Here is a 224,058-nt window from a genome sequence, read left to right on the forward strand (position 1 = left end):
GACGGTCAGGAAGGGATCGACCAGAGCCGGGCGCGCGGTGCCACGGCGCCAGGCCAGACCGACATCGAGTGTCTGATTGAGGTCGGCAATGGGTCGCGCCTCGATGATGTCGCCCTCCAGTGACCATGGGCGATAGGTCATGTCCGGCTGAATCGAAACGCCCAAGCCCGCCGCAACAAGGCTTCGCACGGCTTCGGTGGAGGCGGTTCTCAGGGTGATTTTTGGTTGCAGCCCGGCGCCGCGCCAAAGTCGCTGAGCGTTGCGATCCATCTCATCGACGTTAAGTTGAATCAACGGTTCGTGGGCAACGTCGGCGAGGTTGATGCTGTCGTGTTCCAGCAACGGATGCTGCGCCGGCAGCCATAAACGGTGTGGGGAGTGAGTCAGCACCTCGGTTTGCAAGGCGTGGCGATCTTCGAGATTGGAGAGGATCAGCACGCCGACATCGATCTCGCCGCTGACCAGCAAATGCTCGATGTAGGGCCGTTCATCCTCCATCACCCTTATTTCAACGTTGGGATAGGCCCGTTGAAATCGAGTCAATAGATCCGCGAGGTAATAACCGGCGACCAGACTGGTCACCCCGACGATCAACTGCCCGGCAACCTGATCAGTGCTCTGTTGCAGGCTGCGCTTGGCGTTGTCCACGGTCGCCAGAATCAGGTGCGCCTGGCGTAGGAATTGATGACCTTGGTGTGTCAGCGTCATGCCTTTAGCGTGACGGCTGAACAGGCTGACACCTATTTCTTCCTCCAGTTGCTGGATCGCTAGGGTCAGAGTCGATTGGGAGATAAACGCGGTTTGCGCGGCGGCGGAGATCGAGCCGGTTTCGGCCACGGCGATGAAGTGACGAATCTGACGCAAGGTCATCATGAGAAGGGGTACCCAGTGGGCGGTTTTTATAGATTGGCCTGAGTGTATATCTATTTTCGCGAACGCCTTGCGCCTACTGAGCAACATCTGGAAGCACACTCGCAAACAGGGCAGGGGCACTTTCGAACTAGGCTGAGGGCCTTATAGATCCGGATAACCCCTGTTTTGGAGGCGGAACATGAACACCCGTGGATTGCTCGATCAACTACTCAAATCCGGCCAGGATCTGTTGCAAAACAAGGCCGGCGGATCACAGAACAAATCGTCCGGCGGCCTGGGCAGCCTGCTTGGCGGATCATCCAGCAAGGGCGCCCTCGGCGGTCTGCTCTCAGGCGCGGGTGGCGGCGCATTGGCGGCCGGCGCAATGGGCCTGCTGCTCGGCAACAAGAAAGTGCGCAAGGTCGGCGGTAAAGTCGCAATCTACGGCGGCCTCGCCGCCCTGGGTGTGCTGGCCTACAAAGCCTACGGCAACTACAACGCCCAAAAAGGCACCGCCCCGCAAACCGAACCGCAAACCCTCGACCGCTTGCCACCCGCGCAAGCCGAACAACACAGCCAGGCAATCCTCAAAGCCCTGGTCGCTGCCGCCAAAGCCGACGGCCACATCGACGACCGCGAGCGCCAACTGATCGAAGGCGAGTTCAGCAAACTCGACAACGACCAGGAGCTACAACACTGGCTCCACGCCGAACTCAACAAACCTCTCGACCCGACCGACGTCGCCCGCGCCGCGAGTACGCCGGAGATGGCTGCGGAGATGTACATCGCCAGCGTGATGCTCGTCGATGAGGAGAACTTCATGGAGAAGAGCTACCTGGATGAGCTGGCGAAACAGTTGAAACTGGAGCCGGGGTTGAAGGTGGAGTTGGAGAAGCAGGTGCGCCAGTTGAACTGAAGAGCTAGCTCATCAAGGCCGATGAACATCATCAAAGTCATCGGCCTTCGGAGTAGAAACTATGCCCTTCGCTTCTTGAGCGCGGTAGTACGCCTCAATCGTCAACGACGGATCGATACGCGCTTTCACGATGCAGGGTTCTTTTTGCCATGGATACTCCTGCAACTGCTTCGCCAGAGACTTCCGGCCGCCTGTGATCCATCCTTCCTCCGACTGATCCCTCCATCGTCGTGGGTTGCGGCCAGCTTTTGCGTCGTGGGCCACTGTCACGGGATCAAGATGGCGACTTTGCTCAAGCACAGGCAAGTCAGGCAGCGGCTGCGTTATATCCATGTAACGCTGTAGACAATCCCAAAATGCGAGTGTGTTGGCCTGATCCAACCCCAGCGAGTGAACCTTGGTCGCCAGGCAAATTTTGTTGTCGGTATAGCGATGATGCAGCCACAGCGCGTAGTCGTGGGAGCCATAACCGCTTGGAAGCAGTTGCAGCACTGGATCGAATTCTTCAAAGGGCGCGACGAAGAGTCGACGGAAGCGACGCTTGAAACGGAGCATACCGTCAAGGCGGTTGAACTCGCTTCCGTCGTGGGTGCTTATTTTACTGTGGAGCCAAATCAGCGAGTCTGAACCTATAGTGGCCATGAAATATAAGAAAGCACCGGCCCATAGAGCGATTTGCATACTATCGTCGCCAAGGATCGAGTCTTTTAGCCAATATACAATACTGCTGTTTACTATAAGGCCTAAGATTTGCAGGAGGTGGACCGTTCTCTTTCCTGTCATGTATAAAGTTAAAGATGTGAGCATTAAAGTTACGGCTAAAAGTGCGATTAGAAGGCCAAGTCCAACTTCGGGAGGGCCATAGCCGAGCTCCGGTTTGATTGATCCGAATATCCATATAGTCCATGGTGTCCATATGAATGTGAAGCACAGGATTTTAAGTACAAATAGTAAGTGTGGGATTTTGCTAGAGTTTTGAAAGCGCCATCGAGTGGCTCCACAATATAATTCTTCTTTGGTATTGTCTTGCAGTCTCTGGTTTGTTATCTGCTTTTTACTTTCCAGTTGAGCCGTGATCTCCATCTCAGGGTCTAGATTGGCGTAATGACCGAAGGCAAGATGAGTATCAAAGCCCCCTGACCGATTGGCATCTTTTGCCCATTTCGGCGGTGGCAGAGGGTCAGTGTTATCGCTGCGATAAGCACCGATATCGTATGGTTTTTCCATTCTTATGGTCATGCTAAAGTCTCAGTAGTTTCAATCTGCCAATACGGTGGCGCGGCGTCCGGTTTTAAATCGTCCGGTGGCAAACGACGATTGGCGGCGGTGAAGGCCGACCAAGATTTTGGGCTAGGTTGAGGTAATACTAAACTTTGGTCTGCTTGATCGGAACTAAGTTCAAATTGAGCACTTACTTTTAGACCCTGAGTGATACGTATACTGTGGCGATCCAAAGGACTTAGTTGTACAACTGGAAAATTGGCAGGAAGTACATAGAGAACACTGGTGGTGTCGATTGAGAGTGCAGCGAACTTAGGGGGCGCAGCAGGTACACGTTGATAACGCTTGATGTCGAAAACACCGTTAACACGCATACTGCTCTGGAATTCCTGCGCGATTAATTGGAACTGCTGATTGTTTTCGAACATAGACAGTAGCGGAGAACTGAGGACGATGACCCAGTCTTGGTCTACCAATGTCTGTTTTCCAGGAGCGACGCATTGTAATTCCGTGCTTGGAAGTGGTGCACGATCAGAATCTGCCTGTTGTAGTATTTTGAGGTGTGATGCTGGAGCTTTTTTCCGCCACTCGCTCAATCGATGCACGAAAATTTGTGGTTTTCCGATAATTCCGAGCAATTGCTGAAAGGCAACCTGTTGGTCTTTCAAGTGAGAGAAGCGTTGAGCATTGCCTAAGGCTTTGTCTAGTATTCCTGCTTCGGCAAACTGATTGCCGAATGGACCTTTTTTTACAACGATTTCGATATCGCTATCCGTTAACAAGTTGGCCGCAATAGTGCCACCGATGGATAAAACCATACCGATCACAAGAGCGTAAGGATTAAGGACTAGCCCGAAACCGTAGGCTGCCCATAGACCACCTCCTGCTGCGGCTACACCATAAGCTGCGGCTGCATTCGTATCGCCCTGATCCAGCGCGCGGTAGCTATCCCACCCGCTCAATAATGCACCACCAACCGTAGCCGATCCTCCTACCGCTCGGAGGATCGGTAACTTTGGACTACCTGTTTGCAGTTTTAAATTTTCTGCCCAGCGAGCTGAAATTCTTTCTACATTAAATCGAGGTTTGGTCAGTTGTTGCTCAAAGGCGGGGCCGATCAATAGTTTGCTATGACTTCCGAGGGCCGCAATTAAGTCCATCGAAGCACTTGCAAGCCCGGCGATCCCTCGTCCCCATTCACCGCTTGCATTAAGGTCATCATATGCTTTTATTTGGACCCATAGATTATAAGCAGCGAACGCCACCATCAACGTAGGCACGGCTTTGTTCTTTTCCATCGTCTGGGTCAAAGCGCCAAAACGAACTCGGAATGCACTGTAGTTGGCCAGGTCTGCATTCCCTTTTGGGACCGCAATGACCGTGACATTGCGCAATGCAGGCTGACCTGCTGTTGAGCCGCGTGGACTGGTACTTCCCACACTTGTGCCGGACTGATCGTGAAGCGTCGCGTAACGGTAACTTTTGCGAGTGAGTGCCTGGCGTTCGACATCAGTAAGTCCGCCACGCAGTCCTGCACCTTGCACACCGATGACAACATACTCTTGAGCCAGTGCCTGACCGTAAGGCATCAACTTGATCTCTGTCATTTTTGGCGAAAGTGCAGCCAAGGTTACAAATGTAGGGGAAAACAAGCGATCAAGCTGGATCTTAGACGCATTCTGAGACAAACGACCGATCTGGGCCACGACGCTGGCACCGAAGTTATCGAGTAAGTCTGCGAGGAAATATGCAAAACCTTTTCCGGCGCTGGGTTGGTCAATTTCGCCAGTTAACGATGCCGTCAGCATCAATGTACTCAACCCCATGGCTTCCGGTACTGGTGCTTTCCCACTGTTGCGCATGGATTTTAGACGTTTGACAAGTTCTGGAAGTTGCTCAGCGGTTTTTGCTAGCAGCAGACTACCCAGTGGGTGCTGTCCTTGCAGCAGGTTTTGTACGAGTCGATTAATGGAACCGGTCAGTTCCGTATAACCTTTGCCGGTATACATGACATCGCTACGCTCGGGTACCTGATTTAGAGCGTCAAGGGCCAGGGTCAGTAGGCTATAGGGCTCGACTAAGCCTTCATCAGTCCGATAGCACCAGTCGAGGAGTGTTGGTTGGAGTTGTCTGTCCAACACATCGACAAGTATCGACAGTCTTTTTGCCAGCTTCTCACGGGACTTTTCACGTTCTTCTTCGAATACCACCGCTTGCAATTTGGGTAGGTCGACTTTGTCTTTTAGATCTGCAAGAGGGCCCGCCAGTGTGCTGTATAAAACTTGTGCATATCGCCCGTGGGATTGGTGAGGGACCAAGGCATTAAGGGTTTGCAGATAATCGACGCATTCCTTTACCTGTGAAGTCGCATGACGAAGGGCGAACAACGGGTCATCGAGAATCATGCCAATCAGATGCGGGTAATCACGCAGCCCCTTTTGAGCCAACAAATCCTCTCCCGCCTCCAACGCTGGCAGGGCTGGTGGTGGCGTATGTTTGATTTTTTGAGCCAGTTCTTCTTTGCGCTTTTGCAGCTTCAGGATTAACGCATCGGGTTTGAAGGCTGCGAAGTCCGGATTGAACTCCGCAGGGTCTTCCATCGCAGCTTCAATGCTGAAATCCCGAGAGCGCAGCCCTTTGGTCAGTTTTTTGATTGGCGTCGCGGGATGAATTGAGGTGGCCTTCCAGATCGTGGTTTCACCCGCTGTTGCTGCCCAGGCGGAGGCCATATTTTGGCTGCGTGCCTTGATGCGGCTTGGGTCTTCTTCCAGCCAAGTGATGTATTCCCATGTCCAGGAAACTTCGCTAAAGGCCATGCTGAATTGTCGACCCACAAATCGGCCCTGAAGAAACATCGGCACTAGAATCAGTTGCTGTTTAACGCCCACCGGCTCGCGTTTATCGGCGTTGCCTTTTTTATCCGCGACTTTCCGCCAGTGAACTAGGTCGACTTCGGACAGTTGTCCTTTGCCGTCGGTAACGAGTTCACGCCAAACCTTGTTGTTCTGGAATACATAAACGCGGCCCACACGCGGCACACCGCCTTGCAGGGTCTCATTGAGCTTGTCGTGGCCCGGCAGGCGGGCCAAAGGGGTTATCGCGAGCAAAGTGTTTTGCTGGTACTTGTCCAGCTCTTCGGTGGTTTTCGCATCCACCATGATGGGGATCTGCAGCTTGCCGCCATCGATTCGATCAACACTTAATGCTAATCGTGATTTCTGATCATTATCGTAGTCGGTCTTCTTGCGCGTCCCTTCGGTAATGGACTTGTCCTTGAACTCACTCATGCCTTGTCCTCTGGCCCCAACAATTGCAATTGACTGCCCAAATCCGGGTCTCCCCACACGTCTACGATGAGCGCCTCTTTGCCTTTCTCGCTGGTTTTTCTAGGTGCGGCCGTGTTGACCGGTGCGTTGCCCAGCGTTTGCCCGACCGGTGCGGTATCGGCCGGCTTGGGCGGTACAGGAAGTACCGCAGCAGCGCCAGTACCGCTTCCGGGGCTGCCGCCGGAGTTGATGTTGATCACCGGGCCGCTCATGGTAACGCCAGCGGCGTCGATCTTGATAAAGCTGCCCCCTCCGATCAGCGTCAGCTCAGCTCCCGCTTCCAGCACGACTTTGATGCCGCTATCAAGATGGATTTCCTGCCCCGCATCAATGAACTGCCCAGTCCCAATCTTGACGTGCTGATTCACCCCAACCGTCAGGTGATCATTGGCCTGCGCCTCAACCTTGCGGTCCTCATAAACCGTGTGATGTTCCTCAGCCTTGAATTCCGTGTAGCTGTTCTTCTCGACCGTGTCGTGACGCTCATTGCCGACCCGAATCTTCTGGTCGTGCTCGATGTTTTCGTCCCAATCACGCTGGGCATGCAGGTAGATCTGCTCCTGACCTTTCTTGTCTTCGATGCGCAGTTCGTTGTAGCCGCTGCCGCCCATGGAGCTCAGGGTTTTGAAGGTGCTGCGCGTCTTGTTCGCCGGCAGTTCGTAGGGAACGGTGTTTTCCTTGTGGTACAGGCAGCCGCTGATCAGTGGTTGATCTGGGTCGCCTTCTAGGAACGTCACCAGCACTTCCATGCCGATGCGCGGGATGGCGATGCCGCCGTACTGGGCGCCGGCCCAGGCGCTGGAGACGCGCAGCCAGCAGCTGGTCTTGTCGTCGGCCTGGCCTTCGCGGTCCCAGTGGAACTGGACCTTGACGCGGCCGTACTCGTCGCAGTGGATTTCTTCACCTTTGGGGCCAGTGACCACGGCGCTCTGGCTGCCGAGGATGCGCGGTTTCGGGTGGCGCAGGGGCGGGCGGTTGGGCACGTCCCACGGGGTGGCCTGGAAGCGGTTGCGGTAGCCCTGGTGGAAATCGTCTTTCAGCGCGGTGGTGTCGCTGGTCACCGACTCTTCGAGGACTTGCGGCTGTTTGCCTTCGTGGAGGATTTCGGTGAGCAGCCAGAGGTCGTTCCACTTGGCTTTCGGGTGCGCGGTCAGCGCGAGGAAATGGCCGCTGACCAGCAACGGTTGATCGCTTTTGCCTTCAGCCAATTGGAAGTCGCTGCGGTGGCGTTCGAGGGCGCGTTTGGCCAGATGTTTGCCGCGCTCGCGGTCGACGAAGCGGCCCGGATAGTCGTAGTCCTCGAGGTCGGGCAGGGCGTCGCCACGGTTTTCGCTTTCGAGGGTGATTCGCGGTTTTTCGAAGTCGTAATCGCGACGCGTGGTGCGGCTGGTGCGGGTTTCCAGGCGCAGGTCGAAGCGCTTGATCACCGGGTCACTGGCGACCATGCCGGAGTCTTGCTGATAGGCCACGGGTTTGAGTTTCGGGAACACCGTCTGGTCATCGCCGAAGATCAGTTTGTGTGCGGTGGCGCTGTGCTGGAAGTGGTAGTGAATGCCTTCTTCCTCGCACAGGCGCTGGATGAAGTGCAGGTCCGACTCGTCGTACTGCACGCAATAAATGCGCTCGGGGTAGATCGAGTGGGTCTGGAATTCGTAGGCGTTGCTCTGGATGCCGTGCTCTTCGAGGACCATGCCTATGATTTTCGGCACGCTGAGGTTCTGGAAGATGCGCTGGTTGATCCGGTGCGCGAGGTACGCCAGTTGCGGGCGCAGGGTCACGGAATAACGGGTCAGGCGCTTGCCCGAGTCACCTTGCGCGGCGCGGTAGATCTGGCCGTGGATGCCGCTGCCGTCGGGCGACAGTTGCAGGAAGGCCGGTTTGTGCAGGAGGGTTTCAAGGTCCAGCGACGGCTGCTCACTGACCAGTTCCACTTCGAAGACAAAAGGCTGGCTGATGGCTTCCCGGCCTTGCAGGGTAAACACCTGAAAGTCGGCGGAAAGACCTTCGATGGTCAGGGCAAAGTGAGTTTCGTTGGCCGGCGCGAACATCCGTTGTTCCTCGTGCTGTAAAGCGGCGCTCGTCGACGCCCGCAAAAGCGGGTCAACGTACGCGAAATTCTGGAGGGGCGTAAACAACATCGACCAGCAGAGCTGGCCGATGTGTGAAGCGATCAGCCGTAATTAAACGACTGGAGCACGCCAGTCATCGGAACCCGAAGTACCGGATACTTCGTGGGTCCAGGTGATTTTACGGTAGGTGAACTGCACTTCTTCCAGGTGGGTGAAGTGCGAGTTGCCTGGGTCCTGGCAGTTGTGCATTTTGTTGTTGATGGCGACGATGATCGCGTCTTCCAGTTTGGTGGTGTAGTAGTGCTCTTGAGTACCTTGAGCCGAAGTGCGGTACCACTGGATAACGATTTCGCTCATGCGCTCGCCCGAGGTCAGAGCGGCTTGCAGCAGAGGCGAAGCCTTGTCGTAGACCTTGGTGATCACAACAGGTTTGTGCACGCGCTGACCGGTTGGCTGACCGGATTGCGGGTCACGCGGGATGATCACGTCGTGGCTGAAAGCCTGAACCATGACCTGGTCTTCGTGGCCTTCCTGGTAGGTGTTGCCAACGGAGTCGGCGGTGAAAGCGCCTGCAGTGATCAGGCCTTGTTTTTCGCCGGTAACCGACATGTACGCTGGTGTTGCCATGGGATGCTCTCCTTGCGGATAAATTTAAGGTGCCCGGGAGGCGAAATCGCCCGGTGGGTGCCTGACTGTTATCAAGGAGCGTGCCAGCTTTTGTGAGGTCCCCGGGAGCCGGGGGTGAAACCGCTCTGGCCTGCGCTTTGTAGGATTTTTCAGCGGGGATTCAGGGTAAAAGTGCGCAAGAAGTTGCGCAGTACTGCGCAACTTCTTGCGCACTTGGCTACAGGCCTTGTGGCGTATGGGCTGTAGCCAAGTTGGTAGCTGAAAATTGAAAACAAGTGCGCAACTTCTTGCGCATCATGGCTCTTCGCCGCCATTGGCCGGTCACGAATGACCGATCCATCGCCTCCTTTTGTCATTCCGTCACTGGTACGCCAGCCCCGGATTGGCGGACAGTCCCACCCCAGAGCCGCCCGGCAAACCACGCCGGGCCGGCCCGGGGGTTAAAAAGCGTCTTATTAATGAAACACTGCCCTCGGCTATACTCCCCGCATTTCGACCTAGGCACGAGGAATCACTGTGAAGAACTGGACGTTGCGCCAACGCATTTTGGCGAGCTTTGCGGTGATTATCGCGATCATGTTGCTGATGGTGGTCGTGTCGTATTCGCGGCTGCTGAAGATTGAAAGCAGTGAAAGCAGCGTGCGCGACGACGCGATCCCCGGGGTTTATTACAGCTCGATGATCCGCGGCGCCTGGGTCGACAGTTACCTGCAGACTCAGGAGTTGCTCGGGCTCAAGGAAGGGCAGGGCATCAGTAGCGAAGATGCCGCCGACTACAAGGCGTTCGAAAACCGCCTGCAAGAGCAGATGGCCAACTACCGCAATACCGTCACCACGGACGAGGATCGGGTCGAGTTCGCCGCGTTCGAGAAATATCACGACGCTTATATGCAGATTCAGGATCAGGTGCTGGATCTTCACAAGCGCAATCTGGAAGCCGACGCGGTCAAGCTGTTCAGCGAAAAGCTGACACCGACCTGGTACACCGGGCGCATGAAACTCAACGACATCATCAGCGAAAACAAGAAAGTCGCCGACCAGGCCATGGCCAATATCGACGATGCCGTCGCGGCAGCGAAGATCAGCATGTTCATCTCGCTGCTGGTGGCCGTGCTGGCCGCCGGTGCCTGTGGCTTGCTGCTGATGCGCGCGATCATGGCGCCGATGAACCGCATCGTACAAATCCTCGAAATCATGCGCACCGGCGACTTGAGCAGCCGTTTGAACCTTGAGCGCAAAGACGAATTTGGCGCTGTGGAAACCGGCTTCAACGACATGATGACCGAGCTGACGTCGCTGGTGTCTCAGGCGCAGCGCTCGTCGGTGCAGGTGACCACCTCGGTGACCGAGATCGCCGCCACCTCCAAGCAACAGCAAGCTACCGCCACCGAAACCGCCGCGACTACCACGGAGATTGGCGCGACGTCCCGTGAGATCGCCGCCACCTCGCGGGATCTGGTGCGCACCATGACCGAAGTCTCCACCGCCGCCGATCAGGCCTCGGTGCTCGCCGGTTCCGGCCAGCAGGGCCTGGCGCGCATGGAAGACACCATGCATTCGGTGATGGGCGCGGCCGATCTGGTCAACGCCAAACTGGCGATCCTCAACGAGAAGGCCGGCAACATCAATCAGGTGGTGGTGACCATCGTCAAGGTCGCCGACCAGACCAACCTGCTCTCGCTCAACGCGGCGATCGAGGCGGAGAAAGCTGGCGAATACGGCCGCGGTTTCGCCGTGGTTGCCACCGAAGTACGGCGTCTGGCGGATCAGACTGCCGTCGCCACATATGACATCGAACAAATGGTGCGCGAGATCCAGTCGGCGGTATCCGCAGGCGTGATGGGCATGGACAAATTCTCGGAAGAAGTGCGTCGCGGCATGTCCGAAGTGCAGCAGGTCGGCGAGCAGCTGTCGCAGATCATCCACCAAGTGCAGGCGCTGGCGCCGCGGGTGTTGATGGTCAACGAAGGCATGCAGGCGCAGGCCACTGGCGCTGAGCAAATCAACCATGCGCTGGTGCAATTGGGCGACGCCAGCAGCCAGACCGTCGAGTCGTTGCGTCAGGCCAGTTTCGCCATCGACGAACTGAGCCAGGTGGCCGTCGGGCTGCGCAGCGGCGTTTCGCGATTCAAAGTCTGATGAGCGAAATCATCGCCAAACGCAGCGCCGCGCAAGTGGTGAAGCCGGCGTTGTTCCTGCTGTTTCGTATTGGCAGCGAGCGCTACGCATTGCGCGCCACCGAAGTCGCGGAGGTGCTGCCGCGCCTGCCATTGAAGCCGATTGCCCGCGCGCCGCAATGGGTCGCCGGGGTGTTTGCCTATCGTGGCGCGGTGGTGCCGGTCATCGACCTGAGTGCGCTGACGTTCGGTCAGCCCGCCGAGGCGCGGACCAGTACGCGATTGGTGTTGGTGCATTACCGACCAGACGAAACGCAGCCGGCGCAATGGCTCGGACTGATCCTTGAACAGGCCACCGACACCCTGCGTTGTCATCCGCAGGAGTTTCAGCCTTACGGCCTCGACAACCGCGAGGCGCCGTACCTCGGCCCGGTGCGCGAGGATGCGCAGGGGCTGGTGCAGTGGGTGCGGGTCAATGATTTGCTGGATGAATCGGTGCGCACCTTGCTGTTCCCCAATCCGCCGCGTGATCCGGCGCAGCTTGAGGCACAGCCATGAGCAGCGATCAGCGTTTTTTCGACTTCCTGAAGGAGCGTATCGGCCTCGACGTCGCTTCGGTCGGGCCGGCGATCATCGAGCGGGCCGTGCGCCAGCGCACGACGCTCTCGCAAGCGGCGCATGCCGATGAGTATTGGCAGTTACTGCAAGGCTCGCGGGACGAACAACAAGCGCTGATCGAAGCGGTGATCGTTCCCGAAACCTGGTTTTTCCGTTATCCGGAATCCTTCGCAACGCTGGGCAAACTGGCACGCAAGCGCCTCGCCGAATTGAACAACATGCGCGCGCTGCGCATCCTCAGCCTGCCGTGTTCGACCGGCGAAGAACCCTATTCGATTGCCATGGCCTTGCTCGATGCCGGGCTCAAACCGCATCAGTTCAAGGTCGACGGCATGGACGTCAGCCCGCTGTCGGTGGACAAGGCGCGGCGGGCGCTGTACGGCAAGAATTCGTTTCGCGGCCAGGATCTGGACTACCGCGAGCGGCACTTCACACCTGAACAGGACGGCCATCGGGTCAACGAAATCGTCCGCGAGCAGGTGCGTTTGCAGGTCGGCAATGTGCTCGATCCAGCGCTGTTGGCCAGTGAGCCAGCCTTCGATTTCGTGTTCTGCCGCAACCTGCTGATCTATTTCGATCAGCCGACCCAGAAGCAAGTATTCGAAGTGCTCAAGCGCCTGACGCATGTCGACGGTGTGCTGTTCATCGGTCCGGCCGAGGGCAGTCTGCTCGGGCGGTTGGGCATGCGTTCGATCGGCATCCCGCAGTCGTTTGCTTTCAGTCGCCACAGCGAGCCGCAACCCGAGCCGGTGCCCATTCCCGCGCCCGTCCCATTGCCGGTACGCCAACCCGTGCGCAGCACACCGCCGCCCGTGCGTAATCGACCCTTTGCCTCCGTGACGTCGATGCCGGTGACCAGCAAAAGTGCGAATCCCGACGCGGCCACGCTATTGGCCAACATCGCCGCACTGGCCAACGAAGGCAAAAGCGCCGAGGCCCGCGCTGCGTGCGAGCAGTATTTGCGCAGCCAGGAACCGGTGGCGCAGGTGTTTTACTGGCTCGGCCTGCTCAGCGATGTTGCAGGTCTGGCCCTCGAAGCCCAGGGTTACTACCGCAAGGCTTTGTACCTCGAACCGCAACACCCCGAAGCGCTGATGCACCTGGCCGCCTTGTTGCAGGCCCAGGGTGACAGCGCCGGTGCCAGACGATTGCAGGAACGCGCCGCCCGCAGCGGCCGTGCCGCCGACAGTGAGCGTAAATGATGATCGCGTCCGACACCTTGAACGTCACCCACGAAGACGCCCGGGCCATCGATGACTGCTGGAACCGCATCGGCATCCACGGCGACAAGTCGTGTCCGTTGCTGGAAGAACATATTCATTGCCGTAACTGCTCGGTGTATTCCGCCGCCGCTACGCGCCTGCTCGATCGCTATGCCTTGCAGCAGGACGAGCGCGATCCGGTGGCGATGGCGCTTGAAACCGATCTGAAGACCCGTTCGCTGCTGATGTTCCGTCTCGGCGAAGAATGGCTCGGATTGGCCACTCGCAGCCTGGTAGAAGTGGCGCCGTTGCAGGCGATTCACTCGTTGCCGCACCAGCGCTCGCGGGCCTTGCTCGGTGTGGCGAATGTGCGCGGAGCGTTGGTGGCGTGCCTGTCGCTGGTCGAGCTGCTGGATCTGGACGGTAACTCGGCCCCGGCCAACGGCGCGCGGATCATGCCGCGCATGCTGATCATCGCTGCCGATGGCGGGCCGGTCGTAGTACCGGTGGATGAGGTCGACGGCATACACGCCATCGATGAACGAATACTCGACGCCGCCTCACGTTCCGGCGCGCAGGCTAACGCCAGATACACCCGTGGCGTCCTGCAATATCGAGGTCGCAGTCTGCGTTGGCTGGATGAAGAACAGCTGCTGTTCGCCGTGACCCGGAGCCTCACATGACCCCCGAACAAATGCGCGACGCCTCCCTGCTGGAGCTGTTCAGCCTCGAAGCCGAAGCCCAGACCCAGGTACTCAGTGCCGGGCTGCTGGCGCTGGAGCGCAATCCGACCCAGGCCGATCAACTGGAGTCGTGCATGCGCGCGGCGCACTCGCTCAAGGGCGCGGCGCGGATCGTCGGCATCGACAGCGGCGTCAGCGTCGCGCATGTGATGGAGGACTGTCTGGTCAGCGCCCAGGAAGGGCGTTTGTTGCTGCGCCCGGAACACATCGACGCGTTGTTGCAGGGCACCGACCTGCTGATGCGCATCGCGACACCGGCCAACGCACCGCAACCGGCAGACATCGAGGCGTATGTCGCCTTGATGGGGCAATTGCTCGACCCTTCGACCCCGGTCACCCCGGTGGCTGCCCCGGTCATGGCCGAGTTGCAGCTTGAGCCGCCGCCACGAGTCGAACCGCTGCCGGCGCCTTCGGTGGAAATCCCTGTCGAGGTATCCGAGCCGACGCCACGCAAGAACAAACGCACCACCGAAGGTGGCGAGCGCGTATTGCGCGTCACCGCCGAACGCTTGAACAGCCTGCTCGACCTGTCGAGCAAGTCGCTGGTCGAAACCCAGCGCCTCAAGCCACATCTGGCGACCATGCAACGCCTCAAGCGCATGCAGAACAACGGCCTGCGCGCCCTGGAAAATCTCAACGTGCATCTCAAGGAGCATGCACTGAGCCTTGAGGCGCTGGAGTCGTTGGAAGATGCGCGGCGCTTGCTCGCCGAATCCCAGCAACTGCTGGCAGAAAAGAACGCCGAACTCGACGAGTTTGCCTGGCAGGCCAGCCAGCGCGCACAAGTGCTCTACGACACCGCTTTGGCTTGTCGCATGCGGCCGTTTGCCGATGTGCTCAGCGGTCAGACGCGCATGGTGCGTGACCTGGGGCGCAGCCTCGGCAAGCAGGTGCGGTTGGAGATCGAAGGCGAGAAAACCCAGGTCGACCGCGATGTGCTGGAAAAGCTTGAGGCGCCGCTCACCCATTTGTTGCGCAACGCGGTCGATCACGGCATCGAAACCCCGGAGCAGCGTTTGCTCAAGGGCAAGTCCGAGGAAGGCCTGATCCGCCTGCGGGCCTCGCATCAGGCCGGTTTGCTGGTCCTGGAATTGAGCGATGACGGCAACGGCGTCGATCTGGAAAAGGTCCGTCGTAGCATCATCGAACGACAATTATCACCGGCGGAGACTGCCGCGCAGTTGAGCGAAGAAGAGCTGCTGACGTTCCTGTTTCTGCCGGGATTCAGCCTGCGCGACACCGTCACCGAAGTGTCCGGGCGAGGCGTCGGGCTTGATGCTGTTCAGCACATGGTTCGTCAATTGCGCGGCGCCGTGGTGCTGGAGCAGACGGCGGGCGAGGGCAGTCGTTTTCATCTCGAAGTACCGTTGACCCTGTCGGTGGTGCGCAGTCTGGTGGTGGAAGTCGGCGAAGAGGCCTATGCCTTCCCGCTGGCGCACATCGAGCGCATGTGTGATCTGGCGCCGGACGACATCGTGCAGGTCGAAGGTCGTCAGCATTTCTGGCATGAAGGCCAGCACGTCGGCCTGGTCGCCGCCAGCCAGTTGCTCAACCGCCCGGCCAGCCAGAACAGCGGTGAAACCCTCAAAGTCGTGGTCATCCGCGAGCGCGATGCGGTCTACGGGGTGGCGGTCGAACGCTTCATTGGCGAGCGCACGCTGGTGGTATTGCCTCTGGACGAGCGTCTGGGCAAAGTGCAGGACATCTCCGCCGGCGCCTTGCTCGATGACGGTTCGGTGGTGCTGATCGTTGATGTCGAGGACATGCTGCGTTCGGTGGATAAGCTGCTCAATACCGGACGCCTGGAACGCATCGCCCGCCACGGCAATCAGGTCGCAGAAGCGGCACGCAAGCGCGTACTGGTGGTCGACGACTCGCTGACTGTGCGCGAACTGCAACGCAAGCTGCTGCTCAACCGTGGCTACGACGTGGCCGTCGCGGTGGATGGCATGGACGGCTGGAACGCACTGCGTTCGGAGGACTTCGATTTGCTCATCACCGATATCGACATGCCGCGCATGGACGGCATCGAACTGGTCACACTGTTGCGTCGCGACAACCGTCTGCAATCGCTGCCGGTGATGGTGGTCTCGTACAAGGACCGTGAAGAAGACCGGCGCCGTGGACTGGACGCCGGCGCCGACTATTATTTAGCCAAAGCCAGTTTTCATGACGACGCCCTGCTCGACGCAGTGGTTGAGCTTATCGGAGGAGCGCGGGCATGAAGATCGCAATCGTCAACGACATGCCCATGGCGGTGGAGGCGCTGCGCCGGGCGCTGGCCTTCGAGCCGGCGCATCAGGTGGTCTGGGTCGCTTACAACGGCGCCGAAGCGGTGCAACTGTGCGCGCAAAACACCCCGGATCTGATCCTGATGGATCTGATCATGCCGGTGATGGACGGCGTCGAAGCCACCCGGCGCATCATGGCCGAAACCCCGTGCGCGATCGTCATTGTCACGGTCGACCGCCAGCAGAACGTGCACCGGGTCTTCGAGGCCATGGGCCACGGCGCGCTGGACGTGGTCGACACCCCGGCCCTCGGTGCCGGCAACGCTCAAGAGGCGGCGGCGCCATTGCTGCGCAAGATCCTCAATATTGGCTGGCTGATCGGCGAGAAAACCCCGCGTTCGCGTCCGGTGCCGACACCGCAACGCAGCTCGGGCTCGTGCCAGCGGCTGGTGGCGATAGGTTCATCCGCAGGCGGGCCGGCGGCACTGGAAGTGTTGCTCAAGGGCTTGCCGCGCAACTTTTCCGCGGCCATCGTGCTGGTGCAGCATGTGGATCAGGTGTTTGCCGCCGGCATGGCCGAATGGCTGGCCAGCGCCAGTGGCCTGGACGTGCGCCTCGCCCGCGAAGGCGAGCCGCCGCAAGCTGGCGCGGTGCTGTTGGCCGGCACCAACCACCATATTCGCTTGTTGAAAAACGGCACGCTGGCCTACACCGCCGAACCGGTCAACGAGATCTACCGACCCTCCATCGACGTGTTTTTCGAAAGCGTCGCCAGTTACTGGAACGGTGATGCGGTCGGGGTTTTATTGACCGGGATGGGACGCGACGGGGCGCAAGGGCTTAAGCTCATGCGCCAGCAGGGTTATCTGACCATCGCGCAGGACCAGCACAGCAGTGCGGTGTACGGCATGCCCAAGGCCGCCGCGGCCATTGATGCCGCCGTCGAAATTCGCCCACTGGAAAAGATAGCGCCACGATTGCTGGAGATTTTCCCCAAATGAACCGATTTATCCGCAATCCTGGCCCCCGCAGTACTCAGGTGACCGCCCATGAATGACTTACAGATCGACGACATTAAAACCGACGAAAACGCCGCCATGGTGTTGTTGGTGGACGATCAGGCGATGATCGGCGAAGCCGTGCGCCGTGGGCTGTCGAACGAAGAGAACATCGACTTCCATTTCTGCTCCGACCCGCATCAGGCCATCGCGCAAGCCGTGCGGATCAAGCCGACGGTGATCCTGCAGGATCTGGTGATGCCCGGCCTCGACGGCCTGAGTCTGGTACGCGAATACCGCAATCACCCGGCCACCAAGGACATCCCGATCATCGTCCTGTCGACCAAGGAAGACCCGTTGATCAAGAGCGCGGCGTTTTCCGCCGGGGCCAACGATTATCTGGTGAAACTGCCGGACACCATCGAGTTGGTGGCGCGCATCCGCTATCACTCGCGCTCCTACATGACCTTGTTGCAGCGGGATGCGGCATATCGTGCGTTGCGGGTGAGCCAGCAGCAGTTGCTCGATACCAACCTGGTGCTGCAACGCCTGATGAACTCCGACGGCCTGACCGGACTGTCCAACCGCCGCCACTTCGACGAGTACCTGGAACTGGAATGGCGCCGTTCGCTACGTGATCAGAGCCAGTTGTCGTTGCTGATGATCGACGTCGATTATTTCAAGTCGTACAACGACAGTTTTGGCCATGTCGAGGGCGACGAGGCGCTGCGCAAGGTCGCCACGGCGATCCGCGATGCCAGCGCGCGACCGTCGGATTTGCCGGCACGTTATGGCGGTGAGGAGTTTGCCTTGGTGCTGCCGAACACCTCGCCGGGCGGTGCACGGCTGGTGGCGGAGAAGTTGCGCCAGACTGTGGCGGCGCTGAAGATTCCTCACAACACCCCGGGCGACGGTGCGAGCCTGACCATCAGTATCGGTCTGGCGACCATGGTGCCCGAGGCGGGTAGCGATTGCCGGCTGCTGATCTCGGCGGCGGATCGCGGGTTGTATCTGGCCAAGAACAACGGGAGAAATCAGGTGGGTATCGAATAGCGGGTCAGGACAGCTCTGAGGGATAAATGCATTCCCTGCGCTGTTTCATTGTTCTTTACCGGTCGAGGCTGCCAGCAGCAATTCACCGTAAAGCTTTTCGGCGCCCTGTTGACGAAAAACCCGATGTTCGATCGTCGCCAGTTGTTCTGTCCGCGCATCGATTGCCCGTTGTTTTGCCTGTTCTTCACCGAACGTGCTGACGTTGAATGACCGGGTCAGCCTTTTACCGTCACGGGCCGTTGTCTGCGCGATCCAGTAAGTGTTCTTGCCGTTTTTCTGTCTTGAAACACCCGCCAGGCCACTGGTATTACTTGAGCGGAGCTTTTGACGAATCGCACAGCTCAGAGGGGGTGGGAAACGGAGCATCTGCTCATTGCGAAACTTCACGGCAGCGGCATGCGCCGGGTGTTCACCTCCATGGCTGATAAATGGGAACTCCTTGTGAACCTTCACAGTGCCTTCCCGATAAAGAAAAACACGCCATGCCATCGCTCCAGACTTCTTGTGGCGGATTCGGATGATGGCGTAGGAGTTGCTGCACGTAGCTTTAGCAGGGCGGTCGTTGCTCATGTTGGGCTCTTGTTCAGTTGCTGAGGTCGGTCGGAATGATCAATCGACATACGTCACATACCCCGCCATCAGGTTTGGCCGCTGAAACGTGTCGATGTTGTTCACGCGTTGATGCATCTCCCTGACCACCTGCTTGAACGTTGCATCGTCCATGTCGATCCAGAAACGCGGATTTCGGCCGGTGAGGCGGTCGTATTCGGCGGTGGTGGGGTCGAGGTGGCGGTATTCCTCGTATTGCGGCAGGTCGGGCAGGGGGCGGCTGACGTCCATGTAGTTCTGGATGAAATCCCACAGGGCGCACGCGGGTTGAGTCTCGGGGCCGGGACAGAGCAGCGCGCCGAAGTTGATCATGATGTTGCGGTAGCGATGGGCGAGGTAGAGCACATTCACCGGCATGCCCTGACTGTCCGGGGACGTGGCGATGTAGGCGTCGAACTCGTAGAAGGGTGCGGTGAGTTCACCGATGGTGCCGTTCTTTTTATATTCACCGTTGTTTTTGTAGTCGAAGACAGTGACTAGTCCGGTGCGGCGATTGAGTTCCCAGATCGGGCCTCGGGAGGGTTTTAGCCAGAGGCTGGGGAAGTGTTTTATGACGATTGAGCCGATTGCCCAGGATAGGAGTGGTAGGCCGAGAATCCAGGAGAAGAAAACTTTAAACATGATTTGTGTAGATTCCCAAATAGACTCATCTCCTGTTGATATTCCTAAAAAATAAGTAGGGATGCTGACTAAAAGGAACAAAAAAAACAAAAAACGGCCCCCTCCAGACATATACATCCAGAAGTGGGAGCTTGCGGGAAGAAGGGCAAATCTGAACCTTTCGTGGTTATCCCTAATATGGAAGTCAATAAATTCATCCTGACTGGCGGTATAGGGGGTTGTGGCGATTTTTTCTTCACGTTCTTTCTTGAATCCTTCATGAAGACGAAGTTTTTCTGGTGTGAATTTTTCGAGAATATTTACAGGTATTAGTTTATCTGCGTTACCCCAAGGCAGTCTGACCTTGGCGAAACGTATAATCCACGGACGGCCAGTCGAGGGTTCTTGTTGCGGAACCTCATTCGTCCCGTAAGCAGTCTGGGCGTACCACGATTCATCATTCATTAATTACTATTCCGCGATTTATTTGTAATCTCATCTGCCCATTAAAGTTTGCCTTCACCGCCGAACTCCCGTTTTTTGTGGAACTCGCCAAACGACCTGCCATCCTTGGGCGGTGGCGCAGGAAAGTGCCAGCACTCCCATCAATCGACATACGTCACATACCTCGCCATCAGGTTTGGCCGCTGAAACGTGTCGATGTTGTTCACGCGTTGGTGCATATCCCTGACCACCTGCTTGAACGTCGCATCGTCCATGTCGATCCAGAAGCGCGGGTTGCGGCCGGTGAGGCGGTCGTATTCGGCGGTGGTGGGGTCGAGGTGGCGATATTCCTCGTATTGCGGCAGGTCGGGCAGGGGGCGGCTGACGTCCATGTAGTTCTGGATGAAATCCCACAGGGCGCACGCGGGTTGAGTCTCGGGGCCGGGACAGAGCAGCGCGCCGAAGTTGATCATGATGTTGCGGTAGCGATGGGCGAGGTAGAGCACATTCATCGGCATGCCCTGACTGTCCGGGGACGTGGCGATGTAGGCGTCGAACTCGTAGAAGGGTGCGGTGAGTTCACCGATGGTGCCGTTCTTTTTATATTCACCGTTGTTTTTGTAGTCGAAGACGGTGACCAGCCCGGTGCGGCGGTTGAGTTCCCAGATCGGGCCTCGGGAGGGTTTTAGCCAGAGGCTGGGGAAGTGTTTTATGACGATTGAGCCGATTGCCCAGCATAGAAGTGGTACGCCGAGAATCCAGGAGAAGAAAACTTTAAACATGATTTGTGTAGATTCCCAAATAGACTCATCTCCTGTTGATATTCCTAAAAAATAAGTAGGGATGCTGACTAAAAAAAATAGAAAAAACAAAACGCGCCCTACTCCAGACATGTATATCCAGAAATGAGAGCTTGCTGGAAGAAGTGCATACCTAAAACGCTCGTGGTCATCGGTCATATGAAAATTAATAGATTTGTATGGGGTTGAAGAGTAGGTGCCTGCGGCTAATTATTTATCGCGGTCTTGCTGGAGTTTTTCCTGGTATCGAAGATCGTTTGGCGAGTAATCCTCCACAAAACCTATCGGGCATACATTGTCTGTGTTACCCCAAGGCAATCTACCCTTGGCAAAACGCATAATCCACGACCGTTCAGTTGATCGCTCTTGCTGAGGCATCTCGTTAGCCCCGTAGGCCGTCTGGGCGTACCACGATTTATCGATCATTGATTACTATTCCGTGATTTATGTGTTACTTCGTCTGCCCAGTAAAGCGCATTCTCACTACCGAAATTAGGTCTGTTATGAGCTTCATAAAATGGCGTGCCATCTTTCGGTGGCGGAGCGGGAAAGTGCCAAAGTTGGTCTTTGTGTTGTAGTGCACACTGCGCTCTTACTTGCCACTGTCGTGAGGTGCCAGATGATCCTGTTACCAAATCGAAGGCGTAATTAGGTGGGGTTTCGAAGAATAGTTCCACTCCCTGCGGTAGCAGTCTTTGTGCTTTGGGTTGGATAAGTTGGCTGTCGAGCAGTTTCGTGAACGGCACAGTTTCACTTTTGATGCGGCCGCCTTTGACTTCAAATGTGTTGAGTCGGCAGTAAGCGTTGATGTTGAGCGTGCCTAAGTTTGAAATCAAACCCGGCAAGTTACTTTCAATGCGAATGCAGGTGTTGGATGAGGTGACTTGAAACGGCGTTTTAGCGTGAATGTCCAGTTTGGCATTGGGGACGAATTCGAAGTTGGAGCCCACGTTGATGCGGATGTCGGCGAACAAACTGATCAGGTAGTAAAAACCCCTTTGTGGAGCTAATAGATGCGCATTACTTGAATGAACGTGAGTGCCGAATGGGCCATTAACCAGCCATTCTTCGATGGGCCTGTCGGCCAGCCACCAAGCAATTCCGGCGCCTATTACGATTAATATCAGCGCCGCCCAACCAGTCGGGCCAAGACCAAGAAAAGTGGTTGTGGAGACAATCAGGCCACTCAGTGCGCTGAGAGAACCTCCTACCGCCATCGTCAGATAGCCCCACATCGCGTCGTCTCCCCACTGCCGGGCGTACCAAGTGTCGTAAAAATTAATAAAAGCGAACACAGTTCCGCTTGTAACTTGCGCTATCAGGCGCACGGTTAGTTTTCTGACGAAAAGCTTTTCGAATCGGCGGAAGATTAATTTCGCGAGGTCATCTGAAATAGTAAAAATAATATTGCGACCAGCAGCCAAAACCGATTGGGTACCGGCAAGTTTTACCGTCAGCATTTCCAGCGCAATAACTAGATCTACACCCGCTCCGAATCCAGATAAAAGTATTCGGAATACTCCCTTCTCCCGTCTCACCTGCTCCGCCGCCGCCCACTCCGTCCTGACATTCCAAACCTCCAGCATCAAAACCCCAGCCGCAAAAGGCAACGAGCCCAACACGCGATGTACCCTGCTGTTCCGCAACGCCCCATGCTCATCCACCCCCCGCTGCAACGCGCCTTTCACTCTCGCGTCATCCGCCCCCCGCGCCTCCACATCCTCTTTTTGCACGGCATTAATCCGCTGATTCAGTTCACTCAGACTCCGCACCGTCGAATGCCCCACCGGCATCACCAATAATTTGTAATGAGCCATGCGAGAAGCGCTCGGCGTCTCGAACACGTCCGCAGCGTTCCCCGCCTTCAACGGTCGTCCCTGAGCATCCAGGTATTCCCCCATCACCCGCCGTGGTCGCTGATCTCCGGCCGGCACGTCGGACAAGCCGAAGAGGTAATACCGCTGCGGATCAGCGTCGCGGCGATTGATGAAATGCATTTCGCCAAAGGTCTTGGGCATCAAACTGCGCAGCAACCCCACGCCAAGTCCGTGCAGGTAGGCGCTGGTGGGGGCGTGTACGATCTGGGTTTTCATCGCGCCGCTGGCGGTTTCAACGGCGCCCGCGAGATTTTCATAAATGCTGACCAGCGTGCTGGCCGCCGCTTTCGATTGGCCAGTCAGTGTGCTGTTCAGGCTGCCGCTGGCCAGTAATCCTTCCAGCAAGTGCCCGTCGAGGTGTTCGAGCTGCGGGTAGTAAGGCCCCGGGTCGGTCTCGAATTCGGCGAGGTGTTCGGCGCGTAAACGGCCATCGCCCTCGTTAAGCGTTTTCTCTGTGGGTGGCACATAAGGCGCCGCCAGCGCGGCTTCATCAACGGCCGGCCAAAGCATCCCGTGCAGTGGGTGCGCCGGGTCGTGTGCGATGTCGTTGAGCAATGTCTGGCCGATACTGGCCTGCGGGCTGTAGAGGCTCAGTCCGGTCAGCGCGTTGGTGACATCGCCATTTTTAGCCAGCGGATCGAGTTGTGCCGGCACGGTCGCCAGGCTGGCGAACACCTGGCTGACGGCAAACAACGCGGCGAGGTAGTCAAAGCCCTCCAGGCTCAAATGATCGGCCAGGGTTTGCTGGGTGACCGGTTGTTGCAGGCACTCGGCGAGCAGCGCCTGCGCCCTGTTCAGTTGCTGCCAGAGCAGCGCGCGTTCTGCGGTGGCGGTGAAGCGGTTGATGTCGCGGCGGCCGGCCTCTTTCACCTTGTCGAAGCAGGCGTGCAACGGATTTTTCTGGCCACCGATGCTCGCTGGCACGATCAGTTGCTGAACCATGACCGCGCTGGCGTGGTGCGGGTGCAGACTGGCGCGCTCGGCATACCGCGCCAGCAGTTGCTGTTGTTGCTGGATCTGCGAAACCAGATGCCGCACGCGGTAGCGCGGGTCTTCCAGCAGCACGCCGCACACGCGTCGTTGCCGAGCCGTTTGCAGCACGTCGACGACAGAAGGCTGGGGCTGCCAGAGATCCGTTTCATCGGCGCTCGGCGGGTTACCGCGCAATTGATCCAGCAACGTGGTGAGGCAATCGGCCCACGCGCTGCTTTCGAACGTTTCAGGCAGCGTAGGTGTGGCGCCTTGCTCCCACTGATCAAGACAGGCCTGGGCCTCGGTTTTACGCTGCGCCGTGAATTGCCCCGAGAGGTCGCAAACGTAGCGGCCCGGATGCTCAAAAACGTATTCGAAACCGCTTTGGCGTGCCCGTTGCGGGGCGATCAGCGCGACGGGAAAGGCCCGCTCGGCCAGGTTGCGCCAAGTAATGCTGGCTTTCGTCGCCGCATCGGACGCTTGTGCATTCCACGCGTCGAAGCGACTGAAAGTCTCTAGCATCGCCGCACCATCGGGTTTCTGCTCGAATAGCCGTTCAAACGTCTGGCTCTCGCACTGCAGCGTTGGGCTCTGACACCGCAGAGCGCGCAACGCAGGATCTTCCTCAAGCCGCTTGATGCGCGCCGCGCTGAGCTGGATTTCGCTGAAACACATTTGCACGGCTTCGGCGGGTTGATTGTTCCAGGTCGTGGGCAGCCAGATCTCGCTGAGATCGACACCACTGGCTTGTCGGTAATCGCTGCTGAATTCCTGGCTCTGGCGATAGGCCTGTAGGTCGATATCGCGGTAAGTCGTGAGTTCGCCGTCTTGCTGCACTTCCAGTTCGCGCCAGAGACGATCACGGTAAAACACATAGACGTAACCACTGCGACACAGCACCGGCGTGCCGAGGTCGTAGTGGCTACGAGTGCCGGGCAGGGCGGAGAACGGCAGGATCGGCACGATCTGATTGCACTGCACTTCCAGTTGGCGCGGAGTGACACGCAAGTCTTCCAGCAACGGCAGGCGAATGGGCGGGCCTTGGCGAGTAGCAATTTCCAGCCACAACTGATGCTTGAGCTGTGCCGACCAGTCCCACACAAACAATTCGCTGTGAACGCTGGTCAAGCGGTCTGTTTCGCGTACGGCTTCATCGGTCAGGGCCAGAAGAGGTTCGACGCCGGATTGATCGACGATCAGCAGGCGCTGGTTATTGCCATGTGCCGTGCCAATTACTTGAACAATCAGCTTGTCGCGTTCGCAGCCGGGGCCTCCGGTCAACTTCCCCAGGCGCGTCATGACTGGGCCTGCGTGCAATGGGCGCTCAGGAAGGCGCTGATCGCGTCGCTGTCGTCGATGCCCTGAGTCAGGGCTTGCGCCATCAACTGCGCCGCCTGTACATAGGAGTGCTGTGGATGTTGCCGCCACCAGCGATAGAGAAACTGTTCATTGCGCTGGCGCGTCAGGGCCTCTTCCTGGGCGGCGCTCAGCACCATGGCCCGGTGTGTGCGTTCGATGTGCCAGTCGTTGGCGTGGAGGTTGTTCAGTTGCTGCCAGCCAGACTCGCCTGTCGCTTGAGTGGCCCATGTCGCACCGAACCAACGCAGTTCGTTGATCGGACCGAGCCACAGGCTGAGGTCTTGCGCGGTACACGCGGCAAAAAAATAACTGGCGACGGTCGGGTTGCTGTAGCGCAGCACGCCTTTGCGTTGCTGGTCGAAGTTGACGAACAGGATCTGCCGCAAATGCGCGAGAACCGAGGACATGTCACACGCACTTTCAATCAGCAGCCCGGGCCATTGCGCCGGGGTCTGCTCGATGGCCTGAGTGAGTATTGACTGGTTGTCGAGACGGACCAGCAGTGGGCTGTGTTCGGCGAAACCGTTGAGTGAAGTGCCGGCGAACAGCTTCTGGGTGTCGGGATGTGTCGTCAGGCGATAGAGCGTTTCGAGTTGCGCAGCAGGGCGCTCGAGCAAAATCCAGGTATTCATGAGCGAGCTCCATTGCCCAAGGCTTTGCGGCATTGACAGTCGCTCAGCGGGCAGTCCATCGGCGTACCGCCGTTGGGCATCTGGCACAGTTCAATCAACGCTTCGTCGCCGAGCAGTTGCTTGAGGAGTGCGGTTGAAACCGTATCGGGGAGAGGTGGTTCGCTCGCGTCGAGCGCCACCGGTGCGGCCGCCATCAGCGGCATTGGTGCCCCTCCTTGCTCAATCGGCACGCTGCTGAAAATGCCTGTCGCATTGATCGTGATCCAGCCGCCACCGGCCTGAATCGTGACGCTGGTGCCGCCGTCGATAACGATGCGCTGGTCGGCGCTGACGTGGACTTGCTGTTGAGCGCTCAACCGATGGTTGGTGGTGCGAATATGCCGGTCGCCATGCACCGTCAGGTGGTCGTCTTGTCTGATTTCCGTCTGTCGGTTGCCGTGGGTGATGTGTTGTTCTTCTGCGTGCAGTTCATGCCGGGCATTGCCGCCGACTACGACGCTGCACTGGTTGTCGACTTGCACCCGCTGGTCGTTCAGCACGTGTTGGACGAAATCGCGTTGGGCGCGGATGGAAATTTCCTCGGCCCCCTTGCGATCTTCCACGCGCAGTTCGTTGAAGCCTCCGCCACCAGGGCTGCTTTGGGTCTTGAAGGTGCTGCGAGTGTGTTCGGCGGGAAGGTCGAGCGCAGGGCGATTGGTGCCATTGGGCAGGCAGCCGACGATCAACGGGTTATCCGGGTCGCCCTGATAAAAACTGACGAGCACTTCCATACCGACGCGGGGGATCAGCACGCTGCCATAACGGTCGTGAGCCCAGCCGCTGGCAACGCGCACCCAGCAACTGGAATGATCGTTGTGGTCGCCATCGCGGTCCCACGGGAACTGAACACGGACACGGCCATATTCGTCGCAGTGGATTTCTTCGCCGGGCGGGCCGCAGACCACGGCGCTTTGGTAGCCAGTGATGGTTTTTTTGCGGTGCACGAGCGAGGGTCGGAAAGGGGTATCCCATGGGGTCGCGAGAAAGGTGTTGCGGTAGCCTTGGGAAAAGCCGTCGCTCGGGATGCTGGTAACCGACTCTTCAAGCACTTGCGGTTGTTTCGCGGTGTGGATGACTTCGGTCAGCAACCACAGGTCGTTCCATTCCTGGCGTGGGTGGCCGGTCAAGGACAGGAAGTGGCCACTGAGCAACATGGGCTGGTCGCTGCGTCCGGTGGCTTGCCGATAATCGCTGCGGTGCCGTTCAAGTGCTCGTCGGGCGCGCTGCTTGCCGTGTTCGCGGTCGGTGAATTGACCGGGAAAGCCGTAGTCTTCGAGTCGCAACGGCGAAGGATCTTTCGCAGTGCTCTCCAGTTGCAGCAAAGGCTTTTCAAAGTCGTAGTCGCGACGGGTCACGGCAGTGGGGCGGGTGTTGAACGAGAGGGTGAACGCGTTGATCACTTGCTCATCAGCGACCATCCCGCTGTCCTGAAGGTAGCTGGTGGGGCGGTGCAGCCTGGGGAAGACGGTCTGATCATCGCCGAACACCAGCACATGCCCCGCGCGGCTGTGCTCGAAGTGGTAGTGCAGGCCCTCTTCTTCGCACAGTCGCTGCAGGAAATGCAGGCAACTCTCGTCGTACTGGACGCAATAGTCTCGTGGGCGGTAGTCCGTACCGAGGGCAAATCGATAGCCATTGCGCAGGATGCCGTGGCTTTCCAGAACCTGGGCGATGATCTGCGGCACGCTGAGTTTCTGGAATATTTTCTGCTCGAAACGGTGGCCCAGCCAGGCAAGGCCGGGCATCAGGCTGATCTGGTATTGAGTCAGGCGTTTGCCGGAGTCGCCCTGGCCGACGCTGTAGATCTGGCCATGAATGCCGCTGCCGTGACGGTCAAAACCGAGAAAGGCCAGACGATGCAGAAGGCTTTCCAGGTCGAGGTCGGGGCGTTCACTGACCAGTGTCAGATCAAAGCGAAAGGGCTGGCTGATAGCTTCCTTGCCAGTGAACTCAAGGACCTGCAGGTCGTGTTCGAACCCCTCGATGTCCAAGAAGAAAGAGGCTGGGTTGGCAGGGCTGAACATCACACGTCCCTTGTGCTGATTTAGAAGGGCGGGACTGTGAATGAGTGAAAGTGCGTTGAATGCCGGGCAATTCTGTTTCTGTTGTAGGACTAGTCCTTTGCCGTGTGGGATTTTTCTGGAGAAAGTGCCTTGTGTTTGCGCCTGTAAACGCGCAATCAAGGCGTATTCAGTCCGCCAGACGGGCTGCCGTCCCAGCCTGATTACGTTATACTCGCCGGCTTTCAAAAGTTCGCCAACGAGTGCTGCCCGTCATGGAAATCAATCCGATCCTGAACACCATCAAGGACCTGTCCGAGCGCTCCGAAACTATTCGGGGGTATCTTTGACTACGATCAAAAGCATGAGCGTCTGACTGAAGTCAATCGCGAGCTTGAAGATCCGAGTGTCTGGAACAAACCTGAATACGCCCAGGAACTGGGCCGTGAGCGCTCGGCGCTGGCGCAAATCGTCGATACCCTCGACGAACTGAACGCCGGTCTGGCCGATTGCCGCGACTTGCTGGACATGGCCGTCGAAGAAAACGACGAAGGCGCAGTGGGCGATGTCGTCGCCGAACTGGCCCGTCTCGAGGAAAACCTCGCCAAGCTCGAATTCCGCCGCATGTTCAGCCATGAAATGGACCCGAACAACGCCTACCTGGACATCCAGGCCGGTTCCGGTGGCACCGAGGCCCAGGACTGGGCCAACATCCTGCTGCGCATGTACCTGCGCTGGGCTGACAAACGCGGTTTCGACGCGACCATCATGGAACTGTCGGCCGGTGAAGTCGCCGGTATCAAAGGCGCGACCGTGCACATCAAGGGCGAATACGCCTTTGGCTGGTTGCGCACCGAGATCGGCGTGCACCGTCTGGTGCGCAAGAGTCCGTTCGACTCCGGCAACCGTCGCCACACCTCGTTCTCCGCGGTTTTCGTCTCGCCAGAGATCGACGACAAAGTGGAAATCGAAATCAACCCGGCAGACCTGCGGATCGACACCTATCGTTCCTCCGGTGCCGGTGGTCAGCACGTAAACACCACCGACTCGGCCGTACGTATCACCCACGTACCGACCAACACCGTGGTCAGCTGCCAGAACGAACGTTCCCAGCACGCCAACAAAGACACCGCCATGAAAATGCTGCGGGCCAAGTTGTACGAGCAGGAGATGCAGAAACGCAACGCGGCGTCCCAGGCGCTGGAAGACACCAAGTCCGACATCGGCTGGGGTCACCAGATCCGCTCGTACGTGCTTGATGCCTCGCGCATCAAGGACCTGCGCACCAACATCGAACGCAGCGACTGCGACAAGGTGCTTGATGGCGACATCGATGAGTACCTGGAAGCCAGCCTGAAATCGGGGCTGTAAGAAATAAGCTGCAGGATCGCTGATTCAACACGATCCCTGTAGGAGTGGGCCTGCCCGCGATCCCCAGCCGCAGGCTGGGGGCAACGAACCTGTGATGGAAAATTTAAAGACATGAGCGACCAACAACTCGATCCGCAAGCCCTGCAACAGGAAGAAAACTCCCTGATCGCCCTGCGCAAGGAAAAGCTTGCTGCCGAGCGCGCCAAAGGCAATGCCTTCCCGAACGACTTCCGCCGCGAAAACTACTGCGAAGAACTGCAGAAGAAGTACGCGGACAAGACCAAGGAAGAGCTGGCAGAGGCTGCAATCCCGGTCAAGGTTGCCGGTCGCATCATGCTCAACCGTGGCTCGTTCATGGTGATTCAGGACATGACCGGCCGCATTCAGGTCTACGTCAACCGTAAAACCCTGTCCGAAGAAACCCTGGCCGCGGTGAAAACCTGGGACATGGGCGACATCATTGCTGCTGTCGGCACCCTGGCCCGTTCCGGCAAAGGCGACCTGTACGTTGAAATGACCGAAGTGCGCCTGCTGACCAAGTCGCTGCGCCCACTGCCGGACAAGCACCACGGCCTGACCGACACCGAACAGCGCTATCGTCAGCGTTACGTTGACCTGATCGTCAACGAAGACGTGCGTCAGACATTCCGCGTGCGTTCGCAAGTGATCGCGCACATCCGCAGCTTCCTGATGAAGCGCGACTTCCTCGAAGTCGAAACGCCGATGCTGCAGACCATTCCTGGCGGCGCCGCAGCCAAACCGTTCGAAACCCACCACAACGCGCTGGACATGGAAATGTTCCTGCGTATCGCGCCTGAACTTTACCTCAAGCGTCTGGTGGTTGGCGGCTTTGAAAAGGTTTTCGAGATCAACCGCAACTTCCGTAACGAAGGCGTTTCGACTCGTCACAACCCTGAATTCACCATGTTGGAGTTCTACCAGGCTTACGCCGACTACGAAGACAACATGGACCTGACCGAAGAACTGTTCCGCGAGCTGGCGCAGCTGGTTCTGGGCAGCACCGACGTGCCGTACGGCGACAAGGTGTTCCACTTCGGCGAGCCGTTCGTGCGCCTGTCGGTGTTCGACTCGATCCTCAAGTACAACCCTGAGCTGACCGCAGACGACCTGAACGACATCGACAAGGCGCGCGCCATCGCCAAGAAGGCCGGCGCCAAGGTGCTGGGCTTCGAAGGTCTGGGCAAGCTGCAAGTGATGATTTTCGAAGAACTGGTCGAGCATAAACTCGAGCAGCCGCACTTCATCACTCAGTACCCGTTCGAAGTGTCGCCACTGGCCCGTCGCAACGATGACAACCCGAACGTCACCGACCGTTTCGAGCTGTTCATCGGCGGCCGTGAGATCGCCAACGCCTATTCCGAGTTGAACGACGCGGAAGACCAGGCCGAGCGCTTCATGGCGCAGGTGGCGGACAAGGACGCCGGCGACGACGAAGCCATGCACTACGACGCCGACTTCGTGCGCGCGCTGGAGTACGGCATGCCGCCAACTGCCGGTGAAGGTATCGGCATCGACCGTCTGGTGATGTTGCTGACCAACTCGCCGTCGATCCGCGATGTGATCCTGTTCCCGCACATGCGACCGCAAGCGTAAACGTTTCAGTTAAAAAGCCGCCTAAAACAGGCGGCTTTTTATTGCCTGTCTGGTACAAATGTATCAATTGGTTACTTTTGAAATAGCAGAGGAAGTCCTGTCGTGATGGTTGCAATCGCTCAAGAAGGTGCAGCGGGTATCGCCACTGCGGTCGCTGAAAGTGTTCAGTACCAGGGCCGCAAGGCCAGCCGACAGGGCAGCGAACAGCGTCGCCAGGATATTCTCGATGCGGCGATGCGCATCGTCGTGCGTGATGGTGTGCGCGCCGTGCGTCACCGCGCCGTGGCCGCCGAGGCCGGTGTGCCGCTGTCGGCGACCACGTACTACTTCAAGGACATCGATGACCTGCTCACCGATACCTTCGCTCAATACGTCGAACGCAGTGCGGCTTACATGGCCAAGCTGTGGATCAACAACGAAGGTCTGTTGCGTGAAATGGTGGTCAGCGGTGACGGCAGCCCCGAGTCGCGCTCGCAACTGGCGGACGATATTGCGCGGCTGATGGCCGATTACGTGCATCGGCAACTGGTCAATCGTCGCGAGCATCTGATGGCTGAACAGGCCTTCCGTCAGGAAGCGCTGCTCAACCCGCGTCTGGCGATTCTGGTGCGTTCCCATCAGCAGATTCTGTTGCAGGGCACCTGCCAGTTGTTTCAGGTATTGGGCTCGCGTGAACCGCAGCAGGATGCCAAGGTGTTGACGGCGATTATCGGGCGGATGGAATATCAGGGCCTGCTCAACGATGCCGAGCCTTTGGACGAACAAGACATGCTCGGCATTCTGACGCGGTATATGCACCTCGTACTCGCGTCAGTCTGATTGGCTGCTGCATCACCCTGTGGGAGCGAGCCTGCTCGCGAAAGCGGTGTGTCAGGCAACACAGATGTTGAATGTCAGACCGTATTCGCGAGCAGGCTCGCTCCCACAGGGGACTGTAGTGATGTTCAGGGTGGTACGTTCATAGGGAGTTTTGAATGAAAGCCTGGCGTGGCGTGCTGATCGCCTTGTCGTTCCTGCTGCTCAGTGGCTGTCTGGTGACTTTCAGGGAGCCTCTGCCCGCCAGTGATCCGGCGCCCAAGGGCCTGCTCGGCAAGTGGTCGAGCATCAATGCCTGGGGCGAGCCGATGAACCTTGAACTGACCCGCGTCGGTAACGATCGCTATCAGGCCGTCACGTACTTCAAGGCCAAACCCCGCGAACGCGAAGCCTATCCGTTCACCGTGTCGCGCCATGGCAGCCGTTGGTATCTGTCAGCGAAAGTGCCGGCCCGCTACGGTGGCCATTACACCATCGCCGGGTTCGAACTCACCGACAAGCACGAACTGGTGGTGTACAACCTCGATCTCGAACAGATCAATCAAGCGATTCAGCAAAAAGCCCTCGACGGTCGGTCCTTCCAGACCGACGATGGCGACGGCGTGGAGGTCGACAGCAGCCTCGACAAGGTCTTCGCTTACCTCGATGATCCGGCTAATTCCGATGTTTTTGTTGAAGCGGCGCGCTATCAGCGCCAGGCTCGCGCCAAATAATTCACAGGTCAGGTTTTCTACAGGAGTTTCGGGTGGACGATTACCAGCAGTCGATACGCATATTGTCTGATCGCATCGTGCTGGCGCAGACGCCGATCCGCGTCCTCGATGCCGTCAAGTGGGACGAGAACATCCGCAAGGGCTTTCTCAAGGGCAAGGGCAAGGAAATGCCGGCGGTGGATCGCGACTACTACCTCAATCGGCCGCTGTCGTTCGATTCAAGCAAGGTCAAACTGGAATTCCAGAACATCGAGCGCGACATCACCCGCCAACTCGGCCAGTTCAACCCGGTCGGCCAGATCATGCGGCGCATGTGCAAGGAATACCGCATGGTGGTGCGCATGCTCGAAGCGCGCGGCACCGAGGATTTCGGCCTGATCTCGCAAGAGCTGTACGGCGCCGCGTCCGATGCGTTTCACGCCGGTGATCCGACCCTGGCCGACCTCGGCCTGATGATGTCCGACTATCTGAACAACATCGATGGCCGTGGCGATCTGAAGGACGAGCCGAAAATCCTCACCGCCAAAGATGCCGTGCATCTGTTGCAAACCCGCCTGAACAAGGTGTTCGGCGAGGCCGAGGAAACCATCCGCGTGTTCGAGTCCGACGGCATTGTTGCCGACGCGGCGGCGGGCGCCGACTACATCAAGATCCGCACCGATGCGCTGTTCAACGACCGCGATGTGCGCGCGCTGGAGGTCCACGAAGGCCTGGTCCACGTCGGCACCACGCTCAATGGTCTGAACCAGCCGATCTGCACCTTCCTGTCCAAGGGCCCGCCCTCGTCGACGGTGACTCAGGAAGGCTTGGCGATTCTGATGGAAATCATCACCTTCGCCTCCTACCCGAGCCGCTTGCGCAAACTGACCAACCGTACCCGCGCCATCCACATGGTCGAGGAGGGCGCGGACTTCTTGCAGGTGTTCGAGTTCTTCCGCGAACAGGGCTTCGAAATGGCGGAAAGCTACGGCAACGCCAGTCGGGTTTTCCGTGGATCGACGCCGACCGGTCTGCCATTCACCAAAGACTTGTCCTACCTCAAGGGCTTCATCATGGTTTACAACTACATTCAGTTGGCCGTGCGTAAGGGCAAGCTTGAGCAGATCCCGCTGTTGTTCTGCGGCAAGACCACGCTGGAAGACATGCGTACCCTGCGTCAGTTGGTCGATGAGGGGCTTGTTGTGCCGCCGAAGTATCTGCCGGACCAGTTCCGCGACTTGAACGCGTTGTCGGCGTGGATGTGTTTCTCCAACTTCCTCAACCATTTGAGCCTGGACCGGATCGAAGCGGATTACTCCAACATCCTCTAGACCACACACAAACCCCCTGTAGGAGTGAGCCTGCTCGCGATAGCAATTGAGCATTCAACATTGATGTTGTCTGATTCACCGCTATCGCGAGCAGGCTCACTCCTACAGTTTTTGACTGTATTCCAACCCGAATCTTTTGCGAGGTTTCACCGGATGAGAATCCTCGGCATCTTTTGCCTGCTCCTGACCCTCGGCGGTTGCAGTTCGCTGTTGTTCTACCCCGAGCCCGGGCAGATCTTCACCCCGGAAAAAGCCAAACTCGAATACCGCACCGTTACCCTGACAACGGCGGACGGTTTGAAACTCAACGCCTGGTGGCTACCGGCCAAACCGGGTGTGGAAGTCAAAGGCACGGTCCTTCACCTGCACGGCAACGGCGGCAATTTGCCGATGCACTTGGGTGGCAGTTGGTGGTTGCCGAAAAACGGCTATCAAGTGTTGCTGGTGGACTATCGCGGTTATGGCTTGTCCGAGGGCGAGCCGAGCCTGCCGGCGATTTATCAGGACATCGACGCCGCGTTCGCCTGGCTCGACAAGGCCCCGGAGGTCAAAGGCAAGCCGTTGATCCTGCTCGGCCAAAGCCTTGGCGGCGCGATGGCCGTGCATTGGCTGGTGCAGCATCCTGAGCGGCAGAAACAACTCAAAGCCTTGGTCCTCGACGGCGTGCCCGCCAGTTACCGCAGCGTCGGCCAATATGCCCTCAGTACCTCGTGGCTGACCTGGCCGTTTCAGGTTCCGCTGTCGTGGCTGGTGCCGGATGGCGACAGTGCGATCAACTCGATGCCGCAGCTCAATGGCGTGCCCAAACTGATCTTCCACAGCATCGATGATCCACTGGTGCCGCTTTCCAATGGCATCCGCTTGTATCAAGCTGCGCCGCCGCCGCGTGTCCTGCAGTTGACCCGTGGTGGTCATGTGCAGACCTTCGGCGATCCGGTGTGGCGCCAGGTGATGGTGCGTTACCTCGACGATCCCGAACATTTCAACGGCCTGCGCCGCCTCGGCGAAATTCCGAATTACCCGCAACCCCCGAATTCTGAAGATGAGAGTCCGCAATGAGTGAAGAACGTAACGCCATCCCGCTGATCATCACCGGTATTTGCAGCATCCTCGGCACCGTTGGCGCCTTGTGGTACTACGGCTACCTGCACTTCGCCAAACCCGAGGATGCGCTGCTGCTCAACGAGTTCACCATGCTCAAGACCGTTCCTGGCGAAGACTACAAAGTCTCGCTGGTCCCGGCGCCGCAAGTGGCGCAGTGCATCGATGGCGTGCTGGTGTTGTTCGATACCGAGCAGAAAGGTCTGACCGGTGTACTGATCAATGCGCAGAAAAAAGCCGTGCGCTGCATGGGCGAAGAGACCCCGCAAAAACTCGAGCAGTAACCCGATCAAACTGTGGGAGCGAGCCTGCTCGCGAATACGGGTTCACCGTCAGCATGGATGTTGACTGACATACCGATTTCGCGAGCAGGCTCGCTCCCATAAGGGAATTGGGATCGTGCATGAAAAAGCCCCGCCTGACTGAGTCAGGCGGGGCTTTTGCGTAACTGCCTACAGCTTAGTTCGAGCTGACAGCCGAACGTGGCATCACAGGCTGGTTGTCGTTGGAAATGGTCACTTCCACACGACGATTCATCGCACGACCCGAAGCGCTGCCATTCTCGGCAACCGGATATTCCTTGCCGTAGCCTTGAGTGACGATACGCGCTGGATCAACACCCATTTTCACCAGCGCAGTGCGCACGGAGTTGGCGCGACGCTCGGACAGCGACTGGTTGTGGCTGGCGGTACCGGTGCTGTCGGTGTAACCCTCGACGATCACTTTGCGATCAGGGTTTTCCTGGAGGAATTGCGCCAGTTTGTTGATGTTCACCAGACCGCTGGATTTCAGGTCGGCACGGTCGGTGGCGAACAGTACGTCACCGAAAGTCACCAGCGTACCGCGATCGGTCTGCTTGGCGTTGAGGCTGTCCTGCAGCTGTTTGATCTGCTGATCACGAGCGTCCAGACGGGCCTGGGCACGTTGGGCAGCGGCGTTCTTCAGGTTGTTTTCAGCGGTGCGCAGAGCGATGGTCTGCTTGGCCACTTCCACACGCTGGTTCGTCAGGTAGGCCAGTTGGTCAACCTTGGCGGCGTCTTGCTTGTCCAGATAAGCCTTGTCGGCCTTGTCCAGATAATCGCTGGCGTCTTTGGTTTCCAGAGCGGCTACTTTGCTCGCTTGCGGGTTGGCTTGCAGGCCGGCGTAGTTGGTGCGTGCCTGTTCCAGATTCGGGTTAGGCGGGGTGGAGCAGGCAGCCAGGGCAACGCTTGCAGCCAGGAGAGCGGGGATCATCAGTTGCTTACGCATAATTTGTCGTCCTTTCTATCAATAAAAGTTTCAGCTTTGCGGTCGGGATGCGCGCTTACTGCACTGGGCGCTGACTTTCCTGACGCAGTTCCTGAACACCTTTCTGGGAATCCTTCACAGCCAGTTCGGCCTTGGCGGCTTGAGCCTTGCGTTCGGCTACACGAGCGTCCCACTCGGCCTGTTCGGACAGGCGACGGGCCTCGTCATACTTCTTGTCGTGCATGGCGATTTCGGCTTGTTTCAATTTGTCCTGCGCTTGCTTCATCTCGACTGCGGCGAACTCGGTACCACCGGCGCTGACCGCGCTGTTGACCGCCGATTGGGTCACAGCGTACTGCTCGGTTGGTGGGTTACCGGCGCAACCGGCCAGTACGAAGCTGGTGCCGATTGCCAGGGCCGCCAGTTTCAGACCGCGCAGGTGGGTAAACGAGGTTTGGTTTTTCATGGTCTTCAACTCCATTAGGCATCTCCTGAAAACATCTAAATCCATCCTGGTCGAGGAGCCGAAAGCGTCGTGTGAAAGCGCGTTTTTGAAACGCTCGTTCCAGGAGTGGTTACAGCTTCCGACCGGAGGCGATTTTCAAAAGTTCAGAAAAGATGGCCTATCGCCAAAAAAAACTTTGACCGAATGGACAAGGCTCTAAAGCGGGAACTTTGACGGTTTGGAGTGGTACGCGCGGGGGAATACGACGTAGTGCTAAAAGAAAAATTAAGCCCCTGTGGGAGCTGGCTTGCCAGCGATGGGGCCACCGTATTCAACGCATCTTTGACTGAAGTGGCGCTATCGCGGGCAAGCCCGCTCCCACAGGTTTAACGCAATTTCGGATCAGTGTTTCTGTTTGCCGTCTGCGGCCGAGAGGTCATGTAAATGTCGGCGCGACAACGCCAGAAACCGCGGCGTCGGCCCGACGTCTTCATACAGCGGATCACCTTCCTCATCCGTCGCCACCACGGTCGACCCCTTCACATACGGCAGGCTCGCTTCGAACTCTTCAAGCGCGGCGCCAATCAGTTCGCCGAGCAGCTCTTCGGGGTGGCGTTTGGGGTACATCTCGGCAATCGCCGCCAGGCGCGCAGCCGCTTCGACATCCAGATGAATCGTGTAGCCAGTGTCGGTCAGGCGACCCTTGGCGTTTTCTTCCCAATGCTGGGCGAGTTCACGAATTTTCATAAAAACCTCATGTCGCGCCTGCGGGTGGCAGGCCTTGGTGAGTGTCCGGCCGGGGCCGGCGGCAAGCCGTTGTGCGGCTTACTGTTGAGACTAGCTTTCGGTGACAAGGTTTAAAGACCCTTCGTCGGCCGGCTTGTAAGAAGCGGCGCAGAGCGGCACTCTCTAGGCCATGCACTCGTTTCTAGGCCGCCCGGATTACCGCTGGAGAACTGCTGATGACCGATATTGATGCACGCTTGCGCGAAGATGTTCACCTGCTCGGAGAGCTGCTGGGCAACACCATTCGAGACCAGTACGGCGAGGACTTTCTCGACAAGATCGAGCAGATTCGCAAGGGCGCCAAGGCCGATCGCCGGGGCTCGATGGACGCCGAACTGAGCGCCAGCCTCAATCAATTGAGCGAAGACGAATTGCTCCCGGTGGCGCGGGCGTTTAACCAGTTTTTGAATCTGGCGAACATCGCCGAGCAGTATCAATTGATCCATCGTCGCGAAGAGTCGCAGCCGGCGCCGTTCGAATCCCGTGTCCTGCCGGAATTGCTTGCGCGCTTGCGCAACGAAGGCCACACCGCCGAGTCGTTGGCCCGGCAACTGGCGCGACTGGAAATCGAGCTGGTGCTGACCGCGCACCCGACCGAAGTGGCGCGCCGCACGCTGATCCAGAAGTACGACGCGATCGCCGCGCAACTTGCCGCACAGGATCATCGCGACCTGACCACGGCCGAACGCGAGCAGATCCAGAACACCTTGCAACGGCTGATCGCCGAAGCCTGGCACACCGAAGAAATTCGCCGCACGCGACCGACTCCGGTAGATGAAGCCAAGTGGGGTTTTGCGGTGATCGAGCATTCGCTGTGGCAGGCGATTCCCAACCACATGCGCAAGGCCGACCAAGCGCTGCATGCCGCGACCGGCCTGCGTTTGCCATTGGAGGCCGCACCGATTCGCTTTGCCTCGTGGATGGGCGGCGACCGTGACGGCAACCCCAATGTCACTGCTGCCGTGACTCGCGAAGTGCTGCTGCTGGCGCGCTGGATGGCCGCCGATTTGTACCTTCGCGATGTCGATCACCTCGCCGCCGAACTGTCGATGCAACAGGCCAGCGATGCGCTGAAAGCCAAGGCTGGCGACAGTGCCGAGCCGTATCGCGCAGTCCTCAAGCAATTGCGTGAACGCCTGCGTGCCACGCGTAACTGGGCGCATGCTTCATTGACGGCGACAACGCCGGCGCCTGCCGATGTATTGCACAACAATCGCGATCTGCTCGATCCGCTGGAACTGTGCTTCAACTCGCTGCACGAGTGCGGCATGGGCGTGATCGCCGACGGGCCGCTGCTCGATTGTCTGCGCCGGGCGGTGACGTTCGGCTTGTTCCTGGTGCGTCTCGATGTGCGCCAGGACTCATCGCGGCACAGCGCGGCGATGACGGAAATCACCGATTATCTGGGCCTCGGTCGTTACGAAGACTGGGACGAAGACGCCCGCATTGCCTTCCTGAGTCGAGAGTTGGCCAATCGTCGCCCATTGCTGCCAGCGCATTTCAAACCCTCCGCCGACACGGCGGAAGTGCTCAACACCTGCAAGGAAATCGCCGCCGCACCGGGTGCCTCGCTGGGTTCCTACGTGATCTCCATGGCCGGCGCGGCTTCCGATGTGCTGGCCGTGCAGCTGCTGCTCAAAGAGGCCGGTGTACTGCGGCCGATGCGCGTGGTGCCGCTGTTCGAAACTCTCGCCGACCTCGATAACGCCGGCCCGGTGATCGAGCGGCTGTTGCTGTTGCCGGGTTACCGCGCGCGGCTGCAAGGCCCGCAGGAAGTGATGATCGGTTATTCCGACTCGGCCAAGGACGCCGGCACGACCGCAGCGGCATGGGCGCAATACCGCGCGCAGGAACGGCTGGTGGAAATCTGCCGCGAGCAGCAAGTCGAGCTGCTGTTGTTCCACGGTCGCGGTGGCACTGTGGGGCGTGGCGGTGGTCCGGCCCACGCGGCGATCCTGTCGCAGCCACCGGGTTCGGTGGCAGGACGGTTCCGCACCACCGAGCAAGGGGAAATGATTCGATTCAAATTCGGCCTGCCGGACATCGCCGAGCAAAACCTCAATCTTTACCTCGCGGCGGTGCTTGAAGCGACGTTGCTGCCACCACCGCCGCCTACGCCCGAGTGGCGTCATCTGATGGACGAATTGGCCGCCGACGGCGTCAGCGCTTATCGTCAGGTGGTGCGGGAAAATCCGCAGTTCGTCGAGTATTTCCGCCAGTCCACACCGGAGCAGGAGCTGGGTCGTTTACCGCTCGGCAGTCGTCCCGCCAAGCGGCGTGCCGGCGGCATCGAGAGCCTGCGGGCGATTCCGTGGATTTTCGGCTGGACGCAAACGCGCCTGATGCTGCCCGCCTGGCTCGGCTGGGAAACCGCGTTGAGCAAGGCACTGGCGCGCGGGGAGGGCGAACTGCTCGGGCAGATGCGCGAACAGTGGCCGTTTTTCCGCACGCGCATCGACATGCTGGAAATGGTGCTGGCCAAGGCTGACGCCGATATTGCGCTGTCTTATGACCAACGTCTGGTCGAGCCGGCGTTGCTGCCGTTGGGCGCGCACTTACGCGACCTATTGTCGCAGGCGTGCACGGTGGTGCTTGGCCTGACCGGTCAGTCGCAACTGCTGGCACATAGCCCCGATACCTTGGAATTCATCCGTCTGCGCAACACCTACCTCGACCCGCTTCATCTATTGCAGGCCGAGTTGCTGGCTCGTTCGCGGCAGCAGAATGTCGAGCAGGGCAGCCCCGTGGAACAGGCGCTGCTGGTGTCTGTGGCGGGGATTGCCGCCGGTTTGCGAAATACCGGCTAAGGTTTTTGCTGTGGCGTGCGGCACCCGCAGTCAACCTCGGGTGCCGCTTCGCGTTGAGGGGGAATGTGCCGCAAGGCGACAGTTAATGATGGGGTTGCGACTTGGGTCACCTTGTCGCGGGGGCTCGGCAGGCGTCGGTTTCTCCGACTTTTGGCGTCTTGTGTGGGCGCAGCCTGCTGTGTATCTTGATCAGCCTTTGGCCGTTTGTGCGGCCACGACCCGTATTTTTCAGGATTCGTCCCAAGCGGCGAGTCCTTTGTTTTGTAAAAGCTTTTTATAAAAAAATTGAGGAGCACATCTAATGCGCGTCATTCTGCTGGGAGCTCCCGGGGCCGGTAAAGGTACTCAGGCTAAGTTCATCACCGAAAAATTCGGCATTCCGCAAATCTCCACCGGTGACATGCTGCGTGCAGCGGTCAAGGCCGGTACTCCGCTGGGCGTTCAAGCCAAGAGCATCATGGATGCCGGCGGCCTGGTGTCGGATGACCTGATCATCGCACTGGTCCAGGATCGTATCGCCCAGCCAGACTGCGCCAACGGTTTCCTGTTCGACGGCTTCCCGCGCACCATTCCGCAGGCTGAAGCACTGGTCACTGCCGGTGTCGAGCTGGACGCTGTGGTCGAAATCGCCGTTGAAGACGAAGAAATCGTTCAGCGTATCGCCGGTCGTCGGGTGCACGAGGCCAGCGGCCGCGTTTACCACATCGTCTACAACCCGCCGAAAATCGCTGGCAAAGACGACATCACCGGCGATGAGCTGGTACAGCGCAAGGACGACACGGAAGAAACCGTGCGTCATCGCCTGTCGGTCTACCACTCGCAGACCAAGCCGCTGGTGGATTTCTACCAGAAGCTGTCGGCTGCCAACGGCAAGCCGAAGTACAGCCACATTCCTGGCGTCGGTTCGGTAGAAGCGATCACCGCCAAGGTGCTTGAAGCGCTGAGCTGAAAAAGCTGATCGGCTGCATCATCCACGGCCCGCTTGCGGGCCGTAGTTGTTTATACTGACGCACTTTTTTCCCCACCCTGTTCTGGATACATCGATGAGTACCTTGCTGGCCCTGGACACCGCGACTGAAGCTTGCTCCGTTGCTTTGCTGCATGACGGCAAGGTCACGAGCCATTACGAGGTGATCCCGCGCCTGCATGCGCAGAAGTTGTTGCCGATGATCCAGCAACTGCTGGCCGACGCCGGCACCACGCTGCAAGCGGTGGATGCGATTGCTTTCGGTCGCGGCCCGGGCGCGTTCACGGGCGTGCGGATCGCCATTGGTGTGGTGCAGGGTCTGGCGTTCGCGCTGGATCGTCCGGTGTTGCCGGTGTCCAATCTGGCGGTGCTCGCGCAGCGGGCATTTCGTGAGCATGGCGTGAGTCAGGTCGCGGCCGCGATCGATGCGCGCATGGATGAAGTGTATTGGGGTTGCTACCGCGAGACAGCTGGCGAAATGCGTCTGGTCGGCGCCGAAGCGGTGTTGCCGCCGGAAGTTGCCGCGCTGCCGACCGATGCCAGCGGCGACTGGTTCGGTGCGGGCACTGGATGGGGCTACGGTGAACGCATCGCCGTCAACCTGACCGGCTCCGATGCCGGCATGCTGCCCCACGCTGAAGACTTGCTGACCCTGGCGCGTTTTGCCTGGGAGCGCGGCGAGTCGATTCCCGCGGATGATGCGCAGCCGGTTTACCTGCGCGACAAAGTCGCCACCCCCAAAGCCCGCTGATTCACCCGGATCCTTGCTGTTCACTTGTGGCGAGGGGATTTATCCCCGATGGAGTGCGCAGCGCTCCCTCTGCATTCCTCCAGTGAAACTGCATTATCAGCATGCTGCGCAGCCGGTCGGGGATAAATCCCCTCACCACAAAAAGCCTCCACAAGCTTTTCCCTGAATGAATGCCTTTTCCAAATCCTGCCAATCGTCAGTTTCAAACCCCGCGCTTTAAACCTTTTGCGCTTTATGTGTTCTAGTTATCACTCGGCGGTTTGCTAAGTCGGTCAAGTGCCGCTAAATTGCCATCATCGATACCGAGCATGAATTTATGCGTATAGACGGCCTCTCCTCTCAGTCCTACCCGATCAAGCGCAAGCCTCGCAAAGGCAATCCGGCGCTGGATGAATCCGTCGACGATATCGATGGCGAGGTGGAATTCCCGACTGAAGAGCAACTGGCCGCCCGCGCTGCCAAAGCCTCTGCCCAACGCCTGTCCAATCTGCCTGCCCGTCAGCAAGACATGATTTATCACCGCGCGATGAAAAAGAGCGTAGCCATGGCCCTCGCCAGCTACCTGAGCACCGCCGGTTTTGTCGATTGGGATGCGGACGTGCTGGGCCTCGATCTGTACATCTGATGGATCTGCCTTACTACCTCGGTTGTCCGTCCTGGAGCGAAAACGCCTGGCGCGAGTATCTGTACCCGCAAGACGCCAAAACCTCCGACTTTTTGGGCCTCTACTGCCAGGTGTTCAACGCCGTTGAAGGCAATACGACTTTCTACGCAAGTCCTTCGCCGGCCACCGTGCAGCGTTGGGCCGAAATCATGCCTGCGCATTTTCGCTTTACCGCCAAGTTTCCCGGTGACATCAGCCACAGTGGCGACTTGCGCGATCAACTGACCGCCGCCGACACCTTTGTGCAATTGCTCAAACCGCTTGGCGAGCGTGTAGCGCCGCTGTGGCTGCAACTGTCGAAAAGCTTCACGCCGCAGCGGCTGCCGGAACTGACGGCGTTCATCGATGCGCTGGATTACCCGTTGGCGGTCGAAGTGCGGCATGAACAGTTCTTCGCCAAGGGCGAGAGCGAGCGGCTGCTCAATCGCCTGCTGCTGGACCGTGGCGTCGAGCGTATCTGCCTCGATCCGCGTGCGCTGTTCAGTTGCCTGTCGACCGAGTCTTCGGTGATCCACGCACAATCGAAAAAGCCGCGGGTGCCGACGCGTCCGGCGGCGTTCACGCAGTTCCCGCAAGTGCGCTTCATCGGTCATCCCGAGCTTGAAGCCAACGATCCGTTCCTGGTGCCGTGGGTGGCGAAAATCGCCGAGTGGATCGAAGAGGGCCGCACGCCCTACATCTTCCTGCACACCGCCGACAACCTGTTGGCGGCGAAGCTGGCGCAACGATTTCACGCACAACTGATGCAACGTTTGCCTGGCCTGCCATCTCTGCCTGAGCTATACAGAGAACCCGCCGCGGAGCAACTTGGCCTGCTCTGAGGCGAACTCGTTTTTCTGCCCGGGAGCCTGCCGATGGATGCCTCTGCCCTTCAAGAACAAGTCCGTAAAGCCCAAGCCTTCAAAGCCCTGCATGAGCGCCCGGGGATTTTCGTCATCCCCAATCCGTGGGATGCCGGCTCGGCGAAGATGCTCGCCAGTCTGGGGTATCAGGCATTGGCGACCACCAGCGCCGGTTATGCGTTTTCCCAGGGCAAGGCCGATGGAGCCTTGAGTCTCGATGACACCTTGGCCAACGTCCGCGCGATTGTCGCGGCGACCGATTTGCCGGTGGCGGTGGATCTGGAAAACGGTTTCGCCGATGACCCGGCCGAGTGCGCGAAGAGTTTGCTGCGAGCGGCCGAGGCGGGGGCGGTGGGTGGTTCGATCGAGGACGCCACGGGGCGTGCAGACGCGCCGATCTATTGCTTCGAACACGCCGTGGCGCGCATCGAAGCGGCCGTTGCCGCTGTGCGTACGCTGCCATTTCCATTCCTGCTGACCGCCCGCGCGGAGAACTATCTGCACGGCAATCCTGACATCAACGACACCATCCGCCGCTTGCAGGCTTTTGCCGAGGCCGGCGCCGATGTGCTGTATGCGCCAGGTTTGCGCAGTGCTGAAGAAGTCCTGGCAGTGGTGCGCGCAGTCGCGCCGAAACCGGTCAACGTGTTGATGTCCGGCGGGCTGAAACTGACCGTGCAGCAACTTGAAGAAATCGGTGTGCGGCGGATCAGCACCGGTTCGGCGCTGGCGCTCGCGGCGTTCGGTGAGTTCTTCCGCGCCGCCGAAGAAATTCAGCAGTCCGGCACTTTCGGCTTCACTTCGCAGTCGATGCCGTACGCCAAGGCCAACCAGTTTTTCAAAGGCTGAGCATGGCGCGGTGGATTGCACTGTTTGTGTTGCTGATTGTTGGCGCAGCCGTGGTCAGTGTCTGGCGCGGCTGGCTGGAAGTGCCGCCGCAGTGGAATCCGTGGGCGCCGCTGGATGTGAAAGCCACGCCCAACTGGCTGACCGGTTACAAGCTGATGCGTTTACGCAGCGACCCCGAACTCTGCGCCCAGGCACTGCGCAGCTCGGCGTTGCGCGTGACGCCGCAGTCCGACAGCCCGGATGCCAAGTGTCCGCTGATCGGCGCCTTGCGCGTGCAGGGCGGCGAAGTGGCGCTCAGCAGCAGCTTCCTCGCCAGTTGCCCGTTGGCGGTCGCCTACGCCCTATTCGAACGCCATACCCTGCAACCCGCCGCACAGTCCGTTTACGGCGAGAAAGTCGTGCGCCTCGATCACCTCGGCAGCTTCGCCTGCCGCAATATCTACAACCGCGAAAGCGGCGCACTGAGTCGTCATGCCAGTGCCGATGCGTTGGATATCGCTGGCTTTCGGCTGGCGGATGGCCGAACCATCAGCGTGCTCAAGGACTGGCCCAAGCAGAATCAGGACGCGCAGTTTCTCCGCAAGGTGCGCGACGGCGCCTGCGAAGCGTTCAGTGTGGTGTTGAGTCCGGAATACAACGCTGCCCATCGCAATCACTTTCATGTCGATGTCGGGCGCTGGAGCGTGTGTCGCTGAAGGTCAGGCGGCGATGCGCAGGTTTTGCAAAACGATCGGGCGCGCCCAGCCGTTATCGAAGTCCAGGGCTTTCTGCTGCTCGACGATTTCTTCCGGCGGGAATGGTGGGTACGGCTTCTGCAGCAGATCGAGGTCGAATTCGGCAATCGGCAGGTACAGCGGACGCTTTTGCGGCGCAGCACCCGGTTCCGGAATCGGTTGGCCGTTGTTCATCACGATCGGGCGAACCCAGCTGCTGTCGAAATCCTGCTGCGACTGTTGAGCCTTGAGCTCTTCTGGCGGGAACGGTGGGAACGGCTTGTCCAGCAGCTCCGTTTCGAACTCGGCGATCGGCAGGAACAACGGCTCTGGCGGACGCACTTCGGTTTCGACGACATTGCATTCGCGCTGTTCGATGATGTGCGCGTGCAACTCGCTGCCCACGGTCGGCTCTTCAGTGCTGTTAAGGTCAACCGGTGGAAACTTGCCGCAGGCAGGCACCACTTCACTCGTCTGTTCGGCCAGCGCCTGGGCAAAGAAATCCTGCCACAGGTGACTGACGCCGCTCAGTGCTTGAGTGTTTTGACGGCTGAAATCGCCATGGGGCGAAATGTAGCCAATCGATGTGGGAAGAATGCCTGACATTTTTTTCGGTTGACGCTCAGCTCTGGCAAAATGCGCGTTGATTGGGTTATCGGCGGTTTTTGCCGATCCTTAACTTTTTTGAGCGTGTTTTCCATGATTGAGCAACCCGCGGCCTGCCGCATCCATGTCGAAGCCCTCGGCCCGACGTTTGAAGCGCAAGCCGAGCAGTGGGCCGAACGCCTGGGTCTGCCGTTGCAAGTGACCGACGGCGAATTCGCCTTGCAGGTCGGTGAGCAGGGTTTGCAGCTCCAGCAACTCGGCCCGGATGCACCGGGGCCGGTGCGCGTGGACTTTGTCGAGGGCGGCGCGGCGCATCGGCGGTTGTATGGCGGCGGTAGCGGGCAGATGATCGCCAAGGCTGTCGGCATCGCCCAAGGCGTGCGCCCGCGGGTGCTGGATGCCACGGCGGGATTGGGCAAGGATGCGTTCGTGCTGGCCAGCCTCGGTTGCGAGATGAGCCTGATCGAGCGCCAACCGCTGATCGGTGCGTTACTGGAGGATGGTCTGGCGCGTGGCGCGGAAGATTTCGATGTGGCGCCGATTGTGGCGCGGATGAAATTGCTCAAGGGCAACTCCATCGAGGTCATGCGCAATTGGGAAGGCGAGCCGCCGCAGGTGATCTACCTCGACCCGATGTTCCCCCATCGTGAGAAAACCGCACTGGTGAAGAAGGAAATGCGCCTGTTCCGGCCGCTGGTCGGGGATGATCCGGATGCCCCGGCGCTGCTGGCAGCGGCACTGGCATTGGCGACCCATCGTGTGGTGGTCAAGCGCCCGCGCAAGGCGCCGTGCATTGAAGGGCCTAAGCCGAGTCATGCGCTGGATGGTAAATCCAGCCGGTATGACATCTACCCGAAGAAAGCGCTCAAGCCCTGAGACCGAGTCGCGCCTATCGCTGGCAAGCCAGCTCCCACAGGTTTTGGTGGTGTGCACACAATTTGTGATCGCACTCTGATCCCTGTGGGAGCTGGCTTGCCAGCGATGGCGTCAGTACAGACACCGCAGAAACTAGGGTCTGTAAGCCCGCATAAACAACTCCACCACTTCCCGCACATGGCTCTCTGAAGCCTCTTCGCTCAGCGGCTCGCCGCAGCCATACAACAAGCGAAAATTCCCTGCGCCTTTGATCAGGCAGAAGAAATGCTCGGCCGCATTACGCGGCAGGTCGATGCTCAGTGCGCCCGTCTCGTGGATGCGCGTCAACAACCGCTCCATGCCCTGCACCATGCGCTGCGGGCCCGCTTCAAAGAAGATCAGCGACAGATTCGGATCCTGACTGCCGAGCGCCATGATCAGACGATGCAAATTCACTGATTCATCGCTGTTGATCAGTTGATGAAAGCCCCGCGCAATGTTCAGTAACACATTTTCCACGGCAATGCCTTCGGGCAATTCGAAGAACAGCGGTGGCAGTTGCTCTTCGCATTTGGCCATCACGGCGGCGGAAAACAATGTCTCCTTGTCGTTGAAATGGCTGTAGACCGTCAGCTTCGACACGCCGGCCTCGGCAGCGACCGCGTCCATGCTGGTGTTGGCATAGCCGTGACTCAGAAAAAGAATTTTCGCCGCATCGAGGATCGCCTGGCGCTTTGCCAGATCCTTGGGGCGGCCCGGGCCGTTTGGAGCTGAAAGATTGTTCGACATTTTTCGCTTTTAATACTGGACTGGTGAGTTTGCTATTAATAACATACCGGCCAGTATAATTATTCCAAGCACCATTAGCGAAAGGTCCGTCACCATGTTCCGCCATGCGTTGTCCTTTGCGTTGCCAGCCGGTCTGGCATTTTTATTATCGGCATGCGGTCAGGAAGAGGCGACGCAAGTGGCCGTGCGACCGGCCATGGTGGTGCAGCCAGAGCCTTCGGCGCAGGCGATGGAAAGTTATCCGGGCGAAGTCCGCGCCCGTTACGAGCCGAGTCTGGCGTTCCGCATCGGTGGCAAAGTCAGCCGACGACTGGTCGACGAAGGCCAGCGCGTGAAGGCCGATCAGCCACTCGCCGAACTCGATCCGCAGGATGTGCGACTGCAACTGGAAGCCACCCGCGCCCAAGTCGCTGCTGCCGAAGCCAATCTGAATCTGGTGCGCGCCGAGCGTGATCGCTACAAGACCCTGATGGATCGGCAGATGGTCAGCCGCTCCGCGTACGACAACGCCGAGAATCTCTACCGCTCCGGCGAAGCCCGCCTCAAGCAAATCAAAGCCGAATTCAACGTGTCGACCAATCAGGCCAGTTACGCGGTTTTGCGTGCGCCACAGGATGGCGTGGTGGCCCAGCGTTCGGTGGAAGTCGGCCAGGTCGTCGCGGCCGGGCAAACCGTATTCACCCTCGCCACAGACGGCGAGCGTGAAGTGTTGATCAGCCTGCCGGAACAGAGTTTTGGCCGCTTCAAGGTCGGGCAACCGGTGACGGTCGAGTTGTGGACGCAGCAGAACCAGCGTTTTGCCGGGCAGATCCGCGAGCTGTCTCCCGCCGCCGATCCGCGCTCCCGAACCTTCGCCGCACGCATCTCTTTCACCAGCGGCAAAGTCCCGGCCGAGCTCGGTCAGAGCGCCCGGGTGTTCGTGCAGTCAGCCGATGTCGTGCCGCTGTCCGTGCCACTGTCGGCGCTGACCGCTGAAAACGGCGCGACCTACGTCTGGGTGGTCAACGCCAACAACACGCTGAAGAAAACGCCCGTGCGCGTCGGCCCGTTCGGCGAGAAAACCGTGCCGGTGCTCGAAGGTTTGAACGCCAGCGATTGGGTGGTCGCCGCAGGTGTGCATGTGCTGCTCGAAGGGCAGCAGGTGCGTCCCGTGGATCGCTCCAACCGTGTGGTCAATCTGGCGGACAAGGAGTAAGTTCCGATGCGCTTCAACCTTTCCGAATGGGCGTTGCGTAATCGCCAGATCGTACTGTTCGTGATGCTTTTGCTGGCGATCGTCGGTGCGTTGTCCTACACCAAACTGGGTCAGAGTGAAGACCCGCCATTCACCTTCAAGGCCATGGTCATCCAGACCCGTTGGCCTGGTGCGACCGCGCAGGAAGTTTCGCGCCAGGTCACCGAGCGTATCGAAAAGAAGCTGATGGAAACCGGTGAGTACGAACGTATTGTTTCGTTCTCGCGTCCCGGTGAGTCGCAGGTCACCTTTATTGCCCGCGATTCGATGCATTCCAAGGAAATCCCCGACCTCTGGTATCAGGTGCGCAAGAAAGTCGGCGACATCCGCCAGACCTTGCCGCCGGGCATTCAGGGACCATTCTTCAACGATGAATTCGGCACCACGTTCGGCAATATCTACGCGTTGACCGGCGACGGTTTCGACTACGCTGTGCTCAAGGATTACGCCGATCGCATCCAGATTCAGCTGCAACGGGTCAAGGATGTCGGCAAGGTCGATCTGCTCGGTTTGCAGGACGAAAAGATCTGGGTCGAACTGTCCAACGTCAAACTCGCCACCCTCGGCTTGCCGCTGGCGGCGGTGCAGCAGGCGCTGGAAGAGCAGAACGCGGTATCCACTGCCGGCTTCTTCGAAACCAGCAGCGAGCGATTGCAGCTACGGGTTTCGGGGAATTTTCAGACAGTCGATGAGATAAAAAACTTTCCGATCCGGGTCGGCGATCGTACGTTCCGCATCTCCGATGTTGCCGACGTGCGTCGCGGTTTCAATGATCCACCGGCGCCGCGCATGCGTTTCATGGGCGAAGACGCAATCGGTCTGGCCGTGGCGATGAAGGACGGCGGCGACATTCTGGTGCTGGGTAAAGCGCTGGAAGGCGAGTTCTCGCGCATCCAGAAAAACCTCCCGGCCGGCATGCAGTTGCGCAAGGTTTCCGATCAGCCTGCGGCGGTGAAAACCGGGGTTGGCGAGTTCGTCCAGGTGCTGGTCGAAGCGTTGGCGATTGTGTTGCTGGTGAGTTTTTTCTCCCTCGGCGTGCGCACCGGCATGGTCGTCGCGCTGACGATTCCGCTGGTGCTGGCGATGACCTTCGCCTGCATGTATTACCTCGGCATCGGCCTGCACAAGATTTCCCTTGGCGCGTTGGTGCTGGCGCTGGGGCTGCTGGTGGACGACGCGATCATTGCCGTGGAAATGATGGCGATCAAAATGGAGCAGGGCTTCGACCGGATCCGCGCGGCGAGCTATGCCTGGACCAGCACGGCGTTTCCTATGCTCACCGGAACGCTGATCACCGCCGCAGGTTTCCTGCCGATTGCCACGGCGCAGTCGGGCACCGGCGAATACACCCGGTCGATCTTTCAGGTAGTGACCATTGCGCTGCTCGCGTCATGGGTGGCGGCGGTGATGTTCGTGCCGTATCTGGGGGAAAAGCTCCTGCCGGATCTGGCGAAAATTCATGCGGCCAAACACGGCACGGCTGATGGTCAGCCGGATCCTTACGGCACGCCGTTCTATCAGCGGGTTCGTCGTTTGGTCGAGTGGTGCGTGGCTCATCGCAAGACCGTCATCGTGCTGACAGTCGGGCTGTTTATCGCCTCGGTGATGTTGTTCCGCTTCGTGCCGCAGCAATTCTTCCCGGCTTCAAATCGGCTGGAACTGATGGTTGATCTGAAACTGGCTGAAGGCGCTTCGCTGGCGAACACCACGGCTGAGGTCAAGCGCCTTGAAGCGATGCTCAAGGAGCACGCCGGTATCGACAATTATGTGGCGTATGTCGGTACGGGCTCGCCGCGTTTTTATCTGCCGCTCGATCAGCAGTTGCCCGCAGCGAGCTTTGCGCAATTTGTGGTGCTGGCGAAAAACATCGAGGAGCGTGAAGCGTTGCGCACCTGGCTGATCGACACACTTAACGAACAGTTCCCGGCACTGCGCTCGCGGGTCACGCGCTTGGAAAACGGTCCGCCGGTTGGCTATCCGGTGCAGTTCCGTGTCACTGGCGAGCACATCGAGGAAGTCCGTGCTTTGGCGCGCAAGGTTGCGGCCAAGGTTCGCGAGAATCCGCATGTGGTTAACGTGCATCTGGATTGGGAGGAGCCGAGTAAGGTTGTGTACCTGAACATTGATCAGGATCGCGCCCGGGCGCTTGGCGTTAGCACGGCCAATCTGGCGAAGTTTCTGCAGAGTTCGTTGACCGGGTCCAGCGTCAGTCAGTATCGCGAAGACAATGAGTTGATCGAGATTCTGCTGCGCGGCACGGTGCATGAGCGCACCGAGCTGTCGTTGTTGCCGAGTCTGGCGGTGCCGACGGATAACGGTCGCAGTGTGGCGTTGTCGCAGATCGCCACGCTGGAATACGGCTTTGAGGAAGGCATTATCTGGCACCGTAATCGTCTGCCGAACGTGACTGTGCGGGCGGACATTTATGGCAAGGAGCAGCCGGCGACGCTGGTCAAGCAGATCATGCCGACGCTGGATTCGATTCGCGCTGAGTTGCCGGATGGTTATCTGCTGGATGTCGGCGGCACGGTGGAGGATTCGGAGCGCGGGCAGAAGTCGGTGAATGCCGGGGTGCCGATGTTCATTGTCGTGGTGCTGACGCTTTTGATGGTGCAGTTGCGCAGTTTTTCGCGTACGGCGATGGTGTTTTTGACGGCGCCGTTGGGGTTGATCGGGGTGACGTTGTTTTTGATGGTGTTCCGGCAGCCGTTCGGGTTTGTGGCGATGTTGGGGACGATCGCGTTGTCCGGGATGATCATGCGTAATTCGGTGATTCTGGTGGATCAGATCGAGCAGGATATTGCTTCTGGGCTTAAGCCTTGGCAGGCGATTATCGAGGCTACGGTGCGGCGGTTTCGGCCGATTGTGTTGACGGCTCTGGCGGCGGTTTTGGCGATGATTCCTTTGTCGCGGAGTGTGTTTTTTGGGCCTATGGCGGTGGCGATCATGGGGGGGTTGATTGTTGCGACTGCGCTGACGCTGTTGTTTTTGCCTGCTTTGTATGCGGCTTGGTTCAGGGTTCGGCGGGAGGGTTGATCTTTGGTTTGACGTGGCGGCCTTCGGGCCGACCAGGTTCTTGGGTTTTGGGTGAATATCCGTTTCTGCGGGTGTTGCCGCTGGCGGTTTCGCTCTTACAGCGAGTCACCTTTTCCAAACGCCGAAAAGGTAACCCAAAAGGCTTTGCCCTGACGTTCGGCCCTCGCTGTGGCTCGGGTCCCTTCGTTACGGGATTGATCCGGGGGCATCGCCTCCGGTTTGCTTCGCTGCACCTCCTCTCGATGTGTTCGACTTCGTCGAACGGTCGCTGCGCTCCCCCCCCCCGGATCAATCCCTCCACTCAGCCTGCCGACGGGCTCTAAGATCAAAAGCCGCAGCCGAGCTAACGCTCATCCTGTTGAGTGGTGAGAGCAGAAGCGATCTGCTCTTGCTCTTCTGTAGCCTGCTCGCGAAGGCGGCCTGACAGCCGACCTGTTGCTCGCAGATGTGCGCAATCCAACTGTAGGAGCGAGCCTGCTCGCGATGACGGCCTGACAGCCGCCCCATTTCTATCTGAACGCACCCAATCCAAATTGTGGGAGCTGGCTTGCCAGCGATGACGGCCCGCCAGCCGCCCCATTTCTATCTGAACGAACCCAATCCAAATTGTGGGAGCTGGCTTGCCAGCGATGGCGGCCTGCCAGCCGCTCCATTTCTATCTGAATACCCTTGGCCCGTTCTGCCTCCGTCACTTCCTACATCTTTTTCAGAAAGCTCCGATATTGAGCCTCGGCGCCTCGGATGCTGTACTCCAGCCTCTGCTTTCCAGCGTTCCTGAGTTTGTCTTGATGAAAAAGCCGCCAGCATTGAAGGGCAGAACTGACCGGGTGTTCGACTTATTGGTGCGTCCGCCTCACAAGCAACGTTTGGCGGATTATCTCGCGTTGCTCAAGCCGCTCGATGATCAAGGGCGTTATCTGCCCTTTGAAGCGTTGCGCTTTCGCTGGGCGGCGGGGCTGGATGTCAATTTGTGTTGGGCTCTTGTCAAGAAGGCGCGGGTTGCGCAGTACGTCGATTTGCTGCCGTTGGGAGAGCCGTTGCAGTGGGGCAAGTATTTGCTGACGCCGTTGGCGCAGAGAACCCTGTCGATTGTGGATCGGCAAACGACCAGTGCCGCGCTGGACTACATGACCAGTCAGATCGGCGAGCGGGCGCATTTCAGTTATTTGCTGAATGATCTGATCGAGGACGAAGCGATCGCCAGCAGTCAGCTGGAAGGTGCTGCGACGACCACGCGTGTGGCCAAGGACATGCTCAGGCGTCAGCGCCAGCCGCGTACGCCGGACGAGCGTATGGTCATGGGTAACTACCGGATGATGAATTTCGCCTGGGAAAAACGCTACGAACCTTTGAGTGTCGAGTTGATCAGCGCGATGCATCGGGTTGGCGTCGAGGGGATTGATGACGAGCAGTATTCTCCCGGTATGTTCAGGGCGAATGATGAAGTGGTTGTTCAGGACGGTGCAGGCAACACTGTGCATCGGCCGCCACCCGCCACCGGGCTGGTCTTGCGGCTGGAGCGGCTTTCGCAGTGGATCAATCTTGCCCATGAATTACCTCACCACAAGAACTATCTGCATCCGCTCATCAAGGCGATCACGCTGCACTTTGCCTTGGGCTATGAGCATCCGTTTCGTGACGGTAATGGCCGGGTCGCGAGGGCGTTGTTTTATTGGTTCATGTTCAAGAACGAGTTCGCGGCGTTTCGCTACATTGCGATCAGTCTGTTGTTGCGTAATGCGCCGGTGAAGTATGGACGCTCATATCTGCATACCGAGGCGGATGAGCTGGATCTGACCTACTTCATCGAGTTCCAGTGCTCGGTGATTGTGCGGGCGGTGAGCCGTTTTGATGAGGCCTGGCGCAAGAGCGTGGCGTTCAGCGAGGACTTCGAGCAATGGCTGACGGGGGCGGGATTCTTTGAGCGGCTGACGGAGCCGCAGCGGTCGCTGTATCAGGCTGCCAAGAACGGCGTGGCGAAGGAGTTTACGGCAGGCAATGTGATGGAGCATCTTGGCTGCTCTTGCAATTCAGCGATGTCGACGCTCAACGGGCTGGTCGAGTTGCAGATTTTCGAGAAGAGAAAAATGGGCTCCGAGTGGGTGTTCTTCTTGCACATTGCCAATGAATTGAAAAACGGGAGCGAGCGATCTCGCTCCCGTTCGGAGTCGGCTTAAAGGGTGCCAAACACCTTCTTCGCCAGACTCGTCGCCGCAGCGGCCGGGTTTTTGCGAAGGGTTTCTTCCTGTTTGCCGATCATTTCAAACAAGCCGTTGAGCGCTTGTTCGGTGACGTAGTTTTCGACGTTGGCGCTCTTCGCGTCCACCACACCAAAGGTCGCGGCCTGGCCGGCGAAGGCGTTGTATTTCTGCGCTACGCCGACCTTGTCGGTCGCCTGTTTGACGATCGGCAGGAACTTGGCGCGGATCTGTTCGCGGCTGGATTTGTCGAGGTATTGGGTGGCCGAGTCGCTGCCGCCGCTGAGGATGCCTTTGGCGTCGGCCACGCTCATTTTCTTCACGGCGTCGACGAGGATTGGCTGGGCCTGGGTTACGGCGGTTTCCGCAGCCTTGTTCATCGCGGTTTCCAGTTCTTCGACCTGGGCGCCCATGCCGAAGGCTTTCATTTTGCTGGCGGCTTTACCGAGTTTGCCCGGCAGTTCGATCTTCACCTCAGGGTTATTGCTGAAACCGCCCGGGGTGCCCAGTTGTTTGACGGCCAGTTGCGCGCCTTGGGTCAGGGCGTCCTTGAGGCCGCCGGTGGCGTCTTGTTGCGACAGATCGTTGAGCGACAGGGCCATGGCGCTGGCGGAGATCATCAGGCCCGCGCAGAGGCCGGCGAAGCGAAGGGTAGGGCGGAGCATGGCGGCTTCCTTGTTGCAGAAAATGAATTAACGAACGGCGTCGACGCGGATTTTCAGCGGCTGCGGATCGTTGCCGTCGAGTTGCACGGCGTGGTTTTCGGTGGTGATGAACATCAACTCACCGTTGACCTCAATGCGCGCGCTGACCGAGTAGCGGTGGCCGGGTTTGACCTGCGCCGGATCGTAGCTCAAGTGGAACGGCAGTGGCACCTGGCCTTTGACCGGGCCTTTCTGTTCGTCGAGTACGACGGCTGGTGCGTCGGCCAGCGAAACGTCTTGCAGGCTTACGCTCAGGGTCGCGCTCGGTGGCAGGGCGATGCGTTGCAGATAGAACACTTCGCCGTCGAGGCTGGTTTTGCCGGCGGGGGTGGTCGATTGGCAGGCGCTGAGCAGGGTAGCGGCAGCGAGAACGGTCAGTTTTTTCATGGCAAATCTCCTTTCAATGCAGGAGTGAGCCTGCTCGCGATGGCGGTTCAACATCTCTGTTGTCTGCCCCAGCGTTTTCGCGAGCAGGCTCACTCCTACAGGTTTTCATCAGGCTTCGGGCTGTATGGCCGGTTGATCGGCCGCATCTTCACTGCGATGCAGCGCGACCTGACGGATCGACAAACGAATCTCCGCCGGCAACACACGTTTGGCCGCGCCTTCGGCCAGTTCGCCGAGCAGTTCGTGGTAGCTCAGTTTGCCGGCTTCGTCGCGACGCAGCACGTCGAGGTCGAGCAGGGTCTGGATGAAGTGGCGGAACAGGCTCTTGTCGAAGAACTCCGGAGCGTTGAGGCCGTGGAGGATCGACAGGCGCTGGGCCATGACCGTGCAGAGGTCTTCCAGTTCTTCGGCACTGACGCTGTTCTGGCCGGCGTTGAGCAGCAGCGAGACGGTCATGTAGAAACGTTGCAGGGTCTGCGCAATGCTCTTCGACAGCAGGGTCAGCAGCACGAAATGCCGCGAGCTCGGTGCCGGACGCAGGTACACGTCTTTCTCGAAGCGCAGCAGGCCTTGTTCGACGAATGCTTCCAGCCATTGATCGACCACCGCATCGAGTTCGTCCAGGCTCCAGCGGATGAACAGCTCCGACTGCAAGTACGGATACAGCGCGCGGGTGTAACGCAGGATCTGTTCGCGGCTCATGCGCGAGGTGCTCTGGAAGAAGCTCGCCAGCAGCGATGGCAGGGCGAAAATGTGCAGCACGTTGTTGCGGTAGTAGGTCATCAGGACGGCATTTTGCTCGTCCAGATAGAGAATCTTGCCCAGCGCATCGTTTTGTTCGGACAGCAGATCCATGTCCTTCACATGCTCGATCAGCGCGCGACCATCGCCTTCCGGCAATGTGGTGTGCGGCGAGTACGGGACCTTGCGCAGCAGGGCCAGATACAGATCCAGTACCCGCGCCATCGCCCGATCATCCAGCGCCAGACGGCTGGTCGACAGCAGCGCCAGGGCCACCAGGTTGACCGGGTTGATCGCCGCCGCTTCGTTCAGATGCTGCGCGACTTTTTCGCCGAGGCGGTTGGTGGTTTCGTTGAGCCACGCCGGTTTGTACTGCGGGCCAAGTTCCTGCTGGCGCCAGTCCGGTTGTTCGGCGTCGAGGAACTCCGCCAGTTTGATCGGCTCGCCGAAGTTCACCGCGACCTGACCGAAGCGCTGTTTGAGCGCGCCGATGACTTTGAAGATGTCGAAGATCGACTCTTTCTTCTTGCTCGCGCCACGCAGTTCGCCGAGGTAGGTGCGACCTTCAAGTACGCGCTCATAGCCGATGTACACCGGCACAAACACGATCGGCATGCGCGACGAACGCAGGAAGCTGCGCATGGTAATGGCGAGCATCCCGGTTTTCGGTTGCAGCATGCGTCCGGTGCGCGAGCGACCGCCTTCGACGAAGTACTCGACCGGAAAACCTTTGGTGAACAGGGTGTGCAGGTATTCGTTGAACACCGAGGTGTACAGCGGATTGCCCTTGAACGTGCGGCGCATGAAGAACGCGCCGCCACGGCGCAGCAGGCTGCCGATCACCGGCATGTTCAGGTTGATCCCGGCGGCGATGTGCGGCGGGGTCAGGCCGTTGCGGAACAGCAAATACGAGAGCAGCAGGTAGTCGATGTGGCTGCGGTGGCACGGCACGTAGATCACTTCGTGACCCTGGGCGACCTTTTGCACGCCTTCGATGTGGTTGACCTTGATGCCGTCGTAGATTTTGTTCCAGAACCAGCTCAGCACCACTTCAAGGAAGCGGATCGCAGTGTAGGTGTAGTCCGAGGCGATCTCGTTGCCGTAGCGCAGGGCCTGGGCTTTGGCTTTTTCCGGCGAGATGTTTTCGCGCTCGGCTTCGTCGAGGATCGCTTGCTTGACCAGCGGCTGGTTGAGCAGGCCTTTGACCAGGTTGCGGCGGTGGGAAATGTCCGGACCGATCACTGCCGCTTTCAGATTGCGGAAGTGTACGCGCAGGATCCGCTGGGCCATGCGCACGGTGCGTTCGTGGCCCTTGTTGTGTTCGATCAGCTCGCGCAGGTGGATCGGCGCGGAGAATTGCACGCGGGTTTTACGCCCGAGGACGATGATGCTCAGCAGGCGACGCAGACGGCCGGTGACGGCCCAGCTGTCGGCGAACAACAATTTCCAGGGACTGTTTTCACTGTCCGGCGATTGGCCCCAGAACACGCTGACCGGAATGATCTGTGCGTCTTCGGCAGCGTTCTGCGTGAGCGCGCTGACCAGCCGTGTCAGGGTCGGCGGCGCACCGCGTTTGTCCTGACGGCCGAGCCAGTCCGGGTCCGGGGTCAGATAGAAGAATGCGGCGGGCTCGATCAGCGAACCCACTGACACCGGCAGCACCGGACGCGGCAGGCCGGCCTTGGTGCACTCGGTATCGACCACCGCCAGATCGGTCAGCGATGGATTTTGCAGGACGTAGAACACCGGACGACTGCGGTCGAGGTTGAGGGTGAACGACGACTGGTTGATCGTCTCGGAGCGAACCCAGAGATACAACAGTCGGCGCAAGGTGCCAAACACAAGACGGCGGAACGGGGAACGGGTCATACGGCTTCTGCGTGAGTGGATAAAACCGAGCAGGTGCTCGGGCGGTGGCTAGTGTGCCGGATTCATCGAAAATCGGCAAAAAAGCGGCGAAGTAATCTCCTGTTGAGAGTTTTGCCGCCTGTCATATACTCGGCGATCTGCCGCCGGGGCCCTTTTATGGACGTCGGACGCAGGCTGACGTTCCTCAAAGGCTTTCCTGCGAAAAGCCTGTTCAATAATAAAAAAGGAGTATGAACAGATGGCAACACGTGAAACCGGCAACGTGAAGTGGTTCAACGACGCCAAGGGCTATGGCTTCATTCAGCGCGAGGACGGGGTGGACGTGTTCGTGCACTACCGCGCGATTCGTGGCGAAGGGCATCGGTCACTGACGGAAGGTCAGCAGGTCGAGTACGCGGTGATCACCGGCGACAAGGGTTTGCAGGCTGAGGATGTTGTAGGTCTGTGATGATCGTTCCCACGCTCTGCGTGGGAATGCCTCAATGGACGCTCCGCGTCCGCATTGGGACGCAGAGCGTCCCGGGCTGCATTCCCACGCGGAGCGTGGGAACGATCAGTATCAGGCGGTTTTCCAAGTGATCTCTTCTTCACCGTCTTCGCTGATGCGAATCCAGCGATCTGCTGTCTCTTCGCCTTCTTCCTCGACCCACGTCCCCGGCGCACAACGCACTTCGACGTTCAGCGCAGCAAAGGCTGCGCGAGCGCAGGCGATGTCGTCGTTCCAAGGCGTCTGGTCGCTTTCCAGGTACAGGCTGTTCCATTTGCCGACGGCTTTCGGCAGCCAGGTCACCGGCACGTTGCCAGCCTTGCACTTGTAGGTCTGGCCTTTCTGCACCCAGTCGCTGCATGGGCCCAACGCTTCGCCCAGCCAGGCCGAAATGGCCTTGTGGTCGACGTCGGCGTCTTTCAGGTAAATCTCGATATCCGGTTGGCGCATGGATGTCCTCACTGCGGGTCTGAAAAATCCATTCGCGGATTTAGCCGGCCCCGGGCATTGGCCCGAGACCAAAAGTTATTGAAGAACGAAATAATCGTAGCGCATCGACACGGTGGTCTCGAACGGCTCGGCCTGCTCGATCACCGCCGCGCGACGCTCGGCACTGGCACGCCAGCCGTGAGGTGTCATCGCCAACAGGTTGGCGCGGTCCTCGGGCTTGTCCAGCGTCAGTTTGAATTCCAGGGTTTCACTGTGCGCCAACGCCATGCCTTCGGGCACCAGGGCCAGATGCTTGTCGTCGGTGTATTCGCGTACTTCGTCGTACAGGCGTTCGCGCAGTTCCATCAGGTGGCCGCTGGTCGGGCCGACTTTCATCAGACCGCCGCCAACGCTGAGCAGACGCTTGGCTTCTTCCCAGTCCAAAGGACTGAAAACGCTGGCGAGAAACTGGCAACTGCCCGACGCCAATGGCACGCGAGCCATGCTGGCGATCAACCAGGTCAGCGCCGGGTTGCGCTTGCAGGCGCGTTTGACCGCTTCACGCGAGATGTCCAGCGCGTAGCCATCGGCATCCGGCAGGGCCTCGGCGATTTGCGCGGTGTAATAACCCTCGCCACAACCGATGTCGACCCAGCGATCCGGCGCATAGCTCGCCGCCAGTTCGGCCAGACGCTTGGCCACCGGCGCGTAATGGCCGGCGTTCAAAAAGTCACGGCGCGCCTCGACCATGGCTTGGTTGTCGCCAGGGTCGCGGCTGTTCTTGTGCTGCACCGGCAGCAGGTTCAGATAACCCTGCCGCGCACGGTCGAAGCGATGGCCGGCGGGGCAGACCACGCCGTTGTCCACTGTGTTCAGCGGTTCACTGCAAATGGGGCAAGCAAGCATCAGGCGAGCAACTTGATCAGGGTCTGGTAGTAGATCTCGGTCAGCACGTCGAGATCGGCCGCCAATACGCGTTCGTTGACCTGGTGGATAGTCGCGTTGACCGGGCCCAGTTCAACCACTTGCGTGCCCATGGTCGCGATGAAACGGCCATCGGAAGTGCCGCCGCTGGTGGATGCCTTGGTCTCGCGGCCGGTGATGTCCTTGATGCTCGCCGACACGGCGTCGAGCAGCGCGCCCGGCTCGGTGAGGAACGGCAGGCCGGACAGCGCCCAGTCGATGTGCCAGTCCAGATCGTGCTTGTCGAGGATGTCGGCGACACGCTTCTGCAGGCCTTCGACGGTCGATTCGGTGGAGAAGCGGAAGTTGAACACCGCCACCAGATCACCCGGAATCACGTTGGTCGCGCCGGTGCCGGAATTGACGTTGGAAATCTGGAAACTGGTCGGCGGGAAGAAATCGTTGCCGTGATCCCAATGCTCGGCGGCCAGTTCGGCCAGCGCCGGAGCAGCAAGGTGGATCGGGTTTTTCGCCAGGTGCGGGTAGGCGACGTGGCCCTGAATGCCTTTGACGGTGAGCTTGGCGCCGAGCGAGCCACGGCGGCCGTTTTTCACAACGTCGCCAACCAAAGTGGTGCTCGACGGTTCGCCGACGATGCACCAGTCCAGACGCTCGTTGCGCGCAGCCAGGCGCTCCACCACAGCTTTGGTGCCGTGATGCGCCGGGCCTTCTTCGTCGCTGGTGATCAGGAATGCGACCTTGCCCTTGTGATCCGGGTAGTCGGCGACGAAGCGCTCGGCCGCCACGGTCATCGACGCCAGGCTGCCTTTCATGTCCGCCGCGCCACGACCGCAGAGCATGCCGTGTTCATCAATCACCGCGTTGAACGGGTCGATCTGCCACGCCGTTACCGGACCGGTCGGCACCACGTCGGTGTGGCCGGCGAAGCACAGCACCGGGCCGTCGGTGTTGCCGTGGGTGGCCCAGAAGTTATCCACATCCTCGATGCGCATCGGCTCGAGGCTGAAACCGGCATCGCCCAGGCGCTGCATCATCTGCTTCTGGCAATCGGCGTCGACCGGCGTTACGGACGGACGGCGGATCAAGTCGATGGCGAGTTGGAGGGTCGGCGAAAGGTCGGCGTGGGCCGTCATGGAAAACTCCGGAGTCATGAATGTGGGCGCGGACTAACTGTAGGAGCGAGCCTGCTCGCGATGGCGGTGTGTCAGTCAGCGTAACTATTGATTGTTACACCGCCATCGCGAGCAGGCTCACTCCTACAGGGGATAGAGTTCGGTCAGTCAGACCGCGTATCACGCCAAGCCCCGCAAAATGGCGGTTATCTTAAAGCAAAACGGCGACCATTGGCCGCCGTTTAGTGCATCGATGAGGATTTAGACGACCGGCGCCGGTTCAGGCGCGGGCGCAGGTTTCGGTAGCGACGACAGGAACGCCATGATCAACGCCGCCAGGTACGGCAGCGACTGCACCAGCAGCATCACCACCCAGAAACGCATGTCATTGCTCGGCATGCCGTTGACCAGGAAGATCCCCAGCGCCGCGCCCCACAACAGCAACATGATGAACAGCTCCTCCCGCGCTTCGGAAATCGCCACCCAGAAGCCATGGTTGTCGGCATTTTTCGGCGTACGGAAGAACGGAATGCTGCTGGTGAAGAAGCCGTACAACACCGCTTTGGCGATGGTGTGCGACAACGCCAGCCCGGCCAGTGCCGCGCAGAAAGCATCTTTCAGGTTCACACCAACGGCGCGACGGTAGAGGAAGATGATCTTGCCGACCTTGAACACGAACAGCGCCAACGGCGGGATCGCGAAAATCAGCAGCGGCGGATCGACCCGTTGCGGCACGATGATCATTGCCGCCGACCACAACAGCGCGCCGACGGTGAAGAAAATGTTCATGCCGTCCGCGACCCACGGCAACCAGCCCGCGAGGAAGTGGTAGCGCTGGCCACGAGTCAGTTCGGTGTCCTTGCCGCGCAGCAGGCTGCGGGTGTGGCGCTTGATGATCTGGATCGCACCGTAAGCCCAACGGAAACGCTGCTTCTTGAAGTCGATGAAGGTGTCCGGCATCAGACCCTTGCCGTAGCTGTCGTGGTAATACGCCGCCGACAGGCCTTTCTCGAACACGCGCAGACCGAGTTCGGCGTCTTCACAGATGCACCAGTCAGCCCAACCCAATTCTTCCAGAACCGAACGGCGGGTCATGGTCATGGTGCCGTGCTGGATGATCGCGTCACGGTCATTGCGGGTGACCATGCCGATGTGGAAGAAGCCTTTGTATTCCGCGTAGCAGAGCTTCTTGAAGGTGCTTTCGTTCTGGTCGCGATAGTCCTGCGGCGACTGCACCACGGCGATTTTCGGGTCGGCGAAGTGCGGCACCATGTGCTTGAGCCAGTTCGGGTGCACGCAATAATCGGAGTCGATCACCGCGATCACTTCGGCGTCCTTGGCGGTGTGCGGGATCAGGTAGTTCAGCGCACCGCCCTTGAAACCGGCCAATGGCGCAACGTGGAAGAACTTGAAGCGTGGGCCGAGGGTTGCGCAGTAGTCGCGCACCGGTTCCCAGACCGCCGGGTCCTTGGTGTTGTTGTCGATGATCAGGACTTCATAGTCCGGATAATCGAGCGCGGCCAGAGCGTCCAGGGTCTGTTTGACCATGTCCGGCGGCTCGTTGTAGCAAGGCACGTGGATCGACACCTTCGGGCGATAGCTGGAGTCGCCCTCGACCGGCAGGAATTCCCGTCGACGCTTGTGAATCCACACCGCTTCGGCCAATTCATGCGCCTCCGTCAGCAAGACGATAAACACGCCGAGCGCACCCAGTGCCAGGAGGAAACCGACCGTCAGGCTGAACCACGTGCTGTATTGCAGACTGTAGTCGTAACCGATCCACACCAGCACCGAACCACACAGGAATGCAATAAAGGTCAGGAAGATCCGGCCGCGCTGGCGCAGCGCCGAGCCGTCGATCATCAGCAACGTCAGCGACAACAACGCCAGCACCACCGAACCGACCGCCAGCACGCGCCATTGCGGAATCGCTACCACCGGGCCTTCGAAGTTGAATTTCTGCTGACGCGCGGCGTTGAACACGCCCCAGTAGGCGCCGACAGAACCTTCGTCACTGGCCTTCCACGGCTGGTCAAACGCTTCGATCACGAAGTAGTTGAAGCCCTGGCGATTGAGCTTGTTCACCAGGTTGCGCAGGTAGATCGCCTGATCTGCCGGCGACGCATCAGCACCACCGCGCATACGGCCGTTGCTCGGCCAGCCCACTTCGGACAGCAGCAGCGGTTTTTTCGGGAACAGCTTTTTCAGGTCGCGGGCACGGTCGAAAACGAACTGGCCAGCTTTGTCGACCGGGATGAATTCCCAGTACGGCAGAACGTGGGCGGCGATCAGGTCAACGTGCTTGGCCAGTTCCGGGTGTTCTTCCCAGACGTGCCACTGCTCGGAGGTAGTCACCGGCACTTTCACCGCGGCGCGAACCCGGTCAAGCAGCACGCTCAGTTGTTCGGCGGTGATTTCCTTGCGGAAGATCGCCTCGTTGCCGACTACCACGCGAACCACGCTGCGCGAGGTGTTGGCCAGTTCGATGGCGCGGGTGATTTCCCGTTCGTTGCGCTCCTGGTCGGGGCTGATCCAGATCCCGAGGGTCACGCGCAGGCCGAACTCTTCCGCCAGTTTCGGGATGTCTTGCAAAGAGCCGTCGACCGAGTAGATACGAATGTTGTCCGTCAGCTTGCTCATGATCTCCAGATCGCGGCGCATTTCCTCGTCAGATGGGAACTGATCCTTCTGCGGGAATTGTCCCTGTTGGAACGGCGAATAGGAGAAACCGGAGATCTGCTCCGGCCAGTTCGGCGCGGTGACCGGGCGATTGATCAGCGCCCAGAAGCCGGTGAACAGGGCGGCGATTGCCAGAACCACCACCAGGTTGAGTCCAAATTTACGCGATGACATAGCTGTTTCAGGTTCCAAAGGCTGTGGAACGGAGGATCGGTAGGCTATACGCCAAAGGGGCGCGCATCCTACACCGGTAGTTCACAAGTCGTACAACAGACAGGGAAATGCCCGATATTGGGCAATCCTCTTTGACTTAAGTTCTTACACTTGTAGATCGAAGGTTAAAACTTGTCGCTGCGTAGCCCTATAATGCGCGCCGGTTTTTGGGGTATTGGTCATGAGTACAGAAGATCCGCGGTTTGCAGGCATCGCCCGTTTGTATGGCATCGAAGGCCTGGAGCGCTTGCGCGCCGCCCACGTGGCGATCGTCGGCGTCGGTGGCGTCGGTTCCTGGGCGGCGGAAGCCATGGCCCGTTGTGGTGTCGGCGAAATTTCGCTGTTCGACCTCGACGACGTCTGTGTAAGCAACGCCAATCGGCAGTTGCATGCGCTGGACGGCACGGTCGGCAAACCCAAGGTCGAAGTGATGGCCGAGCGTTTGCGCGGGATCAACCCGGATTGCACCGTGCACGCTGTGGCGGATTTCGTGACCCGCGAGACCATGGCCGAGTACATCACGCCGAACATCGATTGCGTGATCGACTGCATCGACGCCGTCAACGCCAAGGCTGCGCTGATCGCCTGGTGCAAGCGCCGCAAGATCCAGATCATCACCACCGGCGGCGCGGGCGGGCAGATTGATCCGACGCTGATTCAGGTCTGCGATCTGAACCGTACGTTCAACGATCCGCTGGCCTCGAAAGTACGATCGACCTTGCGCCGCGACTACGGCTTCTCACGCACCGTAACCCGTCATTACAGCGTGCCGTGTGTGTTCTCCACCGAACAACTGCGCTATCCGAAACCGGACGGCAGCATCTGTTTGCAGAAGAGTTTTGTCGGCGATGGCGTGAAACTGGACTGCGCGGGAGGGTTTGGCGCGGTGATGATGGTCACGGCGACGTTCGGCATGGTCGCGGCGACCAAGGCTGTGGACAAGATTGTGGCGGGTGTCCGGCGCCCGGCTGACCGAGTGAAACCTCAGGTTTGATCGGTGGAGTTGATGACCTCATCGCTGGCAAGCCAGCTCCCACAGGTATTTGGCAGGTTCACTACATTTGTGAACACCATGGACCCTGTGGGAGCTGGCTTGCCAGCGATAGCGATCAACCTGCCAACTCATTCATCCGCTGGAGCACGGCATTCAGGCCATTGCTGCGCGACGGCGACAACTGGCGCGAAAGGCCGAGTTGATTGAACCAGTCCGGCAAATCAACTTCCTGCAATTCATCAGCGCTCAGTCCATTGACCCGCAACAACAGCAACGCCACCAACCCGCGAATCATCCGCGCATCGCTGCTCGCCGCGAACTGCCAGTGACCATCACGCAATTCCCCAACCAGCCACACCTGACTTTCACAGCCATGCACCCGGTTGGCTTCGCACTTGTCCGACTCATTCAACGGCGCCAGACGATCACCAAACTGCATCAGCAACCGCGCCCGCTGTTCCCAGCCTGCGGCATTCTGAAAGGTGTGCAGCGCATCGGCGGCTTCAGCCGGCAATTTCATCGCAACAACTCCAGTGCCTGATCCAGCGCTTCAAAAAACCGCTCCAGATCTTCGGAATCGTTGTACAGCGCCAGCGACACCCGAATCGCCCCGGCCAGTTCGAAGCTTTTCAGCAACGGCATGGCGCAGTGATGCCCGGCGCGCACGGCGATGCCTTGCTCGGTCAGCAGATGCGCCAGGTCGGCGTTGTGCACACCCTCGACAACAAAACTCGCCAGCGCCAGTTGCGGCTTGCCCAGCAGGCGAACGCCATTGCGGGCGGCGAGGCCGCGCAGCAGGTAATCATGTAGCGCGGCTTCGTGAGCAGACACCGCGTCCTGATCAAGCCCGGCGAGATAATCAAGGGTCGCGCCGAGGCCGATCACACTGGCAATCGGCGGCGTGCCTGCCTCGAAACCCAGCGGGGCAGGGCGAAAGCGTGAATCGTGGTAGTTGGCTTCCAGCACCATCTCACCGCCAAACTGCCACGGCTTCAGCTGTTCAAGCGCGGCATTGCGGCCGAACAACACGCCGAGGCCATCGGGGCCGTACAGTTTGTGGCTGGAAAACACATAAAAATCGCAGCCCAGCGCCTGTACGTCATGCCGACCGTGCACCACACCTTGGGCGCCATCGACCACGGTCAGCGCGTTCTGCGCCTTGGCCATGCCAAGCAGTGCAGGCAGTGGTTGCCAGGCGCCGAGCACGTTGGACAACTGGCTGACCGCCAGCAAACGCGTGCGCGGGCCGATCAGATGGACAGCGGCGGCGAGGTCGATCACACCGTCGTCATCCAGCGGCAGGATCACCAGTTTCAGCTGGCGACGTTGCGCCAGTTGCTGCCACGGCAGCAGGTTGGCGTGATGCTCCAAGGCGCTGATGACAATTTCATCGCCCGGATGGAAAAGATGTTCCAGGCCATAAGCCAGGAGATTCAGCGCACTGGTGGCGCCGTGGGTGAAGATGATTTGCCCGCTGTCACCGGCATTGAGCCACTGCGCGACTTTGAGTCGACTGTCTTCGAACGCTTGCGTGGCGTGGGCGCCGGGCAAATGTTGCGCACGATGCACATTGGCCGCGCCGTTGGCGTAGTAATGCGCCAGCGCGTCGAGCAGGGCCTGAGGTTTTTGCGTGGTGGCGGCGTTGTCCAGATAGGTCTGGTCTTGCCGTTGCAGGGCGGCGATGGCCGGGAAATCGGCACGCCAGGGGGAGGGAATCATCACGGTTTATAGCCCTGGTGAAATGGGCGGGATGTACGCCAAATCCTGTAGGAGTGAGCCTGCTCGCGATGGCGTCCGTGAGGGCGCTAAAAGCATCGCGAGCAGGCTCACTCCTACAATGGATTATCCAAGCACTCAGTTGTGAGCGTGCAGCGCTTCGTTCAGTTCGATCGCCGATTTGTGGGTTTTGCATTCCACGGCACCGGTTTCCGAATTGCGACGGAACAGCAGGTCAGTCTGACCGGCCAGCTCACGCGCTTTCACAACTTTGACCAGATTGTTGTTCTCGTCCAGCAGCGCCACTTTGGTGCCGGCGGTCACGTACAGGCCAGACTCGACGGTGTTGCGGTCGCCCAGCGGGATGCCGATACCGGCGTTGGCGCCGATCAGGCAGCCTTCGCCGACCTTGATCACGATGTTGCCGCCGCCCGACAGGGTGCCCATGGTCGAGCAACCGCCGCCCAGGTCCGAACCCTTGCCGACGAAAACGCCAGCCGATACGCGGCCTTCGATCATGCCCGGGCCTTCGGTGCCGGCGTTGAAGTTGATGAAGCCTTCGTGCATCACGGTGGTGCCTTCGCCCACGTACGCGCCCAGACGCAGACGCGCGGCATCAGCGATACGCACACCAGCAGGGACAACGTAGTCAGTCATTTTCGGGAACTTGTCCACCGAGAACACTTCCAGCAGCTCGCCACGCAGACGGGCTTCGAGTTGCAGCTCGGCCAGTTCGCTCAGGTCGATCGCACCCTGGCTGGTCCACGCTACGTTCGGCAGCAGCGGGAAGATCCCGGCCAGGCTCACGCCGTGCGGCTTGACCAGGCGATGGGACAGCAGGTGCAGCTTCAGGTACGCCTCAGGCGTGGAAGTCAGTTGTGCGTCTTCGGCCAGCAGGGTGGCGACCAGCGGCTTGTGGCTCTCGGCCAGGCGGGTCAGCAATTTGCCTTGAACGGCGTCGATGCCTTTCACGGCTTCAGCCAGTTGCGCAGCCTGTGCGGTGGTGAAGGTGATGGCCTGGTTGCCTTCGGTGTAACCGAGGATCGGCGCAACAGCCGCGACCAGTTCGGCCGAAGGGTTGAGCAGTGGCTGTGCGTAGAACACTTCGAGCCAGGCGCCTTGACGGTTTTGCGTGCCGACACCGAAGGCGATGCTGAACAGGGAGTTGGACATGTGAATACCTCTACAAAGAGTGACGGGCTGCTTACTTCAGAGCGGCCGCGTAGATGTCTGGCTTGAAGCCAATCAGGGTTCGGTCACCGAGATCGAGCACCGGGCGCTTGATCATCGAGGGTTGAGCGAGCATCAGTTCGATGGCTTTCGACTGGTCGAGATCGGCTTTACGTTCGTCGTCGAGTTTGCGAAAGGTCGTGCCTGCACGGTTCAACACCGTTTGCCAGCCGTGCTCGTCACACCATTGGGTCAGGTGCTCACGGTCGATACCGGCGGTTTTGTAATCGTGAAAGTCGTAGCTGACAGCGTGTTCATCGAGCCAGGTGCGCGCCTTTTTCATGGTGTCGCAGGCTTTGATGCCGAAAAGGTGCAACGTTTTACTTGAAACCGTCAAGGAATCGCCCCCTTTACAGGTGCTGGAGAAAAATGGTGTCGGATTATGCCATGACCAAACGGTTTCGCGGCGCCTGAGGTCGATTTCCCACCGCAAAACCCTGTAGGAGTGAGCCTGCTCGCGATGGCGATTTACCTGCCACTGGCATTGTTGAATGTTAAACCGATATCGCGAGCAGGCTCACTCCTAGAAGGGATTTGTGGCAGGGCTGCGACATATGTGCAACGGTCAGGCACAGCCTAAGCGGCTAATATGGCAGTTCAACGCTGTCGATTGTCTGAGATTTCCGCTTTATGCAAACTGCCTACACCGTCCTGATCCTGCTGATGCTGGTCAGCGTCTCCCGTCTGGTCGGACGGATCATCCCGCTGCCGCTGCCTTTGGTCCAGATCGCCGCCGGTGCCTTGCTGGCCTGGCCGACGCTGGGTCTGCATGTCGCCCTTGATCCCGAACTTTTCCTGTTTCTGTTCTTGCCGCCGCTGCTGTTTTCCGACGGTTGGCGCATGCCCAAACGTGAACTCTGGCATTTGCGCGGACCGATTCTGACGCTCGCGGTCGGGCTGGTGCTGTTTACGGTGGTGGGCGCCGGGTACTTCATCCATTGGCTGCTGCCGACAATTCCACTGCCGGTGGCTTTCGCGTTGGCCGCTGTGCTGTCGCCAACGGACGCTGTGGCGGTGTCGGCCATCTCGCAAAACCGTTTGCCCACGCCGTTGATGCATATGTTGCAAGGCGAGGCGTTGATGAACGACGCGTCCGGTCTGGTGACGTTCAAGTTTGCCTTGGCTGCCGCCGTGACGGGCGTTTTCTCGCTGACCAACGCCAGCCTGACCTTTGTGGTCGTGGCACTTGGAGGCTTGGCGGTCGGCGTCGCGTTGAGCTGGCTGGTCGGGCGATTGCGGGCATGGATGATCGCCCGAGGCTGGGATGACCCGGCGACTCACGTGGTGTTCATGCTGTTGTTGCCGTTTGCCGCCTATGTACTGGCCGAGCGTCTCGGTGTATCGGGCATCCTGTCGGCGGTCGCGGCGGGAATGATGCAGAGCTGGCTCGATCTGTTGCCGCGCCAGACCAGCACGCGCCTGCTTAACCGGAGCGTCTGGTCGCTGCTGGAGTTTGCTTTCAACGGTTTGATTTTTCTGCTGCTGGGTCTGCAACTGCCGGACATCATCAAAGCCGTGGTCAGCCATGAGCCGACGCTGTGGCCAACGCTGCTGTATCGCTGCCTCGATGTGCTGGCGATTTTCCTCGCGTTAGTGCTGCTGCGATTTATCTGGGTGCAAAGCATCTGGCGTTTGTCAGTGCTGTTGCGACGATTGCGTGGCAAGGGAGATCTGACGCAAGTCCCGACCGCCCGCTCCTGCTGGCTGCTGACAGTCGGCGGTGTACGCGGCGCGGTAACGCTGGCGGGTGTGATGTCGGTGCCGATGTTGATGGGGAGTGAGGCATTTCCCGAGCGTGACCTGCTGATTTTCATTGCCGCCGGGGTGATTTTGCTGTCACTGGTCTCGGCATGTATCGCCTTGCCATTGTTGTTGCGCGGCATCGAAAAAAGCCCTGACGATAAACGCCGTCAGGAAGTCCGGGACGCCTGGCGCAAGACCGCCGAAGCGGCGATCCATGCGCTGGAAACCGAAGAGGTCGGCCCGCAGGATGCCGCGCAAGCGGCGCTGTCGGCAGAATTGAAGGCGCGGATCATGTCCGAGTACCGCCATCAACTCGACGTCTTCAACGATTCCGCCGAAGCCCAGGCGCTGGCGTTCCAGATGGATCTGCTGGAACGCCGTTTACGTTTGAAGGCGCTGCGCGCGCAACGCCTGGAGCTGTACAGCCTCAGCCGTCAACATGAGATTGGTGATGACGTGCTCAGGGAAGTATTGGCTGACCTTGACCTGAGTGAAGCGAATCTGGGGCAGGTCAAGTAGGCAGTTGCCAGTAGTCAAGGGCGGGATAAGCTTGTCTGGCGAAGAGTTTGTCCCCTTCGCTGAGGGTCATGTTGTCGCCGATATCCCATTTCTTGTAGGTGAGAAATTCGGGAGTCGGGTAATGCATGATCGAGTGTCTGTCGTAGCTGCCGAGGAATGCCGACTGCCTGGAGTCAAGGTTAAAGAAGTTGTGATCAACCTGGGATTTGCTCCAGCCATGGTTCTTTTTGAAAAAGTCATAGGCGGCGGGTTTGTCCCACGGGATGTTAGCGTCGGGATGCAGATGCGCATGATGAAATCCCAGCGCATGGCCGAATTCATGCAGGATCGTTTGCTCAAAAAAACGATCATCAGGGCTTTTGCCTATCACCAGGGTGGGCTCGTCCGGATCCTCTTGCAGGGCCCATGTGCCAATGGCCGAGTAACTGTCGTTGCCTTCCACTGCAATGCGTATCTGGCCGTCGCCGTCATCGACCAGTTCGAGCGCCAGGCTGATAAAGGGCTCCCATCGCCTGAGGCAGAATTCTATCCTTACCCTTAGATTGGCCGGTACGTCCTCTTTGAACGAGAAGGTCACCGTACTGGCGTTTTCCCAGAAGCTGTTTGAGTAAGCGACTGAACGCCTGTGGCGCGTTCGCGGAGGGAGGTTCTGTCGGGCTTGTTCCTGGCGAGTGCCGGGCTCCAGCATTCTCACAAAATGACAGGTGTGCATGGTCAATATCCTTATTGATTGTGAACGTCGTGCCTTGATCCCTAAGGCGTCGCGTTTGGAAAAGGGAAGGTAATAGGCTTTGTACTTTTTTGGCTGGTCGAAGTTGTAACTTGATACGGATAACAAATCCCCGTCTGCGTGAAACAGCGAGCAGGGTATTCCCGCACGGCATTGCACCGTGCGGGATATAAGTTTTACGAGCGATGACGGGTAATGAAGTTTCGAATGCGTTCGGCGGCTTCAACGCATTCCGCCAGTGGCGCAACCAACGCCATCCGCACTCGACCTGCCCCCGGATTGACGCCATCCACGTCACGAGACAAATAGGAGCCGGGCACGACAGTCACATGTTCTTCGGCAAACAGATCCCGGCAAAACGCCGCATCGTCGCCTTGCACATTCGGCCACAAGTAGAAGCTGCCATCCGGACGTTGTACGTCCATCACCGGGCTGAGAATCTCCAGCACCGCGTCGAACTTCTCGCGATACAACGCACGGTTGGCGCGTACATGCACTTCATCATTCCACGCAGCGACGCTGGCCAGTTGCGTTTGTACCGGCATCGCACAACCGTGGTAGGTGCGATACAGCAGGAAACCCTTGAGGATGTCGGCGTCGCCGGCGACGAAACCGGAGCGCAGGCCCGGCAGGTTGGAACGCTTGGACAAGCTGTGGAACACCACACAGCGTTTGAAGTCCTTGCGGCCCAGTTCGACGCAGGCTGTGAGCAAACCCGGCGGCGGGGTCTGTTCGTCGAAGTACAGTTCGCTGTAGCACTCGTCGGCGGCGATGACGAAGTCGTATTCGTCGGCCAGGGCGATGAGCTTTTTCAGGGTCTCGACCGGGATCAGTGCGCCGGTCGGGTTGCCCGGCGAGCACAGAAACAGGATCTGGCAGCGCTTCCAGACATCCGGCGACACCGCGTCAAAGTCAGGATTGAAGCCGTTTTCATCAAGGCATGGCAGGTAATGCGGCTTGGCTCCGGCGAGAAACGCGGCGCCTTCGTAGATCTGATAGAACGGGTTGGGGCTGACCACCAGTGCGTCGTCGCCACGGTTGACCACGGTCTGGGTGAACGCGAACAACGCTTCGCGGGTACCGTTGACCGGCAGCACGTTACGCGCCGGATCGATCCAGCCGGTTGGCACGCCAAAGCGGCGTTCGCACCAGCCAGCGATGGCTTCGCGCAGGGCGGGAATACCGAGGGTGGTCGGGTACACGGCCATCTGATCCAGATTGTTCGCCAGCGCCTCGGCGACGAAGCTTGGCGAACGGTGTTTCGGCTCACCGATCGACAGCGCGATCGGACGCTTGTCCGGGTTTGGCGTCACGCTGCCGAGCAGGGCGCGGAGCTTCTCGAACGGGTAGGGCTGGAGCTGGTTCAGAGCGTTGTTCATGGGGGCCTCGTTCAATGTGGGAGCGAGCAAGCCTGCTCCCACAGGGGGGAAGTTGTTGGATCAGATACTGATGCGCGAAAGCTTGATATCGGGTTCCTGATTGACGCTCAACTGTTCAACGATCGCATCCTGCAAGCGACTGCACAGCAGGGGGTCGGATAACGGCTGGTTGTGGGCGTCGGTGATGAAAAACACGTCCTCTACTCGTTCGCCCAATGTCGCAATCTTGGCGTTCTGCAGCGACAGGTCGAACTCGAGGAAGATCCCGCCGATCCGCGCCAGCAACCCCGGGCGATCCGGCGCAGTGAGTTCCAGCACCGTCACCGGTCGCTGAGCGTCGTTGTGGATCGTTACCTGCGGTGCGAAGGCAAAGTGCTTCAGCTGGCGCGGTACCCGGCGCTGAATGATCGTCGGGTAGTCGTCCGGGTTGCGCAGGGCTTCGGTCAGGCCCTCGCGGATCTGCTTGATCCGTGCCGGGTTGTCGCCGATGGATTCGCCGTCGTTGTCGAGCACGATGTAGGTGTCGAGGGTGAATTGGCTGCTTGAGGTAATGACCCGGGCATCGTGAATGTTCAGGTTGAGCTGATCCATTGCGGCCACGGTTACGGCGAAGAAGTCGTGTTGATCCGGTGCGTAAATGAAGATCTGCGTGCCGCCCTCGAACTCGCGCTGGGTGGTTTCCTTGATCAGCACCAGCGGCCCGCCATCGGCCGGCTGCTGGAGAATCGCGTCGCTGTGCCAGGCCACATCGCCAGCGGTGTGGCGCAGGAAATAGTCATCGCCCAGTTGCGCCCACAATTGTTCGACATCGTCCGGGTCGGTGCCGCCGCGCACCAGAATGTCCAGCGCCGCGCTCTGGGTCTGGCGAATCTGCTCTTCGCGATCCACCGGGTTCTCCAGGCCACGGCGCAGGGCACGCTTGGTCTCGGTGTAGAGCTGGCGCAACAGGCTGGCACGCCACGAGTTCCACAGCGTCGGGTTGGTTGCGTTGATGTCGGCCACCGTCAGCACGTACAGGTAGTCGAGGCGGGTTTCGTCGCCGACGGCTTGTGCGAAGTCATGAATCACCTGCGGGTCGGACAAGTCCTTGCGCTGCGCGGTGGTCGACATCACCAGATGGTTTTGCACCAGCCAGACGATCAAGCGACTGTCCCACACCGGTAATTGATGGCGCTGGCAGAACGCTTCGGCATCGACGGCGCCGATCTCCGAGTGATCGCCATGCCGGCCTTTGCCGATGTCGTGATACAGGCCGGCCATGTAGATCAGCTCGGGCTTGGGCAGTTTGGCCATGAGCTTGGCGGCCAGCGGGAATTTTTCCGAGACCTGGGTGTACTGAAGCTTACGCAGGTGCTTGATCAGGTTCAGCGTGTGCGCATCGACCGTATAGATGTGGAACAGGTCGTGCTGCATCTGCCCGACAATGAAACCGAACTCCGGCAAATAACGCCCGAGAATGCCGTAACGATTCATCCGGCGCAGGTTGCGGTGGATGCCGATCTTGCACTTGAACAGCTCGATGAACAGGCTGGTGTTGCGGATGTCATTGCGGAAATTGTCGTCGATCAAATGACGGTTTTCGCGCAGCAGGCGAATGGTGTCGGCGCGCACCCCTTTGATTTCCGGCTGCTGCGCCATCAGCACGAAGATCTCGAGCATGGCGAACGGCGTGCGGCGGAACACGTTGTCGTTGCGCGCCTCGATATAGCCATCGTGCAACTGGAAGCGCGAGTTGATTGGCTGCGGCGGCGCTTCGTCCTCAGGGGCGAGGATGACTTCTTCGAAGTGCTGGATGATCAGGTCGCTGAGCTGGGCGATGCTCATCACCACGCGGAAATACCGTTGCATGAAGTTTTCGACAGCCTGTTTGGCGTCGTCACCTTCGAAGCCGAGCAGGCCGGCGATGGTGCGTTGATGATCGAACAGCAGGCGGTCTTCCGAGCGACCGGCAAGCATGTGCAGGGCGTAGCGGACTTTCCAGAGGAATTCCTGAGAGGAGGCGAGAAGGGCGTTTTCGCTCTCGACCAGGAAGCCTTCGCCAGCGAGGGCGCGCAGGTTCAGGGTGCCGTACTGGCGACGGGCAACCCATAGAATCGTCTGGATATCCCGCAGGCCGCCGGGCGAGCCTTTGACGTTGGGTTCCAGGTTGTATTCGGTGTCATTGTACTTGTGGTGGCGAGCCTTCTGTTCGGCACGTTTGGCCAGGAAGAACTCCTTGGCCGGCCACATGTGTGCGGTGCTGGTGACGTCGAGCATGCGTTGGCGCAGGCGCTCGGGACCGCAGATGGTGCGGCTTTCCATGAGGTTGGTGACGACTGTCAGGTCGGCGCGGGCCTCTTCGGCGCATTCGTCGACCGAGCGCACGCTCTGGCCGACTTCCAGGCCGATATCCCACAGCAGCGTCAGAAAACGCTCGATGGAATCGCGGAAAACTTCGTGATCGGCGCTGTCCAGCAGGATCAGCAAGTCGATGTCGGAATAGGGGTGTAACTCGCCACGGCCATAGCCGCCGACCGCAACCAGCGCGATGTCGGCGTCTTCACTCCAGTTGAACTGCTCCCAGGCCTTTTGCAGGATGTTATCGACGAACCAGGCACGGTCTTCGATCAGCCGGCGGATATCACGGCCGTTGCGAAAACGTGCATCGAGCACTTCGCGGGCCTGGCGGATCGCCTTCTTGAATGCGGCGATAGGGCTCGCTTTCAGGGCCAGTTCAGCCTGGAACTGGCCGCGGTCGAAGAGTTCGGGATCCACCTGCGGCATCGATTGGCTTTCCTTCTATAAGGCTGGGAGCGTTCTGGGGGTCAGGCCGACATGCGCGGGATGGTGTCGTCGGCGCGCAGGGTGAAGATCTCGTAGCCGGTGTCAGTGACCAGCAGGGTGTGTTCCCACTGCGCCGATAGCTTGCGGTCCTTGGTGATCGCAGTCCAGCCGTCGCCCAATACCTTGGTGTCGGCCTTGCCCTGGTTGATCATCGGTTCGATGGTGAAGGTCATGCCGGCCTTGAGTTCCATGCCGGTGCCGGCGCGGCCGTAGTGCAGGATCTGCGGCTCTTCGTGGAACACCTTGCCGATGCCGTGGCCGCAGAACTCGCGTACTACCGAGAAGCCGTTCTTTTCGGCGTGCTTCTGGATCACTTCACCGATGTCGCCCAGGCGGCAGCCGGGTTTGACGATCTCGATCGCCTTGTACATGCATTCCTGAGTGATCTGCGACAGACGCTCGGCCCAGACTGGCACGGTGCCGACGTGGAACATGCGGCTGGTATCGCCGTGGTAACCGTCCTTGATCACGGTGACGTCAATGTTCAGCGTGTCGCCGTTTTTCAGCGGCTTGTCATTCGGGATGCCGTGGCAGACCACATGGTTGATCGAGGTGCAGATCGACTTTGGGTAGCCTTTGTAGTTGAGCGGGGCAGGGATGGCTTGCTGCACGTTGACGATGTAGTCGTGGCAGATCTGGTTCAGCTCATCGGTGGTAACGCCCGGTTTGACATGTTCGGCAATCATTTCCAGCACATCGGCGGCCAGTTTGCCGGCGACACGCATGCCAGCGATGTCCTCGGGGGTTTTGAGGTTGACGGTCATACAGGCTCTCTCTGCGCTCGGCGGCGCTTGCTGATACGGATAGGGTGGCAGCTGTGCGTTTTGCGACCCTGAAAAACGCGATTCTACCAGACGGAAGGAGCAAATCCGCGCCTGCGTGTATCGCTTGTCTCTATACAATGGTGCGCCCAGGGCCGATTCCAAGGGGGCCGAGCCCATGTCCTTGGTGCGATTGCAGATTTCGGGTTCCGTTTCTGCCTTCCCTGTGATATAAAATGCGCCGCTTTCCGGGGATACCCCGAAAGGCTTAAATCCACACACGTGTCGACACGATGACCTGGGTGCTTTTGGCTTTATGCCACTGGTTGGTCATTGGGATACGTGGAGGCCAAACCCGACTTATTAAGGAACTATCATGTCCCAAGTCAACATGCGCGATATGCTGAAGGCCGGTGTGCACTTCGGTCACCAAACCCGTTACTGGAATCCGAAAATGGGTAAGTACATTTTCGGCGCGCGTAACAAGATTCACATCATCAACCTTGAAAAAACCCTGCCAATGTTCAACGAAGCTCTGACTTTCGTAGAGCGTCTGGCCCAGGGCAAAAACAAGATTCTGTTCGTCGGCACCAAGCGTTCCGCTGGCAAGATCGTTGCTGAAGAAGCAGCACGTTGCGGTTCGCCGTACGTCGATCACCGCTGGTTGGGCGGCATGCTGACCAACTTCAAAACCATTCGTGCTTCCATCAAGCGTCTGCGTGACCTTGAAGTTCAGGCCGAAGACGGTACTTTCGCCAAGCTGACCAAGAAAGAAGCGCTGATGCGCTCCCGTGATCTTGAGAAGCTGGATCGCTCCCTGGGCGGCATCAAGGACATGGGCGGTCTGCCAGACGCACTGTTCGTGATCGACGTTGACCACGAGCGCATCGCGATCACCGAAGCCAACAAGCTGGGCATCCCGGTAATCGGCGTTGTCGATACCAACAGCAGCCCGGAAGGCGTTGACTACATCATCCCAGGCAACGATGACGCAATCCGCGCTATCCAGCTGTACATGGGTTCGATGGCTGACGCAGTTATCCGTGGTCGCAACAATGTTGGCGGCGGCACTGTAGAATTCGCAGCTGAAGAAACTCAGGCTGCAGCTGAGTAATTAACGCCCTGGCGTTGACTCAGTAAGCAAAAAGGGGGCCTGGCCCCCTTTTTGCCACCTCGAAAACCGTTGTCGGCGCCCACGTGTGGCAGCGCTCACCCTGCACCTGTAACGTGCAGCGGCTACAACGGTGGTTCGGGAAGAATTGAACGCCCGTTCGATCGGGTGGAATGGTTGAAAACCTATCCAAGAGGAATTTGAAAATGGCAGCAATTACTGCAGCGTTGGTTAAAGAACTGCGCGAGCGTACCGGCGAAGGCATGATGGACTGCAAGAAAGCCCTGGAAAAGGCTGACGGCGACATCGAAAAAGCCATTGATGATATGCGTGCTTCGGGCGCGATCAAAGCTGCGAAAAAGGCTGGCAACGTTGCCGCTGAAGGCGCAATCGCAATCAAGGACGACGGTAAAGCTGCCGTTATCCTGGAAGTGAACTCGCAGACCGACTTCCTGGCTCTGCAAGACGACTTCAAAAACTTTGTTGCTGCCAGCGTTGAAAAAGCCTTCGCTGACAAGCTGACCGACGCTGCTCCGCTGATCGCTGCTCAAGAAGCCGCTCGCGAAGCACTGGTTGCCAAAGTAGGCGAGAACGTGAACATCCGTCGTCTGACCCGTATTGAAGGTGACGTTGTAGGTTCGTACCTGCACGGCAACAAGATCGGTGTGGTTGTGGCTCTGAAAGGCGGTGACGTCGAGCTGGCCAAAGACATCGCGATGCACGTAGCTGCAAGCAACCCTGAGTTCCTGCTGCCTTCGCAAGTTTCCGATGAAGCGATCGAGCGTGAAAAAGCTGTGTTCCTGCAGCTGAACGAAGAAAAAATCAAAGGCAAGCCAGAAAACATTGTTGAGAACATGGTCAAAGGCCGTATCAGCAAGTTCCTGGCAGAAGCGAGCCTGGTTGAGCAGGCGTTCGTCAAGAACCCTGAAATCAAGGTTGGCGAGCTGGCCAAGAAAGGCGGCGCAGAAATCGTTTCCTTCACTTACTACAAAGTAGGTGATGGCATCGAGAAGCCGGTCGACAACTTCGCTGAAGAAGTTGCTGCCCAGCTGGCTGCCGCCAAGCAATAAGACGGTTTTCAACTGTCGCCCGAAAGAGGCTGCCCGCTCACGCGCGCAGCCTCTTTTCAGATGGGGTTATCAATTTTTAATTGGTTTCCACTTGGAACTGACTTACAAAGCCATGTTCCGATGGCGCTGAAGCAGCGCCAAGCTAGAGTGAACGCCAGCTGTAAACAGCTCGCAAAGAATTTTTAAATACGCCGCAGGAGAGATTCGCAATGGCTCAGCAGGGCAGTGGTTATCAGGCTCGCTATAAACGCATTCTACTCAAGCTTAGCGGCGAGGCCCTGATGGGCTCGGAAGAGTTCGGGATCGATCCAAAAGTGCTGGATCGGATGGCGCTGGAAGTCGGCCAGCTGGTCGGCATCGGCGTACAGGTCGGTCTGGTGATCGGCGGTGGCAACCTGTTCCGCGGTGAAGCGCTGAGCAAAGCCGGTATGGATCGGGTTACAGGCGACCACATGGGCATGCTGGCCACTGTGATGAACGCCCTGGCCATGCGCGATGCGTTGGAGCGTGCCAATATCTCGGCCATCGTGATGTCGGCCATTTCCATGGTTGGCGTGACCGATCATTATGATCGCCGCAAAGCCATGCGCCACCTGAACTCCAAGGACGTCGTGATCTTCGCGGCCGGTACCGGCAATCCGTTCTTTACCACGGATTCGGCAGCCTGCCTGCGTGCAATCGAAATCGATGCCGACGTCGTTCTGAAGGCGACCAAGGTCGATGGCGTCTACACCGCAGACCCGTTCAAAGACCCGCATGCCGAGAAGTTCGATCATCTGACTTATGATGAAGTCCTGGATCGCAAGCTGGGTGTAATGGACCTGACGGCTATTTGCCTGTGCCGCGACCACAAAATGCCGCTGCGCGTATTCAACATGAACAAGCCCGGCGCCCTGCTGAACATCGTGCATGGCGGCGCTGAAGGCACTCTGATCGAGGAAGTCCAACAATGATCAACGAAATCAAGAAAGACGCTAAAGAGCGCATGACGAAGTCGGTTGAGTCCCTGGCTCACAACTTCGGCCGCATCCGTACCGGTCAAGCGCACCCAAGCATTCTGGAAGGCGTGATGGTGCCGTACTACGGCTCTGACACCCCGATCAAGCAAGTCGCCAACATCACCGTCAAAGACGCGCGTACCCTGCAAGTTGTCGCGTTCGAGCGCAACATGCTCGGTGCTGTGGACAAGGCGATCGGCAGTGCAGGCCTGAACCTGAACCCGACCAACCTGGGTGAACTGCTGCTGATCAGCATGCCGGCCCTGACCGAAGAAACCCGTCGCGGTTTCACCAAGCAGGCGCGTGATGTGGCTGAAGACGCCCGTGTTGCCGTGCGCAACATTCGTCGTGATGCCAACAGCTCGCTGAAGGACCTGGTCAAGGAAAAAGAGATCAGCGAAGACGAAGAGCGTCGCGCCACTGGCGAGATCGACGATCTGACCAAGAAATTCGTGGCTGAAATCGACGCGAAGCTGGCAGAGAAAGAAAAAGACCTGATGGCCGTATAAGGGTCGAGCTTTAAATGGACAAGACCAAGCAGACTGCGCCGTCCGCGGTGCCGCGCCATGTCGCGATCATCATGGATGGCAACAATCGCTGGGCGAAAAAACGCTTTATGCCGGGTGTCGCCGGGCATAAAGCGGGCGTGGATGCTGTGCGGGCCGTTATTGAGGTGTGCGCTGAAGCCAAGGTCGAAGTGTTGACCCTGTTCGCTTTTTCCAGTGAAAACTGGCAGCGCCCGGCCGATGAAGTCAGTGCCTTGATGGATCTGTTCTTCAAGGCCTTGCGTCGTGAAGCCAAGCGTCTCAATGACAACAACATCAGCCTGCGCATCATTGGCGATCGTTCGCGCTTTCATCCGGAGCTTCAAATCGCGATGCGCGAAGCCGAGGCCATGACTGCGGGTGCCAACCGCTTCATCCTGCAGATTGCCGCCAACTACGGTGGTCAGTGGGATATCGCGCAAGCTGCGCAGCGTCTGGCCCGTGAAGTCCAGGCCGGGCATCTGCGTCCGGAAGACATCACCCCTGATCTGCTGCAAACCTGTCTGGCGACCGGCGATCTGCCGTTGCCGGACCTGTGCATTCGCACGGGTGGCGAGCACCGCATCAGCAACTTCCTGCTGTGGCAACTGGCTTACGCCGAGTTGTACTTCTCCGACCTGTTCTGGCCGGACTTCAAACACGATGCCATGCGCAATGCGCTGGCCGATTTCGCTTCGCGCCAGCGTCGCTTCGGTAAAACGAGCGAACAGGTCGAAGCTGGAGCCCGGGTTTAATGCTTAAACAACGAATCATCACTGCGCTGATCCTGCTGCCGATTGCCTTGTGCGGGTTTTTCCTGCTCGAAGGTTCCGCTTTTGCGCTGTTCATTGGTCTGGTCGTGAGTCTCGGCGCCTGGGAATGGGCGCGTCTGGCGGGCTTCACCGCACAATCGTTCCGCGTCGGCTTTGCCGCTGTCGTCGCATTGATGCTGTTCGTCATGTATGTGCTACCCGGTCTTGCGCCTTGGGTGCTCGGTGCTTCGGTGTTGTGGTGGGCCGTGGCAACGTTTCTCGTGTTGACATACCCGCGCTCCAGCGAGCATTGGTCCAGTGCGGCCACCAAACTGGTGATCGGCCTGTTGATTCTGCTGCCGGCCTGGCAAGGCCTGGTGCAGATCAAGCAGTACCCGTTGGGCAACTGGCTGATCATGGCGGTGATGGTGCTGGTCTGGGGTGCGGATATCGGCGCCTACTTCTCGGGTCGTGCATTCGGCAAGCGCAAGTTGGCGCCTCAGGTCAGCCCGGGCAAAAGCTGGGAAGGCGTTTATGGTGGCCTGGCGCTGAGCCTGGTGATTACCGCCATTGTCGGGCTGGTGCGCGACTGGACAGTGGCAGAGTTGCTTAAAGGCCTGATTGGCGCGGCACTGATCGTATTTATCTCGGTCGTCGGTGATCTCACCGAAAGCATGTTCAAGCGTCAGTCCGGCATCAAGGACAGCAGCAATTTGCTGCCCGGTCATGGCGGCGTGCTTGATCGCATCGACAGTCTGACGGCGGCTATTCCAGTCTTCGCTGTATTGCTGTGGATGGCTGCACCGTGAGCCGCCCGCAGCAGATTACCGTTCTGGGGGCTACCGGCTCGATCGGTCTGAGTACTCTGGATGTGATTGCTCGCCACCCTGAGCGTTACCAGGTTTTCGCCTTGAGTGGGTTCACTCGTCTGGCTGAGCTGCTGGCCTTGTGCGTACGTCATGTGCCGCAGTATGCCGTGGTGCCGGAAGTCGCCGCCGCTCGCGGTTTGCAGGACGATTTGCGCGCAGCCGGTTTGCCAACCCGTGTGCTGGTGGGGGAGGAGGGCCTGTGTCAGGTCGCCTCTGCGCCGGAAGTCGATGCGGTCATGGCTGCGATCGTCGGTGCGGCAGGCTTGCGCCCGACACTGGCAGCCGTCGAGGCGGGCAAGAAGATCCTGTTGGCCAATAAAGAGGCGTTGGTGATGTCCGGCGCCTTGTTCATGCAGGCGGTACGCAAGAGCGGTTCGGTGCTGCTGCCGATCGACAGTGAGCACAACGCGATTTTCCAGTGCATGCCACAGGATTTCGCCCGTGGATTAAGCAGCGTCGGCGTGCGTCGGATTTTACTCACAGCCTCTGGCGGCCCGTTCCGACAGACGCCCATGAGTGAGTTGGCGCATGTTTCACCTGACCAGGCTTGTGCGCACCCGAACTGGTCCATGGGGCGCAAGATTTCCGTGGATTCGGCAAGCATGATGAATAAAGGTCTCGAGCTGATCGAGGCCTGCTGGTTGTTTGATGCCAAGCCGTCCCAAGTCGAGGTGGTGATCCATCCGCAGAGCGTGATTCACTCGCTGGTCGATTATGTCGATGGTTCGGTGTTGGCGCAGTTGGGCAATCCCGACATGCGTACGCCAATTGCCAATGCACTGGCCTGGCCGGAGCGAATTGATTCCGGCGTGGCGCCGCTGGACCTCTTTGCGATCGCGCGTCTGGACTTCGAAGCGCCGGACGAAGAGCGCTTCCCCTGCCTGCGTCTGGCGCGGCAGGCTGCCGAGGCGGGCGACAGCGCGCCGGCGATGCTCAATGCCGCCAATGAAGTGGCGGTCGCAGCGTTTCTCGACGGACGGGTTCGTTATCTGGAAATCGCGAGTATCATCGAGGAGGTCTTGAGTCTTGAGCCGGTTGTGGCACTCGGCGATCTCGATGCGGTCTTCACGGCAGACGCCAGGGCGCGAGTCCTGGCGGAACAATGGTTGAAGCGTCACGACCGATAGATTTAGAAACACAATGGCTTCACGCGGCACTGAACGGGATTGCGGAGAAAGTAGATGAGCGCGCTCTATATGATTGCCGGCACCCTGATCGCTTTGGGTGTGCTGGTCACCTTTCACGAATTCGGCCATTTCTGGGTCGCGCGTCGCTGCGGCGTCAAGGTTCTGCGCTTTTCCGTAGGCTTCGGTATGCCGTTGCTGCGTTGGCACGACAAGCAAGGCACCGAGTTCGTCGTCGCTGCCATCCCGTTGGGTGGTTACGTGAAGATGCTTGATGAGCGCGAAGGTGAAGTGCCGGTCGATCAACTCGACCAGTCGTTCAACCGCAAGTCGGTTCGCCAGCGTATCGCCATTGTCGCCGCCGGCCCAATTGCCAACTTCCTTTTGGCCTTGGTGTTCTTCTGGGTGCTGGCCATGCTCGGAAGCGAGCAGGTGCGTCCGGTGATCGGGGCGGTCGAGTCCGGTAGCATTGCGGCCAAGGCTGGTTTGAGCGCAGGTCAGGAAATTGTTGCGATTGATGGCGAGCCGACCTCTGGCTGGGCTGCTGTCAATCTGCAACTGGTTCGTCGACTCGGTGAGAGCGGCTCGTTGCAGTTGCTGGTCCGTGAGCAGGGTTCTACTGCAGATTCGCCGCGCGAACTGGCGCTGGATCACTGGCTCAAGGGTGCTGATGAGCCGGATCCGATCCGTTCTCTGGGTATTCGTCCATGGCGTCCGGCCTTGCCGCCGGTGCTTGCCGAGCTTGATCCGAAGGGCCCGGCTCAGGCGGCTGGCCTGAAAACCGGTGATCGTCTGCTGACGCTTGATGGCCAGGCACTCAATGACTGGCAGCAAGTGGTGGATACCGTTCGTACGCGTCCTGATACCAAAATCATGCTGCGCGTCGAGCGTGATGGTGCTCAAATCGACGTCCCGGTGACCTTGGCCGCTCGCGGTGAAAGCAAGTCGCCAAGCGGTTACCTGGGTGCCGGCGTGAAAGCCATCGACTGGCCGCCGGAGATGATTCGCGAGGTCAGTTACGGGCCGTTGGCCGCAATTGGCGAGGGTGCCCGTCGCACTTGGACCATGAGCATTCTGACGCTCGATTCGTTAAAGAAAATGCTCTTCGGCGAGCTCTCGGTAAAAAACTTGAGTGGACCGATAACCATTGCTAAAGTGGCGGGCGCTTCTGCCCAGTCGGGCGTCGCTGATTTCCTGAATTTCCTTGCTTATCTGAGTATTAGCCTGGGGGTTCTGAATTTGCTGCCCATTCCTGTACTGGATGGGGGGCATCTGTTGTTTTATCTGATCGAGTGGGCGCGTGGTCGTCCCTTGTCGGATCGGGTGCAAGGTTGGGGGATACAGATCGGTATCAGTTTGGTGGTCGGGGTGATGTTGCTTGCTCTGGTCAACGATCTGGGTCGACTGTAACGCTTCGCTGAATTGCGAATCTGCCGCATTTTGCGGCAGTTTGTTTATTGCCAGTTGGAATAAGAAAGGACTTCATGAAACGTCTGCTGCTAACTGCGGTTCTCACCGTATTGATGATCGCCGAAGTTCACGCCGAGTCCTTCACTATCTCTGATATTCGCGTCAATGGCCTCCAGCGGGTCTCCGCGGGTAGCGTCTTTGGTGCCTTGCCGTTGAACGTCGGCGAGCAGGCGGATGATCGTCGCCTGGTGGAATCCACTCGTGCGTTGTTCAAAACCGGTTTCTTTCAAGATATCCAGCTGGGCCGCGAAGGCAACGTTCTGGTAATCACGGTTGTCGAGCGTCCATCCGTCGCCAGTATCGAGATCGAGGGTAACAAGGCGATCTCCACTGAAGACTTGATGAAAGGCCTCAAGCAATCCGGTCTGGCCGAAGGCGAGATCTTCCAGCGCGCTACCCTTGAAGGTGTGCGTAACGAGCTGCAACGTCAGTACGTTGCACAGGGCCGCTACTCGGCGACCGTTGATACCGAAGTGGTATCGCAGCCGCGTAACCGCGTCGGTCTGAAAGTGAAGATCAACGAAGGCACCGTTGCTGCCATTCAGCACATCAACGTGGTGGGTAACACGGTTTTCCCCGAGGAAGACCTGACCGATCTGTTCGAGCTGAAAACCACCAACTGGCTGTCGTTCTTCAAGAACGATGACAAATATGCCCGTGAAAAACTCTCCGGTGACCTGGAACGTCTGCGTTCCTACTACCTGGACCGCGGCTATATCAACATGGATATCGCTTCGACCCAGGTGTCCATCACCCCGGACAAGAAGCACGTCTACATCACCGTCAACGTGACCGAGGGCGAGAAGTACACCGTCCGCGACGTCAAGCTCAGCGGTGATCTGAAAGTCCCTGAAGATCAGGTCAAGTCCTTGTTGCTGGTGCAGAAAGGCCAGGTGTTCTCGCGCAAGCTGATGACCACCACCTCCGAACTGATCACCCGCCGTCTGGGTAACGAGGGTTACACCTTCGCCAACGTCAACGGCGTGCCTCAGCCGCACGATGATGACCACACCGTGGACATCCTGTTTGCTGTCGATCCGGGCAAGCGTGCCTACGTCAACCGCATCAACTTCCGTGGCAACACCAAGTCCGAAGACGAAGTGCTGCGTCGTGAAATGCGTCAGATGGAAGGTGGCTGGGCTTCGACCTACCTGATCGACCAGTCCAAGACCCGTCTTGAGCGTCTGGGCTTCTTTAAAGAAGTCAACGTCGAGACCCCGGCAGTTCCGGGTGTCGATGACCAGGTTGATGTGAACTACAGCGTTGAAGAGCAGGCTTCCGGTTCGATCACTGCCAGCGTCGGTTTCGCCCAGAGCGCCGGTCTGATCCTCGGTGGTTCGATTACCCAGAACAACTTCCTCGGTACCGGTAACCGCGTCAGCGTCGGTCTGACCCGAAGCGAATACCAGAGCCGCTACAACTTTGGCTATGTTGACCCGTACTGGACCGCCGATGGCGTGAGCCTGGGTTACAACGCGTTCTATCGCACCACCGACTACAAAGACCTCGACGTCGACGTAGCCAGCTATGCGGTAGACAGCCTGGGTGCCGGCGTGAACGTGGGCTACCCGATCAGCGAGACTTCGCGTCTGACCTTCGGTCTGTCCGCGCAGCAAGACAAGATCAAGACCGGTAAATACACCGTTGACGAGATTTTTGACTTCGTTAACAAGGAAGGCGACAACTACCTGAACTTCAAGGCGTCGGCCGGCTGGTCCGAGTCGACCCTGAACAAAGGCGTACTGCCAACCCGTGGTCGTTCCCAGAGCCTGACCCTGGAAACCACCATTCCGGGCAGCGACCTGTCGTTCTACAAGCTTGATTACCGTGGTCAGCTGTTCCAGCCGATCAGCGAAAACTACACCCTGCGTCTGCACACTGAGCTGGGTTATGGCGACGGTTATGGTTCGACTGACGGCTTGCCGTTCTATGAAAACTACTATGCTGGTGGTTTCAACTCGGTACGTGGCTTCAAGGACAGTACGCTGGGTCCACGCAGTACCCCGAGCCGTGGCACCAACCCGGGTACTTCGATAGACCCGGACCAGGACCCGCTGCCGTTCGGTGGCAACGTCCTGATTCAGGGCGGCGTGGAAGTTCTGTTCCCGCTTCCGTTCGTCAAGGATCAACGCTCCCTGCGTACGTCGGTATTCTGGGATGTGGGTAACGTATTCGATTCGCAGTGCAAGGACACCACCAACGCCAATGGCTCGTCGTCGAACACCAAGTGCAACGACATCAGCCTGAGCAACATGGCCAGTTCCGTCGGTGTTGGCGTGACATGGGTCACCGCACTGGGCCCTCTGAGCTTCGCGTTGGCCATGCCGATCAAGAAACCGGATGAAGCTGAAACTCAAGTGTTCCAATTCTCCCTCGGCCAGACGTTCTAAGCGTCTGACCCAAGATAACGACAATGGATTTTGTAGGAGTGCATCGTGCGTAAGTTGACTCAATTGGTTCTCCTGGCCTCCTTGATGGTGGCAGGCCCGGCATTTGCCGACATGAAAATTGCCGTTCTGAACTATCAGATGGCCCTGCTCGAATCCGATGCGGCGAAGAAGTACGCCGTGGATGCCGAGAAAAAGTTCGGTCCTCAACTGACCAAACTGAAGACTCTGGAAAGCAGTGCCAAGGGTATTCAGGATCGTCTGATGGCTGGTGGCGACAAGATGCAGCAAGGCGAGCGTGAGCGTCTGGAGCTGGAATTCAAGCAAAAGGCCCGTGACTTCCAGTTCCAGTCCAAGGAGCTGAACGAAGCCAAAGCCGTTGCCGACCGCGAAATGCTCAAGCAACTGAAGCCGAAACTGGATAGCGCAGTGGAAGAAGTCATCAAAAAAGGTGGTTTTGACCTGGTGTTCGAGCGTGGCGCAGTGATTGATGTCAAACCTCAGTACGACATCACACGCCAGGTTATCGAGCGCATGAATCAGCTGAAGTAACCCATGACAGTGACTATCAAGCTCGGCCAGTTGGCCGAGTTCCTCGGCGCCACCCTGCGTGGCGACCCGGAGAAGCAAATTACTGGGCTAGCCACTTTGCAAGAGGCTGGCCCAGCTCAGTTGAGCTTTCTGGCAAATCCTCAATATCGTAAATACCTGGCGGGTTCGCAGGCAGCAGCATTGCTGCTCAAGTACGCGGATGCCGAAGGTTTTTCCGGTAATGCGCTGGTCGTGCCGGACCCTTATCTGGCTTACGCACGTCTCTCTCACTTGTTCGATCCCAAGCCAAAAGCCACAGCGGGTATCCATCCCACAGCGGTGATTGCTGCAGACGCGGTGGTTGATCCGAGCGCCAGTGTCGGGCCTTTCGTGGTGATCGAGGCCGGTGCGCGGATTGGTGCGCAAGTGACCTTGGGTGCCCATTGCGTGATCGGTGCTCGCAGCGAAATCGGTGAGGGCGGCTGGCTCGCTCCACGGGTGACGCTGTATCACGATGTGCGCATCGGCAAGCGGGTGGTGATCCAGTCCGGTGCGGTGCTCGGTGGTGAAGGCTTCGGTTTCGCCAATGAGAAAGGTATCTGGCAGAAAATCGCCCAGATCGGTGGCGTGACCATCGGCGACGATGTCGAGATCGGCGTGAATACCGCCATCGACCGCGGCGCCCTGGCCGATACCGTGATCGGCAATGGCGTGAAGCTCGACAACCAGATTCAGATTGCCCACAACGTCCAGGTCGGTGATCACACCGCGATGGCGGCGTGCGTGGGGATCTCCGGCAGCACCAAAATCGGCAAGCACTGCATGCTCGCCGGCGGTGTCGGTCTGGTCGGTCACATTGATATTTGCGACAACGTTTTCCTGACCGGGATGACCATGGTGACCCACTCGATTACCGAGCCGGGCGCGTATTCTTCCGGCACAGCCATGCAACCAGCGGCCGAATGGCGCAAAAGCGCGGCACGCATCCGTCAGCTCGATGACATCGCGCGACGTTTGAAACAGCTGGAAAAGCGCGTAGGGGAAGTGACCCCTGACGGCAATGCTTCATCAGATGGCTGATACCATTTCCATATCAAGTGTGCACAGCCTCTAGACTGCCTCCTTGATTTGCTAGAGGAGTGCGCGTCAGTCGCGCTCCCAATCTTTACATAGGCTTCCCCCCGAAATGATGGACATCAACGAGATTCGCGAATACCTGCCTCACCGTTACCCGTTCCTGCTGGTGGACCGGGTGGTGGAACTGGACACTGAAGGCAAGCGCATTCGCGCCTACAAGAATGTCAGCATCAATGAGCCGTTCTTCAATGGTCACTTCCCGGCGCATCCAATCATGCCGGGCGTGCTGATCATCGAGGCGATGGCTCAGGCTGCCGGGATCCTCGGTTTCAAAATGCTCGACGTCAAACCGGCCGACGGCACCCTGTATTACTTCGTCGGTTCCGACAAGCTGCGCTTCCGCCAGCCTGTGCTTCCGGGTGATCAGTTGATCCTCGAAGCCAAGTTCATCAGCTGCAAGCGCCAGATCTGGAAATTCGAATGCCAGGCTTCGGTCGACGGCAAGCCAGTCTGCTCCGCTGAAATCATCTGCGCGGAACGCAAGCTATGAGTTTGATTGACCCTCGCGCAATCATCGATCCGTCGGCCGTACTGGCAGACGGCGTCGAGGTCGGCCCGTGGTCGATCATCGGCGCAGGTGTGGAAATCGGCGAGGGTACCGTGATCGGGCCGCATGTGATCCTCAAAGGCCCGACCCGCATCGGCAAGCACAATCGCATCTACCAGTTTTCCTCGGTAGGTGAGGACACGCCGGATCTGAAATACAAGGGTGAAGAAACCCGTCTGGTGATCGGTGACCACAACGTCATCCGCGAAGGTGTGACGATTCACCGTGGTACCGTGCAGGACCGCTCGGAAACCACGCTGGGCGATCACAACCTGATCATGGCCTATGCCCACATCGGTCATGACAGCGTCATCGGCAATCACTGCATTCTGGTCAACAACACCGCATTGGCCGGCCATGTCCACGTTGAAGACTGGGCGATTCTTTCCGGATTCACCCTGGTTCACCAGTATTGCCACATCGGTGCTCACAGCTTTTCCGGCATGGGTACCGCCATCGGCAAGGACGTTCCGGCGTACGTCACCGTATTTGGCAACCCTGCCGAAGCGCGCAGCATGAACTTCGAAGGCATGCGCCGTCGCGGTTTCAGCGAAGACGCTATCCATGCGTTGCGCCGCGCATACAAAACCGTTTATCGCCAAGGACTGACGGTCGAGCAGGCTCTGGCGGAGCTGGTTGAGCCTGCGGCCCAATTCCCGGAAGTTGCGGTGTTCCGCGACTCCATCCAGTCGTCGACTCGCGGCATCACTCGCTGATCATGGCCAATTTGCGTATTGCGCTGGTGGCGGGTGAGGCTTCCGGTGACATTCTGGGCGCCGGTCTTATGCGCGCCCTCAAGGCACAGCATCCGGCGGTCGAATTCATCGGTGTCGGCGGTCCGTTGATGCAGGCTGAAGGCCTGACGTCTTACTTTCCCATGGAGCGCTTGTCGGTCATGGGTTTGGTGGAAGTGCTTGGCCGGCTGCGTGAGTTGCTCAAGCGCCGCAAGGATCTGATCGCCACGTTGATCGCCGAGAAACCGGACGTGTTCATCGGTATCGATGCGCCGGATTTCAACCTCAATATCGAACTCAAACTGCGTCAGGCCGGGATCAAGACCGTGCACTACGTCAGCCCGTCGGTGTGGGCGTGGCGGCAGAAACGTGTGCTGAAGATCCGTGAAGGCTGCGATCTGATGCTTACCCTGCTGCCGTTCGAAGCCAGATTCTATGAAGATAAGGGCGTACCGGTGCGGTTCGTCGGTCATACGCTGGCCGATACCATTCCTCTGGAAGCTGATCGAGCCGCAGCGCGTGCCGAGTTGGGCTTGCCCGATGGCCCGCTGGTTGCTTTGATGCCCGGCAGTCGCGGCGGAGAAGTCAGTCGGCTGGGCGCACTTTTCCTCGATACTGCCGAACGCCTGCGTGCCATGCGCCCGGGTTTGCGTTTCGTCATGCCGTGCGCCAACGCAGAACGGCGTGCGCAGATCGAGGCGCTGTTGGTCGGCCGCGATCTGCCGGTGACGTTGCTCGACGGCAAGTCCCATCTGGCCTTGGCAGCGTGCAACGCAGTATTGATCGCTTCCGGCACGGCGACCCTTGAAGCGTTGCTGTACAAGCGGCCGATGGTGGTCGCTTATCGCCTGGCGCCCCTGACGTTCTGGATTCTCAAACGCATGGTCAAGAGTCCTTATGTGTCCTTGCCTAACCTGCTGGCCCAACGCTTGCTGGTGCCGGAATTGTTGCAGGATGATGCGACAGTTGAGACGCTCGCACAGACCTTGTCGCCATTGATCGAGGGTGGCGAGGAACAGACGCGCGGCTTTGACGAGATTCATCGCACCCTGCGCCGGGACGCATCCAATCAGGCGGCGGACGCCGTCCTCAACCTGATCGGTCAAACACGATGAGCAAGAAAGATATGCAAATGGGTCTGGATTTCACCTTGGTCGCCGAAGTTGAAGAATTGGTTGCCGGTGTCGATGAAGTCGGTCGTGGCCCGTTGTGCGGTGCAGTGGTGACGGCGGCGGTGATCCTCGATCCGAACCGGCCGATCCTCGGTCTCAACGATTCGAAGAAACTCACCGAAGCCAAGCGCGAAAAGCTCTACGACGAGATCATCGAGAAATCTCTCAGTTGGTGCATCGCCCGCGCCGAAGTCGAAGAAATCGACGAGTTGAACATCCTCCACGCGACCATGCTGGCCATGAAGCGCGCAGTGGCGGGTCTGCACATTCAGCCGAAACTGGCGATGATCGACGGCAACCGCTGCCCGCAACTGCCGATGCGCGCTGAAGCTGTTGTGCAAGGCGACGGCAAGGTGCCGGCGATTGCCGCTGCGTCGATTCTGGCCAAAGTCAGCCGTGACCGCGAAATGGCCGCGTTTGAATTGATCTATCCGGGTTACGGCATTGGGGGCCATAAAGGCTACCCGACGCCCGTTCATCTGGAAGCGCTGGTGCGTCTTGGTCCGACGCCGATCCACCGGCGCTCGTTCGCCCCGGTGCGTCAGGCTTATGAGGCGCTGGAAGGTCTGACGCAGGTTTAGTCGCAAGGCTGATGTTTTATTCAAGGCCCGGTACAATCCGGGCCTTGTTGTCTCTATGTAACTGGACAGGATCACTATGCCGGCTTCATTCGTTCATCTACGCCTGCACACTGAATACTCCCTGGTCGACGGGCTGGTGCGGATCAAGCCACTGGTCAAGGCGCTGACCGCCATGAACATGCCGGCGGTCGCGGTCACCGACCAGAACAACATGTGTTCCCTGGTCAAATTCTATAAAAACACCATGGGCGCGGGCATCAAGCCGATCTGCGGTGCCGACCTGTGGCTGTCGAACAAGGATCCGGACGCACCGCTGAGCCGGATCAGCCTGTTGGTGATGAACGCCAAGGGCTATCGCAACCTCACCGAATTGATCTCGCGCGGCTTCATCGAAGGCCAGCGCAACGGCATGATCATTGTCGAACGCGAGTGGGTCGCCGAAGCCAACGAAGGCCTGATCATGCTCTCCGCTGCCAAAGAGGGCGAGATCGGCATGGCGATGATCGGCGGCAACCCGGCCGAGGCTGAAGCCCTGGCGCGCGAATGGATGGCGGTGTTCCCGGATCGTTTCTATCTGGAGATCCAGCGCACCAATCGCCCCAACGATGAAGAACAACTGCACGGCGCCGTGGCCCTGGCCGACAAGCTTGGCGCGCCGCTGGTGGCGACCAACGATGTGCGCTTCATCAAGCAGGAAGACTTCGCCGCCCACGAGACCCGCGTGTGCATCGGTGAGGGCCGCGCCCTCGACGATCCGCGCCGTTCGAAGAATTACAGCGATCAGCAATACCTCAAAAGCGCCGAGGAAATGGCCGAGCTGTTCAGCGACATTCCTGACGCTATCGAAAACACCGTCGAGATCGCCAAGCGCTGCAACATCGACGTGAAACTGGGCACGCACTTCCTGCCCAACTTCCCGATTCCCGATGGCATGACCATCGACGAGTATTTCCGCAAAGTCTCCTTCGACGGACTCGAAGAGCGACTGGCGGTACTGCTGCCCAAAGACACCACCGAAGACTATGAAGCCAAGCGTCAGGTCTACGTCGATCGCTTGAATTTCGAGCTGGATATCATCATCCAGATGGGCTTCCCCGGTTACTTCCTGATCGTGATGGACTTTATTCAGTGGGCCAAGAACAACGGCGTACCGGTCGGTCCTGGCCGTGGGTCGGGTGCCGGCTCGCTGGTGGCCTACGTGCAGAAGATCACCGACCTTGATCCGCTGGAATATGACCTGCTGTTCGAACGTTTCCTTAACCCGGAACGGGTATCGATGCCCGACTTCGACGTCGACTTCTGCATGGACGGTCGTGACCGGGTGATCGACTATGTGGCCGAGAAATACGGCCGCAACGCGGTAAGCCAGATCATCACGTTCGGTTCCATGGCCGCCAAGGCTGTGGTGCGTGACGTGGCGCGGGTGCAGGGCAAGTCCTACGGCCTGGCGGATCGTCTGTCGAAGATGATCCCGTTCGAAGTCGGCATGACCCTGGAAAAAGCCTACGAGCAGGAAGAAATCCTCCGTGACTTCATCAAGGTCGATGAAGAGGCTGCGGAAATCTGGGAGATGGCGCGCAAGCTCGAAGGCGTTGTGCGTAACGTCGGTAAACACGCCGGTGGTGTGGTGATCGCACCGACCAAGCTGACCGACTTCTCGCCAATCTATTGCGACGAGGCCGGTGACGGTCTGGTAACCCAGTTTGACAAGGATGACGTTGAGGCCGCCGGTCTGGTGAAGTTCGACTTCCTCGGTCTGCGGACCCTGACGATCATCGATTGGGCGCTGAAAACCATCAACCGTGACCGCGCCAAGGTCAACGAACCGCCGCTGGATATCGCGTTTATCCCGCTAGACGACAAACCGACTTACACATTGCTGCAAAAAGCTGAAACCACAGCGGTGTTCCAGCTTGAATCGCGCGGCATGAAAGAGCTGATCAAAAAGCTCAAGCCCGACTGCCTGGAAGACTTGATCGCACTGGTAGCGCTGTTCCGTCCGGGCCCGCTGCAATCCGGCATGGTGGACGACTTCATCAACCGTAAGCACGGTCGCGCCGAACTGGCGTACCCGCACTCGGACTACCAGTACGAAGGCCTCAAGCCAGTATTGGCGCCGACGTACGGCATCATCCTGTATCAGGAACAGGTGATGCAGATTGCCCAGGTCATGGCCGGTTACACCCTCGGTGGTGCGGACATGCTCCGTCGGGCGATGGGTAAGAAAAAGCCCGAGGAAATGGCCAAGCAACGCGGCGGTTTCATTGAAGGTTGCGCAACCAACAATATTGACGCTGACCTCGCCGGTAACATTTTCGACCTGGTAGAGAAGTTTGCCGGTTACGGCTTCAACAAATCCCACTCCGCCGCCTACGGCCTGGTCTCGTACCAGACCGCCTGGCTGAAAGCCCACTACCCGGCGCCGTTCATGGCCGCGGTACTGTCGGCGGATATGCACAACACCGACAAGGTCGTGACCTTGATCGAGGAAGTGCGCACGATGAAACTGCGCCTCGACGCGCCGGACGTGAACACTTCGGAGTTCAAGTTCACGGTGAACGACGACGGCCGCATCGTCTATGGCCTCGGCGCGATCAAAGGCGTCGGCCAGGGCCCGGTTGAGGCGATCACCGAGGCGCGTCAGGCAGGTCCGTTCAAGGATCTTTTCGACTTCTGCGCCCGTGTCGACCTCAAACGTATCAACAAACGTACCCTCGACGGCTTGATCCGCAGCGGTGCGCTGGATCGTCTGGGCCCGTACTTCCACGACGAGCAAAAGGCTTACCAGGCCAATATCGACCGTAACCGTGCCGTGCTGCTGGCGGCGATGGAAGAGGCGATCAAGGCGGCCGAACAAACCGCGCGCACCCACGACAGTGGGCACGCCGACCTGTTTGGCGGGCTGTTCGTCGAGGAAGATGCCGACGTTTATGCGAGCCATCGCAAAGCCAAGGAACTGACCCTCAAGGAGCGCCTCAAGGGTGAAAAAGACACCTTGGGCCTGTACCTGACCGGTCACCCGATTGACGAATACGAAGGCGAGATCCGCCGTTTCGCCCGGCAGCGCATCATTGATCTGAAGCCGGCTCGCGATACGCAGACCGTGGCAGGCATGATCATCGCGCTGCGGGTGATGAAGAACAAAAAGGGCGACAAGATGGGTTTCATCACCCTTGACGACCGTTCGGGGCGGATCGAGGCGTCGCTGTTTGCCGATGCTTTCCACTCTGCGCAATCGCTGCTGCAGACCGATGCGATGGTGGTGGTCGAAGGCGAGGTCAGCAATGACGACTTCTCCGGCGGCCTGCGTCTGCGGGTCAAGCGTGTGATGAGCATGGAAGACGCGCGCACCAACCTTGCCGAAAGCCTGCGTCTGAAGCTGCAAACCCAGGACTTGAAGGGTGATCAGCTACGCTGGTTGGGCGACTTGCTCAAGCGTCATCGCGGGGCGTGCCCGATTACCATGGAGTACACCAGCCCCGATGCGAAGACCTTGCTGCAGTTTGGCGAGACCTGGCGAATTGACCCGGCGGATGCCTTGATTCAAGCCCTGCGTGACCAGTTCGGGCGAGACAACGTCTTCCTCCAATACCGTTGACCGGCAGGTGGTATCAGAATGCCTGCCCACAACCTGAATTTTTAATCTCGACCTCAGCGCGCCTCTCCCTTAAGGTAGGGCGCGAATAGACAACCGGCCGGCCCAAGCTCATTTGGGACACGACCCAAGACGGACGCCTATGAACCCGAATTTTCTAGATTTCGAACAGCCGATCGCCGACCTGCAAGCCAAGATCGAAGAGTTGCGCTTGGTCGGTAATGACAATTCGCTGAATATCGGCGATGAGATCTCCCGCCTGCAGGACAAGAGCAAAACGCTGACCGAAGACATCTTCGGCAAGCTGACCAGCTGGCAGATCGCACGCCTTGCGCGTCACCCGAAACGCCCGTACACCCTCGATTACATCGAGCACATCTTCACCGAGTTCGACGAGTTGCACGGCGACCGTCACTTCTCTGACGACGCGGCTATCGTTGGCGGTATCGCCCGTCTGGAAGACCAGCCGGTGATGATCATCGGTCACCAGAAAGGCCGTGAAGTCCGTGAGAAGGTGCGCCGCAACTTCGGCATGCCGCGTCCGGAAGGCTACCGCAAGGCCTGCCGTCTGATGGAAATGGCCGAGCGCTTCAAAATGCCGATCCTGACCTTCATCGATACCCCGGGTGCTTATCCTGGGATTGACGCTGAAGAACGCAACCAGAGCGAAGCCATCGCCTGGAACCTGCGTGTGATGTCGCGCCTGAAAACCCCGATCATCGCCACCGTTATCGGTGAGGGTGGTTCCGGTGGTGCACTGGCCATTGGCGTCTGCGATCAGCTGAACATGCTGCAATATTCGACCTACGCGGTGATCTCGCCGGAAGGTTGCGCTTCGATTCTGTGGAAAACCGCAGAAAAAGCGCCTGATGCCGCTGAAGCGATGGGCATCACTGCCGAGCGTCTGAAAGGCCTGGGCATTGTCGACAAAGTGATTGGCGAGCCTCTGGGCGGCGCCCACCGTGATCCGGCCGCTGCTGCTGCGTCGATCCGTGCCGAGCTGAGCTCGCAACTGGCGATGCTGAAGAAGTTCGATAACGAAGCGCTGTTGAAGCGTCGTTACGATCGACTGATGAGCTACGGCCTCTAAGTCGAACGCAATACCCCTGTAGGAGTGAGCCTGCTCGCGATGAGGGCGTAACATTCAACTAATGTGTTGGCTGTCACACCGCTATCGCGAGCAGGCTCACTCCTACATTTGTTTTGGGGCAAAGAGTTAAATATGGGCCAGTCCATGATTGATTTGCCTTCCCGGCTTCTGCTGAATCTTGAGCCGTGGCGCAACGCCACTCATTGGCGCATCGCGTTTTCCGGTGGTCTCGATTCCACCGTCCTGCTGCACCTGCTTGCCGATCTGGCAAAAACCGAATCCCTCCCGACGCTCAGCGCCATCCACATCCATCACGGCCTTCAGGCTGCGGCTGATGCGTGGCCGCAACATTGCCAGTCCGTTTGCGATGCGCTGGGTGTGCCGCTGCGGATCGAGCGAGTGACAGTGAAGCCCGGGGCAAGTCTGGAGCGGGCGGCGCGGGATGCGCGTTATGCGCTGTTCAGCTCGTTGACTCAAGCCAATGGCGTGCTGCTGACCGGGCAGCATCGTGATGATCAGGCTGAAACGCTGATGTTCCGTCTGTTGCGCGGCGCCGGGGTTCGAGGATTATCAGGCATGCCGGGTGAGCGACCGCTGGGGCAGGGGGTTCTGGTCAGACCCCTGCTCGATATCACCCGGGCCGAATTGGAGGCCTATGCACTGGCCCATCAATTGCTCTGGATCGAAGACCCGTCGAATCAGGATTCGCAATTCTCGCGCAATTATTTGCGCCAGCAAATCATGCCACTGCTGACTGAACGCTGGCCGCAAGCACAGGCCAGCATGGCCCGTAGCGCTGCGCATCTGCGTGAAGCGCAAGGCCTGCTCGATGAGCTGGCACAGATGGATCTGGCTCAGGCGCAATCCCCTCATGCATTCGAATGGCTGGGATTGCAGTCGCTGGAACTGGCGTCGCTGGCAGGGTTGTCTGCCGCCCGTCAGCGCAATGCGGCGAGTCACTGGCTCGAACCACTGACGCGTCTGCCTGAGACTGACCATTGGTCGGGTTGGAAAAATCTTTGCGACGCCGCTCAGAGCGCTTCGCCTGTCTGGTGTCTGGCCGATGGTGAGCTGCACCGCAGCGCCGGTCGTCTGTGGTGGCTCAGCGGCGACTGGCTACGCGCGCCAGTGATCGGCAGCGACTGGCAGGCTCCGGCGTCACCGCTACGCTTGCCCGATAACGGGCGTGTCATGTTCAGCGGACAGACTCCTCGCGGGCCGTTGCGCATTGCTTATCGGCAGGGCGGCGAAGTGATGCATCTGGCCGAGCGGGGGCATCGCGACCTCAAGCGCTTGCTCAACGAGCGCGCGGTGCCGGGCTTCGTGCGTGGCAGATTGCCGCTGCTGTTTCGCGGCGAAGAATTGCTCGCGGTGGCGAACCTGCCGGGTCTTGATGGCAATGCGCAGGAAGGCTGGAAATTGCATTGGCAGCCAATAGACGAAGATCAAGGTTTGAGCTGAAAGGAGCATTCCGGTAGACTACGCTCCCTTCTTGATACAACTTCTGTGGATTCGCCTGAATTGCAGGAGTTGCCGATTACCAAGCAGTCTTTGCTGGGCGATTCCAAAAAATGTGTAGCGAGCAACGTACCGGTGTTTCATCTGCCGGTCTGTCCCAACGCGGCGGTTTTTTTGAAAGGTGCACTGTGATTAATGCAGGTGATCGGGGGCTTCGGCCTTCCTTCGCTTTCCCCGGCGGCTCGTACCGCTTTAACGCAGACTTCTAGGGTTTTTCATGACGCGCTACATATTCGTCACGGGCGGTGTTGTTTCTTCATTGGGGAAAGGCATTGCCTCGGCTTCATTGGCGGCCATCCTGGAGGCGCGGGGGCTTAAGGTCACCATGCTTAAGCTGGATCCGTACATCAACGTCGACCCGGGCACCATGAGCCCGTTCCAGCACGGTGAAGTGTTCGTCACCCACGACGGCGCCGAGACCGACCTGGACCTGGGCCACTACGAGCGGTTCATCCGCACGACCATGACCCAGAACAACAACTTCACCACCGGCCGTGTCTACGAGCACGTGCTGCGCAAAGAGCGCCGTGGTGACTACCTGGGTGCAACCATCCAGGTGATTCCGCACATCACCGACGAAATCAAGCGCCGCATCATCAAGGGTGCCGGTGACGCCGACGTGGCGATGGTTGAAATCGGTGGCACCGTCGGTGATATCGAGTCGCAACCGTTCCTCGAAGCCATCCGTCAATTGCGTTTCGAAGTCGGCGCCAAGCGCGCGATGCTGATGCACCTGACGCTGGTGCCGTACATCGCCACCGCTGGCGAAACCAAGACCAAGCCAACCCAGCACTCCGTCAAGGAACTGCGTTCGATCGGCCTGCAGCCAGACGTGCTGGTGTGCCGCTCCGATCACCCGATCGACGTTTCGTCGCGTCGCAAGATCGCTCAGTTCACCAACGTTGAAGAACGTGCGGTGATCGCGCTGGAAGACGCCGACACCATTTACAAGATCCCGGGCATCCTGCATTCGCAGGGTCTGGATGACTTCGTCGTCGAGCGTTTTGGCCTGCAATGCGGCAGCGCCGATCTGTCCGAGTGGGAAGCAGTGGTTGACGCCAAGCTGAACCCGGAACACGAAGTGACCATCGCCATGGTCGGCAAGTACATGGAGCTGTTGGACGCGTACAAGTCGCTGATCGAGGCGATGAGTCACGCCGGCATCAGCAACCGCACCAAGGTCAACCTGCGCTACATCGATTCCGAAGACATCGAAAACCAGGGCACTGCGCTGCTGGAAGGTGTCGACGCGATTCTGGTTCCAGGCGGCTTCGGTCTGCGTGGCGTGGAAGGCAAGATCACTGCCGTTCAGTACGCTCGCGAAAACAAGGTTCCGTACCTGGGTATCTGCCTCGGCATGCAAGTGGCGGTCATCGAGTTCGCTCGTAACGTCATGGGCTGGAAAGACGCCAACTCCACCGAGTTCGACCGCGCCAGCGGCCATCCGGTTGTAGGTCTGATCACCGAGTGGGAAGACGCGACCGGCGCCGTCGAAGTGCGTACCGAAGCGTCCGATCTGGGCGGCACCATGCGCCTCGGCGCTCAGGAATGCCTGCTTGAAGCCGGCTCCAAAGTTCACGATTGCTATGGCAAGGACGTGATTGTCGAACGTCACCGTCACCGTTACGAAGTGAACAACAACCTGCTGCCACAAATCATCGAAGCCGGCCTGAAAATCTCCGGTCGCTCCGCTGACGCAGCGCTGGTTGAAGTTGTTGAAGCGCCGGACCATCCATGGTTCGTCGCTTGCCAGTTCCACCCTGAGTTCACCTCGACACCGCGTGATGGCCATCCGCTGTTCAGCGGTTTTGTCAAAGCAGCGTTGGCTCAACACCAGAAGAAGGCGTAACCCCGATGGCACAGAAGATCATCCGCGTCGGCGACATCGAGATTGCCAACGACAAACCCATGGTGCTGTTCGGCGGCATGAACGTGCTGGAAAGCCGTGACATGGCCATGCAGGTTTGCGAAGAGTATGTGAAGGTCACCGAAAAACTCGGCATCCCTTACGTGTTCAAGGCCAGTTTCGACAAGGCCAACCGGTCTTCTGTGGCCTCTTATCGCGGTCCTGGCCTGGAAGAGGGCATGCGCATCTTCCAGGACATCAAACAAGCCTTCGGCGTGCCGATCATCACCGACGTCCACGAGCCTGAACAGGCAGCGGTCGTCGCTGAGGTCTGCGACATCATCCAGCTGCCGGCCTTCCTGTCGCGTCAGACCGATCTGGTCGTCGCGATGGCCAAGACCAATGCAGTGATCAACATCAAGAAAGCCCAGTTCCTCGCGCCTCAGGAAATGAAACACATCCTGAACAAGTGCGTGGAAGCGGGTAACGATCAACTGATTCTCTGCGAGCGTGGTTCGAGCTTCGGCTACAACAACCTCGTGGTCGACATGCTCGGCTTCGGCATCATGAAGCAGTTCGAGTATCCGGTATTCTTCGACGTGACCCACGCGCTGCAAATGCCGGGCGGTCGTGCTGACTCTGCCGGCGGTCGCCGTGCACAGGTTCTGGATCTGGCCAAGGCTGGCATGAGCCAGGCGCTGGCGGGTCTGTTCCTCGAAGCGCATCCGGATCCGGATAACGCCAAATGCGACGGCCCTTGCGCCTTGCGTCTGGACAAACTGGAGCCATTCCTGGCCCAGCTCAAAGCTTTGGACGAACTGGTTAAGAGTTTTCCGACGGTAGAAACCGCGTAACACTCATTTCTCCGGTAAAGTACCGCACGATTTGTCGCACATGCCCTCGGGCATGTGCGTTGTCGTCTGCAAGCTGCCCGCTGCACACCACTTGCCGACGGTAAAAAGATTTCCTCTAGCTGCGTCGTTTTCGTCAACTTTGGAGTGTTTACAACAATGGCAAAAATCGTCGACATCAAAGGTCGTGAAGTTCTCGACTCCCGTGGCAATCCCACCGTGGAAGCGGACGTGCTTCTCGACAACGGCATCATCGGCAGCGCTTGCGCGCCGTCCGGTGCATCCACTGGCTCGCGTGAAGCGCTCGAGCTGCGTGATGGCGACAAGAGCCGTTATCTGGGCAAGGGCGTGCTCAAAGCGGTAGCCAACATCAACGGTCCGATCCGCGATCTGCTGCTGGGTACTGACCCAAGCGACCAGAAAGCCCTGGATCACGCGATGATCAAGCTCGACGGTACTGAAAACAAAGCGACCTTGGGCGCCAACGCGATCCTCGCCGTTTCCCTGGCTGCGGCCAAGGCTGCTGCGCAGGATCAGGATCTGCCGCTGTACGCACACATCGCCAACCTCAACGGTACTCCGGGTGTTTACTCGATGCCGGTGCCGATGATGAACATCATCAACGGTGGCGAGCACGCCGATAACAACGTCGACATCCAGGAATTCATGGTGCAGCCGGTTGGCGCCAAGTCTTTCTCGGAAGGTCTGCGCATGGGCACCGAGATTTTCCATCACCTCAAAGCTGTGCTGAAGGCCCGTGGCCTGAGCACTGCCGTTGGCGACGAAGGTGGTTTCGCACCGAACCTGGCGTCCAACGAAGACGCGCTGAAAGTGATCTCGGAAGCTGTGGCCAACGCCGGTTACAAGCTGGGCACCGACGTGACCCTGGCCCTGGACTGCGCGGCCAGCGAATTCTACGAAGACGGCAAGTACAACCTGTCCGGCGAAGGTCAGGTGTTTACCGCGGAAGGTTTCGCTGACTACCTGAAAGGCCTGACCGAACGTTATCCGATCATCTCGATCGAAGACGGTCTGGACGAGTCCGACTGGGCTGGCTGGAAGATCCTCACCGACAAGATCGGCGAGAAGACTCAACTGGTGGGCGACGACCTGTTCGTGACAAACACCAAGATCCTGAAAGAAGGCATCGATAAAAAGATCGCCAACTCGATCCTGATCAAGTTCAACCAGATCGGCACCCTGACCGAAACCCTGGAAGCCATCCAGATGGCCAAGGCTGCCGGTTACACCGCAGTGATCTCGCACCGTTCGGGCGAAACCGAAGATTCGACCATTGCCGACCTGGCTGTGGGCACCTCGGCTGGCCAGATCAAGACGGGTTCGCTGTGCCGTTCCGACCGCGTTTCCAAGTACAACCAACTGCTGCGTATCGAAGAGCAGTTGAATGGCAAAGCCAAGTACAACGGTCGCAGCGAATTCCGCGGTTAAGCGGAAACTGATAAAAGGACACCGGATTGTGTCGAAAAAGTCGTGACAGCGATGGATTTGCCACTAATCTGATGCCTTAACAGCACAAGCCTGGGTCTTCCAGGCTTCGTGCTATCAGATGCTTCAAAGTTTTGGCGTGGCTGTCTTTTTTCACTGGATACCTGATATTCGATGCGCAGTCCTTACTGGTTGTTTCTCGTTTTGCTCTTGCTGCTGGCCGGTCTGCAGTACCGCCTGTGGGTGGGCAATGGCAGTCTGGCGCAAGTTGCCGAGCTGAATCAGCAGATTGCTGATCAACATGCCGAGAACGAAGGTTTGCTGGAGCGCAACCGGGTGATGGACGCTGAAGTCAGCGAGCTGAAAAAAGGCATGGAGACCGTTGAAGAACGGGCTCGTCACGAGTTGGGCATGGTCAAGGACGGTGAAACCCTTTACCAGTTGGCCCAATGATCAATTCCCTGCCGGCCTTCTGGGCCGTGATTCCTGCCGCGGGCGTCGGTGCCCGAATGGCCGCGGACCGTCCCAAGCAATACCTGCAACTGGGCGGACGCACAATTCTCGAACACAGCCTTGGCTGTTTCCTTGATCACCCAAGCCTCAAGGGTTTGGTGGTCAGTCTTGCGGTTGATGATCCTTACTGGCCGAATCTGGCCTGCGTCAGCGATCCGCGTATTCAGCGCGTTGAGGGCGGGGCCGAGCGCTCCGGCTCGGTGCTCAATGCCTTGCTGCATTTGCATGCGCAAGGTGCTGATGATGAGGATTGGGTGCTCGTGCACGATGCGGCACGACCGAATCTGAGTCGCGAAGATCTCGACAAATTACTGGATGAACTGGCGGATGATCCGGTGGGCGGTTTGCTGGCGGTGCCTGCGCGCGACACGTTGAAGCGGGTCGACAAGCACGGTCGGGTGGTTGAGACCGTGGATCGCAGCGTGATCTGGCAGGCGTATACGCCGCAGATGTTTCGCCTGGGGGCGTTGCATCGTGCATTGGCGGATAGCCTTGTTGCCGATGCGGTGATTACGGATGAAGCTTCGGCGATGGAGTGGGCAGGACTGGCACCGCGTCTGATTGAAGGGCGGGCGGATAACCTCAAAGTCACCCGACCGGAAGATCTCGAATGGTTGCGTCAGCGTTGGACTAACCGCCACTGAATTTCTGTGGTGCCTGTTAAATCGCCATCGCGAGCAGGCTCACTCCTGCATTTTGAAATGCGTTCCTGTGTAGGATCGAGCCTGCTCGCGATAGCGCATTTACGGGCAACGCAACACTCATTCCTGATACTCCGGCTGCTCAGCCAACCCCACCTTCAAATAATCCACCAGTTTGCGCACCTTCGGCGACAAATGCCGTTGCTGCGGATACAGCGCCCACACTGCGGTATTCGGCGGCTGATGCGTCTCCAGCAACGAAATCAACGCACCACTGTGCAGATGCTCCAGCACGTAATAGTCCGGCAACTGACACAACCCGACGCCTTGCAGCGCCGCATCCAGCACCGCTTGCCCACTGTTGCAGCGCCAGTTTCCCTGCACGCGCTGGGAAAATTCCCGCCCGTTTTGCTCCAGTTGCCATATGTCCGAGCTACCAATCAGACAATTGTGGCGGCTCAGTTCCGACAAACTGTGTGGGCGGCCGTACCGTTCGAGGTAGGACGGTGACGCACACAGGTACATGCGCCTTGGCGCCAGGCGCGTCGCGACCAATCTCGAATCCTGCAGGCGTCCCAACCGGATCGCCAGATCCAGTCCTTCGTGTACCAGGTCGAGTTGGCGATTGCTCAATTCAATATCGATGCGCAGTTGTGGGTAGAGCCCCATGAACCGCGTTACCAGCGGCACGATAAAACGTTCACCGTAGGCAACGGCACAGGTCATGCGCAGCATGCCCTTCGGTTCGCTGGTCAGGTCGCCGACTGCGCGCAAAGCCTCTTCACGACCATCCTGCAAGCGCTGGCAATGTTGCAGGAAAGTCTGTCCAGCTTCGGTCAGCGTCACCCGTCGGGTGCTGCGATACAGCAGTCGCGTCTGCAAACGCTCTTCCAGTCGTACGATTTGTCGACTGATGTGCGAGGAAGAAACCCCAAGACGTTCGGCAGCGGCGGTGAACTGGCTGCATTCGGCGACGGCGACGAACTCGTCAATGCCTTCCCAACGGTTTTCGGACATCAGGATTATCCCTGTGTGGCAATAATGTTTTGCTTTTGTCCGGATTATTCATCGTCGGGCCATGTATTACACTCCTTGTCTGCTTTTTTATTCAATGGATTCACTGGAGAGTCAGCATGATCAAGTCGCGCGCCGCCGTTGCCTTCGAGGCCAAGAAGCCGCTGGAAATCGTAGAAGTCGATGTCGCCATGCCCAAGGCCGGTGAAGTGCTGCTGCGTGTGGTGGCTTCCGGGGTCTGCCACACTGACGCCTACACCTTGTCCGGCGCTGACCCGGAAGGCATCTTCCCGTCGATCCTTGGTCACGAAGGTGGCGCAATCGTTGAAGCCATCGGCGAAGGTGTGACTTCGGTTGCCGTCGGCGATCACGTGATTCCGCTGTACACCCCGGAATGCGGCCAGTGCAAATTCTGTAAGTCGGGCAAGACCAACCTGTGTCAGGCGATTCGCGCGACCCAGGGCAAAGGTTTAATGCCGGATGGCACTTCGCGTTTTTCCTACAAAGGCGAGACGATTTTCCACTACATGGGTACGTCAACCTTCTCGGAATACACCGTATTGCCGGAAATCTCCGTCGCCAAAATCTCCAAGGATGCACCGCTGGAAAAGGTCTGCCTGCTCGGCTGTGGCGTCACCACCGGTATCGGTGCCGTGCTCAACACTGCCAAAGTCAAGCCGGGTGACACCGTGGCGATCTTCGGTTTGGGCGGTATCGGCCTGTCTGCAGTGATCGGCGCAGTGAAGGCCAAGGCTGCGCGCATCATCGCCATCGATATCAACCCGGCAAAGTTCGAAATCGCTAAACAATTGGGTGCCACCGACTGCGTGAACCCGAAAGATTTTGATCGTCCGATCCAGGAAGTGATCGTCGACATGACCGATGGCGGCGTCGACTTCTCCTTCGAATGCATCGGCAACGTGCAACTGATGCGCGCAGCGCTTGAGTGCTGCCACAAAGGCTGGGGCGAGTCGGTGATCATCGGCGTGGCCGGCGCTGGCCAGGAAATCGCTACCCGTCCGTTCCAGTTGGTCACCGGTCGCGTCTGGCGCGGTTCTGCGTTCGGCGGCGTGCGTGGTCGTACCGAGTTGCCAAGCTATGTCGACATGGCCCAGAGCGGTGAAATTCCGCTGGATACCTTCATTACCCACACCATGGGCCTGGAAGACATCAACAAGGCGTTCGACCTGATGCACGAAGGCAAGAGCATTCGTACCGTTATTCATTTCTGATCAATCGTGGCGACATGGCCGCAAGTCTCGAAGGCTTGCTGCCGTGACTGCGTAGGAGTCTTTACATGAGTCTGGAAAATATCTCCTGTCAGAAGAGTTTCGGCGGCTGGCACAAACGCTATCGCCATCGCTCCGATGTGCTCGGTTGTGACATGGTATTTGCCGTGTACCTGCCGCCGCAGGCAGAGCAGGGCGGCAAGTTGCCGGTGCTGTACTGGCTGTCGGGTCTGACCTGCACCGATGAGAACTTCATGCAGAAGGCTGGCGCGATGCGCATGGCTGCCGAGCTCGGTTTGATCATCGTCGCACCGGACACCAGCCCGCGTGGCCCTGATGTGCCGGGCGATCCTGACAATGCCTGGGATTTCGGCCTGGGTGCGGGGTTTTATCTGAATGCCACGCAGGAACCCTGGTCCCGTCACTATCGGATGCATGACTATGTTGTGCAGGAATTGCCTTCACTGGTTGAAGCGCATTTCCCGGCGTCCGATAAGCGCAGTATCAGCGGCCACTCCATGGGCGGCCACGGTGCGTTGATTTGTGCGTTGCGTAATCCGGGGCGTTACCAATCGGTGTCGGCGTTTTCTCCGATCAACAATCCGATGGATTGCCCGTGGGGCCAAAAAGCCTTTTCCCGTTACCTGGGCGAAGACCGTTCGAAGTGGAAAGAATGGGATGCCTGCGCGTTGATTGCTGAAGCTTCTGAGAAACTGCCACTGCTGGTCGATCAAGGTGATCGCGACGACTTCCTCGCCAACCAACTCAAGCCAGAAGCGCTGCAACAAGCAGCCAAACAGTCAGGCCATCCACTGACGCTGCGCCTGCAACCGGGCTACGACCACAGCTATTTCTTCATCTCAAGCTTCATTGACGACCACTTGCAGCATCACGCACGCGCCCTTCGGGATTAATGCAGGTAGAATCACGCCCTGACAAAAATCGGGGCGTTTTTTTATGCGTATTGGCCACGGCTATGATGTGCACCGTTTCGCTGAAGGCGATTTCATTACTCTGGGCGGCGTGCGCATTGCACACGGCTTCGGGCTGCTCGCTCATTCCGACGGTGACGTCCTGCTGCACGCCTTGAGCGATGCCTTGCTCGGCGCGGCGGCGCTGGGCGATATCGGCAAACACTTCCCGGACACCGACCCGCAATTCAAGGGCGCCGACAGCCGCGCACTGCTGCGTCATGTGGTCGCGCTGATCCATGCCAAAGGCTGGAAAGTCGGCAACGTCGACAACACCATCGTTGCCCAGGCGCCGAAAATGGCTCCGCATATCGAATCGATGCGCGCGCTGATCGCGGCGGATCTTCAAGTTGAGTTGGATCAAGTGAACGTGAAAGCTACCACCACCGAAAAGCTTGGCTTTGTCGGTCGCGAAGAAGGCATCGCCGTGCACTCCGTTGCCTTGTTGCTGCGCGCATGAACGAACTGCAATTGCTCGGCCCGCGTGCCTATGGCGAATCCCTGGGCAGCGCCGTACTGAAAGCGGTCGCTGAAGATTTTCAGGTCGATGAAGTGCTCGATATCCCGTTCAGCGGCGATGGCGAACATCTGTGGATCTGGGTGGAAAAGCGTGGCCTGAACACCGAAGAGGCAGCGCGGCGTATCGCCAAGGCTGCGGGTGTGCCGTTGCGTACCGTCAGCTATGCCGGCCTCAAGGATCGCCAGGCGTTGACCCGTCAGTGGTTCAGCGTGCAACTGCCAGGCAAGGCTGACCCCGATCTGACGGCAGCGGAAAATGACACGCTGAAGATCCTCAAGACCATCCGCCACAAACGCAAGTTGCAACGCGGTGCGCATTCGGCCAACGGTTTCACGTTGCGCCTGACTCAGTTTGCCGGTGACAGAGCTGCCATTGAAGAGCGTCTGCAACTGATCGCCAAACAAGGCATTCCCAATTATTTCGGCGCCCAGCGTTTCGGCCATGACGGCGGCAACGTCGTTGATGCGCGTTCGTGGGCGGCGCGCAAGGCCTTGCCGGAGCAGCGCAATGTGCGTTCACGCCTGCTCTCGACCGCGCGCAGTTTCCTGTTCAATCAGGTGCTCGCGGCGCGGGTCGCCGATGGCACCTGGCAAAAGGCACAAGTCGGCGATCTGCTCGCATTCACTGACAGCCGCAGTTTTTTTCCGGCCGGTGAGGCCGAGTGCAGCGATCCGCGTCTGGCGATTCTCGATCTGCACCCGACCGGGCCGCAGTGGGGCGAAGGTGACTCGCCCGCCGCTGGCGCTGTCCATGATCTGGAGCAGGGGATTGCCGCCCGTGAAGCGGAGCTGCGTGATTGGTTGATTCACGCCGGCATGAGCCACGAACGTCGCATCCTGCGGCTGCCCATTGGCGGGTTGACGTGGCATTATCCCCAGCCAGACATTCTGCAACTGGAATTCGTCCTCCCGGCCGGATGCTTCGCCACTGTATTGGTGCGCGAACTCGTTGATCTGGTGCCGGTGGGGCAGACGGACAGCCCATGCGTATTCTGATTTCTAACGACGATGGGGTAACCGCACCCGGTCTCGCCGCGCTTTATGCTGCGCTGGCGGATTACACCGAGTGCGTGGTTATCGCCCCGGAGCAGGACAAAAGCGGCGCCAGCAGTTCGCTGACGCTCGACCGTCCGTTGCACCCGCAATATCTGGCCAACGGCTTCATCAGCCTCAATGGCACACCGACCGATTGCGTACACCTGGGCCTCAATGGTTTGCTGGAGCGCGAGCCGGACATGGTGGTTTCCGGCATCAACCTCGGCGCCAACCTTGGCGATGACGTGCTGTATTCCGGGACAGTAGCGGCAGCCCTTGAAGGGCGTTTTCTTGAGCGTCCGTCGTTCGCTTTTTCGCTGGCCTCACGCCAGGTGGATAACTTGCCGACGGCAGCTTACTTTGCGCGCAAACTGGTCGAGGCCCATGCCGGGCTGGATCTGCCGCCGCGCACGGTGCTCAACGTGAACATTCCCAATTTGCCGCTCGACCATATTCGCGGCATTCAGTTGACCCGGCTGGGTCATCGCGCCCGGGCGGCAGCGCCGATGAAAGTGGTCGACCCGCGTGGCAAGGCCGGTTACTGGATTGCTGCCGCCGGCGATGCCGAAGACGGCGGCCCGGGGACCGACTTTCATGCGGTGATGCAGGGCTATGTGTCGATCACCCCGTTGCAGCTTGATCGCACCTTCAACGATGCCTTCAGAAGTCTCGACGGCTGGCTGGAGGGACTGCGCTGATGGCCCGTGAACACGAAGACAGAATGCGCAGCGGCATCGGCATGACGTCCCAGCGCACCCGCGAGCGTTTGATTCAGCGCCTGTATGAAGAAGGCCTGTCCAACGCCAAGGTGCTGGAAGTGATTCGCCGCACGCCGCGTCACCTGTTCGTCGACGAAGCGCTGGCGCACCGTGCCTACGAAGACACGGCTCTGCCGATCGGCCATAACCAGACCATCTCTCAGCCTTATATGGTGGCGCGCATGAGCGAGCTGCTGCTTGAGGCCGGTCCATTGGACAAGGTGTTGGAAATCGGCACAGGCTCCGGTTACCAGACGGCCGTGTTGTCGCAACTGGTGGAGCGGGTGTTCTCGGTTGAACGCATCAAGGTCTTGCAGGATCGGGCCAAGGAGCGTCTGGTCGAACTCAATCTGCGCAACGTGGTGTTCCGTTGGGGCGATGGCTGGGAAGGCTGGCCGGCGCTGGCGCCGTACAACGGCATCATCGTCACCGCCGTCGCCACCGATGTGCCGCAAGCCTTGCTTGATCAACTGGCCCCGGGCGGGCGCATGGTGATCCCGGTGGGTTCGGGGGAAGTGCAGCAGCTGATGCTGATCGTGCGCGAAGAACACGGCTTTTCCCGACACGTTCTGGGCGCTGTTCGCTTCGTGCCTTTGCTCAACGGGCCACTGGCCTGAGCATTTCTTCAAAGGCGCTGAATTCCTTTCGTTCGCCTCGGTCTTACTCCGGCAGCGATGGTTTAAACGCAACAGATTGTCGGCTTGCAAACGTGTGCGCGAAGCGATTTCGCTTCATTAAAGGTAAAGCCGATTCGGCCCGTTATACTTGCGACACCTCATGCCGAAATGCGGCATTCCGAATTTTTTCAGCCACCACAAAGGGAGCGGCGGGTGAGTCTCACAGTCATTGCGCAGCGTATGGGTAACACGAGCTTTCAGCGCCTGGTGACTGGCCTTGTCTTGAGCACCTTGCTGGTGGGCTGCTCCAGCACCAAATCGAGCAGCGTCCGGGTAGTCGATCGCAACAGTGCAGCAGCCCAACGTCCTGCCGTCACGACCGGGCAGTATGTAGTCCGTCCGGGCGATACGATGTTTTCCATCGCATTTCGCTACGGCTGGGACTACAAAGCCCTCGCGGCCCGGAACAATATTCCTACGCCGTATACGATCCACCCGGGTCAGACAATTCGCTTCGATGGTCGTACCGGATCAACGTCGACAGCGGTGGTGAGCAACGCCAGTTCTTCACCTTCGTCGTCGAGTAAAACCACGGTAATCCGACGCCAGGCAAATGGCACGACAACCACGACAACCACTGGTTCTGCGGGCGCAGCACCGTCCGTCGCCAACAAGCAAGCGCCAGCTCCACTCCCTCCACCCGGCCCGGCCCCGACCGGCTGGGGATGGCCATCTAATGGCATTCTTATTGGAAAATTCTCTTCAAACGGTAGTTTGAATAAAGGAATTGATATCGCCGGGGATTTGGGACAGCCTGTTTTAGCTGCGTCTGATGGGACGGTGGTATACGCCGGGAGTGGCTTAAGGGGCTACGGCGAATTAGTCATCATCAAACACAGCGAAACCTACGTCAGTGCTTACGGTCACAACCGTCGGCTGTTGGTTCGGGAGGGACAGCAGGTCAAGGTCGGACAGACAATTGCCGAAATGGGGTCAACGGGTACAGACCGGGTGAAACTGCATTTTGAGATTCGCCGCCAAGGTAAACCTGTAGATCCGCTGCAGTTCCTGCCAAGACGTTGATTTGTAAGCCAGCCTGTTCCGTCTCGTAGAGGGGACAGGCTCCAGCGCTGCCAAGGATAAAGGCGTCGCTTGAGCTTGGGGTCGAACTCACCAAAGGACTATAACAATGGCTCTCAGTAAAGAAGTGCCGGAGTTTGACATCGACGATGAGGTTCTCCTTATGGAGGCCGGCATCGATTCGGAATCTTCGATGTCGAATGATGAAGGGGCTGCTCCACCTTCCGTTCGTTCCAAATCCAAACACTCCGCTTCACTTAAACAACATAAGTACATCGATTACACGCGTGCACTTGATGCCACGCAGTTGTATCTCAACGAAATCGGCTTTTCCCCACTGCTCTCCCCGGAGGAAGAAGTTCATTTTGCGCGTTTGTCGCAAAGTGGCGATCCCGCCGGACGCAAGCGCATGATTGAAAGTAACCTGCGGCTGGTGGTCAAAATCGCCCGGCGTTACGTCAATCGGGGGCTGTCGCTGCTGGATCTGATCGAAGAGGGCAACCTCGGCTTGATCCGTGCGGTGGAAAAGTTCGATCCCGAGCGCGGCTTCCGCTTCTCGACCTACGCAACCTGGTGGATTCGTCAGACCATCGAGCGTGCAATCATGAATCAGACCCGGACCATCCGGTTGCCGATCCATGTGGTCAAGGAGCTCAACGTGTACCTGCGGGCTGCACGGGAGCTGACGCAAAAGCTCGACCACGAACCTTCACCCGAAGAAATCGCCAACCTGCTGGAAAAACCGGTAGGCGAGGTCAAGCGCATGCTGGGCCTGAATGAACGGGTTTCTTCGGTCGACGTCTCGCTGGGTCCGGATTCGGATAAAACCCTGCTGGACACCCTGACGGATGATCGTCCTACCGATCCATGCGAACTGCTGCAGGACGACGATCTGTCGCAGAGCATCGATCAATGGCTGTCCGAATTGACCGACAAGCAGCGTGAGGTGGTGATACGCCGCTTCGGCCTGCGCGGTCACGAGAGCAGCACGCTGGAAGATGTAGGCCTGGAGATCGGCCTGACCCGGGAACGGGTAAGACAGATCCAGGTGGAAGGCCTCAAGCGCCTACGGGAAATTCTCGAGAAGAATGGCCTGTCGAGCGAGTCGCTGTTTCAGTAGGCGCCTCCAACGCCCGCAAAAGCCCCGACTGGTTCGGGGCTTTTTGTTGCTCGCGATTTAGTGGCTCAACGATACCCCTGTGGCGAGGAAGCTTGCTCCCGCTGGGCTGCGCAGCAGCCGCAAACGCACTCAAGCGGGAGCAAGCTCCCTCGCCACACGTTTAGTGCTCGACTTTCGATCGGTGTCAGTACCTTTGTAGTCTCGAGATGTAAGCCTTTACTTACTCTTTCGTAAGTGTTCGTTATTTTTACAATGCGGTAGACGTCCATTCGCCACTTTCATCATATTTAACTTATTGATTTACTTATTTATTTTCTAATATGAAGTGCTTATGACAGCGCCTCAAAGCGTATTCGGCCCGTTGCTCCTGGCGGGGAACTCTTTAGTATCAGGGCTGTGTCGACGGACAGACACGCCCTTCAAGGATGAGGGGAATGGACATCGCAGGACGCGATTCATCAGGACGATGAAAAGGAACACAGGGAATAGGGAAAAAATGTGGGCGGGTCAAACCGCCCCTTTTTTTGCCTGTAGAAAAGTAAAATGCAGAAAAACAAAAAAGGCCCCGAAGGGCCTTTTTATCGAACGCGCAACAAATCAGCGTTCGAGGTCTTTGATCTTGCCTTTGACGCCATCCCACTCTTCAGCGTCCGGCAGCGATTCTTTCTTCTCGGTGATGTTCGGCCAGATCTCGGCCAGTTCCACGTTCAGTTGAATGAACTCCTGCATCTCTTCCGGAACTTCGTCCTCGGAGAAAATGGCCACGGCCGGGCATTCCGGCTCGCACAGGGCGCAGTCGATGCACTCATCCGGGTGAATCACCAGGAAGTTCGGGCCTTCGTAAAAGCAGTCCACCGGACAGACTTCTACGCAGTCGGTGTACTTGCACTTGATGCAGTTGTCGGTGACGACGAAGGTCATTTCTAATTTTCTCCTCAGGCGGCGGCAGCGTTGCCCCTTCACGGTTGGGGTCGCCAGGTTCGGGAGCGATGTCTGCTGGCCAGGCTATTAGCCAGCAGCATCCCAAACCGCGCGAGATTCTAACAGCTTGAAGCCGTTTGCGTTATATCCGGTTCTTTAGTGCTTAGATCCGGTTCTTGAGTGCATATAACAATTCGAGCGCACGACGTGGCGTCAGATCATCGACATCCAGTTTGGCCAGCTCATCCAGCACCGGGTGTGGCAGGCTCGCAAACATGTCGCTTTGCTGCGGAGCGAGCGGTTTGCCTTTGGCGGCAGGCTTCGGCGCCTCATGCGGCAATGCGGTGTCTTCCAGACGGCTCAAGTGCTCACGTGCACGCACAATGACTTCACTCGGCACGCCGGCCAGTTGCGCCACCGCCAGGCCGTAGCTCTGACTGGCAGGCCCTGGCAACACGTGGTGCAGGAAGACGATGCGTTCATTGTGTTCGGTGGCATTGAGATGCACGTTGGCCACCAACGGTTCGGCTTCCGGCAATACGGTGAGTTCGAAGTAGTGCGTAGCAAATAGAGTATAGGCACGCAGATGCGCCAGACGCTCGGCGGCGGCCCAGGCCAGCGACAGGCCGTCGAAGGTGCTGGTGCCGCGACCGACCTCGTCCATCAACACCAGGCTGCGTTCGGTGGCGTTATGCAGGATGTTCGCGGTTTCGCTCATTTCCACCATGAAGGTCGAACGGCCACCGGCCAGGTCATCGCTGGAACCGATCCGGGTGAAAATCCGGTCCACCAGCGACAGTTCGCAACTGGCTGCCGGTACGAAGCTGCCGATGTGCGCCAGCAACACGATCAATGCAGTCTGACGCATGTAGGTGGATTTACCGCCCATGTTCGGACCGGTAATCACCAGCATCCGAGTGTCGTCGTCGAGGCTCAGGTCGTTCGCCACGAACGGCGTGGTCAGGACTTGCTCGACCACCGGGTGACGACCTTGCGTGATGCGCATGCACGGCTCGCTGACGAAACGCGGGCAGTTCAGGTCAAGATTCAGCGCACGTTCGGCGAGGTTGCTCAGCACGTCCAGTTCGGCCAGAGCGCCAGCGGTGTCCTGCAACGGCGGCAACTGGCTGATCAGATCTTCCAGCAGTGCTTCGTAGAGCATCTTCTCGCGGGCGAGGGCACGGCTCTTGGCCGACAGCGCCTTGTCTTCGAATTCTTTCAGTTCCGGCGTAATGAAACGCTCGGCACCTTTCAGCGTCTGGCGCCGGATGTAGTCTGCCGGGGCCGACTCTGCCTGCTTGCTCGGCAGTTCGATGAAGTAGCCATGAATGCGGTTGTAACCGACTTTCAAGTGGGACAGGCCGGTACGAGCCTTCTCCCGGGCTTCCAGATCGATCAGGAATTGACCGGCGTTTTCGCTCAGCGATTGCAACTCATCAAGTTCACTGTCGTAACCGGTTTTCAGCACGCCGCCGTCACGGATCACCGCTGGCGGGTTGTCGATGATGGCTTTTTCCAGCAACGCCGCCAGTTCCGGGTAGGTGCTGGTGGTTGTGGCGAGACGTTGCAGGTGCGGCGCTTCCAGGTCAGTCATCGCCACTTGCAGTTCGGGCAGTGCGCCGAGGGCGTCACGCAGGCGAGCGAGGTCGCGCGGGCGCGCATTGCGCAGGCCGATGCGCGCGAGAATCCGCTCGATGTCGCCAATTTCCTTGAGCTGCGGTTGCAGCTTTTCAAAGCGGTAACCGTCGAGCAGGCAAGTGATCGACGTCTGCCGCGCCAGCAACACCGTCAGGTCGCGCAGCGGACGGTTCAGCCAACGGGTCAGCAGACGGCTACCCATCGCGGTCTGGCAGCGATCAACTACCGATTGCAGGGTGTTATCGCGGCCACCGGACAGGTTGGTATCGAGCTCCAGGTTGCGCCGGCTCGCGCCGTCGAGCACCACGGTGTCGTCGAGACGTTCGTGACGCAGGCTGCGCAAATGGGGCAGGGCGGTGCGCTGGGTTTCTTTCGCGTAGGCCAGCAGGCAACCGGCAGCGCCGATGGCCAGGGTCAGGGTCTCGCAGCCGAAGCCCTTCAGATCCTGGGTAGAAAATTGCTGGCAGAGGCTCTTCAACGCCGAGTCGCGCTCGAAGTCCCACGGTGCACGGCGACGCACGCCACGGCGTTTTTCTGCCGGCAGATCTTTCGGCCAGTCATCCGGGATCAACAATTCCACCGGATTGACCCGCTCCAGTTCTGCCAGCAGGTTCTCCCAGCCTTTGATCTCGAGCACGGTGAAGTTGCCGCTGGTGATGTCGAGCACCGCCAGACCAAACAGGCGTTCATCACCCAGCACCGCAGCGATCAGGTTGTCGCGACGCTCATCCAGTAGCGCTTCATCACTGACCGTGCCCGGCGTGATGATCCGCACTACCTGACGTTCCACCGGGCCTTTACTGGTAGCCGGGTCACCGACCTGTTCGCAGATCACCACCGATTCGCCGAGCTTGACCAGCTTCGCCAGGTAACCTTCCGCCGCATGGTAAGGAATCCCACACATCGGAATCGCCTGCCCCGCCGACTGCCCGCGCGCGGTCAGGGTGATGTCGAGCAACTTGGCGGCCTTCTTCGCGTCTTCGTAGAAGATCTCGTAGAAGTCGCCCATGCGATAGAACATCAGCTGATCCGGGTGCTGGTTCTTCAGGCGCCAGTACTGCTGCATCATCGGAGTGTGGGAGGACAGGTCGGAGACGGCTTTATTCATCGGATTGTCAGGTAACTCGTTAAAAGATGTAGGGCAAAAGCGAGGACTACAGCCCGGCTTTTCCGCGATGGGCGCAAGGTTACCATGGGCAGTCGGCCCGACGCAGGCATGACGGCTCGCTGACACTTTTTCAGCCAAATTGTGATTTATGCACGAAATATGCAAATCAGCATTTGTCTTCGCGAAAAACTTCAAGCACTATGCGCGTTATGCAAAAACGCAACGTATCCTCCGTCTTAAGAGCACTGCTCGACCAGCACGGGATCTCCCCCACGGAGCTCCACCGTCGCACCGGCGTGCCTCAATCCACTCTCTCGCGAATTCTCAGCGGGAAGATCGTCGATCCTTCGGATAAACACATCTCGAAGATCGCCGAGTACTTCAATGTAAGCACCGATCAGTTGCGCGGGCGCGCGGATGTTGCGCCGTCGGCCGGTGCCGCGCGTGATGACGTGCACGCGGAACTCAAGGACATAATGCTGTGGGACGACGACACCCCTGTCGATGACGACGAGGTGTCGGTGCCGTTTCTTCGCGAGGTTGAATTGGCAGCAGGATCAGGAAGATTCGTCATCGAAGAGAGCGAGCGCTCTAGCCTGCGCTTCGGCAAGCGCAGCCTGCGTCATAACGGTGTACAGTTCGACCAGGCCAAATGCGTGACCGTGCGCGGCAACAGCATGTTGCCGGTACTGCGTGACGGCGCCACGGTTGGCGTGAACGCAGGCAAGTGCGGGATCGGCGACATCATTGACGGTGATCTGTACGCGATCAACCACAATGGTCAACTGCGGGTGAAGCAACTCTATCGCCTGCCTACCGGCATCCGTCTGCGCAGCTTCAATCGTGATGAGCATCCGGACGAGGACTACAGCTTCCAGGAAATCCAGGAAGAGCAGATCGTCATCCTTGGCCACGTCTTCTGGTGGGGCATGTACGCCCGTTAACCACGCCCCTTTCGAATAGAACCCGCCCATTGGCGGGTTTTTTTTCGCCCGTGAAAAACCCTCTACGCCTTGATTTATGCGGCCTTCATGCGCTCATGCATTTCTCGCGCATAAATAAATGCATTTACGCATTGACTGGATATGCATACATGCATATCATTGCCACCAAGCCGCTCGACAAAGCGGCTGGAAACGAAAGCTCTTTAGTTCCACAAGAACAGGCAGCGATGAACCGGCCTCAACGGTTCAGAGGGTTGGCAACTGACCCGGGTGTGCAGCGTAAAGCACCAGAAGCAGTTATCCGGCGGGCAGGGACCGCGGTCGGAAAAACAATTTGAATGGACTCGTACCGCGCCAGTAGCGCCGAACAGTCAGCTTCCTTCTTGAACACAGGATTTGAAGGAAGGCGAAGGAGCGCATTACTGAAAAGCCCGGCGTTCAAATACCGGGCTTTTTGGAATGCCTACCTGTCGTAATTGGCGTTTTCCCCAGTCGCGGTTAACGCATGGTTGGCAGAAATGAAAACAACATTTATTGAAACTTCGTAGTAAGGAAATATGATGAATCGATACGTATTTATTGACGCGTACAGCCCACCCTTTACCCGCGCGGTACAAATTGTAGATGCAGAGGAGTCGCCGCAATTTACCCCACCAGGGCCATCTGGTTATTGGGTCCAGGTCTCTATCGACACTCCGGTTCAAGTCGGCTGGAAGGGTAATTACGTTGGCAATGGCTGGGTGTTCACTGAGCTGACCTATGAAGATAACGTAGCTGTCCTTGACGTTCGAGTTCGCCAACTACTGACTCAGGCCGCTAATTGGCTAACGATCAATCCTCTGCAGTACAAACTCGACCTGGGTGTTGCCAGCAGTTCCGAGACCGAACTGCTGCTTGCATATAAGCAGTACTGCGTCGCAATCAGTGACATTAAAGACCAAACTGGTTATCCCTATACAATCAACTGGCCAGTTGCTCCCTTCTAATCCACCACTTTGGTAAACCCGATATCGGGATTGCATCATGCAATGGCGCGGCTTTTTAGCCGCGTCTGCAAAGTTGTGCTCAGTCAGACGATCGAAGAACGGGCAAATACTAAAGCTGTCTTTGCTTTCAGCGGCAAGATCGGTGTCGTCATGATTTTAATGTGTATTCCTCCGGGCATTCCTGTAATGCCCGCTTTCAGAGATGTCGTTTGAACGGACATAAAAAGCGAATAACTCACTCCCAGGAGGCGTGACATGACAAACGAGCAACAAGCGTTGGCGGACATGCCGATCTGGCTGGTCATCCTCCTTGCCATCGTCGGCGGGGTGTCTGGCGAAATGTGGCGCGCTGACAAGGAGGGCGCTCGCGGCTGGCCGCTTTTGCGCCGTCTCGCGCTGCGCTCCGGCGCCTGCATGATCTGCGGCGTCTCGGCGATCATGCTGTTGTATGCCGCCGGCATGTCGATCTGGGCCGCCGGAGCATTCGGTTGCCTGACAGCCATGGCCGGTGCCGACGTGGCCATCGGTCTGTATGAACGCTGGGCCGCCAAGCGCATCGGCGTCTGCGAAGTCCCGCCGCGCGACCAGCCTTGACCTTGACTGTTTCCATGCCGCCATTTTGGCGGCAGGGCTTCGCGTGGACGATAGAAAAGGAGGTCATGTATGCCCACACCGATCCAGCAGCCGTCGCAACTGTTCACAGCCATCGCGACGACGCTGCACAACACCGCCGGGCTGAACCTCAATGTCGGCAAGCACGAGGATTTCAGTGCTCCGGGCGATCAAGCCTGGGTGTTGATCGACTTCGACCGAAATGCATCGGGAGTGCGCGCCGCTGATGGGCGAATTGCTCATGTCATGACGGTGTCGTTGCAAGTCGTCCCGGCGCTTAACGCCACGGCATTTGCAGCGTGCGATCTGATTGCCGTGCTGAAGAACCTGATCACCGACAACCGCTGGAACTTGCCCGGCGATCAATGCGATCTACCGATGAACATTGATGGTTTGCCATCATTGCTCATCCGCACCGAGCAGTCATACAAAACCTGGACGTTGTCATTCAACCAGACCCTCTACCTCGGCCCGACGCTGCTCGACGATCCGCTCGGCATCCCGAAATTTGCCCGCACCTGGGAAGTCAGCAACATCGACGACCCCGACCAATACACCGCGCTGGAGGCCTGACCGATGTTCGACGCAATACTGCGCATGCAGCTAGGCCCGATCATCGAACGGCTGGCCGAAATGGAAGCGGAAATCGAAGACCTGCACCGCCGCGCCGAAAGCTTTTGCCGGATCGGCATCTGCCAATCGGTCGATGCCGCCAGCAACACGTGTCAGGTGAGCCACGGTGGATTGCTGACGCCGGCCATCAAGTTTTTCAACCCGAGTGCAGGAGCGCAGAGCGAGTCGCGCATCCCGTCCGTGGGCGAGCAATGTCTGCTACTCAATTACGGCAGTGGCGAAAGCGGCGCACAAAGCGTGGCGTTGTTCGGCTTGAACAGTGATCGCTTTCCGCCAACCTCGACGGTACCGACGCTGACCCGTCGAGTGCATCAGGACGGCAGCGAAAGCGGCTACGACGATGCCGCGCATACCTTGCATTGGCAAAACGGTCCGGCGACGTTCAACGGTTCTCGCGAATCGCTGCAACTGAGCATCGGCCCGGCACAACTGGCGATGACCCCACAGGCAATCAACCTGCAACTGGGCGCCGTCGGCCTGACCATCGACGCTTCGGGCGTGCACTTCAGCGGCCCTTTGGTCGATCACCAGGGCCGCGTCATCAGCCCCTGATTAAGAAGCCTTCCATGATCGGAATCGATAGAGACAGCGGGGCCACGGTCGACGACTGGCTGCAATTTGTGCAGCGCGCGACCCGGGCCCTGACCACGCCGCTGGGCACCCGGCAAAAAAGGCCCCTTTATGGTTCGTTGATCCCCACGTTGCTGGGGCAAAACCTCGGTGATGACGTCCTGCTTCTGGCGCAGAGCCACGCAGCGCAAGCGTTCTACAACAAGCAAAACGGCATCGACGATTTTCAGCCGCAAGTGATCGTCGCCACACGACAGGGCGCCGGCCTGCTGTTGCGTTTCGCCGGCACCTGGAAAAACCGTCAACAGACTTTCGAGGTAGTGACATGAGCATGTTGATCCCCGGCCAGAATCAATTGGCCGAACCCGCGCTGATCACCGTCGAAGCCTTCGAGGACCTGCTCGCCGAGTTCAAGATCTTTGTCATCGAATACGTCGGCGCCCGGTCGCCGGACAGTGCGGTGAAACTCAAAGTCAGTCTGGAAAACGAAAGCGAATTGCTGACCCTGGCGCTGGAAGCGTTCTGCGTGCGGCTGCAAACCCACGAACGCAAATACAACGCCCGCATCAAGCAGATGCTGGCGTGGTGGGCGACCGGCAGTAACCTCGATGCACGGCTTGCAGACATGGGCCTGGAGCGGCAGTTACTCGACCCGGGCGACCCGGCAGCGTTCCCGCCGGTGCCAGCGGTTTATGAAAGCGACGACGACGCGCGGTTGCGTTATTACCTGGCGCCGCATGCACCGGCGGCGGGTTCGCGGATGCAGTATCGCCGCGAGGTGTTCACCCTCGGCGAACGGCCGACGGTGAACGTCGAATCCACTGAAGCCGGTGTGGTGAATGTCACTTACACCTTCAACCCGGACGGCTTCGCCGCGCAGGTCAAGGATGGCAATGGCCGCCGCACCGCGCCGGGCGAAGTACAGGTCACAGTGTTGTCGCGAGACGGCGATGGCACCCCGTCTGCAGCGTTGCTCGAAGGCGTGCGTCAGCACTTCGCCCGACCGGATGTACGACCGGAAACCGACCTCGTCACCGTCAAGGCTGCCGACATTCAGCGCTACAAGATCCGCGTCGTCGCCAAGATCAATCCCGGACCCGATTCCGGCCTGACCAAAGTCGCCGCGCAGCAACAATTGCAGGCTTACGCCGACAGTTGCCATCGCCTTGAAGGGCGGGTCGATCCGAGCTGGATCGACTACACGCTGCACAGCGCTGGCGCCGTGCAATTGCAGATTCTCGAACCGCTTGCGCCGATCGTGACCAGCGCGTTTCAAGCGCCGTACTGCACGGCGGTCGAGGTCGAGGTACTGACGCTATGAGTGAACAAACTCAGCGACCGACGCTGCTGCCGGCCAACAGCTCGGCACTTGAGCGAGGGCTGGATCTGGGCTTCGGCGCATTGCTTGATCGCATCGCACCACCGTTTCCGCAACTGATGAACCCGAGCGAAACGCCGGTCGCCTTCCTGCCGTATCTCGCAGCGGATCGCGGCGTCGCCGAATGGAGCACCACCGCGCCGGAAACGGAAAAACGCCTGACCGTCGAATTGGCCTGGCCCACCGCGCGCCAGGCCGGCACTCGCAGAGCACTGGAAAACGCCGCCAAGGGTTTGCAGTTAAGACCCGAGATCCGCGCCTGGTACGAACAAACGCCGCCCGGCGTGCCTTACAGCTTTTCAGTACGAGCCTTCAGCGACCAACCCTACAGCGAAGAAATCGACGCCCGTCTCGACCGACGTCTGGCCGATGCCAAAAGCGAACGGGATGTGCTGTCGGTCTCTGTAGGCCTGAGCGCATTCGGTACTCACGTCATCGGCGCCGCGACGTTCTGCGGCGAACTGACCACGGTTTATCCGGTGTTCATCGAAGGGCTGGAAACCTCTGGCGAGGCGTTCATGGCCGCTGGCATGTACACCGTCGAAACATCCACTATTTATCCTCAGGGGGCCTGAATGGCTGACTATTACACCCTGCTCACCAACGCAGGGATTGCCTACGAAACGGCGTGCAAGGCCGCGGGTACGCCGATCAAGTTGACGCAGATTTCCGTCGGGGACGGCGGCGGCGCGGTCTACAACCCGGCCGCGACCGCTACTGCGCTGAAACGCGAAGTCTGGCGCGGGCCGCTCAATGCGCTATTCCAGGACGAGAAGAATCCGAGCTGGCTGCTTGCTGAAGTCACTATTCCGCCGGATGTTGGCGGTTGGTATGTGCGTGAGGCCGGGCTGTGGACTGATACCGGGATTCTTTACGCCATCGTCAAATATCCGGAGTCGTTCAAACCGGTTCTAGCGACGTCGGGCTCGGGGAAAGAGTTCTACATTCGCTCGATTTTCGAGACCAGCAATGCGTCGCTGGTGACGTTGTTGATTGATGACACGGTGGTTAAAGCCACACGTGCCTGGGTCATGAGTTACCTCGCCGAAGAGCTTGGCAAACTGGATGGCAAGCAATCGGTGCGTGTTGCTGCAACCACCAATGTGGTGCTGAGCGGTGCGCAGCAGATTGATGGGGTGGCAGTGATTGCCGGCGACCGTGTGCTGCTGTCGAATCAGACTTTGGCCAAGGACAACGGCCTGTGGATTGTCGCCAACGGTGACTGGGTGCGAGCAACCGACGCCAACTCCAGCGGCAAGGTGACGCCGGGTCTGACGGTCATGGTCGAGGAGGGGACGGCAAACGGCGATTCGCTGTGGCACCTGACCACCAATGCGCCGATCACTCTTGGCACTACCGCGCTGAATTTCAAGATGTTGGCAGGGCGCACCGGGATTGCCGCCGGGACTTACAAGAGTCTGACGGTTGACGAATATGGCCGGGCGACTGCCGGGGCGAATCCGCAAACGTTGGCTGGTTTTGGCATCACTGATGCCCTCGGGATCAACGGAACAGCGGTTGCCGCTCGTAAGCTCGAAACGGCACGCAATATCTCAATCTCTGGTGCCGCGAGCGGCAGTGCGTCATTTGACGGATCGGCGGGCGCCAACATTTCCATAGCGCTTGCCGACTCAGGCATTTCCGCGGGTACTTACACGAAGGTTACCGTTAACACGAAGGGTTTGGTTACAGGAGGGGGAGCGCTTGCAGCGGGAGACATTCCGAACCTTGACTGGTCGAAAATCGGATCCGGGAAACCAGCCACTCTCGCGGGTTACGGGATAACTGACGCCTACACGACAGCAGGTACCCAGAACCTTGTAAACCAGACTTTTGCCGACTTCTCAGCCTCTAAAAATTTAGCCGTTCCCGCTTTTCTGAACGGGTTCTATGACGCTAACACCTCGCGTTACTGGACAGCTAACGGCAACTTATATGTCTCCATTGACTTCGCCCGAGGGGCCGCGATTGGAAGTCAATCAGCCCTTCTGTGTGTCCTGCCACCCGGTGCAAGACCACGATTCAGGTGTTGCGGTACCGGGGACTGGGTTACGTCGTCACCTTTGGCATTTGGTTACCTTTCCTGGTCACTGGAGACCAATGGGAACCTGACGATCGACTTGTCTGTGGGCGCGACGAACGGAGCTAGCAGCTATCAAGGTCAAATCCACCTCTGCACTCAATTAGCGTGAAGGCAAACCATGTATTACATCCTTGATTCAAAAGGGGGGTTTCGCTACTCCGATGCCACCAACAAAAACTACCCTGACTGGACGCTGACTCCAGTTCCACAGCCTTGCTGGAGCCCGCGCTTTTCCGGAATACGGGACGATACAACCGGGGAATGGAGCGGTGTGTGGGTGCAGGAGGTGGAGCCCGTCCCTACAGCGGAGGAAATGTGTTTTCGAATCGATGCCTACGCTGACGAAATGCGCCGGCTCGTTGCTGTCGACCCGCTTCGGGCGGTCGAATACGAACGAACGGCGGCCGAGGCGCAAGCATTCAAAGACGCCGGCTATCCAGAAGATGCAGTGCCGCGCACTGTAGCTGCTTGGGCGATCATGGGGCGCACGGCTGAGGAAGCGGCCGATGGCATCCTGACCGAAGCCGCTAAATACGCAGAGGTGCTCTATCTCGTCCGTGAGCGACGCCTGGAGGCAAAAGAGCTGATCAGGCGCAAGCTTGCAGCGGGCGAAATCGATGAAGCTCGGCAGGTCGTCGACGATGCAATAAAGGCTATCCAAACGGCAGTTAGTGGTTCGCGTTCCTCAGAGGATCTTTGAACCGACTCGCCAGCCTGCCTGAATAAAAACGCCCCGCACTGTCGGGGCGTTTTCTTGTCCGCCAAGCCCCTCCCCACGAGGGGCTTTCACGTTTATGGAGAAACGAAAAATGGCAACTCGCCAAACCTACACCGTGCTCGTCCCATTCCCCACCGGCGGTGGGCACTGGTCGAGCGTCGGTCAAGACCTTGATCTGCTCGACGTCGAGGCCAATGCCTTGCACACCGCTGGTCGACTGGAACTGAAAACACCTACCACCCAGGCCAAAAAGGCCGCTGCCAAGAAGGCTGACTGAACATGGCTGAGGTTCTGAACTTCGAGCACAACGGCATTACCGTCAATGCCACTGAATCCCCCGAGGCCATGGGTGGCCTGGGTGACAACGTCATCGGTCTGGTCGGCACCGCGCCGAAGGCCGATCCGCTGATTCCGCGTAACGCCCCGTTCCGCATCAACAGCTTCACCACTCACGCGCTGCTCGATCCGACCGGTTCGGAAGAGGGCACGCTGTACCACGCGGTTTACCAGATCCTCAAAGTGGTCAAGGTGCCGGTGTATGTGGTGATCGTCGAAGCGGGCGCGACCCCGGCCGACACGGTCAACGCAGTGATCGGCGGTGTTGAGCCGGCGACCGGCCGCAAGCTCGGTCTGGCCGCGCTGGGCAGTGTCCCGGAAGACCTGACGATCATCGGCGCGCCGGGCTTCACCGGCACCAAAGCGGTGGCCAGCGAGTTTGCCTCGTTCGGCAAGCGCATCAAGGCTCGTGTGGTGCTGGACGGCAAGGACGCCTCCGTCGCTGACCAAGTGCTGTACAGCCAGGAACTCGGCGGCGCCGATCTCGGTTTCGACCGTTGCCTGGTAGTGCACAACATGCCGGCCGTGTATTCGAAAGCGGCGAAGAAAAACGTCTTCCTCGCACCGTCCAGCCTGGCGATTGCCGCGCTGGCCAAGGTCAAGCAGTGGGAGAGCCCGGGCAACCAGGTGACCTACGCCGAGGACGTCTCGCGAGTTGTCGAATACAACATCCTCGACACCTCCACCGAAGGCGATCTGCTCAACCGCTACGGCGTCAGCTACTACGCCCGCACCGTGCTCGGCGGCTTCTCTCTACTGGGTAACCGCTCGATCACCGGCAAGTTCATCAGCTACGTCGGTCTCGAAGATGCGATCAGCCGCAAGCTGGTCAAGGCCGGCCAGAAAGCCATGGCCAAGAACTTGACCAAGTCGTTCATGGATCAAGAGGTCAAGCGCATCAACGACTGGCTGCAGACCCTGGTCGCCGACGAAACCATTCCTGGCGGCAGCGTCTATCTGCACCCGGAACTCAACAGCGTCGAGAAGTACAAGAACGGCACCTGGTACGTGGTCATCGACTACGGTCGCTACGCGCCGAACGAACACATGATTTATCAACTCAACGCCCGCGATGAAATCATCGAGCAGTTCCTGGAGGACGTTCTCTAATGTTTACCAACCGCAATCGCCAGGCCATCGCGGCCACCCTGCAAGGCTTGCCGCTGTCGGCGACCGTGGAGGAATTTACCCCACCGAAAATCGAATTCGACATGGAAGAGATGCGCGGCGGTCGCTTCATCGTCGAAGAAATGACCAAGGGCGGCAAAGCCCTTAACGCCAAGCTGACCCTGCAAGGCATGGGCACGGAAGTGATGCTGGCGCTGGGCGTAAAACTGGGTGACGACATCCTGCTGAACGTGCGTGAAGCCGGCCAGGATCAGGATGGCAACACCTGGTTCACCTACCACACCGTCGGCGGCAAGCTGAAATCCCTTGAGGAAACCGCGGTGAAGATGGGCGAGAAACCGAAGACCAACCTCGAACTGTCCTGCCGCACCTACAACCGCCTGGAAAACGGCGTGCCGGTGATCGACATCGACGTGCGCACCCAGAAGTTCGTGCTCAACGGCGTCGACATCCTCGGTGATGCCCGTCGTGCGGTGCTGATGCCGTAATCCGGCAAGCACACCGGGCACAAAACCTGTGGGAGCGGACCCCGTGGTGAGGGGATTCATCCCCGATGGCTGCGTAGCAGCCCAAAGTCTGTTTTTGTAAAACCAGCTTGGGGCCGCTTCGCGACCCATCGGGGATAAATCCCCTCGCCACAACAGCCCGCTCCCACAAGGGACTGCAACAACTCCCCCAAAGAATCACCAAGGAATTCATTCATGTCGTGGATGCCACCCAAGCATGATTTGTTGTCGCCCATCACTGGCGATGACGGCTCGCAAATCGAACAGATCCAGCTCAAGCCGCTGTTCTACGCCGCGCAGAAAGAAGCGCTGGAGCGTGCCGGTGATGACGAAGACGATCAGTTCTTCGAACTGGCGCTGCTTGCCACCGGCCTGTCGGTCAAGGAACTCGACCAGCTCAAACGCCCGGACTACGTGAGCATCGCCCAGTACGTGCACGAGATGTCGACCCGTCCGACTTCGTACTTTCTCGATCAGGTCGAGGATGCGGAAAAATCCACCGATCCTGATCAGGTGCAACTGCTGCAACCGCTCGCCGTGACCGGCCGCACCGTGACGTCGCTGTCGCTGGAAATGCCGGTGCTGCGCGCCACCAAAGTGATGAAGAAACTGAAAACGGCCAAGGAACGCGCCGAGTTCATCACCGCTCATTGCGCCGGCCTGATGATCCCCGATCTGGCCCAACTGACCGTCCCGGACTGGACGCAATTGCAGGTGCGCATAGACGATTTTTTAAACCAGCCGGCGGCCTACTTTCGGAACGCGACATCGAAGTAATCCTCGATATCGTCCCGCTCATTTACCCGGTAAGTGAGGCGGAGATTCTGGAATGGGACGCCGAAAAGGCGTTGCGCCGCTACGACATAGCGATCACTCGCCTTGGCGTGAAACAGGAGTAGGGCGGCATGGCAGATGATAACTATGCGTTGACGTTCGCGAAGATCAATCGAGAGGGGCGGATACCCGACACCACGGCCACCCTGAAGTCTGCTGCGATGTCCGCACGAGGCGCCGATTCGGCAGTTGCAGAGCTGACGTTGAAAGCGGATGGCGGGTTTGCCGGGCTGAGCCTGGCACTGGCAGATGCCACCGCCGAGCTGCGTCAGTTGACGGCCGAACAGGTTCAGCTCAGGGATGTGCTGGGGTCGATACACACGGTGCTGATGTCACAGCACTCGCTGCAACAGGCACTGAACGACCGGCAAGCACAAATGGGCGGTATGGCCCTTGGCGCCGGGCAAAAAACGCCGAGTGAGAATGCCGCCACGGCGCCATATCAGCCTTTGCAACCGGCCATCAATCTCGACGCCGCGATGGCGAGGCTCGATCTGGTCGTCGGGCTTGAAGGCGACCAACGCAAAACGATGCAGGTCGCGCTGGAGAAGATGGCCACCGAGGCGAAAGTGGCGGCCGGCGGTACAACTACGGTTGAGCTGGCAAGCATTGGCTACGCTGGCGCCAAGGCCGGGGTCGGCAATGATCGGGTGGATGCCAAAGGCAATATCGATCAAGCCGCCAGGCAAAACGACCTGATGGATTTCACCAGAGACACGGCGGTCACGGCGACCGCGTTCGAGATGAAACCACTGGATGCCGCGGACCTGTTGATCGGCTGGCGTACCTCGATGAGCCTCAATCGCGCGCAAACCCTGGATCTGGCCGACGCGACCAGTTTACTCGACAGTCGATTGGCCGCTTCTGCCGCTGATATCGGCTCGATTCTGGGCACTTACGGCACATCGGCAAAAGGCGCCGGAATGGCGCCCGAGCAAGCCGCGGCATTTTCTGCGGCGTTGCTTAACGCCGGGGTAAACAAGGCCGATGCGGGCGTAGCGTTCGAAAAAATCACGACGACCCTGGCTCTCGGGGATAAAGCTTCTGCAAGCCAGAAAGCGGCGTTCGCTCAGCTGCAGCTCGACCCCAAGGCCCTGGCCGAGAAAATGAAGGGCGATGCTCCCGGCGCGATCATGGAGTTGCTGGAGGCGCTGAAGAAACAATCCCCGAATGAGCAATCCGCGCTGTCGACAACGTTGTTTTCGGTCGCCCAACCGGTTCGGCAAATGCTCGAGAATACCGCTGACGTGCAGCGCGCCTTTGCACTGGTGGCGGATAAAAAACAGTACACAGGGGCGGTTGATCAGACCGCCCTGACACTCGCGGATACTTCGCAGACACGCTGGAACATCTTCGGCGCCCAGAAGGACCGGCTCTATTCATCCGCCGGCGATACCGTACTGCCAGTCTTTGACTACCTGGTGGAAAAAATCGGAGGAGCAGCCGATGGCTTGAGTGAGGTGGCGGAAAAGGCCCCGGCACTTGCTGGCGCGCTGATTCTGATGGCTGCCGGAATGAAGGGCGGCAAACCGCTGGGCGCATTGGCGTCCCAAGCCGCGACGTGGACAGGCCCGGTAATGGCCAGCATCAGATCCGGGTTGGGCAGCCTCTCGGCCAGTGCCGGATCCCTCGGTACCGCCGCCCTGAGTCGGGCCGAATTTCTGGTCTCCGCTCCAGGGCGCAGCCTGATCAGTCAGGGCGCCCGATTTGGCCGGGTGGCAGGCCCATTGAGCATGCCATTGACGATGGTCGAAGCCGGCATGAAAGTCGTCGAAGGCGTGGCCGAGGGCGATACGAAAAAAGTCGCCGGTGGCGTAGGGATGGCAGCGGGCGGCTTGGCCGGTGGCTATGCCGGCGCGAGCATCGGTGCCACGATCGGTACCTTCATCCTTCCCGGCATCGGTACGATGATCGGTGGTGCATTAGGCGGCGTCATCGGCAGCTTTTACGGCAGTCAGGAAGGGGAAGCGCTGGGTGAAAAGCTTGCGACACCCGCGCCTGATCGGCTTGCTCCACCGTCAGAAGTCAGCGCCGGCCTGAGCAGTGTGCAGGCGCAAAATCAGCAGAGCCAGAATGTCACCTACGCGCCCGCTTTTAACTTCAGTGGCGGCGATCTGGTGAGTGCTGAAAAAGTGACCGCCATGGTCGCGCAGGTCATGCAGTCACATTTCACTTCTGACTTTACGCCTTTGATAAGCACCAACCCCCTCGCCACCCGCCGCGACGCAGCCCTTACCGATGGAGTCGCCTGATGAAACAACAAATGGCACTTGGCAGTTTCATCTTCGGCCTGTCCCGCGAGTTTGCCTACAGCACGCTGGCACGCAAATCCGACGGTGGCTGGACTGAATTGCCGATCCTCACCAGTAAACCCAAATCCCATCAGACCGGACAGAAGCCCGAAACCCTGACCATCGGCGGCACCTCGATGTACGCCGTGGCCATGGAACGGCTCGATGAACTGCGGGCGCTGCAAGCCTTGAGAGTACCGCTGCCGTTGATCGACGGCATCGGTCGCAACTGGGGTTTGTGGCGGATCACCAGCGTTCAGGAAAACCAGAGCGAGGTCATCGATGACGGCACCGCGATGGTGATCAAGTGGGTACTCGAATTAGCGGAGTTCAACAATGCGTAAGGTCCGAAGCGTGGCCGGTGATTCGGTCAATCTGTTGCTCTACCGCGAGTCGGGTCGCTCAGACGATCAGGCCGAAGCCGCGTTGTGGAAACTCAATGCGACCCTGGCCGAACACGGCCCCGTTTTGCCGGCGGGCATCTGGGTGACGCTGCCGGAACTCGACAGCCGACCCGCCGCAATCAAACCGGTTTTGGCCTGGGACTAAGGAGGTTGCATGGCACAGGGATTTACCCCGGCGATCGAAATCTACGGCGCCAACCAGGCCTTGCTGAACCAGCGTCTGATCAGTTGGGAGCACATTGATGCTGCCGGGATGGAGTCTGATCAGCTGACACTGGTGATCGACCTGGAAGGCCTCGAAGGCTTGCCGACCCTGGGCGGGACCATCGGCTTGCGGGTGGGTTATCTGGAGTCCGGGCTGGTCGAAAAGGGCCAGTTCAAAGTGACTCGATTGACCCCGACGCTGTTCCCGTTACGCCTGACGCTGGTGGCGACCGCAGCGCCTTTCAGTGGCAAGGATGAGACCCGATTCAAGGAACGGCGCACGGCCAGTCATGGCCCGACAACCCTTGGCGGACTGTTTCGCGAGCTGGTCTCGCGGCACGGTTTTTCGCCGCGCGTCGATCCCGAACTGGCGCTGATCAGGATCACCCATGTCGATCAGTCGAACGAAACCGACATGGGCTTTATCACGCGACTGGCAAAGAAGTACGACGCGGTGGCCAAACCGTTCAACGACCTCTACGTGCTGGCGAAACCGGCGCAGCTGAAAAACCTATCGGGCCAAGTGATACCGGACGTCCGGCTGTCGGTAACCAGCAACAATCGACCGGGTGATCACGCCTTCATCAGCGCCACACTGGAAGAGACTGCCCGCACCCAGAATCAGGGTTGCAAGACCTGCTGTTGGGACGCCAATGCCGGCAAGCAGGTGGAGGTGAAAACCGGCAAGGCACCCTACAAAGTCATTCGCCAGAAACAGGCCAATGAAGAAGAAGCCAAAGCCATCGGCGAAGCCGAAGTGCGCAAGATGCTGCGCGAGAAATACAAGCTGAAGGTCACCTGTCCGGGCGATCCGCTGCTGGCTGCCGAAGGCCTGTTGGTGCTCGATGACACCTGGCCAGACTTCATGCGCGGTCGCTGGTCGATCGAAAAGGTCACCGCCAGCGGCAAGCGCGAGGAAAGCTATCGCTGCCTGATCGAGGCAACCGGCCTCGACCCCAAGGCGGACGCCAAAGCCTGATTCTGCGTGACCTCACAGCGACAGATATCCCTGTAGGAGTGAGCCTGCTCGCGATTGCGGTGTGTCAGTCAGCATCGATTCTGAATGTAAGTCCGCCATCGCGAGCAGGCTCACTCCTACATGAGTCCTGCGGTCACTCCCCTAATTCCGGAACACCACCATGAAGATCACCCCGATCCTCACGCAGCTGCGTGGGCAATGCCCTGGCTTTGCCAATCACATTTCGGTGGGTGTCGATCTGGCGTTGCTGCAAGGCAACCCTGATCTGCCGACACCGTCGGCCCACATCACACCGCTGGCCGATCTGGCCAGCAACAGCACCGCGCAAAACCTCACCAGCCAACCGATCCGCGACCGCTTCGACATCGTCCTCGCACTTGACGCAACCGACGCTACAAAAGCGCTGGATCTGTTGCATGACCTGCGCGCTGAAATCTGGCGCGCGCTGGTGGGGTTCAAGCCGAGCAAGGACTACAGCGCCATCGTCTACGACGGCGGCGAACTGGTCTCGATCAACAGCAGCCGCGTCTTTTACCGGCTGCGTTTTTTTGCCGAGTTCCAGCTCGGCCGCAATCTGCCCGGTCAGCCTGCGGAGAGTTGGCACGAACGTGAACTGGACGGTTTGTCGTCCTTTACCGGGGCCACCGTGCGGGTCGATGCGATCGACCCGGCCGATCCCAACCTGAAACGCCCGGGCCCCGATGGGCGCGTGGAAATGACTTTCTCTGGAGACGTAACCCCATGAGCAATCGCATCACCGTAGTGCCGGCCGCTGGCCGTGCCGTGCCAGACCCGGAGGCGGGCGATCTGCTGCCTCTTGAAGGCCGTGAAGTGCTAGACAGCGCCTGGTGGCGCCGGCGTCTGGCCGACGGCGATATCACTATCAAAACCGCAAAAGCGGCTAAACCACAGGGAGCCAAATAATGGCGATCGGATTCAGCAACATCCCCGCGGACATTCGTGTTCCGCTGTTCTATGCCGAAATGGACAATTCGGCCGCCAATAGCGCGAGCTCGTCTCTGCGTCGTTTGATCGTCGCTCAGGTCAACGACAACATTGCCCCGACTGAAGTCGGCAAACTGGTGCTGGTTTCCAGCGTGGCGCTGGCCAAGAGCATCGGTGGCCAGGGCTCGATGCTCGCCTCGATGTACGAAACCTTCCGCAAGGCCGACCCGATCGGCGAGATCTGGTGCCTGCCGCTGCACAACACTGAAGGTGCCATCGCCAAAGGCGTACTGACCCTGACCGGCACCGCCACTCAGGCTGGCGTACTCAACCTGTATGTTGGCGGCGTGCGTGTGCAAGCCACCGTGGTCAACGGGGCTACTGCGGCCCAAGCGGCCACTGCACTGGCGCAGAAAATCAACGCCACGGCCGATCTGCCGGTGAGCGCTGCGGCTGCCGAAGGCGTGGTCACCCTGAACGCGAAATGGACCGGCGATAGCGGCAACGACATCAGCCTGCAATTCAATCGCCTGGGCAAGAGCAACGGCGAAGAAACCCCGGCCGGCCTGACCTCCGCAATCACCGCCATGACCGGCGGCGCCGGCGTGCCGGATCAGATCGCTGCCGTGGCGGCACTGGGTGACGAACCCTTCGAGTTCATCGCATTGCCATGGTCGGATCTGTCGACCCTCAACACCTGGCAAGCGGTCATGGATGACAGCACCGGTCGCTGGTCCTGGGCCAAGCAACTGTTCGGTCACGTCTACAGCGCCAAGCGTGGCACCGTTGGCACGCTGGTCGCAGCCGGCCAGGCGCGCAATGACCAGCACATGACCATTCAGGCGCTGGAGCCGGGCGTACCGCAACCGTTCTGGGTACAAGCTGCAGCACTGGCTGCGCGCACCGCCGTGTTCATCTCCGCCGACGCCAGCCGTCCGACCCAAAGCGGCAGCCTGCCGGGCGTCGATCCTGCGCCGGCGAGCGAGCGCTTCACCCTGACCGAGCGTCAGTCGCTGCTCAACTACGGCATCGCCACTGCGTACTACGAAGGCGGTTACATGCGCATCCAGCGTTCGATCACCACCTACCAGAAAAACGCGTACGGCCAGGCCGACAACTCCTACCTGGACAGCGAAACCATGCACCAGTCGGCGTTCATCGTGCGTCGTCTGCAAAGCGTGATCACCAGCAAGTACGGTCGGCACAAACTGGCTTCCGACGGCACCCGTTTCGGCGCCGGCCAGCCGATCGTCACCCCGGCGACCATTCGCGGTGAGCTGATCGCGCAGTACGCCAAGCTGGAACTGGAAGGCCACGTGGAAAACGCCGAGCTGTTCGCCGAGCACCTGATCGTCGAGCGCGACGTGCAGGACCCGAGCCGCGTGAACGTGCTGTTCCCGCCGGATTACATCAACGGTCTGCGCGTGTTCGCACTGCTCAACCAATTCCGTCTGCAGTACGACGACGCGGCTTGATAACCGCGTTTAGCGTCAAGCATTCAGCCCACCTCGCGTGGGCTTTTTTATTCAAGGGAGTAACACCATGGGTCAACTGATTGCAGGCACCTGCTACGTCAAGGTCGACGGCGCACAACTGACTATCAATGGCGGCTGCGAAGCCCCGCTGATGGCGGTCAAACGCGAAACCGTCGTACCCGGTTTCTACAAGGAAACCGACATCGCGCCGTCGTTCAAAGTGACCGCGCTGCACACCGCCGACTTCCCGCTGAAGAAGCTGATCGAAGGCACCGACATCACCGTCACCTGCGAATTCAGCAACGGCAAAGTCTACGTGCTGGCCGGTGCCTACCTGGTCGAAGAGCCGGTTTCCAAGGGCGATGACGCCACCATCGAACTGAAATTCGAAGGCATCAAGGGGACCTGGCAATGAGCGGCGCCGTGAAGCTTCAAGTTGCGATCGAAGCTCACGGCGAGCCCCTGACCGAACTCGTCCTGCGCCGCCCGACGGTGCAGGAAGTGCGAGCGATCAAGGCGCTGCCGTACAAGATCGACAAGAGCGAAGAGGTCAGCCTCGACATGGATGTCGCGGCCAAATACATCGCCGTGTGCGCCGGCATTCCGCCGTCGTCGGTCAACCAGCTGGATCTGGCTGACCTCAACGCGTTGAGCTGGGCCGTTGCGAGTTTTTTCATGAGTGCGGCGTCGGCGCCATCACCGACCTGATCGCCGTCGCCTATGACCTGGCCTGGTTCTGGAAGGTTGACCCCGAACAGATGATGGCCAGGCCACTGGATGTGCTCCGCGAATCGCTGGAGCACGCGCAACGGATCAATGCGATGCAGCAGGTGCAGTGATGGCAGACGAAGAAAACAAAGCGAAAACCCCGGTGCTGCTGACGGGCATCGATGAACTGTCGCCCAAACTCGGCGCCCTGCGAGTAAAGGTCGAGAGCTTCAAGAAAAACCTCGAACAGACCGGCCTCGGCAAACTGGACATCAGCGGTCTGTTCAAGGGCGGCAGCGTGATCACGCCGTTCGTGGACGGCATCAAATCGGCGGCGGCGTTTCAGGGCAAGTTGACTGAAGTCAGCGAGACGGCGAAAACCGTTGACCTGCCCGCCGCGCCGAAAGTCGCCGCGCAGAACATGAACGTGTTCAGTGCATCGATGGAAAAGGTTTCGGCCGCCGTCGATGCCGCACTGGTGCCGGCGGTCGGCGCACTCGTGGTCGGACTGGAACCGATGCTGACCCAGGTCGGTAGCCTGCTCGCCGATAACCCGAAACTGGTCGAAGGCCTGGCGGCGGGGGCAATTGCCTTCTCCGCCATGCAAACCGCCGTCACCGGCATGACCCAAGTGATGGACGTGATGAGCATGGTGCTCAAGACCAATCCGATCATGCTGATCGCGATGGGCATCGCGGTGGCGGCCGGTTTGATTTATGCCAACTGGACGCCGATCAGCGCTTTCTTCAAGGGCCTGTGGGAGGGCGTGAAAAACATGGGGGCGAGTGCAATGGCGACGTTGCGCTCGATCCTCGATTGGCGCCCGCTGGATGCACTGGCGGCGCTGTGGTCACCGATCGCGGGATTTTTCTCCGGGATATGGGACAAGGTCAAAGCCGTCACTGCGCCGGTGATCGACTTTTTCAAATCGGTGTTCTCGTGGACGCCCGCCGGCATGATCCTGGAAAACTGGGCACCGCTGACGGGACTGTTTTCGGCGATCTGGGAATTGCTCAAGGCCTTGAGTGTGCCGGTGATGGCGTTTCTCAGAAACCTGTTTGATTTCTCGCCGATGCAGATGATCAGCAGTGCGTGGGGCGGTGTTGTCACGTACTTCGAACCGATGTTCGCCGGGCTGCGAAAAGTGGCGCAGTCGACTAAAGAGTTCTTCGTTTCGTTGTTCGACTTCTCGCCGATGCAGATGATCACCAGCGCTTGGGGCAGTGTCGTTGCGTACTTCCAGCCGTTGTGGGCGGCACTGCAATCGGCTGTGCAAAGCACCCGAGAGGCTTTGCGGACGTTGTTCGATTTTTTCCCGATGGAAATGATCACCAGCGCCTGGGGCGGTGTCGTTGGATTTTTCGAACCGATCTGGATGGCTCTGCAAACGTCAGTGCAACAGGTCAAAGGCTTTTTCACCAGCCTGTTCGAGTGGTCGCCGCTGGAGCAGATTGCGCAGTACTGGCAGCCGATCGGTGAAGTGTTTTCGGCGCTGTGGGATGTACTGCTGGCGTTGTCCGCGCCGGTCGTGGATTTTCTGCACACCCTGTTCGAATGGAAGCCCCTGGATCAGATCATCGAGAGCTGGGGGCCGATCACCGAGTGGTTCGGCGAGTTGTGGCAGAAACTGCAAACGGTTATCGCGCCGATCAAGGAACTGTTCGACGGTGGTTTCGCCGGGTTGATCGCCAAGGTCACCGGCAAGGTCGAAACCCTGACCCAAGCGCAACGCCAGACCAATGCCGAAGGCAAAGGTGAATTGGCCCCAGCGTTTTTTGGCGCAACCCCTCAAGCGCCGTCCACCGGGGCGTTGCAGGGCGGCTCCTTGCCGCAATCTTCCAGCGCTCTGATCCAGCAAAGCGCCGCCAACAACCGGACGCAACTCGAGGGCGGCCTGACCGTGCGCTTCGAAAATGCGCCGGCCGGACTGCGCACCGATCAACCGCAAAGCAATCAACCAGGGCTGGCGCTGTCGTCGCGCATCGGCTATCGCTCGCTATCGGCAGGAGGTTCCAATGAACTGGCGTGACCGTTTGTTGCCGGCATCCTTTCGCGGTGTCGGCTTCTGGATCGATCAGGCGAAAACCCCGGTCGGTCGCAAAGGTCAGTTGCATGAGTATCCGCAACGTGACCTGCCGTTTTTCGAGGACCTCGGCCAACAGGCCAAGACCCACGACATCACGGCATTCATCATCGGTGCCGATTGCCTGGAGCAGCGCGACAAGCTGCTCAAGGCACTGGAAGCGGGTAGCGGTGAACTGGTGCATCCATGGCTGGGACGCCTGCAAGTCAAGGTCGGCGAATGCGACATGACCCACACCCGCCAGGACGGCGGGCTGGTCACTTTTACCCTTAAGTTCTATCCCGATAAGCCGTTGCCGTTTCCGACCGCAACTGTCAGCACCCAGAAAGTCTTGCTGGCCAAAGCCGACACCTTGCTGGGTTCGGCGGTGGCACGCTTCGAGCAGGCGATGACGCTGATCAAGGCTGCGCGGATCGGCATTGCCAATCTGCGCAACAGCCTGACCGGGGTTTACGAGGTGATCAAGGAACAGCTCAAACCGTTGATCGAGCAGTACCGGCAGATCACCGAACTGGTCAAAGCGGTCAAGGAGTTGCCCAAGGAAGTGGCGGCGGAATTCAAGGGCTTGCTCGGTGATATCAAGGAGCTGAAGGCGTTCGCGAAGGAGGGCTATCGTGGCGTGATTGCCGACGTCTCCCAACAACTCGAAGCCATCCGCAAGGCTGATGCGCCGAAGATCACCACGGGCAAGGACACCAACGCAGCAGCGCAGGCGATGGCCGATCTGGTGCAGGACACGATGCTGGTCAAAGTGGCGCAATGGGTTGCGTCGATGCCAGTGGCGGCCCCGGCGGTGAAACTGTCGTCGACACCTTCGGTGGCGCATCAGGCGGACCAACCGGTGACCCGTCAGGAAGTGCCGGTGACCGATGAGATGAAAGCGCTGCAAAAGGCTGTCGGGGTGGCAATCGATCCGATGCTGGACAAGGCCGACCCCAAGCACCACCAGGCAATCAATGATGTGAAGGAAGCGCTGATTGCGCACCTCAAGGCCGTGGCGTCATCCGGTGTGCGACAGGTCACTAAATCGTTCCAGGAAAGCCTGCCGGCGCTGGTCGTGGCTTACAAGCAATTTGCCGATGCCACACGGGTGACTCAGGTGACTCAGAGTAACGCGATGAACCATCCGGGCTTTTCACCCAATGACGTGAAAGTCTCCAGGGAGTAGACCATGAGCGACATGGACAACCGCGTCACGCTGACGGTCAACAACCTGGAATACGGCGGCTGGAAAAGCGTGGAAATCACTGCTGATCTGGAGCGCCAGTTTCGTACCTTCAAACTCGACATCACCTGGCAATGGCCGGGGCAAACAGTGGATCAGCGGATCAAACCCGGCGACCCGTGCGAAGTAAAGATCGGCAACGATCTGGTGCTAACGGGGTACGTGTTCAAGGCACCGATCCGTTACGACGGCCGGCAGATCGGCCTGACCATCGAGGGCAGTTCCAGGACGCAGGATCTGGTCGATTGCGCCGCCACCAACCGGCCCAATCAATGGCAGGAGCAACCGTTGCTGAGCATCGTTCAGGCCTTGGCGATGGAATACTCGCTGATGGTGGTCAACCAGATTCCCGAGACCGCGCGGCTGGCCAAACACACGATTGTGCCGGGCGAAACGGTGTTCCAGTCGATCGACCGTTTGCTCTCGCTGTTCCGGGTGTTTTCCACCGATGACGAGCAGGGTCGGCTGGTGCTGGCCAAGCCCGGCAGTGGCGGTCGGGCGAGTGATGCGCTGGAGCTGGGCAAGAACATTTTGTCGGCCAACGCGCCGATGGATCACAGCCAGGTGTTCTCCGAATACCGGGTGATCGGTCAGCAAAAAGGTTCGGACAAGAAGAGCGGGGCGGCAGTCAGCGAAGTGGAATCAACGGCTGCCGATCTGTCTTTCAAACGTCGGCGCACGACGATCATCAACGAGGGCACGGCGCTGACCTTCGAGTTGGCTCAGCAACGTGCCCAGTGGGAAAGCGCGACCCGCATGGGCCGGGCGCAGACCACCACCTATCAGGTGCAAGGCTGGCGCCAGTCCAACGGCGATCTGTGGCGCCACAACACGCTGGTGAAGGTCACGGATCCGGTACTCGGGTTTGATGGCGACATGCTGATTTCCAAAGTGACGTACTCGCTGTCGGCGCAAGGCTCGGTGACCACGCTGCAAGTGGCGCCGCCGCACACCTTCGATCCCGATCCCACGCCACCGAAAAAAAACCAGGCCTGACACAGGTCCCTGTGGGAGCGGGCTTGCCCGCGATAGCGGTGGTTACCGCAAACACTTCTTTGCCTGACACACCGCCATCGCGGGCAAGCCCGCTCCCACAGGTTTTGTGTTGGCAAAGCCTTGAGGACAAACCATGAGCCTACTGACACGCCTGCTGGCGCGCGGCACTGTCGTGCTCGCCAATTCGGCATCCAAGCTGCAATCGCTGCAAATGCGCCTTACCGCCGGCGAAGTGAACGATGACCTCGAACACTTCGAGCCGTATGGCTTCACCAGCAATCCACTGGCTGGCGCCGAGGGGATCGTCACGTTCCTCGGCGGTGACCGTTCCCACGCCATCGCCCTGGTGGTCGCCGACCGTCGCTATCGCCTGCAATCGCTGGCTGCCGGCGAAGTGGCGATCTACACCGACGAGGGCGACAGGATTCACTTCAAGCGCGGACGGATCATCGACATCGAAACCGCCACGCTGAACATCCGCGCCAGTAGCGCGGTGAACTTCGATACGCCGGTCATCAACCAGACCGGCAAGCTTGTTTCCACTGGCGATCAGATTGCCGGCGGCATCAGCCAGATCAAACACGTGCACGTCGGCGTGCAGGCCGGTAGCGGCCAGACCGGCGCGCCGGCAGGAGGCAAGTGATGCTGATCAGCCCGAACCTCCACGCCGCACTGACCCGATCCGTACTCATCAGCCTGTTCACCTGGCGCCGCGCCGCCGATGACGATGCCCTCGACGACGAGGAGCGTTTCGGTTGGTGGGGCGACACTTTTCCCACCGTCGCCGATGATCGTATCGGTTCGCGGCTGTGGCTGCTGCGCCGGGTCAAGCTGACCCGACAGACCCAGATGGACGCCGAGTTCTACGCCCGCGAAGCCTTGCAATGGCTGATCGACGACGGCCATTGCAGCGCCATCGACATCATCAGCGAACGCCTCGACGCCCAGCGCCTGAACCTGCGCACGGTCCTGACCCTGGCCGACGGCGAACGTCTGGACATCAACCCCGATAACAGTTGGCAGGTGATCTATGCCGTTTGAAACCCCTTCGCTGCCGGTGCTGATCAAGCGCACCCAAAGCGACCTGGCCGGCGATTCGCTGCGCCAGTCCGATGCGCAAGTGCTGGCCCGCACCTTAGGCGGCGCGGCTTATGGTCTGTACGGTTATCTCGACTGGATTGCCGAGCAGATCCTGCCGGACAAGGCCGACGAATCGACCCTGGAACGCATCGCCGCGTTGCGCCTGAACCAACCGCGCAAACCTGCGCAAGTGGCCACCGGCAGTGTGAGTTTTACTGCGACGGCGGGTGCCGTGCTCGACGTTGACACGTTGCTGCAATCCAATGATGGCCGCACCTACAAAGTCACCGCCGCGCGCACCACCAGCAATGGCAGCAACAGCACCACGATCGCTGCGCTCGACGCCGGCAGCCTCGGCAACGCCGACGCGGGTCTGACGCTGACGCCGGTGCAACCGATTGCCGGCGTTGTCGGCAGCAGTTTCGTCGTTCTGGCGCCGGGGCTCAGTGGCGGTGTGGCGCGAGAAAGTCTGGAGTCGTTGCGCTCGCGGGTGATTCGCTCCTATCGCGTCATCCCCCACGGCGGCTCTTCCAGCGACTATGAAACCTGGGCGCTGGAAGTGCCGGGCGTGACCCGCGCCTGGTGCCGTGGCGGCTTGCTCGGTCCGGGCACGGTGACGGTGTTCATCATGCGCGACGACGATCCGCAACCGGTACCGAACGATGAGCAACTGGCCGAGGTTCAGGACTACATCGAACCGCTGCGCCCGGTGACTGCCGAGGTGCATGTGCAGCGACCGATTCAGGTGCCGGTGGTCTATCGCTTCAAAAGCGTCAACCCCGACACCACCGCCGTGCGTGCGGCGGTCGAAGCGCAGTTGCGCGATCTGCACAACCGCGAGGCCGATCTCGGCGTGCCGCTGCTGATCAGCCATATCCGCGAAGCCATCAGCAGCGCCGGCGGCGAATACGATCACACGCTCACCGCACCGGCGGCTGACGTACCTGCCGGCAAGAGTGAACTGCTGACTTTCGGAGGTTGCGTATGGGGGGCATAAGAACCGCCGCGCAATACCAGGCGCAACTGCGCGCCTTGCTGCCCGCCGGTCCCGCTTGGGACCCGGAGCAAGTCCCGGAACTCGAAGAAGTCCTGCATGGTGTCGCCGTCGAACTGGCACGCCTCGACGCCCGCGCCGCCGACCTGCTCAACGAAATGGACCCGGCCGGAGTCAGCGAACTGGTGCCGGACTGGGAACGGGTGATGGATCTGCCCGACCCATGCCTCGGCGCCACGCCACTGTTCGACGACCGCCGCCTCGCCGTACGCCGGCGTTTGCTCGCGGTCGGCAGTCAGGCCGTCGGTTACTACCTCGAAATCGCCAAAAGCCAGGGCTACCCCAACGCCAGCATCACCGAACTCGAAGCCCCACGCATGGGCCGCGCACGTTTTGGCGCGGCGCATTTCGGCACTTGGGAAGCGCAATTCATGTGGACGCTCAACACCGGCGGCCGCTTGCTGCTTGGCCGGCGTTTCGGCGCGAGCTACTGGGGCGAACGCTTCGGCGTCAATCCGGGCTCGGCGCTGGAATGCCTGATCCACCGCAGTGCGCCGGCGCATACCAAGGTGCACATCAATTATGACTAAGGGGGAATGAGCCATGGATTATCCGAAGAGTGTTCCCAGCGCCGGGTTGGTGAATGGGAAGTTTGTTGATGAGGACGCTATCAACGGCACACCGGGCTCGTTGATTCCTGCTGCCTGGGGCAATGGCGTGACGGAAGAAATCGTCAACGTCATCAAGGCAGCTGCCATCGTGCCAGACGAACAGAATCATGGTCAGCTTCAGCAGGCGATCATAAAAAACATCAGTGACAGATTACCCGGCCAGGCCAGCGAAACCGTTGCCGGAATGATGAAAGTCGCGACTCAGGATCAGGTCGGGAGCGGCGTGGATGACACGGTGGCGGTGACGCCGAAGAAGCTCAAACTTGGATTCAGCCTGGCAAACAACGGCGGAACCGGTTACCTCGGTTTTCCCTCCTGGATGGGCGGTTTGATCATCCAGTGGGGATGGATCAATAGCGCCACGACAGACGTGATTACCCCGCTTCCGGTCAGCTTCAACTCGAACTTTTTTCGAGTAATGGTGTGCAACGACTACACCGCATCCTCTGGGTCGATCGGTTATATCGCAGCCTCGCCTCGAAGCTTGTCCTCCTTCGTTTCCCGGGGTTCTAGCCCGTCTCTGGGCGCCCAATACATCGCCATAGGCAAGTAGGCCGTTTATGAAAATTTATTGGAGCCCTTCGGTTCAGGGTTTTTTTGATTCTCGTATCAATTCGTCGATTCCCAAGGACGCTGTCGAGATATCGCCATCACACCGTAACGAGTTGATCGACGGACCCAGGCGCAATCAGGTGATTGTGTGTCGTGCCAATGGCTTTCCCATTCTGGCCGATGCACCGTCCGCTACGCCGGCAGAGTCCACGGTCACTGAACGCCAATGGCGTGATGCGCAATTGAGCGAAACGGATCCCATGGTTGCACGGCACCGCGACGAGTTGGAAAACGCAGAAACCACCACCCTGTCAGTCGAGCAATACGCGGCGTTGCAGCAATATCGCCGCGACCTGCGCAACTGGCCCTCATCGACGCAGTTTCCAGCCATGTCAGGACGCCCTGTGCTGTCGGTTGCAGGCAACGTCACTGTGAAAAAGTCCCGGACCAAGTCCCGGGCCAAACCGTGATGCACATGATGCAATGAACTGGCGCGGATACCCCTAAGGCCACTTTGACGCGTTTTTTGTCGAAGCTTGCAGCCTGCCTTGTGCTCGCCCAAGCCCACTTCACCGTGGGCTTTTTTATTTTCAGAAACAGACCGCCACTGGCTCGCATCAGCGATCGCCGCGACGCGGTTCATTTGTTATTTCAGAGGAACGAAAGACCTATGGATTATCCAAAAAGCGTCCCCAGCGTCGGCCTGGTCGATGGCCGCTTTGTCGATGAAAACCCGGTGGCGGGAACGCCCGGTTCGTTGATTCCGGCGGTGTGGGGCAACAGCGTGACTCAGGAGATCCTGAGTGTGATTACCGGTGGTGGGTTGGTGGCTTCCGAAACGGACACCGGTCAGTTGTACAAGGCCATTCAGTCAATTGTCGGCAAGTCTAGTCCCATGCGCTCCCTGATCACCCGTATTTCTGCTTCAAAGCTGCTTGACGCGCAGGAGTTGGGGTTGGTTCTGATTGATGGCAGCGCGGGGGCGATGACCGTCACGCTTCCCGATGCGGATGCCGGGCTTGGTGTGCGTGACGTAATTGTTCGCCGTGTGGACAACACGGTTAACCGGTTGGTAGTCCAGGCATCAGGCAGCGACCGGATCCGTTTTCATACACACCTGTCGGCGAGCGGTTATCCGTTTCTGGTGCTGATGGGGGGCGGTGACTGGTGGCAATTGCGCAGTGACGGGGCGGGTAGTTGGTGGCCGGTTGGTCGCCTCGACAACACCCCTCTGGGCCGCCCTTCGTTCGAAACCACCATGGCGCTCAATCCCGGTGGCTACGGTCTGCTCAACGGCTATTTTTTCAAGCGTGCGGAATGGCCGTGGTTGTGGGACTTCGCTCAGGCTTCAGGAGCCCTGACGACAGAAGCGGCGCGATGGAACCGAGAAGGTGCGTGGACCAGTGGCGATGGTGCGTCGACCTTTCGAATTCCAGAAGTTCGCGGCGAATTTCTGCGAGCCCTCGATGAAACTCGAGGCGTGGATATAGGACGAGTCGTCGGCAGTTTGCAGAACCATGCACTGCAAAGCCATAACCACTACCTGCCCACCGGTTCAGGGTCTTCCAATCGGCCGGCGCCGTCTATCCCGGACCCTATCTGGAACGTTTCAAATGACGTCAACTTTTACCCAACCGACGGAACCATCGCGACCACGTACCCCAATCCTGCGTTCGACTCCGATACCTACATCGGCAACATCGGGAATTTTACGACGGAAACCCGACCGCGAAACATTGCCTATCCCGCGCGAATCAAACTGATCTGAGGTGCACATGTTCAATTACTTAATAGACGACGCCGGCGCGTTGACCGGCCCGGTCGATTTTCTACTCGTGCCGGGTATCGGCCTGCAACTGCCAGGCAATGCTGTCACGTTGAGCATCGAACTCGCTCCGCCACCCAGTGGATACGCGTGGGCGTATGAAAATGGCTCATTGCAGCAGCGAGTAGATTTGCGCGGTGATGTCTATCGCACCGACACGGGGATCCGAGAGACCTGGACAGCATTAGGCGATCTGCCTGAAGGCTTCACCACGCAGCCATGGCCCGGTGGGTTTCATTCGTGGGTCGATGGTGCCTGGAAAATCGATGAAGCAGCTTCATTGAAGAACCGTAAGCAAGTCACCCTGACCAAGCGCGATGAACTTCTTCGCGACGCCGTCCTGCGCATCGCCCCGCTGCAATACGCCGAAGATATTGGCGATGCCGATCATGACGAACAACTGCTGCTGATCGAATGGAAACTCTACAGCGTAGAGCTGAACCGTATCGAACAACAGCCAGGATTTCCCGATGAAATTACCTGGCCGGTCGCCCCCGGCACAGCGGTAGCCAACTGATTCAGCACAGGGAACAGTGCAATGGATTATCCAAAAAGTATTCCCGGGGTCGGGCTGGTCAACGGCGGCTTCGTCGATGAAAACCCGATCGCCGGTTCGCCCGGTTCGTTGATCCCCGCCGCCTGGGGCAACAGCGTCACGCAGGAAATTCTCAATGCGATCAAGGCCGCCGGGCTTACGCCGGATGAAGCCAGAACCGATCAACTGGCCAGCGCAATCGGTGCACTGGTCGACTTTACCAAACTGAAAAATACCCCAACCACGTTGACCGGTTATGGCATCACCGATGCGGTGGGACGGCTGCTGGCAGTTCGGCAGTTCGAGACGGTCGGGATCACGGTTTACAAGCCTAACCCCAAGGCCAGACGTATTCGTGTTCGACTGGTGGGGGCCGGTGGATCTGGCGGCGGTTGTGCATCTGTCGCCTCCGGGAACCTGCGTCTCGGTGGCGGCGGTGGATCGGGGGCCTATGCGGAGAGTCTGTATGACGTGACGCCCCAGATGCTTGCCGGCGTGCCCGTTTCTTTGGGGGCCGGTGGAGCTGCCAGCACTACGATGGGGCTGGTCGGCGGTGGGGCTTCCTTCGGCTCCTACATGAGCGTTACAGGAGGCGGCGGCGCACAGATCCTGAACATCGATACGACAACCTCATCCTCGGGGTACGTTCAGGGTGGCACTGGGGGTCAAGACGCCGTGGGCGGCAACCTTGCCAATGCACGGGGTCACACCGGTGGCTACGCAATGTTCAACGGCAATTGGGGAATGCTCTCCGGAGGCGGAGCTGCCAGCCCGTTTGACGGTGGCGCCCCGTACAGGGGCGTACACAATCCGGGTTTCGCAGGCGTCCGAGGCTCGGGAGGCAGTGGCTCTTGCTCGTCAAATCCGTCGAGTTCATTCGTCAGCGGCGCCGGCGGCAACACCTTCTGTGAAATCTGGGAGTACGAGTAATGGCCGTTTATGCACGGATCGAGAACGGCGTGGTCGTCGAACGGATCGACGCCGGTGACTACGCAATCAGCCAACTGTTCGCGCCGTCTTTTGTCGAGTCGATGGTGCGAGTGCCGGATGGCCAGGTGGTCGAAATCGGCGCGCCGATCAGTCAGTTGCCGACAGCTGCCGAACCACTGCCCGCGCAGCAAAGTCCGGTGATCCTCCAGGCGCCGGTTGTTGCAGATCAAGCGCCTGCGGCAGCGGAACGTAGCTGGCGTCAGGCATCCCTGTCAGCGACTGAATGGCTGGTCACTCGTCATCGCGATGAGCAGGAACTGGGGCGTGGAACCTTGCTCAAGGCTTCCCAATATCTGGAACTGCTCGAGTACCGACAAGCGCTGCGCGACTGGCCTGATTCAGCGCTTTTTCCCACAGCGGATTCCCGGCCATCTGCGCCGCTTTGGCTGGCCAGCGTGATTGGCTGAGGCCTGCGCACCCACTGTATTTCAATCAAGGAGATTAACCTTGGACTATCCCAAAAGTGTGCCCAGTGTCGGGCTGGTCAACGGCCAGTTTGTCGATGAAGACCCGGTTGCCGGAAAGCCCGGTTCGCTGATCCCGGCGACGTGGGGCAACAGCGTCACGCAAGAAATTCTTAACGTGGTTCAGGCGGCCGGCCTGACACCGAATGAGTCGTCGAACAATCAGTTGCTGGGGGCATTGCGCAGTCCGGCATTGTTCATGACCGCCCCGCAGTTTGATGGCGGACGCTCAGCAGCAACGTCCGAGTTTGTGCAGCGGGCGTTGGGCAATTATGCAAGTGCGCGTGGGATATCCGCCGCCACGCAATTGACCTTGTCCGATGTCGGCTGCTCGATCGGTCTGGGTGGTAACGCAGCGTATACCGTGACGCTTCCGGATACCGCTGCGGTGCCGAGTGGCGCCACGATCAGCCTGCATTGCCGCAACAGCGCCCCCGTCACCGTGGCCAGTAAAACCGGCACGCAGATCAGTCCGCAAGGGGCTTATCTGGCGTCGATCGTAATGAACAATGGTGAAAGTGCGAACTTCGTCAGAGAGTCCGGTGTGTGGGTGGTTTATGGCACGGCTGCGCTGAAGTACTCGGCCAATTACGCCGCACAGTTCGCCACATCGGGATATCAAAAGTTTCCCAGCGGTTTGATCGTGCAGTGGGTGACGGGGGGATCCGATGCGAATGGCAACATGACGGTGTCGCTGCCGATCAGGTTTCCCAATGCTGTCCTCGGCGGTGTTGCCAATGAAGGCTACCCGGCAGGTTGGGGTGCCTCCAACGTTACCGTTTGGGCATTTGACGGCGCGAACTCGACGACAACGACAGTGGCTGCCCGGGTGCGCAACGTCCTGGCTTCAAGTGTGAAGGCCGAGCCGGGAATTGCTGGCCGCATTCTGGTTTGGGGGTACTGACCATGACGATTTACTTTTATGCACAAAGTCTCGGCTTTGATCGAGTCGACAGCGCACTTCCCGAAGTGCCTGAAGGGGCGGTGGAAATCACCCAGGCGCAATACGTCGAACTGTTCGCCGGGCAGGCGAGTGGCAAAGTCATTAGCGCCAGTGCCAGTGGTCAGCCTGTGCTGATCGACCCTGTCATTTCCCCGATTGCCCTTGCCAGCCATGAACGCGCATGGCGTAACAAAGTGCTGCAGGACACACAGTGGTTGGTGCTTCGCGACGCTGAAGAGCTGGAAGTCGGTGAGGGCACGACCCTGCTCGCCGAAGAGTTCAAACAACTGCTGTCTTACCGACAGTCACTACGCGAGTGGCCCAATGACCCGGATTTCCCGGATGCACGCTCACGCCCGGTTGAACCCGACTGGCTGCAAATCTTGCTGCGAACGAACGGCTGAGTCGCCGCTGATCTGAAGAGGAATTAAAGTGGATTATCCAAGAAGCGTCCTCAGCTCCGGCTTGGTCGACGGCAAATTTGTTGACGAAGACGCGATAGCCGGAACGCCGGGATCGCTGATCCCAGCGAGCTGGGGCAACAGTGTTACTCAGGAAATACTCAGCGCGATTACCGCGGCTGGTTTGAAACCGGACGAACTACAGACTGATCAATTGGCTCAGGCGATCCGGCAATTATCCAGACCGGATCCGTTGCAACAATTTCCGGTACAGGTGTATCGCAGAAATGTGCTGATCAATGGCGGGTTCGATATCTGGCAGCGCGGAACGACCAACCAAGGCCCGAACATCGGTGGTTATGTGGCAGATCGCTTTCGCTGCGACTGGAACGGTAGTGCTGCGGTGAATATCAGTCGTCAGGTTTTTCCTCTTGGGCAAACTGACGTTCCTGGCGAACCGGACTGTTTTCTGCGTTGGCAGCAAACGGCGGCCGGGGCTGGAGCTACCACCCACAAGGTTTCTCAGAGTATCGAGTCGGTCAGAACCCTTGCGGGTAAAACCGCTACGTTGACATTTTGGGCGCGCTCCGACGCGGTTCGACCATTGAGAGTCGCGATTGCCCAGCAGTTTGGTGCGGGGGGCTCGGAAGCAGTTGTAAAAGTTGTAGATGTTTTTCAACTGAACACGACGTGGACTCGACACACCGCAACCTTCCAAGTGCCTGCTATCGCCGGAAAGATGAAGGGAGTCAATGATTGTCTGACATTGTCATTCGACTTGCCGCTGAATGTATTGCAGACAGTGGATCTGACCCGGATCCAGTTGGAAGAGGGGCCCGTTTCCACTCCCTTCGAATATCGTTCCTTCGCAGAAGAACTGTTGCTCTGTCAGCGCTATTTTGAAAAATCCTTTGTGAACGGGCTGGCGATAAAAGCGAATAACGGTACCAACACGTGTACTGCGACTTTCACTCAAATTCCCACGGGAAATACCGGCCAGTACGGAATGACTATCGGCTTTCTGGTACAGAAACGAGTACAGCCGACTGTAACCGCCTATTGCCCGGGCGAAAACAGTAACCAAGTCTGGAATCAAGCGATGAGCAAGGCTTGCACCGGTACCACTCTCCAAAGTGTGGCAGAGCGCGGTCTTTCGTTTGCCACTGTTACGCCTGTCGGCAGTGCGCCAGGGCAGACTTTGCAGTTGGAATGGACAGCGGACGCTGAAATCTAGGATTGAGCTTATGACATATCAACTGACTGCTTGCGGGGTGCTGCGCATTGAAGACTCAGCATTCATTCCACAGGATTCAACCAATCGCGACTGGCTTGAGTATCAGGCGTGGCTGTTAGCGGGCGGGCAAGTACTGCCAATGGGCGGAACACTTGAAGCTGATGTTCCGGGTGGCACCCTGAAAACTCTGGCAAATAAATGGCTGGCAGGCATTGCCCGTCCGTCGTGATTCAATCGGGGCAATATCCAGGGAGGATCAAGCATTATGCAAATAACCGAAAACAACCTTTTAACCATCATGCCCAACGCCCGCAGCCAAGCGGGCGTTTTTGTTTCTGCGCTCAACTCTGCGATGGCGCGCCGTCGCATCGATTCGCCCAAACGCATCGCTGCGTTTCTCGCGCAGATCGGTCACGAGTCGGGCCATTTGCAGTTCGTACGGGAGCTGGGCAACAACCAGTATCTGAGCAAATACGACACCGGCACGCTGGCGCTACGCCTGGGTAACACGCCCGAGGCGGACGGCGATGGCCAGAGGTATCGTGGTCGCGGGCTGATCCAGATCACAGGTCGCAGTAACTATCGCCAATGCAGCGTTGGATTATTCGGCGATGAGCGGTTGCTGTCGTTGCCGGAGTTGTTAGAGCAGCCGCAATGGGCCGCCGAGTCCGCCGCCTGGTTCTGGGAGCAGAACGGCTTGAACGAGTTGGCCGACCGCGACCAGTTCAACACCATCACCCGTCGTATCAACGGCGGGTTGAACGGTTTGCAGGATCGTCTGGAAATCTGGGCGCGGGCGAGGGCGGTGTTATGCCAATCCCCTGGCGAGTAATTGGTCTGTTGTTGCTGGCCGTGGGTGCTTTTGCTGCCGCCTGGCAACTTCAGGACTGGCGCTACGGCCGGCAACTGGTGGAGCAGGCTCGGTCAAGCGCCGACACCCTCAATCATCTGACCCAGACCGCCGCCACTGCGCAACAGGCCGAGCAAGATAAACGTCTGGCGCTGGAGCAGCGGCTCGCCGCCAGTGAACAAACCCACTTTCGAGCGATGAGCGATGCCCAACGTGATCAGGATCGCTTGCGCGATCGTCTTGCCACTGCTGATGTGCGCCTGTCAGTCCTCCTCGATGCCGGCGACGTTGCCGCCGGCTGCGCGTTGCCAGCCCCCACCGGCCCCGGCGGCGTGGATCATGCAGCCGTACGCGCCCGACTTGACCCGGCGCATGCTCAACGAATTATCGCCATCACCGACAGCGGCGACCGCGGACTGATTGCCTTGCAAGCGTGTCAGGCCTATGTCAGAGCGCTGGCGCCTGCACATTTTGAATGAGTCTGTGTATTGAAAGCGCAACCGGCTCGTGTACGGTGGAGGCATTCCACACGATCTGGAGCGCACCGTGAAAGAGATCACCCAACTGGCTGCCGAACTTGGCCGACGCCTGCAAGTGCTCAATGCCCACGTCACCACCGCTGAATCCTGCACCGGTGGCGGGATCGCCGAAGCGATCACCCGGATTCCGGGCAGTTCGGCATGGTTCGAGGCCGGTTACGTGACGTACTCCAATCGGCAGAAAACCCAGCAACTGAATGTGCCGGCCGAGTTGTTCGGCACGGTGGGTGCCGTCAGTCGGGAAGTCGTCGAAGCGATGGTACTGGGGGCGCAGAAACACAGCCTGGCGCGATTCGCTGTCGCGGTCAGCGGCGTGGCCGGACCCGATGGCGGTACGCCGAACAAACCGGTGGGCACAGTCTGGCTGGCGTGGGGCGTGGGCGATGTGGTTTCCAGCGAGGTTCAACACTTCGCCGGCAACCGCGATGAAGTCCGCCGACAAACGGTGAAGGCCGCGCTAGAGGGGCTCCTGCGACTGGCGGCACGAGAAATCGAAAATCAGGGGTAGGCGATCCGCGAACGCTGTGGAATAATACTGGCTACTTATACAGGTGTTGGCCGTCAGGCCTTATTGATTACGTGAGGACTTTAATGGACGACAACAAGAAGAAAGCCTTGGCTGCGGCCCTGGGTCAGATCGAACGTCAATTCGGCAAGGGTGCCGTAATGCGTATGGGCGATCAGGACCGTCAGGCGATCCCATCCATCTCCACTGGCTCTCTGGGTCTGGACATTGCACTCGGCATCGGCGGCCTGCCAAAAGGCCGTATCGTTGAAATCTACGGTCCTGAATCTTCCGGTAAAACCACACTGACATTGTCCGTTATCGCTCAGGCACAAAAAGCCGGCGCGACCTGCGCATTCGTCGACGCCGAACACGCCCTCGACCCTGAGTACGCCGGCAAACTGGGCGTCAACGTCGATGACCTGCTGGTGTCCCAGCCGGACACTGGCGAACAGGCCCTGGAAATCACCGACATGCTGGTGCGTTCCAACGCGGTTGACGTGATCATCGTCGACTCCGTGGCTGCACTGGTGCCGAAGGCTGAAATCGAAGGCGAAATGGGTGACATGCACGTGGGCCTGCAAGCCCGTCTGATGTCCCAGGCGCTGCGTAAAATCACCGGTAACATCAAGAACGCCAACTGCCTGGTGATCTTCATCAACCAGATTCGTATGAAGATCGGCGTGATGTTCGGTAGCCCGGAGACCACCACCGGTGGTAACGCGCTGAAGTTCTACGCTTCGGTTCGTCTCGACATCCGCCGTACCGGCGCGGTGAAAGAAGGCGACGAAGTGGTCGGTAGCGAAACCCGCGTCAAGGTTGTGAAGAACAAGGTGGCTTCGCCGTTCCGTCAGGCCGAGTTCCAGATTCTTTACGGCAAGGGCATCTACCTCAACGGCGAGATGATCGACCTGGGCGTGCTGCACGGTTTCGTTGAGAAGTCTGGCGCTTGGTACGCTTACGAAGGCACCAAGATCGGTCAGGGCAAGGCCAACTCGGCCAAGTTCCTGGCAGACAATCCGGAAATCGCTGCCAAGCTCGAGAAGCAACTGCGTGACAAACTGCTGGCACCAGCAGCAGACGTCAAGGCTTCGGCGACCCGCGACAAAATCGACGATATGGCCGAGGCCGACATCGACGTTTGAAGTCTCTGAATGACACTCGTACTTGATACCCTCGTCGCGGTGCGGCGAACCGCCATGGACCTGCTCGCACGTCGCGAGCATGGTCGAGTCGAGCTGACGCGTAAACTGCGTCAGCGCGGCGCTGAGGCGGAGATGATCGAAACAGCCCTCGACCGTTTGACAGAAGAAGGGCTGCTTTCCGAAGCCCGTTATCTTGAAAGCTTTGTTTCCTACCGTGCCCGTTCCGGTTATGGCCCTCTGCGAATTCGCGAGGAACTGAGTCAGCGCGGTTTGCAACGCGCCGATATCGAGCTCGCCCTGCGCGAAAGCGGTATCAGTTGGCAGGAGCAGCTTCAGGAAACCTGGCAGCGAAAATTCTCCGGGCACTTACCGATTGATGCCAAGGAGCGAGCCAAGCAAGGCCGTTTCCTCGCCTATCGAGGTTTCTCGATGGAGATGATCAACCGCTTGTTCAGCGGCAGAGGCATGGACGATTAAGACGATTGAAGAAAACGGCCCGCTATGAAAATAGCGGGCCGTTTTTTTTTACGTTTTAAATAGCCTTCGACGGCTCTCGGTTGCGTTGCGCGGTTTGCGGTTTGGAATGAGCCCAGTTTTCCGGCACGTTGATGTAATCGACCAACTCTCTCAAACGCCCGTGATTCCTGGCGTTGAAGGCAAACGCCAAGCGCGCCAGATGGCTGAACTTCGCGTCATCGTGTTCCTCGCCGCTGTAGACGTGTTGATGGAAGTGGTCGCTCAGGCACAAATCGGCAAAGGTCTCCTGCATCTGCTCCAGCGCTTGATCGCTGAGCTTGTGATTCATGCGGATCACGAATTGCCCTTTGAGCCAGCGGCTGGAGTGGAAGTTGCTGTAGAACTGGTTGATTTGCTCCACCGCCTCCTCGACGGTGTAGACCAGCCGCATCAATTGCATGTCGGTCGGCAGGATGTAGTGGTTTTCTTCCAGTTGCTGGCGGATGAAGTCCATCGCGCCCTGCCAGAAGGTGCCCCCCGGTGTGTCCAGTAACACCACCGGCACCAGTGGACTTTTACCGGTCTGGATCAGCGTCAGCACCTCAAGTGCTTCATCCAGCGTGCCGAAACCGCCAGGGCACAGCACCAGTGCGTCGGCTTCCTTGACGAAAAACAGCTTGCGGGTGAAGAAGAAGTGGAAGGGCAGCAGATTGGCGGTGCCATCCACGGTCGGGTTGGCATGCTGCTCGAAGGGCAGAGTGATGTTGAAGCCAAGGCTGTGATCGCGGCCAGCCCCTTCGTGGGCGGCGGCCATGATGCCGCCACCGGCACCAGTGATGACCATCATGTCCGAGCGTGCCAGCGCGGCACCGAGTTCCCGAGCCATGGCGTACAGCGGATGTTCGACCGGCGTGCGCGCCGAGCCGAACACGGTGACTTTGCGTCGGCCCTTGAATTGCTCCAGCACTCTGAATGCCTGCTCCAGTTCACGCAGGGCCTGCAGGGTGATTTTGGCGTTCCAGCGATTGTGATCTTCCTGAGCCATGCGCAGTACGGTCAGGATCATGTCGCGGTAGATGGGAATGTTCGGGCTGTTGGGGGAAACGCGGTTGAGCTGTGCTTCGACCTGGCTGATGAGGTCGGGACCGCTTTCCTGAAAATGACGGTTGAGCAGGTCATTCGGTTGGTAAGGCATTCAACGTCTCCTTCTGCACAGAGCGGGTGGCCCTGACGAGCGGCGTCAGTGCCGCGCTGCAAAAACACACAATCGGCAGTTCCTTTTCCTGCCGCAAACGACTGATCGGAATACTTTCAATCTAGACCCTTGCGAGCGGTTGCGCTGAATCGATCATTGCGCTGCAAAGTCCTGGCTGGCAATCGCTTACTGTTTTTCGGCCAGTGACATCACCGCTCGTCAGAACGTGCACCGGCCGCCAAACCCTCTGATTAACTGATTTACAGGCACCGTACGACAATTTCACGTCAATACCGTACGCAAGGTGCACGCAATTCAAGGATTTGCGGGTAGCAAGGAGGCGGGACACATGACCAGAGTGGTTCTGGAGATCGATACGCAGTTGTATCGAATGCTGAAAGCATCAGCCGAGGCCAATCAAGTCAGTCTCGAGGAGGAGTGTTGCCGGCGACTGGCAGGAGGCGAGCGCCGCTCCCACTATCTACAGGCCTTGCTGGCCGAACTGCGCGCCGAGGATGAACAGCGGCGCGCCAATTCGCGATGATTACTTCTTCTTCGCCGGGGCGGCTTTCGGGCAATCCGATTCCTGATAGCTGGCGGAGCCGATCGCTTTGTTGGTTTTCACTTCAGTGAAGTCGTAACGCATGATCGCGCCTTTGGCCATCAGCTTGCGGAACGAAGGGTTGTTGCAGACCGAGGCACCCAGCTGGAAATACACGGCTTTGGGATCGGCACGCATTTTGTCGGCGTGGCTCTTTTGCACACTCAGGTGGTTGATCAACTGAGTGCCTTCAACGGTGTAGCCCTGATCAAGAATGTCTTCATTGATTGCCCGAGGCGTGCCGACGCTGCTTTGGGCGGCGACGTTGCGCAGCTCGCGGTTCAGATTCTGCTCACTCAAGGACGCAGCCTGAGCGGTGAAGGACGACGCCAGCAGAATGGCAGCGGTGGGAACGATAAGGCGCAGCATGAAACTCTCCTGATTCGGTGACTGGTGGTTCGACCAGCCACGGGGCTGTGCGTTCAGTGGCGGCGAATTATAGGGGAGCCGGTCTGGACGGTACAGGCTTGTGCCCTTCGCTCTGGTAAACTGCCGGCCTTTATTGCCTTGCCGAGTGTTGTTCGTGTCGAGTTTCCCTGTCTGCCGGCCTTGCCTGTGATGAACCATGCCCCCAACGCCGTAGCCCGCCTGCGCGATCAGCGCGAGGACGAGGGCATCAAGCCGATTCAGGCCCGGGGCTTTCGCTCCGAGCGTTGCCGCGACTGCCGCGTGATCATCAGTCATTGCCTGTGCGCTTGGCGGCCAAGTGTCGAAACCCGATCCGGCGTGTGCCTGATCATGACCGGCAAGGAAGTGTTCAAACCGAGCAATACCGGTTGGCTGATTGCCGATGTGGTGCGCGATAACCACGCGTTCATCTGGTCGCGCACCGAGCCCGATCCGCAGATGCTGGCGCTGCTCAACGACCCGCAATGGCAGCCGTATCTGGTGTTCCCCGGCGAATACGTCGAGCCGTCGCGGGTGACCAACACCGTCGAACTCGATAGCAGCAAACGTCCGCTGTTCATTCTGCTCGACGCGACCTGGACCGAAGCACGCAAGATGTTCCGCAAAAGCCCGTACTTTGATCGCTTGCCGATTCTCAGTCTGCTGCCAGACAAACTCTCGCGCTATCGCTTGCGGCGCTCGACCCGCAGTGAGCACCTGTGCACCGCAGAAGTCGCTGCGCTGTGTCTGGAACTGGCGGGAGACAGTGACGCCGCGTCGGCGCTGGACGCCTATTTCGATGTGTTCAGCCAGCATTACCTGGGTGCCAAGCAGCAGTTGGACATGAATGAATCGACCCCGGCCCATGCCGAGTTGCAACCCTTCATACGAAAGCCGCAGCCGGAGTTGGCCCAATAGTGGCCCATACTGTACGCAGCGGCGGCCGTGTTGCTTGACCACCCCGTCTTCGCTGGGCATGCTTGGCGCCGATTAGGGTGCGGCCAAGGTTTGAAACGCTGTGTTTGCTGGTTATTGGCGTTGAACGTGCCCCTGTGGATGCCGCCTGAAAGGCGCATCTTGAGTTGCTTTGGCAAGATCCGAATGCACCGGGTCTGCCATCAAAAACAGGATCATTTGAAAAATGGCCACATACGACATCCTGATTGCCGATGATCACCCCCTGTTTCGTAGCGCCCTGCATCAAGCGGTGACGCTGGGCCTTGGCCCGAATGTGCGATTGGTGGAAGTGGCGAGCATCGCCGAACTGGAAACTCGCCTGACCGAAAAGGCTGACTGGGATCTGGTCTTGCTGGATCTGAACATGCCGGGCGCCTTCGGTTTTTCCGGGCTGGTGATGTTGCGCGGACAATATCCGCAGATTCCGGTGGTGATGGTCTCGGCGCAGGAAGAAGCCTCGGTGATGGTCAAGTCCCGCGAGTTCGGCGCCAGTGGCTTCATTCCCAAGTCCAGCGACCTGAGCGTGATTCAGGAAGCGGTGCGCAAAGTGCTCGATGGTGATGTGTTCTGGCCACCGCAGGCGTTCGAAGCCGTTGCCGTTTCCGACGAAGCCAAAGCCGCCAGCGATGGCCTCGCCAGCCTTACCCCGCAGCAGTTCCGCGTGTTGACCATGGTCTGCGAAGGCTTGCTGAACAAGCAGATTGCCTATGAGCTGAGCGTGTCCGAAGCGACCATCAAGGCCCATGTCACGGCGATCTTTCGCAAGCTGAATGTGCGCACTCGTACGCAAGCGGCTTTACTGCTGCAACAACTTGAGTCAATTCCGAGCCAATAATGGCTGGCGTCTTCACGCTTTTTTGACTTTTGTTGATCTAGCTTTCCCACTCCTTTTTGGTTGGTTTCTACTTTATGTCACCTTTCAAGGGCCAGACCGGCCTGAAACGCATTCTCAACGCTTCCGGCTATTCGCTGGACGGCCTGCGCGCAGCTTTCACCGGCGAAGCGGCGTTCCGCCAACTGGTACTGCTCAATGTGGTGCTGGTACCGCTGACGTTCTTTCTGAATGTCAGCCGCGTCGAACAGGCGCTGTTGATCGCCGTGTGCCTGTTGGCGCTGATCGTCGAGTTACTGAATTCGGCAGTGGAAGCGGCCATTGACCGCATTTCGCTGGAACTGCACCCGCTGTCCAAGAACGCCAAGGACATGGGCAGCGCCGCGCAATTCGTCGCGCTGAGCATGATTGCGCTGGTGTGGGCGGTGATTCTGCTTTAAGCGATTGTCGGCAAAACGATCTCGTCGCTGCGCTGCACACCGGCGGTGAAAGCGCGGCACAGATCGAGAAACTCGCGCATGGCCGAGGTCTGGTACTTCTGCTTGTGCCAGATGAAGTAGAACTGTCGCGCCAGGTCCAGATCCGGCGTCTCCACCGCCACCAGACTGCCGCGGCGGAAGGCATCGCGCAGCGCCAGGCGCGAGATGCAACCGATCCCCAGTCCTGATTCCACCGCGCGTTTGATCGCTTCGGTGTGTTCCAGCTCCAGACGGATATTCAGCGCGCTGCGATGGTGACGCATGGCCTGATCGAAGGTCAGCCGCGTGCCGGAACCCTGTTCGCGCAGAATCCACGCTTCATGCGTCAACTCTTCCATGGTCGCACTGCCGCGTTTGGCCAGCGGATGCTGCGGCGCGCAGAACACCACCAGCTCATCCTCGACCCAACTCTGTACTTCGATGTCCGGGTGGCTGCAATCGCCTTCGATTAGACCCAGATCAATTTCGTAGTGGGCGACCTGTTGCACGATATTGGCAGTGTTCTGTACATGCAGCTTCACCTGGCTTTCCGGGTGGCGCTGCATGAAGCTACCGATCAACAGGGTCGCCAGATAATTGCCGATGGTCAGGGTGGCGCCGACTGACAGAGAGCCGAAACCTGATTTGCCGTTGAGCAGGTCTTCGATTTCCTTGGCCTGATCGAGCAGGGCCACCGCCTGAGGCAACAACTGTTTGCCGAGGGCATTGAGGCTCAACCGTTTGCCGGCTCGGTCGAACAGCTGGCAGCTGGACTGGCGCTCAAGCTCGGTAATAGAGGTGCTGGCCGCCGATTGCGAAAGGTTGAGCAGACCCGCAGCACGGGATACGCTTTCCTGCTGGGCGACGGCGACGAAGACTTGCAGTTGACGGAGAGTAAATCGCATATCGATATAACCGATAACCCTTATCTTAATAATCCAGTTAACAGATATTGTCGGCGCTATTAGAATGCGATGCAATTGCGCACCATCGGCATTTATTCAGCCTAGAGCAAGCGCAGAGCCAATATCCAGGAGTCAAACGTACATGAGCAACATGAACCACGAGCGTGTCCTCAGTGTTCATCACTGGAACGATACCCTGTTCAGCTTCAAGTGCACCCGCGATCCGGGCCTGCGCTTCGAGAACGGGCAGTTCGTGATGATCGGCCTGCAACAGCCAAACGGCCGCCCGCTTATGCGCGCTTACTCGATTGCCAGCCCGAACTGGGAAGAGCATCTGGAGTTCTTCAGCATCAAGGTGCCTGACGGCCCGCTGACCTCGCAGTTGCAGCATCTCAAGGAAGGTGACGAGATCATCATCAGCAAAAAGCCTACGGGCACGCTGGTGCTGGACGATCTGAAGCCTGGCAAACACCTGTACCTGCTCAGCACCGGTACCGGTCTGGCACCGTTCATGAGCGTGATTCAGGATCCGGAAACCTACGAGCGTTTCGAAAAAGTCATCCTGTGCCACGGCGTGCGCTACGTGAACGAAGTCGCTTACCGCGAATTCATCACCGAGCACTTGCCGCAGAACGAGTTCTTCGGCGAAGCGCTGCGTGACAAGCTGATTTACTACCCGACCGTTACGCGCGAACCATTCGAGAACGAAGGTCGTCTGACCGACCTGATGCGCAGCGGCAAACTGTTCAGCGACATCGGCCTGCCGCCGATCAACCCGCAGGACGACCGCGCCATGTTGTGCGGCAGCCCGAGCATGCTCGATGAGACCAGCGAAGTCCTCAACAGCTTCGGCCTGACCGTGTCGCCGCGTATGCGCGAGCCGGGTGACTACCTGATCGAGCGTGCATTCGTCGAGAAGTAAGCTCCACTGAAAAGCCCCCATTGCCTGCTCAGGCAATGGGGGCTTTTTCGTTTCTGGACATTACGCTTCGGCGGGAATGACTTCGAGGACGCGGATCTGCTCCGGCGTCGGGTAATGCCAGCGCACATCCAAGTCCCAGAACTGTGCGCCGTATTCACGTTCCGGCGCCGGGGTTTGATACGCCGGGCGCGGGTCTTGCGCCAAACACTGTTCGATCAGCTCGACCAGAGGCTCGCCAAGACGCTGAGCGTGGGTGAGCGCCTGTTGCAACGCTGCATCCGTCCACTGCACGTCGATCAACTGCGGCGCTGCGCTGGCGATGCTGTTGGAGGCGCTGGCGATGATGTCGGCGTAAGGCACGTAGGGTTTGATGTCGAGAATCGGCGTGCCGTCGAGCAGGTCGATGCCGGAGATAAACAGGCGATTGGATTCAACCTTGTCCAGCTTCACTACCGATTGGCCGATGCCATTCGGGCGATGTGTGGCGCGAGTGGCGAACACCCCCATGGACTTGTTGCCGCCGAGGCGGGGCGGGCGGACTTTCAGGCGCGGTTTTTCTTCCAGTGCCTGATGGAAGAGGAACAGCAGCCAGACGTGGCTGACTTGTTCCAGCCCCTGCACCGCGTCACCCTGATCGAACGGCGCCACCAGTTCCAGCACGCCACGGGCGGCGGGGGCCAGTTGCGGCTGGCGGGGAATGGCGAATTTCTCCTTGAAGCAGGAGCGGACAAAGCCGATGGGCGAGACGCTGTAAGTCATGGTGTGTATTCGAAGCGGGGCAGGGTGGGCATGATAACCCGGCAGGCTTCAAGTCTGGTGGTGGCCAGGCGGGCGCCATCGCTGGCAAGCCAGCTCCCACAGGATTCTCGGACGTTAGAATAATTTGAGTTCACCCAAAAACCTGTGGGAGCTGGCTTGCCAGCGATAGCCGCACCACCGATTTCAGAGACTAAACCCACCATCCAGCGGAATGATATTCCCGGTCATATAAGCCCCCGCCTTACTCGCCAGACTGATCGCCAACGCTGCCATCTCTTCCTCGCGCCCCCAGCGTTTCATCGGGATCAGCGCCGTATCCTCAGCCAGTGCCTGCTGATCATTACCGATATGCTGAGTCATCTTGCTCGGAAACCGTCCCGGCGCGATCACATTGACGTTGATGTGCTGGCTCACCAGTTCCCGCGCCAGAATTCGCGACAACTGGTGCAGCGCCGCTTTACTCGGCCCGTAGGCATACGCCTGCTCGCCAAATGAGGAAATCCCCGCCACCGAACCAATGTTGATAATCCGTGCGGGATTGGCCGCCGAACCGGCCTTGCGCAGCAACGGCAGAAACTGCTGGATGCAGGTGAACACGGAGGTCACGTTGAGCTGCATGACTTTTTCCCAGCCTTTGACCGGGTAACTCTCCAGCGGCGCCCCCCAGGTGGTGCCGGCATTGTTCACCAGAATATCCAGATGCGTGATCTGCTCGCCGAGCCGTGCGGCCAGTTCCTGTACACCTTCTTCCGTCGCCAGATTCGCCGCCACGCCTTGGCAAGTGCCCAAGGCACTGAGTTCTTCGGCCGTTTGATGACAGGCTTCGGCGTCCCGGGAGCAGACGAATACACGGGCGCCAGCCTCGACAAAGGCCTTGGCGATCATTTTGCCGATACCACGGGTGCCGCCGGTCACCAGAGCGGTGCGGCCTTGCAGGGAGAAATACGGGTGCATGGCGAGTCCTGAGGATTAGGGATCAGTACACCCTAGTCGTCAGCCGCGAAAAGCGGAGCCACTATTTTCTAACGGAATGGAGGGCCATGCGGCCAGCTTCGAGTTGCAAGCTACAAGCGGCAAGTTAAAGCAGGGCTTGCAGCTTCAGCTTGCAGCTTGCGGCTCGAAACTGTTTTACGCTCTCACGCGCAGCGTGAGCCCTTTGAGGAAGTTGCGCAGCAACTGGTCGCCACACGGACGGTAGTTGGTGTGGCCGACCTTGCGGAACAGCGCGCTCAGCTCAGGTTTGGACACCGGGAACTCGGCGGCCTTGAGGATCGCGTGCATGTCGTCTTCTTTCAGTTCGAAGGCCACGCGCAGCTTTTTCAGAATGATGTTGTTGGTCACCGGCACTTCGATCGGCTGCGGCGGACGGCTTTCGTCCTTGCCACGCTTGAAGATCACCAGGCCGTCGAGGAAGTGTGCGATGACTTCGTCCGGGCAACGGACGAAACCTTCTTCATCTTCTTCTTTCTTGTCGAGCCAGGTGATCACGTCGGCGAGCGTTACATCCATGCCGCCAAGTTTGATGATCTCGACGACTTTCTTGTCGCTGATGTCGAGCATGTAGCGCACGCTGCGCAGTACGTCGTTGTGAATCATGTCGATAATCCTGATGCGTTGTGGGCAGCGCGCAGGCGCGCTGCCGAAATGTGTGGCGGCAGTGGAAGCCTTAGAACTTCTCTTTGCCGGACAGGTAGCGCCATTGGCCGACCGGAACCTTGCCGATCGAGACGCCGCCGATGCGGATACGGCGGATGCCGACGACCTTCAGGCCGACCGCTTCGCAGAACTGGGCAATGATCCCCGGCTGCGGATTTTTCATGGCGAAGCGCAGGCGGTTTTCGTTCTGCCAGCTGGCCTTGACCGGCGGCAGCTCCTTGCCCTTGTGGGTCAGGCCGTGCTGCAAGCGGTTGAGACCGTGGGCGACCATGTCACCTTCGACTTCAACGATGTATTCCTGCTCGATCTTGGCCGAGTCGGCGGTGAGCTTGCGCAGGATTTTCCAGTCCTGGGTGAACACCAGCAGACCACTGGCCTTGGCTTGCAGGTCGGCGCTGGCCGTCAGGCGCAGGAAGTGTCCGCGCAGCGGGCGCTTGCTGAAACGGTGCTCTTCGCTGAGGGTTTCGGCGCTGAGCGACTGCATGGCGGTTTCTACATCCATGCCGGCAGGAGCGTTGAGCAGGATGGTCACCGGCTCCGGCGCGGTGGCCTTGGCGTCCTTGTCGAGCTCGACCTTCTGGTCGCCGACCTTGAATTGCGGCTCGTCGATGACTTCGCCGTCCACGGTGACCCAGCCGCCCTCGATGAACAGCTCGGCCTCGCGGCGGGAGCAACCCACCAGTTCGATGAGGCGTTTGGAGAGGCGAATCGGGTCAGTCATGACAGGGCCGTAACAAAAAAGGGGTGGGCATTGTACCTGTGTGGCGCCGGTTAAGTCCGGTTCCATTTCACGGTGTTCTGTATCCCTTGTGGGAGCGGGCTTGCCAGCGATGGCATCGCCTCGGTATTTCTTGCAGACCGCAGCGTCCGCATCGCTGGCAAGCCAGCTCCCACAGGGTTTTATGGTGTGTCAGCCATTTCAGGTGCGTTGCTGATTCTGGCGCAAGCGCATATGCAGCAACGGATACGGCTGGCCCATGCCGTCTACCTCCGAACGGCCGATCACTTCAAAACCCTGCTTGAAGTAAAAGCCCAAGGCCTGCGGGTTCTGTTCGTTGACGTCGAGCTCATCGGCATTCAAATGTTGCAGCGCGTAGTTCAGCAGTTTTTTGCCCAGGCCCTGGCCGCGATAGTCGGGGTCGATAAAGAGCATTTCAATCTTGCCCGCCGCCACACCGGCGAACCCGGTGATGCGTTGGTTGGCGTCCTTGGTGCAGATCAGCATCACTGAGTCGAGGTAGCGGGTCAGCACCAGGTTGCGCAGCAACTCGATGTAGCTGTCCGGCAGAAAATCATGGGTCGCGCGGACCGAGGCCTCCCAGACCCGGGTCAGTTCCTGATAATCGCTGAGTTTCGGCGTGTGGATGACCGAATGGTGACGCATGCCTGTGTGCCTCTTATGCCCTGTTTGATGAGGATCCTTCCCTCAGCAAACGATAGACGTAAAAAAGCCCCGCATCTCGTAAAAAGAGCGGGGCTTTTCAATACAACACTATTCCCCTTGTGGGAGCGAGCCTGCTCGCGAAGGCGTTGGTTCAGTCAACATTTTCAGCAACTGACCCACCGCATTCGCGAGCAGGCTCGCTCCCACAGGTACTGGGTGATGCTTAGATCTGCTCAGCCCACAGATCGTATTCGTCAGCATCAGTCACTTTGCACCAGACCTTGTCGCCCGGCTTCAGATTGCTGCCGTTATCAATAAACACGTTGCCATCGATTTCCGGAGCATCGAAGAAGCAGCGGCCGACCGCGCCTTGCTCATCAACTTCATCCACCAGCACTTCGATTTCACGGCCAACGCGCATTTGCAGGCGTGCCGAGCTGATCGCCTGCTGGTGCGCCATGAAGCGCTCCCACCGGTCCTGCTTGACGTCGTCCGGCACCACTTCCAGATCCAGATCATTGGCTGGAGCACCATCCACCGGCGAGTACTGGAAGCAGCCGACGCGGTCGAGCTGGGCTTCGGTCAGCCAGTTGAGCAGGTACTGGAAGTCTTCTTCGGTCTCGCCCGGGAAGCCGACGATGAAGGTCGAACGGATGATCAGGTCCGGGCAGATTTCGCGCCAGTTCTTGATCCGTGCCAGGGTCTTGTCTTCGAACGCCGGGCGTTTCATCGACTTCAGCACTTTCGGGCTGGCGTGCTGGAACGGGATGTCCAGGTACGGCAGGATCTTGCCGGCGGCCATCAGCGGGATCAGCTCGTCAACGTGCGGGTACGGGTAAACGTAGTGCAGACGCACCCAGACGCCGAGGGTGCTCAGCGCTTCGCAGAGTTCGGTCATGCGGGTTTTCACTGGCGCGCCGTTCCAGAAACCGGTGCGGTATTTCACGTCGACGCCGTAGGCGCTGGTGTCTTGCGAGATCACCAGCAGCTCTTTAACGCCGGACTTGACCAGGCGCTGAGCCTCGTCGAGCACGTCGCCGACCGGACGGCTGACCAGTTTGCCGCGCATCGACGGGATGATGCAGAAGGAGCAGCTGTGGTTGCAGCCTTCGGAAATCTTCAGGTAGGCGTAGTGGCGCGGGGTCAGCTTGATACCTTGCGGCGGCACCAGGTCGATCAGCGGGTTGTGATCCTGACGCGGTGGCACCACTTCGTGCACGGCGTTGACCACTTGCTCGTACTGCTGCGGACCGGTCACGGCCAGCACGCTCGGGTGCACGTTGCGGATGTTGCCTTCTTCCACGCCCATGCAACCGGTGACGATGACCTTGCCGTTTTCCTTGATCGCTTCACCGATCACCTCCAGCGATTCAGCCTTGGCCGAATCGATGAAGCCGCAGGTGTTGACCACCACGACATCGGCGTCCTGATAAGTGGACACCACGTCATAGCCTTCCATGCGCAGCTGGGTCAGGATGCGCTCGGAGTCGACCAGTGCTTTCGGGCAACCCAGAGATACGAAGCCAACCTTTGGATTGGCCGGCGCAGGAGTGGTGGACATGTCTAACCTCGGTATTTTGTGACGCCGCTTTCCTGATGCGAAAAGCCGACGGACGGGCGCTTAGGGTGCGCCTCTGATCAAAAAGTGCGCAATTCTAGCGGTGAGTAACGCACTTGACCAGCTTTATGCAGGGAAATACGACGAGTGCTGCGCTATGCTTCGCGCCGTTGAGCTTTACCAATTTTTTACAGTCAACAAAACGTCTGTAACAGCAGGTAAAACAGCGCATGCTGCACCACAAAGCATAGTGCTTCATTCAAAGAAGCCGGTTCTGAGAAGTAGGAGTGTTGGATGGGTCAGGCAAGTAGTCATGCGGCAGGCGCCGAGGGTTCGGCTACCAAACCGCTGAGCATGCTGGTCGCGGCAGTCGGGGTAGTTTACGGCGACATCGGCACGAGCCCGTTGTACACCCTTAAAGAAGTGTTTTCCGGCGCTTATGGCGTACCGGTCAATCACGATGGCGTGCTGGGCATTCTGTCGTTGATCTTCTGGTCGCTGATCTGGGTCGTCTCGATCAAATACATGATGTTCGTCCTGCGCGCCGACAACCAAGGCGAGGGCGGGATCATGGCGCTCACCGCACTGGCGCGGCGTGCGGCGGGGCATCGCAAAAAACTGCGGTCGTTGCTGGTGGTTTGCGGACTGATCGGTGCGGCGCTGTTTTATGGCGACAGCATGATCACTCCGGCGATTTCCGTGTTGTCGGCGATAGAGGGGCTGGGGCTGGCGTTTGAGGGCATCGACCATTGGGTGGTGCCGCTGTCGTTGGTGGTGCTGGTCGCGTTGTTTCTGATTCAGAGCCACGGTACGGCGCGGATCGGCATTTTGTTCGGGCCGATCATGGTCACCTGGTTCCTCGTGCTGGGCGCCCTTGGCGTCTACGGCATCAGCCATACGCCGGAAGTGCTGCATGCGCTGAACCCGGTCTGGGCGGTGCGTTTCTTCATGGTGCATGCCGGTATGGGCGTGGCGATCCTTGGCGCCGTGGTGCTGGCGCTGACCGGTGCCGAAGCGTTGTACGCCGACATGGGCCACTTCGGTCGCAAGCCGATTGCCCGTGCGTGGTTCATTCTGGTTTTGCCGGCGCTGGTGCTCAATTACTTCGGTCAGGGCGCTTTGCTGCTGGATAACCCGGAAGCGGCGCGTAACCCGTTCTACCTGTTGGCGCCTAGCTGGGCGCTGATTCCGTTGGTGGGGCTGTCGACCCTGGCCACGGTGATTGCCTCGCAAGCGGTGATTTCCGGCGCATTCTCCCTGACCCGTCAGGCCATTCAGCTCGGTTACATCCCGCGCATGTACATCCAGCACACCTCCAGCGACGAGCAGGGCCAGATCTACATTGGCGCGGTGAACTGGGCGCTGATGGTTGGCGTGGTTCTGTTGGTGCTCGGCTTCGAATCCTCCGGCGCACTGGCCTCGGCCTACGGCGTGGCGGTAACCGGCACCATGCTGATGACCACCATTCTGGTGTCGGCGGTGATGCTGCTGCTGTGGAAATGGCCGCCGATCCTTGCGGTACCGGTGCTGATCGGTTTCCTGCTGGTGGACGGTCTGTACTTCGCCGCCAACGTGCCGAAAATCGTTCAGGGCGGTGCTTTCCCGGTGATCGCCGGTATCGCGTTGTTCGTGCTGATGACCACCTGGAAGCGCGGCAAGCAACTGCTGGTCGAACGCCTCGATGAAGGCGCGTTGCCGCTGCCGATCTTCATCAGCAGCATCCGCGTGCAGCCACCGCATCGTGTGCAAGGCACCGCCGTGTTCCTCACCGCACGCTCCGACGCCGTGCCGCACGCGCTGTTGCACAACTTGCTGCATAACCAGGTGTTGCATGAGCAGGTGGTGTTGCTGACCGTGGTCTACGAAGACATCCCTCGTGTACCGCCATCGCGGCGTTTCGAAGTCGAGGCACACGGGGAAGGTTTCTTCCGGGTGATCCTGCACTTTGGCTTCACCGACGAGCCGGACGTGCCGCAGGCGTTGAAGCTGTGTCATCTGGATGATCTGGATTTCAGCCCGATGCGCACGACTTACTTCCTCAGCCGTGAAACGGTCATCGCCTCGAAGCTCGAGGGTATGGCGCGTTGGCGTGAAGCGCTGTTCGCGTTCATGTTGAAGAATGCCAATGGCAACTTGCGGTTCTTCAATCTGCCGCTGAACCGGGTGATTGAGTTGGGGACGCAGGTCGAGATGTAAGCCCCACCTCAACTGAAAGCCCCCGTCAGCTTCAAGGCTGGCGGGGGCTTTTTTGTGCCCGCACATAAACCTCAAGTCCACCACAAATCCCCTGTGGGAGCTGGCTTGCCAGCGATGAGTCCGGCACATCCAGAATCAATGTCGACTGACTCTCCGCCATCGCTGGCAAGCCAGCTCCCACAAGGTTATGAGGTTGGGTCAGCCAGTTCGGCTTCAGATTCGGTCTTCGTCCGCGCAGGTCGCGGCATCAACGCTTGGATCACGTCATCAATCAAGGCTTTGCCCATCACCGTCAGGTAATGCGCAGCCCAAGCGTGGCGGTCGGTGTCTTTGATAAATGCCGCGTCCTCGGCGAAGGATTTGGCGAGGGACAGCAGGTCGGAGGATTGGGACAGGGCATCAATGATCGGGATGCCGGAGCGGACGTTGAAGAACGCTTGATCCGAGTTGTAGAGGAAAGGGGTGAAGCCGATAGTTTTAAGATCAGATGGCGTTGACGGACTTTCTTTGCTCATTGTTTTGCTCCCTAAAACGAGGAGCTGCCTCATTCGTTACCACACGAATGGGTGGCAGCTGTACGCAGGGTGGTAAACCGGGGGAGCAAAGAAACCGGCAGACCCGAAGGTCTCCCACGTACAGCTGCCATGACAGTGAATTACAGGCGTAAAAGAACACCTGATGTCGTGATGGAGGCACTGTTGCACTTTGCCTAACCGGGTTACCACACCCGATCGCTGAATGGGTCAGCGACGTCCGGAGAGTATCCCGTCAAAAAACAGCGCAATAGAGCGGGAGAGCGTCCAAACACGAGTTTCGGAGTTTGCCTACAAGGTCTGTGGGCGTCATCTGATATTGCGAGACTGGAAGTAAACGATACTAAACGTCACGCACGAACCGACGTGTGCAAAGCATTCAGGTACGTATGACAGCATCAGCGCAACAAGAAGCACAGGATGAACCGAAGGACCTTCGGATCGAAAAGAAGGCCAGTGAACGATTGCTCATCTTTGATCTGGCCCAAGCAGTCAGCCATGACGATATGCGGGCAAGGTATGCAGCGATTAGTGATCGACCCAAGGGCTTGACGACCCAGCCTCGTCAGTGAGACAAGTGTCCACGTTTTATGGAATGTGGACACTTAAGGTTTTGAGCTAAATGAAGAGTCAAGACATTTTACTTTTGTTCAAAATGGCCAGTCTCCACGCTCAGGAAGAGAACCTCTTGGGGGAGATGGAGGCCGAATCGAATTCGGACAGGGTCGAAGAGCTGCTCAGGCCTTATGTCGTCAGCCGAATGACCGCAGGGGAGAGTGTGGGGAAGCCATTGGTCACCTATTCCACTGATGGCGAAGACACACTCTTCCAGCGTCGCGAATTCGACTCGCCTTTCGCTGATGGGCCAGGCTGGGAGGGATGGGCGGAACCAGCATCTGATCCACCGCTGACAAGTTGGAGTGATCGGTACTCCTTACGTGCGCTGTCTGCCTCTCTCGGACTGAGCAAAAGCGAAGTCTCAAATGCTCTCGCGCGATGTCGGGAATCCGGATTGCTCATCCATGACTACGACACCGGGCTTGCCAAAGTGCACCGCCGGGAACTGCTGAAAATTACCGAGCACGCGCTGAAGTACTTCTTCCCGGTCAAGCCTGGCGCGATGGTTCGTGGCATACCCACAGGTTTTGCGGCGCCTGCGCTGTCCAAAAGCATCAAGAGTGCGGGCGGTTTGATTCCGGTCTGGCCGGATGCACTTGGAACCGAGCGAGGCCAAGCTATAGAGCCGCTTTACAAAACAGTGCCGGAAGCGGTGAAAAAAGACCGGATCCTTTACCACTATCTGGCGCTCGCTGATGCGATTCGTCTGGGTGGTCCGCGTGAGTGTGGTGTGGCAATCAGTATTCTGAAGGCAGGGATGGGGCTGAAATAACATGTCGTCAAACGCGGATCACAACTACGAGCTCATTGAGTTCGTGGCTGAAGGCTTGGGCGAGGCGTTTCTCGCCGAAGTTGCTTTTGTTGGCGGTTGCACAACCGCCATGCTGGTTACAGATACAGCCGTGCTGGACGACATTCGTTTCACTGATGACGTTGATCTAGTGATCGAGTTGGCCGGTATCAGCGCCTGGAACCAACTCACCGAACGGCTTGCGACCAAGGGATTCAAGATCACAGGTGAGGACGAGGTCAATTGTCGTTTTCGCTTCAATGACGTTGTCGTGGATGTCATGCCTTCTGATCCTGCAGTGCTCGGCTATGCCAACCGCTGGTTCGTCGAGGGGCTGGCGAGGGCGGATAAATTCACCCTGCCCAGCGGCACTGCCATCCAGATATTCCAGCCCACGTATTTTCTCGCGACGAAACTGGAAGCTTTCGCCGGTCGGGGAAATGGTGATCCTTATCACAAGGATGTCGAGGACATGATCATCTTGATCGATGGTCGGCCTGAGCTGTTGGAGGAGGTGTGCCAGGCTGACAGCGACCTCAAGGCGTTCATCGCAAAGGGAATCCACAAGCTGATGGCGCTCGATGGGGTTGGCTACGTGATCGAAAGCTCAGGCTCGGTGCAGGCGAATCCAGGCAGAGGGCAGATTATTCACAGGCGTATGAAAGCGCTGGCCAACGCATGAGATACCGCTCCCGATCAATCACTGGGCAAGCCAGCAGGGCAAATAATGACTGTGCCGGAGCGAGCTGTGATGGTGACGGTGGGTTTTTTGTTGTCGCGGATGGCACTTCCAGGCGCGGCAGTGGACAGCTTGCTGAAAGCTTCGTAAGCGGCATGTTGGCGGCTCATTCCACACAGATGAAGCAGGGGAGCTATCCTGCAGAGCCCGCAGCTGTTGAGCGCCTATTGGGTTCAATACTGTCGGATTTTCATGCGTCGTTGCCTGCTGATCAGGCGGGAGCCATCTGTTACCTGATTGGCTTGGTCGCCCATGGCCGACTCACCGTTGCATACGAAGGTGACTGTTCATGCGGGATTGTGACGCTGGCGGGTGCCATCGAGTGGATTACGCCACCTCACTGCAAAGCCAATTGGCGGCACGACCGTTCGCACTGTGAGTTGGCGCAAGACCCGGCGCGAAATTCGGTAACACGATGCTTGAAAATCAATCGGGTCCCAAACCCTGACTTTGTTTGTTGTGTACTGGACGCTGTTGAGCGCTTGGTATTTGTCACTGATGGCTTTTGGGCGGACTTGACGCAATCCCAGCAAAGCAGTTTGTTGGCGGCGCCGGATAGCGACTTTAGCGTTGGCGACGATGATGTCACGTGGATAGATGTCCAGCTTGGCCAACGAGACTGACGAGTTGTCTGAATCCAGCGCCATCCCTTGTAGGAGTGAGCCTGCTCGCGATAGCAGAGTGTCAATCACTGATTTGCCACCTGACATTCCGCTATCGCGAGCAGGCTCACTCCTACAGGAAAATGGGTTCATCGTCCGAGATGTAAAAAGCCCCCGCAACCGTGAAGTTGCGGGGGCTTTTTGTGGGGCGCTTCAGATCACTCTTCGGCGACCGAGTCCTTGCTCTGTCGCTTCTCGATCAGATCCACCAGCCGCTTGGCCAGCGCCGGGTAGTTCTCATCGAAGTGGTGGCCGCCGGGCAGTTTCACTGCTTCGCCAACAGCCGTCTTGTCCGTGCAACCACTTTCATCCGTCTCTTCTTCGCCGTAGATGCACACAACCTTCGCCGCTGGCAGCTTGGCCATTTCCGGGCCGGTGGCGGCTTCTTTGCCGGCGTTGCCGAGCCAGCCTTCGACTTCGATTTCGAAGCTGCCGGTGCGGGCGAAGGCCAGCAGGATGATTGCATCTACACGTTGCTGCTCGGTGTCTGGCAGGCGGTTGTAGATCGCCGGCAGCACGTCAGCGCCGAACGAGTAACCGGTGAGGATGAAGCGCTTGGTGCCCCATTTCTGCCGGTAGTGTTGCATCAGTTCGGTCAGGTCCAGCGCGCTTTGCTCGGGGCTCTTGTGCTGCCAGTAGTAGCGCAGGGTGTCGATGCCGACGACCGGATAGCCGATCTTGGCCATTTCGCCCGCTACGTCGCGGTCGAGGTCGCGCCAGCCGCCGTCACCGGAAAGGAACAGGGTCACGGTGTCTTTGGCTTGACCGGCCGGGACTTCAACCACCGGTATCGCCAGACCGCCGTTGGCCTTGTCGCCGCCGACGAGGATCTTGCGCAGTTCGTTGTTCAGCACTTGTGGCAGGTTGATGTCGTAGTCGCTGATGCTGGTTTCGGCGTTCGGTTGATCGCGCACGAAACCTGCGCTGGCGTCGTCCGGGTTGTCGTTCCAGGCCACCAGCCAGTGGCCGTGGGCGGCGGATTTTGGCAACAGGTGCGTGCAGCCACCTTTTTCCAGTGCCAGGTCCACGGAAATCGCTTGGGCCTTGTCGTCCTTTTGCTCGGACAACCAACGCCAGGCCAGTACCGCGCCGGGGCCGATACCGCTGACCAGCGTGGCCGGGCCGTTCAGTTCGCGCAGACCGGTTTGCAGGGCGCGGCTTTGCAGCAGGCAGTCCTTGGGCAGAATCACCTGAACGATTTGCGCCGAGGCGCTGCGGCTCAGGGTGGTCAATTGCTTTTCAGAGAGTTTCTGGTCGTCGTTGACCGCGACCAGCACCTGAGCTTTCGGCTTGGTGCCGGGAATCACACGGGTCATGGCCGGGCCATCGGCCGGAGTCAGCTGTTCTACGGTCGGTTCCGGTGCCGGACGTTTGAGGTACCAGTAACCGCCGCCGGCAATCACGGCCAGCACGATCAGTGCGGCCAGGATGTACTTCAGGGAGCGTTGAATCATCAGCGTTTCACCAATCCAGTCAAGCCGCCCGCGATCAGGGCAGCAGTGTCGGCCAGCGCCACCAGCGGATCGAGTCCGGCGGGCACAGCCATATAACGAGGTTCCCAGTCAGGCTGGAACTTGTCTTTGAAGCGGCGCAAGCCTTGGAAGTTGTACAGCTGCTCACCACGGCGGAAAACCATCGAGCCCAGACGCTGGGTCAGCGGTGCACCACGCCGGGGTTGCAACCCCGACAACGGCACCATGCCCAGGCTGAAGCGCGCGTATCCGTGACTCTTATAGTGTTGAATCAGGCCGACCATCATGAATTCCATGGTCAGCTTGGGGGCGTCCGGGTGCGCGCGCATCAGGTCGAGACTGGCCAGATCATGGCTATAAGTCTCGAGCAGGTTGGCGAACGCCACCGGGCGGCCTTCGAAGCGAATCACCGCAATGCGGAAATGCTTCAGGTAATCGTCGCTGAAACGGCCGAGGGAGAAGCCTTTCTCGCGCACGTTCTTGCCGGTCAGCCACGCATCGGAAATCACTTTCAGCTCGTCCATTGGCGCCTGGCCCGGCTCATGGATCTCCAGCGACAGACCGTCGCGGGTGCCACGGTTCCAGGTGTAACGCAGGTCCTTCATCTCTTTGCCCTTGGCTTCCAGGTCAAAGCGCTGCAGATCGACCCGGGCTTCTTCACCGAGTTTGATCGCGGTCAGGCCGATGTCCATGTAGTAGGGCAGGTTCTCCGCGCGCACTTGGTAGAACACAGGGCGGGCATGGTGGATGTCGCACAGGTCGCGGAACTGCCAGATCATTTCTGCGCGTTGCTGGCCAGGGCCGATCGGGTCGTACAGCGCAACAAGGCTGCGGCCCCGGCGTGCGTACATCAGAAACGCTTCGTCGTTCTGGTGAAACAGCAACGCCTTGTCACCGGTCAGCGCGAGGCCGCCGTCGGGTTGCGACGAGGCCATAAGGATTTTCGCGGCGCGATCGAGTTCATCAGGTGTCGGCAGATGGATCACCGGACGGGCAGTGCGCAGTAGCCAGGTCAGGGCGATCACCAGCAACAGCACGGCGGCGCCGAGCAACGAACGCAGGCCACGCGGTGCGTCAGCATCAAGGGTGAACTGCCACCACAACTGATGGCTGTACGGCACGTCCTGATAAGCGAACAGCAGCAGCCACGTCGACGCGCCAAGTACGCACAGGCTGGCCACCAGATATAGCGGCGAGAAGGGCAGTTCGGTCAGACGACTCGGGCGATAGAACGAGCGACGGAACACACCGAGCAATGCAGCGGTGAGTGTCATCAGCGTGGCTTCTTCCCAGTCGAAGCCTTTGAGCAATGAGAGCAGGGCGCCAACCAGCAACAGAATGGTGGTGAGCATCCATGCGGCCGACAGGCGACGGCGCAGGCCCTGAGCCAGCATCAGGCACAACACGCCGATCAGGCTGGCGCCGAAGTGCGAAGCATCGACCAGACGATGCGGGATCAGGAAACCGATGTGCTCCAGGCGCGTGTCGATTTCAGGTGTGGCACCGGAAAACAGCAGGACCACGCCGGACAGGAACACCAGCACCGCCAGAATCGGTGCCGCCAGACCGGACGCCGCGCGCATGGTCTGAGTTTGAAACAAGCGCTGACCTTCATTGATCAGCAGCAGTACACAGGCCACCAGCAGCGGCAGTACTACGTAAATCAGGCGATACAACAACAACGCTGCAGCCAGTGGCGCGGCACCTAGTTTGTCGGCAAACGCGGCCAGCAGAATGGCTTCGAACACACCGACGCCGCCCGGTACGTGGCTGAGCACACCGGCGGCCAGGGCCAGCAGATACACCAGCAGGAACGCGCCAAACGGTGGCGCTTCGGGCAGCAATAGATAGAGAACGGTCGCGGCAGCGGCAACGTCGAGCGCGGTGATGACCAGTTGCAGGAAGGTCAGACGTCGGCCCGGCAGACGCAGGGTGCGACGGCCGGCCCGAACCAACAGGTTGTCGCGGTAAGGTTGTTCCGGCAGGCGTCGGCGATAGATGCCAATCGCCAGAATCGCGCCCAGTGCGAGCACTGCGCCGGCAACAGCGCCGAGCAGTCCTTCAGACAGCCCCAGCGCCTGAGAGGCGGCGGGCAGGTCGCTGAGGGTGGCGAGTGCGGCCAGTGGCGGCAGCGCGCAGCCCAGCGACAGGCTGGCGAACAAGGTCATGTGCGCGACTTCCGAAGCACCCACGCCCAAGCGTGCATATAAACGGTAGCGCACCGAACCGCCGGACAGCAGCGACAGGCCGATGGCGTTGCCGATCGCAAACGCGGTGAAGCCGCCGAGTGCCAGCATGCGCGGTGGCAGTGTCACACCGGCGTAGCGGCTGGCCGACCATTCATAGCCGAGCAGAATAATGAAGCCGACCACGGTTGCGCCGAAAGCGCCAAGCAGGGCGGGTTTCGGCACGTCGAGAATCGAGTCGTGCAACGCATCGAGATCGAGTTCGACGAGCAAGTGGCGACAGGCAATCAGCGCTATGGTGAACAACAGCAATGTGACCCCCAGCCCGATGGGCTGACGGTATTTGCTCAATCGATCCAGCAAGCGCAAGCGCTCGGGTTTGATCGGATGTTCCGCTGTGACGGTGTCTTGTGGATCAGACGAGTTGGCGCGCATCAATCACCTCTTGGATTGTGCGCGACAGGATGGAGGTATCCAGCCAAGTTACCAATCCCTGTAGAAAAAAATAATCACAAAATACTACGCCTCTCACCGGGTATCGGCGAGGGCAGTTCCTGGATTGCAGAGGCCTTGCCTGCGACTCAAGCATAGTCGCAAGTCAGAACATCTGAAGATCCCAAGCGGTTCACTGCACAGTGACAGATCATTGTTGCGAAAGGACTTTTTCAACAGATACAAAAAAGGCCACTCTTTCGAGTAGCCTTTTTTGATGTTTGGTTGCGGGAGCCGGATTTGAACCGACGACCTTCGGGTTATGAGCCCGACGAGCTACCAGACTGCTCCATCCCGCGTCTGTGTGGCGGCATTCTACAGGCGAACGGCGAGGTGTCAACCGCTAATCCCGTAAAGGGTCAAATAAGTGTGAAATCGCGTCAAACGGTCGCAGGTGGCACGTTAAGTTTAGGAAATGCAAAGAGTTCCTGTTTGACGACTGCTCCTATAAGAAGCTTGTCGACAAAACAGACGCGCACAAAAAAGGCCACTCTTTCGAGTAGCCTTTTTTGATGTTTGGTTGCGGGAGCCGGATTTGAACCGACGACCTTCGGGTTATGAGCCCGACGAGCTACCAGACTGCTCCATCCCGCGTCTGTGTGTCGGCATTCTACAGAGGATCGCCGGGGTGTCAACCTCCAATCTGGATAAAATCTGTTGAGGTTCAATCGGTTAGCGGTTTTTTAGGATGCTTGAGCAGAGCGCGGAGCAGGCGGGGCAAGGCTTTCAGCTCTATTGGCGATGCATTTTCGATTGAGAAAATAAATTCATCGGTCTTTTCCTACACATGGAAAAGAACATTCGGCACTACTGGTGCTATATACAGTTGTCAGTGAGATACTGCCGATCCGGCTTGCCACGTTTCCTTTTCTGACATGACTCAGCGAAAAATCATCCACGTCGACTGTGACTGTTTCTACGCCGCCATCGAGATGCGTGATGACCCGCATCTGGCAGGCAAGCCATTGGCGGTGGGCGGCTCGGCGGATCGGCGCGGGGTGATCGCCACCTGCAACTACGAGGCGCGAGCTTATGGTGTGCGTTCGGCGATGTCGTCGGGACACGCCCTCAAGCTGTGTCCGGATCTGACCATCGTCAAGCCGCGCATGGACGCTTATCGCGAGGCCTCAAAGGAAATCCACACGATTTTCGCCGATTACACCGACTTGATTGAGCCGCTGTCGCTAGATGAAGCCTACCTAGACGTATCGGACAGCGCGCACTTCGGCGGTAGTGCCACACGGATCGCCCAGGACATTCGCCGCCGGGTCTCCAATCAATTGCACATCACTGTTTCTGCAGGCGTGGCGCCGAACAAGTTTCTGGCAAAGATCGCCAGCGACTGGAAAAAGCCCAACGGTTTGTTCGTGATCACCCCGGATCAGGTCGAGGATTTTGTCAGCGGCTTGCCGGTGAGCAAGCTGCACGGCGTCGGCAAGGTCACGGCCGACAAGCTGGGCAAACTGGGCATCGTTGACTGCATGCAATTGCGCGAGTGGGACAAGCTGGCGCTGGTGCGCGAATTTGGCAGTTTTGGCGAGAGGCTTTGGAGTCTGGCCCGTGGGATTGATGATCGGCTGGTGCACAACGACAGTCGCCGTCAGTCGATCAGTGTGGAAAACACCTACGATGTCGACCTGCCGGATTTACGCAGTTGCCTGGACAAGTTGCCGGAGCTTCTGGAAACCCTGAGAACCCGTATGGCGCGGATCGACAGCAGTTATCGACCGGGCAAGCCATTCGTCAAAGTGAAGTTTCATGATTTTACCCAGACGACGCTGGAGCAGGCCGGGGCAGGGCGGGATTTGGGCAGTTATCAGTTGATGCTGACGCAGGCGTTCAATCGGGGTGGGAAACCGGTGCGGCTGCTTGGGGTAGGGGTGAGGCTGGAGGATTTGCGCGGCGGGTTTGAGCAGATGGAGTTGTTTGAGCGGTAGTTTTGTTGCGAGTTTTCGATTGCAATCGCGGGCAAGCCCGCTCCCACAGGGATGTTTGGTGTCCACACTATTTGTGTTTCACCATCTAGCACTGTGGGAGCAACTGTCTTCACCCTGCCATTCGTCACCGCCATTCGGTGCCGTCGCGCAGCATGGCATTCAGTCTGATAAGCAGTATCNGACTCACAGCTTGCCATCCACCCCTCTCACCCCAGAGTTTATTCCCTTACCCAGACACAAGCGGGCTTGCCCGCGATGCTTTCAGCTTTTAGTTCGGTCCCGGATCAGCCACTAAACGTCCGGCATCCTTGGTCAAAGACTTGAGAAACTCAGTCTGCAACTCAGGATCGTTGCGTGTCAGTTCGATCAGGCTTTGTTCCAGTTCGCTGGCTTCTTCTTCCAGGCCCAGCTCGGACAGGCGTTTGACCCGGTGAACCCACTGGCTCACTTCGTCATCCTCCAGATCGTCGTAAATCAGCCCGTGCGCTTCCAGCAACTTGCCGCGCAAGTGGCTACTGATCAGCAGGGATGAGTCGGAATGCACGTCATCCTTGGCGTCTTCGACGCTGATCTGCAATTTGCCGACATGATTGAGGTCATTTTCGGCAAACGGACTGTCCAGCAGGTTCAGACGCAGCACACCATTACGATCGGTGGTCATGTCGAAGGTCTGCTTGCCGGCCTTGACCTGCACCGGACGCTCGCTCCATGGCAGGCTCGAATACTCCGTGCGCTTGTCGCGCTGGACTTCATCGATGCCGGCCAGGTTCTGTTGCGCACGACCGTTGGACTGCACGTTCATGAACGGGTTGAGCCCGGCGAAACCGTAGCTCAGCCAGTCCTTGGTCACGCTGTCCGGCAAATTGCCGAGGGCGAAGACGTTGACCACGTTCGCGCCGACGCCGCCGACCACCGCCACCGCGCCCAGCGGAATCTCGTAGATTTCGCGCCAGGGTTGGTAAGGCGTATAGCGATCGTAACGACGAGTGACTTCGAACTCAGTGACTTCGAACGTCTTCTGCTCGTTGATCTTCACGCGTCGCTGCGGCAGCTCAAGCTCCTTAGGCTCACCGACATCAATCTGCAGGCTGTGATCGAGCAACTTTCGCTCGACCCGCTCTTCGTGCTCGCTGCGCTGTGACATGTGATTGGCACAGCCGCTGACCAGCAGGGCGCCACACAGGGTGGCGCCTCCGAGGCCTAAGGTGTTTCGCTTGAACATGACGTCTCTATCTGGTTTCAGCGGCGGATACGGGCCTGAAGGAAGGACAATACGTCAGCCACCGGCAGCGCTTGCGCCTCGCCTTCGGTACGGCTCTTGTATTCCAGGTTGCCTTCGGCGAGGCCGCGGTCGCTGACCACGATCCGGTGTGGAATGCCGATCAGCTCCATGTCCGCGAACTTGATGCCGGGGCTGGTTTTCTTGTCGCGATCGTCCAGCAGCACTTCGAAACCGGCCGCTGTCAGTTCGGCGTACAGCTTGTCGGTGGCTTCGCGAACCTGCTCGGTTTCATAACGCAGCGGTACCAGGGCGATCTGGAACGGCGCCAGGGTGTCGCTCCAGATGATGCCGTTGGCGTCGTTGTTCTGCTCGATGGCAGCCGCTACCACACGGGAAACGCCGATGCCGTAGCAACCCATTTCCAGGGTAACCGGCTTGCCGTTCTCGCCCAGCACTTCGCACTTCATCGCCTTGCTGTACTTGTTGCCCAGCTGGAAGATGTGCCCGACTTCGATGCCGCGCTTGATTTCCAGAGTGCCTTTGCCGTCCGGGCTTGGGTCGCCGGCCACGACATTGCGCAGGTCAGCCACGGTCGGAACTGGCAGGTCACGCTCCCAGTTCACACCGAAGTAATGCTTGTCGTCGATGTTCGCGCCGATACCGAAGTCGCTCATCAGCTCGACCGAGCGGTCGATGATGATCGGCAGCGGCAGGTTCAGTGGGCCGAGCGAACCGGCGCCGGCGCCGATGGCGTCGCGCAGTTCGGCATCGGAAGCCATGACCAGCGGGCTGGCCACGCCTGGTTGCTGGGCCGCTTTGATTTCGTTGAGTTCGTGGTCGCCACGGATGATCAGGGCAATCAGCTTGCCTTCTTCTTCCGCGTGCACGATCAGGGTCTTGATGGTCTTTTCAATCGGCAGATTGAATTTTTCCACCAGCGCCGCGATGGTCTTGGTATCTGGTGTATCAACCAGGCGCAACTCTTCGGCTGGTGCTGGACGCGAGGTTTCGCGAGGCACAGCTTCGGCCTTTTCAATGTTCGCCGCGTAGTCGGAGCCATTGCTGAAGACGATATCGTCTTCGCCGGACTCGGCCAGTACGTGGAATTCGTGCGAGCCTGCGCCACCGATCGAACCGTTGTCGGCTTCAACAGGGCGGAATTTCAGGCCCAGACGAGTAAACACGTTGCAGTACGCTTCGTGCATGCGGTCGTAAGTGACCTGCAGCGACGCCTGATCAGCGTGGAACGAGTATGCATCCTTCATGATGAATTCGCGGCCGCGCATCAAGCCGAAGCGTGGACGGATTTCGTCACGGAATTTGGTCTGGATCTGGTACAGGTTGATCGGCAGCTGCTTGTAGCTGCTCAACTCGTTGCGCATCAGATCGGTGATCACTTCTTCGTGGGTCGGGCCCGCGCAGAAGTCGCGACCGTGGCGGTCTTTGATGCGCAGCAGCTCAGGGCCGTATTCTTCCCAGCGCCCCGATTCCTGCCACAACTCGGCCGGTTGGGTGCTCGGCATCAACACTTCCAGAGAGCCGGCGGCGTTCATCTCTTCGCGAACGATGGCTTCAACCTTGCGCATGACTCGCAAGCCCATCGGCAGCCAGGTGTACAGGCCCGAGGCAAGTTTGCGGATCATGCCGGCGCGCAGCATCAGCTGGTGGCTGATCACGACCGCGTCGGAAGGCGTTTCTTTCTGTGTGGCGAGCAAAAATTGACTGGTGCGCATGGTTGGCCGTTGTCGGTTGCTATGACTGGAAATGACGGAGCAGTGTACCGGCGAGTTTTGCTGACGTACAGAAGTGTGGCCAGCGGAGGGGTCCAATGGCGGGATTCCTCCCGCCATTGGCGATTTGTCTTACGACTCTTCTGCGACCGGCGTCGGCACAGGCTCGGGCGTGGGTGTCGGGCCTTCGCGGCGACTTTCCTGGAACCAGTGCAAGGCGATCAGCAACAGCGTCGGCACGCCGAGCAAGGCCGTGATCAGGAAGAAGCTGTGATATCCGAACTTCTCGACCATGACCCCGGAGTAACCGCCCATCAGACGCGGCAGCAGCAGCATGATCGAGCTGAGCAGGGCGTATTGCGTAGCGGAGAATTTGAGGTTGGTCAGACTCGACAGATAGGCCACGAACGCCGACGTCGCCAGGCCCGAGCTGAAGTTGTCGAGGGAAATGGTCACTACCAACATCTGCAGGTTCGGGCCCATGTCGGCGAGCATCACGAACAGCAGGTTGGTGGCCGCCGAGGCCGCGCCGCCGATGAACAGGATCGGCAGAATGCCGAAACGCACGATCAGCAAGCCGCCCATGCCGGCGCCTACGAGGGTCATGATCAGACCAAAGATCTTGCTGACGCTGGCAATCTGATCCTTGGTGAAACCCTGATCGATGTAGAACACGTTGGCCATGACGCCCATCACCGTGTCCGACATCCGATACGTGGCAATCAGACCGAGCAGCAGTAGTGCCTGCCAGCGATAGCGCAGAATGAAGTCGTTGACCGGCGTCAGCACCGGTGCGAGGCCACGACGGCCCATGGTCGACAGGCACAGGCCGGTGAGCAGCGTATAGAGAATGGCGCGCAGGAAGGCACGGTCTTCAAGCAGCAGATCCAGTGGGCTCATACCGCCGAACAGCACGCTGGCGAAATCGGTGTTGTAGAGCTGGGTGAACATCGCCGGTACCGAGACCAGCAGGATGATCAGCACAAACACCGACATCAGTTGATGCATAAAAGTGTAGCGCCCGGCCTGCAATTGCGTGCGCAGCGGCACGGGCGGCTCGCGCATCAGCAGCGTGGTCAGCAGCGCGGGAATCATCAGCGCCCCGAACAGCGCGTAAGTGCCGGCCCAGGCCGAGTGCTGATAGTTGAAGCCTGTAGAGCCGAAGCCTTCGGCGAAGAACAGGGCGCCGGCAGTGGCCAGCAGTGCCGCCACGCGATAGCCGGACATGTAGCTGGCGGCGAGGGCGGCCTGGCGGTTGTCTTCGGCGATTTCCAGGCGATAGGCATCTACCGCGATGTCTTGAGTGGCGGAGGCGAATGCGACGACAACGGCGATAGCGATCAACCACGACAGATGCTTCTGCGGATCGCAGAAACCCATGCCGATCAGACCGAGAATCACCAATGCCTGCGAGAGCACCAGCCACGAGCGGCGACGGCCAAGTTTGCCCAGCAATGGCAGACGCCATTGGTCGAGCAGCGGTGACCAGACCCATTTGAACGCGTAGGCGAGGCCGATCAGGCTGGCGTAGCCGATGGTTTCCCGGGCCACACCGGCTTCACGCAGCCAGACGGAGAGCGTTGAAAACACCAGCATGTACGGCAGGCCGGCGGCGAAACCCAGCAACAACAGCACGAGCGTCGAAGGACTGGCATAGGCGGCGAGCGCGGCGCGCCAGGTTTTACGGGGCATGGGCTGAAGTCTGCCTCAAGATTGCGGAAACAAAGCGCGCACTCTAACCGCTGTGCTCTACCGGACGCCAGCCATGGCGCTGAATATCCACACGATTGTTCAGGACGGTGATGCCTTCCGTGCGTAATCGCGCCCGTTGTTCATCCCCGGATGGACTGCCCACTGGCAGGCTGATCCGACCACCGGCGCCCAACACGCGGTGCCAGGGCAGCTTGGTGTCGCCGGGTAACTGACTCAAGGTGCGACCGACCCAGCGGGCGGCGCGCCCCAGCCCGGCAAGATCAGCCAATTGACCATAGCTGACGACTTTGCCTTCGGGCACTTGTGCCAGGGTCGAGTAGAGCGCCGTGCGTCGGATTTGCGCTTCGCTGTCGACTTCGTGGATCGGGTCTGTCACGTACACGGTTCCTGAACATGATCGTTTGATTGCCTTAAGCGTAATCCCTCATCGGGCAGTTGAGAAATGAACTCAATAGAAATAGTCCGGTCAGTCCTTGTCAGGGAATTATTCCTACGGATAATGCCGACCCCTTTTTCGCAAACTTGAGCCTTCGATTCGCTTATGTTGTCCAGATCCTTGCTGTGCCTTGCTGTTTTCAGTGCGTCCACGCCCTTGCTTGCCGACACCGTGTGGTTGAAGAACGGTGACAAGTTGAGCGGCACCATCACCGTGTTCGATGGCGGCAAGCTGTTGATCCAGACCAAATATGCCGGTGCGGTCACCATTGACTGGAAAGAGGTCAAGACGCTGGACAGCGATCAGCACTTGCTGGTCAAGCAGGATGCCTACAGCGGTGAAGTCTCCAAGTCGCTGACGGCGGCCGAAGATGGCAAGGTCACCCTCGCCAACGGTGAAGCGCCGAAAACCGTGGAGCTGGCCAGTATTCAGCAAATCCTCAAGCCGAAACCGGTGGTCGAGGATCTGGTGTGGAAGGGTAATGTCGATCTGGCGCTGGATTATCAGCGTGCGGAAAAAGACACCGACGACTACGACATTGGCTTCAAGACTTCGGCGCGCCATGGTCGCTGGCGTCACACCGCCGAAGGCGAATACAACCGCGAAGTGCAGGACGACGTGACCACCACCGACAACTGGCGCGCCGAGTACGCACTCGACCGCTTCCTGACAGATAAATGGTTCTGGCAGGGCCGTCTGAACTACAAGCGTGATCACATCGAAGAGCTGGCGCGTCAGCGCGTGGTCGGTACCGGTCCCGGCTACCAGTTCTGGGATGATGAGCTGGGCGCATTCTCGCTGGGCTCGTTGTTCAACCGCACCGATTACGAGTATCGCGATGGCAGCAAGGACAACTTCTATTCCGTCGCCATGAAGTGGGATTACAACCGTTACCTGATCGGCAAGAAAGTCGAGTTCTTCACCAATGGTGAAATCGGCAAGCCGCTATCCGACGTGGCCAATTACGCGCTGGATGCGGAAATGGGGCTGCGTTACAAGGTGACCGATTGGGCCTCGCTCAACCTTAAGGCCGAGCGCGACATCATCAGTGGCACCAACGATGCGGATTTGAACAAGACCCGCTACACCGCAGGATTTGGCGTGGCCTGGTAAGCCACCCACAAAAAATCGCAGCCTTGACGGGCTGCGATTTTTTTTGCCTGAACAAAACAGGCGCACACAAAAAAGCCCCGCTTTTAAGGGCGGGGCTCTTTTCTAAAGAAGCTACAAGTTAGATAACTTGTACTTCTTCAGCTTGCATGCCTTTCTGACCGCGGGTAGCGATGAAAGAAACCTGTTGGCCTTCTTTCAGGCTTTTGAAACCGTCGGATTGGATAGCTTTGAAGTGAACGAACAGATCGTCACCGGATTGTGGGGTGATGAAGCCGAAGCCTTTTTCATCGTTGAACCACTTAACGGTACCGGTTTGGCGATTAGACATGGTGTAACTCCTTGAACAAAGATAACTGCGGAACAGGAAGAACCCTGGCCGAGACTGAGTGCAAAGAGCAGGAAAAATTCTTGTAGATGGTTGGATCGAAATTCAACATATCGTGTAGAGATTCTCAGTGACACAAGCAACACAGTGACGCCACCTTAACCCTTTTTCCTGAACGTGCCAATGCTTCTTGCAAAGGTTTCTCTGTTTTAAGGATCGGCGGTGTGACGGTTCGTCGCCATACCGCGTAATTACGGGGTGTTCGGCGAGAATTGCAGCGCGCACTTTGAAGCGGGCGGCGCGACCGGTAAGATGCCGGACAGAATTTTTCACCTCGCTATTCAGGAAACCCGCCATGAGCATCAAATCGGACAAGTGGATTCGCCGCATGGCGCAGGAACACGGCATGATCGAACCGTTCGTCGAGCGCCAGGTGCGCGGCAGCGATGACAGCCGAGTGATCTCCTACGGTGTGTCGAGCTACGGCTACGACGTGCGTTGCACCAACCACTTCAAGGTGTTCACCAACATCAATTCGGCCATCGTTGATCCGAAAAATTTTGATGCCGGCAGTTTCGTCGACATCCACAGCGACGTCTGCATCATTCCGCCGAACTCCTTCGCCCTGGCCAGCACCGTCGAATATTTCCGTATTCCACGCAACGTACTGACCATTTGCCTGGGTAAAAGCACCTACGCTCGCTGCGGCATTATCGTCAACGTGACGCCGCTTGAGCCTGAGTGGGAAGGTCACGTGACCCTGGAGTTCTCCAACACCACCAACCTGCCGGCGAAAATCTACGCCAATGAAGGCGTGGCGCAGATGCTCTTCCTTGAATCCGACGAGGAATGTGAAGTTTCCTACAAGGATCGTGGCGGCAAGTATCAGGGCCAGCGTGGCGTGACTCTGCCGCGTACCTGAGTCGTCCATCCGGCAGATGTCGGGAATTCTTTGGCGGGCAGGCACTCTATGAGGGGGTACTGCCCGTTTTTGCTTGTGCCGAAACGGGCCTTCGCCGAGGAGTGCCCTATGAAGATCGATCCGCATATCACTGCCGAACTGGCAAGGCTTGAGCCCAATCAGATTGGCGTTTTAGCCTGGTCCTTGCTGGCACACCCGTCCATCAGCCTGGCTGGCGGAATTCCGGGTCAGCCTGATCCCGATACCCCCAACGAACAACCGACCGAGCCAGGTGAGCCGACTCTGCCTGACGAGCCACCACCGGCACCTGTGGCCTGATCCCTATGGGAAATGAATGGCCAGTCAGTTGAAGTCCACCAAGACTTCAACTGACTGGCCATATTTCGTTGTCGCCGATGACAAAAATCCTGCAGCTATCATCACGCTCGACCGGATAACCACCGGTAAACGCGCCAAACGCGGGCATCAGGCTGATGCGCTCGGCCAATCTGAAACACGCCAGCCGCAAGCTCTGCCGCCCCTTGCCATGCAGCCGATAAACCGGATGCACATGGCCGGCGAGTACATGCCGCTCCGGGTGCGGATCGGGTTCGTGTTGTAACGAAAATGGGCCGAGCAATAGCGGTTCTGGCACTACGCGAATGTTCAGCGATACCGGCGGATCACCCGCGCGTTTGTCGTGATTGCCGCGAATCAGCGTCATCGGCAGATCAACGTGACGCGAGCGCCATTCGGCCAGTGCGCTCAGCGTGCCCACCGCGTGGGAGCCGGGCCCATGTAGAAAGTCACCGAGAAATATCAGCTGGCGGCAGGGCAGTTTCGCCAGCAGTCGATCAATCACCGCGATATTGCTCGCCGTTGTGCCTTGAGGGACGGGCTGGCCAAGGCTGCGATAGGCGGCCGCTTTGCCGAAATGCACGTCGGCGATCAGCAAGGCTTGCTGCGCCGGCCAATACAAGGCTTTTTCCGGCAGCAGCCACAACTCCTCTCCGGCCAGGCGCACAGGATAGGGCGCGTTCATGCAGAGCTACCCTTGTCAGCGGACTTTTCCAGATCACCAACCATCCGTCTGATGCGGTCAGCCAGTTTTTCCGAGCTCATGCTCTCGCGCATGCGTTCCACCAACAGTGGAAACCCCAGCGGTGTAGGACGTTTGATCTGATGCACTTGCAGATTCATCTGATTGATGTGCTCCAGCGTCTGTTCCAGCCTGCGAATATCCAGTTCTTCCCGTAGGACCTCTTCCCCGGCCTGAGCCAGCAGCAGGTTATCGGCGTCGTATTGCTTGAACACTTCGAAGAACAAGCCGCTGGAGGCCTGCACTTGCCGGGTGCTTTTCGGCGCGCCGGGGTAACCGGAAAACACCAGTCCGGCGATTCGGGCGATTTCGCGAAAGCGCCGCAAGGCCAGTTCGCCCGCGTTCAGGCTGGCGAGAACATCGCGCAATAAGTGATCGGCACTGAACAGTTCGGTATCGAGTTGTTGCGACCAATCCACTGGCGTGGCACTGAGCAACTCCAGACCGTAATCGTTCACCGCAATCGAGAACGTCACCAGTTGACGCTGACTGACCCGCCACGCCAACAGGCTGGCGAGCCCCAGATGCACCTGCCGTCCGGCAAACGGGTAGAGAAAAAGGTGCCAGCCTTCGCGGGATTTCAGCACCTCGACCAGTAAATCGTTGGTTGTGGGCAAACCGGACCAGCGCGCCTGGGTGTCCAGCAGAGGCCGTAACGCCTGCATTTCCGGCCCGACAAACTCACCCTGTGCGGCAGCGGTGAAGCGCGTCACCACCGCTTGCGCCAGTTCATTGGAGAGCGGCATACGGCCGCCATTCCAGCGCGGCACGGCGGCTTTCTTCGCCGTGCTGCGTTTGACGTAGGCGGTCATGTTTTCCACTCGTACCAGTTCCAGCAAACGCCCGGCAAACAGAAAGCCATCGCCCGGTTTGAGCCGCGCAATAAAGCCTTCCTCGACGCTGCCCAATTGCTTGCCGCCGCCACCCTTGCTCCAGAATTTAAGCTGAATGCTCGCGTCGCTGACGATGGTGCCGATGCTCATGCGATGCCGGCGTGCCAGCCGCGCATCGGGCACGCGCCAGACACCTTGTTCGTCGGGCTCGACTCGACGGTAATCCGGATAAGCCGTCAGAGACATGCCGCCATGGCGTACGAAAGCCAGCGCCCACGCCCAATCGGCAGGTGTCAGGTCACGATAGGCCCAGGCGCCACGGACTTCTTCGTACAACTCATCGGGTAAAAATCCGCCGCCCAGCGCCATGCTGACCAAATGCTGCACCAGCACATCCAGTGGTTTTTGCGGTGACAGTCGCGGTTCGATGCGTCGCTGCTCCACGGCATCACGGGCGGCGACGGCTTCGATCACTTCAAGGCTGTGGGTCGGCACCAGCGTCACCCGCGAGGTACGGCCCGGGGCATGGCCGGAGCGCCCGGCGCGTTGCATCAAACGCGCGACGCCCTTGGCTGAACCGATTTGCAGCACACGCTCCACGGGCAGGAAATCCACCCCCAGATCCAGGCTGGAGGTGCAGACCACTGCTTTCAAAAGCCCGTCCTTCAAGGCCTGCTCAACCCAGTCGCGGGTATCGCGTGACAGCGAACTGTGATGCAACGCGATCAGCCCGGCCCAGTCCGGTCGCGCCTCAAGCAGCGCCTGATACCAGATTTCCGATTGTGCACGGGTGTTGGTGAACACCAGGCTGCTGGCGCAGACATCGAGTTCGGCGACCACTTGCGGCAGCATCTTCAAACCGATGTGTCCGGCCCACGGAAAACGTTCGAGGGTGGGTGGGAGCAGGGTGTCGATCGCCAGTGCTTTTTCGTTCTGACCCTGGACGCTGACGCCACCGCCTTGTGGGATCAGCACCTGTTCGGCGTGGGATTGATTACCGAGCGTGGCGGACACGCCCCAGACAATCAATTCGGGCTGCCAGTGACGAAGGCGGGCGAGGGCCAGTTGCAGCTGCACGCCGCGTTTATTGCCGAGCAGTTCGTGCCATTCATCGACGACGATCATGCGCAGTGTCGCCAGCGCTGTTTGCGCGTCGGCGCGGGCGAGCAGCAGGGTCAGGCTTTCGGGTGTAGTGATCAGCGTGGTCGGCAGGCGTCGGCTCTGCCGGGCGCGCTCGCTGCTGCTGGTGTCACCGGTGCGCAGGCCGATACTCCACGGGATTTCCAGGTCCGTCACGGGAGTTTGCAGCGCGCGTGCGGTGTCGGCAGCGAGGGCGCGCATCGGGGTGATCCACAGTACGGTCAGCGGTGCGGCGAGCGGTTTGCGTTTGCGTGAAGTCACAACGATGGGGGCGGATCGGGCGAAGCGGTTGAGTGCGGCAAACCATACCGCATAGGTTTTGCCGGCGCCGGTGCTGGCGTGCAGCATTCCGGATTCACCGTTTTTTACCGCAGCCCACACCTGTTTCTGAAAGGCGAACGGCTTCCAGCCGCGAGCGCTGAACCAGGTTTTTGCGAGGTCGGAGGATTTCGCCATGCGGGCTGCGCGCGCTCTGGAGGGGTTATTCCAGTGACCACGCGGTGGGCGGACAAGTTTGATTTTTGTAGGAGTGAGCCTGCTCGCGATAGCGGTGCGTAAGTCACATCAGTGCTGGATGTAATGACGCCATCGCGAGCAGGCTCACTCCTACAGGGGGTTGTGTACGACGTTACTTCAGGTTGCCGCTGAGAAATTGCTTGAGGCGTTCGCTTTTCGGGTTGCCGAGCACTTCTTCGGGCGCACCTTCTTCCTCGACCAGACCTTGATGCAGGAATAGAACCTGGCTCGAAACTTTACGGGCGAAGCTCATCTCGTGGGTCACCATGATCATGGTCCGGCCTTCCTCGGCCAAACCCTGAATCACCTTCAACACTTCCCCGACCAGTTCCGGATCGAGCGCCGAGGTCGGCTCATCGAACAGCATCACCTCCGGCTCCATCGCCAGCGCCCGGGCAATCGCCACGCGCTGTTGCTGGCCGCCGGACAAAAACGCCGGATATTGATCGGCCACCCGCGCCGGCAGGCCGACCTTGTCGAGGTAACGGCGGGCGCGGTCTTCGGCCTCCTGTTTGCTGCAACCGAGCACCCGGCGCGGGGCCATGGTGATGTTTTCCAGCACGGTCATGTGGCTCCACAGGTTGAAGTGCTGGAACACCATCGCCAGCCGCGTGCGCAGACGTTGCAGTTCATCGGCGTCGGCGACGTGCATGCCGTGGCGGTCGGTGACCATGCGGATCTTCTGGCCATCAAGGCTCATCGCACCGTCGTTGGGTTGTTCGAGAAAGTTGATGCAGCGTAAAAAGGTGCTTTTGCCCGAGCCGCTGGCGCCGATCAGGCTGATCACGTCGCCGGTCTTGGCCTTGAGCGAAACGCCTTTGAGCACCTGATGGTCGCCATAGCTTTTGTGCAGGCCTTCAACGGTCAGTTTGTACATGGGACAGACATCCTCAAGGCGAAAGTAGATAGCCGCTGCGATAGGCTTCAGCGCCCGCGACGTGGGCGATGACCATGCCGGCAGTGGCCATGCGTCGCAGCGAACGGGCGTACATCACGCCGGCGCCGGTGCAATGAATGGGGGTGACCCGGTCGTGGATCGGGTCGATGATTTCGGCGATCTGCTGCCCGGCTTCGAGGTATTGCCCCGCCGTGGCGGTGTACACCAGCAGGCCGCCGACCGGGGTGGTCACCGGCTCCACACCCGCCAGCGGCGTGGCGGGGTAGGGCAGCGACGGCTGCGGTTTGGTCTCGCCGACGATCGCATCGGACTGGATCAGATAGTCGATCAGCGCCTGGCAGTCGCGGCTGGCCAGCGGATGGTTGACGTCACCCTGACCGCGCAACTCGACGGTCACCGAGAAACTGCCCAGCGGAATCTCGAAGTGTTCGCCAAAACGTTCCCTCAATTGCCACCACAGCAGCGTGAAGCATTCGTCGAACGACTGGCCGCCGGAATCAGTAGCCAGCAGGCTCGCCTGGGCTTCGATGTAGCGCGCCAGTGGCTCGACCTGCGGCCACGCTTCGGGCGTGGTGTAGAGGTGAACCACCGATTCGAAATCGCAATGCAGGTCCAGCACCATGTCCGCATCGCAGGCCAGCCGTTGCAGGGTCAGGCGCTGGGATTGCAGTTGCGTGCTGGCGGTCTGGCGGGCGAGGGTGTTGCGCAGGCTGGCGCGGATCAGTTCGAGGTTGTGCTGCGGATCGTCGCCCAGCTTGCCTTCGATGGCGTTGCCGATCTCTTCGCTGAGGTCGACGAACCAGCGGTTGAAGTTCTGCCCGCTCTCCAGTTCGTAACGGCCCAGCGGCACGTCCATCAGAACTTGTTCGAGGCCGACCGGATTGGCCACCGGCACCAGCACGATTTCGCTGCGCAGGCGCCCGGCGGCTTCCAGCTCCGCCAGACGCTGCTTGAGGTGCCAGGCGACGAGCATGCCGGGCAATTCATCGGCGTGCAGCGAAGACTGGATGTAGACCTTGCCCTTGGCCTGCGCCGGGCCGAAGTGGAAGCTGTGGATCTGTCGTGCGGTCCCCGGCAGCGGGGCCAACAGGTCATGGATCTGGTGTCGCATTACAAGGTTTCCTAGTGTGTCGGCCCGAGGAAGGCCAGCCATCGGCGTTCGGCGAGGCGGAACAGGCCGACCAGCGCAAAGGTAATGGTCAGGTAGATCAGCGCGGCGATGCCGAATGACTGAAAGGTCAGGAAGGTCGCCGAGTTGGCGTCCCGGGCGACTTTCAGAATGTCGGGGATGGTCGCGGTGAAGGCCACGGTGGTCGAGTGCAGCATCAGGATCACTTCGTTGCTGTAATACGGCAACGAACGGCGTAAGGCTGACGGCATGATCACGTAGGCATACAGCTTCCAGCCTGTCAGACCATAAGCCTTGGCCGCTTCGACTTCGCCGTGGTTCATGCTGCGGATCGCCCCGGCAAAAATCTCCGTGGTGTACGCGCAGGTGTTCAGGGCGAAAGCGAGGATCGTGCAGTTCATCGCATCGCGAAAGAAACTGTCGAGTATCGGCTGCGCACGTACGGCCGCGAGGCTGTAAATCCCGGTGTAGCAGATCAACAACTGGATATACAGCGGCGTGCCCCGGAACAGGTAGGTGTAGAACTGCACCGGCCAGCGCACATAGAAGTGGCTGGAAACCCGGGCGATCGACAGCGGAATCGACACCAGGAACCCGATGAAGATCGAGGCGCTGAGCAGCCACATCGTCATCGCCAGACCAGTGATGTTCTGGCCGTCGGTATAAAGGAAAGCTCGCCAGTATTCCTGCAGAAGTTCGATCATCGTACGGCCTCCCGGGCACCGGCGGCGTAGCGGCGTTCGAGCCAGCGCAGGATGAAGTTCGAGGCACTGGTGATCAGCAGATAAATCAACGCGGCGAGGACCAGGAAATAGAACAGTTGATAAGTGCTTTTACCGGCGTCCTGTGCGGCTTTGACCAGGTCGGCGAGGCCGATGATCGACACCAGCGCGGTGGCCTTGAGCATCACCATCCAGTTGTTACCGATGCCCGGCAACGCGAAACGCATCATTTGCGGGAACACCACAAAACGAAAGCGCTGGCCGCGTTTGAGGCCATAGGCGGTGGCCGCTTCGACCTGACCGCGCGGCACGGCGAGGATGGCCCCGCGGAAAGTCTCGGTGAAATACGCGCCATAAATGAAGCCCAGGGTCAGCACCCCGGCGCTGAACGGGTCGATCTCGATGTATTCCCATTCCATGTAGTCGGTGAGCGTCGTCAGCCAGGTTTGCAGGCTGTAGAAGATCAGCAGCATCAGCACCAGGTCCGGCACCCCGCGAATCAGCGTGGTGTAGAGCTGGGCAGGCAGGCGCACCAGTTTGATTTTTGACAGTTTGGCACTGGCGCCGAGCAGACCGAGCAACACGGCCACCAGCAGCGACAACGCCGATAATTTGATGGTCATCCAGGTGCCTTCCAACAGCAACGGGCCAAAGCCCTTGAGGCTGAAGGCGGAGAGCCCCAGATTTTGTAAGAGGGTTTCGAACATAAATCAGCAACCTGAGCGGATGGAAAAGGCGCCCATCGAGGATGGGCGCCGGGGCATTATTTGCCGCTGTACAGATTCAGATCGCCAAAGTGTTTCTTTTGAATCTCGGCGTATTTGCCGTCATCGTGTAACGCTTTGATACCTTTATCTAAAAGCGCCTTCAGCTCAGTGTTACCTTTCTTAATACCGACAGCGGTTTTGGCTGGCAGCAATTCGTTGTCGACCGGCTTGCTGACGTCATAGTCAGCGCCCTGTGGCGACTTCAGAAAGCCCAATTCGGCTTGCAGCATGTCCTGAATGCCCGCGTCGAGACGGCCGGAGGTCAGGTCGGAATACACCTGATCCTGGTTCTGATAGGCCTGAGTTTTCACGCCAGCCTTGTCCAGCACGGCTTTGGCGTAGGCTTCCTGGATGGTGCCTTGCTCGTAACCGACGGTTTTGCCTTTCAGCGACGCGACGTCGGCGGTGATGCCGGAACCTTTTTTCGACACGTAAGCGGTCGGGCCGGAGAACAGCTCGCTGGAGAAGTCGATGACTTTTTCGCGGGCCGGGGTCACGGTCATCGACGAGATCACACCGTCGAATTTGTTGGCCTTGAGGCCCGGAATCATGCCGTCGAAGTCACTTTCGACCCACTTGCACTTGACCTTCAGTTCGGCGCAGATCGCGTTGCCCAGATCGATGTCGAAGCCCACCAGGCTGCCGTCGGCCGCTTTCGACTCGAACGGTGCGTACGAAGGGTCAACGCCAAAGCGCAGCTCTTTGTATTCCTTGGCCAGCGCGGAGCCAGCGGCCATGCACAACGCCAGTGCAGAAAGGGTCAGCAATGCTTTTTTCATTATTCAATCCCTAAGAACCAATATGAGCGCTTGTGGCGCAGAATTATTGTTACTGGAACGCGTACGACCTATAGAAAGTAGCAATTTCCGAACCAGAGTCCCGAACAAGTGTTTTAAAAGGCGGGGATTGATAGATGAGGAGGGGATTGGTGCACGGAAACGAGCGCCGAAAATGCGCTGCACCATTTCGGCTCGGCGTAGAGGTTTTTGGCTGGCTGCGATAACTGTGGTGAGGGGATTTATCCCCGATGGGTTGCGAAGCACCCCCCGGCATTCATCAGGGAGAATTGCATGTTCAGGTTTTGCGACTGCTGCGCAGCCGATCGGGGATAAATCCCCTCGCCACAGGTAGTCATTCAATTCAAATGACCAGTGTCCCTGGAAAGGGGGTCAAGCCAGCAGATCTTGCAAAGTAGCAAGGCTATCCGCCTCATCCACAGTCTTGTCCTGCCGCCAGCGCAGCATCCGTGGAAACCTAACGGCAATGCCGCTCTTGTGCCGCCGCGACAGAGCAATGCCTTCGAAACCGAGTTCGAACACCAGACTCGGTTTCACACTGCTCACCGGGCCGAACTTCTCCACCGTGGTTTTGCGTACGATGCTGTCGACCTGGCGCATTTCCTCATCGGTCAGCCCCGAATAGGCCTTGGCGAACGGCACCAATGCCCGTTGACTGGATTCGGGCGGGCCGTCCCACACGGCAAAGGTGTAGTCGCTGTACAGACTGGCGCGGCGACCATGCCCGCGCTGAGCGTAAATCAGCACCGCATCGACACTGAAAGGGTCGACCTTCCATTTCCACCACACCCCCATGTCCTTGGTCCGGCCCACGCCGTACAAGGCGTCACGGGCCTTGAGCATCATGCCCTCGACGCCCAGGCGCCGGGACGCTTCACGTTGCCGCGCAAGGTCGAACCAGTCGGTGCCGGTCAATACAGGGGAGGGCAGCAGAACCGGGCTGTTGCAGCGGGCGATGACCTCTTCCAGTTGCGCACGACGCTTGGCCTGCGGCTGATTGCGCCAGTCCTCGCCTTGCCATTCAAGCAAATCGTAGGCGAGCACCACCACCGGCACGTCTTCGAGGATTTTCTTGTCGAGGGTTTTGCGACCGATCCGCTGTTGCAGCAGCGCGAACGGTTGCACCGCGGGCGGCTCTGGCGATTGCGGATCAAAAGCGTCCTCGGTGCGTGGATGGGTGCTTTTCCACACCACGATCTCGCCGTCGATCACCGTGCCGTCCGGCAAACCGTGGACCAGCACATCCAGTTCGGGGAAGCGCTCGGTGACCAGTTCTTCACCCCGCGACCACACCCATAACCGCCCTTCACGCTTGACCACTTGCGCACGGATGCCATCCCATTTCCATTCCACCTGCCAGTCGCTCGCCGGGCCAATCATCGCCTCGAACTCTTCAACCGGTTGCGACAAGGCATGTGCGAGGAAAAACGGGTACGGCTGGCCACCGCGCTGGGAGTGTTCGTCGGCGGATTCGGCGGCGATCAGCTTCAGATAACTGGCAGCGTTCGGCCGATTGGACAGGTCGGTGTAACCCACCAGACGCTGGGCGACACGTTTGCTGTCGAGCCCGGCCATCGAGGCCAGTGCGCGGGTCACCAGCAATTTCGACACGCCGACACGAAAGCTTCCGGTGATCAGTTTGATGCACAGCATCAGGCTCGGCCGATCCAGCTGCGCCCACAGTGCCGGCAGTTGCCGTGAGAGGAATTCCGGGGTTTCACCGCGCAGCGGCAACAGTTTGTCTTCAATCCACTCGGCGAGGCCGGCATCGGAGCTGTGCAGATTTTCCGGGAGCACCAGCGAAATGGTTTCCGCCAGATCGCCGACGGCCTGATAGCTCTCCTCGAACAACCACGGCGTCAGCCCGGACACTTCGACAGCGAGTTCGCGCAGGATCCGCACCGGCACCAGTTGCCGGGGCCGGCCACCGGACAGAAAGTACACCGCCCAAGCAGCGTCCTGCGGTTCGGCCTGGGCAAAATAAGCCTGCATGGCCGCCAGTTTGGCGTTGCTGGACGTGGTGGCGTCGAGTTCGGCGTACAACTCGGCGAATGCTTTCATGCGGGCATCTCGGCGATGGTCGGTTGAGAGGCGATGTTTTCTTCTTCGTCATCGCCGTATTCGGTGTTGAAGCCCTGGGCATCGAGCCCCTGTTCGCGCAGATGGCGCACTAGCACGCCAATCGAACCGTGGGTGACCATCACCCGTTCGGCGCCAGTCTGATTGATCGCCCAGAGCAGGCCGGGCCAGTCGGCGTGATCGGACAGCACGAAGCCGCGATCCACCCCGCGCCGCCGACGCGTGCCGCGCAGGCGCATCCAGCCGCTGGCGAAGGCATCGCTGAAATCGCCGAAACGCCGCATCCAGGTGCTGCCACCGGCCGAGGGCGGGGCTATCACCAGCGCCTGGCGCATGATCGGGTCACTTTTTTTCACGTCACCGGCATAGATTGTTGGCGGCAGGTACACGCCGGCATCACGGTAGACGCGGTTCAACGGCTCTACGGCGCCGTGGCTGAGGATCGGGCCGAGGGTTTCGTCGATGCCGTGCAGGATCCGCTGGGCCTTGCCGAAGGAGTAACAGAACAACACGCTGGCTTTGCCAGCGGCGATATTGGCTTTCCACCATTCATTGATTTCGCTGAACACCTGCGCCTGTGGCTGCCAGCGGTAAATCGGCAGGCCGAAGGTCGATTCGGTGATGAAGGTGTGGCAGCGCACCGGTTCGAAGGGCGCGCAGGTGCCGTCCGGCTCGATCTTGTAATCGCCGGAAGCGACCCAGACTTCGCCACCGTATTCCAGACGCACCTGCGCCGAGCCGAGCACATGGCCAGCGGGGTGAAAACTCAAGGTGACGCCGTGGTGGGTCAAGCGCTGGCCGTAGGCGAGGGTTTGCAGGTTGATGTCCTGCCCCAGACGCGCGCGCAGAATCCCTTCGCTGGCGCTGCTGGAAAGGTAGTGCTGGTTGCCGGTGCGAGCGTGGTCGCCATGGGCATGGGTGATCACCGAGCGCTCGACGGGACGCCAGGGGTCGATATAAAAATCCCCGGCGGGGCAGTACAAACCTTCGGGGCGGGCGATAACAAGATCCATGTCGTTACCAGAAATGGGGGGCTTGTTAGCTATGAGGTTTGCGCGGGTTCAGAAGTTCTATGGATTTTTCGGGTACCGCACGATCGTTCCCACGCTCTGCGTGGGAATGCCTCGAGGGACGCTCTGCGTCCAGTGACGCGGAGCGCCACGGGCTGCATTCCCACGCGGAGCGTGGGAACGATCAACGTGGGGGCTACTTGCCGGGAGTCAGGGTCAGACGGTTTTTGCCATACACCCGGTCAAAGTTCTGCGGCTGCATCGGCAAGCCGATGTATTGCCCTTTCAACCACTGATCAATGCCATTGAGGTAATTCGGGCTGACCGGATTCCCCGACTGCCCCGTACCGTTCTGCCCCATCAGCGGTTCGGCTTGACCGAAGTCGACGATGAAGCGCATCGATGGCGCACGCGTAGTGGTGAAATCCTGACCCCAGGCAAACGCTGCGGTGTTCAACGTCGTGTGATCGCCTCCCGCCGCCAGTGGTCCACGAACGGTCTGACCATTGCTGTTTTTCCAGGTGTAGCTGTGCAGTTTGCCCCATTGCCAGGCTTTGTGATCGCCGCCCAACTGACTGTCGCCAGCACTGATGGCTGCCGCAAAACTGCGGGCGAGAATCACAGCCTTGTCTTCTTTCTGCGGCGTACGGATGTCGTCCCAGAACGGACTGTCCTCGCGTCCCAGCAGATGATCGGCCTGCGCTGCGTAGGACAAATCACCGTTGGCAATAAACGCTTTCCACGCCGGGCTGGATTCCGGGCCGAGTTCGTCGAGGAAGATCTGCTTCATGCTTTCTTGCAGGAACAGTTCATAGATCGCCGCATCCGCCGAGGTAGGGCTGAGCTTGCCGTCGAACGCCATCAAGCGGGTGAATGCCTCGCGAGCTTTGCTGCGATCGGCTTCCGGCAATGCATCGATTGCCTGTTTCAGCGGCTGCTTCATGCCCGGTGCTTCGAAGACTTTCTTCAGCTTGGCGGCGAAAGTCGTGGTCTGGTCGTACTGCATGGCGATCACGCTGCGGCTGTCATGTTTGCCGCTGCCAGCCAGTTCCGCCAGACGCTCGCCACGTTCCGGCGCGGCCCAGGAGTTGGACAGTTGCATGCCGTAACCGTGAGGGATGACGCGCTGGTTGGCGGTGCCGAGCCAGCCTTGCGCCGGATCCTGATCGTAGGGGTGCAGCATCGGATCGGCGTAACCGTCCCAGTCGTAACGACCTTCCCAGCCCGGCGACGGCAGCAAGCCTTCGCCTTCACGACGATTGGGGAAACGTCCGGTGACTTGCCAGCCGATATTGCTGGCATCGGCGAAGACCAGGTTCAGGGCGATGGCGCGGATCTCGCGGCTCGCGTCCGAGGCGCGTTCAACATTCTGCGCTCGGCTCAGATCAAAAAACGCGTCCAGGGATTTGTCGTCGGTGAAGCTCGGTGTTTGCAGGGCCAGACCAAAACCGTTGCCTTGTGCCGCAGCCTGAGCACTGTTGAGCAACGCGCCGTGGCGGGTTTCGTACACCGCTTCGCGAATCGGCCGCTGGCCTTTGACGAAATAGGTTTCGTTGCGCACGCCCAGCGGCTGCCATTTGCCGTTGACCTCGTAAGTCAGGCTGCTGCCCTGACGGCGGATTTTTTCCAGGAACAGGTCCTGGTTATCGCCGAGCACGCTGGTCATGCTCCAGGCCACTTTGCCGTTGAAACCACCCAGCACCATTGGCAAACCGGCGACGGTCACACCTGCCGCCTGATACTTCGGCGCGCGGATCTGCACGAAACTCCATAGCGACGGCGCGGCCAATGGCCCATGGCTGTCGCTGGCGAGCAGGCTCTTGCCGCTGCGACTGCGTTGCGGGGCGATGGCCCAGTTGTTCGAAGACGTGGTGCCGAGCAGGTTCAGCGTCGACAGTTGCTGGCTGGCGTTGCTCAGTTCGTTCAGGCCGGGGATTTGCCCGTTGAGCTTGAGGCCTTGCAGCTTGTCGGCTTCGGCCAGCGGCAGATTCTCGTCAGGCGCGGACGGGGTCAGCCACGCGAGCTTGTCGGTGGTCACGGTTTGCGCGAGCACCAGTGAAGATATTTCTTCCGGCAGGTTGGCCGACTGGCTGAAATTCAGCAGGGCGAAAATCAGCGCCGAATCTTCCGGTTTCCAGTATTCAGGCTTGTAGCCACTTGTGGCCAGGTCGCCCGGCAACTTGTCGGCGTAGCGGAACAGGTAGGCGTTGACGCCCCGGGCATAGACTTCGAAAAAGCGTTTCAGCCGTGGCGACGAAGCCTTGTAAAGTTCGGCGGCGCTTTTCTTCAGATTGACGGCGCGCATGTAGCGGTCGGCGTCGAGCATCGAGGCGCCAGACATTTCCGCCAGACGGCCCTGAGCCAGCAGGCGCAGGGTGACCATCTGGTTGATGCGGTCGCTGGCGTGGACATAACCGAGCGAGAACAGCGCGTCATGGAAGCTGTTGCTTTCGATCAACGGCATGCCCATGGCATTGCGGCGCACCGAAACGTTCTGCGCCAGGCCCTTGAGCGATTGCACGCCGGAGGTGGGCGGGAGGGTGTCCTGAGCGTTCCAGGTCTGGCAACCGGACAGGCTCAAGACACCGGTCACTGCTGCGGCAACGCCGAACCGGGGAAGAAAATGTGTGAGGGCTGGCGAGGCCATGGCAAAGCTCCTGCGGGGGTGTAAAGGCTGGGGGCGCAATAAAGCCGCTACGTTAGTGAGCAGGAGGGGGCCGCGCAAGCGGGGCGAGCGGTTATTTCTCGATTTGCCTGACCAACTGCAAATCTTCAGGGATAACCGGGTTTTTGTGGCGAGGGAGCTTGCTCCCGCTGGAGTGCGAAGCACTCCCAGACCCTGTGCCGCCATTTATCAAAAAAATGCGTTGTCTGGACTTGCGACTGCTGCGCAGCCGAGCGGGAGCAAGCGCCCTCGCCGCAAAATCTCAACTCCATGCGTAAACTGCGGCACATTCAATGACTTTGCGTGAGGAGACCGCCATGGAACTTGAGGCCAACGCTGCACTGATCATCATCGACCAGCAAAAAGGCATCCTGCACCCCCGCTTGGGGCGGCGTAACAATCCGCAGGCTGAGGAGCGAATCCTCGATCTGCTGGGGCTTTGGCGGCACAGCGAGCGGCCGGTCATCCATGTGCAGCATCTATCCCGTGAGCCGGATTCGGTGTTCTGGCCCGAGCAGGAAGGGGTGGAGTTTCAGCCAAGGTTTTTGCCCCGGGACGGTGAGTGGCTGATCCAGAAACAAGTGCCGGATGCGTTCTGTGCCACCGGGCTTGCGGCGCGGTTGCGTGAGGCGGGGATCGGGCAATTGGTCATCGTCGGCGTGGCGACCCACAACTCGGTGGAGGCCACGGCGCGTACGGCGGGCAATCTGGGGTTTGATACGTGGGTGGCAGAGGATGCGTGCTTCACCTTCGACAAGGCCGATTACTTCGGCACGTTGCGTACGGCTGAAGACGTGCACGGGATGTCGCTGGGGAATTTGCATGGGGAGTATGCGACGGTGGTCAGTTCGGCGCGGATTCTGGCGGCAGGCTGAAAAGCTTTCATTGAATGTGCCGGCCCCTTCGCGAGCAGGCTCGCTCCCATATTGCTGAAACACCGGCCATTGTGGGAGCTGGCTTGCCAGCAATAGCAGTGTGTCAGGCGCCAGCAATGTTGAAGGTGCCGGCTTCATCGCTGGCAAGCCAGCTCCCACAGGTATCACGGTGCGTTCAAATGTGGGAGCGAGCCTGCTCGCGAAGGCGGTGTGTCAGGCGAAGAGGCTCTTCGCCCAAGGCATCAAGCGCCGTGGCACTTCTTGAATTTCTTGCCGTTGCCGCATGGGCAAGGGTCGTTGCGGCCGACGTCTTTCAGGGCGTTGCGCACCGGTTCCTGGTGGGCGTGGCCGCAGTTCGGGCCGTGGACATGGCCGTGATCGTGATCGTGATCGTGGTGATGGTCATGATCGTGATTGCAGTCAGGGCCATGGACATGAGGTTGCTGAGTCATCGGTGTTGCTCCGGAATTAAATCGGCCGGGATTATCACGCTATTGCGCTCAAGGTGCACGTAGTGGGCGATGAATAAACCGGTTTCCATTTCGCCTTGTAACCGATAGGGAATCTGCTGATTTGGACTTTTCAGCATTTTCACCACCTCTTTCACCTGCGGCCAAAGATTGGTGCGAATCGGCACCTTATAAAAGGCGCTGCGCTTCGGCCCGACGGTGATCCAGTGTTCATACTCGCCTTCGGCCAGCAGCATGTCGGCCAGATGAATGCGGTACTCCAGACCGCGCACGGTCAAGTCGCTGTCGTTGGGGTTGTCGATGCGAAAGTGCAGGATGAATTTCTGCTCGAGCAGTTTGGCCCGTACCACTTCGACTTTTACCAGGTGCACGGCGGGGTCGCGGGTGTCGTCGCTGAACCATGAGGCGCAGCCGCTGAGCCCGAGAAACAGCAGCAGGGTGAGGGTTTTCAGTGTGCGCCAGTGACCGAGCATGGATTGACTCCCTTTGCTGCCAGTCTAGACGCTAAAAGATCGCAACCTTCAGCAGCTCCTATGGGGTGAACGAAATCCCGTGCCGGAGCTGCCGAAGGCTGCGATTTTTTAATCTCAAGCGCCAAAGTATCCCGCGCAGCACTTCTTGAATTTCTGCCCACTGGCACATGGGCAACTGTCGTTGCGCCCCAGCTTCAACTGCACGGTCGGATCAATGAAGTACCAGCGGCCGGCGTTCTGCACAAACGATGAGCGCTCACGGTGGCTGTGTTCGCCCTGGTCGTCGTGCCAGCGCGCAGTGAAGGTAACGAAGGCGTGTTCCGGCTGGCCGCCGAAGACTTCCGAACTTTCGACCTCAAGGCCGAGCCAGGTGCTCTGCGCGCTCCAGGCACTGATCGACTGCCGATCAAGACCCGATTGCTGAGCGGGCAGGGTGGTCGCCACCAGATAGTCGATCAGCCCGAGCACATAGGCGCTGTAGCGCGAACGCATCAGGGCTTCGGCACACGGGGCCGGATGGCCCTCGTGATAATGACCGCAGCAGGCATCCAGCAGATTGCCGCTGCCGCAAGGGCAAATGGCTGTACTCATTGCATTACCACCAGTATTTCCCGAAGTTTTCCGGATTGGCCCAGAACCGTGAGTTGAGCCAGTCGGGGACTTGTTTGTAGTCAAGCAGATCGTAGGTAAACAGGGTCAACACCTGTTCGTCACGCTGGAAGCGTTCGCTGGCTTGCAGCGCCAGCGAGTAGAAATCGGTTTCCTGCCAGCCACTGGCCGAAAGGTCCGCCAGCACTGCGATGCGGCTGGCGTTGAGATTGCGAATACCGCCCAGCAGGTTAAGGCCGTCGCGCTTGGGCAAATGCTCCAGGCAGTCGACTACCAGCGCCAGATCGAAACGCCGCGCCGCCAGTTCCGCCGGCAAGGCGCCGGGCGCGGCGTGGGCCACGCACGTGTCTGGATGCGCTTGTTTGAAAGCGCTCAGCGCGGGGAATTCACTGGCACCGATCAGCAGCAGACGCGCCGGCGCGTAGCGATCCAGCAAAGCGGCCAACGCCTGTTGCGGCGTACGGGAAGAAATGGCGACGTTCATCGAAGCTCCTCAATCAGACCGCCAAGACTAGCCTGCCTGACTGCGGCGGCAAAGAGCCCTGCCGCGCAGGTTTGCGACAAATGCGCCAAAGTCCTGTGAACACGGTCGCAAACAGCAGTGGCCTATTGCTGGCGGAGATTAAAACTCCGGTCTTTACTCCCTGAATCGGTTCTAAGCCGATCCCTCAGGAGAAAACCAGATGAGCATAGTTCGGACAGCATTACCTTTGATTCTGCTAACCAGTGTGTTGACTGGTTGCGCAGGTTTGCAGAAAACCGACTGGCCGACCTGTGCGGCGGTCGGTGGTGTTGTCGGTGCCGGCCTCGGCGCGACCGAGAGTTCGGCATGGGCCGGTTATGGCGCGTTGGTGGTCGGTGGTACGGCAGCGGCCTATTGCTGGGTGCACGGTGATGGCGATGAAGACGGCGATGGTGTGCCGGACAGTCGCGACAAGTGCCCGCACACGCCTAAAGGTGTACAGGTCGACGCTGACGGTTGCCCTCCACCAGCCCCTGCGCCAGTGGTTGAAGAGGCTGTAGTAGTCAAGGAAGAAACCATCGTTATTCGTGATGTGCACTTCCAGTTCGACAAAGCCACGCTGACCGGCCCCGACAAGCAAGTGCTCGACAAAGTCGCCACACGCCTGAAACAGGAATCCTCGACCGCACAACTGACCGTGACCGGTCATACCGACAGCGTGGGCAGCGATGCCTACAACAAAAAACTGTCGGACCGTCGTGCGCACTCGGTGGTGGAATACCTGATCCAGCAAGGTGTGCCACGTGCCAGCTTCGTTTCGGTGTCCGGTCTGGGTGAAAGCCAGCCTGTTGCCGATAACAAAACTGCTGACGGTCGTGCGCAAAACCGTCGTACCGAAATCAAAATCGTCCGCTAGGCCTCTCGCATCCGCGGCTTGTGCAGTCGCGGATGCGGGTCTTTACTCCTGTGTAACCGGTATGGGCCGGTGACACAGGAGCTTTCACAATGACTGTTTTCTCAAGGTCCGTCTTGCCGGTGCTGCTGCTAGGCAGCTTGCTCACCGGTTGCGCCACCCACAGCGATGGCACTGCACCTCTCAATCAACGTACGTGGCCGATCTGCAGCCTTATCGGCGGGCTGGTCGGTGGCGGTCTCGGCGCCATCGAAAGTGGCGGCTGGGCCGGTGGCGGCGCGGCGCTGGGGATTCTTACCGGCGGACTGATCTGTTATGCCCAGGACGGCGATGAAGACGGCGACGGCGTATTCGACCGCCGTGACCGTTGCCCCGATACCCCGGCCAACACCCCGGTCGATCACCGTGGCTGTCCACTGCCGCAGTACCCGGTGGCACAGAAACCGGTCGAACCGGCTCCGCAAACCGAAGTCATCACCTTGAGCGATGCCGGCAACGTGCTCTTCGATTTCGACAAGTCTGACCTGACGCCAGCGGCAAAGGCCCAGCTCGATACGTTGATGGACAAACTGCGCAATGCCGACGTGGTGAGCATCAAAGTCATCGGCCATACCGACAGCAAAGGATCGGATGCATACAACCAGGCGCTTTCCGAACGACGCGCCAGCAGCGTCGCGGCTTATCTGCTGAGTCAGGGCCTGGCGCCGAACAAACTGACCAGTGAAGGGCGTGGCGAAAGCGAGCCGGTGGCGGATAACGCGACCGACGAAGGGCGCGCGCAAAACCGCAGAGTGGAGCTGCACATCAATCGCTAGGATGTGTCTGTAGTCCGCGAGCTAGAGCTGCCGGGGCGATCATCGTCGCTGCGGCAGCCATTTGGCGGCTCGGCAAGGTTTTTTCATTTTTGCCTCTGGCTTATCCCCCGCAGAAGCCGTTACTGTGCGCCCAAAGAATAATTCGCAACACGGGGGAGCGTATGAAAGTGTTCTGGGGGCTGGGGCGGTTATTGACCCTGCTGTTCTGCTGTGTGGTGCTGGCCAATCAGCTTGTACCCTTTGTTCATCCGCTGCATCTGCTGGTCAATCTGGCCGGCGGTCTGCTGTTAACGGTTCATGTGCTCGAAGTGCTGCTGTGCAATCGCAGCCTCAAGGGACGTCCGCACCCTTGGCGTGACCGTGGCCGCATCCTGCTGTTCGGCGTATTCCACCTGCAAACCATCCCGGCCCCGGCCGCTCCGGAGGCTTCTTCCCATGCGTAAACTCTGCTTGCTCGCTGCATTCATCAGCCCATTGGCCTGTGCCCAAGTGGTCAGCGTCGAACCCAACTCCCTTATGCGGTTGCCTAACAACACCGGCACTTTGCAGCTTGAGCGCCTGGACGTGGCCGATTACGGCACCTTGCTGATTCCCGCCAACGTCACTGAACTGAGTGTCGGTGAATTGCGCCTCGGTCACGAAGCTCGGATCGCCATCGTGCCGGGGGCACAGGCGTTGGACATGAAGGTTGCTCGCGCAGAACTCGGCGAAGGCAGCCAGATCACCGCACGCGGTGCACCGGGCACCTACGAAAAAGCCGCCCGGGCAGGGCGCAATCTGAATCTGCAGTTCAAGGCATTGAACGCGCCGCAACTGTTGGTCGATGCTCGTGGCGGCACCGGTGCGCCTGGTTTTGTCGGACTGGACGGTGGCAACGGTGAAGATCCGGGCTGCACTTATGGCTCGGCCGGGCACGGTGCTGATGGCAGTGACGGCAGTGACGGTCAACCCGGTGCTCCGGGTGGGCTGGTACGCCTTGAAGTGCCGCGTGAGTTTCCGGCGGAGCTGATCAAGGTCAACGTGGCCGGCGGTGCCGGTGGCCCGGCGGGCGTTGGCGGCAAGGCCGGCAAGGGCGGCAAGTCCAAGGGCTGCCTGGTGTATCGCGCCGATGGCGGCAAGAATGGCAAGGCCGGCGCTGATGGTCAGCCTGGACCGGTCGGCGCGGCGGGTGCCGTGACCGTGCAGCGCTTCTAAAGAACAGCAAGGCTCAATTGTGGCGAGGGGATTTATCCCCGATGGACTGCGTAGCAGTCCCCGCTTTTGGATTAAAGAGCGGGGACGCTTCGCGACCCATCGGGGATAAATCCCCTCGCCACAGCAGTGTTCACAGCTTAAAAAATGCTGTGGCTCAGAACATCGGCCGCGCCGCCGCAATCGCCACCAGCAGCAACCCGACAATCAGATTAATCCCCACCACCCGGCGAATCCGCCCGAGCACCGCCGCACCTGTCGGCCCGTACTTTGCTTCAACCGCTTTGCGCAGCTCTGGCAGCATCAACCCCTGAATCCGGATAAACAGCGCCGTCATCACCACGTATAACCCGATCATCACCTGCACATATTTCGGTGCGGTCTCAAAACCGACCTGCTGCAGATGCAACATGCCTACGCCGCTGATCGGCAAGATGATCACCGCGACCCAGACCCAGCGAAAAAAACCTTGAAACACTTCCACCCACAGTGTCAGGCGGGCAGGGCCGTCGAGGGCCTTCACAGCCGCCGGGCGCAGGACCATCCAGGCGAAAAACATGCCGCCGACCCACACGAGGGCGGAGAGGACATGCAGGGGGTAAACGAGGCTAAAAGGTGTCATTGGGGCACTCCGTTCTGCGCGGGATTAATTAGCGGGGTATGATAGCCGCCATCCGAAACCACTGAAAATTTATCCAGCGTTTTTTGCGCCCGACAATCCATGATCAGCACTGAACTCAAAACCACGATCCAGGGCGCCTACTCGCGTTTTCTAGAGGCCAAGAGCCTCAAGCCTCGTTACGGCCAGCGCCTGATGATCGCTGAAATCGCCAAAGTCCTCGGAGATATCGATACCGACGACGAAGGCCGGCGCAGTGGCGACCCCGCGATTGTCGCGGTGGAAGCCGGCACCGGTACCGGTAAAACCGTGGCCTACAGCCTCGCGGCGATCCCTACTGCCAAACTGGCGGGCAAACGTCTGGTGATCGCGACCGCGACCGTCGCGCTGCAAGAGCAGATCGTCTACAAGGATTTGCCCGACCTGATGCGCAACAGCGGGCTGAACTTCAGCTTTGCTTTGGCCAAGGGCCGTGGCCGTTACATGTGCCTGTCCAAGCTCGACATGCTTTTGCAGGAAGGTCACGCGCAAACCGCCACGGCCCAGCTGTTCGAAGAGGAAGGCTTCAAGATCGAGGTCGATGAGGCCAGTCAGAAGCTGTTCACCAGCATGATCGAAAAGCTTGCCGGCAATAAATGGGACGGCGACCGCGACAGTTGGCCCAATGCGCTGGAAGACGCCGACTGGGCGCGCCTGACCACCGATCACAGCCAATGCACCAACCGCCATTGCCCGAACTTCGGCCAGTGCGCCTTCTACAAGGCCCGCGAGGGCATGGGCAAGGTTGACGTGATCGTCACCAACCACGACATGGTTCTGGCTGACCTGGCGCTCGGCGGCGGCGCGGTGTTGCCCGACCCGCGCGACACCATTTACGTGTTCGACGAAGGCCATCACCTGCCGGACAAGGCCATCGGCCACTTCGCCCATTACACACGCCTGCGTTCCACCGCCGACTGGCTGGAAACCACCGCCAAGAACCTCACCAAGTTGCTGGCCCAGCATCCGCTGCCGGGAGATCTCGGCAAGTTGATCGAGCAAGTGCCGGAGTTGGCGCGCGAGATCAAGACCCAGCAGCAGTTCATGTTTACGGCCTGCGAGCAGATTGCCGATTTCAAACCCGGCGAAGACGTCGAGGGCCGTGAGCGGCCTCGCCATCGCTTTGTTGCCGGGGTCATTCCCGAACACATGCGCGAAATGGGCATTGAGCTGAAGAAAGGCTTCGCCCGTCTCAATGACCTGTTCACGCGCCTGACCGACCTGCTCAAGGAAGGCATGGACGGCGAGGTCAACATCGGCATCGCCAGCAATCAGGCCGAAGAGTGGTATCCGCTGTTCGGCAGCCTGTTGTCCCGTGCCTCCGGCAACTGGGAACTGTGGACCGCGTTCACCGCCGAAGACCCGGAAGACAGCCCGCCGATGGCGCGCTGGCTGACCCTGGCCGAAAGCGGCTCATTGTTCGACATCGAGGTCAACGCCAGCCCGATCCTCGCCGCCGAAACCTTGCGCCGCAGCCTGTGGAACGTCGCCTACGGCTGTCTGGTGACGTCGGCAACGCTGACCGCGCTGGGCACGTTCGACCGCTTCCGCATGCGTGCCGGCCTGCCGAAAAAAGCCGTCACCGCCGTGGTGCCGAGCCCGTTCCATCACGCTGACGCTGGCGTGTTGCGCGTGCCGGATCTGAAAGCCGACCCTCGCGATGCCGCTGCTCACACCGCCGCGATCATCCGTGAGTTGCCGGATCTGGTCGAAGGTTCGCGCGGCACGCTGGTGCTGTTCTCCTCGCGCAAACAGATGCAAGACGTGTTCGACGGTCTCGACCGCGACTGGCGCAAGCAAGTGTTCATTCAAGGCAACCTGTCGAAACAGGAAACCCTGAACAAGCACAAGGCGCGGGTCGATGGCGGTGATTCCAGTGTGCTGTTCGGTCTCGCCAGTTTTGCCGAGGGTGTCGACTTGCCGGGCGCGTATTGCGAGCACGTAGTGATCGCCAAGATTCCGTTCTCGGTGCCGGACGATCCGGTCGAGGCCGCGCTGTCGGAGTGGATCGAAGCCCGTGGCGGCAATCCGTTCATGGAAATCTCGGTGCCCGATGCCTCGCTGAAGCTGGTTCAGGCCTGCGGGCGTCTGCTGCGTACCGAAGAAGACCGCGGCACCATCACCTTGCTCGACCGGCGCCTGGTCACCCAGCGCTACGGCAAGGCGATCCTCAATGCGTTGCCTCCTTTCCGTCGTGAAATATCCTGAGACACCGGTGGGCAATTTCGCCCGCCGCGCTGTCTATCTCTCTGCCAACGCTTTTCCATTGGCCTTTTGGTCGTTAGGGAGAACTCCGTTCTTATGATCCGCCGTTCATTGCCTGCCGTGTTTGCCTTGATCTTCGCCGCCCCGTTGCTGGCGGCGCCTGCTGGCCAGCAGACGCTGTTCAACTTTGTCCGTCCCGCCGACGTGGTGAAAATCACCACGGAAAACGCCGACCTGCCGCAAGCCAACGCCGAACAAACCCCTGAGGGCGAAGTGCTGCGCCGGGTGACGTTCAACCCGGTGGCCCGCCCGACGTTGCGCCTGACTCCGCAGACCGGTGCCTGGGACTGGTCGCAGTCCGGAATGATGAGCCTGCGCCTGCAGAGTGCGATGAACTGGGCCGTGACGGTCTATGTGCAGATCCAGAGCAACAATGGCCAGACGCTGACCAGTCGCGTCGACCTGCCGGCCGGCCCGGCGCAAACCTTGCTGGTGCCGTTGGTAGCGGCTACGCCACTGAGCCAGGGCATGAAGGCCGGGCCGCCGATGCCGATGACCGTCGATGGTCAACGCATTTTGCTGGCCAGCAGTAGCGGCGAGATTGATCGAAGCCAAATCGTATCGGTGAGTCTGTCGATGGATCAGCCGAAAGTTGCCCAGAGCCTGCTGCTCGAACGCTTTGGCGTGCAGGACGGCGAGGCGGTCACGCAAGCGGTGTACGGCAATCTGGTCGACGCTTATGGTCAGTCGACCCGCAGCAAATGGCCGGAAAAAATCGCCACTGACGAACAACTCAAATCTGCCGCCGCCAAGGAACAGCAACAGCTGAAAACCTGGCTGGCCGAGCGCGGGAAGTCCTCGCTGGACAAGTTCGGCGGCTGGAGCAAAGGCCCGGCCTTTAAGGCCAGCGGCTTCTTCCGCACGGAAAAACGCGACGGTCGCTGGTATCTGGTGACGCCAGAAGGGCATCCGTTTTACTCCCTCGGCGTCAACACCATCAGCCCCGAGGTCAACCAGACCTACGTGGCGGGTCGCGAATACATGTTCGAATCCCTGCCAAAAACCGGCGAGCCCCTTGCCATTCACTTTGGTGAAGGCGACAACCGTGGCGGCAACGGCGCCGATCAGGGCCGGGGCTACGGCAATGGGCGCTGGTACGACTTCTATGCCGCCAACCTGCAGCGTGTCTACGGCGAGCCTTGCGCGCCGGACAGCGACAGCAAGGCGGGGATCGCTGAAGCGGCCAAGGCTGGCGCGGTGGAAGAAACGGCAGCGAAAGCCGCAGAACCTGTAGCAGGCGCCAGTGAAGCGAAGTCCGGTGTCGCCGAAGCGGCGAAAACCGACGCGGTGGCAACGACTGCTGAAAAAGCTGCCGATCAAACCGTCACGGCTCCGTGCAAAGCCACGGTCAATGAGCAGCAGTGGGCCAGCCATACCCTTGATCGCCTGCAAGCCTGGGGTTTCAACACGATCGGCAACTGGAGTGCCGATGCGCTGGCTGACGCCGACCGCGTGCCGTACACCTTGCCGCTGTCGATCGTCGGCGATTACACCAGCATCAGCACCGGCAGCGACTGGTGGGGCGGCATGCCCGACCCGTTCGATCCGCGTTTCGCGATGGCCACCGAACGCGCCGTGGCCATCGCTGCCCGCGATCATCGCGATGATCCGTGGCTGATTGGCTATTTTGCCGATAACGAACTGGCGTGGGCCGGTCCCGGCGACGATCCGAAATCCCGTTACGCGCTGGCGTACGGCACCTTGAAAATGACCACCGACGTGCCGGCCAAACGCGCGTTTCTCAAGCAATTGCGTGACAAATACCGTAATCAGGCGGGGCTGTCGAAAGCCTGGGGCATCGACCTGCCGGCGTGGGAATTGATGGAAGATCCGGGTTTCGTCCCGCCGCTGCCGAACCCGGAACACCCGGAAATCGAGGCCGACTTCAAATACTTCCAGAAGGTCTTCGCCGACACCTATTTCAAGACCATCTCCGACTCGCTGAAATGGCATGCGCCGAACCAGTTGCTGCTCGGCGGCCGCTTCGCCATCAGCACCCCGGAAGCCGTGGCGTCCTGCGCGCAATATTGCGATGTGCTGAGTTTCAACATGTACACGCTCAAACCGCAGGACGGTTATGACTTTGCCGCTTTGAATGCATTGGACAAACCGGTGCTGATTACCGAGTTCAACTTCGGCTCCACTGATCGCGGCCCGTTCTGGGGCGGTGTGACGCAACTGGCCAAGGAAGAGGATCGCGGCGCGGCGTATGCCAACTTCCTCAAACAGGCCTTGAGTGAACCGTCGATTGTCGGCGTGCACTGGTTCCAGTATCTGGATCAACCGGTGACCGGGCGTCTGCTGGATGGCGAGAACGGGCACTTTGGTTTGGTCGGTGTGACCGATCTGCCGTATCAGGGCTTTGTCGAAACGGTGCGCAAGAGCAATTTGCAGGCGGTTGATCAGCTTGGCAAAGAGGCGGAGAAAGCCGCAGCGGTCGCCGGTCATGAAGCTGAAGGCGGGCGCAAGGGCGAAGCCGGAAAAGGCCCAGGGGCAGGGCATGCGGGTGGGCATTCGGGCAATGGTCACTGACTGACACTGTGGCGAGTGGGCAAGCCCCCTCGCCACAACCAAAAATCCGATTCAACCGTCCAGCCCGCAGCTGTTCCCAAATCCCTCAAGGGCTGGAACAATGCGGGCCACTTTGTAGAGCGTTTTCGCGGGGGAGTTGCGGGTGCAGATTCAGGGACATTACGAGCTTCAATTCGAAGCGGTGCGCGAGGCTTTCGCCGCACTGTTCGACGATTCCCAGGAACGCGGCGCAGCCTTGTGCATACAGGTCGGCGGAGAAACCGTCCTCGACCTCTGGTCCGGTACTGCCGACAAGGACGGCGCCGAGGCCTGGCACAGCGACACCATCGCCAACCTGTTCTCCTGCACCAAAACCTTCACCGCCGTGACAGCGCTGCAACTGGTCGCCGAGGGCAAGTTGCAACTGGATGTTCCGGTCGCCCGCTACTGGCCGGAGTTCGCCGCCGCCGGCAAAGAGGCCGTGACCCTACGCCAATTGCTCTGCCATCAGGCCGGTCTGCCGGCCCTGCGCGAGTTGCTGGCGCCTGAAGCCCTTTATGAATGGCAAACCATGGTCGACGCTCTCGCGGCTGAGGCGCCGTGGTGGACGCCGGGCACTGGCCACGGTTATGCCGCGATCACTTACGGCTGGCTGATCGGTGAGTTGTTGCGCCGCGCCGACGGTCGCGGACCGGGTGAATCCATCGTCGCCCGTGTCGCCAAGCCACTGGGTCTGGATTTCCATGTCGGTTTGGCCGACGAAGAGTTTCACCGTGTCGCACATATCGCCCGGGGCAAGGGCAATGCGGGTGATGCCGCCGCTCAGCGTCTTCTGCAAGTGACCATGCGTGAACCGACCGCCATGACCACCCGCGCCTTCACCAACCCACCGTCGGTGCTCACCAGCACCAACAAACCGGAGTGGCGGCGCATGCAACAACCGGCAGCCAATGGCCACGGCAACGCGCGCAGCCTCGCTGGTTTCTACGCCGGTCTGCTCGACGGCAGCCTGCTTGAAAGCGACATGCTCGAAGAGCTGACCCGCGAGCATAGCCTCGGCGAAGACAAGACCCTTCTGACCCGCACCCGTTTCGGTCTGGGCTGCATGCTCGATCAACCGGACGTGCCCAACGCCACTTATGGCCTCGGCCCACGGGCGTTCGGCCATCCGGGCGCAGGCGGTTCGATCGGTTTTGCTGACCCTGAGCATGATGTCGCGTTTGGTTTTGTGACAAATACCCTAGGGCCGTACGTCTTGATGGATCCGCGTGCGCAGAAGCTCGCGCGGGTGCTTGCCACTTGTCTGTAAAGCGTCATCAGAGGTTCCAGGGCCGGAACCTCGACAGGTTTTTCGATTCAAAGCGTCTGTTTATCCGGGCGAAAGTGCTCTGATTTTTCATTACTTCATTTTGTGGATTTTCAATGTCAGCTAAAACGACTCTCGCCCTGGCCCTGTGTGTTGCGATCACCGGTTGTGCACAGACTCCGAAAAACGATGCCGACGGCGGTAGCTGGTGGCCGTTCGGGTCTTCCGACAAGGTGGCGGCCAAAGAGCCTGCCCCGGCTCCGTTGAAACCCGCTGCCGCCGCTCCGGTAGCCAAGGCTGAAAGCAGCAGCCCATGGTACTGGCCTTTTGGCTCGGACGATTCGACCGCCAAGGCCGACACCAAGCCGGAAGTGAAGCCCGAAGCCAAACCGGTTGAAGTGGCCAAAGCCGAGGCCGACAAGGGCGGCAAATGGTGGTGGCCGTTCGGCGGCAAGGATCAGGACACCGCCAAGGTCGTGCCGATGCCGGACCCGAAAGTCACTCAAGCCTGGCTCGACGACTACGAACCACGCCTGCGTACCGCGATCCAGGACAGCAATCTGCAACTCGAACGCCGTGACAACGTGCTGGTCGTGACCGCGCCGGTAGAAGGCTCGTTCAACCCGGATCGCCCGGCGATGTTGCTGCCAGTGACCCTCGGCCCGTTCACCCGCGTGGCGAAAATCCTCGAAGCCGACCCGAAAACTGCGGTGTTGGTACTTGGCCACAGTGACTCCAGCGGTGCTGCGCCAGCCAATATCAAACTGAGTCAAGAACGTGCCCAGGCCATTGCGGCGATCTTCCGCCTCAGCGGCTTGCAGCGTGATCGCCTGATGCTGCGCGGCATGGGCTCAGAAGCCCCGCGTGCCGCCAACGACAGCGTTGAAGGCCGTGCCCTGAACCGTCGCGTGGAAATGCTGGTGACCCCGCAGAACACCATGGTTGCGCTGTTGAGCAAATACAACATGCCGGCGCCAAAGCCAGTGACCATGGTCGCTGCGCAGGACGTCAAGCCAGTGGCCAAACCAGTCACCCCGGCGCCAGCCGCGAAGAAAGCTGCCGTACCGGCCACCAAAAAGGCACCGGCCAAGAAAGCCGCTGCCAAAGCACCGGCGAAGAAAGCGCCAGCCAAGGCTCCGGCGAAGAAAACCGCACCCGCCAAAGCCGCTGCGACCGACAAGAAAGTCGCCGCTGCCGACGCCACCAAAAAGTGATCCGCTAACGAAAAGGACTGCGCCATGACCCAGGCTCTGGCAGATATGCGTCGTGATTACACCCGGGATGGCTTGACCGAGGCGCAGGCCCCGGCCGAGCCGTTCGCGCTGTTCCACCAATGGTTCGCCGATGCGGTGAAAACCGAACAGGCGCCGGTGGAAGCCAACGCCATGACCCTGGCCACGGTCGATGCGGACGGGCGTCCGCATTGCCGCATTCTGCTGCTCAAGGGCCTGGACGAGCAGGGCTTCACCTTCTTCACCAACTACGACAGTGCCAAGGGCCAACATCTGGCGGTCAATCCGTTTGCCGCCATGACCTTCTTCTGGCCGACCCTTGAGCGCCAGGTGCGCATCGAAGGCCGGGTAGTGAAGGTCACGCCTGAAGAGTCCGATGCGTATTATCAGGTGCGACCGCTGGGCAGTCGTCTGGGCGCTTGGGCATCGCCGCAGAGCCGGGTGATCAACGGGCGGGGAGAGCTGGAAGATCTGCTCAAGGCGACCGAACAACGATTCAGCGACACCCAGCCTGACTGCCCGCAACACTGGGGCGGTTACCGCTTGCTGCCCGAGCGCATCGAGTTCTGGCAGGGCCGTCCGAGCCGTCTGCACGATCGCCTCAACTACCGAGTGCAGGGCGCCGACTGGATTCTTGAACGTCTGGCACCCTAGGCAGTCTACCGAGCGAGATAGCCTGCCGCAGCGGCCTCAAGCCACTTCGGCAGGTCTCGACGCTTGATCTTCTGCGCCTGAGCGCGGGCCAATTGTTCGAGCATGAAGGCGCGTTTGCCTTCGTCCTTGCCGGCCAGTGACAACGCCAGATCGCGATCCATCCAGCGTTTGATCCGTACGTACAGCCACCCATGGAAGTACAAACCGGCGACGGTGGTAACGGCAATGATGAAGTAATCCATGAAAATCCTTGGTGTCCGTGGCGCAGAATCGGTAATTTGGCGCTACTGTAGTGGCTACCTCTGGTAAAGCAGGTGTCTGTACCGCGCCTGAATGAAAGCCAATTTGTCCGGGCGGTGTCGTGACAGGCGTCAAGCCACGGAGTTTAATGAATATATGTTTCTTTGGAGTTGATGCTATGCGTAAGTCTGTTCTGCTGGTTGCTTCCTTTTCCACGATGGCGATGTTGCTTACCGGCTGCCAATCGAGCCTGACCGGTGACTCCTACTCCCGTGACGAAGCGCGTCGCGTGCAGACGATTCGCATGGGCACCATCGAATCCCTGCGTCCGGTCAAGATCGAAGGCACCAAGACCCCAATCGGCGGCGCTGCAGGCGCAGTGGTCGGCGGTGTCGGCGGCAGCGCCATCGGTGGCGGCAAAGGCAGCATCGTGGCTGCGGTCATCGGTGCTGTGGCCGGTGGTCTGATCGGCTCGGCTACTGAAGAAGGCCTGACCCGTACCCAAGGCGTGGAAATCACCGTGCGCGAAGACGACGGCAGCATGCGCGCCTATGTGCAGCAGGTTCAGGAGAATGAAGTGTTCCGCGTTGGTGAACGTGTACGCATCTCCACCGTTGGCGGGACCAGCCGCGTTTCGCACTAAGCGGGATTTAGGGTAAAGAAAACCCCGATCAGGTGACTGGTCGGGGTTTTTTTAAGGTATTTACTCGCTTCCATGACAACCCATTTGAAAATCGTATTTAGAGTCGTAGAAAGCTCGACCGATTAAAGCTTCCAATTGCTTTATCTGCTCTTGGTCGAGGTCATAACCAAAGATTTCGTCTTCGGGATTGACCCAATGCATGATTATTCTGAGCCGCTCAATGTTTCCATCGGGAACTGGGATCTCGAAAACTAACCGAGCTGTGCGTTTATTAAATGCCTCGATGGTGTGTTTCAGCTTGAAGTTGCCATAAGTCATTCGATGCACACCAACTGAACTATATGAGTAGCGTCCAAGAGCTTTTCACCAGTCCAGTCCTCCAAAACTTTGATCTGCTCTTCGTCTAAATCAGAGCCATCGAACTCATCTTCAGGATGCTGCCAGTTCATCAGCACCTTCAATGCTTCCTCGTGATGCGACGCGATCTCCACGCTTAGGAGCAAATCCTCAGTCTTTCGATCGAATACCTCTATTACATGCTTCATTTTTCTACTCTCCTTGTGGAATCGGCAGGCTTTGTTTGTTTCCCTGTTTTCGGGTCGTATTCTCCAAGGTGTTTTCCTTGCTTGGTGTACATCTCAACCTTGCCATGCTGAGAGTCCCATTCGTAAATTTTCCCCGATGCATCTTTCCAACGTCTTCGCTTTTTCCCTCCACCGCGAACGGAGGTTTTCAGTGGTGCAGGTTTCACGTCTGGAAACGCCGGCAGCGAAACAGGGGCGGGGTGGTATTTGAAATCTTTAGGAACGTTTAAGACTATATATACCGGCTTAACCCCCGAATTCGCCGGAAACACCAAAATGAAATCCCGATACTCCGGCGGATAAACCGGATTCACCAGAATCCCATCCGCCGCTTTCGTCGGCGGATACACCCAGATATGTGGCGCCTGCGGTGCAGCCTCCAAGGCAGGGATGCCGAGGATGTCCGAGCCATCCACCGCCGGCGTCCAGATCAGCTCGACGCCTTCACCAAGATCCGCGATGAACTGGCTGCCACGCGCACTGAACTGCACGACATCGACCATTTCCCAATCGCGGTTCTTGCCGGTGTAAAAGCCGTAGCCCTTGAGGCTGCCGTCCGTCTGTTGTTCAACGCGCAGGCGCACACGGGTACGGGCTTGTTTCAGGGCGCGTAGTTGATCTTCGGTGTAGAGCGCGCTGTCGCCGAGGGTGGGCGTCCAGAACAGCGCGACCACTGCCGAGAGAGCGGCAGCACCCACCGCGCCAAGTGATGTGATAGTGCTAGCGGTGAGGGCGGGCATGCGTATTGCGATGCGCCCGACGCCCAGTGAAACCGTGTCGCCGCTGATCGCTTGCAGATTCAGCACGCCCGCGGCATCGACTTCGCGAGCGCCGAGCCACGCAATTTCACCGTAGTCCTTCAGGCTGTCGGTAGGCACCATGCCCGAAGGATTCGAGTAGTCAATGATGGCGTCCGGTAACTTGCAGGACTTGGCGAACACGCACCCAGCGCGCGGAACCTCAGACTTTGTCGCAGCCACTTCGCGGGTGCGCTCAAAAGCCTCCTGCCGCGCCAACATGGCGTCATAAGCGTTTTGTCTGGATTCGCGAGCGGTCAGTTCGCTGGCCGTCATGTATCGGTGAGTGACGAGGTGCCCGTCGCCCGCCGGTGGGTTGGGAACCCGGGGAATGTCCTTGTTGCGAGCCACTGATCGTCCTTTCGCTTATCCATCGACAGCCCCTTGAAAGGGCTGTGCGACGTTAACGAAGCGCGAAAGATGTGGCTGTAGGACGCGTCTCTAAAGACGTGGGATTGTTCGCTATGTATCGAGACGGGATTGGAAATGAACGGTGGTGAAGGGGATAACCCCCCTCACCACACGGTTCTATGCCGGTAAGGCTGTGTTCTTGCGACTCGCCGCCGCCGTCACCGCATAACCGATCAACGCGGCAAACAACGATCCGGTCAGAATGCCCATTCGATCCATGCCGGCGTAGTCGCTCACGCCCGGTTCAAACGCCAGCGAACCGACAAACAGGCTCATGGTGAAGCCGATGCCGCAGAGGATGGCGACGCCCAACACCTGACCCCAATTGGCACCCTGGGGCAGGGAAGCGATGCCGATCTTCACGGCCAGCCAGGTCAGGCCGAACACGCCGACGGTCTTGCCCAGCAAGAGGCCGACGGCGATGCCCATCGGTACGTGGTGGGTAAAGCTTTCGACGGTGACACCGCTCAGCGACAGACCGGCGTTGGCGAAGGCGAACAGCGGCAGAATGCCGTACGCGACCCAGGGATGCAGCGCGTGTTCCAGCGTCAGTAGTGGCGAAGGTTCGGCGTTTTTCGTGCGCAGCGGGATGCAGAAGGCCAGAGTCACGCCGGCCAGCGTCGCATGGACACCGCTCTTGAGAACGCACACCCACAGGATCAGGCCGATGATCATGTACGGCCCAAGCTTGACCACGCCGAGCCGGTTCATCGCCACCAGCGCCGCTATACACGCCGCCGCCAGACCCAGCGACAGAGTCGACAATTCACCCGAGTAGAAAATCGCAATGATCACGATGGCGCCAAGGTCATCGATGATCGCCAGCGTCATCAGAAACAGCTTCAGCGACACAGGCACACGCTTGCCCAGCAGGGCCAGCACGCCGAGGGCGAAGGCGATGTCGGTGGCGGTCGGGATGGCCCAGCCGTCGAGCGCTGCCGGGTTGTCGCGGTTGAGGAACCAGTAGATCAGCGCCGGCACCAGCATGCCGCCGATAGCGGCCGCGCCAGGTAACACGATCTGCGATGGCTTGGACAGCTGACCGTCGAGGACTTCGCGCTTCACTTCCAGGCCAATCAGCAGGAAGAACAGCGCCATCAGGCCGTCGTTGATCCACAGCAGCAAGGGCTTGGCGATTTTCAGCGCGCCGATCTGTGCTACCACTGGCGTGTCGAGCAGGCCGGTGTACAGCCACGACAGGGGCGAGTTGTTGATAATCAAAGCCAGAATGGCCGCGGCGATCAATAACAGACCGCTGGCAGCTTCCAACTGAAAGAAACGCGTGAAAGTGCTACGCAGAGGCAAGGTCGCTCTCCATCGAATCGTCAAAAAGGTGGAACACCCTAACCCGTACTGTTAGTTGTTAAAACAAAAGTTATATTCTTTTTTGTTATATGTCGTTACAAGGTGTCTGGCTCAAGTCACGCTGAGCCTAGCAGTTGCCTGACACATTGAGACTCAGCTGTATCTGTGCGCGCTGCAGGATTTTTCCTAAGCTGACGGATGAGCCTTCCAGGGAGGCTGATCTCCCGCCGCGATCCAACGAGAATCATGACCATGAGCGACAACCGACAGTGGGCACGCGAAGCCATCCGCATCATCGAAGCGGATTTCCAGCGCAGCGCCGACACCCACCTGATCCCCTTGCCGCTGCCGGGTTTCCCGGGCATCGAGTTGTACTTCAAGGACGAATCCAGTCATCCGACCGGCAGCCTCAAGCACCGTCTGGCCCGTTCGCTGTTTCTGTATGCGCTGTGTAATGGCTGGCTCAAACCCGGCGCGCCGGTGATCGAGGCGTCCAGCGGCTCGACGGCGATTTCCGAAGCCTATTTCGCACGCATGCTCGGTCTGCCGTTCATAGCGGTCATGCCGGCGACCACGTCGAAGGAGAAGATTGCCCAGATTGCTTTCTACGGTGGTCAGAGTCATCTGGTGAAAGATCCGACGCAGATCTACGCCGAATCCGAGCGCCTGGCTCGCGAGCATGGTGGTCACTTCATCGACCAGTTCACTTACGCGGAGCGCGCCACCGACTGGCGAGCGAACAACAACATCGCCGAATCGATTTTCCAGCAGATGCGCTACGAGAAGCATCCCGAGCCGAGCTGGCTGATTTCCAGCCCCGGTACCGGCGGCACCACCGCGACCCTCGGCCGCTACGTGCGTTATCGCCAGCACTGCACCCGCGTACTGTGCGCGGATGCCGAGCGTTCGGTGTTCTTCGATTACTACCAGACCGGCGACGCCAGTCTGCGTCTGGATTGCGGTTCGCGGATCGAGGGTATTGGTCGGCCACGGGTGGAGGCGTCGTTCCTGCCCAAAGTGATCGATGCCATGGTCAAGGTGCCGGACGCCTTGTCACTGGCAGCCATGCACTATTTGGCGCAGCGTCTGGGGCGGCATGTCGGCGGGTCGAGCGGGACCAATCTGATCGGTGCGCTGATGGCGGCGCAGCAGATGAAAGTGGCGGGGGAGTCGGGGTCGATCGTGGCGATTTTGTGCGATGGCGGCGAACGTTATGCCGACACTTATTACGATCAGGACTGGCTCAAGGTGCAGGGGTATGAGTTGAGTGGGTTGATCGCGGCGGTAGTGGCGACTGCCGAACGCGGTGAGGCGCTGCCGACTTCAGTGTTGCGCGCCAATATCTGACACACCTGAATCAAATGTGGGAGCTGGCTTGCCAGCGATGACTAACTCAGATTCAACATTGATGTTGACTGAATTTCCGCCATCGCTGGCAAGCCAGCTCCCACAGTTTTTTGCGTTGTTGCAGATTTAGCTGATCAGGCTTCCAGGCCCAGAATGTCGCGAGCCACGGCTTCGGCGATGCGAATCCCGTCAACCCCCGCCGACAGAATCCCGCCCGCATAACCCGCGCCTTCACCGGCCGGGAACAAGCCCTTCACGTTCATGCTCTGCAGCGTCTCGTTACGGGTAATACGCAGCGGCGACGAGGTGCGCGTCTCGATCCCGGTCAACACCGCATCGTGCAGCGAGTAACCGCGAATCTGCTTCTCGAACGCCGGCAATGCTTCACGGATCGCTTCAATGGCAAAGTCCGGCAGCGCCAGGGCCAGATCGCCCAGTGCTACGCCCGGTTTGTACGACGGCTCGACTTCACCCAGTTCGGTCGAAGGAATGTCGTTGATGAAGTCGCCGACCAATTGCGCCGGGGCTTTGTAATTGCTGCCGCCGAGGATGAACGCGTGGGATTCCAGACGCTCCTGCAACTCGATGCCGGCCAGCGGGCCACCCGGGTAGTCGACTTCCGGGGTGATGCCAACGACGATGCCGGAGTTGGCATTGCGCTCGTTACGCGAGTACTGACTCATGCCGTTGGTGACCACGCGGTTCGGCTCGGAAGTCGCCGCGACCACGGTGCCGCCCGGGCACATGCAGAAGCTGTAGACCGAGCGGCCGTTCTTGGCGTGGTGCACCAGTTTGTAGTCGGCAGCGCCCAGTTTCGGGTGGCCGGCGTATTTGCCCAGCCGCGCGCGGTCGATCAGCGATTGCGGGTGTTCGATACGGAAGCCCACCGAGAACGGCTTGGCTTCCATGAACACGCCACGGCTGTGGAGCATGCGGAAGGTGTCACGGGCACTGTGGCCGAGGGCCAGGACCACGTGTTTCGAATGCAGGGTTTCGCCACTCGCCAGTTGCACGCCGACCAGTTGGCCGTCGTCGATCAGCACGTCAGTGACGCGCTCCTGAAAGCGCACTTCACCACCCAGTGCGCGGATTTCTTCACGCATGGTTTCGACCATGCCGGTCAGACGGAACGTGCCGATGTGCGGCTTGCTGACGTAGAGGATTTCTTCCGGCGCGCCAGCCTTGACGAATTCGTGCAGGACTTTACGGCCAAGGAACTTCGGATCCTTGATCTGGCTGTACAGCTTGCCGTCGGAGAACGTCCCCGCGCCGCCTTCGCCGAACTGCACGTTGGACTCGGGGTTGAGCACGCTTTTACGCCACAGGCCCCAGGTGTCCTTGGTGCGCTGACGCACTTCGGTGCCGCGTTCGAGGATGATCGGCTTGAAGCCCATCTGTGCCAGCAACAGGCCGGCGAAGATCCCGCACGGGCCGAAACCGACCACGATCGGGCGCTGGCTCAGGTCGCTCGGCGCCTGGCCGACGAATTTGTAGCTGACATCCGGCGCCACGTTGACGTTACGGTCGTCGGCGAACTTGCCCAGCACCTTGGCCTCGTCGCGCACGTTGAGGTCGATGGTGTAGATGAAGCACAGTTCGGAGGATTTTTTGCGCGCGTCGTAGCTGCGCTTGAACAAGGTGAAATCGAGCAAGTCATCGCTGGCGATGCCCAGGCGCTGCACGATGGCGACGCGCAGGTCTTCTTCGGGATGGTCGATTGGCAGCTTGAGTTCAGTGATTCGTAACATGGCGAGGATCCGGGTTCGCGGGGCGCACAACTGCGCCAGGGCGTTTGAAGGCCGCGATTATAAGCCGCAAAGGCCGGATCCGGTGAGGCTAAAACGCTCAGTCGTTGCGCGATCCGCCGAAATACCCGCAGCCACGCTGCACCTGGCCGTCGATGCGCAGTTCGGCGCTCATGTGCTGCACGCTGCCGGTTTTGCTGTCGACACAGCGTTGCGGCGCGACCCACAGTTCGATGCGCTGGTTGTTGGCTTCGCTGCTGAGATTGAAGCGACCGTCGCCCAGTTGTTCTTCAACATAAGGCACGGCGAGCGGTGGCTGGCCATCACGGTCGATGACCATGCCTTTGCCGCTGACTTTGACGTTCCATTCCGGGCCATGGCCGGAGGCGCGCAGGATCAGCAGCTTGAAATTGGCGTCATCGCACGCGGTGCCGGAGCGCTCGACGCGATACAACTGGGTGAGGTCGAGGCGGTCGCCGGCGACTTTGCCGCGTACGTCGGCGAACAGTTTGCCCTGCTCATCGGCGAGGGTCGCAGCCTCTTGCAGGATGCTGGTGCCGCCGATGTCGTTGATCACGTATTGGCGTTGATCCTGACACGGCTGGAACACCAGTTTGCCGTCGACCGCCGTCAGTTGCCCCTGCATTCGCGTCTGCCCGACATGCGAGGCACTTTCACGCTGGCCATCGAACAATTGGCAGGCGGCAAACAACGGCAGCAAGGCAACAAGGACTAACGAACGGGCAACACGCATCTTCGGCTCTCCAGACAAGTGCCGCCACGTTACGCAGCCTGACCGTTCATCACAAGGGTTTAGCCCACGTGAAATGTCTGACCGGTTTGCAAGCCTTCAACACTTTTCGCGTAGGCCAAAGCCACATCCGCCGCCGGAACCGGCTTGTAACCACGGAAATACGGCGCATAACTGCCCATCGCTTCCAGCAGGACGGTCGGGCTGATCGAGTTCACCCGCAGTCCACGCGGCAGTTCGATGGCGGCCGCGCGCACGAAGCTGTCCAGTGCGCCATTGACCAGCGCCGCCGACGCACCACTGCGGATCGGGTCATGACTGAGGACGCCGGTGGTGAAGGTGAACGAAGCATCGTCATTGGCGAATTCGCGGCCGATCAGCAGCAGGTTGACCTGGCCCATCAGCTTGTCTTTGAGGCCCAGGGCGAAGCTGTCTTCAGTCATCTCACCCAGCGGGGCGAAGGTCACGTTACCGGCCGCGCAGACCAGTGCGTCGAACTTGCCAGTCTGTTCGAACAGCTTGCGGATGGACGCGCTGTCGCTGATGTCGACGTTGAAATCACCGCTGTTGCGGCCGATACGAATGACTTCATGACGTTGCGACAGTTCTTTGTCTACGGCCGAACCGATGGTGCCGCCAGCGCCTATCAACAGAATTTTCATCGTGCTGTGCCTCGAGTGATTAAACGAGGTTTCAGTCTAGAGTGGTTTTTTTTGTAGATAAGCGCACTAATGGGCAACCTTTGGTTTTCAAATGGAAACAATCCATGAGCGAGATGGATGACCTCGCGGCGTTCGCCGTTCTGATCGAGGCCGGCAGTTTCACTTTGGCGGCGCAGCAACTGGGTTGCAGCAAGGGCCAGTTGTCCAAGCGCATCAGTCAGTTGGAAGCGAGCTTTTCCGTGGTGTTGTTGCAACGCACGACCCGGCGTTTAAGCCTGACCGCGGCAGGCGCGGCATTGTTGCCGCAAGCCCAGGCACTGGTTGTCCAGGTGGAAAAGGCGCGTCAGGCATTGGCGCGATTGAAGGACGACATGGCCGGCCCGGTGCGTATGACGGTGCCGGTGTCGCTGGGGGAAACCTTCTTCGATGGGCTGCTGCTGGAGTTTTCGCAGAAATATCCCGAGGTGCAGATCGAGTTGGAGCTGAACAATAGTTACCGCGATCTGTCCCGGGACGGCTTCGATCTGGCGATCCGCAGTGACGTGGCCAATGACGAGCGATTGGTGGCCAAGCCGCTGCTGGCCTGGCAGGAAATGACCTGCGCCAGCCCGGCGTATCTCGAGCGTTTCGGCGAGCCGGCGACGCCGCAGGCGCTGGCCGAGCACCGTTGTTTGCTCAACAGCCATTACAGTGGTCGCGAGGAGTGGCTGTATCACCAGAAACATGAGCTACTGCGCGTGCGGGTATCGGGGCCGTTCGCCAGCAACCATTACAACCTGCTCAAGAAAGCCGCGTTGACCGGGGCCGGTATCGCCCGATTGCCGTCGTACCTGTTGCAAGCGGAATTGGCCGATGGTCGACTGCGCTGGCTCCTGCGCGATTACCAGACCCGGCGCATGCCGATGTACCTGGTGCATCCTTATCAAGGCGGCTTGCCGAAACGCACGCAGGTATTGGCGGACTATCTGATTGGCTGGTTCAAGCGCAGCGGCGAGGCGCTGGATCGCCTCCAGCGCTGACGTCGCTCCCACAGGGGATTTGTTTATTTTGCGAAGCGGCGTGCGATCAAGTGATCTATCGACAGCCTGCCAGGGCCACGAGCCATCAGAAACAGCAACACCGCCGCCCACGTGCAATGAGTCGGATACGCGTCCGGATACACAAACAGCTGGATGGTCAGCGTCATCCCCAGCAGCGCCAGGGCGGAAAAACGTGTGGCGAAGCCGAGCAGAATCAGTATCGGGAAAAAGTGCTCGGCAAACGCGGCCATGTGCGCGGCGATTTCCGGCGATAGCAGCGGCACGTGATATTCACTTTTGAACAGTGGAATCGTTGAGTCCTCCAGACGCGGCCAGCCGAGTTGAAAAGTCCCGTCAATCAGATCGATGGCCAGGCCTTCGACCTTGGTCTGCCCGGATTTCCAGAACACGGCCGCAATCGAAAAGCGCGCGAGGAAAGCAATCAGACTGTGGGGGATTTTCTCCAGCAGCGCGATGGCGCGGAGGATGAGCGTGTTCATGGCGATTCCTTGTCGTTCAGATGAGTGATGGCGTTGTGTGCGATCAATAGGGCCAGGGTTTGACTGAGGTCGAACGCCGGGCTGTTTTGCGCCGCTGCCAGCAGTGACTGGCCATCGAGCAATAGACGGATAAACACGCTGGCGCCGTGTTCGAGGGCAAACACCTCGACGTCCAGATGGTTACGCAAGACCAGGGCGTACTGCGCTTGGTGAATGTTGATGGCTTCAAGCGTTGCGTCGTGTTGATGCGCAGCCCAGATCGCGACAACGGCATGGCTTGAGTCGAGCAGGCGCAACGACGGGTGAAGCCCTAAGCACAGTTCGCTCAAAGAGTCGGGTGCAGACAGGGCGGCGGTGATTTTTTCCGGGTGTATCGGGCTGGCATCGGCGGCGTGGTAGGCGACGGTACGCAGGTGCTCGAGACGTGCGACATCGGCCAGATAGGGCACGCTGAATGCCGGTTCAAACCTTTCGATGAAATCCGCAAAATCTTCGCCATAGAAGCTCATCAACGGACTGTGCGGTGGCCGAGCCTGTATGAACACGGCCGCTATGGCGCGGAAGAATTCCTCGCCAACCAATTGCGCAACCACCGGATAACGGTCGCCCAGAGCGTTGATCAGCGAACTCTGCACGTTGTTGCGATACACCGCGAAACGGCTCTCGGGATCGGCACCGTTGGCGCTGCACAGGCCTTCGGGGCAGGGCGATTGCACATCGAGCAGTGCCACCGTGAAGGCCGCTTGCGTGCTCATGATCGACCCCCGGCTTGCATCAGCAAGTCATCAGCCTGCCGCGCTTCGGCGAGCAAGACGCTGAACACCGGCACCTGATTGTCGCGTTCGATCAGCGTTGCCACCGGGCCTGTGCGCTCCAGCACTTGGCGGTACAGATTCCACACCGCCTGATCAATCGGCGCACCATGATCGTCGATCAGCAAACGGTCGCCGAGACTGTCGCTATCTTCTGCAAAACCGGCCAGATGAATCTCGCCCACCGCGTGCAATGGCAAGGCATCGAGATAAGCCAATGGATCGCGCTGATGATTGATGCACGACACGTAGACGTTATTGACGTCGAGCAACAAGCCGCAGCCGCTGCGGCGGATGACTTCGGCAATGAAGTCAGCTTCGTCGAGGGTCGAGCGTTGAAAGGCCAGATAGGTCGCCGGATTTTCCAGCAGCATGCGGCGCCCGAGGGTGTTCTGCACCTGATCGATATGCTCGCAGACGCGGTGCAGCGTCGGTGTGTCATAGGCCAGTGGCAGCAAGTCATTGAGGAACACCGGGCCATGGCTGGACCAGGCCAGGTGTTCGGAAAAGGCGTGCGGTTGATAGCGTTCGATCAGTGCACCGAGACGCTTGAGATGTTGCACATCCAGCGGCCCTTCAGCGCCGATGGACAGCCCAACACCGTGCAGCGACAGCGGGTACTGCTCGCGAATCAATCCGAGAAAATGGTGAAACGGACCGCCGGCCACCATGTAGTTTTCGGCGTGGACTTCGAAAAAACCGAGGTCCGGTCGGGACCCGAGCACTTCCCTGAAGTGCCCGGTCTTGAGCCCCAGCCCGGCGCGGGCAGGGAGCCCGGTGAGGGCTGCCTGAGTGTCGGAGAGGGCAGGGTTGTTGATTGTGAACATGATCGTCACTCAGGCAGGCCGCAGGTCAGGACTTGGCTTTGAACGCTTCCATCTGACCGAAGCCGGTCGGCGAGGTCTTGCTTTCAGTGGTCGTGCAAGTGCCTTTCGGAACGAGTTTCCAGGCGTTTGCCTGGTAGTCCATTTTCGCGGTGCCGGCACAAGTGGTGCCTGCACCTGCGGCGCAATCGTTATGACCTTTCATTGCCACGCCGAAGCATTTTTCCATGTCGGCGTCAGCGGCGTGGACGGTCGATACGGCGGCCATACTCAGAGCGGAACCGAGGGCCAGAACCAGTGCAGTGGCGGACAGGGTGCGGGTGGTAGCAGTCATGATGTTTCTCCGAATTGAGCTTGGGTTTTACAAGCGGTTTGCGCTTGCTTGTCCCTCTAGAGAAACGACATGGCGATGCGTTACAGCGCAGCCGGATTTTTTTAGAAAAAAATGCAAAACCCTGAGTGTTCTATAGTCATTTCAACGGCCACATCGACAGGCCGATTTACCAGGACGGTATCTCATGAAAATGGAGCGCTCAGACTCGCGCGTGCTGTCGCGCGTGACTTCATCTTTCGCTTTGGCGTGCGCGCTGCCGTTGCTGTGCAGTACGCTCGCCGCGCAGCCACTGCTTGATCCACAGGACACGCTCAAGCGGATCAATCACAACTACAACACCCTCAAGCAAGAGTGTCTGGAGCCGGATACCGGCGCCCCGCGCGGTCTCTACTATTGCAGTGGCGTGACTTTGCGCATGGTTAACGATGGCCCCTTCAACCCGTGGGACTACAGCCCCTACGCGGTCAAGATCGGCGCAACTTCCTACTCGTGGATTCGCAAGGATCTGAGTACGAAGATTCTCATTCACCCGGCCGGTCTGATCCTGCGAACCCCCACCGATGCGGCGGCGTTGAACCTGCCGGTCAAGGAGCAGGGCTTTACTTGCATCTACGCGTTCGATGGCGGTACCGGGCCGGAACGCAAGTGGTACGGCTGCGGATTCTTCGACAGTCGCGAGCCACCGCGTGCCGCTCAGGGCGTGATGAACAACCGCAATGCCGCGCTGGCCTACGGCACTTGTGCGGAAGCCGGAGTCACCACAGCAGAGCAATGGACACAGAAATACACCGGGCTGATGAAGGGCCCGATCCAGTACGGTCAGTGTTCATTCAACGCCGAGAAACCCAGCGATTGGCACGCAATGATCCGGGTTCACGAGTCCCGGCCAACCACCACCAACAAAGACCCGTTCGCTTACAGTGCCCAGGTCAACGAGTTCATGTTGAAGAACGCTACCGCGACTAACGACGGCAGCGAAAACATGAAGTACATCGATGCCTTCATCTACAACGTCAACAGCACCCAGAACTTCGCCACCCGTGGCGATCAGGCTCCGCCGAAACCGGAAAACGGCCTGAACAGCGCACGCAACTTCCAGAAGAAACTCCAGGCGCAGGGCTACAGCGTGCCGATCCTGCGGCTGGACTTCACCAAGCCTGCCGAACAACGTTTCAGCTATGTCGCCGCTGACCAGGCGATAGACCTGACGGCGGCTGGCGGCGCGCAGCCGACACCGGCGCCACCGGCGCAGAAATACATCGCCGAGGCAGTCTGGATCGAACGTTACGATCCCGGCAGCAAGAGGAACGAATGGTCACTCAAGATCACGCCCACTGCCCAAGGCAAAGCGATTCAGGCCAGTGATCAGGAGGCCTTGTACAAAGAACTGTTCGCCCTGCGTGGCGCCGATAGCCAGTGGCGTGACAACGAGAAATCGGCGGGCAGCATGCGCGGGCAATTGAGCTGCCTGATCCAGAACTATCCGGGCAAGACCGAATGGAATCTGGAACCGTTCCGGCCCAATGTCAGTGCGCAGGAATCGGCCAGGGCGGGCTGCAATCCACTGCCGGTTCAAGCACCGCAATATATTGCCTCAGCCGACTGGATCAAACGTTTCGACCCCGGCACCGGCAAGGATGAATGGAGCCTTAGCGTGGTGCCCACAGCGGCGGGGCGTGCCTTGCCCGGCGAGCAGGTGGCGGCGTTGTACGACCAACTGCTGGCGCTCAAAGGCGCGGACAGCAACTGGCGGGACAACGAAAAATCCGCCGGCAGCATGCGCCAGCAATTGAATTGCGTCCTGCTCAATTACCGCAACAAAACGCCGTGGAATCTTGAACCTTTCCGGCCGGCGTTATCGGACAACGAGACGCGGGCCGCGGGTTGCAACCCGGTCCCGCGTTGAGGGTGTGTGTTGGCTAATCAAGGAGATGCAAGCCATGAAAAAACGTTTGAACAGGATCGCTCCATTGCTCATGTTCCCGCTGCTGGTGCAGGCGACATGGGCCAATGCCGAGTCATGCGACGAGACGCTGAGGAAGGTCGAATCGTTGTACAACAAAACCGTCGACAGCTGCGGTCAGGATCCCGCCTCGGACTGTTCAGGGCTATTGGTTCGGGGCACGCACCGCGCCGATCCGGCCAAGGGGCAAAAATGGGACGTCTGGAATCCCAGCCCGAAAGCGCTGGAGCTGGGGACTTTTGCCGCTTCGTACATGCGGGCCGACGGCATCAGTTATGAAGACCCCGGCATGAGCACGCAAAACGGCTATCTGATTACCCCCAGAGATCTGGTTCGCGACCCCGAGACCCCGGTGCATGTCTATTGCGCGTTCCCCAACGATGCCTGGACTGACTTTCGCAATGACCGAGGCTGTGGCGACAACAAAAACACCGCCCCGGCAGAAGCGGTCTGCCAGGCCATGAAACCACCGATCCTGAGTCCGAATGCCTGGGTCGCGCACTTCACCCAGTACAACAACAATCGGCAACAGGACCAGTTGCAATGCGGCTTCAACATGCGCAATCCGATGAGTAGCAATGAGCGCGTCGACGCCTTCCGCAACTTCATGGGCGCGCGCAAAGTCATCAACAGCCGCGAGTTTCAGACTCAGACAGAACTGCGTCTGGGCAACCCGAAAACTGACGAGTTGCCGATTCTGGCGTTTTTCTACAGTGATCAGCGTGGCTTGAACGATGCGATGGCCAACCAACGCGACTACAAGGCCAAGACCGGCAAGGAACGCAACATCATCAAGATCGACTTCCCGAAAACACCGGTCGCCAAGGCCTCTTTCTCATGCATCCAGACCTCGACGCCAGCGGCGCCACAGTTCTGCGAGAAGTACATCGAGTCGAGCACCTGGGTACAACGGCCTGATCCGAAACTGGGGCCGAACACCTGGTCGCTCTCCGTGGTGCCGACTGCTTGCGGTCGTGCAATCAAGGACGATCAGACCGACCGGATGTTTGCCGAGCTGTACAACAAGCACAAAGACGATCAGCAGTGGCGGGAGTACAGCGTCAATGGCGGGTCACTGCGGCGGCAGATGGTTTGTCACCTGGCGGCCACCTACGACGGCAAACCTGTGAGGAACAAGCCTGAGTGGAACCTTGAACCGGCACGGCCTTACGTCGATCAGGCCACGGCGGTAGCGCAGCACTGCAATCCGTACTGACCCTCCACTGTAGGAGCGAGTCTGCTCGCGATGGTGTTGTGTCATTCAACATCAGTGGTGCCTGACTCGACGCGATCGCGAGCAGGCTCACTCCTACAAGGGATTTTCGGTGGGTTCGAGATTTTTGGTGCGCATAAAAAAACGGCCCGAGGGCCGTTTTTTTTGTTGGGCGAAAAGACTCAGCCGCCGAGGTATGCCTCGCGTACTTTCGGGTCGGTCAACAGCGCTTCACCAGTGCCTTGCATGACCACGCGGCCGTTCTCCAGAACGTACGCACGGTCGGCGATTTTCAGCGCCTGGTTGGCGTTCTGCTCGACCAGGAACACCGTCACACCGTCCTTGCGCAGCTGTTCGATGATGTCGAAGATCTGCTGGATGATGATCGGCGCCAGACCCAGCGACGGCTCGTCGAGCAGCAGCAGTTTCGGCTTGCTCATCAGCGCACGGCCGATGGCGAGCATCTGCTGTTCGCCGCCGGACATGGTGCCGCCGCGCTGGTTGAAGCGTTCTTTCAAGCGCGGGAACAGGCCGAGAACCTTGTCCATTTGCTCCTGATAGTCGCCCTTGTCGGTGAAGAAACCGCCCATCGAGAGGTTTTCTTCAACGGTCAGACGGGCGAACACCCGACGACCTTCCGGCACCACAGCGATGCTCTTGCGCATGATCTGCGACGAGTCCTGGCCGACCAGTTCCTCACCCATGTAGCGGATGCTGCCGCTGTGCGCCTGCGGCGAACCGCAGAGCGTCATCAGCAACGTGGACTTGCCGGCACCGTTGGCGCCGATCAGCGTCACGATCTCGCCCTGACGGACTTCGACGTTGACGTTGTGCAGGGCCTGGATCTTGCCGTAGAAGGTGGAAACGTTTTCGAACTGCAGCATTTACGCTTCCCCCAGGTAGGCTTTGATCACTTCAGGATTGTCGCGGATCTGTTCCGGCGTGCCGTCGGCCAGAGGCGTGCCCTGGTTGATCACGACGATGTGGTCGGAAATGCTCATGACCAGTTTCATGTCGTGTTCGATCAGCAGCACGGTGACGTTGTGCTCTTCGCGCAACACGCTGATCAGCGCCTTGAGGTCTTCGGTTTCCTTCGGGTTCAGGCCGGCGGCCGGTTCGTCGAGCATGAGGATCCGCGGTCGGGTCATCATGCAGCGGGCGATTTCCAGGCGACGTTGCTGACCGTAGGCCAGGGTGCCGGCGGTACGGTTGGCGAACTCTTTGAGGTTGACCTTTTCCAGCCAGTACTCGGCAAATTCCATGGCCTCGCGTTCGCTTTTGCGGAACGCCGGGGTCTTGAACAGTCCGGACAGGAAGTTGGTGTTGAGGTGACGGTGTTGGGCGATCAGCAGGTTTTCGACCGCCGTCATGTCCTTGAACAACCGCACGTTCTGGAAGGTGCGCACCACGCCTTTGAGGGCAATCTTGTGCCCCGGCAAACCCTGAATCGGCTCGCCGTCCAACAGGATGCTGCCGCCCGAGGGCTGGTAGAAACCGGTCAGGCAGTTGAACACGGTGGTCTTGCCGGCGCCGTTCGGGCCGATCAGTGCAACCACCTGTTTTTCCTTCACGGTCAGGGCCACGCCGTTGACCGCCAGCAAGCCGCCGAAGCGCATGCTCAAGTTTTCGACTTTAAGGATCTCGCGGCTCATTTTCGCAACTCCATGTGTGGGCGTTGCATCGGCAGCAGACCTTGTGGACGCCAGATCATCATCAACACCATCAGGGCACCGAACATCAACATGCGGTACTCGCTGAACTCACGCATCATTTCCGGCAACAGAATCATCACCACGGCCGCGAGAATCACGCCCAGTTGCGAGCCCATGCCACCCAACACGACGATGGCGAGGATGATCGCCGACTCGATGAAGGTGAACGATTCCGGCGTCACCAGACCCTGGCGGGCAGCAAAGAAGCTACCGGCGAAACCGGCGAAGGCAGCACCGAGGGTGAACGCG

215 protein-coding genes, 2 tRNA genes and 1 pseudogene (1 of these 218 running past the window's edge) are annotated in these 224,058 nt (G+C 59.3%); 134 read left to right on the forward strand and 84 right to left on the reverse strand.

Going from position 1 to position 224,058, the window contains the following annotated elements:
• On the reverse strand, positions 1–873 hold an 873-nt coding region (locus tag ACVVH8_RS05615; RefSeq protein WP_475228937.1), incomplete at its 3' end, for a LysR family transcriptional regulator.
• A 178-nt stretch (positions 874–1,051) separates the two neighbouring features.
• Between ACVVH8_RS05615 and ACVVH8_RS05620 the strand changes: the two genes are divergently transcribed.
• Positions 1,052–1,768, forward strand: a complete 717-nt coding sequence (locus tag ACVVH8_RS05620) for a tellurite resistance TerB family protein (protein ID WP_401303243.1) — start codon at positions 1,052–1,054, stop codon at positions 1,766–1,768.
• Positions 1,769–1,780: 12 nt separating this feature from the next.
• Here the strand turns inward: ACVVH8_RS05620 and ACVVH8_RS05625 are convergent, their stop codons facing one another.
• The 4 genes from ACVVH8_RS05625 to ACVVH8_RS05640 form a co-directional block, all read right to left on the reverse strand.
• Positions 1,781–2,410 carry a hypothetical protein gene (locus ACVVH8_RS05625; protein WP_475231132.1) on the reverse strand — a complete coding sequence of 210 codons (630 nt, stop codon included), beginning with the start codon at positions 2,408–2,410 and terminating at the stop codon, positions 1,781–1,783.
• A 593-nt stretch (positions 2,411–3,003) separates the two neighbouring features.
• Positions 3,004–6,276 carry a hypothetical protein gene (locus ACVVH8_RS05630; protein ID WP_475228932.1) on the reverse strand — a complete coding sequence of 1,091 codons (3,273 nt, stop codon included), beginning with the start codon at positions 6,274–6,276 and terminating at the stop codon, positions 3,004–3,006.
• A complete protein-coding gene (locus ACVVH8_RS05635; protein WP_475228939.1) occupies positions 6,273–8,363 on the reverse strand; it encodes a type VI secretion system Vgr family protein in 2,091 nt (696 codons plus the stop codon). Before ACVVH8_RS05635 ends, ACVVH8_RS05630 begins: the two co-directional genes overlap by 4 nt.
• Before the next feature lie 132 nt (positions 8,364–8,495).
• Positions 8,496–9,011 carry an Hcp family type VI secretion system effector gene (locus ACVVH8_RS05640; protein WP_047601845.1) on the reverse strand — a complete coding sequence of 172 codons (516 nt, stop codon included), beginning with the start codon at positions 9,009–9,011 and terminating at the stop codon, positions 8,496–8,498.
• A 516-nt stretch (positions 9,012–9,527) separates the two neighbouring features.
• On the opposite strand from ACVVH8_RS05640, the gene ACVVH8_RS05645 reads away from it, so the two are divergent.
• From ACVVH8_RS05645 to ACVVH8_RS05675, 7 genes are read left to right on the forward strand one after another with little or no spacing between them, the layout of a single operon-like run.
• A complete protein-coding gene (locus tag ACVVH8_RS05645) occupies positions 9,528–11,150 on the forward strand; it encodes a methyl-accepting chemotaxis protein (RefSeq protein WP_213027666.1) in 1,623 nt (540 codons plus the stop codon).
• Entirely contained in the window at positions 11,150–11,686 is a 537-nt protein-coding gene (locus ACVVH8_RS05650; protein ID WP_475228942.1) for a chemotaxis protein CheW, read from the forward strand. Before ACVVH8_RS05645 ends, ACVVH8_RS05650 begins: the two co-directional genes overlap by 1 nt.
• Complete coding sequence (locus tag ACVVH8_RS05655; RefSeq protein WP_475228944.1) at positions 11,683–12,948, forward strand: CheR family methyltransferase; 1,266 nt, start codon at positions 11,683–11,685, stop codon at positions 12,946–12,948. Before ACVVH8_RS05650 ends, ACVVH8_RS05655 begins: the two co-directional genes overlap by 4 nt.
• A complete protein-coding gene (locus tag ACVVH8_RS05660) occupies positions 12,948–13,631 on the forward strand; it encodes a chemotaxis protein CheW (protein ID WP_475231134.1) in 684 nt (227 codons plus the stop codon). The genes ACVVH8_RS05655 and ACVVH8_RS05660 overlap by 1 nt, the downstream gene beginning before the upstream one ends.
• On the forward strand, positions 13,628–15,916 hold the full coding sequence (locus tag ACVVH8_RS05665) for a response regulator (RefSeq protein ID WP_475228946.1): 2,289 nt from the start codon (positions 13,628–13,630) through the stop codon (positions 15,914–15,916). Before ACVVH8_RS05660 ends, ACVVH8_RS05665 begins: the two co-directional genes overlap by 4 nt.
• Positions 15,913–16,923 (forward strand): chemotaxis response regulator protein-glutamate methylesterase, encoded by a 1,011-nt coding sequence (gene cheB, locus ACVVH8_RS05670; RefSeq protein ID WP_213027670.1) that lies wholly within the window; start codon positions 15,913–15,915, stop codon positions 16,921–16,923. Before ACVVH8_RS05665 ends, cheB begins: the two co-directional genes overlap by 4 nt.
• 48 nt (positions 16,924–16,971) lie before the next feature.
• Positions 16,972–17,973, forward strand: a complete 1,002-nt coding sequence (locus tag ACVVH8_RS05675; protein ID WP_103303078.1) for a response regulator — start codon at positions 16,972–16,974, stop codon at positions 17,971–17,973.
• Positions 17,974–18,018: 45 nt separating this feature from the next.
• Here the strand turns inward: ACVVH8_RS05675 and ACVVH8_RS05680 are convergent, their stop codons facing one another.
• From ACVVH8_RS05680 to ACVVH8_RS05705, 6 genes are all read right to left on the reverse strand, one after another.
• Positions 18,019–18,543 (reverse strand): AP2/ERF family transcription factor, encoded by a 525-nt coding sequence (locus ACVVH8_RS05680; protein ID WP_475228949.1) that lies wholly within the window; start codon positions 18,541–18,543, stop codon positions 18,019–18,021.
• Between the two features lie 39 nt (positions 18,544–18,582).
• Positions 18,583–19,647, reverse strand: a complete 1,065-nt coding sequence (locus tag ACVVH8_RS05685; protein ID WP_475228951.1) for a hypothetical protein — start codon at positions 19,645–19,647, stop codon at positions 18,583–18,585.
• A gap of 140 nt (positions 19,648–19,787) precedes the next feature.
• Entirely contained in the window at positions 19,788–20,408 is a 621-nt protein-coding gene (locus tag ACVVH8_RS05690) for a hypothetical protein (RefSeq protein WP_475228953.1), read from the reverse strand.
• 440 nt (positions 20,409–20,848) lie between these two features.
• Positions 20,849–24,574, reverse strand: a complete 3,726-nt coding sequence (locus ACVVH8_RS05695; RefSeq protein WP_475228955.1) for a toxin VasX — start codon at positions 24,572–24,574, stop codon at positions 20,849–20,851.
• Positions 24,571–25,266 (reverse strand): DUF4123 domain-containing protein, encoded by a 696-nt coding sequence (locus ACVVH8_RS05700; protein ID WP_475228958.1) that lies wholly within the window; start codon positions 25,264–25,266, stop codon positions 24,571–24,573. The genes ACVVH8_RS05695 and ACVVH8_RS05700 overlap by 4 nt, the downstream gene beginning before the upstream one ends.
• On the reverse strand, positions 25,263–27,329 hold the full coding sequence (locus tag ACVVH8_RS05705) for a type VI secretion system Vgr family protein (protein WP_475228960.1): 2,067 nt from the start codon (positions 27,327–27,329) through the stop codon (positions 25,263–25,265). Before ACVVH8_RS05705 ends, ACVVH8_RS05700 begins: the two co-directional genes overlap by 4 nt.
• Positions 27,330–27,580: 251 nt before the next feature.
• On the opposite strand from ACVVH8_RS05705, the gene prfB reads away from it, so the two are divergent.
• The 7 genes from prfB to ACVVH8_RS05740 all read left to right on the forward strand — a co-directional run bounded on the left by prfB (position 27,581) and on the right by ACVVH8_RS05740 (position 34,514).
• Positions 27,581–28,676 (forward strand): peptide chain release factor 2 gene (gene prfB, locus ACVVH8_RS05710; RefSeq protein WP_098967418.1). Its coding sequence is split into 2 segments (ribosomal slippage): positions 27,581–27,652 and positions 27,654–28,676, totalling 1,095 coding nucleotides; the frame shifts between segments, so codons are not numbered across the junction.
• Positions 28,677–28,787: 111 nt separating this feature from the next.
• Positions 28,788–30,290: a lysine--tRNA ligase gene (lysS, locus tag ACVVH8_RS05715; RefSeq protein ID WP_213027675.1), complete on the forward strand. Its 1,503-nt coding sequence runs from the start codon at positions 28,788–28,790 to the stop codon at positions 30,288–30,290.
• 105 nt (positions 30,291–30,395) lie between these two features.
• Positions 30,396–31,109: a TetR/AcrR family transcriptional regulator gene (locus tag ACVVH8_RS05720; RefSeq protein ID WP_103303071.1), complete on the forward strand. Its 714-nt coding sequence runs from the start codon at positions 30,396–30,398 to the stop codon at positions 31,107–31,109.
• A 155-nt stretch (positions 31,110–31,264) separates the two neighbouring features.
• Positions 31,265–31,819 (forward strand): hypothetical protein, encoded by a 555-nt coding sequence (locus ACVVH8_RS05725; RefSeq protein WP_103303070.1) that lies wholly within the window; start codon positions 31,265–31,267, stop codon positions 31,817–31,819.
• Positions 31,820–31,851: 32 nt separating this feature from the next.
• The gene (locus tag ACVVH8_RS05730) at positions 31,852–33,129 is read left to right on the forward strand and encodes a flavohemoglobin expression-modulating QEGLA motif protein (RefSeq protein WP_103303069.1); all 1,278 of its coding nucleotides are present in this window, start codon (positions 31,852–31,854) and stop codon (positions 33,127–33,129) included.
• A 153-nt stretch (positions 33,130–33,282) separates the two neighbouring features.
• Positions 33,283–34,188 carry an alpha/beta hydrolase gene (locus ACVVH8_RS05735; protein WP_475228962.1) on the forward strand — a complete coding sequence of 302 codons (906 nt, stop codon included), beginning with the start codon at positions 33,283–33,285 and terminating at the stop codon, positions 34,186–34,188.
• Positions 34,185–34,514 carry a hypothetical protein gene (locus tag ACVVH8_RS05740; RefSeq protein WP_475228965.1) on the forward strand — a complete coding sequence of 110 codons (330 nt, stop codon included), beginning with the start codon at positions 34,185–34,187 and terminating at the stop codon, positions 34,512–34,514. Before ACVVH8_RS05735 ends, ACVVH8_RS05740 begins: the two co-directional genes overlap by 4 nt.
• Positions 34,515–34,689: 175 nt before the next feature.
• Here ACVVH8_RS05740 and lptF read toward each other — a convergent pair whose 3' ends face one another.
• The 3 genes from lptF to ACVVH8_RS05755 form a co-directional block, all read right to left on the reverse strand.
• A complete protein-coding gene (gene lptF / locus ACVVH8_RS05745; protein WP_016983302.1) occupies positions 34,690–35,478 on the reverse strand; it encodes a lipotoxin F family OmpA-related lipoprotein LptF in 789 nt (262 codons plus the stop codon).
• 55 nt (positions 35,479–35,533) lie between these two features.
• Positions 35,534–35,938, reverse strand: coding sequence for a DUF4398 domain-containing protein (locus tag ACVVH8_RS05750; protein WP_103303066.1), 405 nt, complete (start codon positions 35,936–35,938; stop codon positions 35,534–35,536).
• A 366-nt stretch (positions 35,939–36,304) separates the two neighbouring features.
• Positions 36,305–36,649 carry a pilin assembly protein gene (locus ACVVH8_RS05755; protein ID WP_103303065.1) on the reverse strand — a complete coding sequence of 115 codons (345 nt, stop codon included), beginning with the start codon at positions 36,647–36,649 and terminating at the stop codon, positions 36,305–36,307.
• Positions 36,650–36,864: 215 nt separating this feature from the next.
• On the opposite strand from ACVVH8_RS05755, the gene ppc reads away from it, so the two are divergent.
• From ppc to ACVVH8_RS05790, 7 genes are all read left to right on the forward strand, one after another.
• Entirely contained in the window at positions 36,865–39,495 is a 2,631-nt protein-coding gene (gene ppc / locus ACVVH8_RS05760; RefSeq protein WP_475228967.1) for a phosphoenolpyruvate carboxylase, read from the forward strand.
• 301 nt (positions 39,496–39,796) lie between these two features.
• On the forward strand, positions 39,797–40,444 hold the full coding sequence (gene adk, locus ACVVH8_RS05765) for an adenylate kinase (RefSeq protein WP_103303063.1): 648 nt from the start codon (positions 39,797–39,799) through the stop codon (positions 40,442–40,444).
• 94 nt (positions 40,445–40,538) lie between these two features.
• Positions 40,539–41,213, forward strand: coding sequence for a tRNA (adenosine(37)-N6)-threonylcarbamoyltransferase complex dimerization subunit type 1 TsaB (tsaB, locus tag ACVVH8_RS05770; protein ID WP_103303062.1), 675 nt, complete (start codon positions 40,539–40,541; stop codon positions 41,211–41,213).
• Between the two features lie 316 nt (positions 41,214–41,529).
• A complete protein-coding gene (locus tag ACVVH8_RS05775; protein ID WP_103303061.1) occupies positions 41,530–41,838 on the forward strand; it encodes a hypothetical protein in 309 nt (102 codons plus the stop codon).
• A complete protein-coding gene (locus tag ACVVH8_RS05780; protein ID WP_475228969.1) occupies positions 41,838–42,698 on the forward strand; it encodes a DUF72 domain-containing protein in 861 nt (286 codons plus the stop codon). Before ACVVH8_RS05775 ends, ACVVH8_RS05780 begins: the two co-directional genes overlap by 1 nt.
• A 33-nt stretch (positions 42,699–42,731) precedes the next feature.
• A complete protein-coding gene (locus ACVVH8_RS05785; RefSeq protein WP_475228972.1) occupies positions 42,732–43,568 on the forward strand; it encodes an isocitrate lyase/PEP mutase family protein in 837 nt (278 codons plus the stop codon).
• Positions 43,569–43,570: 2 nt separating this feature from the next.
• Positions 43,571–44,263 carry an extensin-like domain-containing protein gene (locus tag ACVVH8_RS05790; protein ID WP_103303058.1) on the forward strand — a complete coding sequence of 231 codons (693 nt, stop codon included), beginning with the start codon at positions 43,571–43,573 and terminating at the stop codon, positions 44,261–44,263.
• Positions 44,264–44,266: 3 nt separating this feature from the next.
• On the opposite strand, the gene ACVVH8_RS05795 is transcribed toward ACVVH8_RS05790, so the two are convergent.
• Positions 44,267–44,887: an energy transducer TonB gene (locus ACVVH8_RS05795; RefSeq protein ID WP_213027682.1), complete on the reverse strand. Its 621-nt coding sequence runs from the start codon at positions 44,885–44,887 to the stop codon at positions 44,267–44,269.
• 93 nt (positions 44,888–44,980) lie between these two features.
• On the opposite strand from ACVVH8_RS05795, the gene ACVVH8_RS05800 reads away from it, so the two are divergent.
• The gene (locus ACVVH8_RS05800) at positions 44,981–45,763 is read left to right on the forward strand and encodes a class I SAM-dependent methyltransferase (protein WP_475228974.1); all 783 of its coding nucleotides are present in this window, start codon (positions 44,981–44,983) and stop codon (positions 45,761–45,763) included.
• Between the two features lie 132 nt (positions 45,764–45,895).
• Here ACVVH8_RS05800 and ACVVH8_RS05805 read toward each other — a convergent pair whose 3' ends face one another.
• A complete protein-coding gene (locus ACVVH8_RS05805; protein WP_213027683.1) occupies positions 45,896–46,531 on the reverse strand; it encodes a TetR/AcrR family transcriptional regulator in 636 nt (211 codons plus the stop codon).
• 94 nt (positions 46,532–46,625) lie between these two features.
• Between ACVVH8_RS05805 and ACVVH8_RS05810 the strand changes: the two genes are divergently transcribed.
• From ACVVH8_RS05810 to ACVVH8_RS05820, 3 genes are all read left to right on the forward strand, one after another.
• Positions 46,626–47,726, forward strand: coding sequence for an efflux RND transporter periplasmic adaptor subunit (locus tag ACVVH8_RS05810; protein ID WP_475228976.1), 1,101 nt, complete (start codon positions 46,626–46,628; stop codon positions 47,724–47,726).
• A 6-nt stretch (positions 47,727–47,732) separates the two neighbouring features.
• Positions 47,733–50,801, forward strand: coding sequence for an efflux RND transporter permease subunit (locus ACVVH8_RS05815; RefSeq protein ID WP_475228979.1), 3,069 nt, complete (start codon positions 47,733–47,735; stop codon positions 50,799–50,801).
• A gap of 788 nt (positions 50,802–51,589) precedes the next feature.
• Positions 51,590–52,978: a Fic family protein gene (locus ACVVH8_RS05820; protein ID WP_475231136.1), complete on the forward strand. Its 1,389-nt coding sequence runs from the start codon at positions 51,590–51,592 to the stop codon at positions 52,976–52,978.
• On the opposite strand, the gene ACVVH8_RS05825 is transcribed toward ACVVH8_RS05820, so the two are convergent.
• From ACVVH8_RS05825 to plsB, 3 genes are all read right to left on the reverse strand, one after another.
• Positions 52,975–53,664: a DUF4197 domain-containing protein gene (locus ACVVH8_RS05825; protein ID WP_315446075.1), complete on the reverse strand. Its 690-nt coding sequence runs from the start codon at positions 53,662–53,664 to the stop codon at positions 52,975–52,977. The genes ACVVH8_RS05820 and ACVVH8_RS05825 overlap by 4 nt on opposite strands.
• 27 nt (positions 53,665–53,691) lie before the next feature.
• Positions 53,692–54,090 (reverse strand): YbaY family lipoprotein, encoded by a 399-nt coding sequence (locus ACVVH8_RS05830; protein ID WP_475228981.1) that lies wholly within the window; start codon positions 54,088–54,090, stop codon positions 53,692–53,694.
• Positions 54,091–54,198: 108 nt separating this feature from the next.
• Positions 54,199–56,700 carry a glycerol-3-phosphate 1-O-acyltransferase PlsB gene (gene plsB, locus ACVVH8_RS05835; protein ID WP_315446073.1) on the reverse strand — a complete coding sequence of 834 codons (2,502 nt, stop codon included), beginning with the start codon at positions 56,698–56,700 and terminating at the stop codon, positions 54,199–54,201.
• Positions 56,701–56,938: 238 nt separating this feature from the next.
• Between plsB and ACVVH8_RS05840 the strand changes: the two genes are divergently transcribed.
• Entirely contained in the window at positions 56,939–57,148 is a 210-nt protein-coding gene (locus ACVVH8_RS05840; RefSeq protein WP_126360609.1) for a cold shock domain-containing protein, read from the forward strand.
• 111 nt (positions 57,149–57,259) lie between these two features.
• On the opposite strand, the gene ACVVH8_RS05845 is transcribed toward ACVVH8_RS05840, so the two are convergent.
• The 4 genes from ACVVH8_RS05845 to ACVVH8_RS05860 form a co-directional block, all read right to left on the reverse strand.
• Positions 57,260–57,637 carry a hypothetical protein gene (locus tag ACVVH8_RS05845; RefSeq protein WP_475228983.1) on the reverse strand — a complete coding sequence of 126 codons (378 nt, stop codon included), beginning with the start codon at positions 57,635–57,637 and terminating at the stop codon, positions 57,260–57,262.
• 75 nt (positions 57,638–57,712) lie between these two features.
• On the reverse strand, positions 57,713–58,522 hold the full coding sequence (locus tag ACVVH8_RS05850) for a putative RNA methyltransferase (protein WP_213027689.1): 810 nt from the start codon (positions 58,520–58,522) through the stop codon (positions 57,713–57,715).
• Positions 58,522–59,673 carry a succinyl-diaminopimelate desuccinylase gene (gene dapE, locus ACVVH8_RS05855; RefSeq protein WP_475228986.1) on the reverse strand — a complete coding sequence of 384 codons (1,152 nt, stop codon included), beginning with the start codon at positions 59,671–59,673 and terminating at the stop codon, positions 58,522–58,524. Before dapE ends, ACVVH8_RS05850 begins: the two co-directional genes overlap by 1 nt.
• Positions 59,674–59,913: 240 nt before the next feature.
• The gene (locus ACVVH8_RS05860) at positions 59,914–62,505 is read right to left on the reverse strand and encodes a glycosyltransferase (protein ID WP_213027690.1); all 2,592 of its coding nucleotides are present in this window, start codon (positions 62,503–62,505) and stop codon (positions 59,914–59,916) included.
• A 220-nt stretch (positions 62,506–62,725) separates the two neighbouring features.
• Between ACVVH8_RS05860 and tcdA the strand changes: the two genes are divergently transcribed.
• The gene (gene tcdA / locus ACVVH8_RS05865) at positions 62,726–63,538 is read left to right on the forward strand and encodes a tRNA cyclic N6-threonylcarbamoyladenosine(37) synthase TcdA (RefSeq protein ID WP_475228988.1); all 813 of its coding nucleotides are present in this window, start codon (positions 62,726–62,728) and stop codon (positions 63,536–63,538) included.
• 115 nt (positions 63,539–63,653) lie between these two features.
• Here tcdA and ACVVH8_RS05870 read toward each other — a convergent pair whose 3' ends face one another.
• The 4 genes from ACVVH8_RS05870 to ACVVH8_RS05885 all read right to left on the reverse strand — a co-directional run bounded on the left by ACVVH8_RS05870 (position 63,654) and on the right by ACVVH8_RS05885 (position 66,821).
• Positions 63,654–64,058, reverse strand: coding sequence for a SufE family protein (locus tag ACVVH8_RS05870; protein ID WP_475228991.1), 405 nt, complete (start codon positions 64,056–64,058; stop codon positions 63,654–63,656).
• Positions 64,055–65,260 carry an aminotransferase class V-fold PLP-dependent enzyme gene (locus ACVVH8_RS05875; protein ID WP_475228993.1) on the reverse strand — a complete coding sequence of 402 codons (1,206 nt, stop codon included), beginning with the start codon at positions 65,258–65,260 and terminating at the stop codon, positions 64,055–64,057. Before ACVVH8_RS05875 ends, ACVVH8_RS05870 begins: the two co-directional genes overlap by 4 nt.
• A gap of 132 nt (positions 65,261–65,392) precedes the next feature.
• The gene (gene dapD, locus ACVVH8_RS05880) at positions 65,393–66,427 is read right to left on the reverse strand and encodes a 2,3,4,5-tetrahydropyridine-2,6-dicarboxylate N-succinyltransferase (RefSeq protein ID WP_011332675.1); all 1,035 of its coding nucleotides are present in this window, start codon (positions 66,425–66,427) and stop codon (positions 65,393–65,395) included.
• 31 nt (positions 66,428–66,458) lie between these two features.
• The gene (locus tag ACVVH8_RS05885; protein WP_003222107.1) at positions 66,459–66,821 is read right to left on the reverse strand and encodes an ArsC family reductase; all 363 of its coding nucleotides are present in this window, start codon (positions 66,819–66,821) and stop codon (positions 66,459–66,461) included.
• A 293-nt stretch (positions 66,822–67,114) separates the two neighbouring features.
• Here ACVVH8_RS05885 and ACVVH8_RS05890 point away from each other — a divergent pair, with 293 nt between their 5' ends.
• Complete coding sequence (locus ACVVH8_RS05890; RefSeq protein WP_475228996.1) at positions 67,115–68,746, forward strand: Na+/H+ antiporter; 1,632 nt, start codon at positions 67,115–67,117, stop codon at positions 68,744–68,746.
• On the opposite strand, the gene ACVVH8_RS05895 is transcribed toward ACVVH8_RS05890, so the two are convergent.
• The 4 genes from ACVVH8_RS05895 to map all read right to left on the reverse strand — a co-directional run bounded on the left by ACVVH8_RS05895 (position 68,739) and on the right by map (position 74,442).
• Positions 68,739–69,458: a M12 family metallopeptidase gene (locus ACVVH8_RS05895; RefSeq protein ID WP_475228999.1), complete on the reverse strand. Its 720-nt coding sequence runs from the start codon at positions 69,456–69,458 to the stop codon at positions 68,739–68,741. The two genes, ACVVH8_RS05890 and ACVVH8_RS05895, sit on opposite strands and share 8 nt — an antisense overlap.
• A 194-nt stretch (positions 69,459–69,652) precedes the next feature.
• Positions 69,653–70,855, reverse strand: coding sequence for a succinyldiaminopimelate transaminase (gene dapC, locus ACVVH8_RS05900; RefSeq protein ID WP_475229001.1), 1,203 nt, complete (start codon positions 70,853–70,855; stop codon positions 69,653–69,655).
• A 60-nt stretch (positions 70,856–70,915) separates the two neighbouring features.
• Positions 70,916–73,618: a [protein-PII] uridylyltransferase gene (locus ACVVH8_RS05905; RefSeq protein ID WP_475229004.1), complete on the reverse strand. Its 2,703-nt coding sequence runs from the start codon at positions 73,616–73,618 to the stop codon at positions 70,916–70,918.
• A gap of 41 nt (positions 73,619–73,659) precedes the next feature.
• On the reverse strand, positions 73,660–74,442 hold the full coding sequence (gene map, locus ACVVH8_RS05910) for a type I methionyl aminopeptidase (RefSeq protein ID WP_213027694.1): 783 nt from the start codon (positions 74,440–74,442) through the stop codon (positions 73,660–73,662).
• 373 nt (positions 74,443–74,815) lie between these two features.
• Here map and rpsB point away from each other — a divergent pair, with 373 nt between their 5' ends.
• From rpsB to ispD, 23 genes are all read left to right on the forward strand, one after another.
• Entirely contained in the window at positions 74,816–75,553 is a 738-nt protein-coding gene (rpsB, locus tag ACVVH8_RS05915) for a 30S ribosomal protein S2 (RefSeq protein ID WP_103303035.1), read from the forward strand.
• A 203-nt stretch (positions 75,554–75,756) separates the two neighbouring features.
• The gene (tsf, locus tag ACVVH8_RS05920) at positions 75,757–76,620 is read left to right on the forward strand and encodes a translation elongation factor Ts (protein WP_103303034.1); all 864 of its coding nucleotides are present in this window, start codon (positions 75,757–75,759) and stop codon (positions 76,618–76,620) included.
• 209 nt (positions 76,621–76,829) lie between these two features.
• Positions 76,830–77,573, forward strand: a complete 744-nt coding sequence (pyrH, locus tag ACVVH8_RS05925; protein ID WP_011332683.1) for a UMP kinase — start codon at positions 76,830–76,832, stop codon at positions 77,571–77,573.
• A complete protein-coding gene (frr, locus tag ACVVH8_RS05930) occupies positions 77,570–78,127 on the forward strand; it encodes a ribosome recycling factor (RefSeq protein ID WP_096819627.1) in 558 nt (185 codons plus the stop codon). Before pyrH ends, frr begins: the two co-directional genes overlap by 4 nt.
• A 14-nt stretch (positions 78,128–78,141) precedes the next feature.
• Positions 78,142–78,897, forward strand: a complete 756-nt coding sequence (gene uppS, locus ACVVH8_RS05935) for a polyprenyl diphosphate synthase (protein ID WP_475229006.1) — start codon at positions 78,142–78,144, stop codon at positions 78,895–78,897.
• Complete coding sequence (locus tag ACVVH8_RS05940; RefSeq protein ID WP_103303032.1) at positions 78,897–79,703, forward strand: phosphatidate cytidylyltransferase; 807 nt, start codon at positions 78,897–78,899, stop codon at positions 79,701–79,703. Before uppS ends, ACVVH8_RS05940 begins: the two co-directional genes overlap by 1 nt.
• On the forward strand, positions 79,700–80,890 hold the full coding sequence (ispC, locus tag ACVVH8_RS05945; protein ID WP_475229008.1) for a 1-deoxy-D-xylulose-5-phosphate reductoisomerase: 1,191 nt from the start codon (positions 79,700–79,702) through the stop codon (positions 80,888–80,890). The genes ACVVH8_RS05940 and ispC overlap by 4 nt, the downstream gene beginning before the upstream one ends.
• A gap of 54 nt (positions 80,891–80,944) precedes the next feature.
• Positions 80,945–82,297, forward strand: a complete 1,353-nt coding sequence (gene rseP, locus ACVVH8_RS05950; protein ID WP_213027696.1) for a sigma E protease regulator RseP — start codon at positions 80,945–80,947, stop codon at positions 82,295–82,297.
• 74 nt (positions 82,298–82,371) lie between these two features.
• Positions 82,372–84,747, forward strand: coding sequence for an outer membrane protein assembly factor BamA (bamA, locus tag ACVVH8_RS05955; protein ID WP_213027697.1), 2,376 nt, complete (start codon positions 82,372–82,374; stop codon positions 84,745–84,747).
• A 45-nt stretch (positions 84,748–84,792) separates the two neighbouring features.
• Entirely contained in the window at positions 84,793–85,296 is a 504-nt protein-coding gene (locus ACVVH8_RS05960; protein WP_007908849.1) for an OmpH/Skp family outer membrane protein, read from the forward strand.
• A gap of 3 nt (positions 85,297–85,299) precedes the next feature.
• A complete protein-coding gene (lpxD, locus tag ACVVH8_RS05965) occupies positions 85,300–86,355 on the forward strand; it encodes a UDP-3-O-(3-hydroxymyristoyl)glucosamine N-acyltransferase (protein ID WP_475229010.1) in 1,056 nt (351 codons plus the stop codon).
• Positions 86,356–86,461: 106 nt separating this feature from the next.
• On the forward strand, positions 86,462–86,902 hold the full coding sequence (gene fabZ / locus ACVVH8_RS05970; protein ID WP_003222142.1) for a 3-hydroxyacyl-ACP dehydratase FabZ: 441 nt from the start codon (positions 86,462–86,464) through the stop codon (positions 86,900–86,902).
• Complete coding sequence (lpxA, locus tag ACVVH8_RS05975) at positions 86,899–87,675, forward strand: acyl-ACP--UDP-N-acetylglucosamine O-acyltransferase (protein ID WP_103303027.1); 777 nt, start codon at positions 86,899–86,901, stop codon at positions 87,673–87,675. Before fabZ ends, lpxA begins: the two co-directional genes overlap by 4 nt.
• A 2-nt stretch (positions 87,676–87,677) precedes the next feature.
• Complete coding sequence (gene lpxB, locus ACVVH8_RS05980) at positions 87,678–88,808, forward strand: lipid-A-disaccharide synthase (RefSeq protein ID WP_475229013.1); 1,131 nt, start codon at positions 87,678–87,680, stop codon at positions 88,806–88,808.
• 11 nt (positions 88,809–88,819) lie between these two features.
• On the forward strand, positions 88,820–89,446 hold the full coding sequence (gene rnhB / locus ACVVH8_RS05985) for a ribonuclease HII (RefSeq protein ID WP_475231138.1): 627 nt from the start codon (positions 88,820–88,822) through the stop codon (positions 89,444–89,446).
• Between the two features lie 76 nt (positions 89,447–89,522).
• A complete protein-coding gene (gene dnaE, locus ACVVH8_RS05990; protein ID WP_475229016.1) occupies positions 89,523–93,044 on the forward strand; it encodes a DNA polymerase III subunit alpha in 3,522 nt (1,173 codons plus the stop codon).
• Positions 93,045–93,183: 139 nt separating this feature from the next.
• The gene (locus tag ACVVH8_RS05995; protein WP_038357918.1) at positions 93,184–94,131 is read left to right on the forward strand and encodes an acetyl-CoA carboxylase carboxyltransferase subunit alpha; all 948 of its coding nucleotides are present in this window, start codon (positions 93,184–93,186) and stop codon (positions 94,129–94,131) included.
• 132 nt (positions 94,132–94,263) lie between these two features.
• Complete coding sequence (gene tilS, locus ACVVH8_RS06000) at positions 94,264–95,592, forward strand: tRNA lysidine(34) synthetase TilS (protein ID WP_475229019.1); 1,329 nt, start codon at positions 94,264–94,266, stop codon at positions 95,590–95,592.
• 274 nt (positions 95,593–95,866) lie between these two features.
• Positions 95,867–97,498, forward strand: coding sequence for a CTP synthase (locus ACVVH8_RS06005; protein WP_103303023.1), 1,632 nt, complete (start codon positions 95,867–95,869; stop codon positions 97,496–97,498).
• 5 nt (positions 97,499–97,503) lie between these two features.
• Entirely contained in the window at positions 97,504–98,349 is an 846-nt protein-coding gene (kdsA, locus tag ACVVH8_RS06010) for a 3-deoxy-8-phosphooctulonate synthase (protein ID WP_475229021.1), read from the forward strand.
• Positions 98,350–98,505: 156 nt separating this feature from the next.
• Positions 98,506–99,795, forward strand: a complete 1,290-nt coding sequence (eno, locus tag ACVVH8_RS06015; protein ID WP_093436567.1) for a phosphopyruvate hydratase — start codon at positions 98,506–98,508, stop codon at positions 99,793–99,795.
• A gap of 171 nt (positions 99,796–99,966) precedes the next feature.
• A complete protein-coding gene (gene ftsB, locus ACVVH8_RS06020; RefSeq protein ID WP_007908838.1) occupies positions 99,967–100,245 on the forward strand; it encodes a cell division protein FtsB in 279 nt (92 codons plus the stop codon).
• Complete coding sequence (gene ispD / locus ACVVH8_RS06025) at positions 100,242–100,949, forward strand: 2-C-methyl-D-erythritol 4-phosphate cytidylyltransferase (RefSeq protein WP_475229023.1); 708 nt, start codon at positions 100,242–100,244, stop codon at positions 100,947–100,949. The genes ftsB and ispD overlap by 4 nt, the downstream gene beginning before the upstream one ends.
• A gap of 117 nt (positions 100,950–101,066) precedes the next feature.
• Here ispD and ACVVH8_RS06030 read toward each other — a convergent pair whose 3' ends face one another.
• Positions 101,067–101,963 (reverse strand): LysR family transcriptional regulator, encoded by an 897-nt coding sequence (locus tag ACVVH8_RS06030; protein ID WP_103303020.1) that lies wholly within the window; start codon positions 101,961–101,963, stop codon positions 101,067–101,069.
• A gap of 116 nt (positions 101,964–102,079) precedes the next feature.
• Here ACVVH8_RS06030 and ACVVH8_RS06035 point away from each other — a divergent pair, with 116 nt between their 5' ends.
• The 8 genes from ACVVH8_RS06035 to rpoS all read left to right on the forward strand — a co-directional run bounded on the left by ACVVH8_RS06035 (position 102,080) and on the right by rpoS (position 109,289).
• The gene (locus ACVVH8_RS06035) at positions 102,080–103,192 is read left to right on the forward strand and encodes an S-(hydroxymethyl)glutathione dehydrogenase/class III alcohol dehydrogenase (protein WP_007908835.1); all 1,113 of its coding nucleotides are present in this window, start codon (positions 102,080–102,082) and stop codon (positions 103,190–103,192) included.
• 65 nt (positions 103,193–103,257) lie between these two features.
• Positions 103,258–104,103, forward strand: coding sequence for an S-formylglutathione hydrolase (gene fghA / locus ACVVH8_RS06040; protein WP_475229026.1), 846 nt, complete (start codon positions 103,258–103,260; stop codon positions 104,101–104,103).
• Between the two features lie 43 nt (positions 104,104–104,146).
• Positions 104,147–104,620, forward strand: a complete 474-nt coding sequence (ispF, locus tag ACVVH8_RS06045) for a 2-C-methyl-D-erythritol 2,4-cyclodiphosphate synthase (RefSeq protein WP_020795989.1) — start codon at positions 104,147–104,149, stop codon at positions 104,618–104,620.
• Complete coding sequence (gene truD / locus ACVVH8_RS06050) at positions 104,617–105,675, forward strand: tRNA pseudouridine(13) synthase TruD (RefSeq protein ID WP_103303016.1); 1,059 nt, start codon at positions 104,617–104,619, stop codon at positions 105,673–105,675. Before ispF ends, truD begins: the two co-directional genes overlap by 4 nt.
• Positions 105,663–106,412, forward strand: a complete 750-nt coding sequence (gene surE / locus ACVVH8_RS06055; protein ID WP_201235002.1) for a 5'/3'-nucleotidase SurE — start codon at positions 105,663–105,665, stop codon at positions 106,410–106,412. Before truD ends, surE begins: the two co-directional genes overlap by 13 nt.
• A 41-nt stretch (positions 106,413–106,453) precedes the next feature.
• A complete protein-coding gene (locus tag ACVVH8_RS06060) occupies positions 106,454–107,089 on the forward strand; it encodes a protein-L-isoaspartate(D-aspartate) O-methyltransferase (RefSeq protein WP_169841266.1) in 636 nt (211 codons plus the stop codon).
• A gap of 213 nt (positions 107,090–107,302) precedes the next feature.
• Complete coding sequence (locus ACVVH8_RS06065) at positions 107,303–108,172, forward strand: peptidoglycan DD-metalloendopeptidase family protein (protein WP_103303014.1); 870 nt, start codon at positions 107,303–107,305, stop codon at positions 108,170–108,172.
• A gap of 106 nt (positions 108,173–108,278) precedes the next feature.
• A complete protein-coding gene (gene rpoS / locus ACVVH8_RS06070) occupies positions 108,279–109,289 on the forward strand; it encodes an RNA polymerase sigma factor RpoS (protein WP_008081736.1) in 1,011 nt (336 codons plus the stop codon).
• Between the two features lie 597 nt (positions 109,290–109,886).
• On the opposite strand, the gene fdxA is transcribed toward rpoS, so the two are convergent.
• Positions 109,887–110,210, reverse strand: coding sequence for a ferredoxin FdxA (gene fdxA / locus ACVVH8_RS06075; protein ID WP_007908827.1), 324 nt, complete (start codon positions 110,208–110,210; stop codon positions 109,887–109,889).
• 163 nt (positions 110,211–110,373) lie between these two features.
• Complete coding sequence (gene mutS, locus ACVVH8_RS06080; RefSeq protein WP_475229028.1) at positions 110,374–112,956, reverse strand: DNA mismatch repair protein MutS; 2,583 nt, start codon at positions 112,954–112,956, stop codon at positions 110,374–110,376.
• Positions 112,957–113,165: 209 nt separating this feature from the next.
• On the opposite strand from mutS, the gene ACVVH8_RS06085 reads away from it, so the two are divergent.
• From ACVVH8_RS06085 to recX, 46 genes are all read left to right on the forward strand, one after another.
• Complete coding sequence (locus tag ACVVH8_RS06085) at positions 113,166–113,900, forward strand: LexA family transcriptional regulator (protein WP_401303703.1); 735 nt, start codon at positions 113,166–113,168, stop codon at positions 113,898–113,900.
• Positions 113,901–114,049: 149 nt separating this feature from the next.
• The gene (locus ACVVH8_RS06090) at positions 114,050–114,238 is read left to right on the forward strand and encodes a hypothetical protein (protein ID WP_141233098.1); all 189 of its coding nucleotides are present in this window, start codon (positions 114,050–114,052) and stop codon (positions 114,236–114,238) included.
• A gap of 222 nt (positions 114,239–114,460) precedes the next feature.
• Positions 114,461–114,886, forward strand: coding sequence for a tail fiber assembly protein (locus tag ACVVH8_RS06095; protein ID WP_103303011.1), 426 nt, complete (start codon positions 114,461–114,463; stop codon positions 114,884–114,886).
• A gap of 255 nt (positions 114,887–115,141) precedes the next feature.
• On the forward strand, positions 115,142–115,480 hold the full coding sequence (locus ACVVH8_RS06100) for a phage holin family protein (RefSeq protein ID WP_103303010.1): 339 nt from the start codon (positions 115,142–115,144) through the stop codon (positions 115,478–115,480).
• Positions 115,481–115,549: 69 nt separating this feature from the next.
• Complete coding sequence (locus tag ACVVH8_RS06105; protein WP_475229030.1) at positions 115,550–116,071, forward strand: hypothetical protein; 522 nt, start codon at positions 115,550–115,552, stop codon at positions 116,069–116,071.
• 3 nt (positions 116,072–116,074) lie between these two features.
• Positions 116,075–116,683, forward strand: a complete 609-nt coding sequence (locus ACVVH8_RS06110) for a phage baseplate assembly protein V (RefSeq protein ID WP_213027711.1) — start codon at positions 116,075–116,077, stop codon at positions 116,681–116,683.
• Between the two features lie 14 nt (positions 116,684–116,697).
• Complete coding sequence (locus ACVVH8_RS06115) at positions 116,698–117,030, forward strand: phage baseplate protein (protein ID WP_201234995.1); 333 nt, start codon at positions 116,698–116,700, stop codon at positions 117,028–117,030.
• Entirely contained in the window at positions 117,027–118,022 is a 996-nt protein-coding gene (locus ACVVH8_RS06120; RefSeq protein WP_475229032.1) for a baseplate J/gp47 family protein, read from the forward strand. Before ACVVH8_RS06115 ends, ACVVH8_RS06120 begins: the two co-directional genes overlap by 4 nt.
• Positions 118,019–118,654, forward strand: a complete 636-nt coding sequence (locus tag ACVVH8_RS06125; protein WP_475229035.1) for a phage tail protein I — start codon at positions 118,019–118,021, stop codon at positions 118,652–118,654. Before ACVVH8_RS06120 ends, ACVVH8_RS06125 begins: the two co-directional genes overlap by 4 nt.
• The gene (locus tag ACVVH8_RS06130; protein ID WP_475229037.1) at positions 118,655–120,271 is read left to right on the forward strand and encodes a phage tail protein; all 1,617 of its coding nucleotides are present in this window, start codon (positions 118,655–118,657) and stop codon (positions 120,269–120,271) included.
• 9 nt (positions 120,272–120,280) lie between these two features.
• Entirely contained in the window at positions 120,281–120,862 is a 582-nt protein-coding gene (locus tag ACVVH8_RS06135) for a phage tail protein (protein WP_475229039.1), read from the forward strand.
• A 109-nt stretch (positions 120,863–120,971) separates the two neighbouring features.
• Entirely contained in the window at positions 120,972–121,157 is a 186-nt protein-coding gene (locus ACVVH8_RS06140) for a hypothetical protein (protein ID WP_475229042.1), read from the forward strand.
• A gap of 2 nt (positions 121,158–121,159) precedes the next feature.
• Positions 121,160–122,326, forward strand: coding sequence for a phage tail sheath protein (locus ACVVH8_RS06145; RefSeq protein ID WP_103303003.1), 1,167 nt, complete (start codon positions 121,160–121,162; stop codon positions 122,324–122,326).
• The gene (locus ACVVH8_RS06150) at positions 122,326–122,832 is read left to right on the forward strand and encodes a phage major tail tube protein (RefSeq protein WP_103303002.1); all 507 of its coding nucleotides are present in this window, start codon (positions 122,326–122,328) and stop codon (positions 122,830–122,832) included. The genes ACVVH8_RS06145 and ACVVH8_RS06150 overlap by 1 nt, the downstream gene beginning before the upstream one ends.
• A gap of 213 nt (positions 122,833–123,045) precedes the next feature.
• Complete coding sequence (locus tag ACVVH8_RS06155; RefSeq protein ID WP_103303001.1) at positions 123,046–123,627, forward strand: phage tail assembly protein; 582 nt, start codon at positions 123,046–123,048, stop codon at positions 123,625–123,627.
• A gap of 329 nt (positions 123,628–123,956) precedes the next feature.
• Positions 123,957–125,936 (forward strand): phage tail tape measure protein, encoded by a 1,980-nt coding sequence (locus ACVVH8_RS06160; protein ID WP_475229044.1) that lies wholly within the window; start codon positions 123,957–123,959, stop codon positions 125,934–125,936.
• On the forward strand, positions 125,936–126,319 hold the full coding sequence (locus ACVVH8_RS06165) for a phage tail protein (RefSeq protein ID WP_475229046.1): 384 nt from the start codon (positions 125,936–125,938) through the stop codon (positions 126,317–126,319). Before ACVVH8_RS06160 ends, ACVVH8_RS06165 begins: the two co-directional genes overlap by 1 nt.
• Positions 126,312–126,524 (forward strand): tail protein X, encoded by a 213-nt coding sequence (locus ACVVH8_RS06170; protein WP_103302997.1) that lies wholly within the window; start codon positions 126,312–126,314, stop codon positions 126,522–126,524. Before ACVVH8_RS06165 ends, ACVVH8_RS06170 begins: the two co-directional genes overlap by 8 nt.
• Positions 126,525–126,533: 9 nt before the next feature.
• Positions 126,534–127,562 (forward strand): phage late control D family protein, encoded by a 1,029-nt coding sequence (locus ACVVH8_RS06175; RefSeq protein WP_475229049.1) that lies wholly within the window; start codon positions 126,534–126,536, stop codon positions 127,560–127,562.
• 160 nt (positions 127,563–127,722) lie between these two features.
• Positions 127,723–128,307: a phage tail terminator protein gene (locus tag ACVVH8_RS06180; protein ID WP_475229051.1), complete on the forward strand. Its 585-nt coding sequence runs from the start codon at positions 127,723–127,725 to the stop codon at positions 128,305–128,307.
• Positions 128,304–128,486, forward strand: coding sequence for a DUF2635 domain-containing protein (locus ACVVH8_RS06185; RefSeq protein WP_475229053.1), 183 nt, complete (start codon positions 128,304–128,306; stop codon positions 128,484–128,486). Before ACVVH8_RS06180 ends, ACVVH8_RS06185 begins: the two co-directional genes overlap by 4 nt.
• On the forward strand, positions 128,486–129,982 hold the full coding sequence (locus ACVVH8_RS06190) for a phage tail sheath subtilisin-like domain-containing protein (RefSeq protein ID WP_475229055.1): 1,497 nt from the start codon (positions 128,486–128,488) through the stop codon (positions 129,980–129,982). Before ACVVH8_RS06185 ends, ACVVH8_RS06190 begins: the two co-directional genes overlap by 1 nt.
• 67 nt (positions 129,983–130,049) lie before the next feature.
• Positions 130,050–130,397 carry a phage tail tube protein gene (locus ACVVH8_RS06195; RefSeq protein WP_007908779.1) on the forward strand — a complete coding sequence of 116 codons (348 nt, stop codon included), beginning with the start codon at positions 130,050–130,052 and terminating at the stop codon, positions 130,395–130,397.
• Positions 130,394–130,690 carry a phage tail assembly protein gene (locus tag ACVVH8_RS06200; protein WP_007908778.1) on the forward strand — a complete coding sequence of 99 codons (297 nt, stop codon included), beginning with the start codon at positions 130,394–130,396 and terminating at the stop codon, positions 130,688–130,690. The genes ACVVH8_RS06195 and ACVVH8_RS06200 overlap by 4 nt, the downstream gene beginning before the upstream one ends.
• 130 nt (positions 130,691–130,820) lie before the next feature.
• Complete coding sequence (locus tag ACVVH8_RS06205; protein ID WP_475229057.1) at positions 130,821–132,719, forward strand: phage tail protein; 1,899 nt, start codon at positions 130,821–130,823, stop codon at positions 132,717–132,719.
• Positions 132,706–133,941, forward strand: coding sequence for a DNA circularization protein (locus tag ACVVH8_RS06210; protein WP_213027724.1), 1,236 nt, complete (start codon positions 132,706–132,708; stop codon positions 133,939–133,941). The genes ACVVH8_RS06205 and ACVVH8_RS06210 overlap by 14 nt, the downstream gene beginning before the upstream one ends.
• A gap of 3 nt (positions 133,942–133,944) precedes the next feature.
• On the forward strand, positions 133,945–134,994 hold the full coding sequence (locus ACVVH8_RS06215) for a phage baseplate assembly protein (RefSeq protein ID WP_213027725.1): 1,050 nt from the start codon (positions 133,945–133,947) through the stop codon (positions 134,992–134,994).
• A gap of 133 nt (positions 134,995–135,127) precedes the next feature.
• Positions 135,128–135,637 carry a phage baseplate assembly protein V gene (locus tag ACVVH8_RS06220; protein WP_475229059.1) on the forward strand — a complete coding sequence of 170 codons (510 nt, stop codon included), beginning with the start codon at positions 135,128–135,130 and terminating at the stop codon, positions 135,635–135,637.
• Positions 135,637–136,035, forward strand: a complete 399-nt coding sequence (locus ACVVH8_RS06225) for a phage GP46 family protein (RefSeq protein ID WP_103302988.1) — start codon at positions 135,637–135,639, stop codon at positions 136,033–136,035. Before ACVVH8_RS06220 ends, ACVVH8_RS06225 begins: the two co-directional genes overlap by 1 nt.
• Entirely contained in the window at positions 136,025–137,071 is a 1,047-nt protein-coding gene (locus tag ACVVH8_RS06230; RefSeq protein WP_103302987.1) for a baseplate J/gp47 family protein, read from the forward strand. Before ACVVH8_RS06225 ends, ACVVH8_RS06230 begins: the two co-directional genes overlap by 11 nt.
• On the forward strand, positions 137,059–137,658 hold the full coding sequence (locus tag ACVVH8_RS06235; protein ID WP_103302986.1) for a YmfQ family protein: 600 nt from the start codon (positions 137,059–137,061) through the stop codon (positions 137,656–137,658). The genes ACVVH8_RS06230 and ACVVH8_RS06235 overlap by 13 nt, the downstream gene beginning before the upstream one ends.
• A 13-nt stretch (positions 137,659–137,671) precedes the next feature.
• On the forward strand, positions 137,672–138,292 hold the full coding sequence (locus ACVVH8_RS06240; protein ID WP_249412103.1) for a gp53-like domain-containing protein: 621 nt from the start codon (positions 137,672–137,674) through the stop codon (positions 138,290–138,292).
• Between the two features lie 139 nt (positions 138,293–138,431).
• Complete coding sequence (locus ACVVH8_RS06245) at positions 138,432–138,761, forward strand: hypothetical protein (protein ID WP_401303916.1); 330 nt, start codon at positions 138,432–138,434, stop codon at positions 138,759–138,761.
• Positions 138,762–138,961: 200 nt separating this feature from the next.
• The gene (locus tag ACVVH8_RS06250; protein ID WP_475229062.1) at positions 138,962–140,059 is read left to right on the forward strand and encodes a phage tail protein; all 1,098 of its coding nucleotides are present in this window, start codon (positions 138,962–138,964) and stop codon (positions 140,057–140,059) included.
• A 7-nt stretch (positions 140,060–140,066) separates the two neighbouring features.
• The gene (locus ACVVH8_RS06255; RefSeq protein WP_401303910.1) at positions 140,067–140,633 is read left to right on the forward strand and encodes a tail fiber assembly protein; all 567 of its coding nucleotides are present in this window, start codon (positions 140,067–140,069) and stop codon (positions 140,631–140,633) included.
• Between the two features lie 21 nt (positions 140,634–140,654).
• On the forward strand, positions 140,655–141,581 hold the full coding sequence (locus tag ACVVH8_RS06260; protein WP_475229064.1) for a glycine-rich domain-containing protein: 927 nt from the start codon (positions 140,655–140,657) through the stop codon (positions 141,579–141,581).
• A complete protein-coding gene (locus ACVVH8_RS06265; protein WP_401303904.1) occupies positions 141,581–142,048 on the forward strand; it encodes a phage tail assembly chaperone in 468 nt (155 codons plus the stop codon). The genes ACVVH8_RS06260 and ACVVH8_RS06265 overlap by 1 nt, the downstream gene beginning before the upstream one ends.
• Before the next feature lie 40 nt (positions 142,049–142,088).
• On the forward strand, positions 142,089–143,009 hold the full coding sequence (locus ACVVH8_RS06270; protein ID WP_213027732.1) for a gp53-like domain-containing protein: 921 nt from the start codon (positions 142,089–142,091) through the stop codon (positions 143,007–143,009).
• A 2-nt stretch (positions 143,010–143,011) separates the two neighbouring features.
• Entirely contained in the window at positions 143,012–143,452 is a 441-nt protein-coding gene (locus tag ACVVH8_RS06275; RefSeq protein ID WP_475229067.1) for a phage tail assembly chaperone, read from the forward strand.
• Positions 143,453–143,480: 28 nt separating this feature from the next.
• The gene (locus tag ACVVH8_RS06280; RefSeq protein WP_475229070.1) at positions 143,481–144,683 is read left to right on the forward strand and encodes a carbohydrate-binding protein CenC; all 1,203 of its coding nucleotides are present in this window, start codon (positions 143,481–143,483) and stop codon (positions 144,681–144,683) included.
• Positions 144,684–144,693: 10 nt separating this feature from the next.
• The gene (locus ACVVH8_RS06285) at positions 144,694–144,912 is read left to right on the forward strand and encodes a hypothetical protein (RefSeq protein ID WP_103302976.1); all 219 of its coding nucleotides are present in this window, start codon (positions 144,694–144,696) and stop codon (positions 144,910–144,912) included.
• A gap of 36 nt (positions 144,913–144,948) precedes the next feature.
• On the forward strand, positions 144,949–145,515 hold the full coding sequence (locus tag ACVVH8_RS06290; RefSeq protein ID WP_475229072.1) for a glycoside hydrolase family 19 protein: 567 nt from the start codon (positions 144,949–144,951) through the stop codon (positions 145,513–145,515).
• Entirely contained in the window at positions 145,494–146,012 is a 519-nt protein-coding gene (locus ACVVH8_RS06295) for a lysis system i-spanin subunit Rz (protein ID WP_475229074.1), read from the forward strand. The genes ACVVH8_RS06290 and ACVVH8_RS06295 overlap by 22 nt, the downstream gene beginning before the upstream one ends.
• A gap of 67 nt (positions 146,013–146,079) precedes the next feature.
• Positions 146,080–146,580, forward strand: a complete 501-nt coding sequence (locus ACVVH8_RS06300) for a CinA family protein (RefSeq protein WP_475229077.1) — start codon at positions 146,080–146,082, stop codon at positions 146,578–146,580.
• An 83-nt stretch (positions 146,581–146,663) separates the two neighbouring features.
• Positions 146,664–147,722, forward strand: a complete 1,059-nt coding sequence (gene recA, locus ACVVH8_RS06305; RefSeq protein WP_103302972.1) for a recombinase RecA — start codon at positions 146,664–146,666, stop codon at positions 147,720–147,722.
• Between the two features lie 9 nt (positions 147,723–147,731).
• Positions 147,732–148,199 carry a recombination regulator RecX gene (recX, locus tag ACVVH8_RS06310; RefSeq protein ID WP_103302971.1) on the forward strand — a complete coding sequence of 156 codons (468 nt, stop codon included), beginning with the start codon at positions 147,732–147,734 and terminating at the stop codon, positions 148,197–148,199.
• A 55-nt stretch (positions 148,200–148,254) separates the two neighbouring features.
• Here recX and ACVVH8_RS06315 read toward each other — a convergent pair whose 3' ends face one another.
• Entirely contained in the window at positions 148,255–149,373 is a 1,119-nt protein-coding gene (locus tag ACVVH8_RS06315) for an LOG family protein (protein WP_401303776.1), read from the reverse strand.
• Between the two features lie 349 nt (positions 149,374–149,722).
• Here ACVVH8_RS06315 and ACVVH8_RS06320 point away from each other — a divergent pair, with 349 nt between their 5' ends.
• On the forward strand, positions 149,723–149,917 hold the full coding sequence (locus ACVVH8_RS06320; RefSeq protein ID WP_103302969.1) for a hypothetical protein: 195 nt from the start codon (positions 149,723–149,725) through the stop codon (positions 149,915–149,917).
• Here ACVVH8_RS06320 and ACVVH8_RS06325 read toward each other — a convergent pair whose 3' ends face one another.
• Positions 149,918–150,343: a PA3611 family quorum-sensing-regulated virulence factor gene (locus tag ACVVH8_RS06325; protein WP_103302968.1), complete on the reverse strand. Its 426-nt coding sequence runs from the start codon at positions 150,341–150,343 to the stop codon at positions 149,918–149,920.
• 189 nt (positions 150,344–150,532) lie between these two features.
• Here ACVVH8_RS06325 and ACVVH8_RS06330 point away from each other — a divergent pair, with 189 nt between their 5' ends.
• The 3 genes from ACVVH8_RS06330 (at position 150,533) to ACVVH8_RS06340 (ending at position 152,590) form a co-directional block, all read left to right on the forward strand.
• Entirely contained in the window at positions 150,533–151,279 is a 747-nt protein-coding gene (locus ACVVH8_RS06330; protein ID WP_103302967.1) for a tRNA-uridine aminocarboxypropyltransferase, read from the forward strand.
• Between the two features lie 223 nt (positions 151,280–151,502).
• Positions 151,503–152,153 carry a response regulator transcription factor ErdR gene (erdR, locus tag ACVVH8_RS06335; protein ID WP_103302966.1) on the forward strand — a complete coding sequence of 217 codons (651 nt, stop codon included), beginning with the start codon at positions 151,503–151,505 and terminating at the stop codon, positions 152,151–152,153.
• A gap of 74 nt (positions 152,154–152,227) precedes the next feature.
• Positions 152,228–152,590, forward strand: coding sequence for a diacylglycerol kinase (locus ACVVH8_RS06340; protein ID WP_042557932.1), 363 nt, complete (start codon positions 152,228–152,230; stop codon positions 152,588–152,590).
• On the opposite strand, the gene ACVVH8_RS06345 is transcribed toward ACVVH8_RS06340, so the two are convergent.
• The gene (locus ACVVH8_RS06345) at positions 152,587–153,513 is read right to left on the reverse strand and encodes a LysR family transcriptional regulator (protein ID WP_103302965.1); all 927 of its coding nucleotides are present in this window, start codon (positions 153,511–153,513) and stop codon (positions 152,587–152,589) included. The genes ACVVH8_RS06340 and ACVVH8_RS06345 overlap by 4 nt on opposite strands.
• Before the next feature lie 142 nt (positions 153,514–153,655).
• Between ACVVH8_RS06345 and fpr the strand changes: the two genes are divergently transcribed.
• Positions 153,656–154,435 carry a ferredoxin-NADP reductase gene (gene fpr, locus ACVVH8_RS06350; RefSeq protein WP_002554680.1) on the forward strand — a complete coding sequence of 260 codons (780 nt, stop codon included), beginning with the start codon at positions 153,656–153,658 and terminating at the stop codon, positions 154,433–154,435.
• 60 nt (positions 154,436–154,495) lie between these two features.
• On the opposite strand, the gene tsaA is transcribed toward fpr, so the two are convergent.
• The 5 genes from tsaA to ACVVH8_RS06375 all read right to left on the reverse strand — a co-directional run bounded on the left by tsaA (position 154,496) and on the right by ACVVH8_RS06375 (position 158,234).
• Positions 154,496–155,194 (reverse strand): tRNA (N6-threonylcarbamoyladenosine(37)-N6)-methyltransferase TrmO, encoded by a 699-nt coding sequence (gene tsaA, locus ACVVH8_RS06355; protein ID WP_475229079.1) that lies wholly within the window; start codon positions 155,192–155,194, stop codon positions 154,496–154,498.
• A 183-nt stretch (positions 155,195–155,377) separates the two neighbouring features.
• On the reverse strand, positions 155,378–156,148 hold the full coding sequence (locus tag ACVVH8_RS06360) for an SDR family oxidoreductase (protein ID WP_475229081.1): 771 nt from the start codon (positions 156,146–156,148) through the stop codon (positions 155,378–155,380).
• 174 nt (positions 156,149–156,322) lie between these two features.
• Entirely contained in the window at positions 156,323–156,790 is a 468-nt protein-coding gene (locus ACVVH8_RS06365; RefSeq protein WP_103302962.1) for a YehS family protein, read from the reverse strand.
• 70 nt (positions 156,791–156,860) lie between these two features.
• On the reverse strand, positions 156,861–157,571 hold the full coding sequence (locus ACVVH8_RS06370; protein WP_475229084.1) for an rRNA pseudouridine synthase: 711 nt from the start codon (positions 157,569–157,571) through the stop codon (positions 156,861–156,863).
• A gap of 198 nt (positions 157,572–157,769) precedes the next feature.
• Positions 157,770–158,234, reverse strand: coding sequence for a GNAT family N-acetyltransferase (locus ACVVH8_RS06375; RefSeq protein ID WP_475229086.1), 465 nt, complete (start codon positions 158,232–158,234; stop codon positions 157,770–157,772).
• 110 nt (positions 158,235–158,344) lie between these two features.
• Between ACVVH8_RS06375 and ACVVH8_RS06380 the strand changes: the two are divergent.
• Positions 158,345–158,452, forward strand: a pseudogene (locus ACVVH8_RS06380) (metal ABC transporter ATP-binding protein); the annotation flags it as partial.
• 5 nt (positions 158,453–158,457) lie between these two features.
• Here the strand turns inward: ACVVH8_RS06380 and rimO are convergent.
• Complete coding sequence (rimO, locus tag ACVVH8_RS06385) at positions 158,458–159,795, reverse strand: 30S ribosomal protein S12 methylthiotransferase RimO (protein WP_315446029.1); 1,338 nt, start codon at positions 159,793–159,795, stop codon at positions 158,458–158,460.
• Positions 159,796–160,146: 351 nt separating this feature from the next.
• On the opposite strand from rimO, the gene ACVVH8_RS06390 reads away from it, so the two are divergent.
• Positions 160,147–161,988 (forward strand): potassium transporter Kup, encoded by a 1,842-nt coding sequence (locus tag ACVVH8_RS06390; RefSeq protein WP_475231140.1) that lies wholly within the window; start codon positions 160,147–160,149, stop codon positions 161,986–161,988.
• A gap of 185 nt (positions 161,989–162,173) precedes the next feature.
• On the opposite strand, the gene ACVVH8_RS06395 is transcribed toward ACVVH8_RS06390, so the two are convergent.
• The gene (locus tag ACVVH8_RS06395) at positions 162,174–162,503 is read right to left on the reverse strand and encodes a DUF3077 domain-containing protein (RefSeq protein WP_475229088.1); all 330 of its coding nucleotides are present in this window, start codon (positions 162,501–162,503) and stop codon (positions 162,174–162,176) included.
• A 640-nt stretch (positions 162,504–163,143) separates the two neighbouring features.
• Between ACVVH8_RS06395 and ACVVH8_RS06400 the strand changes: the two genes are divergently transcribed.
• Complete coding sequence (locus ACVVH8_RS06400; RefSeq protein WP_475229091.1) at positions 163,144–163,911, forward strand: MarR family transcriptional regulator; 768 nt, start codon at positions 163,144–163,146, stop codon at positions 163,909–163,911.
• A gap of 1 nt (position 163,912) precedes the next feature.
• Entirely contained in the window at positions 163,913–164,611 is a 699-nt protein-coding gene (locus ACVVH8_RS06405) for a hypothetical protein (protein WP_475229093.1), read from the forward strand.
• A 344-nt stretch (positions 164,612–164,955) separates the two neighbouring features.
• Here ACVVH8_RS06405 and ACVVH8_RS06410 read toward each other — a convergent pair whose 3' ends face one another.
• The 5 genes from ACVVH8_RS06410 to ACVVH8_RS06430 form a co-directional block, all read right to left on the reverse strand.
• Positions 164,956–165,360 (reverse strand): hypothetical protein, encoded by a 405-nt coding sequence (locus ACVVH8_RS06410; protein ID WP_315446025.1) that lies wholly within the window; start codon positions 165,358–165,360, stop codon positions 164,956–164,958.
• 128 nt (positions 165,361–165,488) lie between these two features.
• Positions 165,489–166,784: a virulence factor family protein gene (locus ACVVH8_RS06415; protein WP_401303789.1), complete on the reverse strand. Its 1,296-nt coding sequence runs from the start codon at positions 166,782–166,784 to the stop codon at positions 165,489–165,491.
• Positions 166,784–169,423, reverse strand: coding sequence for a bifunctional lysylphosphatidylglycerol flippase/synthetase MprF (gene mprF / locus ACVVH8_RS06420; RefSeq protein WP_103307398.1), 2,640 nt, complete (start codon positions 169,421–169,423; stop codon positions 166,784–166,786). The genes ACVVH8_RS06415 and mprF overlap by 1 nt, the downstream gene beginning before the upstream one ends.
• 279 nt (positions 169,424–169,702) lie before the next feature.
• Positions 169,703–169,779 (reverse strand) — tRNA-Met (locus ACVVH8_RS06425).
• Between the two features lie 218 nt (positions 169,780–169,997).
• Positions 169,998–170,074, reverse strand: a tRNA-Met gene (locus ACVVH8_RS06430).
• Between the two features lie 281 nt (positions 170,075–170,355).
• On the opposite strand from ACVVH8_RS06430, the gene dinB reads away from it, so the two are divergent.
• The gene (dinB, locus tag ACVVH8_RS06435) at positions 170,356–171,417 is read left to right on the forward strand and encodes a DNA polymerase IV (RefSeq protein ID WP_475229095.1); all 1,062 of its coding nucleotides are present in this window, start codon (positions 170,356–170,358) and stop codon (positions 171,415–171,417) included.
• Positions 171,418–171,685: 268 nt separating this feature from the next.
• On the opposite strand, the gene ACVVH8_RS06440 is transcribed toward dinB, so the two are convergent.
• The 4 genes from ACVVH8_RS06440 to ACVVH8_RS06455 all read right to left on the reverse strand — a co-directional run bounded on the left by ACVVH8_RS06440 (position 171,686) and on the right by ACVVH8_RS06455 (position 176,458).
• Entirely contained in the window at positions 171,686–172,639 is a 954-nt protein-coding gene (locus ACVVH8_RS06440) for a hypothetical protein (protein ID WP_103306572.1), read from the reverse strand.
• Positions 172,640–172,656: 17 nt separating this feature from the next.
• Positions 172,657–174,372, reverse strand: coding sequence for a proline--tRNA ligase (locus ACVVH8_RS06445; RefSeq protein WP_103306573.1), 1,716 nt, complete (start codon positions 174,370–174,372; stop codon positions 172,657–172,659).
• Positions 174,373–174,501: 129 nt separating this feature from the next.
• Positions 174,502–176,061 carry an AmpG family muropeptide MFS transporter gene (locus ACVVH8_RS06450; RefSeq protein ID WP_213027744.1) on the reverse strand — a complete coding sequence of 520 codons (1,560 nt, stop codon included), beginning with the start codon at positions 176,059–176,061 and terminating at the stop codon, positions 174,502–174,504.
• A 43-nt stretch (positions 176,062–176,104) separates the two neighbouring features.
• The gene (locus ACVVH8_RS06455; RefSeq protein WP_475229097.1) at positions 176,105–176,458 is read right to left on the reverse strand and encodes an MGMT family protein; all 354 of its coding nucleotides are present in this window, start codon (positions 176,456–176,458) and stop codon (positions 176,105–176,107) included.
• A 165-nt stretch (positions 176,459–176,623) separates the two neighbouring features.
• Between ACVVH8_RS06455 and ACVVH8_RS06460 the strand changes: the two genes are divergently transcribed.
• Entirely contained in the window at positions 176,624–177,631 is a 1,008-nt protein-coding gene (locus ACVVH8_RS06460; protein WP_401304592.1) for a DUF481 domain-containing protein, read from the forward strand.
• A 118-nt stretch (positions 177,632–177,749) separates the two neighbouring features.
• Here the strand turns inward: ACVVH8_RS06460 and ACVVH8_RS06465 are convergent, their stop codons facing one another.
• On the reverse strand, positions 177,750–177,959 hold the full coding sequence (locus tag ACVVH8_RS06465; RefSeq protein WP_002554837.1) for a cold-shock protein: 210 nt from the start codon (positions 177,957–177,959) through the stop codon (positions 177,750–177,752).
• A 352-nt stretch (positions 177,960–178,311) separates the two neighbouring features.
• On the opposite strand from ACVVH8_RS06465, the gene dcd reads away from it, so the two are divergent.
• Positions 178,312–178,878: a dCTP deaminase gene (gene dcd, locus ACVVH8_RS06470; RefSeq protein ID WP_007904652.1), complete on the forward strand. Its 567-nt coding sequence runs from the start codon at positions 178,312–178,314 to the stop codon at positions 178,876–178,878.
• A 108-nt stretch (positions 178,879–178,986) separates the two neighbouring features.
• Entirely contained in the window at positions 178,987–179,196 is a 210-nt protein-coding gene (locus tag ACVVH8_RS06475; RefSeq protein WP_103306577.1) for a hypothetical protein, read from the forward strand.
• A 46-nt stretch (positions 179,197–179,242) separates the two neighbouring features.
• Here ACVVH8_RS06475 and pdeM read toward each other — a convergent pair whose 3' ends face one another.
• The 10 genes from pdeM to ACVVH8_RS06525 all read right to left on the reverse strand — a co-directional run bounded on the left by pdeM (position 179,243) and on the right by ACVVH8_RS06525 (position 192,494).
• On the reverse strand, positions 179,243–179,899 hold the full coding sequence (pdeM, locus tag ACVVH8_RS06480) for a ligase-associated DNA damage response endonuclease PdeM (RefSeq protein WP_315446022.1): 657 nt from the start codon (positions 179,897–179,899) through the stop codon (positions 179,243–179,245).
• Positions 179,896–182,385: a ligase-associated DNA damage response DEXH box helicase gene (locus ACVVH8_RS06485; RefSeq protein WP_475229100.1), complete on the reverse strand. Its 2,490-nt coding sequence runs from the start codon at positions 182,383–182,385 to the stop codon at positions 179,896–179,898. The genes pdeM and ACVVH8_RS06485 overlap by 4 nt, the downstream gene beginning before the upstream one ends.
• 172 nt (positions 182,386–182,557) lie before the next feature.
• Positions 182,558–183,322 (reverse strand): ABC transporter ATP-binding protein, encoded by a 765-nt coding sequence (locus ACVVH8_RS06490; protein WP_401304414.1) that lies wholly within the window; start codon positions 183,320–183,322, stop codon positions 182,558–182,560.
• Between the two features lie 13 nt (positions 183,323–183,335).
• On the reverse strand, positions 183,336–184,454 hold the full coding sequence (locus tag ACVVH8_RS06495) for a succinylglutamate desuccinylase/aspartoacylase family protein (RefSeq protein WP_475229102.1): 1,119 nt from the start codon (positions 184,452–184,454) through the stop codon (positions 183,336–183,338).
• A gap of 11 nt (positions 184,455–184,465) precedes the next feature.
• The gene (locus ACVVH8_RS06500; RefSeq protein ID WP_103306582.1) at positions 184,466–185,176 is read right to left on the reverse strand and encodes an ABC transporter permease; all 711 of its coding nucleotides are present in this window, start codon (positions 185,174–185,176) and stop codon (positions 184,466–184,468) included.
• Positions 185,173–185,901 (reverse strand): ABC transporter permease, encoded by a 729-nt coding sequence (locus ACVVH8_RS06505; RefSeq protein WP_103306583.1) that lies wholly within the window; start codon positions 185,899–185,901, stop codon positions 185,173–185,175. Before ACVVH8_RS06505 ends, ACVVH8_RS06500 begins: the two co-directional genes overlap by 4 nt.
• Positions 185,902–185,957: 56 nt before the next feature.
• Entirely contained in the window at positions 185,958–186,740 is a 783-nt protein-coding gene (locus ACVVH8_RS06510) for a transporter substrate-binding domain-containing protein (RefSeq protein ID WP_008083900.1), read from the reverse strand.
• Between the two features lie 390 nt (positions 186,741–187,130).
• Positions 187,131–188,819, reverse strand: coding sequence for an ATP-dependent DNA ligase (locus ACVVH8_RS06515; RefSeq protein WP_401303183.1), 1,689 nt, complete (start codon positions 188,817–188,819; stop codon positions 187,131–187,133).
• Positions 188,816–189,850, reverse strand: coding sequence for a ligase-associated DNA damage response exonuclease (locus ACVVH8_RS06520; RefSeq protein WP_103306585.1), 1,035 nt, complete (start codon positions 189,848–189,850; stop codon positions 188,816–188,818). Before ACVVH8_RS06520 ends, ACVVH8_RS06515 begins: the two co-directional genes overlap by 4 nt.
• Before the next feature lie 193 nt (positions 189,851–190,043).
• Positions 190,044–192,494, reverse strand: coding sequence for a penicillin acylase family protein (locus ACVVH8_RS06525; RefSeq protein ID WP_475229104.1), 2,451 nt, complete (start codon positions 192,492–192,494; stop codon positions 190,044–190,046).
• Between the two features lie 335 nt (positions 192,495–192,829).
• Here ACVVH8_RS06525 and ACVVH8_RS06530 point away from each other — a divergent pair, with 335 nt between their 5' ends.
• Positions 192,830–193,387, forward strand: a complete 558-nt coding sequence (locus ACVVH8_RS06530; protein WP_475229106.1) for a cysteine hydrolase family protein — start codon at positions 192,830–192,832, stop codon at positions 193,385–193,387.
• 242 nt (positions 193,388–193,629) lie between these two features.
• Here the strand turns inward: ACVVH8_RS06530 and ACVVH8_RS06535 are convergent, their stop codons facing one another.
• The 4 genes from ACVVH8_RS06535 to ACVVH8_RS06550 form a co-directional block, all read right to left on the reverse strand.
• Positions 193,630–193,839 (reverse strand): SEC-C metal-binding domain-containing protein, encoded by a 210-nt coding sequence (locus ACVVH8_RS06535; RefSeq protein ID WP_018607772.1) that lies wholly within the window; start codon positions 193,837–193,839, stop codon positions 193,630–193,632.
• Positions 193,836–194,330, reverse strand: a complete 495-nt coding sequence (locus ACVVH8_RS06540) for an LEA/WHy family protein (RefSeq protein ID WP_103306588.1) — start codon at positions 194,328–194,330, stop codon at positions 193,836–193,838. The genes ACVVH8_RS06535 and ACVVH8_RS06540 overlap by 4 nt, the downstream gene beginning before the upstream one ends.
• 114 nt (positions 194,331–194,444) lie before the next feature.
• Positions 194,445–194,921: a YchJ family protein gene (locus tag ACVVH8_RS06545; RefSeq protein ID WP_103306589.1), complete on the reverse strand. Its 477-nt coding sequence runs from the start codon at positions 194,919–194,921 to the stop codon at positions 194,445–194,447.
• Positions 194,922–194,925: 4 nt separating this feature from the next.
• Positions 194,926–195,423, reverse strand: coding sequence for a DUF6231 family protein (locus ACVVH8_RS06550; protein WP_213027754.1), 498 nt, complete (start codon positions 195,421–195,423; stop codon positions 194,926–194,928).
• A 199-nt stretch (positions 195,424–195,622) separates the two neighbouring features.
• Here ACVVH8_RS06550 and ACVVH8_RS06555 point away from each other — a divergent pair, with 199 nt between their 5' ends.
• The 4 genes from ACVVH8_RS06555 to ACVVH8_RS06570 all read left to right on the forward strand — a co-directional run bounded on the left by ACVVH8_RS06555 (position 195,623) and on the right by ACVVH8_RS06570 (position 198,324).
• Positions 195,623–196,318 (forward strand): PA1041 family peptidoglycan-binding anchor lipoprotein, encoded by a 696-nt coding sequence (locus tag ACVVH8_RS06555; RefSeq protein WP_103306591.1) that lies wholly within the window; start codon positions 195,623–195,625, stop codon positions 196,316–196,318.
• Between the two features lie 89 nt (positions 196,319–196,407).
• Positions 196,408–197,130 carry a PA1041 family peptidoglycan-binding anchor lipoprotein gene (locus tag ACVVH8_RS06560; RefSeq protein WP_103306592.1) on the forward strand — a complete coding sequence of 241 codons (723 nt, stop codon included), beginning with the start codon at positions 196,408–196,410 and terminating at the stop codon, positions 197,128–197,130.
• A gap of 161 nt (positions 197,131–197,291) precedes the next feature.
• Positions 197,292–197,573, forward strand: coding sequence for a DUF1145 domain-containing protein (locus ACVVH8_RS06565; protein ID WP_103306593.1), 282 nt, complete (start codon positions 197,292–197,294; stop codon positions 197,571–197,573).
• Positions 197,566–198,324, forward strand: a complete 759-nt coding sequence (locus tag ACVVH8_RS06570; RefSeq protein ID WP_103306594.1) for a hypothetical protein — start codon at positions 197,566–197,568, stop codon at positions 198,322–198,324. Before ACVVH8_RS06565 ends, ACVVH8_RS06570 begins: the two co-directional genes overlap by 8 nt.
• A 154-nt stretch (positions 198,325–198,478) precedes the next feature.
• Here the strand turns inward: ACVVH8_RS06570 and ACVVH8_RS06575 are convergent, their stop codons facing one another.
• On the reverse strand, positions 198,479–198,943 hold the full coding sequence (locus tag ACVVH8_RS06575) for a DUF2269 family protein (RefSeq protein ID WP_475229109.1): 465 nt from the start codon (positions 198,941–198,943) through the stop codon (positions 198,479–198,481).
• A gap of 99 nt (positions 198,944–199,042) precedes the next feature.
• Between ACVVH8_RS06575 and dinG the strand changes: the two genes are divergently transcribed.
• From dinG to pdxH, 5 genes are all read left to right on the forward strand, one after another.
• Positions 199,043–201,187: an ATP-dependent DNA helicase DinG gene (dinG, locus tag ACVVH8_RS06580; RefSeq protein ID WP_103306596.1), complete on the forward strand. Its 2,145-nt coding sequence runs from the start codon at positions 199,043–199,045 to the stop codon at positions 201,185–201,187.
• A gap of 93 nt (positions 201,188–201,280) precedes the next feature.
• Positions 201,281–203,776, forward strand: a complete 2,496-nt coding sequence (locus tag ACVVH8_RS06585) for a beta-agarase (RefSeq protein ID WP_475229111.1) — start codon at positions 201,281–201,283, stop codon at positions 203,774–203,776.
• Positions 203,777–203,918: 142 nt separating this feature from the next.
• Entirely contained in the window at positions 203,919–205,064 is a 1,146-nt protein-coding gene (locus tag ACVVH8_RS06590; protein ID WP_475229113.1) for a serine hydrolase domain-containing protein, read from the forward strand.
• A 113-nt stretch (positions 205,065–205,177) separates the two neighbouring features.
• Positions 205,178–206,275 (forward strand): OmpA family protein, encoded by a 1,098-nt coding sequence (locus tag ACVVH8_RS06595; protein WP_103306599.1) that lies wholly within the window; start codon positions 205,178–205,180, stop codon positions 206,273–206,275.
• A gap of 24 nt (positions 206,276–206,299) precedes the next feature.
• Positions 206,300–206,947: a pyridoxamine 5'-phosphate oxidase gene (gene pdxH / locus ACVVH8_RS06600; RefSeq protein ID WP_475229115.1), complete on the forward strand. Its 648-nt coding sequence runs from the start codon at positions 206,300–206,302 to the stop codon at positions 206,945–206,947.
• A 5-nt stretch (positions 206,948–206,952) separates the two neighbouring features.
• Here pdxH and ACVVH8_RS06605 read toward each other — a convergent pair whose 3' ends face one another.
• Positions 206,953–207,189: a hypothetical protein gene (locus tag ACVVH8_RS06605; RefSeq protein ID WP_475229118.1), complete on the reverse strand. Its 237-nt coding sequence runs from the start codon at positions 207,187–207,189 to the stop codon at positions 206,953–206,955.
• Between the two features lie 176 nt (positions 207,190–207,365).
• Here ACVVH8_RS06605 and ACVVH8_RS06610 point away from each other — a divergent pair, with 176 nt between their 5' ends.
• Positions 207,366–207,830: an outer membrane lipoprotein gene (locus tag ACVVH8_RS06610; RefSeq protein ID WP_007969461.1), complete on the forward strand. Its 465-nt coding sequence runs from the start codon at positions 207,366–207,368 to the stop codon at positions 207,828–207,830.
• A 60-nt stretch (positions 207,831–207,890) separates the two neighbouring features.
• On the opposite strand, the gene ACVVH8_RS06615 is transcribed toward ACVVH8_RS06610, so the two are convergent.
• The 4 genes from ACVVH8_RS06615 to nhaA all read right to left on the reverse strand — a co-directional run bounded on the left by ACVVH8_RS06615 (position 207,891) and on the right by nhaA (position 210,927).
• On the reverse strand, positions 207,891–208,148 hold the full coding sequence (locus tag ACVVH8_RS06615; RefSeq protein WP_249412104.1) for a DUF7683 domain-containing protein: 258 nt from the start codon (positions 208,146–208,148) through the stop codon (positions 207,891–207,893).
• Entirely contained in the window at positions 208,145–208,375 is a 231-nt protein-coding gene (locus ACVVH8_RS06620) for a DUF7683 domain-containing protein (protein WP_103306602.1), read from the reverse strand. Before ACVVH8_RS06620 ends, ACVVH8_RS06615 begins: the two co-directional genes overlap by 4 nt.
• Positions 208,372–209,562, reverse strand: a complete 1,191-nt coding sequence (locus ACVVH8_RS06625) for a colicin E3/pyocin S6 family cytotoxin (RefSeq protein ID WP_475229120.1) — start codon at positions 209,560–209,562, stop codon at positions 208,372–208,374. Before ACVVH8_RS06625 ends, ACVVH8_RS06620 begins: the two co-directional genes overlap by 4 nt.
• Before the next feature lie 177 nt (positions 209,563–209,739).
• The gene (gene nhaA / locus ACVVH8_RS06630; protein ID WP_475229122.1) at positions 209,740–210,927 is read right to left on the reverse strand and encodes a Na+/H+ antiporter NhaA; all 1,188 of its coding nucleotides are present in this window, start codon (positions 210,925–210,927) and stop codon (positions 209,740–209,742) included.
• A gap of 252 nt (positions 210,928–211,179) precedes the next feature.
• On the opposite strand from nhaA, the gene ACVVH8_RS06635 reads away from it, so the two are divergent.
• On the forward strand, positions 211,180–212,274 hold the full coding sequence (locus tag ACVVH8_RS06635; protein WP_103306617.1) for a PLP-dependent cysteine synthase family protein: 1,095 nt from the start codon (positions 211,180–211,182) through the stop codon (positions 212,272–212,274).
• 134 nt (positions 212,275–212,408) lie between these two features.
• On the opposite strand, the gene ACVVH8_RS06640 is transcribed toward ACVVH8_RS06635, so the two are convergent.
• From ACVVH8_RS06640 to ACVVH8_RS06650, 3 genes are all read right to left on the reverse strand, one after another.
• On the reverse strand, positions 212,409–214,022 hold the full coding sequence (locus ACVVH8_RS06640; protein ID WP_475229125.1) for an NAD(P)/FAD-dependent oxidoreductase: 1,614 nt from the start codon (positions 214,020–214,022) through the stop codon (positions 212,409–212,411).
• A gap of 97 nt (positions 214,023–214,119) precedes the next feature.
• Complete coding sequence (locus tag ACVVH8_RS06645) at positions 214,120–214,773, reverse strand: COG3650 family protein (protein WP_475229127.1); 654 nt, start codon at positions 214,771–214,773, stop codon at positions 214,120–214,122.
• Positions 214,774–214,832: 59 nt separating this feature from the next.
• On the reverse strand, positions 214,833–215,432 hold the full coding sequence (locus ACVVH8_RS06650) for a short chain dehydrogenase (protein ID WP_475229130.1): 600 nt from the start codon (positions 215,430–215,432) through the stop codon (positions 214,833–214,835).
• A gap of 104 nt (positions 215,433–215,536) precedes the next feature.
• On the opposite strand from ACVVH8_RS06650, the gene ACVVH8_RS06655 reads away from it, so the two are divergent.
• On the forward strand, positions 215,537–216,451 hold the full coding sequence (locus tag ACVVH8_RS06655) for a LysR family transcriptional regulator (RefSeq protein WP_475229132.1): 915 nt from the start codon (positions 215,537–215,539) through the stop codon (positions 216,449–216,451).
• A gap of 23 nt (positions 216,452–216,474) precedes the next feature.
• Here the strand turns inward: ACVVH8_RS06655 and ACVVH8_RS06660 are convergent, their stop codons facing one another.
• From ACVVH8_RS06660 to ACVVH8_RS06675, 4 genes are read right to left on the reverse strand one after another with little or no spacing between them, the layout of a single operon-like run.
• Positions 216,475–216,951 carry a DoxX family protein gene (locus ACVVH8_RS06660; RefSeq protein ID WP_475229134.1) on the reverse strand — a complete coding sequence of 159 codons (477 nt, stop codon included), beginning with the start codon at positions 216,949–216,951 and terminating at the stop codon, positions 216,475–216,477.
• Positions 216,948–217,706: an HvfC/BufC N-terminal domain-containing protein gene (locus tag ACVVH8_RS06665; protein ID WP_475229137.1), complete on the reverse strand. Its 759-nt coding sequence runs from the start codon at positions 217,704–217,706 to the stop codon at positions 216,948–216,950. Before ACVVH8_RS06665 ends, ACVVH8_RS06660 begins: the two co-directional genes overlap by 4 nt.
• Positions 217,703–218,590: an MNIO family bufferin maturase gene (gene bufB / locus ACVVH8_RS06670; RefSeq protein WP_401304137.1), complete on the reverse strand. Its 888-nt coding sequence runs from the start codon at positions 218,588–218,590 to the stop codon at positions 217,703–217,705. The genes ACVVH8_RS06665 and bufB overlap by 4 nt, the downstream gene beginning before the upstream one ends.
• Positions 218,591–218,615: 25 nt before the next feature.
• Entirely contained in the window at positions 218,616–218,921 is a 306-nt protein-coding gene (locus tag ACVVH8_RS06675) for a BufA1 family periplasmic bufferin-type metallophore (protein ID WP_277760940.1), read from the reverse strand.
• A 184-nt stretch (positions 218,922–219,105) separates the two neighbouring features.
• On the opposite strand from ACVVH8_RS06675, the gene ACVVH8_RS06680 reads away from it, so the two are divergent.
• Together ACVVH8_RS06680 and ACVVH8_RS06685 are read left to right on the forward strand one after the other, a co-directional pair.
• On the forward strand, positions 219,106–220,827 hold the full coding sequence (locus ACVVH8_RS06680) for a DUF2599 domain-containing protein (RefSeq protein ID WP_475229140.1): 1,722 nt from the start codon (positions 219,106–219,108) through the stop codon (positions 220,825–220,827).
• Between the two features lie 34 nt (positions 220,828–220,861).
• Positions 220,862–222,100 (forward strand): DUF2599 domain-containing protein, encoded by a 1,239-nt coding sequence (locus tag ACVVH8_RS06685; RefSeq protein ID WP_315446001.1) that lies wholly within the window; start codon positions 220,862–220,864, stop codon positions 222,098–222,100.
• 179 nt (positions 222,101–222,279) lie between these two features.
• On the opposite strand, the gene ACVVH8_RS06690 is transcribed toward ACVVH8_RS06685, so the two are convergent.
• The 3 genes in view from ACVVH8_RS06690 to ACVVH8_RS06700 are tightly spaced (each overlapping or abutting the next) and all read right to left on the reverse strand, a layout consistent with a single transcriptional unit that may run on beyond the window.
• Positions 222,280–222,981, reverse strand: coding sequence for an ABC transporter ATP-binding protein (locus ACVVH8_RS06690; RefSeq protein ID WP_103307205.1), 702 nt, complete (start codon positions 222,979–222,981; stop codon positions 222,280–222,282).
• Positions 222,982–223,749, reverse strand: coding sequence for a high-affinity branched-chain amino acid ABC transporter ATP-binding protein LivG (livG, locus tag ACVVH8_RS06695; RefSeq protein ID WP_016986595.1), 768 nt, complete (start codon positions 223,747–223,749; stop codon positions 222,982–222,984).
• Positions 223,746–224,058 carry the final stretch of a high-affinity branched-chain amino acid ABC transporter permease LivM gene (locus tag ACVVH8_RS06700; RefSeq protein ID WP_475229142.1) on the reverse strand. The gene runs 944 nt beyond the window's last position, so only the last 313 of its 1,257 coding nucleotides appear in the window; its start codon lies beyond the right edge, outside the window — the gene reads right to left on this strand; its stop codon occupies positions 223,746–223,748. Before ACVVH8_RS06700 ends, livG begins: the two co-directional genes overlap by 4 nt.

The organism is Pseudomonas trutticola BRTCR10 (assembly GCF_056155105.1).

Excerpts from the sequence above, each read along its gene's own strand:
- rnhB (WP_475231138.1), top strand. The coding sequence starts at position 88,820 with ATGCAAATGGGTCTGGATTTCACCTTGGTCGCCGAAGTTGAAGAATTG.
- ACVVH8_RS06315 (WP_401303776.1), bottom strand. The coding sequence starts at position 149,373 with ATGCCTTACCAACCGAATGACCTGCTCAACCGTCATTTTCAGGAAAGC.
- ACVVH8_RS06560 (WP_103306592.1), top strand. The coding sequence starts at position 196,408 with ATGACTGTTTTCTCAAGGTCCGTCTTGCCGGTGCTGCTGCTAGGCAGC.
- ACVVH8_RS05680 (WP_475228949.1), bottom strand. The coding sequence starts at position 18,543 with ATGAGCAACGACCGCCCTGCTAAAGCTACGTGCAGCAACTCCTACGCC.
- dnaE (WP_475229016.1), top strand. The coding sequence starts at position 89,523 with ATGCCGGCTTCATTCGTTCATCTACGCCTGCACACTGAATACTCCCTG.
- ACVVH8_RS06660 (WP_475229134.1), bottom strand. The coding sequence starts at position 216,951 with ATGAACACGCTCATCCTCCGCGCCATCGCGCTGCTGGAGAAAATCCCC.
- ACVVH8_RS06595 (WP_103306599.1), top strand. The coding sequence starts at position 205,178 with ATGTCAGCTAAAACGACTCTCGCCCTGGCCCTGTGTGTTGCGATCACC.
- ACVVH8_RS05825 (WP_315446075.1), bottom strand. The coding sequence starts at position 53,664 with ATGCTCCGCCCTACCCTTCGCTTCGCCGGCCTCTGCGCGGGCCTGATG.
- lpxA (WP_103303027.1), top strand. The coding sequence starts at position 86,899 with ATGAGTTTGATTGACCCTCGCGCAATCATCGATCCGTCGGCCGTACTG.
- rimO (WP_315446029.1), bottom strand. The coding sequence starts at position 159,795 with ATGTCCACCACTCCTGCGCCGGCCAATCCAAAGGTTGGCTTCGTATCT.
- tsaB (WP_103303062.1), top strand. The coding sequence starts at position 40,539 with ATGAGTACCTTGCTGGCCCTGGACACCGCGACTGAAGCTTGCTCCGTT.
- ACVVH8_RS06690 (WP_103307205.1), bottom strand. The coding sequence starts at position 222,981 with ATGCTGCAGTTCGAAAACGTTTCCACCTTCTACGGCAAGATCCAGGCC.
- ACVVH8_RS05905 (WP_475229004.1), bottom strand. The coding sequence starts at position 73,618 with ATGCCGCAGGTGGATCCCGAACTCTTCGACCGCGGCCAGTTCCAGGCT.
- ACVVH8_RS05685 (WP_475228951.1), bottom strand. The coding sequence starts at position 19,647 with ATGAATGATGAATCGTGGTACGCCCAGACTGCTTACGGGACGAATGAG.
- ACVVH8_RS06540 (WP_103306588.1), bottom strand. The coding sequence starts at position 194,330 with ATGCTCGGTCACTGGCGCACACTGAAAACCCTCACCCTGCTGCTGTTT.
- ACVVH8_RS06130 (WP_475229037.1), top strand. The coding sequence starts at position 118,655 with ATGGCTGACTATTACACCCTGCTCACCAACGCAGGGATTGCCTACGAA.
- ACVVH8_RS05675 (WP_103303078.1), top strand. The coding sequence starts at position 16,972 with ATGAATGACTTACAGATCGACGACATTAAAACCGACGAAAACGCCGCC.
- pdeM (WP_315446022.1), bottom strand. The coding sequence starts at position 179,899 with ATGAACGCGCCCTATCCTGTGCGCCTGGCCGGAGAGGAGTTGTGGCTG.
- ACVVH8_RS06060 (WP_169841266.1), top strand. The coding sequence starts at position 106,454 with ATGACGTCCCAGCGCACCCGCGAGCGTTTGATTCAGCGCCTGTATGAA.
- ACVVH8_RS05755 (WP_103303065.1), bottom strand. The coding sequence starts at position 36,649 with ATGAAAATTCGTGAACTCGCCCAGCATTGGGAAGAAAACGCCAAGGGT.
- rseP (WP_213027696.1), top strand. The coding sequence starts at position 80,945 with ATGAGCGCGCTCTATATGATTGCCGGCACCCTGATCGCTTTGGGTGTG.
- ACVVH8_RS05870 (WP_475228991.1), bottom strand. The coding sequence starts at position 64,058 with ATGAAATTGCCGGCTGAAGCCGCCGATGCGCTGCACACCTTTCAGAAT.
- ACVVH8_RS06640 (WP_475229125.1), bottom strand. The coding sequence starts at position 214,022 with ATGTTACGAATCACTGAACTCAAGCTGCCAATCGACCATCCCGAAGAA.
- ACVVH8_RS05895 (WP_475228999.1), bottom strand. The coding sequence starts at position 69,458 with ATGCACACCTGTCATTTTGTGAGAATGCTGGAGCCCGGCACTCGCCAG.
- ACVVH8_RS06225 (WP_103302988.1), top strand. The coding sequence starts at position 135,637 with ATGCTGATCAGCCCGAACCTCCACGCCGCACTGACCCGATCCGTACTC.
- ACVVH8_RS06185 (WP_475229053.1), top strand. The coding sequence starts at position 128,304 with ATGAGCAATCGCATCACCGTAGTGCCGGCCGCTGGCCGTGCCGTGCCA.
- ACVVH8_RS06665 (WP_475229137.1), bottom strand. The coding sequence starts at position 217,706 with ATGAGCACGCAAGCGGCCTTCACGGTGGCACTGCTCGATGTGCAATCG.
- adk (WP_103303063.1), top strand. The coding sequence starts at position 39,797 with ATGCGCGTCATTCTGCTGGGAGCTCCCGGGGCCGGTAAAGGTACTCAG.
- ACVVH8_RS05845 (WP_475228983.1), bottom strand. The coding sequence starts at position 57,637 with ATGCGCCAACCGGATATCGAGATTTACCTGAAAGACGCCGACGTCGAC.
- ACVVH8_RS06295 (WP_475229074.1), top strand. The coding sequence starts at position 145,494 with ATGCCAATCCCCTGGCGAGTAATTGGTCTGTTGTTGCTGGCCGTGGGT.
- ACVVH8_RS06370 (WP_475229084.1), bottom strand. The coding sequence starts at position 157,571 with ATGACTGACCCGATTCGCCTCTCCAAACGCCTCATCGAACTGGTGGGT.
- ACVVH8_RS05940 (WP_103303032.1), top strand. The coding sequence starts at position 78,897 with ATGCTTAAACAACGAATCATCACTGCGCTGATCCTGCTGCCGATTGCC.
- recA (WP_103302972.1), top strand. The coding sequence starts at position 146,664 with ATGGACGACAACAAGAAGAAAGCCTTGGCTGCGGCCCTGGGTCAGATC.
- ACVVH8_RS06530 (WP_475229106.1), top strand. The coding sequence starts at position 192,830 with ATGGAACTTGAGGCCAACGCTGCACTGATCATCATCGACCAGCAAAAA.
- ACVVH8_RS06195 (WP_007908779.1), top strand. The coding sequence starts at position 130,050 with ATGGGTCAACTGATTGCAGGCACCTGCTACGTCAAGGTCGACGGCGCA.
- ACVVH8_RS06085 (WP_401303703.1), top strand. The coding sequence starts at position 113,166 with ATGCAAAAACGCAACGTATCCTCCGTCTTAAGAGCACTGCTCGACCAG.
- eno (WP_093436567.1), top strand. The coding sequence starts at position 98,506 with ATGGCAAAAATCGTCGACATCAAAGGTCGTGAAGTTCTCGACTCCCGT.
- ACVVH8_RS06515 (WP_401303183.1), bottom strand. The coding sequence starts at position 188,819 with ATGAAAGCATTCGCCGAGTTGTACGCCGAACTCGACGCCACCACGTCC.
- dapD (WP_011332675.1), bottom strand. The coding sequence starts at position 66,427 with ATGTCCAACTCCCTGTTCAGCATCGCCTTCGGTGTCGGCACGCAAAAC.
- fghA (WP_475229026.1), top strand. The coding sequence starts at position 103,258 with ATGAGTCTGGAAAATATCTCCTGTCAGAAGAGTTTCGGCGGCTGGCAC.
- rpsB (WP_103303035.1), top strand. The coding sequence starts at position 74,816 with ATGTCCCAAGTCAACATGCGCGATATGCTGAAGGCCGGTGTGCACTTC.
- ACVVH8_RS05750 (WP_103303066.1), bottom strand. The coding sequence starts at position 35,938 with ATGGAGTTGAAGACCATGAAAAACCAAACCTCGTTTACCCACCTGCGC.
- ACVVH8_RS06200 (WP_007908778.1), top strand. The coding sequence starts at position 130,394 with ATGAGCGGCGCCGTGAAGCTTCAAGTTGCGATCGAAGCTCACGGCGAG.
- ACVVH8_RS06460 (WP_401304592.1), top strand. The coding sequence starts at position 176,624 with ATGTTGTCCAGATCCTTGCTGTGCCTTGCTGTTTTCAGTGCGTCCACG.
- ACVVH8_RS05830 (WP_475228981.1), bottom strand. The coding sequence starts at position 54,090 with ATGAAAAAACTGACCGTTCTCGCTGCCGCTACCCTGCTCAGCGCCTGC.
- truD (WP_103303016.1), top strand. The coding sequence starts at position 104,617 with ATGAACGAACTGCAATTGCTCGGCCCGCGTGCCTATGGCGAATCCCTG.
- ACVVH8_RS06320 (WP_103302969.1), top strand. The coding sequence starts at position 149,723 with ATGACCAGAGTGGTTCTGGAGATCGATACGCAGTTGTATCGAATGCTG.
- plsB (WP_315446073.1), bottom strand. The coding sequence starts at position 56,700 with ATGACCCGTTCCCCGTTCCGCCGTCTTGTGTTTGGCACCTTGCGCCGA.
- ACVVH8_RS05850 (WP_213027689.1), bottom strand. The coding sequence starts at position 58,522 with ATGCTTGCTTGCCCCATTTGCAGTGAACCGCTGAACACAGTGGACAAC.
- ACVVH8_RS06210 (WP_213027724.1), top strand. The coding sequence starts at position 132,706 with ATGAACTGGCGTGACCGTTTGTTGCCGGCATCCTTTCGCGGTGTCGGC.
- dcd (WP_007904652.1), top strand. The coding sequence starts at position 178,312 with ATGAGCATCAAATCGGACAAGTGGATTCGCCGCATGGCGCAGGAACAC.
- tsaA (WP_475229079.1), bottom strand. The coding sequence starts at position 155,194 with ATGACTTACAGCGTCTCGCCCATCGGCTTTGTCCGCTCCTGCTTCAAG.
- ACVVH8_RS06680 (WP_475229140.1), top strand. The coding sequence starts at position 219,106 with ATGAAAATGGAGCGCTCAGACTCGCGCGTGCTGTCGCGCGTGACTTCA.
- ACVVH8_RS06575 (WP_475229109.1), bottom strand. The coding sequence starts at position 198,943 with ATGACACCTTTTAGCCTCGTTTACCCCCTGCATGTCCTCTCCGCCCTC.
- ACVVH8_RS06215 (WP_213027725.1), top strand. The coding sequence starts at position 133,945 with ATGAGCGACATGGACAACCGCGTCACGCTGACGGTCAACAACCTGGAA.
- ACVVH8_RS06330 (WP_103302967.1), top strand. The coding sequence starts at position 150,533 with ATGAACCATGCCCCCAACGCCGTAGCCCGCCTGCGCGATCAGCGCGAG.
- ACVVH8_RS06405 (WP_475229093.1), top strand. The coding sequence starts at position 163,913 with ATGTCGTCAAACGCGGATCACAACTACGAGCTCATTGAGTTCGTGGCT.
- ACVVH8_RS06620 (WP_103306602.1), bottom strand. The coding sequence starts at position 208,375 with ATGAAGCATGTAATAGAGGTATTCGATCGAAAGACTGAGGATTTGCTC.
- ACVVH8_RS06400 (WP_475229091.1), top strand. The coding sequence starts at position 163,144 with ATGAAGAGTCAAGACATTTTACTTTTGTTCAAAATGGCCAGTCTCCAC.
- lpxB (WP_475229013.1), top strand. The coding sequence starts at position 87,678 with ATGGCCAATTTGCGTATTGCGCTGGTGGCGGGTGAGGCTTCCGGTGAC.
- ACVVH8_RS05785 (WP_475228972.1), top strand. The coding sequence starts at position 42,732 with ATGGATGCCTCTGCCCTTCAAGAACAAGTCCGTAAAGCCCAAGCCTTC.
- ACVVH8_RS06290 (WP_475229072.1), top strand. The coding sequence starts at position 144,949 with ATGCAAATAACCGAAAACAACCTTTTAACCATCATGCCCAACGCCCGC.
- ACVVH8_RS06650 (WP_475229130.1), bottom strand. The coding sequence starts at position 215,432 with ATGAAAATTCTGTTGATAGGCGCTGGCGGCACCATCGGTTCGGCCGTA.
- ACVVH8_RS06190 (WP_475229055.1), top strand. The coding sequence starts at position 128,486 with ATGGCGATCGGATTCAGCAACATCCCCGCGGACATTCGTGTTCCGCTG.
- mutS (WP_475229028.1), bottom strand. The coding sequence starts at position 112,956 with ATGAATAAAGCCGTCTCCGACCTGTCCTCCCACACTCCGATGATGCAG.
- ACVVH8_RS06490 (WP_401304414.1), bottom strand. The coding sequence starts at position 183,322 with ATGTACAAACTGACCGTTGAAGGCCTGCACAAAAGCTATGGCGACCAT.
- ACVVH8_RS05890 (WP_475228996.1), top strand. The coding sequence starts at position 67,115 with ATGCAAACTGCCTACACCGTCCTGATCCTGCTGATGCTGGTCAGCGTC.
- ACVVH8_RS06555 (WP_103306591.1), top strand. The coding sequence starts at position 195,623 with ATGAGCATAGTTCGGACAGCATTACCTTTGATTCTGCTAACCAGTGTG.
- ACVVH8_RS06685 (WP_315446001.1), top strand. The coding sequence starts at position 220,862 with ATGAAAAAACGTTTGAACAGGATCGCTCCATTGCTCATGTTCCCGCTG.
- ACVVH8_RS05660 (WP_475231134.1), top strand. The coding sequence starts at position 12,948 with ATGATCGCGTCCGACACCTTGAACGTCACCCACGAAGACGCCCGGGCC.
- ACVVH8_RS05815 (WP_475228979.1), top strand. The coding sequence starts at position 47,733 with ATGCGCTTCAACCTTTCCGAATGGGCGTTGCGTAATCGCCAGATCGTA.
- ACVVH8_RS05640 (WP_047601845.1), bottom strand. The coding sequence starts at position 9,011 with ATGGCAACACCAGCGTACATGTCGGTTACCGGCGAAAAACAAGGCCTG.
- ACVVH8_RS05635 (WP_475228939.1), bottom strand. The coding sequence starts at position 8,363 with ATGTTCGCGCCGGCCAACGAAACTCACTTTGCCCTGACCATCGAAGGT.
- ACVVH8_RS06090 (WP_141233098.1), top strand. The coding sequence starts at position 114,050 with ATGCATATCATTGCCACCAAGCCGCTCGACAAAGCGGCTGGAAACGAA.
- tilS (WP_475229019.1), top strand. The coding sequence starts at position 94,264 with ATGGGCCAGTCCATGATTGATTTGCCTTCCCGGCTTCTGCTGAATCTT.
- ACVVH8_RS06255 (WP_401303910.1), top strand. The coding sequence starts at position 140,067 with ATGTTCAATTACTTAATAGACGACGCCGGCGCGTTGACCGGCCCGGTC.
- ACVVH8_RS06205 (WP_475229057.1), top strand. The coding sequence starts at position 130,821 with ATGGCAGACGAAGAAAACAAAGCGAAAACCCCGGTGCTGCTGACGGGC.
- ACVVH8_RS06645 (WP_475229127.1), bottom strand. The coding sequence starts at position 214,773 with ATGCGTGTTGCCCGTTCGTTAGTCCTTGTTGCCTTGCTGCCGTTGTTT.
- ACVVH8_RS06120 (WP_475229032.1), top strand. The coding sequence starts at position 117,027 with ATGAGCATGTTGATCCCCGGCCAGAATCAATTGGCCGAACCCGCGCTG.
- frr (WP_096819627.1), top strand. The coding sequence starts at position 77,570 with ATGATCAACGAAATCAAGAAAGACGCTAAAGAGCGCATGACGAAGTCG.
- ACVVH8_RS05775 (WP_103303061.1), top strand. The coding sequence starts at position 41,530 with ATGCGTATAGACGGCCTCTCCTCTCAGTCCTACCCGATCAAGCGCAAG.
- ACVVH8_RS05720 (WP_103303071.1), top strand. The coding sequence starts at position 30,396 with ATGGTTGCAATCGCTCAAGAAGGTGCAGCGGGTATCGCCACTGCGGTC.
- ACVVH8_RS06525 (WP_475229104.1), bottom strand. The coding sequence starts at position 192,494 with ATGGCCTCGCCAGCCCTCACACATTTTCTTCCCCGGTTCGGCGTTGCC.
- ACVVH8_RS06495 (WP_475229102.1), bottom strand. The coding sequence starts at position 184,454 with ATGCGACACCAGATCCATGACCTGTTGGCCCCGCTGCCGGGGACCGCA.
- ACVVH8_RS06605 (WP_475229118.1), bottom strand. The coding sequence starts at position 207,189 with ATGGATTACTTCATCATTGCCGTTACCACCGTCGCCGGTTTGTACTTC.
- dinB (WP_475229095.1), top strand. The coding sequence starts at position 170,356 with ATGACTCAGCGAAAAATCATCCACGTCGACTGTGACTGTTTCTACGCC.
- ACVVH8_RS05725 (WP_103303070.1), top strand. The coding sequence starts at position 31,265 with ATGAAAGCCTGGCGTGGCGTGCTGATCGCCTTGTCGTTCCTGCTGCTC.
- ACVVH8_RS05665 (WP_475228946.1), top strand. The coding sequence starts at position 13,628 with ATGACCCCCGAACAAATGCGCGACGCCTCCCTGCTGGAGCTGTTCAGC.
- ACVVH8_RS06250 (WP_475229062.1), top strand. The coding sequence starts at position 138,962 with ATGGATTATCCAAAAAGCGTCCCCAGCGTCGGCCTGGTCGATGGCCGC.
- ispD (WP_475229023.1), top strand. The coding sequence starts at position 100,242 with ATGATCAATTCCCTGCCGGCCTTCTGGGCCGTGATTCCTGCCGCGGGC.
- ACVVH8_RS05705 (WP_475228960.1), bottom strand. The coding sequence starts at position 27,329 with ATGTTCAGCCCTGCCAACCCAGCCTCTTTCTTCTTGGACATCGAGGGG.
- ACVVH8_RS06570 (WP_103306594.1), top strand. The coding sequence starts at position 197,566 with ATGCGTAAACTCTGCTTGCTCGCTGCATTCATCAGCCCATTGGCCTGT.
- ACVVH8_RS06260 (WP_475229064.1), top strand. The coding sequence starts at position 140,655 with ATGGATTATCCAAAAAGTATTCCCGGGGTCGGGCTGGTCAACGGCGGC.
- ACVVH8_RS05650 (WP_475228942.1), top strand. The coding sequence starts at position 11,150 with ATGAGCGAAATCATCGCCAAACGCAGCGCCGCGCAAGTGGTGAAGCCG.
- ACVVH8_RS06235 (WP_103302986.1), top strand. The coding sequence starts at position 137,059 with ATGGGGGGCATAAGAACCGCCGCGCAATACCAGGCGCAACTGCGCGCC.
- ACVVH8_RS06145 (WP_103303003.1), top strand. The coding sequence starts at position 121,160 with ATGGCTGAGGTTCTGAACTTCGAGCACAACGGCATTACCGTCAATGCC.
- rpoS (WP_008081736.1), top strand. The coding sequence starts at position 108,279 with ATGGCTCTCAGTAAAGAAGTGCCGGAGTTTGACATCGACGATGAGGTT.
- ACVVH8_RS06155 (WP_103303001.1), top strand. The coding sequence starts at position 123,046 with ATGTCGTGGATGCCACCCAAGCATGATTTGTTGTCGCCCATCACTGGC.
- ACVVH8_RS06390 (WP_475231140.1), top strand. The coding sequence starts at position 160,147 with ATGCTGGTCGCGGCAGTCGGGGTAGTTTACGGCGACATCGGCACGAGC.
- dapC (WP_475229001.1), bottom strand. The coding sequence starts at position 70,855 with ATGAACAACGCTCTGAACCAGCTCCAGCCCTACCCGTTCGAGAAGCTC.
- lpxD (WP_475229010.1), top strand. The coding sequence starts at position 85,300 with ATGACAGTGACTATCAAGCTCGGCCAGTTGGCCGAGTTCCTCGGCGCC.
- ACVVH8_RS06415 (WP_401303789.1), bottom strand. The coding sequence starts at position 166,784 with ATGATTCAACGCTCCCTGAAGTACATCCTGGCCGCACTGATCGTGCTG.
- uppS (WP_475229006.1), top strand. The coding sequence starts at position 78,142 with ATGGACAAGACCAAGCAGACTGCGCCGTCCGCGGTGCCGCGCCATGTC.
- ACVVH8_RS06180 (WP_475229051.1), top strand. The coding sequence starts at position 127,723 with ATGAAGATCACCCCGATCCTCACGCAGCTGCGTGGGCAATGCCCTGGC.
- livG (WP_016986595.1), bottom strand. The coding sequence starts at position 223,749 with ATGAGCCGCGAGATCCTTAAAGTCGAAAACTTGAGCATGCGCTTCGGC.
- erdR (WP_103302966.1), top strand. The coding sequence starts at position 151,503 with ATGGCCACATACGACATCCTGATTGCCGATGATCACCCCCTGTTTCGT.
- mprF (WP_103307398.1), bottom strand. The coding sequence starts at position 169,423 with ATGCGCGCCAACTCGTCTGATCCACAAGACACCGTCACAGCGGAACAT.
- ACVVH8_RS06115 (WP_201234995.1), top strand. The coding sequence starts at position 116,698 with ATGATCGGAATCGATAGAGACAGCGGGGCCACGGTCGACGACTGGCTG.
- ACVVH8_RS06550 (WP_213027754.1), bottom strand. The coding sequence starts at position 195,423 with ATGAACGTCGCCATTTCTTCCCGTACGCCGCAACAGGCGTTGGCCGCT.
- ACVVH8_RS06100 (WP_103303010.1), top strand. The coding sequence starts at position 115,142 with ATGACAAACGAGCAACAAGCGTTGGCGGACATGCCGATCTGGCTGGTC.
- fpr (WP_002554680.1), top strand. The coding sequence starts at position 153,656 with ATGAGCAACATGAACCACGAGCGTGTCCTCAGTGTTCATCACTGGAAC.
- ACVVH8_RS06545 (WP_103306589.1), bottom strand. The coding sequence starts at position 194,921 with ATGAGTACAGCCATTTGCCCTTGCGGCAGCGGCAATCTGCTGGATGCC.
- ACVVH8_RS06395 (WP_475229088.1), bottom strand. The coding sequence starts at position 162,503 with ATGAGCAAAGAAAGTCCGTCAACGCCATCTGATCTTAAAACTATCGGC.
- ACVVH8_RS06105 (WP_475229030.1), top strand. The coding sequence starts at position 115,550 with ATGCCCACACCGATCCAGCAGCCGTCGCAACTGTTCACAGCCATCGCG.
- ispF (WP_020795989.1), top strand. The coding sequence starts at position 104,147 with ATGCGTATTGGCCACGGCTATGATGTGCACCGTTTCGCTGAAGGCGAT.
- ACVVH8_RS05695 (WP_475228955.1), bottom strand. The coding sequence starts at position 24,574 with ATGACGCGCCTGGGGAAGTTGACCGGAGGCCCCGGCTGCGAACGCGAC.
- ACVVH8_RS05630 (WP_475228932.1), bottom strand. The coding sequence starts at position 6,276 with ATGAGTGAGTTCAAGGACAAGTCCATTACCGAAGGGACGCGCAAGAAG.
- lptF (WP_016983302.1), bottom strand. The coding sequence starts at position 35,478 with ATGCGTAAGCAACTGATGATCCCCGCTCTCCTGGCTGCAAGCGTTGCC.
- ACVVH8_RS06030 (WP_103303020.1), bottom strand. The coding sequence starts at position 101,963 with ATGTCCGAAAACCGTTGGGAAGGCATTGACGAGTTCGTCGCCGTCGCC.
- ACVVH8_RS06360 (WP_475229081.1), bottom strand. The coding sequence starts at position 156,148 with ATGCACCCGTATTTCTCCCTGCAAGGCCGCACCGCTCTGGTGACCGGC.
- ACVVH8_RS05625 (WP_475231132.1), bottom strand. The coding sequence starts at position 2,410 with ATGGCCACTATAGGTTCAGACTCGCTGATTTGGCTCCACAGTAAAATA.
- ftsB (WP_007908838.1), top strand. The coding sequence starts at position 99,967 with ATGCGCAGTCCTTACTGGTTGTTTCTCGTTTTGCTCTTGCTGCTGGCC.
- ACVVH8_RS05690 (WP_475228953.1), bottom strand. The coding sequence starts at position 20,408 with ATGTTTAAAGTTTTCTTCTCCTGGATTCTCGGCGTACCACTTCTATGC.
- ACVVH8_RS06475 (WP_103306577.1), top strand. The coding sequence starts at position 178,987 with ATGAAGATCGATCCGCATATCACTGCCGAACTGGCAAGGCTTGAGCCC.
- tsf (WP_103303034.1), top strand. The coding sequence starts at position 75,757 with ATGGCAGCAATTACTGCAGCGTTGGTTAAAGAACTGCGCGAGCGTACC.
- ACVVH8_RS06520 (WP_103306585.1), bottom strand. The coding sequence starts at position 189,850 with ATGGATCTTGTTATCGCCCGCCCCGAAGGTTTGTACTGCCCCGCCGGG.
- ACVVH8_RS06535 (WP_018607772.1), bottom strand. The coding sequence starts at position 193,839 with ATGACTCAGCAACCTCATGTCCATGGCCCTGACTGCAATCACGATCAT.
- dinG (WP_103306596.1), top strand. The coding sequence starts at position 199,043 with ATGATCAGCACTGAACTCAAAACCACGATCCAGGGCGCCTACTCGCGT.
- ACVVH8_RS06220 (WP_475229059.1), top strand. The coding sequence starts at position 135,128 with ATGAGCCTACTGACACGCCTGCTGGCGCGCGGCACTGTCGTGCTCGCC.
- ACVVH8_RS06135 (WP_475229039.1), top strand. The coding sequence starts at position 120,281 with ATGTATTACATCCTTGATTCAAAAGGGGGGTTTCGCTACTCCGATGCC.
- ACVVH8_RS06110 (WP_213027711.1), top strand. The coding sequence starts at position 116,075 with ATGTTCGACGCAATACTGCGCATGCAGCTAGGCCCGATCATCGAACGG.
- ACVVH8_RS06485 (WP_475229100.1), bottom strand. The coding sequence starts at position 182,385 with ATGGCGAAATCCTCCGACCTCGCAAAAACCTGGTTCAGCGCTCGCGGC.
- ACVVH8_RS05740 (WP_475228965.1), top strand. The coding sequence starts at position 34,185 with ATGAGTGAAGAACGTAACGCCATCCCGCTGATCATCACCGGTATTTGC.
- ACVVH8_RS05995 (WP_038357918.1), top strand. The coding sequence starts at position 93,184 with ATGAACCCGAATTTTCTAGATTTCGAACAGCCGATCGCCGACCTGCAA.
- ACVVH8_RS06265 (WP_401303904.1), top strand. The coding sequence starts at position 141,581 with ATGGCCGTTTATGCACGGATCGAGAACGGCGTGGTCGTCGAACGGATC.
- ACVVH8_RS05860 (WP_213027690.1), bottom strand. The coding sequence starts at position 62,505 with ATGTCATCGCGTAAATTTGGACTCAACCTGGTGGTGGTTCTGGCAATC.
- surE (WP_201235002.1), top strand. The coding sequence starts at position 105,663 with ATGCGTATTCTGATTTCTAACGACGATGGGGTAACCGCACCCGGTCTC.
- bamA (WP_213027697.1), top strand. The coding sequence starts at position 82,372 with ATGAAACGTCTGCTGCTAACTGCGGTTCTCACCGTATTGATGATCGCC.
- ACVVH8_RS06465 (WP_002554837.1), bottom strand. The coding sequence starts at position 177,959 with ATGTCTAATCGCCAAACCGGTACCGTTAAGTGGTTCAACGATGAAAAA.
- ACVVH8_RS05620 (WP_401303243.1), top strand. The coding sequence starts at position 1,052 with ATGAACACCCGTGGATTGCTCGATCAACTACTCAAATCCGGCCAGGAT.
- lysS (WP_213027675.1), top strand. The coding sequence starts at position 28,788 with ATGAGCGACCAACAACTCGATCCGCAAGCCCTGCAACAGGAAGAAAAC.
- ACVVH8_RS06165 (WP_475229046.1), top strand. The coding sequence starts at position 125,936 with ATGAAACAACAAATGGCACTTGGCAGTTTCATCTTCGGCCTGTCCCGC.
- ACVVH8_RS06635 (WP_103306617.1), top strand. The coding sequence starts at position 211,180 with ATGAGCGACAACCGACAGTGGGCACGCGAAGCCATCCGCATCATCGAA.
- ACVVH8_RS06285 (WP_103302976.1), top strand. The coding sequence starts at position 144,694 with ATGACATATCAACTGACTGCTTGCGGGGTGCTGCGCATTGAAGACTCA.
- ACVVH8_RS06005 (WP_103303023.1), top strand. The coding sequence starts at position 95,867 with ATGACGCGCTACATATTCGTCACGGGCGGTGTTGTTTCTTCATTGGGG.
- ACVVH8_RS06655 (WP_475229132.1), top strand. The coding sequence starts at position 215,537 with ATGAGCGAGATGGATGACCTCGCGGCGTTCGCCGTTCTGATCGAGGCC.
- kdsA (WP_475229021.1), top strand. The coding sequence starts at position 97,504 with ATGGCACAGAAGATCATCCGCGTCGGCGACATCGAGATTGCCAACGAC.
- ACVVH8_RS05790 (WP_103303058.1), top strand. The coding sequence starts at position 43,571 with ATGGCGCGGTGGATTGCACTGTTTGTGTTGCTGATTGTTGGCGCAGCC.
- ACVVH8_RS06095 (WP_103303011.1), top strand. The coding sequence starts at position 114,461 with ATGAATCGATACGTATTTATTGACGCGTACAGCCCACCCTTTACCCGC.
- fdxA (WP_007908827.1), bottom strand. The coding sequence starts at position 110,210 with ATGACCTTCGTCGTCACCGACAACTGCATCAAGTGCAAGTACACCGAC.
- pyrH (WP_011332683.1), top strand. The coding sequence starts at position 76,830 with ATGGCTCAGCAGGGCAGTGGTTATCAGGCTCGCTATAAACGCATTCTA.
- ACVVH8_RS06585 (WP_475229111.1), top strand. The coding sequence starts at position 201,281 with ATGATCCGCCGTTCATTGCCTGCCGTGTTTGCCTTGATCTTCGCCGCC.
- ACVVH8_RS05820 (WP_475231136.1), top strand. The coding sequence starts at position 51,590 with ATGAAAAAGCCGCCAGCATTGAAGGGCAGAACTGACCGGGTGTTCGAC.
- ACVVH8_RS05735 (WP_475228962.1), top strand. The coding sequence starts at position 33,283 with ATGAGAATCCTCGGCATCTTTTGCCTGCTCCTGACCCTCGGCGGTTGC.
- recX (WP_103302971.1), top strand. The coding sequence starts at position 147,732 with ATGACACTCGTACTTGATACCCTCGTCGCGGTGCGGCGAACCGCCATG.
- ACVVH8_RS05800 (WP_475228974.1), top strand. The coding sequence starts at position 44,981 with ATGATTGAGCAACCCGCGGCCTGCCGCATCCATGTCGAAGCCCTCGGC.
- ACVVH8_RS06675 (WP_277760940.1), bottom strand. The coding sequence starts at position 218,921 with ATGACTGCTACCACCCGCACCCTGTCCGCCACTGCACTGGTTCTGGCC.
- ACVVH8_RS06175 (WP_475229049.1), top strand. The coding sequence starts at position 126,534 with ATGGCACAGGGATTTACCCCGGCGATCGAAATCTACGGCGCCAACCAG.
- ACVVH8_RS06510 (WP_008083900.1), bottom strand. The coding sequence starts at position 186,740 with ATGAAAAAAGCATTGCTGACCCTTTCTGCACTGGCGTTGTGCATGGCC.
- ACVVH8_RS06610 (WP_007969461.1), top strand. The coding sequence starts at position 207,366 with ATGCGTAAGTCTGTTCTGCTGGTTGCTTCCTTTTCCACGATGGCGATG.
- ACVVH8_RS05795 (WP_213027682.1), bottom strand. The coding sequence starts at position 44,887 with ATGTCAGGCATTCTTCCCACATCGATTGGCTACATTTCGCCCCATGGC.
- ACVVH8_RS06125 (WP_475229035.1), top strand. The coding sequence starts at position 118,019 with ATGAGTGAACAAACTCAGCGACCGACGCTGCTGCCGGCCAACAGCTCG.
- cheB (WP_213027670.1), top strand. The coding sequence starts at position 15,913 with ATGAAGATCGCAATCGTCAACGACATGCCCATGGCGGTGGAGGCGCTG.
- ACVVH8_RS06325 (WP_103302968.1), bottom strand. The coding sequence starts at position 150,343 with ATGCTGCGCCTTATCGTTCCCACCGCTGCCATTCTGCTGGCGTCGTCC.
- ACVVH8_RS06450 (WP_213027744.1), bottom strand. The coding sequence starts at position 176,061 with ATGCCCCGTAAAACCTGGCGCGCCGCGCTCGCCGCCTATGCCAGTCCT.
- ACVVH8_RS06340 (WP_042557932.1), top strand. The coding sequence starts at position 152,228 with ATGTCACCTTTCAAGGGCCAGACCGGCCTGAAACGCATTCTCAACGCT.
- ACVVH8_RS06150 (WP_103303002.1), top strand. The coding sequence starts at position 122,326 with ATGTTTACCAACCGCAATCGCCAGGCCATCGCGGCCACCCTGCAAGGC.
- map (WP_213027694.1), bottom strand. The coding sequence starts at position 74,442 with ATGACCGTCAACCTCAAAACCCCCGAGGACATCGCTGGCATGCGTGTC.
- ACVVH8_RS06035 (WP_007908835.1), top strand. The coding sequence starts at position 102,080 with ATGATCAAGTCGCGCGCCGCCGTTGCCTTCGAGGCCAAGAAGCCGCTG.
- ACVVH8_RS06140 (WP_475229042.1), top strand. The coding sequence starts at position 120,972 with ATGGCAACTCGCCAAACCTACACCGTGCTCGTCCCATTCCCCACCGGC.
- fabZ (WP_003222142.1), top strand. The coding sequence starts at position 86,462 with ATGATGGACATCAACGAGATTCGCGAATACCTGCCTCACCGTTACCCG.
- ACVVH8_RS06505 (WP_103306583.1), bottom strand. The coding sequence starts at position 185,901 with ATGTTCGAAACCCTCTTACAAAATCTGGGGCTCTCCGCCTTCAGCCTC.
- ppc (WP_475228967.1), top strand. The coding sequence starts at position 36,865 with ATGACCGATATTGATGCACGCTTGCGCGAAGATGTTCACCTGCTCGGA.
- ACVVH8_RS06170 (WP_103302997.1), top strand. The coding sequence starts at position 126,312 with ATGCGTAAGGTCCGAAGCGTGGCCGGTGATTCGGTCAATCTGTTGCTC.
- ACVVH8_RS06230 (WP_103302987.1), top strand. The coding sequence starts at position 136,025 with ATGCCGTTTGAAACCCCTTCGCTGCCGGTGCTGATCAAGCGCACCCAA.
- bufB (WP_401304137.1), bottom strand. The coding sequence starts at position 218,590 with ATGTTCACAATCAACAACCCTGCCCTCTCCGACACTCAGGCAGCCCTC.
- ACVVH8_RS06500 (WP_103306582.1), bottom strand. The coding sequence starts at position 185,176 with ATGATCGAACTTCTGCAGGAATACTGGCGAGCTTTCCTTTATACCGAC.
- ACVVH8_RS06565 (WP_103306593.1), top strand. The coding sequence starts at position 197,292 with ATGAAAGTGTTCTGGGGGCTGGGGCGGTTATTGACCCTGCTGTTCTGC.
- ACVVH8_RS06345 (WP_103302965.1), bottom strand. The coding sequence starts at position 153,513 with ATGCGATTTACTCTCCGTCAACTGCAAGTCTTCGTCGCCGTCGCCCAG.
- tcdA (WP_475228988.1), top strand. The coding sequence starts at position 62,726 with ATGAGTACAGAAGATCCGCGGTTTGCAGGCATCGCCCGTTTGTATGGC.
- ACVVH8_RS06275 (WP_475229067.1), top strand. The coding sequence starts at position 143,012 with ATGACGATTTACTTTTATGCACAAAGTCTCGGCTTTGATCGAGTCGAC.
- ACVVH8_RS06240 (WP_249412103.1), top strand. The coding sequence starts at position 137,672 with ATGGATTATCCGAAGAGTGTTCCCAGCGCCGGGTTGGTGAATGGGAAG.
- ACVVH8_RS05780 (WP_475228969.1), top strand. The coding sequence starts at position 41,838 with ATGGATCTGCCTTACTACCTCGGTTGTCCGTCCTGGAGCGAAAACGCC.
- ACVVH8_RS06365 (WP_103302962.1), bottom strand. The coding sequence starts at position 156,790 with ATGATTCACAACGACGTACTGCGCAGCGTGCGCTACATGCTCGACATC.
- ACVVH8_RS05700 (WP_475228958.1), bottom strand. The coding sequence starts at position 25,266 with ATGAATACCTGGATTTTGCTCGAGCGCCCTGCTGCGCAACTCGAAACG.
- dapE (WP_475228986.1), bottom strand. The coding sequence starts at position 59,673 with ATGACGGCCCACGCCGACCTTTCGCCGACCCTCCAACTCGCCATCGAC.
- ACVVH8_RS06375 (WP_475229086.1), bottom strand. The coding sequence starts at position 158,234 with ATGCGTCACCATTCGGTCATCCACACGCCGAAACTCAGCGATTATCAG.
- ACVVH8_RS06445 (WP_103306573.1), bottom strand. The coding sequence starts at position 174,372 with ATGCGCACCAGTCAATTTTTGCTCGCCACACAGAAAGAAACGCCTTCC.
- ACVVH8_RS05840 (WP_126360609.1), top strand. The coding sequence starts at position 56,939 with ATGGCAACACGTGAAACCGGCAACGTGAAGTGGTTCAACGACGCCAAG.
- ACVVH8_RS06615 (WP_249412104.1), bottom strand. The coding sequence starts at position 208,148 with ATGACTTATGGCAACTTCAAGCTGAAACACACCATCGAGGCATTTAAT.
- pdxH (WP_475229115.1), top strand. The coding sequence starts at position 206,300 with ATGACCCAGGCTCTGGCAGATATGCGTCGTGATTACACCCGGGATGGC.
- ACVVH8_RS06440 (WP_103306572.1), bottom strand. The coding sequence starts at position 172,639 with ATGTTCAAGCGAAACACCTTAGGCCTCGGAGGCGCCACCCTGTGTGGC.
- ACVVH8_RS05810 (WP_475228976.1), top strand. The coding sequence starts at position 46,626 with ATGTTCCGCCATGCGTTGTCCTTTGCGTTGCCAGCCGGTCTGGCATTT.
- ACVVH8_RS05805 (WP_213027683.1), bottom strand. The coding sequence starts at position 46,531 with ATGTCGAACAATCTTTCAGCTCCAAACGGCCCGGGCCGCCCCAAGGAT.
- ACVVH8_RS05655 (WP_475228944.1), top strand. The coding sequence starts at position 11,683 with ATGAGCAGCGATCAGCGTTTTTTCGACTTCCTGAAGGAGCGTATCGGC.